Genomic DNA, 230,686 nt, shown 5'->3' with positions numbered 1-230,686 from the left:
TTATAAAGCAGAGAGATCATCCTGTTGAAGCGATGATCTCATGGAGATAAAAACTAGTGAGCTGCGCTCAGCTTTTTTTAAATACTTCCTGCCTGTTATCTACTATGTGGATTTTATATTTATCCACAACCTTGTGTCTTTCATTCGGTCCTGCCAGGTCTTCCAGAATGTTAATAGCCTGCCGTTTTGCATGACGGAAAAGATTTATAGATGGTTGATACTGTTTTCCCGTAGAGGCTTTTACGGCATTATGAAACTCATCGTAGGCAATTCTTATACGGGAATTATTTCTATCAAGCCTGTCGTGCTCATCGGGATCACCGCCTATTTCCACTTCCAGTTTCATTTCACTCATTTTAAGAGAGCACTCATCGAGTATTTTCTGCGCATCGACCCTGTACTGTTTGGAGAGGGTGAGGAGCGTTTTATCGATATCTTCTCTGTTCTTTTCCAGCATCTTCCGGGCGCCGACAATATCACCCTTGATGACCAGAAGACGAGCGCTCCAGTAGTCCTTGCGCAGATTATAGGTATCGGTGTATCCGAAATTTTTTGCTATTACTTCAATGAATTCGATTTTTTCCAGGTTACTACGCTGCAGAGTGTGGACAACGGGCTGGGCATGAAATTTATCGATATATGATGGATCATTGTCAGAGTCAGCCGAAAGAACTGGCATACCCAGACTTACGGTTATACATACTGCGAAGAAGGCATTCCAGCGATACATTTTATTCTCCTGATACAGTGCATTAAATTTACTTAAAGCGATAACGCTCTACTTTTATATCGGAATTAATCGTTTTTTACTTAGCATTTATACCATGTTGAAAAGATTAATGAATTGACTCCTCATCGTGAAAATGTTGAATTAATTAGAAAATTGATGCATCATTCACTTGACGTAATAAACGTGACATAATAGAATTGCCTCTTTCAGGGAACTTAAATAGTCGGTTACTCAATAATAAGTTAATGTACAGAAGCTTGTCAGTATAGAATGAAATTCAGGATCGGCAGCAAACGAACCAGGAAAATGGTTGGATTTGAGGGGTTGCTTCCTGATATAATCAGTGAGCTGAATATAGAGGATTCATTCATTGTTGAGTCATTAAAAGTTCAATGGGAATCAATTGTTGGAAATATCCTAGCCACCCACAGCATGCCGGACCGGATTTTCAAAAAAATACTTTTCATAGCAGTTGATCATTCCGTATATGCCAATGAATTGATCATGATGAAAGATGCTATAATGAATAAAATTCGTGAAACCACCGCGGGTGATATTATTTATACCATCAAGGTTGAAATAAAACGCCTGAAGTGGGATAATAAAAGCCGGTAAGAGATATCTGCATGTTTATTCATCTTGGTAATAAGAAGCTCGTATCAGATACAAAGACCATCGGTATATTTAATGTTGATACCCTGAAGCAGTCTGACCTCAATGAATGGATACTCCATGAGATTGATGAGAAGGACAAGTCAGTGGCTATCGATGAGGATAACAATGTTCTCAGCACCAGAGTGAGCCCCTTTACGGTAATCAAGAGAACGGCTATAACAAAAGATTTTGTATGGAGAAAGAAGAATGAGTAAGACTTACGGCGCGGATAATATACAGGTACTGGAGGGATTGGAAGCGGTCCGAAAAAGACCGGCCATGTACATCGGGTCCACTGATGGATACGGGCTTCATCACCTGGTATATGAAATAGTTGATAACTCTATTGATGAAGCTCTTGGCGGCTATTGTGATAATATAGTGGTGACCATACATCCCGATAATTCGGTGGAGGTTATCGACAATGGCAGGGGGATTCCCGTTGATCCCCATCCACAGTACAAGGTATCGGCCCTGGAAATCGTGCTGACTAAACTGCATGCAGGCGGAAAATTTAACAATGATTCATATAAAGTCTCGGGCGGACTTCATGGTGTGGGCGTATCTGTTGTAAATGCCCTGTCAAAGGACATGACCGTGGAGGTCTTCAGGGATGATAAAGTATACCGCCAGAATTATAAAAAGGGAGTTCCCACGGCAGCGGTCAAGGTTGTGGGGGACTCGAAAAAAAAGGGCACCAGGGTGCAATTCTGGCCTGATGATTCAATTTTTGAAGACACCAATTTTAATTTTGATACACTGTCACGCCGTCTGAGGGAACTGGCTTTTCTTAACGCCGGTGTCAGAATTACGCTCCGTGACGATCGTGATGATAAACAGAAAACATCCAAGGGCAAGGAGCATGTATTCCAGTTCAAGGGAGGCATTGTCTCCTTTGTTGAGCATCTTAATGAATCCAAAACAGTGCTTTCCAAAAAACCAATATACTTCAGGGATGTGCGCGATAATGTAGATGTGGAGCTTGCAATCCAGTATATTGACACCTATACTGAGACGGTTTTTACCTATGCCAATAATATCAATACCCGTGAGGGGGGCACGCATTTAGTCGGATTCAAATCGGCTTTGACCAGGGTGCTCAATGATGCACTGAAAAAGGGAAAGTTCGATAAAAATATAGCACAGCTTTCAGGAGACGACGTACGCGAGGGACTGGTTGCCATCATCAGCGTTAAGATACCTAATCCTCAGTTTGAAGGCCAGACAAAGATGAAGCTGGGGAATGGAGAAGTAAAGGGTATTGTCGAGTCCATAGTCAATGAGAACCTCGGACTGTACTTCGAGGAAAATCCCCAGGAAGCAAAGAAAATTATTGATAAATGTATCCAGAGCGCCAGGGCGCGTCTTGCGGCAAAAAAAGCAAGGGACCTGACGAGACGGAAAAGTGCCCTGGAGAATGATACGCTTCCGGGAAAACTGGCTGACTGCTCCGAGAGAGACCCGTCGAAATGCGAACTCTTCATTGTTGAGGGAGATTCCGCCGGCGGTTCAGCAAAACAGGGCAGGGACAGAAATTTTCAGGCCATACTCCCGTTGAAAGGTAAAATTCTCAATGTTGAAAAGTCCCGTCTGGATAAGATCCTTTCCAATGAAGAGATAAAAACCATCATTACTGCCATCGGAACAGGCATCGGCGATGAGGAGTTCAGCATCGATAAGGCCCGATATCATAAAATTATTATCATGACCGATGCTGACGTGGATGGAGCACATATACGGACCCTCTTATTGACTTTCTTTTACCGCTATATGAAGGAAATCATAGACAACGGCTATCTGTACATAGCACAGCCGCCTCTGTATAATCTCAAGGTGGGAAGGGAGTCATTTTACGCCTATTCCGATGAAGAACGCGATTCGGTCACCAAGAAGCATCCCAATGAAAAGATCACCATACAGCGGTATAAAGGTCTCGGCGAAATGAATCCCGAGCAGTTATGGGACACCACCATGGACCCGAATCAGCGCACCATGCTTCTTATCAATGTGGATGATGAAGTGGAAGCGGAAAATGTTTTCTCGGTTCTTATGGGCGATGTGGTGGAACCGAGAAGAAAGTTTATAGAAGAAAATGCGAAGAATGTTCAGAATCTTGACCTGTAATATTACAGGCCGTATTGGATATTGACTTTCAACAAACTATCGATATTATAAGGGAACCTCTATAAATTAGATTTTAGAAGTTCCCTTGTGGGCACAAGCATAGGAAAAATAAGGTTTTTTCATTTTTTAATTAGTGAAAAACCTAATTTTTAGAGGTGCCCATAATTATTACCAGCCGGAGAAAACAGTCGTGACTAAAAAAAATACACCCGATAAGAATAGCCCGAAAATTCGTGAAGGCGAACTCTTCGGAAAAGTAATTGATGTTGAAATAGAAGACCAGATGCGCGGGGCATATCTGGATTATGCCATGAGCGTCATAATTGGAAGGGCCCTTCCAGATATCAGGGATGGATTAAAACCTGTTCACCGGAGAATTCTCCATGCCATGAACGAACGTGCATGGAGGAGCGACAGGCCCTATGTAAAATCGGCGAAGATAGTCGGTGAAGTAATCGGTAACTTCCATCCCCATGGCGATTCAGCCGTATATGAAACCATGGTAAGGATGGCCCAGGAATTTTCCATGCGCATCCCCATTATTGACGGCCAGGGAAACTTTGGTTCCATTGACGGAGACCCGGCCGCTGCCTACCGGTATACCGAGGCGCGCCTTAATAAAATGTCGGAAGAGCTTCTGAAAGATATCGACAAGGAAACGGTGGACTATTCGCCGAACTTTGATGATACACGAAAGGAACCGAAAGTTCTGCCGGCAGCGTTTCCCAACCTGCTGGTGAACGGTTCCGAAGGGATCGCCGTTGGTATGGCCACAAAAATCCCGCCGCATAACCTGGGAGAGGTAATCGACGGGACCATTGCACTCATTGATGATCCGGAACTCAAATCGAAGCAGCTCATGAAGTATATCAAGGGACCCGACTTCCCCACGGGCGCAGCAATAATGGGAACCGAAGGAATAGTACAGGCCTATGCGACCGGAAGGGGAAGTATTAAAATCAGGGGCAATGTGGAGATCGAGGAGTCCAAGAAGGGCAGGGAATGTATCATTATCGACTCCATACCCTACCAGGTCAACAAGGCGACGCTCATCACCAGGATCGCCGAACTGGTGAATACGAAGGTAATCGACGGTATCAATGAGATCCGCGATGAATCGGATCGGCGGGGAATGCGTATTTTTATCGGCCTCAAGAAAGACGCCAATACGAGTGTTATTGTCAATCAGCTGTACAAGCATACTACGCTCCAGAGTTCATTCGGCATCATAATGCTGGCCATTGTCGATGGCGTACCAAAGGTACTTGATCTGAAGTCCATGCTGAGCTATTACATTATGCACCGCAAGAATGTGGTTACGCGCAGGACGCAATATGAATTGAGGAAAGCCGAAGAACGGGCTCACATATTGGAAGGACTCAAGATAGCCCTTGATAATATAGATGAAGTAATAGCAATTATACGGGGCTCGAAGGATGCAGATGAGGCCGGTAAAAAGCTGATCAAACGTTTCAAATTTTCTGAAATTCAGGCAAAGGCCATACTGGAAATGAGGCTCCAGCGACTGACCAGCCTGGAGGTGCGGAAGATCGTTGAGGAATTAAAGGCCCTTCTCAAGCTGATTGAAGAGCTCAAGGCCATTCTCAAAAGCGAAAAGAAAATTCTTGGAATTATCAAGACGGAGCTTGAAGAGCTGAAAAACAAATATGCCGATAAACGGCGGACAGAGATTATCGTGGGCGGAGAAACATCAACTGATTTCGACGTGGAAGATCTTATTGCCGACGAGGACATGGTTATTTCAATTACCAATGATGGTTTCATACGAAGACTTTCCATTGATACATTCAAGAAGCAACGTCGCGGCGGCAAAGGAGTCATAGGCATTTCGTCGAAGCGGGAAGACTTCATAAAAATGATGACAATATCTTCAACACATGATGTTATTCTGTTGTTTTCCAATAAAGGCAAAATATTTGCCCTCAAAACATACGAAATTCCCGTTGCATCAAAGTCCAGCAGGGGAAAATCGCTAAAAGGAATAATAAACCTTGCAGCCGAAGAAAACATTACAGCCATATCATCGGTTCCCAGTTTTGAAGAGGATGCCTATCTCTGCATGGTAACACAGAAGGGTATCATGAAAAAAACGGGAATTAGTGAGTTTGCCAATGCAAGGAAAGGCGGGATTATAGCCATAAATCTTAAAAAAGACGATGAACTGGTGAATGTAAAAATTGTAGCCAAGGGCGATGATGTGGTAATTGCCTCGCGAGACGGACTTCTGTTGCGCACAAATGTTCTCAAGATGAGATCCATGGGAAGATCCGCGGCTGGCATCATCGGTATGCGCCTTGATGGCTCGGATAAAATAATCGGTATTGATGTGGTAAAGAAAAATTCCACCCTCTTTGTCCTTACCGAGAAGGGATATGGAAAATGTGTAAACTATAATAACTTTGTAGCCAAGGGCCGCGGCGGCAAGGGAATGATATTTGTAAAAGTGGGAGACAAACATGGTTTTGCAGCTGGCATAAAGACCGTATTTCCCGAAGATGAAATTATAATAATCGCTAAAACGGGGATGACCATCCGTCTTTTAGCAAAGGATATTTCCACGCAGGGAAGATCGGCTACGGGTGTGAGACTTCTGAATATAGAAGGCAGTGATGAGATATCAGATTTCGCTGTCATAAGCGAAGAAAAATAATTGTATAAGGAAGGATAAAAATGGAAAAACTACTGTTAGCATTGGCTTTTATTTCAGTTGCCTGTTGTTATTATTTTTTCTTTTTTAATATCAATCTGTTGTACGGGGCCATTGCTTTTATTGCCGGAATGTTTTTAAACGTAGCCTATGCAGTCCGTTCATCTGTCAATACCCTGGACGGGTATGACATTAAAGAAGATAAAAAGTAGTTATTCCGGATATATTATTTATTTTAATAGTCGGTAGGCGTCCTGCACATTGCTTAAGCCTGAGGGAGATTCCCGACCTTTAAGTTCACACAGATTCGAACAAAGATTCAGGGGAAAAAACTCATTATTTCCCCTGGATGAGTAACAATACTTCCTGCACCGCCATCCCTGAGTTCCTGCTCCGTGCGGAATCCCCAGAGAACTCCCACCGGCAGCATTCCTGCATTTGTGCCGGTACGCATATCAATATTGGAATCCCCGATGAAAAGGCAGCATGCAGGTTCAATTTCGCATTGTTTCGCCAGCATGAGAGCCCCTGCAGGGTCAGGTTTTCTCGGAGTATCGTTTCTGGAACCCATGACCGCGGAAAAAAAATTATCGGGAAAGAGCTCAGAAACCATATATCGGGTGAATTCATCGGACTTGTTCGATAGGACAGCCATTTTTATTCCCTTCATGGATAATGTCTCGAGCATGGTTACTATTCCCGGATAGGGCCTGGTTTTAAAAAGACATCTTTTCCGGTATTCAACCCCGTAAGCCCGATGCATCTCTGATACAAATTTGTCACTTCTATAATCTTCCGGCAATGATCGTATGATGAGATTTTGAAGCCCATCGCCGATAAAATAGCGATATTGATCCTCTTCATGCACCGGCAGATTGTTTATCGCCAGTATGTGGTTCATGGTATCGGCAATATCACCCAATGAATTGATGAGAGTTCCGTCCAGATCAAAGATAACAGCACATGGTTTCATAATTTGTCCTGATGAGGGATAGATTTAAAAATACCAGTTTAATATAAAATACAATATTGTAATAAAATGATAGAAAAGAACAAAATAGTATCAAAAAATAGAAAGAGTAATAAGACCGTATTATATATAACAAAATAAAACAAGATTTCTGGCTTATATTTCAACCGGAATTACCGTACGACAGAATCAATTTCTCTTTTATCCCCATTAAAAACAATAATTATTTCCTCTTTCATTTTTTATCCCGCCAATTTTCGATATTACTTCTCTACTAAAGTATTTTGGCACGCTTCTTGCCTTATATATCAGTATAATCGTGAAATTTTAAAAAAGGAGGATTATATGAAAATGACACGACGTATACTGTTTGCAGCTGGTATGCTGATGGTTTTATCTCTGTCTCTGTTTGCACAGAGTGCTGAACCGGCTGCAGCTGCGGAAGAGGCAATCAAGCCCATCAATGTCGTTTGGACTCTGGTTGCGGCATTTCTGGTTTTTTTCATGCAGGCCGGATTTGCCATGGTTGAGGTGGGATTTACCCGGGCCAAGAATGCCGGTAATATCATCATGAAAAATCTCATGGATTTCGCCGTTGGATCGATTGCTTTTTTCGTTATCGGTTTTGGACTCATGTACGGTGAATCCATTGCCGGCTTTATTGGTAGCAGCAAATTCATGCTTTCATCAGCCTCACCTGAAACATCCAGCGGATTGTGGGAATATGCTTACTGGCTGTTCCAGGCCGTATTTGCTGCAACGGCAGCAACGATTGTTTCGGGCAGCATGGCGGAACGGACAAAGTTTGTCGCCTATCTGCTTTACAGTCTCATTATCAGTGCCGTGATTTATCCCATTTCCGGTCACTGGATATGGGGCGGTGGATGGCTGGCTAAAATGGGATTTATCGACTTTGCCGGCTCAACGGTTGTTCACTCCGTAGGTGGATGGGCCGCTCTCATGGGAGCCATACTCCTCGGTGCCCGTATAGGAAAATACTCGCCTTCAGGAGCACCTAAGGCCATTCCAGGGCATAACATTCCCCTGGCATCTCTTGGTGTTTTTATTCTATGGTTCGGCTGGTTCGGTTTCAACCCGGGAAGCACTGTGGCGGGTGACAACCTGTCTATCGGCTTCATAGCCGTTAATACTAATCTGGCAGCGGCAGCAGGCGCCATTGTAGCCATGATGACTATCTGGATTAAGAACGGCAAGCCCGATGTCAGTATGAGCCTGAATGGCGCACTGGCAGGCCTGGTGGCAATCACAGCCGGTTGTGCGGCAGTTTCTCCCACGAGTTCTATTATCATAGGCGCAATTGCCGGTTTTGTCGTTGTTGTTGTCGTTGAGTTCATAGATTTCAAACTGAAGATTGACGACCCTGTCGGTGCTATTTCAGTTCACGGTGTTTCAGGCGCGCTGGGAACCCTTCTGGTGGGTGTCTTTGCCGAGGCAAAATTCGCCGGAGCGGGGATTAATGGTCTTCTCTATGGCGGCGGTTTCAAGCTGCTGGGCATCCAGGCTGTGGGCGTATTTTCTGTCATGGCATGGGTTGTGGTGACCATGGGGATCATATTCTTTATTATTAAGAAAACCATAGGTCTCAGGGTTTCCAGGGAAGAAGAACTGCGTGGGCTTGATATCGACGAACACGGTATGGAAGCTTATCCGTCATTCCAGATATTCAGTACTCAGTAAGGAGGCAGCACTATGAAACTTATAATAGCATATATTCAACCCGATAAGCTGACCGACGTCAAGGATGCCCTGGCTAAAGCTGACGTAAGAAAAATGTCCGTTACCAACTCACTGGGATGCGGACAGCAGGGAGGGTATACAGAAACATATCGCGGTGTAGATATCGATGTCAATCTTCTTAAGAAAGTGCGAATTGAAATCGCCGTGAATGAGGATTTTGTCAAAAAAACCGTCGATGCCATCATTGAAGGTGCCAGGACCGGCAATATCGGCGATGGTAAAATATTTGTCGTGGACCTTCCCCAGTGCATACGGATACGCACCGGAGAAGAGGGTTCAGCGGCTATAGGATAATTACTAACTGTTATGCGAGGACAACTGCGTAGACTATTTATGCGCCGTTGTCCTCAGCAGTATGCTACAAATAATAAAAAGGAGTAAAAGGATGAAAAAATCAATAAACAGTTTAATACTCATAATGTGTGCAGCAGTTCTTATCGCAGCATCAGAAGTTCGGGCCCAGGATGCTGCAGAGGATAGTGCTGGTCTCGGGATCAGCGCAGGTGTTGAATACATGAGTGATTATCTCTGGAGAGGGGGATACTGGTACGGAGGCGACGGCGCTTTTTTCCCGTCTCTTTCTTATAATGTTCTCGATACGGGTCTATCCCTGGGTGTCAGTGCAGAACTGTCCGATGCATGGATGTTTGACGGTAGGGATTTCTATAATGGCACAAATGTCAGGGACTTACACGCCACGGATTTCGGTGCCGATTATTCTTACACATTCGGCGATGCTGTAACAGTGGGAGCAGGGCTCTGGTATTATCTCCTGTGGAACAATGATTATTCATTTCTTTCAGGATATGTGTCAGCCACTATTGATATGCTGCCCCTGAGTCCTACGGTGACATATACCCATGATTACTATACCGAATCAGGCGATGCCAGTGATTTTTATATTCAACTGGGAGTGAGCCACGGTTTTGAACTGATGAAGGATGCTTCACTGGACTTGGGCGCTGTGGCCGGGTATTATTATGCTGACAGCACCAATCAGAAAGGTATTAGCGACATCGATTTTTCCACAGCTTTAACCGTGACAAAAGGCATTATATCATATAGTGCGGGATTCCACTATGTAATAGTTCCCTCCAAGGATTTCTACTACGGGACAGACGGTGCCAAGGACATCAACCGATTTTATGCCACCTTTGGTGTTTCCTGCGGTATTTAAATCACATCGATTAACGTTTATATGGAGCGGGGGTTATGATCCCCGCTCCATCCATTCATTTTCCTTATATCCCTGGCAGAAGAATTCCATGCAGCCATTGGGTCGTCCGGCATATATTGTACACTTACCGTCACTTCCCAGATTTGGACAGGCATTAAATGTTCTGCCATCAACCATGGTAAGTACTTTTACTGCACCGGTCATGGGCTGCCTGCCGCAGCACTGATACAATTTTTCTTCTATGACACAAGTATCACAAAGTGACATGTAAACACCAATTATTATCCAAATTTGAGAGCATATGTCTGCATATAGTATTCTGAATCAATTCCGTCAAGTTTCATTCCGGGGAGATGAAGGCAGGATATATACTTTATGCAGAAAATTTATGAAAAGATACAATGAATCGTATCTGGCGAAAATTCGTTACAAATATGTTACATTCGCATTACATATATGTTAAATAGTCCTTTATTAACGGCAGAGAATAAATTAATCCTTTATGATGAATTGCAGATTCCTTATATTGATAAGTAAGTTGTTTTTGAAGATTTTCCCGATAGAAAACCATTATCTCTTTTTAATGAGAGGATGTACATGGCCGTTTCCGTAAACGCACAAAATGATGATGAGAAGAAAGGAATTGAATATGAGATACGCGAGGTCCAATTCCTTTATGAGATTGGCAGGATTTTTTCCTCAACCACGGACCTGCAGAAGATGCTTGAAAACGTCATGGAATTTTTGGCCCATCATCTTGATATAGTTCGCGGATCTATAAATATTTATGATGAAGAGACAGAGGATATCCGTATTGATATATCCTATGGCTATTCATCGGATGAAATCGCGCGGGGCAGGTATAAGCCGGGAGAAGGAATAATCGGTACGGTTTTTAAAACCGGAAAACCCCTGGTAGTCCCTTCCATCGATGATGAGCCGCTCTTTCTGAATAAAACCGGGGCACGCAAAAGGGGTATGGAGCACAGTTGTGTGTTTGTCTGTGTCCCCATTGCCATCAATGAATCTGTTATAGGAACCATATCAATTGATAAATCACGGGAGCATACAGAGTCCCTCTCCGATGAGCTCCATGTTCTTACCACAATTGCAATTATGATATCCCATGCCGTTAATGACCGTCGCTATACGTTGAACCGGGAAGCGGAACTTAAAGAAGAAAACAGGGTTTTAAAGAAAACGTTGTCAGAAAGAAGAACGCTGGAAAACATGGTGGGCTCTTCACACCTGATGCAGGATCTTTTTGAAAAAATATTGATGGTAGCGCCGACTAATTCTACGGTGCTTATAACCGGAGAGAGCGGAACGGGCAAGGAACTTATTGCCGATGCCCTCTATGCCAATAGTACAAAAAAGAACGGTCCTTATATCAAGGTCAATGTAGCGGCTCTTCCCGACAGTCTCATTGAAAGTGAATTATTTGGTCATGAGAAAGGCGCCTTTACCGGTGCCGTTTCCCAGAAGAAGGGACGCTTTGAACTCGCCAATGGCGGCACCATATTTCTCGATGAACTGGGGGATCTGAACCTGCAATCCCAGGTAAAACTCCTCAGGGTACTGCAGGAGCGAACCATTGAGAGACTTGGCGGTACACACAGTATTTCCCTGGATGTACGGATCATCGCCGCGACGCACCACAATCTCGAGGAAAAAGTGGAGCGTGGTGAATTCAGGCAGGATCTTTTTTATCGGTTGAATGTCTTCCCCATATATTCGCCGCCCCTGCGGGAACGTAAGGCCGATATAATGATGCTGGCCGATTATTTTTTAATGAAATTCAGCACTGAATATAACAAAAACATTAATAGGATCAGCACTGAGGCCATTGATATGCTGGTTAGTTATCACTGGCCGGGAAATGTACGGGAGCTTGAAAACTGTATCCAGCGGGCAGCCATTATCAGCAGCGAAGATGTTATCCGAAGCTGCCATCTCCCTCCGTCATTGCAGATGGCAAGGCCTACCGATAACGGTAATGAAACACTCGAGGATAAGGTTGACCAGTATGTTAAGGAATTAATTATAGACAACCTGAAAATGACCCATGGCAACATTACTAAAGCGGCAGAAAGGCTCGGTACGACAAAAAGAATTTTAAATTATAAGATTAAAAAACTGAATATTGATTTCATGCATTTTAGAAATCACCATTGAGATATTCGGGTTCAAAAAAATAGAAAAGACAGGTCTAAAAAACCTGTCTTTTCTATTTTACATAACATGGCAGAATTTACTGGGATAGTTCATCAACACTTGTCTGGTATGATGAATTTCCCGGTGCACGCTTTAATGCTTCGCGGTACCACCTCAGTGCTTCGCTGTTGTTATTGAGTTTATAGCGGTACACCCAGCCTAACTCGCCGGCAGGCCAGTCATAATCGAGGTGAGAGTTGGAACACTCTGTAAGATATTTAATGGCCGTATCATACTCTCCGATCTGCACATAACAATAGCCGATATTGGCCAGGCTGTATTTATATTTCGGGTCATATTTCAATGAAATTTTATAATTCTTGATGGAAGTTTTATAATCCTCCTTGAGAAGATATATGTAAGCCACTTCTCCCCATCCAAAGGCATAATCCGGTTTAACCTTAACGGAACGCTGAAAGTATTTCAGTGCTTCATCGTATTGTTTAAGACGGCGATATCCGATTCCCACGTTGACAAGGCCCAGGGGATAATTGGGATGCTTCTCAACAACCGTCTTATACATGTCCAGGGCTTCCTGGTACTTGCCCTCGTTGTCATAAACGACACCGATATTCATATAGGCTGTTTTGTAGTCGGGGTCCACATCAATGGCTTTCCTGAAGGCCGCCTTTGCCGCCTCATACTTTTTCTGGTCGGTATATATGATTCCCAGATTGTTATGGGCGTCGGCGATGAAGTTGTTTTTGCCGATGGCCTGCTTCAGGTACATTTCTTCCTTGGCGTCATCGTAGCCGTAGATACGGCTCATGAGAAAATACGCCTCCCCATTGTTGGGATTTATCTCCAGCACCTTTTTAGTGATTTCTTCGCATTTGGTCCATTTATCAGGAACCTTGCTATCATCGACGTTCTGATAGTACTTGGCCATGGAAAGGTGCGCTTCATCAAGGTTAGGGCTTATTTTGATGGCGGTTTTACTGTAATCAAAGGATTTTTCCAGCAGGGAGGGGTTGGTAATATTGGCGTAATTTTTCTGCTTCCAGTAAAGGTTGGCGTAGGCCTTTCCCAGACCGGCATAGGCAGTACTGTATTTTTTATCTATGGCCACGGCCTTTTTAAACATTTCAATGGCACTTTCATAATTGCTCTGATAATAGAATTTCTGCCCCTTGGCAAAGAATTCGTAGGCGGAAAGGTTCTGAGTATATCGCTCCGTCATCCTGTCTTTTGTCTCATTGCTGATGGCAATGTTCTGTTCTTCCACGATATTCAGGGCTATCTGGTCCTGCAGGGCGAAGATATCATCCATGGTGCCCGTGGCCTGGACCTGCTTGATAATTTTATGGCTTTCCACTTCCACAAGTTTTGCGAAGATACGCACATTCTTGCCGTATACCTGGAAATTTCCCACGACCAGAATATCGGCGTTCAGGGCCTTTCCCGCCTGTTTTGCCGTCTTTTCATCAATGAATCCCGATTGGCCGAGATTTATTTCGTTTAACACCTTATCGACGTTTGTCCTGTCAATGACGATGTAATTCTGCACATTTCTCAGCTTAAAAGAAACAGAGTCGGCAATACCCACTTCCAGCCAGTTGAGCTGACTGTTTTTGCTGAGATTGTTGAAGGCTGTTACGCCTATGACTGTTTCCGCAAACAATGCCGGGGATAACAACATGATTACAAGGGCAACAAAAAATTTTCTGATCATAATCTCATTCCTCTGTATATATCATATTAAATTGTGGATATTAAACCGATCAAATACCGGTTCTCACTACGATGTATCGCACCTGTGCTATGAGTATCTATACTAATTATTATTCCCCTGAGCTGAAAAAAGTCAAGAAAAATGCATGGTAATTGGTATTGACAGGGAATCATTAATTTGGGATGAAATATGCTGTTAAGAATGCAGCAGGAGTAGTATGAAAAAGAGAGGTACCAGACTTACCGGTGAATTACTGGCAGTTGTGATAATAATGACGCTCTTTGCGGTCGGTCTGTGGTCATTACTCCGTGATGAAGAAAAAACGGTACAATGGTGTTACGTAATAACCTGTGAGGATTTATGCCGGGAGGCCCTTGTACCGGTGACCGCGGTTTATACGAATGTCCAGGGTCCCACTATTCTTTCTGTTGATTTTCATGGTGTTAAAACCGATGGCACATATTGCGGTTTTATAAGCAGTGCAGACAGCACGCAGCGTGTTTCCGGATCAGGAACTTCTTCCTTCAACATTTTCACAGGGACCAGAAAGGATCTTTCCCGTATTATCATTGTTGTCAGTCTTTCCCGTAACGGCCTTTGGAATAATCATACTCACTCGGCCGTGACAAAATCCATACCCCTGAAAGACTGTGGTTATGAAAAGGGGACTGCGGCATCGGTTCACTATGGACTTTTTGATAATGAACCAGCGCAGGAAAAAAATATGAAAATGAATGAAAAGGCTAATTCAATTTTAAAGATCATAAATACTGTATTGATTTTCTTTATTACAGGACTGGCCTGTATAAAAACAGTATACCCTGCTTCGTTAACGGGCCAGGAGCGGCAATTCAATAAGAATTACTGGCGATTCATAGCCGCTTTCATGATACTTGTGGGTTTGCTCACTATTCCTCCTCTGCGATTGATGCTGACCGACGCGGTTCGGGAAGTCAGCCGTGCCAACGACTGGTATTCCGGTCGAAGGTACTTGCAACGTATTATCACGGTTATAATAGTCTCGGCGACAATGGGCGTTGTGGGATTAATTATAAACAGGATAAGGGAAAAACATTATTCCTATCTTATCATTTTTTCAGGAACAACCGGCCTGTTTCTTGTCACCATGCTTCGTTTATTATCCTATCATAATATCGATGCTTTTTTTAACTATCCTGTCATGGGACTGCGGCTCTGGCTGATTATAGACTGTGTGGCCTTTTTTCTCATTATCGCAGGAATAATAATGCAGGGAACGGGGAAAATACATGCACATAATGAATGATAATTATTTTCGATGATCGATCACTCTAAAGGTAAATGGAAGTTCAACATGCTCGTAGCCACAAAGGTTATAAAACAATGATTGTTCTTCCGCATCCTCAAAGGAAATCATTTCCATTGACTCATGGTATAAACCGGCAAGAGCTTCACTGCACCCCGACAGGGCGCCTTTTCTGACAAGTAGAAAGTGTTCCCCGCTAATATTGCCTTCGCCTGCCGGCATTTTCATTACTTTATTGATGTTCTTGATATTCCCGGTTCCCAGGGACAAAACAGGTTCTATCAGCCCATAAGTGGAAAAGGCCCGCTCATACAGATCCGGTCTTTCTAATATCTGGTAGATTCGCCAGGGTTGGCCTTCTTTCCATGCATTGAAGACGTTGTTTCGGCCATGAAATGTATCCTCTTCGAGATTTTTCCATATTTGCAGAACACGCCCTTCATCTAAAATACTATCTGAATATATGATTACATTATAGAGGTTGTGGGGAGGCAGACCTGTCAGAAGCAGGGATAGTCCCCGGTAGAGATGTTCAGGTTTGGTGATGTAAATATGAAAAGAAAAAACACTGGTTTCAATTTCAGACACATATAGATCGCTATTCCAGTGAGAGGATATATCACCGTTAAACCGCACACCCTTGATGAGTAATCCATCATTATGAGATGTAAAGTCCGGTATGCCTGTAATAGTTGGGCTGAACCCGGTTTTGGATTCGGCATATGATGAGATGGCAGTGATATCATCATAGGACATTCCCCATCCGTCCAGATAAAAATAGGGGGGGCGCATCTGAAAGTGAACAGACTCCTCAATGGCCTGTTCCCTTATCACTGTTCCCGGCAGAATCATGAGAGGATAGAGCTCGATGTTCTCTTCAAATCCTCTGTCAATTAATGTATCGATGGTCCTGACAAAGCTGTCAGGGGTTTCTCCCGGCAGTCCCGGGATAATGCCTATTTTCAGATCGATGCCGGCGTCCTTCATGGCTCTCATGCCTTCCAGTTCCCTGCTGGTATCACTGCCGCGACGTACACGCTTCAGGACATCGCTGTTCAGGGTCTGCAGGCCCACCTCCATGCTTCTGAAACCGGCACTGTACAGGAGGTTTGCCGTTTGTCTGTCGATACTACCGGCTCTCATCTCAGAATGCAGGGAAATACCATGGTTTATCATCTTCATGGTTTCCAGTCTCCGGTGGAAGTCTTTTGAGCGGTCGAAGGTGGGGGAGAGGATGTATATTTCCGATAGATTCCGTGAGCATTGCAGGGCTTCCGTGAGGAGTTCAAAGGGAAGTTCACGGACTCCGGGACAGTTCCTTGAATAATAGCAGTATGAGCACCGGTATGGACACCCCCTGGTCAATTCAAGAAAAATCGATCGGTCCGTCATGGTGTTGAGCATATTTGCCGTAAAGGGTTCCACGATATCGTCAATGGCCACCAGACTGTCAGGGGGCTGAGATATCAGTCTGTTCCCGTTGATTGTTTCAGAGAATCCATCCAGGGTGTCATTCTGAAGAAAATGATTGAAAAACCATTCGCCTTCGCCTGACAGGAATATATCCACCTGATCATGATGTGTTTGAAAGCAGAAGGAACCCCGGGAGATTTCAGAACCGCCGAAGATGATAATGGTTTCGGGAAGGTCGATTTTAATCATGTGCGCAATATGCAGGTTGCGCTCCAGGTTCCAGAGGTATGAACTGAAGCAGACTATATCTGGCTTAAGATGAGACACATATCGGGCAATGACCTGGTCCGATGCGAAATTACTGAGCAAAAAAGGGAGAGTAGATGTAATGTGTTTTGAAGATTTTTTTCGTATATATCCAGCCAGTGCTGCACCGGCATATTCCACGTTCCCCAGGATATAGCTATGGCCATGATCATTCAGGGGTGGCTGGATGAACAGTATATGGTCTTTTTGTGATAGGTACGATTTCATAACTGGTTGAATTGATGAGACGTTAAAAAAGAGCATAAGCCTGATATGAAAAAATTCATAACAGTATGCATGGTTAATTATTTAATTTAATTCCGTCAACGAGGAAAAACAATTGCATTAAAAGTGAATATGATCTAAAAAGAATACATGATATCAGACTTTGAGTTGTACTTTGCAGGGATGATTTCGATAACAATCAGCATCAGGATCATAACATGCTCAGCAATTACTTGAATACATCATGGAATATTCTGGCCATTGACGATAGTAAGCTGAATCGGGCCATTATAAAAAAGACTCTCGCTCAGATCAATATGAATGTTGATGAGGCCGGAGACGGCATGGAAGGTCTCCAGGCTTTGAAAGAAAAGAAATACGACCTGATTCTAGTCGATATCGTTATGCCAAAACTGGACGGCTTCGGTTTTCTATCGAAGTTTCGTGACGTAACCGGGACTGATTTTATACCCGTCATCCTCATGACCGGTTCTGATGATCTCAATTCAAAAATCAAAGGCCTCCGGATTGGGGCCGATGATTTTCTCCTCAAACCGCTTAATGAGAAGGAACTGGTTGCCCGGGTATTATCACTCCTGAGACTTAAGAGCGCCCACGATGAATTGCTGGAAAAAAACCGGCTGATCCAGAAGGAACTTCTGGCCGCACAGCAGATTCAGAAATTTATTATTCCAAAGGATTTCTCCTATATCGAATATCCTCGCATCAGCGGCAAATACCTCCCCATCGAAGATATTGGCGGTGATTATTTTGACTGCTATAAACTATCAGACACGCAGAGTGGATTCCTCATCGCCGATGTTACGGGCCATGGCATACCGGCAGCATTGGTAATGACCATGTCAAAGATGATTTTCAGTATCTATGCACCGCGTTTTACCAGCACCAGCGAATACATATCATTGATTAATCAGGAGATGATGGGGCTGCTTCTGTCCGATCAGTATATAACTTCTTTTTATGTCATATATGATGATGAAACGGGAAAAATTACCTTTACCAATGCCGGTCATACAAGAACTCTATATTATCGTGCATCTTCCGATAAGATGCTGGCGCTCGATACATTTGGTCTTTTCATAGGCATTTCAGACCTGGTCAAATATGAAGAAAAAAGCCTTTCCGTTTCGCCGGGAGACCGGCTCTTTCTCTATACCGATGGAATAACGGAAATTAAAAACAGCGAAAAAGAAGAGTATGGTGTAAATCGTCTATCCAAATCAATACGCGTCAATAACGAACTGCATGGAGATGAATTTTGCCAGGCTATTCTGGATGATGTGGAATCTTTTACCGCCCTGGATAATCGCGACGACGATGTTGCTTTTCTCTCAGTCGAATTCTAACCGTTCAACCACAGACATTACAAAGCCGATAGTACCAGAGCATCCATGTGATATACATCACATGGATTTATTTGAGCACTGACTGTAAACCGTATCTCACTTCTTAAAGAGGGAACGGTACACAAGGTAGTGTTCGGTCTCCTCGTAGGGGACTTTTCGCAGGGGTACATGGTCGAAGCTGTATATAGAAGCGTTTTCACAGGAAAGCAGAATCGGTGAATGGGTGGCTATGATGAACTGGGCATGACCATCAATAGACATGCGCTGCAGCAGATGAAGTAATTTAAGCTGAGTTGTGGGAGAAAGTGCATTTTCCGGTTCATCAAGCAGATACAGGCCCTTTATGATATACCGGTTTTCAAAATAAGACATGTGGCTCTGGCCGTGGGATTGAGTCATGAACGGTTTGCTGCCGTAATAATTCAGAACTCCAGGGTCTTCATGGGCCCATTCATCAATAAGACTTGAAAAATCATAAAAATATTCAGCCGAGAAAAAAGAACCAGGTACGGCCTGGTCTGACCAATGAACATCGATGCAGCTGTATAACTCCTCCTCTAGAGGATTGAATCTGAATCGAGTACGTTCAGGTCCCTTCCAGATATGGATTCCGCAGCGATGTGCGAGAGCCCTGATCAGAGTGGATTTTCCTGAACCGTTTTCTCCAGCGAAAAAGGTAATAGGCGTTTCCAGAGATATCTCCGGGGTTTTCTGAAAGACATCCAGGCTGAAGGGATATTGATCTTTTACGGGAAAACTATTTGCATTAATCCGGATGCTGGTGAGATGCATGCATAATGTCCTTGTAAGCAAATTGTTAAAAATGAAAAACTACGTATATGACAGGGGATGATAATTGCAATAATAATTCATGTTTTTATAGTTGCTAAAATTCAAGAGTGAAGTAGATATACAGAAAAAGAAGCAATACCTTGAGGAAGGAGAAGCACGATAAACATGAGATTTTATGAGGAGAGATTTGCTCGGGAATATGATCGTCGTCTCAGTCTCGAGCAGTATCCCGGAGACCTTCTCCATGAGGTGTTGCACGAGCTGCGTGGTATTGCATCATTGATTGACTGCGGTGCCGGATCGGGTTTTTTTACCATTCCTCTTGCTGAGAGAGGGATGGAGGTGCAGTCAATAGAACCTTCCCCGGCCATGACTGCCATCCTGCGGGAAAAAATCGAACAGCATAAAATAGAACTGCCGGTAAGAATTTATGAAAATACCTGGGAACAATGGAAGGGAGAAAAGACACAGGCTGTCATATGTATCCACGCCATATACGGCATGGATGATTATGAAGGGGCAGTAGAAAAGATGCTTTGTTCGGCCGATAAAAGAATAATTGTAATCGGAGATAACAATCGTCCGTCGGTCACCATGACCGAGCAATTAAGAAAACTCATTCCCAGCGGTAAAACATCCTCACGCCGGAATATCAATGTCGGTGATATACTGAAACGACTGAACAGAGAATTCCAGGTCCGCAATTTTGAGCAGACAAGAATCTCGCATTTTAAGGACATAAAAAACGAAGCGGAGTATTATTGCTATGTCTTAAATCTGGATGAATCATACTGCGATAGAGTCATTGATATTTTGCGTGAAAAATCGTCAGTTAATACGAAGGGGTATTTCATACCGCTTCACTATTATGATCAAATTTATATATTTTAAAAAAGAATTGACTTTATATTTTCACTGGTATTGGAATTAACAAATTGGATCAGGAAAAGGATAGGGAAGTACACAAGTCAAAATAACCGAACCAGGCTGCAGGAGGAACAATGAAAATTGAAGATGTGATAAACAGGAAGGAGCTTGCAGAACGTCTGGATGGTGATATGGAACTCTACAGGGAATTGGCAGAACTCTTCATCGAAGATTCTCAAAAATTGATGAATAATATAATGGGAGCCATAAAGGAAAAAGACGCAGATAAATTGAGAAAATATGCGCATACCATAAAAGGATCGGTTTCAAATTTTTCAGCCCAGGCCGCCTATGATGCGGCCTTCGAACTGGAGAATATGGGACGGAACAGCGAGATGGATAAAGCCGAACAGGCCTTCGAAGCATTGAAAGACAAAATACAGCAGGCGAGGGAAGCAATGCAACTGCTGATGAAGGAAAAAGAATTATAGATCTGAAAAATATCAGAGAGTATACGGAACGGGCCCTGCGGCCCGTTTTTTTATGCCTGCGAATTACAAGAAATAAATATTATGTCTCAATAGAAAGTCATGTATTAATATGGGATATTGCAAATTTAATAGTTCATACTTATATTAAGTAGTGGTAGTTATTAATAATTTAAATTAATAATTGCCCTATCAATATACATACAATGGTATTGATTAATTTTTTAAGGTTAATCATTTCGTATATTGTTATGGCAGTCATGATAATGAGTAAAAGACTAACTGACATACTGCAAATTCCTGATTGGAACGTGATAAATAATGAAAAGACATTATGATTTGATAATCATCGGTGCAGGCCATGCCGGTGTTGAGGCATCCCTGGCTTCGGCACGCATGGGCATGCATACGCTGCTCCTGACTGGAAATCTCGATACCATAGCACAGATGAGCTGTAATCCCGCAATAGGTGGACTGGCCAAGGGGCACCTGGTGAAGGAAATCGACGCGCTGGGCGGAGAAATGGGCAGGACCATTGACGCTACGGGGATCCATTTTAAAATGCTGAACCGGAGCAAGGGCCCGGCAGTATGGGCTCCCAGGGCCCAGGCAGATAAGAAGGAATATCAACTGAGAATGAAACAGGTTCTGGAGGAACAGGAAAACCTGGAAATCATACAGGATATTGCCGAGCATATTATAATTGAGAATGGCACGGTCAGAGGCATCATCACAAAAAGGGAACAGGAACACCTGGCAAAGGCCGTGATTATCTGTACCGGCACATTTTTAAAGGGTCTCATTCACATAGGGAAATACCAGGAAAAATGTGGAAGGCTCGGTGATTTTTCATCGGAGGTTTTACCTGAATCACTCCGTGAAGCAGGGTTCCCGGTTCTCAGGATGAAAACAGGAACACCTCCCAGGGTAAACGGCGACTCAATAAATTTCGATTTATGTGAGGCTCAATATCCCGATGAGACCCCCATACCGTTTTCATATGCTACGAAGAAGATAGATCGACGTCAAATACCCTGCTGGATTACCTATACATCACAGGAGACTCACGATATGATCCGGGGGAACATTCATATGTCTCCCCTGTATGGCGGTGTTATCAAGGGAGTGGGCGCGCGGTATTGCCCGTCCATAGAGGACAAGGTCGTGAGATTTTCCGATAAACCCAGGCACCAGCTGTTTCTTGAACCGGAAGGTTACAATACAAAGGAATACTATATCAATGGATTTTCCAGCTCCCTTCCCGAGGATGTACAGCTGGAAATGATAAGGACCGTGCCGGGTCTTGAGAATGTCAAAGTCATGCGACCCGCCTATGCAGTAGAGTATGATTATGTCCCACCGACGGAACTGTATTCTACTCTGGAAACAAAGAGAGTTGCGGGACTATACCATGCAGGACAGATAAATGGCACATCGGGATATGAAGAGGCTGCGGCACAGGGTTTGATGGCTGCAATAAATGCCGTGAGAAAGATTCGGGGACTTGAACCCTTTATTATTAAACGATCAGAAGGCTATATCGGAGTTCTCATCGACGACCTGGTTACCAAAGGCACTACTGAACCATACAGGATGTTCACATCGAGGGCAGAACACCGTCTGCTTCTGCGTCAGGATAATGCTGATCGACGATTGATGCAATATGGCTATGATAACGGACTTATAACCCGCGAAGCCTGCGAAAGTATGATGGCAAAATATAATGACATTGAAAAGAACTTGGAAAGGCTGAAAACACTGACCGTTACAATTGATGATAGGGCAAAAAGTATTTTGTCGGGAGTAACCGACAATGAAGGTCTCCGGGGAAAAATGAATGCGGGAAAACTACTCAGGAGACCAGGGATAACCATGAAACAGGTTCTGAACATATTGAACGAAAGCATGAGCGAGGAAATGGCCGCTGTCATTGAGATGGAAATAAAATACGAGGGATACATCATAAGGGACCAGGATAGAATTAGAAAGATGGCAAAGATGGAGGACATGGAGATCCCCGAGGACATGGATTACAGCATTATAGACGGATTAAAAAAAGAAGCGGTGGAAAAACTTGCCAGAATAAAACCTCGAACTATGGGACAGGCCATGAGAATATCAGGAGTTGATCCTTCGCATATCTCGATACTGCTTGTGCATATAGAGGCAATGAAAAGATCGGGCAGGGGAGGTTCCACGTGGAACACGAAAGCATGATGCAGGAAATCATACTGGCGTGGGAACAGTCCAGGGGCATACGGCTTTCTCCTGGTCAGGCAAAGTCCATGATTGATTATGCCGATGAACTTTTTCTCAGGAGCAAACAGTTTAACCTGACCGGGTTCAAGACGAGAAAAGAAATACTGGAAAACCTGGTTTTCGGGAGTATTGATCCGCTTCTGGGGATGAATGTTCCACGTGGAACATTATTTGCTGATATAGGAACGGGTTCCGGGATTCCCGGAATACCGCTGGGTATTTATTATGAAGGACTCCGCGGGATACTTATGGATTCCAACGAGAAAAAAATGGGATTTGTCGGGTCGGTAATTGAAATGCTTCAACTGGAAAATTTATCGGTTATGCCGGGGAGGATAGAGGATCGGGCTCACGAAGGTTCACTGCGGGAGCGGTTTAATCTTGTTCTTTCCCGGGCCCTGGGGAATACGTATCTTGTTGTTGAACTGGCGGCACCGCTTCTGGCGATGGGTGGATACTTGTATGTATACGCCAATGAAACGCAGAGAGATATTCCCGCTTTAGTTGTTCGGCATGCAGGGGAACTGGGTCTGGAAATAGCGGGGGAAGAGGGAAGGATCTCGCTGGGGATTGATACGGCGGGATTTTTATTTATAAAAAAAGGTGATACCGATGCTAAATATCCACGCCGGTTTGCCGTGATTAAGCGGGAGGCACAGAAGTGCATGTGAGGCGAAAAGCAAAATCGTCTTTTCTGGCTATGGCAGTGCCGGTGTTTATTTTCTTCTATGCGGTGTTTGTCAATACTGGAAAAGCGGATTTGTCAGAGTCGGTGCTGGTGCCGGGTATAAGTGCCGGTTCAGTAGTTCTTAACAGTACGGTTGATTCCGTTCTGAAAGCCTTTAGCGGTGAAGCGTATCGGAAAGTGCTCCTCCGGGGACCGCAGGGATTGTTTCGGCAGGTGTTCTCTCTGGACATGCAGTTTGATATACCATTCAATGAGATATATTCTTTTCAGGAGAGATCGCTGGCCGTTTTTTGCATGGACCGCTATATCAGGGCTGTTGTTGTTACCAATGCAAAAAGTGTAACTTCCGACGGCATACATCTCAATAAGGGAATCTCGCTCCTGATTTTTACTTACGGAAACAGTGGACTGGTTGTGAAAAAACGGGATAAACATGTGCTGTACTGTTATCCCGAAAGAGGCATTGCCTTTTTCGACGATGGAGGTAATGATTCAATTGATATGACAGCTGTTTTTAAACTGCAGGCACGGGAAAGGACCCGCGATGATTCGAAGTGAATTTATCGGTAACCGGCCTGTAAAACCTTGCTATTCGTTTTCGATTAAACCAGACTCATGCTGCTCCGGGCTGCTGATGGTATAGGCGTCACGGTCTTTGATGCCATATTCATGATAGATTATATCCTCGATGCATCTTCTGTGTTTTCTTTCCGCTTCACCGGTACTCTGCATAACCATTTCCGCCAGTTGTTTCAACCTTTTCTGATTCGGTGAACTGATTTTTTTCAGGGGCAGCCTTTCCAGGTTACCCCGCAATACCTTGAGGGTGAAATAATTCTTTTCATAGTAGTACTGCATGAGATCAGAGTTCAGGATGGAGAGAATTGATTCTATGTTAAGTTGTTCGCGGTAGCTCTTGTCGGGAATGAAACCGTTGACATTGTTCAGTGAATAATACCCGGATCTGTCCAGGGCAAAGGTGAGCCGCTTGCCGATAAACTTGTACACGATTTTATCCTTTGCCTGATATAAATGCTGCGGCGCTACCTGCTGTAGAATTCCGGGATTGTACCGGAAATAGTGATGGCTGAATTGTATCTTGAATGGGGACACGTCCTTCCCAAGAATTATGGGATCGGGGTGTTCTTCAGATTTAAAGTCATATATGTGCTGTGTGTTGTTGCCGGTTACAATGCCAAGGAAAAATTTCGAATGATTTTTTAGGAAAAGGCAGTCCTGATTGTCAATGGATGTTATGAGGTTTACACATTTTCTTGTGTAGTTGATATTGAAGATATTTTCCGGTGTTCTCTGGTACGATGCCTGGGGAATAAGAATTGATGTATGTGATGCCAGATCTGCTCCATGAATGATGTTGACCACGTTGCCGGATCTTTTCTCTTCGCTGGGTTCCAGTTGGGTAATCATAGATATAGAGGGGGCAAAGACTCCCCTGAACCGCTCCCCCCAGATTGTGAGTTCTTTAATCGCTGTGTTTGTCAGTATCATTTCCCGTGAGGATTGATGAGCCCTGATGTTGAGATAGGCCTCGGGAATGAGAAAGGCAACCAGCCCATGGTCATGGACGGTTTCAAGGGCCCGCTCAAGAAAGAGGGTGAAGGTGTTAATGCCGGAGGCAGAGGAGATGAAATTCTTTCTGAAATATATTTTTTCTTCGGAGGAGACCCGGCTTCCCCAGGGAGGGTTGCCCAGGACAAGATCATATTTTTCAGGCCAGCTGACCGTCCCTGGTGGATCACTATGAGGATTCTCTCTGAAAAGAAAGTTATGGCAGGCAATGTTTACCTCTTTTTCTTCGATGCCCGATATTCGTGAAAGGTTGTAGCGTGCGATAAGAATAACGGTCTGGTCTATGTCGAAGCCGTGCAAATGAAAACGGATGATTCTTTCCGATGCCTCACGTTCCGCGACACCATCCAGGATATATCGGTCCAGGAGCATCCAATACAGGGAAAGGAGAAATTGTCCGGACCCGCATGCCGGATCGAGTATGCGGACATCACGCCATGATTCCGTTCTTTCCAGAGACGAACCTGCCAGGTGAGTCACGATATCTCCTGGAGTGAAGAACTGTCCCTTGTTCTTTCTGGAATCACGGCTCTGCAGGATCTGGTAAATGTATCCTACAATATCCCCATCGTTTTTTATGTCCCATTTCCTGACCAGGTGTTTCAGCTCCCTGACGGGTGTATCAATCTCTGGAGAGATGAGCTGGGGAAAGTTATCTCGGCAGTTTTCTGAGATAAGAAAGGAAATCAGGCTTTCATTAAAGTCATTATCAACAGGGAGATTTAATGAGACATAATTATTTAGCAGCTGTATCCGGTAATCAATGTATTTAACATGTTTGGTGAGATACTGCTGGCCTGTGGTTCTGCTTTTCAAATTCTTTGATCCTGTTCTGCGAAATTATATAAAAACCGGGCCTGATGGGTAAGCCAAAATAAATTGATATTTGTATCTACCCTTAGATATTCCGGCGTGCTCTCTGCACCTGTTTCTTATTACGATTATCGAAGATTCGGGAAAATTTATTGAGCAAAGATAATTCATTGATTTTCTGTAGGCCCTGTGAAAATACTGGCGGCAATGGACGATTTCATAAAGGTGGGAGGAACAACAGGATGAAATTAAAACTATGGATGTGCATCATATTGTTGACAGCTGGTTCCGTTGTTACGACGGCATGTTTGAAAAATGAGAAACCTGTGATTATCGTGAAGGGTTCCACTTCGATGGATCCCATGACCCGAAAACTTGTGGCAGCTTACCAATTGCGGAAAAATATATCATTCGATATTGATCCCGCAGGTTCCCATTCAGGCCTGGAGGGATTAATAAAAGGCTCTTGTGACATTGCCGAATCCTCGTCAGTTGCCTCTCGTGAATATGTGGATATGGCAGGGAAGGCCGGCCTTACATTAAAATCATTTCTCGTCGCCCATGATTATATTGTCCCCATTGTACATCCAAAGAATTCTGCTGATAAAATTACAATGAAGCAATTACGGGAAATATATACGGGAAAAATGGAGACTTGGGAACAAATCAATGGTGCTAAGGAAAAAATTATCACAGTGAGCAGGGACGGCTCATCAGGAACATGGGAAATATGGAATGCCACGCTGGGAATCGGTGATACGATAATAAAAGATGCATTAGTACAAAAATCAAACAGCGGGGTTTTGGCCTTTGTCGCAGAAAATACAAATGCATTGGGTTATGTAGGTTCTGCCTTTCTCAATAACGAGGTTAAGGCGCTTAGAGTAGATGGGAAAGGGCATGCCGATAAAAAAATGAAAAATATTTCTTACCCTATTTACAGGGATTTGTATTTATATGTAATCGAAGAACGATTTACCGAAGAATCCCGATCTTATATAATATTTGTATTGAGTAAAGAGGGACAAAAGTTGATCAGAGAATCGGGATTTGTCCCTGCCGCCGGTAATATATAGATTTTTGGTATGTGAGGCTGTTATGATAACTGTTGCGATAGTCACTGTAAGCGATCGATCTTCGAGGGGAGAAAGGGAAGACCTTTCGGGGCCCGAAATCCGGAGCTGGGCAACAGCTCATGGATACGAGGTCTGTGATGAAATAATTGTTCCCGACGATCTTCTGGAGATACAGCAGTGCCTGATCAGATTGGCGGATAAGGGTGCTAACCTTATTCTCACCACGGGAGGTACGGGCTTTGCACCCCGTGATAACACACCCGAGGCTACCAGGGCGGTGATAGAAAAGGAAGCTCCCGGCTTTGCCGAGGCTATGCGGGCACGGTCACTGGCCATAACACCCCATGCCATGCTTTCACGGGCTGTCTCGGGAATACGCGGTAAAAGCCTTATCATTAATCTTCCGGGAAGTCCTAAGGCGGTGAGGGAGAATCTGGGGTTCATAGAAAAGGCTATTCCCCACGCCGTGGACCTTTTGAAGAGCCAGGTAACGGATTGCGGTACGGTGTAATGCCGGCTTATGAAAGGGGGAGGGTGATGTCCTTTTCTCTGTCGTGATAGAGAAGGCGGAGCCGTCCATTATCGATATATGCTGCCATACCGTCAAGATAATCAGGAAGCCCCGCTTCTTCGTGTTTAATGTCAAAAAAGAATTCCCGCAGAATCATAATATTCCAGTCATGGCTGATATTGATGAAGGAACCCTTATCTTCCCTGAGCTGTTTAACGAGGACATTTATCGTTAGAAATGCCGCCTCCTTGACGGGCATCATGAGACCCTCCATCAGTTCACCGTTGAACCATTTTCGTACAAAGGGATCGCTGCCGTGTTTGCGGGTTTCTTCGACAAGTTCCATCCAGTCACCCAGCACATAGGGTCCGCCCATTTCCATGAGAAATCCACCGAATTGCACGGTTCCTCCTGCTTCAAGGATGCCGTCCTGAATTCCCAGGGCCGTTTCCTGACAGCGTGGTACGGGGCTGTGATGTATGGTGGCTGGTCCCAGCTTAGATAGTTCTTTGCCAAGCAGGCGGGAGTCATTGTGTCCCTTTTCCGTGAGGCGTATGTCCAGGGCATTGACCATATTATCAATGGAAAATCTTTCGGCATGACGTATGATAATAGAGGCAGGTTTCTGCTCCGGGATTTTATGTATGGGTATGTAATTCATGATGTGGTCCTATTCTCCGGTAAAGAAATCTTGATCCCATCGTCCTTTTTTTAAAATCCTGCCGCCGGGAGAATAAAGAGTTCCATTTCCATGACGTTTGCCTTCCTTCCAGTAACCCCGGTATTTTGATTTATCAGGATATATCAGGGTGCCCAGACCGCTTCTTTCGTCCTTTTCCCAGTTGCCGCTGTAGTATGATCCATTCCCCGCAACGAGTTCCCCATTGCCGTGGCGATGACCGTTTTTCCATGAGCCTTTGTAAACATCGCCATTGTGATAGTAACAGGTACCTGTTCCGTTCATCTGATCATCTTCCCATGCACCGACATATTTATCTCCATTGGGAAATGTCATGGTGCCATGGCCGGAACGGATATGATCAACCCATTTACCGGAATAATAACTTCCGCCGGAGAAATAGTACGTTCCCTGGCCGTGCATTTTATCTTCTTTCCAGTCACCGACATATTTATTGTCGGACCATTGTGATTTGATATTGAAGGTCAGGGTTCCCTTTCCTTCCCGGGTGTCGTTTACCCAGTTGCCTGTATATATTTCTCCTGAAGGGTAAGTGCATGTACCAAAGCCATTACGCATATCATTTTTCCATTTCCCTTCATAGGTTGATAAGTCTGCATAATAGCATTTCCCCCTGCCACTGCGCTTATCGTCGCGCCATTGTCCCTCGTAAATATCACCGTTGGAATAGGTATAGGTTCCTGTGCCGTGTCTTCTGTTGCCCTTGTATTCTCCAACATATTTGCCAAAGGTAGCGCTGCATGCGGAAAAAAGAAGCAATAAAAGTAAGGCAGCTGAAATTCGTTTCATCATCTTCTCCGTGGTCAATCCTGCTCTCAAGAATGAATGACAGGATTATCAAAACATTATCATCTGGATTAGCATCGATACAGAAAAAAATATTGATGTCAATCAACTTACACAATAAATTATTTGTATATTGACATAGTATTATACTTAATACCCTACATATAAGTGAGTCCAGGCATATTTCTGCGAGGCATGGGTAAAATGGATAATGAATGGAGAAGAGAAGTATGGCTAAAGATTTGAAACCCTGTGATAAGGCCTTTATAATTGATATGGATGGTGTCATAAATAAAGGAAAGACGCTCATAGAGGGAGCAGAGGAATTCGTCCGAAAGCTGAAAAGAAATAAGAGTAAGTTTCTTTTTCTGACCAACAATTCCTATCATACACCGGAAGAATTACGGGACCGCCTTAATGAACTGGGCATTGATGTGGATGTGGAAAACTTTTACACTTCGGCCATGGCAACGGCCAGTTTTCTGAAATATCAGAAACCGGGAGGCTGCTCGGCCTTCGTCATTGGAGGAAAGGGCCTGCTCGTGGAACTGGAAAAAATAGGAGCGGTTATTACGAAAAGCAAACCCGATTATGTAATAGTCGGAGAAACCGAGGAATATGATTATCGCAGTATAATTGAAGCGACTCACCTCATCAATGAAGGGGCGCGGTTTATCGCCACTAATCCCGATCTTACGGGTCCTTCACATCGCGGACCGGTCCCGGCCTGCGGCGCTCTTGTGGCCCCTATTGCGAAGGTTACGGGCATAGCACCGTATTTCCTGGGCAAGCCGAATCCGGCCATGATGTACTGGGCCCGCAGGAAGCTTGATGTTCATACGGCATGCAGTTTTATGATAGGAGACCGCATGGACACTGATATTGTGGGCGGCCTTGAAGCGGGCATGACCTGCTGCCTGGTGCTGTCGGGAGTGACATCGAGAAAGATGGTGAATCGGTTTCCCTATCAGCCCGATTACATTTTTAATAATGTGGGAGAGATAGACCCTGTCACCATACTCTCAAGGCGTGAACGGCTGAAAAGTGATACAAAATAATATATAAAAAATATATCATAAAAATACTAAAATTTGCCTCAACGGGAATATATTTAAGTATATTAAAAACAGTCACTGAAATGGACAATATGTCCCGGGAGGTGATTGTCATGAGTGACAACGGAAAAGAGGAATTCAAACCTTTTCAAAAGATTTCACAAAGGGAGCTGGATGAACTAATAAAACTGTATGCCGCTGAAATATCCGAAATATGGAATACCTTCAGGGCATATGTACAAAGTACCAATGATCTGCTTGAAAAGGGCCGGATAGACAGAGATCAATATGAATCGAATCTCCGCAGTTCCATTCACGCCACGAAAACCATCCTGAGCAAACTTCTTATAGAACAATATTTTAATACCGGCGAGGAAAATCTTTTCGACAGGGCCATGATGCTCAATGAAAATATTGAGCTTGAAGATTATACGGTCATTGATTTTGATAAAGTAAGGAAATGCCTGGAGCATGTTCCTTCCGATGAGGCTGTTATCATCTTCTATCGGGGTATTTTTCTCAATCTATGTAATCTGGGTGACAGTTTAAAAAAAAGCATGCGATCGCATTTAAAAGTCATTATCCGCGATGGTGAAGAGGTTCGAAAAGTAAATAAGAGACTGCTGAGGGGAAGAATGATTCTTCAGATCGATGAGGTTTCTATCGGGAAAAAATATTATGAAGGCCTCTGCGGAAGGACTCACTTCGTAAGATAAGTCCCTATCCGCTGTAAACCGGTCAATGCACCGTATCGTTCCTTTCGGGATAGTAGTGCCGGCGTGCCCATTCCAACTGTCTTTTTTCTTCAGGAGAAAGGGAACTCATTCCACTGCGGGCAATTTTTTCCAGAAGATCATCGATAATTTTCTTTGCCTTGATACGTGTATCTATTTCTTTTCGCTTCTTGGTCAGACGGATTTTTTTCATCAATCTGCCCAGCAGATTCTCCTTTTTTGATGTCGGTGATACGGGCCTGACGATTTTTCCGCGCCTTTTATACATGATAAAGAGATATCCCGAAATAAGGCCTCCCAGGTGTCCTATATGGCTTATATTGCCTCCCTGGCCCCCAATGGAAGAGAGGGTGCCGAAGAACTCCATGAGTCCGAAAATGAGGACAAGGTATTTCATTTTGATGGGAAAGAGAAAATAGAGAAGAACCTCGCGATTGGGCCAGATCATTCCATAGGCAAGTAATATGGCATACAGGGCTCCCGAGGCGCCGATGGTGGTGGGATTTGCCATATATTTATTGAAAATAATATAGTTCATTATGGATATAAATAATCCGGCACCAATCCCGCCATAGAGATAATACCGGAGGAACAATTTGCTTCCCCAGAGGTTTTCCAGCTCACCGGCAAACATCCACAGGGCAAGCAGGTTGAATATGATATGCAGCCAGCCACCGTGAAGAAACATATAAGTAAAGAGCTGCCATATCCTGAATTCATGAATGAGACCAATATGATTCAATCCGAAAAGAGACTCCATGGCTCCCGGCGAAAAAAGATTCACAAATTGTTGCAGCAGAAAGATAGCCCCATTGATGATCATGAGTTTTTTGACCATGGGAGTGATGGGACCGCCGAAACGGAAGCTTACATTTTGTCCGTGCATATCTAAATACCTATCATTTCCTCTGTGGATATCCGTAAGCGGATGTTGTTGAATTCATGGTTATTATCCATAAAAACAGTAAAAAGTTGGGGATCAAAACGTGATGATTCTTCTTTCATGATCATGATGGCCTTTTCATGGGAATAGGCATCTTTATAGGGACGTCGTGACGTCAGGGCGTCATAGACGTCGGTGATGGCTACTATGCGTGCTGAAAGGGGGATTGCTTCTCCGATAAGGCCTTCCGGATATCCTCTGCCATCCCAACGCTCATGATGATACCGGGTGATATTCATGGCCATGTTGAGGAAGGAATCGGAGCCAAGTTCAAGGGTTGCCGAACGAAGAGCCTCATATCCAATGGTGGTGTGGCTTTTCATTATCTCAAATTCGGCGTTATTTAAAAAACTTTCCTTGAGCAGGATGATATCGGGAATACCTACCTTTCCGATGTCGTGAAGAATAGAGGAATCATACAGGTCCTGAAGGTAACGGCTGGTTATTTCTTTGTTATTGCCAATATACTTATGAAGCTGGGCAAGGAATACACTGTAGCTTCTAATGCGATCCAGATGATCGCCGGTTTCCATATCCCTGGCTTCAGCCAGTTTGCTCAAGGCAAAAATTGTGGTTTTCTGTGTTTTAATGATCTGCCGGGATCTCAGTTCAACGAGGTGTTCCAGGTTTTTTGTATGCTGTTCAATTTCAAAAAGAAGTTCACCGCGCTGGATACTGAGGGCGATCTGACCGCTTATGGATTCGAGAAAAGTAATATGTTCCCTGGTAAAAGCGGCTTTTTTATCGGAAGCAAAGAGGAGAAATCCCCGGGTGATGTTATTTACTATCAGGGGCAGGGCAAGATAGGATGCCATTCCTTCATCGATAAGTAATTGCGTTGTAGTAGAAAGGGGATTTTCATGAAAATACTCGGCCAGGTCCGTTATATTCAGGGCTATTTTCTTTTCCGAAGCAATCTCAAGGGATGTATCGGTAATGTTAAAGGTATCTCCTTTGTTAAGAAGGATTTTTCTGTCCGATTCCACCAGCTTCAAGGTGATATTGTTTTCAAAATCCAGGATAGTCAGGGCAAGACGGTTAAAGGGGATTATTCGTTTCAGGATTATATACAGCGTGTAGAAAACATCCTCGGTGCTTTTCCCGCTGTTCAGCATAGAGATTATTTCATTGATCTGTGTCAACTGTTCTACATATTTTTTATTCTTGTCATTGAGGCGTTTCCTTTCAATGGCACGCTGAATAGAGTGATCCAGGATGGTAAAATCGGTGATGGGTTTGGTTAAAAAATCATAGGCGCCATTTTTGAGGGCTATGATGATATCCTCATTGGTGCCATAGCCCGTGAGAACGATTTTTGGAATATCAGGGAAGCGCTCGGACATTAATTTTAGTAATTCCCGGCCGCCCATTTTCGGCATGCGAAGGTCCGTGAGGACCAGGTCAAAAGGGCTGTGCTGCAATTTTTCCAGGGCAAGGCTTCCATCTTCAGCCGTATCGATTATGTAATTTTTATCACTCAGATATTTAATGAGGATTTTTCTTATGAGCGGTTCATCGTCGACGATAAGCAGTCTCGCCGGCTCTTCCTGTATGGCAGTTATTTTATTCATAGCTATGGTTTAATTTGGAATGTCGTACCATACTGTTTCATGGCATGTTTTTTTGAATTATTGCCTTGTTTATGGGAACCTCAAAGAAGCAGGTTTTCCCCCAAGGTGATTAAGGAATACGAAACTATAGTACTTAATTAAATATCCGAAAAATGACGAATCGTCAACAATTTTATTGGAGGTATTTTTTTGTCAAGCAGGTTTGTCAAAGGGTCTCGCGGGTGATTTTTGAGCCGCGGAATATAAAATGCGTTTTGCCAACGCGGATTTCATCCCAGTCATAGAGGATTTTGGGCCTGAGCAGCTTGTTGCCGTTAAGATAGGTACCGCCATCCGATATCATATCAAAAAGATAATAGGCATCCCTTATGCATTTAATTTTAGCATGATGCGGCGAGGCCGCCGGATCATTGAATGCAATGGCATTGTCTTTGTCGCTGCCCAGGGTAGTCTCATCCCAATAAAGGGGAAATTTTTTTCCTGTATCGGGTCCTACCTTTTGCATAAGCCAGGCATCGGAGTAGGTGAATGAAGGATCATGGGATGTTATAGCCTCGTCCTCCCGAAGGCGTTCATCCTCTTCCAGGCGAACAAGGTTTTCCTGGTTTTCGGAACCAGCTCTTTTAAAGAAACCGGTTGATGCAGCAGATCCATCTTTCAGCCGTTTAGTCCCATGGGTAAAAAACCAGGTCAGTGTAATAATTATTACAACCAGAAGAATAACTATCATCAGGAGCAGGATGGTATTCTGGTCCCTGAATATATTAAGAAAGAGTATATCGTGCTGTACCATGAATGACTGTATGTCGCGGTCCCGGATGTTCCCATAATTCAGCCGTACTTCCAGCTGATGCCGGGCGCCGTCGGCGCGGGATATAGTCTGGTACTGGATGACATATCTGTTTTTGATCATGGATAAAATGGATTGATACATCCTGACCACATCATCATGCTTTTTGCTGTAAATGAGCCGGCCTCCCGAAAGTTTGGCGATGCGGCCCAGGGTCTGGATGGACGGTGATGATTCCAGGCTTATAAAATAGACGGGTATTACGCTGTCCCTGGCAAAGGTGATTACATCATTATCCGTAACGCTGCTGCCTTCATCCTTACCATCAGTAAATACAATTACGGCTTTGCGTTTTGTGTTAACGTCTCCAAGAATCTGGAGGGAGTCATATATGGCGTTGTAGAGCAGGGTTTTGGTTCCATGCCTTTCGATGCTATTAATGTTATCGATGATGTTTAAACGGTTTTCTGAGAAATTGTTCATAAGAATAACATCATCGTTGAAACGATATACGGCTATTTTATCTTTGGGTGCCGTGCTGTTGACAATATCCTGTGCTGATTTACAGATGCTTTTAAGAAATTCCTGGCTGATGCTTTTGCTGGAATCTATGGAAAAGACCAGGTATAACAGGTCTTCTGAATCGGAGAGATCTTTTACCTTTACATAGTTGACGCGATAGCCGTCTTCATAGACCAGGATGTTGCTTTCGTCAAGCCCGGGGATGAAAGATTTATTCACATTATGGATAGAAATGGTAACGGCGATGCGGGGAAATTCAGCTTGGGCATCGATGCTGTCGATTTTAATAAAGGGACCGGCAAATGCAGAAACGGTAACGATGCAGAATGAAATAAAAATTACCGCAGCTGATGAGAGGATCATGGTATATGTATTTCTTTTTCTCATGTTTTCCCTGATATTGTTCAGTCCGGGTTGTAGTATCCGGTTAAAATATCGGACCATTTATGTCAAAAATAGAGGAATTAACTATTTTTATTTATAGCAGTTTTCCTTCTGTACGGTAATATTTACTGTCTGTATTTATTCGGAAAATTAAATACTTGAAAATCATTCAATAATGTTAGATTAGTTGCTGCTATTATTAAGGAATTATAACTATGCTTTTTCCCGATACTACATATTCGCTCATTCTTTTCGGCGCCGGTTTGAGCTTTTTATTGGCTATTGTGCAATTGCTGCAGTCTCGCAGGACCGTGAAGAATATATTGCTCTTCTGCATATTCTGCAGCCTGACGGTCATTCAGCTTCAGCAGTACGCCGTTATCGGGGCAGTGACGGATTACCGAAGTGCGGGTCAGATGGCGCTTCTCCTTGCCAAATTTATTCTTGGTCCGTCGATCTATCTCTTTTATCAGTTAACATTCAGGAAAGATTATCACTTTTCCGTACAGAGTGCAATACATTTTGTTCCCTTTGTTTTTGCCCTGGTCTTTGTCCTTTTGCATACTTTCCGGGAATCGGTTCTGGCGACGCCGTTTCATGGAGTATATGTCTTCATCATGGATCATTCAATGGTTTCATCGGCCCATTCACTGGGAATGGCTGTTATATTGGGTTACATCGTAGCAATTCTTTCACAAATGGAGATACTGACAGTCATCCGGAATCATAAAAGGAGCCCCATTGCCCTGCTGGCAATCACCGTGACAGTCACACTCCTTGTAATTACAGTTCTGCTTATCATATCGATGATTTATAATGCTGCCCTGTTTTCCCTCATGGCCCTGGTGCTGACAAGTTTCTTTGTCATCGCATGGTTTATCATGGGGCAGGTCCATCCTGAACTCTTCTTTCCCCTGGACATGAAAAGCAGGAAAAAGCCGGGTAAGGTTCATGATCTGAAGGGGATCGATGAGGAGGATGTGAAAGCGAGGCTTCTGTCCCTCATGGAACTGGAAAAGTTATATTGCGATGAGGACCTGTCACTGAAGAGGCTTTCAGGATTGCTGGATATGCAGCCCCATCATCTTTCCATATTTTTAAATAATAAGCTCAATGTCAATTTTAATGTTTTTATTAATCAGTACCGGATAGGCGAGGCTCTTTCCATGATGCAGTCCGAACAGGACCGGTCACTTCTTTCAATAGCCTTTGCCGTGGGATTCAATTCAAAATCATCCTTCTATGAAGCATTCAAGAAACAGACCGGCATGTCTCCCGCCCGGTACCGGAAAAACCTCCAGGGTCTTACCGTGGAAAAAATCATTAAATAAATTCCGGAATTTTAATTCCGGTCGATTTAGCCGGACAAATCATGTATGTTCTCCTCATTATCCTGCGATTACTGCTTCTATCAAACCTGCATCGGAATAACTATTTTATCAGGTAATAATAGGTCATACACCTTTTGTAATGAGTGGAAGGAGTATTGTATCGTTGGGAACAGGAAAAACCGGGGAGTAACAAAATGAATCAAAACACGTATGTATTGGGTATCGATACGGGCTCCATTGCCGTAGCCATGGTGGTCATGACAGAAGAGAAGAAAATTATTAAATCATTCTATGCTTTTCATGAAGGGCACATTAAAGAAACGATTTTAAAAGGCCTCGAAGAATTCGGCCTGCCTGGAATAACCGGTGTGGCCATTACGTCTTCGACGCCGGATATCTTAAGCGCCGGCGCCCGGTATGACAACAGGGTGGCAGTTATAACAGCGGCAAGACATCTCCATGAAAGGGTAGGGTCCATGCTTATTATCGGCGGTGAAAAATTTGGTCTCCTGCTTTTTGATGATGAGGGAAATTATCTCAACTATAAATCCAATTCTTCATGCGCGGCAGGGACGGGCAGTTTTCTTGATCAGCAGGCCCGCAGGCTCAATCTTTCCGATATCGGTGCCTTCAGTGCTATTGCCGCTGATAACAGGGGAACCATCCCACGAATTGCTTCACGGTGTTCCGTGTTCGCCAAGACGGACCTGATTCATGCCCAGCAGGAGGGCTACAGCCTGGAGGAAATCTGTGATGGACTCTGTTACGGCCTGGCAAAGAACGTGGTGGAAACACTGTTCAGTAATGAGAAACCATGCTCTCCCCTGATCATGACAGGCGGGGTTTCCCTGAACAGCGCCGTGGTGAAGCATCTGTCGGAACTCACGGGGATGGAGATCACTGTTGATTCTATGTCCCATCTTTACGGCGCCATTGGTACAGCCCTGGAGTTTATAGATGAGTCAGAAAAAATAGATAAGAATAAGAAAAGGAATACAAATGCATGCCATTTTTCAACAGCTGAAAGTTTATTCAGGGAGGAAAAATCTGTAAGGGCCTATCACTATGAACCCCTGGCTCTGTCCCTGTCGACATATCCTGAATTTACCGGCCTTTACAGTTTCACCTATGTTTCATCGCTCTTTTCCATGGCCACTCCCGTTGAGGTGGATATATACGAAGAGATAAGGGAACGGCACATGCCTGTTTACCTTGGTATAGATATAGGTTCCACCAGTACCAAGGCCGTGGTGATGGAATGTTCCGGAAAAGTAGTGGCCGGATTGTATACCAGAACAGCGGGGCGACCCATCGAGGCGGTGCAAACCATATTTGAGGCCATAGATCATATACATGATGAGTACGGTGTTTCCTTCGAATTCCTGGGTGTGGGGACGACGGGTTCCGGAAGAAAATTTGTAGGAAGCATTATTGGAGCCGATGAGGTGATCGATGAGATTACGGCCCATGCCAGGGCTGCCTATTCCCTTGATCCCGGAGTCGACACAATAATAGAAATCGGCGGCCAGGACGCAAAGTTTACAACTATGAAAAACGGCATGGTGACCTTTTCAATCATGAACAATGTGTGCGCGGCAGGCACGGGCAGCTTTATCGAGGAGCAGGCCCGTAAACTTGGGTGTCCCCTGGAGGAATATTCGGGAAGGGCGGAAAAGGCCAGGGCGCCCCTGGCCAGCGACCGCTGCACCGTATTCATGGAAAGGGATATCAATTATTATCTCAGCGAGGGATTCGGCATCGGCGAGGTGCTGGCCTCGGTCCTTCATTCCGTGCGGGAGAATTATCTTACCAAGGTGGCAATCGAAAAGAATATCGGTGATAAAATATTCTTCCAGGGGGCCACGGCAAAGAACAGGGCCCTGGTAGCGGCATTCGAGCAGCGCCTGGGAAAGCCCATAATGGTATCGCGTTATTGTCATCTTACCGGGGCCCTGGGAGTGGCTCTCTGTGTACAGGACAAGGGAATATCGGGAACGGATTTCCGGGGGATATCACTGTACCGGCAAAAAGTACCGGTACGGAGCGAGGTATGTGAACTCTGCGGCAATCATTGTAAAATCAAGATTGCCGAAGTGGGGGACGATACGGTGGCTTTCGGCTTTTTGTGCGGAAGGGATTACGAGACAAAAAAATTTGTAAATCGGAACACTTCGGGTTTTGATCTCATCAGGGACCGGAAAAAAGTTCTAAAAACAGAGTCACCTGTGGAACATATGTTTGATATCACTGTAGGAATCCCGGCGGCGCTGTATCTTTTTGAGGATGTGCAGCTCTGGAAGGATTTCTTTCATCGTTTGGGAGTGAAGACAGTGACAAGCGAGGGATTTCGTAACGGTGTGCAGGAAGGGAAAAAAATTACCGGCGCGGAATTCTGTGCACCCATGTCGGAGCTGCACGGGCATGTTTCCTGGCTCAGTACGAAGGCCGATTATATATTTTTGCCCGTATATATGGAGAAAAAGAAGGACAGGGAATTACGGCGAAACTATTGCTATTATACGCAGTATGTACCTTCTATTATCTCATGCACGGCTGAGTTCAGGAACAAAGACATAATTCTTTCTCCGGTTGTGCGTTCCCTGGGGAACAGTATGATGATGAAGGTACAGCTGTTTAAGATGCTGCGAAGGATAACGCAGGGAAGGATTTCATATCCCCAGGTATCCTCAGCCTATGAAGCGGCTCTTAAAAAACATTCCCGGACAGAGAAGATGCTGCGGCAGATATTTCAGCAAAACATGAGGGGCGATGATGTTGATGTCGTTCTTCTGGGAAGGCCGTATACTGTCCTCTCCCCGGCCATGAACAAGGGAATCCCGGAGATTTTCGGGAAGCTGGGAGTCAGGGCCTTTTTCCAGGATATGCTGCCCGAATCGACCGTATCCCGAAAACCCATAGGTCCCATTCTCAAGGCTTTTCACTGGCACTATGCATCGCAGATACTGGAGTCGGCGGAGAAAATCGCCAATAGCAGCGGTCTCTATCCCGTTCTTGTTACATCATTCAAATGCACACCCGATGCGTATACCGTGGAATATTTTAAAAAGATAATGGATGCCCACGAGAAACCATACCTTATCCTGCAGCTTGATGAACACGATTCCAGCGTGGGATATGAGACGAGAATAGAGGCAGGTATCCGTTCTTTCAGAAATCACTTTGAAAGCCACGCACAACGAAAATCTGCCCGGTATGAACAGATAAACCCCGTAGTATGCAATGACGTACGAATACTGAAGGGTAAAACACTCCTGCTGCCGCGATGGGACAACCTCCTGGGAGAGCTTATGGCGGCGGTGCTTCAGCATGAGGGTGTTGATGCCAGGGTTGTCGATGAGAGCAATGAGTCAATTCAGCGGAGCCTCAGTCACAACACGGGACAGTGTATCCCTCTTAATATTATGGTGCAGAATTTTGCCGAATATATCCGAAAGAATAATCTGGACCCGGCCCGAACCGTGGTCTGGAATATCAATTCCCGCATATCGTGCAATCTGGGCATGTTTCCTTATTACACAAAGAGCCTATTCGAAGACATGGGGAACGGCATGGAAAACGTGGAAGTATACACGGGCAGGATTACCTTTACCGATGTGTCCATCAAGGCCGGCATCAACATGTATCTCGCCTTTATGTTCAGCGGCATGATCAGGAAAATGGGATGCCGGGTGAGGCCCTACGAGGTGGTGCCGGGATCAACGGACAGGGTTATTGAACAGTCCATGGAAATCATCAGGGAGGCCTTCAGGCAGGATCATAACCGGGAGCAGGCGATAGAAGAAGTAGTGACGCTCTTTGAAGGCGTGGAACTGGTGAGGACTGAACGGCCTAAGGTGGCCATATTCGGTGATCTCTACGTACGGGACAATGATATTATGAATCAGAACCTGGTAAAGACTATTGAGGCCAATGGCGGTGAGGTAATTCCGACGCCATACAGCGAAATGCTCAAGATCATTGCCGATCCCTATATCAGGAAATGGTTTCGGGAAGGCAATTATGTCGAGGCCATGACGTCACGAGTTCTGAAAGAGGCCATTGCGGTTTTTGAACGACGATATCAGAATTCCTTCAATCGGATATTGCAGGAAGAGGAAGAGCATACTGCTGCACTCACCGGGGAAGCGCTGGAGAGATTCAATCTCCACATAGAACAGAGCGGTGAGTCCATGGAAAATGCCCTGAAGATTCTTTCACTGGTTTCCCGGCATGATGATATAGCTCTCTTTGTACAGATGAATCCGTCCTTCTGCTGTCCTTCACTGGTTACACAGGCCATGGCACAGCATATCGAGGAGATAACGGGCATTCCCGTCGTTACCATTGAATATGACGGCACGGGCAGCTTTAAAAATGAAGCTATTATCCCCTATCTGAAATACCCCAGGAAAAGGCCGACGCAGGAAGACCTGGAGCGGGAACGATGCTATGCCTGACGGGAAAAGGGAGGAAGATTGTTCAGTTTCAGGTATTTGATGTACCTTCTGATTATGATGGCGGAACAGATGATGTCAAAGGCATACCACAGGGCCATGAAGTGCAGATACACATTTTTTGTAATGCCCTGCCCGATGATTGACCATGACGGATCAGCCTGGAATTTATTCAGTCCGTACAGGAGAGCGGCCGTTGTCAGTCCGAAGAGAAGGGCAACGGCCATGGACAGGGAATATATTCGGCGGTAGGTTTTCATGGTGACTGTTATGAGAAAAGCAATGAGTAGTACTGCTGCAAAATTCACAATTAACCTCCATGCAACGTCTCCAGGTCATACTGCGATGCAGTTGTAGTGAATGTCAACTGGAAATATGACCGTGGCGCTGCTACCCTGGGGGATAAATATCTTGACGGTGTTATGAAACACGTATATGAAGCATTCATTTAATGCACTCATATTAATGTAAAGGATGGATGTTATCATGGCCAAAAAATCAGTCATTGTGCTGTTTATCTTGTTTCTGTCATCTTTTGCCTACTCAGGTGAAGACCTTCGTGATGCTGTTGATCGACTTCTCACTGTTTCAGGCTCTAAAACCCAGGTGTCTCAGTATCCCTCGCTTTTCAAGGCACAGCTTGAGGCTCAGAAAAATTATATGGAATACAGGGTTTACAGCCTGATAGAACAGTCCATGATGAGGGCCTTTGGCAATAATGCATTCCATGCCGATATGACCGATTACCTGGAAAAGAATGCCTCGGTATCGGGACTGAGACCGGTGTTGGACTGGTATAACTCTCCCCTGGCAAAGAAAATGGTGGACCTGGAAGTGAAAATGACCACACCGGAGGAGTACCGGAAAATGAGCATCTATGCCATGAAACTGCAATCGGAACCCCCCTCCGATGAGAGAATGGTGCTGGTACAGAAACTGGACGCGGTTCTGGAGGCATCGCAGCTCAGCAAACAGGTATTGTCGGTTTTCTTTAAAAGTTTTCTCCAGGGCTTTAATGCAGTGCAGATAGAGGGTCAGAAGAAGTCGGTCGAGGAGCTGGAAGCACAGCTGAAACAGATCAATGACAGGCTCGATGCACAGGTGAAGGGACAGATTATGGTAACCTTCCTCTACATGTATAACACGGCTTCGGACGATGAGCTTCGTGAATATATATCCTTTTATGAATCGCAGCATGGGCATTATTTCGCGAAGCTCATGAGTGATGCCACGATTTATGCCTTTGAGAAGTATGCGCAGCGCTATGGAACAGCGCTGGCGGAGATACTAAAAAAAGAGTTAAAATGATAAATAGAGTAATTGCTTTGTATACAAAGAACCCGGAATTCAATCCGGGTTCTTTAATGTCGTTATAACAAGCTGACCGGGACCGGTATGAAAGTCAGGATGAAGATCAGCATGCAGAACCATCCCAGGGCCTTTTCTCCTGTGGAGAGTGCAGGGCCGTTTTCTACGGGTGGATGGGCCACCATGAGGAAAAGAAGCGTTGCGGCTATCCAGAAAAGCCAGCCCGGGAAAAAGAAGGAAAGAACGATGAGCATGGCAAGGGCAAACCATCCGAAATAGCGCTGTTTGGGACCGATGAGCGCGTAAAGGATATGCCCGCCATCGAGCTGGCCCAGTGGCATGAGATTGAGCCCAGTGATGAGAAAACCGATCCATCCTGCCCATGCATAGGGAGAAAGAAAAATATCATGGCCGGCGGGAATAGTGCCGTGGAAAAAGCGAACGATAAAGCCATAGAGAAGAGAATCTCCGAAGATTATCACGGGAATCTCACCACCTGTAGGGGGAAGGGGCTTGATTTCCGAGAGATATATTCCCGCAATTGATGCGGCCAGGCTGACGATAAATCCCGGCAGGGGGCCCATGGCTCCCACATAAAAAAGGGCTCGCCGGTGCGGAATGGGTGATCGGGTTTTTATCACGGCGCCCATGGTTCCCACGGGAGGGAAGGGCAGGGGAATAAAGTAGGGGAGGGTGGCCCGGATACCGAAGGCCCGGGCTGCAAAATAATGGCCGAATTCATGGCACAGGAGAATGGCCATGAGTGTGATGGAATAGGAAAATCCGCTCATAAAGAAGGACAGAAAATCATTTCCCTTATAGGCGCCCGCGTAGGTCGTACTGATTACGGTCAGGAGGAAAAGGACAATGTTCGGCCATACCGGTGAAGGCCGGGAATCGGGTAAAGTGATTTCATCGGGGTTTTCCACGTAGACCGGGCGGCGGATGCCGGTGTTTAACCGGTTGAAATAATTTTTCAGAAATACTTTGGCTTTCTGAATGAAGCGCTGCATCATCAGATCAGCACCTCCTGTTTTTTTGTGATGGGGATAGGCGTAAGTCCCATCTCTTTTACGAGACGCTGAAGTTCACGGGGCGATACAAAGGCGCTTCCACCGGGCCATGCGACAAATATCCAGTTATCCGGCGTTTCCCCGAGGCGGGACCGGCCCTCGTACCATCCCCTGACCAGGTCTTCACGGGTTATTCGACCCGCCGCTGACGCTACACGCACGGGTTGGACAGGATGATATCCCGCAGGTCCGACAGGGCCGCTGAGCTGAAAAAACCGGAATGTTGTGCCGTTTGCAGCTATGACCAGGGTAAAAACGGGAGGGATGCTGATTCCGTTAAGCCGGATATGGCCGAAGCGGGCAACACCACCTTCCTCCGTATAGGTATCGCGTACCGAATAGGAGACGGTGGGCCCGCATGAAAGGCCCCACAGGATTATGAGTGACAGAAGGGTTATGGTGAAAATATTTCGTTTCATGAATAAAGAGTATCTCCCATTGAATAGTTGTTTCAGTTTTTTGTTTAGCAGGAATATTCTAAAGGAAAAAAAGTCTCAGCCTGATACCGGCTTCGGTGCTATAGCCGACCAAGTGTGAACGGATACGGCCTTCCCTGTCGAGGATGTATATGGAGGGAAAGGCATTGACGTGGTAGTCTCTTCCCGTATCTTCCGTGCCCAGAAGAATGGGAACAGTCAGATCATGGTCGCGACTGAACTTTCTGATCTCATCGGCACTGTCATATGACAGGGCCACGGCCACTACGTTTATTTTACGGGGATCCGTGGCCTTTCGTATCGATGCAATATTTTTCGATGAGAATCGACATACGGTGCACCAGGGGGCAAAGAAGTAGAGGACGGTTTTTTTGCCTTTCAGGCTTTCCAGTGTAAGGGATTCGCCCTCCAGAGTGGTCAATGTGAAAGGGGGAGCCGGGGAATCCGTTGAGAGCATGTTTCTCGATTGCCAGTGCATGATGCCCGCAGCAACTATCATGAAGACAACCAATTCAATGATATAAGAAAGGATCTTTTTTTTACTGATATTCTTCATGTCTGTATAAGCCCGCCTTACTTTTCAATATTTCGATTTGATAAACATTGTATAGGTACCGATTTTTTTTTCGATATACTGTCCCGTATACTCATTTTCCCATTGGGATGTATCGCTATTAATAGCGCGGTATAGAGAAATGAGGGTTTCTGAGTTCCTGATCAATTCCCTGTTCCGTATCCGTGAAGATTCGGTCCGTGAGAGAAAAAGTTTTTTATAGAGCAGGGAAACAAAATGGCTGCCGTCGGGGGAGAATCGCACGTCCTCGCCCTCCAGTCCTGTCATAAAGAGCGACCGGTCCATAGGGGTATAGAGCGTAATAATCTGGTTGAGGAGCAGAGAAACAGGACCACCGTGTCGGGGAGCGTGGAGGTTGGTATTCAGGGAACCGGAGATGATCCTTTCTTTTTTCCCCTTTAAAATATTATACAGGGTGATGGAGTATTCGCCGGTATAACCGGAGCGGTACAGGAGTTCATGGTTGCTTATCCAGAAAAGCTCCGTAGCCGAGGTCATATCATCGATTTTACTTTTATTTTTACCGGTGAGTAAATAGGCTGAATACTGGCCGCCGCTGCCGCTTATGATGAGGCTGTTTTTTTTGTTGGAAGCCTGGTGCAGCATAATCGGATTGTTTCCATCGAACAGCGATGTGTATTCTTTTTTTTGCAGGATGATTTTAGAACTTTCCGAATCAGGGAAGTATTCTATTATGCCGCGGTCTGATTCAACAAGAATGCCGCCCGTGGGAGAAAGGGTGAAATCCAGGAAAGGGAAAGGAGCCTTTTCACTTTTCATATTTCGGCTGACGATATTGAGGACTATCCTGCTGTTTACAGGGACTGGATGTTTTCCAATTGTGAGCATTTTAAGGTACAGATATCGTCCGTCAAGGCTCAGGACAGACGCCGTGACTGTACCGGAAATTCGGGCGATTTCCCTGTGGCCCTGGCGATCGAGATGATAAGAACTGATTATATTCGTTTCGGGGAGTTCACGTATATAGATGATCTCATGACCGTTTATCCAGTCGGCAAAAATGACATCACGTACTATGAAGCGTGATGCAGCAACTGCATAGGCATCGAGTTTCGATGCCATGAGCTTCGAGTGATACGGGGAGTTCTTTTTAATGTAAATGGCGTCAAGATCAATGTCCCGGCTCAGGGCATGATGCGGGAAGAAAAAACATACCAATCCTATGATGAGCGTGTATTTATTCACGGGATAAACAATAGGAAGAAAAGGTTAAGGTTTTTATCTGCCACTATTGAGCTTCCTTCGTATCTTCATTCTCTTTAATCATATCTTTCTCTGTATCCCCTTCTTTTGCCTTGTCATCATCAATAGTGTTTTCCGGGGTCAGGTCTTTCGCGGGTTCTTTACCCGTATCTTCTTTTAATTCCATTTTCTTTTCCGGGACGGCAAGTGGAGGAATGACGAATTTCTGTCCCGGGAAGATGAGGTCCGGGTCCTTGATCTGGTCTTTGTTAGCTACATAAATTCTGGGCCACTGGCGGGCGTCCTTGTAAACCTTCTGTGCTATACGCCACAGGCAATCCTTGTCTTTTTTATAGTATTGAACAACATATATCTGTGTTTCTCCCGGTTGGGCGATAACGGCAGTATCGGTACCCTGATCGGGCTGACGGACTATGCCGTATTCCTTCTCCAGAGAAACACTCACCGTGTTAAGAAGTGCTTCAGCTTCGATGGATTTCTGAAGGGAATCATTATTTGCGCCTTGATCCAGCAGTTCCCTGCTTTGTGTAATAAGATTGCCGGAACCGGTTATTTCATCGGTAAATTTTTTGTTTTTGTCCCTGGCTGCTAAATCATCCCTGAGCCTGCTTACCGCTTCAAGCTTCTCAGTAGCAATGCCGCGATCGGTGTTTTCCCTGGCTGTTTTCAGCATGGCCTCGGCATCGCTGATTTTCTGACGGGAATCATCGAGGTTTTTCTGCTCCAGACTGGTTTCTGCTTCGTTAAGCAGCGCGGTGACACCGTCAATTTCCTTTAAGGCAAAGTCGCTGCCCCGTTCGTTTTTGAGCGCGTCGGTTTCGTCGCGCAGTTCCCCTATCCTGGCCTTAATATCGCCCGCAGCCATGGAATTTTTCAGTGTGTCAAGTTTGGATGAAGCCTCGGAAATATGTGCCGTAGCCCGCTTAAGATCTTTTTCATTGAGATCATTTTCAGCGACGGATATGAAGGATTCTATATCAGTTACGGCATCCTGGGCATCCTTGTTCAGGTCTTTTGTTTTGATTTCCACCAGAGAGGTTTTGATGGTATCCAGCTCACTGCGAAGAGCGTCTATCTGGGATTCCGACGCAGTCATGGCGGCATTTGCGGCAGACAGGGCTTCCTTTGATTTAAGATAGGAATCCCAGTGCATGTTTTGCGTCATGAGATTTTCAGACTCGGTGATAAGAGCGGCGGTGCGGCTGAAGTCTTCGGGCGCATATTTTTCGGCATAGAGTTTTTCGGCCTGATCATACGCCTGTTTTGCCAGGGCCAGGGTGTCCCGGGCCAGGAGAGGCAGGGATTTTTCAATTGCGGCATCGGCATCAGTCTTGGAGTCGACAGCCAGAGATTTTGCCTTGTCGATGTCTCCTTTTTTAAGCTGCGAATGGCTTTCGTAGAGCTTATCCTCGGCACTTTTAAGCTCTTCCGGAGCATAGGTATCGGCTTTCACTTCATAGCCCCTCGTGATGGCGGAGCGGGCACTGACCATCGCTTTGATGGGAACATCGAGCTGGCACCCGGCAAAAAATGCCGGCAGTAGTATGCTTATAAGGGGAAGCAGTATTTTTTTCATCGGGTTATTCCTCATCCTGGCTCAAATTCAATGTATGTTAATCAGGTATCCGAAACTATATTTATTTTCGACAATTTGTCAATGATTTTCCCAAATTCCGGTTTTTCTCACTGACAGGTACCGGTGTGATTCTGTAACCCCGTAGCCGTCGGCCGTGTCTTATAGTTTATGGACCGGAGGAGCATGTTATGGGGCGCAGCGGATTTTTAAATATTCTGTTTATACTGGCGATAAGTATTTTGCTCACTTCACCCGTGATGCCTCAATCACCGCAGTCATCACTCATCCTCCCTTCAGGTGTCGATTACGCAGTATACAACCGGGCCGGATCGGTTTTTATACTGGACCGGCAGAAGTTACTCGGTGAACGGGTTTCCCGGCGTATTGAAAAACTTTCAGCGGGCCTGAGAATTGTAACGCCATCGGACGATCCCGCAGGATTTGCCGTTTCAGAAAATATGGAAAAAATACTGGGTGAGGTGCGGCAGAGGATCGTCAATGATGAGGATATGAGGAATTACGTGAATTATGCCGAAAGCGCCATGGGACACGATCAGCAGGTTCTGGTCAGAATGCGCGAGCTGCTGCTTCGGGCTTCCAACGGCATTCTCAACAGTGATGACCGGGAACTGATCCAAAGCGAGGTTGATCAGCTCCGGCAGGAGATCGATATGCAGGCGCAGTATGCCTCCTTCAATGGAAAACGGGTTATCCCTGATCTGACCGTAACGGGACTGGGTCTTGATAAGGTAAGCGCCGTGACCGGCACTGAAGCCTCCCTGGGGATGATTGATGCGGCCCTGTCCCGGATTTCGCGTGCACGGGCGATTCTGGGCAGCAGGGACAATATTCTCCGGCTCCGCATCAAGGGCAAAAGTGTCTATTATGTAAACCTGGCGTCATCAATGAGCCGGATATCGGATCTCGACATGGCAGAGGAAATAAGCAGGCTCGCTGAATCCGGCGCTCTTCTGAAAACATCCTACGGCATTCTTATCCTGAAAAATAAATAAATCTGCAGAATTTACAGCACACCGGGGCTGAACTTTATTACAAATTCCGATTGACGTGCCGTATCTTCATCTTTAATTAAGCAGTTAATCAATCTTCCCTTGTTTGCTTTCGGGGAGCAGTAACCGGTGCGGGGTATCTGTATGAAAAAGACTGATTCTCACAGCCTGAAGATTGTTATGGTGACCGATGTATTTGACGGGGCCTGGGGAGGCGGTATGGTTTCCACGGAGCGTTTCGTCCGGGTGCTACGGGAGCAGGGATACGATGTCACAGTATTATCCACCGGTGCTCCTGCAGCGGGTAAAGCAGTGGTGCCGGGCTATTATTTTCCCATTCCGGCCGTTAAAAGAATAATGAAGAAGAATGGATTTATTTTCGCCATCCCGAAAAGAGACATTTTAAAAAAAATATTTGAAGAGGCTGATATCATACACGTGCAGTTTCCTTTTCTGCTGGGGTATGGCACCGTGCGCCTGGCACGGAAACTGGGTAAACCGGTCATATCCTCCTTCCATGTGCAGCCCGAGAATATTCTATATAATATCGGTATCCGAAATGATGCATTGACCGGGATGCTCTACAGGTTTTTCAACAGGATACTATACAACCGCTCGGCAGCTGTTATATGTCCAAGCCGCTTCGCTCGTAGTGAACTTCAAAAACATGGTCTGCAAGTGCCCGGCTTTGTCGTTTCCAACGGCATTCTCCCGCGCTTCAGGCCTGTGGATGCGGTACGAAAGAAAGACTATGATAAGTATTTTATTATCTATACCGTGGGGCGTCTTGCCAGGGACAAGCGTCATGACATCATAATCGATGCCATAAAACAATCGCGGTACGGTGGCCGGATAAAGCTCATAATTGCCGGGAGGGGTCCGTTGGAAGATGAGATAAAGACCCGAGCCGCAGATTTGCCGGTCCCGGCCGATATCGGTTATGTGGATGATGATGAACTTCTTGAAAATTACAATATGGCCGATCTCTATGTCCATGCCTCGGAGGTGGAGCTGGAGTCGATGACGGTTCTGGAAGCCATGGCATGCGGCCTCCCGGCGCTCATCTCCGATTCACGGACCAGTGCGGCGAAACAGTTTGCCCTTGATGAGCGCTTTCTTTTCCGCAGTGACGATCCCCGTGACCTGGCTGCAAAAATCGATAATCTCGTGGAGAACCGGTACGAGTTGGAAAAAGCGGGACGCCAATATCGGGAAAAGGCGGGGCAGTACAGCATTGAGCGGTCCTGTCATCGCCTGATTTCCATTTACAGCATGGTCCTCGAGGGCAGGCAGGAGGAATTGCTTCGCGTTGATGTTGAAGTCGATGCCATGATCCTGCACTGAGGCCGCTGGTCAGTCGCCGCAGAATACCACCTTGTTCCGTCCCGTTTCTTTGGCCTTGTAGAGGGCCTCATCGGCGCGTTTTTTGAGGTCTTCAATACTGCTGCAATGATCGGGAAAGGCAGCCAGTCCCAGGCTCGTGGAGAGGTGCAGATCGGGCCCGGGAAGCTCCTTCAGGAAATCCAGTTTTGCGACGTCGGCACGGATATTTTCCGCCAGCTGCCGGGCCGATGCGATGTCCGTGTCGGGAAGCACAATGGTGAATTCATCGCCGCCGTAACGTGCTATTATATCCGTGCTTCTCAGGCATTTTTTGAATATCGATGCTACTTCCACGATGTACCGGTCGCCGGTTTCGTGGCTGTAGGACTCGTTAACCTCGCGGAACAGATCAAGGTCGGCCATGATGATGGACAGGGTGCTCCCGTTTCTCTGCGCCTTTCCGAATTGTTCTGTCAGGGAGCTGTCGAGATAACGCCGGTTGTATAAACCGGAAAGTTCATCGGTGATGGCCCGGCGGCTGGCATTATCACCCCACTTCACCATCTCGGAGATAAAACGGCCCGTGCTGCTCAGGCGTCCCGAGGTGATATCGAGCATTCCCCGCATTATCTTAATGGCCACCAGGGGCCATTTATCCATGAGGGAGAAAAAGTCGTTCTTGTCCAGGGCCAGGATCACGCTGTCTTCGCGGGCGGTTATGGTGGCGGAGCGGAGGGCATTTTCGAAGATGGCCATCTCGCCGAAAAAATCACCAGGAGAAAACTCGGATATAATTTTTTCCTCTTCATCATCGACACGTATGGAAGCTGTGGCACCCCCCGATTCGATGATGAAGAGTTCATTGCCTTCATCACCCTCGCTGCAGATGATGCTGTCCTGTTTATACGTATGGGGTTTCAGGAAGCCCGATATGATTTTCAGTTCCGAGATATACAGCGGAGAGAAGACTGTGACGGTCTGGAGAAAAGGGATGAGATTATCTATGAGGGTCTCGGCCGTTCTGATTCCGCTGCCGCCGCTGTCGCGCTGTTCAAACATTTTGGCGTATGCCAACTGGATAACGGTTTCTATGGTCTCGCCCTGGGCCGGGTATTCGGCCAGTCCCATGCTATAGGTGAGCTTCAGGGTCCTGTCGGCTATAAGATCCCCGATATCCAGGTCACTCAGCTTACGGAATAATTCCTGCGCCGACTCAATGGCTTCATCGGCGCTCCTGCCGAAGTATGCCACGATGAATTCATTGCCCCTGAACCGGATGGGGATTTCATTGTCACCCAGGGCGGAAATAACCGTGGAAGAAATGGCTTTCAGGGCCCGGTCTCCGGCCTCGTGTCCGAAGGTATCGTTGACACTTTTAAAATCATCGGGTTTTACCACGAGCAGCCCGGTTTTATCGAACTGCTTTAAAAGACCGGGGACCTCATCGTCAAGATAGGTCTGGTTGTAAAAATTGGTCAGCTTGTCCTTGTACATCTGCTCCTTGAGATCGTTGATCCAGGAGCTTTTTTCCGTGATGACCTTGTTGGTTCGGCGTATCCTGCCGGCGTTGAGTGTGATGAGGGTATGATACATTTTTACGAATATATCGGGATGCTTGTTATACAGTACTTCCAGTTCCTGGCCTTCGCCGGGGAAGATCAGCAGGGAGCTGTCGCAATGCGCTATGGCCGTGGCTGTCCGGGGATCGTTCTCAAAGAGATCGAATTCACCGAAGATTTCGCCTTCAATGAAGAAGGCCAGTGTGTTATCGCGGTCAAGATAGGCGTCCTGGACGATGCGGATTTCACCTTTGTCCACGATATAGCACGACGTGCTTCTGTCGCCGTTTTTAAAAAGGATCGAGCCCTCCGTGTAATCGGACTGCTGCGTATATTCGGTTATTATAAGCAGTTCCTGCTCATTCAGGTTCCCGAAAAGAGGAATTCTTTTCAGCAATTCGGTTTTTCTGTCCATGGGGGTCCGCCTGTATGCGATTTGATATGATGTTGGATACTATTGCTACAGGAAGGATATATGATCAAGAAATAAATTATTGCCTGTCGGAATATGGCGGTTCGGCAGGGGATTTCTCCCGGTGATGATTTTAATTGACAGCAGGGGTCGGGCGTGTAATAGTATCATAGATATACACATTAAAATCCAACACGAGGTATACGGCATGGCGGAAGTCAGAAGCGTGGTGAGGCTCGATCAGAAATTAATTGAAAACGGCATTATAGATCCAACGCTGGAAAAGGACTATAAAAAAGTTCATGATATGATGAACAGGCATGTGCGGAAATCGGGAAAGATTCTCACCGAGGAGACCTTTATAAAAGGAGAGCAGGCCCTGCGCAACTGGCTCATGCTCCTGTATAAAAAGGGGGCAACGCAGGAGAAGCTGACCAGTTACCTTCGCTGCGGCCTGGCGCACCTCTCCTTTGATTACATCGAATCAACCTATGAGCAGATCGATATCGACGGGCTCGTTACACGGGCCCTGCAGTCCTTCAAAAACAGAAATTATCATAACTCATTCTTCAAGGTTTCCCCTGCCGAGATGGAGAAGCTCGAGGCCAAAAAACGGGAGGCAAAAAAGAAAGCCGCAAAGAAAACCGTAACAGCGAAGAAAAAAGTGGTAAAGAAAAAAGCGGTTAAAAAGAAAGCAGTCAAAAAGAAGACGGCGACAAAAAAGACCGCGGTTAAGAAGGCCGTAAAAAAGAAAACCGCAGCAAAAAAAGCGGTAAAGAAGAAGGTGGTCAAGAAAAAAGCCGTTGCGAAGAAAAGCGTGAAAAAGAAGGCAGCAGCCAAAAAGACGGTAAAAAAGAAAACCGCAGCGAAAAAAACACCGGTTAAGAAAGCAACGGCAAAACCAAAGAAGGCTGCCGTGAAAAAAGCTAAAAAGAAAGTTTTGAAAAAGCAGAAGGAAGGCCTGTTCTCGAAGTTTTTCGGGAAGAATGACTGAGAAATTATTTTTAAAAATGAAAAAGAGAACCGGGCTGAGAGAAATTTCAGGCCGGTTTTTTTGTGGACAGAAGTAGATTGGGGCCTTTTGGCTATGCAGCCGCTGTAAGAATACTACCCGGTATCTGTTGCTGTTTTTATTCACCTATAACTTCTGTTCCTTCGTATACTCTGTGTGTACATCTGTTCAGAGCATGGAGACAAACCCGCTTATCAACCGGGCCTTGAGCGGTGGAGCGCCTATAAATTCCTGTGGATACGCCACTGGCAGGGGTTCCAGGAAATATATGACGAACGCTTCAGGGACCGGTATGGTCCGCTTACAAAAGAAAAGAAGGAGGAAGCACATAAGCTCATCAAATGCGGCAGGTTCCGGAATGGCTTTGTCCGCCATGCCTGTAGCGGATGCGGCACGGTTCTCGTGGTGCCATTCACCTGCAAGTCTCGTCTTTGTGTCTCATGCTACAGAAAGAAACTTTTCGGCTGGTCCCTCAATCTTTCCTGCATACTCAACACGAATCTGAATCACTTTCATGTGACCTTCACGGTGCCGGGCGCCTTGAGTCAGGTATTGTTTGAAAAGGGTTATAATACGGCGGATATGATAAAAGAGGCTTCACAATGCTATCGCGACATCCTCATGACGGCAGCCGGGCTTAAGGGAAAGGAACATAAACCAGGCGTTATAGCCACGGTCCATTCCTGTGGAAACGGATTGAACTATAACCCGCATGTTCATCTCATCGGTACCTCAGAACTCGTCAATACTGAAACGGGTGAAATACTCGAGAATATTTTTATCCCCTACAAAAAGGCACGCTTTATATGGATGCAGCATTTTTTACGCCATCTTGTCAGGACCCGGATAATTACGAAGGATGAACATGACTTTTATATTGCACAGTATGTTAATGGCTTCCATGTCTATTTCAAACCGGTCAGGGGGAACAATAACGAAATCCTTTTCAGAGCAACGGAATATATTGCCACAGGGTATATGAACAACAGCCAGATCGTTAAAGTTGATAACGAGCGAAAAACCGTGACCTTTCGGTATAAGAGCTGGGTGAATCGGCAGAGCGGAGAGAAATCATACGCGGTAAAAACCATGGACATTTACGAGTTCATGGCCCTCATGCTTTTTTTTCTGCCGGACCGGAATGAGAAAACTATTCGATATTATGGCATATACGCCAGCGGTATAAGAGAAAAGCTGGATTACATAGAAAAGAAAACATGGCGTGACGCGGTTCAGCATTGTTTTGAGAAAGACCCGGAACTCTGCCCTCAATGCGGAACTGTTATGCTGGCCGATGTAGCGTATTCTTTACAGGCACCGAATTCTATTGACTCGCTGATTAAAACCCATGTAATACAAAAAGGCTATTTTATACCGATAAAGAAACCTCCCTGATAAGGATTTCGCTTTTCATGAAAAACAGTTTGTTATGCGAATTTGCAGATGTAATAATATTCATCAGTGGGGTTAGTGCGCAAAAGTCCGGCAAATTTTCTTTTTTGGCGCGCGAAAAATTTAAAAAAGCCTTGCCTTCCCGGAATATTTTGTCAATACATTAACGTAGCGTTGTTCAGGAACGTCCTTCCGATAAGACCTGTTGTGTCCCTTGGACCGGTTTCGGGCGGTGGAGATTCCACTATGTATCTAAATACAGTAAAAGCCTTGCATAGCCGGCACTTTTTGTCAATATTTGAACACACTGGGGCACTGATGCAGGGTTTTTGAAAATGCATTTTGCCCTGTGAGCCGGCTGATGATGATGCTGTTTTAATAGCAATGGGCGTATATGTCCTGAATACTTTCTTGACGATGGGAGGCTGTTCAATGTAAAATGAAAACAATATAAATACTAATGGATGGCTATGTAGTACATAATGATTTTTAATGATAACAATATACCTGTTTTAAACCGTCTCAGGCGCAGCATCGAAAAAATAGTTAAAATTCCCGATATTGAATGGGACTATGCGGTAAAAAATTTTAGTACCGTAACATTTAAAAAAGATTCATTTCTTCTTCATGCAGGAGAAAGACCAAATCGATTGTTTTCCCTTATAAAGGGTCTTGTTCGATTTTATTATATTACCGGATCAGGCAAAGAATATAATAAATATTTTGTAATGGATAATAGATTTTTCAGTTCCTTCAGTGCTCTTTTTCTCAATTTGCCATGCGGCTTTTATATACAGGCTTTTGAAGAGACAGAAACAATTACAATTTCCAAAAGTTCAATGGAAGAACTTTATAATAGACACTCCTGTTGGGAGAGATATGGACGCTTAATAGCCATATCGTTTATTCGTCATATGGAGGAACGAGAGAAAGAATTTCTTCTTGATCCCCTGGAAATACGTTATGCGAAATTTCTTGATGAATATCCTGACTTGATAAACAGGATTCCTCAATATCATATCGCTTCATATCTTGGTGTTACTGATGTTGCTTTGTCCCGCCTGAGACATACTAAAAATTTAAAGTAATGTTTTAATCTTCCCCAATAAAAAAATTAACCTCTTAACATGGGTTAATGAACTTGTGAATCAGGCTCCTTATATTGATTTCAGTTGATGTGATACTTTAAATGTACAAGGGGCATATCATGAGTGATTATGATGTTATTGTTATCGGTGCCGGTTGTGGAGGTCTGAGTTCCGGAGCTCTTCTTGCTCACCAGGGACGCAGAGTTCTTCTTCTTGAACAAAGTAGCAGAATTGGAGGCTGTTGTTCTACCTTTGAGCAGCAGGGGTATAAAATTGACCTTGGTGCCTCTATTATCGAATTTCCTCAAGTCATTGACTGGTGTTTTAAAAGAATGGGTACGTCTTTTGAAAAGGAAGTCGATCTTATTCCTGTTGATCCGACCTTTTCTGCCATACTTCACGATGGAACCAGTGTCACCTATCCAATTTCTCTGGAAGAAACAAAAAGAGAGATAGAAAAATTTGCACCGGAAGATGTTAAAGGCTGGGAAAAATATTCAAAAAAAATTGAAGGATTTCTCGATGCAGCTCTGGATGGTTTTTTTGTCACTCCTGCAAATAACTTGACCGATGTAATTAAGCTGTTTGCTAAAACTCCCGCTTTATTGAAATACAATAGTCTTTTCTTCAGCAGTTACGAAGGGGTCATGAGGAAGTATTTTAAGAACGAGAAGCTCCTTGAATCATTTTCTTTTCACAGTTTTTATGCCGGTCTTCCTCCCGCGCTTTTACCGGGACATTATGCCATGATTCCTTATGCAGAGCATAAAGGCATATATTATAGTAAAGGCGGCATGATCGGAATTCCAAAGGGTTTCCAATCATGTGGAGAAAAAGCAGGAATGATAGTTCAGGTGAATGCCCCTGTTGAGAAAATTTTGATTGAAAACAAAAGAGTGAAAGGGGTGCTGCTGGAAGACGGTACAGAAATTACCGCAAATATTGTTGTGTCTAATATTAATTCTAAGAAAATGTATTTTGACTTAATTGGCGAAGAATATCTTCCCTGGCTTGCTAAAGTCGGATTAAAAAGTTATGTGTATTCGATGGCAACACCAATGCTGTATCTTTGTCTTGATTATGCGCCTCCTCTAAAAGATCATCATACATTGATGACTTTACCCATGGGTAAAACAAATGATTATTGGAATAATCATTACCTGAAAGGAAGTTTCCCCCAGGAACAGTTTGGTATTTTAAGCTGGACAACCAAATCAGATCCTTCTCTGGCGCCGAAAGGACATCATATCATTGCAGTTACACTGGCTCCGGGAGTTTATAATCTGAAGGGGACCACATGGGATGCAGAAAAGCCTCACTTAAAAGAAAGAATTATAAAGTTTCTTGCTGATAGGTATCTTCCCGGTCTTGAGGAACATATTGTTTTAGCAGAACTCTCTACACCCGTTGATTTTGAAAAAAGACTGAGGTCTCCCGAAGGGGCTATATATGCTTTGAGACAGGACCTTCCTCACTCCATGATGTTTCGCCCATCTGCACGGTCGAGACACATTAAAGGGCTGTATCTTACAGGGGCTTCAACCCATCCTGGAGGAGGCGTGCCGACGGTAACGGCATCCGGAATGATTGCTGCTGATTTAATAGAAAAATATGAACAATAAGGAGAAGGTAAAATGAAAGCGTTAATAATTATTGCAGTCATTGTCAGTGCGCTGCTTTTATTGTATATCATTCAGCCGAAAAGCAGAAGGCAGTTTATTTTAAATTTTTTAAAACAAATTATATATCTTATTCCAAGATATTTTGCCTGATTGAGTATATGAATCTATGCAGAAGGAGTCTTCTGCATAGACGGTTTGAAATATATTTAAACCGTCAAAGATTTTACATATTTTTTTATAAACTTACATTTCAAAAAAGCCTTGCCTGTCCGTAATATTCTGTCAATAATTTGACATATTGGTCATCAGGAACGGGTTCCGATAAGACTGAGGGTTATATCACATTTATTTTCAATGTGATATAAGCCGGTTTGATCAGCATTATCGCGACATCCTGTAGCTGCTAGCAGGCGGACCTCCTACCCTCTCAGCGAAACCGATGAGGCAGCGATTATGGGGATTGAATTCATTTTTATTTGAAAGAGTACAGAGCAAATAATCCCTGATTTCTTGAGAGCCTATTTCGATCGGAGACCTGTTGAAGTATTCGGAATACTGCCTGATGATCGGCAAATATCTTTTCTGTGTGTTTTCCGGCAGGTTCCGCAATTCGTAGTTTTCCCTTACTTTTTTACTCATTTTGTCCATGACAGTGCCTCCAAAGTTGTTTTTCTGGAGGATACTTTATTATGCATACATTCTGGAAGAAAAATGTTGTTGCGGGAAAAATCAGGATGGGTATGATGAATAGAAAGCTACGGCAAAGCGTTTTTGTTCAAGAGACATTCAATCTCATGGACTTGTTTCCCGTGGCGGTAATTACCATATATCATATTCAATAGAAATTTCTGAACAATACTTTTTTATCAGGGCAATCCGAAATGTTATTACGATTATATAAACCTTCTCCGCCCCTAGCACCCTTTATCGAATCATATATTGTTTTTGAAGATGACGGCAGTCTGAAAGATCTGCCCATGAATATCGTCCCCAACGGATTACCTGAAATCGCTGTACATTATGGTGATCACTGCGAAAGCCACATTAATTATCCCGGTGAGGTTAAGGGGGGATATTTATATGGTCCCCATAACAGACCTGGTTTCTTCAGGCCGCGGGGCAGGATAAAATGCCTGTGTGTCCTTTTTAAACCTTATGGCGTCTTTAAGATTTTCGGGCATCCCCAGGTTGAATTCAGGAATCTTGCGGTGAACCTTGAAGATATTTGCGGCATAGACGGGACTGACGTTATAGAAAAGGTAGCACTTGCGAAGACGCCGGAGGAGAAAGCACTGGCGATGGATTCCTTTCTGTCGTGTCAATATATCAAGGCGGTAGAACGGTCAACCGATATCGACAGAGAGCTGGTGTATATAATACTGACCAAAGGTGCGGTAAAAATCAGGGATATTTGCAAACGGATGGATGTTAATATCAAAACTCTGGAGCGGCGGTTTAAATACACACTGGGACTTACACCGAAGGAGTTTGCGACGATTATTCGTATCAATCACGCATATCGGCTTTTGAAAACAAACGATTCCAATGATATCCAGGATGTCGTGTTTGAGTGCGGATATTATGATCAGTCCCACTTTATCAACGACTTCAAAAATCTTACCCGCTTCACACCTGATGTACTCATGAAGACTTCTGATGCTCATGTAATTTATCTGAACAGAATATATACATATTGAATATTAATCCTGATTAAGAGGAATTGAACATGTTTTGCCAGGAATATATTCCGTCTCAACAGTTATCTTCCTATATCAAATCCTTTATCCTCATCGAGGATGAAGAAGGTGCCTTCCGGAACCAGCCCATGAACATCTATCCCAGCGGACACCTGGAAATGATCATATCTTTTGGAGACAGGGTAATTTTCTCAACGGACAACTATCAGCTGAAAAGCGCTTCCGGTTACCTGGGCGGCCAGATCCTTGAGCCCGTGTATTACCGGTGCCTGGGCAATCTGCGTATTCTTTCGGTGATCTTCAGGCCCTATGGGATCTACCGCTTTCTCGATATTCCACAGGTTGAATTCAACGGGCGCAGGATAGATCTCGACCTGGTCATGGGCCGCCCCGGAAAGGATTTCATTGCGCGGTTGTGCGATGAACCGTCCCGGGAGAAGAAGATTTCTCTGGCAGACAGTTTTTTCTGCAACTTGCTTTCAGGTAAAGCGATGAAAGCTCTCCATATAGCCCGGGCTTCATTTTTTCTCAACAACTTCAGGAACGATGTCAATATCAGCAGCATCTGTACCACACTCAACGTAAGCATCAAGACTCTGGAAAGGGACTTCAGACGCATTGTGGGGATTACTCCCAAAGAACTGTCACGGGTCCTCCGATTCAACGAGGCTTTCAACAGGATCAATTCCGGCAAATGTCATGACCTCCAGGACCTCATATTTGAGTGCGGCTATTATGACCAAGCCCACTTTATAAACGAGTTCAGACTCTTCACCTCGCTGACACCTACCGCTTTTATCAATAAACAGAAGGAGACCGTAGAACGTTCTTTCCGTGAAGTAGTGAAGATTTAACCCAGTCCATTAGAATACTTTATCCTTCCAGCTGAAAGTCTTTTCATGTGAGATTCTAAAATGTCGATTTTTTCCAATACCGGCAGAATTATTTTTATTATATTCCATTTTGAATAATATCCATATGAACGGCTTTATCCGGTGGAATCTATGGAGAACAGCAAATATTTTAACAGGGTAGTTATATGAAAAATTTGATGTTATCGGTTACTGCGGTTTTTGTATTGTTTTTTGTGAGCGATCTCTTTGCCGCTCCCCGAGCCAAAGCAAAAAAGGAAGGCAAAACAATATATCTCGGGATCTATGGAAGCGTCGGTGTTTCTGGCGCTACCATGGGTTCGGACCCACAGGAAGATTACGAGGGAGTGAAGCTATCTTACTCAACCCCTGTTGCGCGGATTGCTTATGTAAGCCTGGAAGATCCCGGTCTAATGGCGTGGTTCGATATCGGCATGCTGTGGATGGGCTACAAGACCAGGGGGAAGGCCACGGGAACTATTTATACACAGGAACTGGAATATGTAAACATGAACTTTATGGTTGGCATTAAGAAGAGTTTTTTTTATGCCGGCGCAGGCTTGTATGTGGCCCCGGCAACAAACGCCTGGTGGTGGTCGGAATCTGATTCCGTCAACATGGCAGGGCAATGGAAAATGGACCTGGGTCTCAATCTTGAGACGGGTTTACGCTATGTGGTGAGAGATTTTATCTGGTTTATCGGAGCGAATTTCAAAAAAGGCATCGTTGATGTGCATGACGGGTATGTCCCCTCGGTTAAAAATTACGACATTCTTTTTGTTGCGGGTGTTATTTACGGGTTATTTTAACATAATATTTACATTCAATTATTCAGGGGGATCCAAATGAAAAAATTATTAATAGTCTGCGTAATAAGTGGTCTGATGTTGACCGGTTTAAAGGCCTTTGCCCGTGAAGGGCTTTTTGCCGGCATCGGGTTCGGATATAATGATATCACGAGCCAGACGACCTCTGATTATAAGGACGACGTCTCTGATGTAATTCAAACATGTACTAATGATAAATTTACTGATATGGTCCCCCTGACTGTTTCGGGGCATCTGCAGTACAATGTCCTTCGCTATCTTTTTGTCAGGACGGGCTTTAATTATACCTTCGCCACTGAAGGGAAATTTACCTTTACTCTCGGTGGCAGTGATTATGAAAATATGTATAATTTTTCTTCATGGGAAATACCTTTGACAGTTGGGATAAGCATCGATGTTGCCGACAGCAGGGGGAGTATATACCTGGGCCTGGGGATGAGTTATGGATCTGCCACTTTTAACTATACTTATGGATTAGATTCCCATAATTATCATTTCAAGAACAGCGGTTTTGGCCCCCATTTCCTGGCCGGCGCCAATTATTTTGTTACTGAATCACTGGGGCTTTTCTGTGAATTCCAGATGACCTCAAATCATGATCTTATAATAAATGGTATCGGTGCGGGGTATAAAAAAGGTTATAATATAAACGCGGGGGGAATGTTTTACCGCTTTGGCGTGGTGTATAAGGTTCTTTAATGTGCCGGTGGATTATTTTCTGTATTTTCCGGAATTGCAGTTTATGTTAAATAATGATTTAGCAATCGGTAATGATGGATTGAATATATATGCTTCTTTCACGGCAGAGGGTATGCGGCAGCGGATGTTACCAAATCCTTTTCTTTGGATTCGGCTTGGTGATATAACCAAAGACCTCGAAATCATATTTGAATTCACTGGCGTACTTTTTATTATTCCAGCCGGCATAATTCCCCATTGATGCCAGGTATAGTATGTTTCTTTTCGGGTCGATCATGACTTTTATGGGAAGCCTCCGGTCAAAAATATAATTATTTTTTGTTAAGCCGCTGTAATATCGAAAATATCCGTAATATTTACCCGTTATTTTATCCCTGGCTATTACCGCTCCTATTTCCGTGACATTAATACTGAAACGGTACATTTGCAGAACATAACTCTGGCTTCGCTCGTCCTCATAATATACCCATCCTTTTTCTTTCTCTTTGATATTGTAATTGTCAATATGCCGGAACACGGCGTATCCCCAACTTGAAATTTTTTCATTTTTAAGGATGTTGCCCAGCCTTGACAGATTTACATACTGTGGTTGGACGATTTTATTTTTCGTGTAATTTCTCGGGCCGGAACAGGATGTGAAGAAAAACATAGTAATGATAAACAGAGGTATCGGACATTTATTCATGATTTTCATTATCTGATTCTCGTACTCCTAAAAGATTGCACTAAGGTGAATAAAAATTAGTTTTCCCAATCTACTCCCCTTGACTGAGATTCAGCTATGTAATTTCCTGTAGGCCTAACACAACCAGGATCCAGCAACATTTTAACACTGTACTCCTATTGCTCTCTAAAACAGTATTTACGGATATTTATTTTTACACAGGTTAAAAATCCCTGATTGCTCTTACACGGGGAGTGCTGTCCTTTGTATAGCCGTCCTGATTACCTCTGCCAGCGCTGTTGAAGTCCTGGGTCCAGGCATAGTCTTCATCCCATTCAGACGAACTCCAATAGCCGCTATTCCAGAAATTGCCGACAATTGCCCTTTGCAGATATAACTCATTCAGTTCATCTCTGGATGGCAAAAACCAGTCAGTTTTACCACCCCCGGTGTAATCTCTGCATATTTTTGCCGCACTTGCGGCACCGCTATTTTGAGCAATTATGGCGTCGGTATTGGAAGAACCTGTTCCTATTTCGGTGGGTAAAGGACTGGTGCCATTCACAAGGGTATTAATTATAGTGCTCCACATGGAACTTATACTTTGGTCTGATGACGCCGCCTCCAGTCCATGTAATCCACCGTCTGTAATATAGAATACTATACCTGCACCGCTCGGACCAATGTCACCAATGGCATAGGTTTTGCCGTTCGAATTACCAGCGTCATCGGAAAAACATGATGGAAGAAATGATACCGGCGAAATGATCATACAAAACACAATGGGATAAGAGATACTTTTCAATATTTTACTCATATCGCCCTCCGATAAAAATTGATACGGGAAAAGTCAGCATCGAAATGGAGCTTGCAGATAATGCCGGCTGTTTCTGAATTGTGCGGTATACTACTCTAACAATCCCTGCAGGCTGTTCCCCTGTTTAATATATATTTATAGGGAAAAATATCGATATCAGAATAATTTGTATTGGAAAAAATCGACATTCCCTTATAACTTAGCTGTTCTGATGGAAACAGGGGAAATATAGTATATGGGAAAACTTACAGCGCTCTTTGAGAAGAGTAACTAGTGCTTTGCGATTTCGTGGTATGACCGTTTCACGGACTCGTTTTGTTTGTTGATAACGGCGGTAAGTGTCATCGAGATAAAATGTTTAAGCTCGTTGATAAAATGGGCCTGATCGTAATAACCTCACACGTAAGTAATATCACAGGTGTCAATACCGGAACTCGTTCACATCATTCTGTATATATGATTCAGACGGATGAATACCGAAAATTCCTTGGGAGTAAGTTCCATCGCCGATTTAAAATACCGCGCCAGTGTCCTTATGTTGAGGTCAAGATTGCTGCTGAGATTATGGATTCTCGTTCTGCCATTTGACTGTAGTATCGGCCTCATGGCATGGTCTATGCACACAAGATACTTTACTGCTTTTTAGACCTGCTCAAAATTTTTTAAAAAGCCTTACCTGTTCGGAATATTCTGCTAATAATTTGATATATTGGTCATCAGGAACGAGTTCCGATAACCCGCGTTGTGTCCCCTGGACCGGTTTCAGGCGGTGGAATTTCCTATGTTTCCAAGATTAAAGAATTTTGTAGAGAAAACTCCTGATGCCACCCTAACTTTTATAGTATACTGATCTTAGCTTAGAGCTTTCAGTAGCGCTTTGACTTCCGGGTTCAGAGAAGATAACCGAAGCGATTTAAAAAAGCTCTGCATGCCGGATGCTTTTGGTAAATATTGTTGATAGTTCCTCTCTTATTCATCAGTCACTCCATCACAGTCATTATCGATGGAATCATAAAGCGTCACTTCATCGAATTCATAGTCTTCTATCTGAAAATAATTGTTTTGCCAGCCCGATGATCCAGAACAGACTTTTAGACAGCCATTACAGACTCCTACCTGATTGTCCGCAAGAGGTGCGGTTTCAAAGTCTGAATCATCTCCATCAGTCGCTCCATCACAATCATTATCTTTACCGTCACATACTTCTACAGCATCGGGGTTGATGTTCATGTCACTATCATCACAATCCCCGCCCCTGGTTGCCGTATAATCTCCAGTCGGGCTGCAGGCAGTTTGGGTGTTGCCGGAAACCCCGTAGGTATCAATATCCATGTCAAGGAAATACGTGGTACCAGCATTAATATTCGTATCACCATCATCGCAGTCAGAACCGAGAGCACAGTTGACGCCATAGCCATCGCCGTCCATATCAATACACTGGTCATTTGAATTATCCGTATCCGTGCAGGTTGTTACAGTAGCCAGTACTGCCAGTGCTGAAAAAATAATCGCCAATAGCATGGTTTTTTTCATAAAGAATCTCCTGGTATTTTACTTTTTAAGACTACCGAACTGGAATGCAGCACTGATCGTACCGGCCATCGGGACAATCCATGGAGCCGAATGTCCCATACCCGTCAGGGCAGGTTGCATCCCAGTCAATGCAGGTTCCGCCAATAGCAGCACATGAACTGTCGGGAAGACAGCATTTCGCATCTCTTCCACCGGGGCATCCGAGGGAGGACCAGTCAAATGTCCCTTCCGCACAATCTTCAGTTAGAAGGGTACAGGTGCCTCCAAGCTCTTTACATTTACAGCTGGTACAAAAATTATCTACACACGCCTGGGTTGCGCTGCAGTCACCATCATCGACACAGGGAATTGGCTTAGTATCAATATCTTCACAGCTGGTTAGAAAAAAGACACTTCCCAGGGTAAACAGGCTCATGAAACAGATTGCAACACTTAGCTTTCTCATAGTTCTCCTTCTTCGAATCACTTATTTATAAATATCTCTCTGGCCAGGCACTGATGGAAAATCGGCATTCTAATACTCCGAAAATACTCTGCCGGCATGAAATACCGGTATAGCCATAAGGCAAACCGATCTAAACCATATTTTGAATATAAGTGTAATAGATTTTTACTGTGGGGGCATCGTGGTAAACCCGTAATACTTCCAAAAAATATCCAAAAGTATGCAAAAGAGGAGAAGAAATAATGTTTAATGTATTATTTAGAAAGAGGATTTTTAAAAGGCCGGGACAGTAATTAATAAGTTCGCTGCGTCTTTTGAGGCCTAGTTTACTGTAAATACTGGTAATATGGGTTTCCACGATTCGCATGCTTATATGTAATATTTCAGAAATCTGCCTGTTGGTGTTGCCTGGAAAAAATTTAAAAACCTTGCCTGTCCGGAATATTCTGCTAATAATTTGACGTATCGGTCATCAGGAACGGGTTCGGATAACCCGCGAGAAGGAGGGAAGAAAAGTCTCCTTGCGGAGGCCTTTCTTATTCAAGTGTCTGTGATATCCCTTCGAGGACCTTCTCCTGAATGTTACATTCTTCGTCAGGGTTTTCTTCCGTATACTTCTTCGTATAAAACATTATTGCCAGTGACACAAGGCTCATAGCAACAAAACCGCCAATAAGAGGCATCAGGGTGTCATTGAACAGCTGCCCGATGATGGTCCCGAGAATAAACTGTACAAGGGTGGATATGAATCCTACGATTGCTGCGCCAGTACCCGCTATCTTTCCCAGGGGGTCCATTGCCAGAGCATTGAGATTCCCGAACTGAATGCCTATGCAGAAAAATGTGGGGATAAAGTATACCATGAGAAGCCAGAGTGGCGGTCTGCCACCGGTTACTATTGACGCAACAAACATGAGGATTGAAAGCAAAGACATGACCTGCATTGCCCTCAGGGCCATTGATCGCATACCGAAACGCATGACCATCCGTGCGTTGCTGAGAGAGGCGCCTCCTATTGAAAGGGCGGTAATGGCAAAAAAGACAGGGAACAGTTTTCCCAGGCCGTAGATATCCTGATATATCTGTCGTGATGTATTAAGGTAACCGAGGAAGACCCCGCCGAGTATTCCGGCTATCATGGTATAACCGACAGCTGATTTGCATGAGAAATAGAACTTTAATGCCTGACCTATCCACCGTCCGGTAATTTCTCCACGATACTCTTCACGAAGAGTTTCCTTCTGCCGGCCTCCAAGCCATAAAATGTTAATGGCCGCAAGAGAAAGGAGGGCGATGAAAATACTTCTCCAGCCGGATATGGCAAGGATACCCTGCCCCATAGTGGGAGCAACAGCGGGAACAAGAATAAAGACGGTCATAACAAAAGACATTATCCGTGCCATTACCTTTCCGGAATACTGATCCCTTACCAGTGAAAGAGTCACGGTTCTTGGGGCGGCTGCCCCAAGTCCCTGCAGAACCCTGCCCGCCAGCATCATGGAAAAGGTCTGCGCAAAGAAAGAGAGCAGACAGCCGCTGATAAAGATTATATATCCCGCGTAGAGTGGGGGTTTTCTCCCGACACTGTCAGATATGGGACCGTAAAATATCTGACCGAAAGCAAGACCGAGAAAAAAGAATGATATTACCAACTGGCTTGCGTTGCTCCCTGAAACCCCCAGGGAAATACTGATATGGTCCAGTGCGGGAAGCATGGAATCGGTGCTCAGAGCCACAAGGGACATTGTCATGGCCATAAGGGCAATAAATTCACCCAGGCTGTTTGTGTTTTTATTATTGTGTGGTTTCATTTTATTCTGCCAATAGAATATTTATATTTGAATAGGGTTTAGGTTGCCTTTTTTTGTCAATTGAAAAGGAAGGGAGCCGGAAGAATAGAAAGTTGAATTGAGGTATTGAGGAAAACATCTTCACCTGGTTGCAGTCTACTACTGGATCGGTGGTGCCAGGGGTTGAGAAAAATAGATCCAGAGCAACAGTTGAAACAGACCTTGGCCTTTCAATAGTCAAACATGCTGTTGAACTTTAAGGCTGGAATATTAATGTAAACTAATTTCTCCGGTATACATAGCCGTTCCGATGGAAACTATGAAAGCAGCTTTCACCCCCATTCTGCACGTATGCTAAAACTATTCAGCCGGTCGCAGTATGTTTCCGCCCCTGAAATGATTGACAGGGCACGATCATTCGGGTATCCTTTCTTCATCAATCCACTCCGCAGGACGATGCCATGATACAGAAAAGCACACTTAATTTTTTAAAGAACCTGGGCAAAAACAATAACAGGGAATGGTTTACTGCTCATAAAGAGGAGTATAATAAGAGCAGGGCCGATATGGAGGAATTCCTCATGTACCTTATATCCCTGGTGGCAGGGTTCGATAAATCCATAGAGCACCTCATGCCGGGTGACTGCATGTTCAGAATTTATCGAGACACCCGTTTTGCCAGAGACAAAACCCCGTACAAAACGAATTTCGGTGCCGTGCTTTCTCCCCAGGGGAACAAGATGAAGCCAGCAGGATATTATATACACATTGAACCGGGCAGCTGCATGGCCGGGGGCGGTATCTATCACCCGGAACCGGCAGAGCTCTACAAAGTCCGGCAAAAGATCGAAAGGGAATTCCCCGCCTTCAGCGCCATCATAACAAAAAAATCATTCACGAAGTATTTCGACGGGATACACGGCGATTCACTGGTGAATGTACCACGGGGTTTCGCAAAGGACAGCCCGGCTGCTGAGTTCCTCAAGTTCAAGGATCTATATTCCATGGCACTCTTCACCGACCGGGAGGTCCTCGCACCTGACTTCGCCAAAGAGGTGGCAAAACGCTTCAAAGCGGTAAAGGAACTCAATGATTTTTTCCGCGACGCGATGTAAAACAGCTCGCTCATCAAAATGATGGTCGGCGAACAGTTTCCTTGTTATTAATGACAAGCGCCACAGCCGCCCTCGGAGAAATGGCCAGAAAATTTTTAAAAAGCTTTTCCTGCCCGGAATATTCTGCTAATAATTTGACATATCGGTTATCAGGAACGGTTTTCGATAACCCGCGTTGTATCCCATGAACCGGTTTCCGGTGACGGAATTTGCTATGTTTCCACTAAGGTATATTGTTTTTTAAATAGGGATATCCATTATTTATAGTCCCGGTTAGATCAATTGCCCAGATATTAGTAAAGTCCCAGCCGGAATAAATGCCCTGGTCAGTCATATCATTGTCTTCGCCAATTAGCTCTGTCGGGTATCCTGTTACGCCGGCGGGATCAGGGTCAACACTGCCTACGCCATCACTCAAACCTGAAGTAGTACTATCCCAAAAGCATGAATAATAATCAGCTGTTCCATAAGAAAGCCCAATAAAAGCGCCATAATTTGAACTGCCTGTTGAGACACTGCCTGTACTATAACAGTATTGAATTGAACTATTCCAGTTAACTGCTGAAAGACCTCCAATATTAAGGCCTGTAGTAGAAACAGAACATCTGCTGTATGAATTAATAATAGTACCAGAATTCCATAAAACTAATCCACCTGCATAATTTGCTGTTGTTGCAACTGTACCTTCTGAAAAACACCGGGATATAACTCCATAATTATGAGCAGCTAATCCTGAAACCTCAACTCTCCCTGAAAAATTACCAGATGCACTACATAAAGTAGTTGTCCCATAAGTAGTGCCGATCAATCCAGCTATACGCAAGTCACCTGCAATATTGCAGTTTCTGACATGGACATTTATTACACTACCAGATGCATTTATGTAACCCCAGAGAGCCTGATTTACCCCTGAAGTACGATTAATATATAAATTGTTTATACAGTACCCGTTGCCATCGAATGAACCAGCAAATTGCGCACTTTCACTTCCTATCGGAACAAATCCCTCTCCCGAGTTCCACGCCGAGGTGACAGATGCATCAATATCATTGATTTGCGCATAATATTTTGTTAAATTATTATTGATATCCTGAAGTTCATTCAATGTGCTTATCAGATATGGATATGTTTCAGTTCCATCAGGTGTACCGACCAGAAAAGTAACTTTCTTCGGATCATCTTCATTTTGCCAGTTGCCTGCCTTATCCTTGACTATAATCTGTACGGTATGTATACCATCTTCTGATACTGTTATATCGGTATTAATATCATTCGAAGTAGACCATACTGTATCATTGTCCACTTTATATTTATATTCAGAAAAATCTGTTTCATCAATATCAAGAATTGCAGATGAGTCTGTTGTATAGCCATTAGTCAGATTGTCCCAAAATGTAATATCATCTTTTTGAGGTGCCGATCTATCTGACTCCAAGCTAAATTGTAAAGAAGCATTATTTGACTTTAATTCTGTTAAAGCATCTGATGCTATTGAACTATTTACATCAATAGTAATTTCCCCATCAGCCGAAGGGGTAACATCCATTGTAAATTCTATGTTATCTGATGTGTTTAATATTCCCCTGGTGCAATTAGAAACAATAATATCATCTGCAGTAAATCCGATAACCTCTTCACTGAATGTTATTATCAGGGGAATTACTCCGGCATTTGACGGGCTTGTTTCTGACGATGTGATTGTTAAAGTTAAATCACTGCCGTCATATTCTATTGAAAATTCAGAAGCGGCTGTATTATCGTTGCTGGCATTGTCCTGAGCTATGGCTTCCGCTACATTTACTGTTACTGAAGCAGGGTCTGTATCCGGATAGAGATTTGCAGTATAAGTGGCCCCATTGACAGAAATAAAATCATTGATAGCTGCGTTGGTTACTGAAATATCATCGACACTAAAACCTGTTACAGTTTCACTGAAGGTAAAGGTTACTGGTATTGGAAAATTTGCAGTTGTTGCTCCTGCTGCTGAAGATATCACAAGAGATGGAGGCATTGCATCCGGAGGATCACTATTATCGATAGAACAGGAAGTGATTATAATTGATAAAAAAAATAAATACATAATTGCTTTCATGATTGAATACCTCTATTTAGCGTCAGAAAGACACCATAAAATAAAATTTTGGCTGGAGTTTAACTGTAATATAAATACATGTTACAGAACAAGACTTATTGCTAATTAATACAAACACACATCCTTAAAGCAACATCAATGCAATGAACAGTTCAGTTTGAGTAATAAACAGTTCGGAATCGGTAATAAACCCGATCCGGCGGCAGCAAAAACTTCCCCCCTACACCTCTGACGTTAAACAGATAAGTTATTTTTTCAAAAAACTAAAACATTCAGGAACGGGTTCAGATGAGACGTTTTGTGTCCCATCAACCGGTTTCTAGCGGCGGAAATTCCCGAATTTCAAATATAACGGTTACTGCTGCTGTTTGTGAAACAGGGGGGGATATTCAACCCCTTCTTGCAGGAAAACTTCTTGCCTTTATGAAGCGTTATCTGATAGTTAAACACCATAGTGTTGCGGATCCGGGACAGAGGACCCATTATTATGGGTTTCGGTCTTTTGTACCCCAGGGTCCCGGTATATATAACAACAGCAGGATAGTGGTGTACCGGTTATGTTCAGAAGCTCGTCATTTCTCCTTCTTTCCCTGATTATTGCCCTGTCGGGCTGTGCGGCCACCGGTGATGTAAACCGGAAAACGGACGCAATGATTGGTATGCTGAAAAAGTATCACTACCGGGACATTCCCCTGGGTGAGGACCGGGTAAAGGAAATCAAGACCGGGTTCCTGAAAGGCCTGGACCCCGATAAGTACTACTTTACCGAAAATGACCTGAAGGCTCTCATGGAGACGGGTCTGGACCTCTCCCTTCCGGGAAAGGGTGATTCGGCCCCCTTTGTGAAAAAGACATGCGATCTTTACAAGGCCCGCCTGAATGATGCGTTGAGCATAATCGAAAAAATAATGAAGAAGGGTTTTAATTACGGGATTGATGAAGAAATATCCTTCACCGGAAAGAGTTACTGCAGGGACAGGAATGAACTTGAAGATCGGTGGAGAAAATTCCTGAAATACCGGATGCTGGACCGTTTCTACCATGAGTATCGTGACAATAATCTCACCGTGGGCTACGAGAAAAGGTTCCATGAAATGGAAGAAAGCATCAGGGGTTCCGTGTATGAGCAGGAAAAGAATATCATCATCAACATTCTCAGGCACCCCGACGGATTTGAAAATGCCGTCACATCCCAGTATCTGAATGCCGTGGCGTCGGTATATGACACTCACAGTTCCTATCTTTCCTCCGTGGAAATGGACAGGTTACGCCAGAACCTTTCCGCCACAAGGATGTCCTTCGGCATCAATCTTAAGAGAAGCATAACCGGTGAGTTGAGGATAAACAGCCTGGTGCCGGGAGGACCGGCGTGGAGATCGGGAAGGCTTAACAGGGACGACATTGTGGTGGCGATAACAAAGATTCCCGGCAAGGATGAACCGGTGCAGGTCAGGGACAGAAGTCTTTCGGATATTTATAAAATATTTGGTGATGCTTCCGTAATGAAAATCATGCTCACCGTGGAAAAGCAGGGAGGCTCCCTTGTACAGGTACCCCTGGCGAAGGAAAAACTGGTCAACGAGGACAACATTGTTACCAGCTATGTTCTCAAGGGAGAAAAAAAGGTCGGGTACATCTATCTTCCATCCTTTTATACTGAATGGGACACGCAGGGAGCACCGGCCTGCGCCAGTGATGTGGCCAGGGAAATACTGAAACTGAAACGGGACGGTATTGAAGGGATGATTCTTGATCTCAGGGGCAACAGCGGGGGTTCGCTGTATGAAGCCATTCAGCTTGCCGGTCTCTTCATTGATGAAGGGCCCATATGCATCGCATCTTCAAGGAAGGATAAACCCTTTGTCATAAAGGACCATGTCAGGGGGACCGTGTACACCGGGCCGCTGGTTGTCATGGTCAACAGATACAGCGCCTCAGCGTCGGAGTTCTTTGCAGCAGCAATGAAGGATTACAACAGGGCCGTGATCATCGGCAGCCCAACATACGGCAAGGCTACTTCACAGATGATACTGCCGCTTGCCGATGGGGATGATAAGGATAGGGTTCCGGGATATGTCCCTGGATTGGATTATATGAGGATCACCACGAACCTGTATTACGACCTGCACCTGTCATCCCACCATAACAGGGGTGTGGCACCGCATATCACTCTTCCCGATATCCATGGCGCCGTGCCGGACCGGGACCGGAAGGATGTACTCTCCGTATCGCCGCTGAAGTACGACCGGGAACCGGTCATCGACAGGAAGGGGAGTCTTCCACTGAGTTTCCTGGTTCAACGAAGCCGGGCCCGGACAGGGGCAGGCACCCGTTTGAAAGAATTGGCCGTACTCAGCGAGCGCATGAGGCGTTACGTTTACGACCACGACAATATCCCGCTCACGCCTGAAGCCTTCCGGAAGCATATGAATATGCGAATGGAAATAATCCGGGCTGCCGATACCCGTGTATATAAAAAATCTCTTCTTTATGCAGTTGATAATAATTCCAGCGACGCTCCCCTGTGCAGCATGGACCCGTACAGGAAGGAAATGAGTGACGAGCTACGCATAGACATAGGAAGGGACGTTTATATTGAAGAAGCGTATTCGGTAATGAAAGACTATATACCGCTTTTCAGGGGAAGGTAAAAACCATGAGAAAACTAATGAACTATTTTTGTATTATGAGCGTGATCCTTGCATTTTCCACAATCCACGCGGGAAGCGAACCCGCATCTGACCAGGAGGCCGGGAAAAGCCCGTCAGTGGTCTATCTTGAGTCATATACCGGTGAAATCGGTGAAATCCAGGATGCAATATGGAATTTCATAAAGCTGGGAGCCCATAGCAATGACGCAAAGGCCATTGAGGGGGAACGCAGGGCTGTTATCATGCGAATTAAGAAGCTGGTGGAGTTCATTAAGGAGATAAAGCCCTATAACAATGATACAATACTGAAAAAGGCCTTTTCCGATTATGTCAATTCACTGTTGTATATCATGGAGGAGGACTATGGCAAACTGGTCAACATGGAAGAGATTGCCGAACAGTCCTATGACCTGATGGAGGCCTATCTAGCAGCAAAGGAGAAGGCTAATGAAAAGTTTTCAGCTATTGCCAACGAAATGGAACTCAAGCAGAAAGAGTATGCCGCGCTGTATAACATAGACCTTATCTTCGATGAATCAGAGACGGTGAAGAACCTGAGGGAGGCCGGGAGGGTGACAAACTACCATGACTCGGTCTACCTTATCTTTTTTAAATCACACAAACAGGAACTCTATCTTCTCGATGCCGTTTCGCACAACGACATAAGCAAGATTGAACAGAATAGACTCACCCTGCAGAAATACAGCCAGGAAGGATTGAAAGCGCTTAAAAATATCAAGCCATTTAAAAACGACAACTCCCTGAAAATAATATGTCAGAAGCTTCTCTCCTTTTATTCTGCGGAGTCCATGGAAAAGATGCCGGTTATGCTGGACTTTCTCATGAAACAGGAAGCCTTTGAAAAACTTAAAAAAGCCTATGAATTGAAGAAAGAAGACGAGAGGACCAGGGAGGATGTTGATCTCTATAACGCTAAAGTAAATGAAGTGAATGAAGCAGTCAAAAAATATAACAGTACGGTGAAAGCCCTCAATGAGAAAAGGTCGGATCTGATTAATGAATGGAACGGAGTCGAAGCTGTCTTCTTTGACCGGCATGTGCCCCGGTGATGAAGAATTTAAAAAATACATAAATAAATATAATTATTGAATTTTTGTAATCATACCACAGTATCGCTGCGGGATTCCCTTCGGTGAGGACAGTCCTGTTTGCCGCAGTACGGGCATGGGGTCCTGTGGGATATCCGTCCCGCGCCCAGTATGATACCGGATACCGATTTTATGGGAGTCATCATGCCGTACTCATTGATTTTCACGCCGATTGATTCGGCGTCGATGAGCGAAAAAAGGGCCTTTTGGCCTTGGCCTGTTTCCCAGTCGCAGTATCCCGGGCTGAAGCGAAGCGAGGCCTCAAGTCCCTCCGTGGCGAAACGGCGCTTTACCTCTTCCTCTATCAGGCCAACATAGTGCTCAATAAGAACCGACCCTGCTGCGTCAAGAAACAGGGACTCAAGCATTGAACCCTCCATGATCTTTTTCATTTCTCTGTCGAAGCCATGTCCCAGTGTTGCCACGAATACGCTTATCCCCGCCGGGCTTTCATAGTGCTGCGTGAGGTGATATAGTTTTGCGCTTTTGAGCACCGCGGAGGAAACTTTCAGAACACCATTCCCGCTACTCACAAAGGGGTGCTGACTTATAATTGATCGGGGGGCGGGCAGTGACAATACGCGTCGGGCCATTTCTTCCGCTTTTCGGTGCATCGCGTCATTTGCCTGTTCAGGAGTTTTAAATCCTCCCTGCACAAGGATTGCCGGTACCAGTTTGTCGGGATGCGGTGCTGTAAATTGTGCCGTGTATGTATATGTTTTCATTGTTTCAAGTGAGTGTTGCCAGTATCCGTTTCAGTTCATCCGGCGCGGTCACGGCGCTATCCGCGTAACCATGGGCGCCCAGGGTTTTGGCAATATTGTGATCAAGCGACGCTCCGCCCACAATGATTCTGATCCCCGGTTGCGTCTCTCCAAGCCATGTGATAATGTCTTTCATGGGGGCCAGAGATGTAGACATCATCGAGGACAGGGCAACAACCGCCTTTTTTTTCCCGGTGATACAACTGCGGACCTTTTCCCTGGTTACGTTTTTGCCCATGTCAGTAACTGTATATCCTGAAGAACTCAGTACTGCCGCCACAATATTCTTACCGAGGTCATGGACGTCACCCTCCACCACGCCGATAAATACGGGAATCCCCCTGTTTCCGCGTACACTTTTTTTAACAAGGGATGCCCCTGCTTTAAAAGCGTCAATACACAGGAGAAATTCAGGGATGGATATGACTCCATTACGAAAATTGAGCCGTGCTTTCTCAATACCGCCGGATAGCGCAGCAATAACATTTTTTTCGCCCGCGGAAGATATGTCTTTTTTGTTCAGAATATCACGTATTTCCGCTTCGTTGCCGTCCAGGACCGCTTTTTCAAGAATTGTTATGTACTCACTTTTTTTCATGGTATGGAACCATCATTCCTGTCAAATTTTATATGTTTCAGCCGAAACGTCTGGCCGCTTCCATCATGGCGAAAGCATTGGTGAGGGGAATATTGGGCGGGTATTCGCATCCCGGCGCCAGTATATATCCGCCGCCCCTGGCCATAACATCTATCTGACGCCTGCATTCATCCATCACCTCTGATGGAGTTCCGTGAATAAGGAGTTGCGTGGGAATATATCCGATGATGGTAACATCCCTGCCGTATTTCTCCTTTAATTCAACTATATTCGCGCAATCATCGGGGAGATGGGCTATACTCAGTACATCCGGCTCCATCCATTTCAGCTGCACATCGGCATAGGGTCCGTGGCCGCAGTTGTGTACTCCCACCATGCATCCCTTCGCCTTTATGGCGTTGCTGATATCGCGGGCAAAGGGGCCCTCAATGTCTTCCCACACCTTTTTTGGCAGACCGCTCTGGCTGGCATACAGTGTATCAATGGCGATCGCCGGAATCCCCGCATCACACTGCGCTTCGGCGTATTCAATGAGCACACCGGTTATCGTCTCGCAGGCCCTGCGCACTTCCTCCGGATACAGCATACAGTCTTTGAAAAAATTCTCGGCGCCGCGAAGCATGCTCAGTATTCCCGCAGGACCGAATATAAATCCCCCCACAAGGCCCCGCAGTCCCACGCGCCTTACCATGATTTCGCAGAGTTTGAGAAATTCCTGCATTCGCCGTGCTTCCGAAAGTTTGATGGGCTTCAGTTTTCCGTATCCGTCTTTGTTTTTTATTACGGGTCGTGAATAATCGGGCCGCGCGGTGCTCATGTCGGGATATTCCATGGCCTGGCCGAAATCCGCGGCCTCAACTGACAGGTCAAGCATAAGGACTATGAGATCACCTCCCACAAATTCCCATCCGGAATAGAAAACATCAGCGGCCTTTTCACCGTCAAGAGACAGGTCAGGGAAGGATATGCCGTTAATCTGCCGTGCGGCTGAACACAGAAGCGGTGTAACCGGTACGTGATCGGGTTCACGATGAAAAAGCGCGGAAAATGTCCGCTCCACAGAGGTGAGATTGGAGATCTTACCTCTCATGTGTATGGCCGAGGCAACGGCCTTTAGCAGCGGTTTTGGTATTTCATTGGGGGGCGGAATAATTCCCTGTCGCAGGGCATTAAAAATTTTTCCTGTGTTCATATTCTGTTTACCGTTATACGAGATTTATTGAGTAAATTCCCTTTTTACCATTTCAATATCAAGGGGGAGCGGTTTGCCGCTGTCCCGATACAGGGAAAGGACGTCACGGTCGCAGCGTTCAACGCAGAGACCGCAGCCGAGACAGAGGTCGGTATCATACTCAAGCCCGTTATTCTTAATCGAAAGAGCATCCACGTGGCAGAACTCCAGGCATTTGCCGCACTGATTACATTTTTTCCGATCAATGGAAATTGAATATCCCGATGAAGCGCTCTGTGACAATCTTTTATGAAATTTTCGCGTCACCCTTGTGGCCCTGAGACTGATACAGTGTTCCGGACTGCAGCTGCAGATGACCCCTGTTGAGCCTCCCGTGGCAACCTTAAAGAACGCCTGAGTGATATTTCCTGTCTTTCGGTGAGCTTCAATTATTGCCCGGGCTTCAGCCTGGGTTATTTTCCTCGCGTTGTATTTTTCACAATGTTCAAGCCAGAACGTGGATAACTCCTTTCCAATGGCTATACAGCAGTTCACTTCTTCGAATGGCGGGAGCACCTTCCGGCATGGACAGTCCATTACTGCTATTGCTTCAGGATCGCGAAATAGTATTTTATAGGCATACTTATAGGGAATTATTCTTTTGTTCAGGGACGATACGGCGGCGATGTCCTGATTCAGTTCAAAAATTTTCGCTGTATCCTCCGGAACCAGTACCTTGGCGTGAAACCGCTGATACATGGCGTCAATAATGGGATTTAATGGTTTGAGCCAGGAGACTTTTCCCATGAGGTTGATACAGAAAAGAGCGGTCCGGATATAGGGCTGATAAAAAACGAAGTAGATGTAATGGTGAAAGAACCTGTCGATTCGCCATCCATGTTTTCTCAGTATTATTTTTGTCGAGTTTTTCAAACAGGTTATCCCCGGTAATGAGTTTTCACCTGATTGAAGGATCATAAAATTGTCAATGATTTAATATATAAATATATGTATTCAATATATGAATTGATAATGGCATGATTTGTGGTTTAAAATCATTGCCGCTGTAATAATTACCGTCTTTGATATATAGGAATCTCCGCCAACTGTTACCGGTCCATGAGACTGAACATTTTTTATCTTAACTTGTTTCAGGCGACGGAAATTTCGGAATATCCAGACCGTAATAGACCTTCGAATTCTGATAACCTGTATCCAAACGGAAATCATGATCCAGCTCCATAATTAATCATAACGACAAAAAAATAATTAAAATGCGACTTATCATTGACTATCTGCCAATGATAGTACTGAATTGCCGTATCAGTTAGTGATTACTCCCAGTTTCAGGAAATTTCTTTATGAAAATACAATTCTCTTCAAATAGATTCCTTTTTTCCCACATAACCTTTATTCCTTACAATACCTCTAAATCAGAAAAATATCCCGAATTCTTTTTTGGGCGCAATCATAGGCTAAGCGGTTTTAAGTGAATATTCTATCTTTCCTAGCAGTCATTGCTCTGTCAATTACCCTGATAGAAGGCATCTATATTCTTTTTTTAAATGCCAGGTCAGAAACCAACCGGCTTTTTTTTCTAATATGTATCGCTATCTCCATCTGGCTTATTGGGGGAGCTTTCGGATATTCCGCACAGACAAAAGAGGCGGCTTTTTTTTGGTTAAAGGTTTCCTCTCCGGGTTTTATTTTCATGCACACCTTTGTACTGCATTTCACCATCCGGTACACAGGACTAATTAAAAAGATTCCGATCTATCCGTTTTATATTCCGTCCTTCTGTTTTCTTTTTATCAGCCTTTCCGATAACCTGGTCTTTGTAGATATTTACCGGTCAGAAAAATTCTGGGAAATGGTTCCCGATTATCAGTCTGTTGCATTTTATCTGCTCATTGCTAACTATCTCAGCTATTACCTTCTTTCTATCGCTCTTCTTTATGTCAGCATAAAAAAAACAGAATTTATAAGAATCAGGAAGCAGAGCCGGCTTATTCTCATTGCCATCATTATAACTATAACAAGCTATAACATTGAGCCCTTCCTGGGCCCTCTATTTTTTAACTATCATACCTATGGTCAGGCCCCGCTATACAGTATTGTATGGATATCCATAATCTGGTACGCAATAGTTAAATACCGTTTTCTTGGCGCACATAAAAAAACACTCACCATGGAAGTTTTCAATTCTTTACATGAAATGGTGATAATCACCGATAAAAACAAAACAATCATTAATATCAACAGGACACTGCGGGATAGGCTTGGCCGCCCTGAAGGAATCTTTTCCTTGCAGGAAATTTTCCTTGAGCATGAGTTATTGCAGAGGTTGATCGATTCAATCGGGAATAAGCCGGTTTTAGACATTAATCTCAACCTGGTGATATCTCAATGCAGCATCGTTCCGGTAAAAGCATCCCTTTCTATTTTCCAGGACCGGTTTCAGGATGATCTTGGATTTATCATTACAGCACAGGAAATAACGGATAATTATCACCTGCTTAGAAAAAACATGGTTACTAAAAGAGAAAACCAGCTGATACAGCTTATCCTTGCCGGTAACTCCAACAGGCAGATCGCGGAAACCATGGGTATTTCACTCCGCACTGTTGAAACTCACATAACACATATATTCGATAAACTGGGCCTAAAGAACCGCATTGAGCTTATTAATTACTGCAATGAATCTCCTTCAGCCCCCGCAGATTTTTAATCATAGTATTGCGGATATTTTAAATAGATTTTATATCCGTTTTTGACAATTTATTTTTTGCGATATACGGGTTTACCACGATGACAGATCATGTATTAAATGATACTGTACTTATATTAGTATTCAATGTTGATAAAGATAGAGCGGAATTCCCATGTATCAATGAACTTGAGTTAAGGGGAGGAACCACATGTTAAGAATAATAACACCTTTTATAGTGATACTGATAATGTTCTCATCCTTTTTACTCTGCATGGATGATACACCAGAAAAACTGGCAGAAGGAACACCCTGCACAGCTGATGACGCTCCCCTGCCCAACACGGGAATAACTGAACCGGCAGGAGTTGGAGGATGCCCTGACGGAATGACGGCATTGCCACAGGATCCAGCAGTATGCATGGACCGCTGGGAGGCACACCTGGAAGAGGTGACAGGCTCGGGAAATGCCCCCTGGTCGCCATACAAGAATCCGGAAGACAGAACAATGATCGCGAAGAGCGCGTCTGGGGCGGTACCACAGGCATACATAAACCAGGTACAGGCAGACGAGGCCTGCGCCCAGGCTGGGAAACGACTCTGCACGAACGCGGAGTGGATTATGGCATGCAAAGGAACATCAAATTCCACATATCCCTACGGAAACGATTTTGTGGCTGACGCATGCAACATAACGCGCACTGTCCACCCGGCAGTAGAATACTTTGAAACCGAAGATGTCTGGATTTACAGCGAACTGGACCATCCATGCCTGAACCAGCTTGATAGTACGGTGGATAAAAGCGGAGAAAACACGGGCTGCGCAGCAGAAGGGAATATCTACGACATGCATGGCAATCTGAACGAATGGACATCTGATCTAGATGGAACACTCAGGGGAGGATATTACTATGACGGAGTCATCAATGGTGTGGGGTGTAACTACGCTATAACCGCGCACAACCTCTACTACAGAGATTTCAGCACAGGATTCAGATGCTGCGCCGACAACGGCCCATAAACCGGTTTACGGCGAAGGAAATTCCTGTATATCAATTCTTTGAGAACTGGAAAAACTCTCTCAAGTGTAGGATTTGTTGAGGGATTGAATAATAAAAGCAGTGTGATTCAGAGAAGAGCCATTTAAAAATTTATGTAAGTATATTGTAAGGCTCGAGTCAAATATATAATCTTAATAATCAATGGGCTAATGAAATAAAGACAATATGCAGCAGCGCAGAAAAGCAAAGGGCCATCCCTGCTTTTTTATGCAGGTTTATATTGACTTTAACAATATGAAGTCCAGATAGAAGCTGAAATATAACAAGAATCAGGTTTGTTATTCCTGTTATGCCAATCATTAAACCATACATATAATCACCTCGTTGATAATTTAATGTTTAATTCTAAATATTATTATTAAAAATATAGCAAAAGTCAAGACTATTTATTATAGTCTGATTTTTGCTATATTATCAACAGTATTCTTGAAAAAAGGCCGCTTACGGATTATAGGTGTTCGCCCAGATGTGGTCTCGGGTTCCATCACTCTGTTGCCACACGGCCACGGCTTTACCAGTGGCAGTGACGGCAACCTGGGGATCCCTCGCGTTTTCCGTATTATCTATACTGTCGATCATTTCAGGCGAAGGAATTTCTTATATATCCAAACAGGAACCCCGCGCTTTTGCGCGGGATTCCTGTTTGGTATCTTATTTTTCAGGAGCGATTCGCATTACACTGTCATATTGCTTTTCCACGTTCTCCTTCCGGAAAGGCATGGGTCTCCCCTCCCCGGTAAGGAATGCCGGAATCATGTCGCCGTAATGGGGGCTCGAGGGATTTCCCGACTGGCCCGGTACGGTGATGAGCGACATGGGTTCGTCCAGGCCGAAATCAACGATCATGCGCATGGCCGGGATGTTCCAAGTATCGAAATTCTCACCCCAGGTAAAGGTTGATACGTTGACCGAATGGACATCGCCGCCGGCCGGGAACGGGCCGCGGTTCAGGTATCCGTGGAAAAAGCTGGTCTGCTTGGTGAACTCATGCTTCCAGTGATAGGTGTGTATTTTTCCCCACTGCCATTTTTCCCGGTTTTTACTGATACGGTCTTCCAGGAGAAGGATTGCGCTGTCCAGGGCCTCGGCCAGGATATCCTCACGCGTCTCCACTTTCCCGGTTTCCGTGTTGTCCCAGAAAGGTGATTCAGGCCGGTACAGGAGATGATCCTCGGGAGCCGAGTAGGACATCATGGTGACATCGAGAAAGGCCTGCCACTGGAGGCTTTCTTCACCGCCCAGTTCGTCAAGGAAAATGCCCCGGGTGACGCAGTGCATGAAGGCGCCCATGACCGCGGCATTGGCGCTGTTTGCCGACATGACCGCGTTGAAGTTTTTTGGAGAGAGCAGTGCCAGGGCTTCCAGGGCCCGGGCTTTTTTCTTTTTATTCTTCCAGCCTTTGATAATCTCTTTCAGCCTGCCGTTCACGGGGTCGGAGTAGAGCAGCCGCTGTACTTTTTCAGCCATGGAGGAAAATTGCTCTCCCTGGAGCTTCAGCATGTCTTTCATGGCGGCCTTATCCATTTTTTTCAGAACACTGGCAATCCGTTCAGCCCGGTCAGGGTGATACCATGAACCTGTAAGCTGGTAAGGAAAATTTTTCGGCACGGTACGGTTATTGGCCGTGGTAATGAATCCCTCGGCGGGATTCATGCTGAAGGGACGTTTGTCAGGAGCAAGAAATCCAGTCCAGTCATACTCGCCGGTCCATCCCGGAGACGGCAATATCCCCTTCCCCTTTTTCCGTAATGGGAATGAACCCGTGACCTGCCAGGCAATGGAGTCCCGGTCGCCGTACACGATATTGAGATAGATAGCCTGCACATTCCGCACGGCCTGCTGGGCTTCCCTGATATCAGCGGCCTTCCCGATATCATAGAAGGCCTTCAAGGTCCGGTTTCCCTGCTCCATGGCCCACGAGAGGGATATGCCGTACTCCGAGGTCATGGGGAGGGGCTGCACGGGCATCTCCGGCGGAAAGGGAACACCGGCCAGTCCCGTATTCAGGAGCGGGCCATGGTTCGTTTCCAGCAGCACTACTTCCACGGGTTTCCCGCCCTGCATATTGAAAGTTTCTTTCCGTTGAATCGCGGGAAGCCATTTGCCTTTAGAGAGGTATTCCACGGTGCCGCCTTCAGTTCTCATTTTTTCGATGAAAAGGTCCTGGCTGTCGGCCATGACCATGGTGGCCCCCCAGGCAACGCGGCCGTTATATCCCAGGGTAATGAAGGGGACACCGGGGATGGTAACTCCCGCAGCTTCGTAGGTGGGACATTTGAGGTGCATGAGCATCCAGGCGTTGGGGATCATGAGCATGAGGTGCGTGTCATTCTCCACGATGGATTTCCCGCTGGCGGTCTTTCGGCCCGACAGGGCCCAGTTGTTCGATGCAGGGACGCTCATGGGTAATTTCTGTTTCATTTCCCTGCGGAGTTCCATAAAGGCGGTCTTAATCTGAACGATGCTGTCGGCCGGCACGTCTTTTAATTTGGCGGCTTCTTCGAATGGTATTTTTTCATCGGGGTAGACGGGGAAGAGCCAGGCCGCTTTCTCGTAGCCGAGTTTTGCCGCCAGTATGAGAAAATCCAGTTCCTCGATGAAGTTACCGGAAACGTCCATGTTGAGCATGCCGAAGACATAGAGGGTATCCTCGGGCTTCCATTTCTCCGGTTTATAATCCGTGAGGATGAATTCGGCTGGAAGGTTGTTGTGACTTTCCAGCCAGGCATTGACGCCCCGGGAATAATTTTCCAGAATGCGCAGGGAGGCGGGGTCCATTTTTTTCATGGCGTCGGAGACGAATTTCTTCGCGTTGAGGCTCCGGATGAAGATATCCAGCTTCAGGGTGTCCTCGCCGGCGATTTCGGCCAGCCTCCCCTGCATGAGCATGGACATCATGACCATCTGCCACAGGCGATCTTCGGCGGCGATGTATCCCGAGGCGAAAAAGAGATCGTCCTCATTTTTTGCCTCTATGTAGGGGACACCGTAAAAGTCGCGCCGGATGATGATTTCATCGTTGATGCCCGACAGGGTAATGGATTCAGGAAGGGGTTCCACGGATTTGTCGAATTTCTTCTGCATAACGATGCAGCCCGGGAGCATGAGGATCAGGCCACAAGCCAGTGTGGCCATGATGACGAAGCGCCGTCGTTGATATGATTTTGTTCGATTCATGTCAGTCCTCCAGTATTTTTCTGACAGCGTTTATTTCAGCTTTACCACGAGGGCGATGCCGAAACAGACGCTCCAGAGATTGATAAAGGCATTGAGCACCAGGTCCATAGTTGAGATGAGATACATACCGTTCTGTATGTTGAAGCTGAAGTCCAGTACGCCCAGGAAGGCAAGGGCGCCGCCGCCGGCCACCAGGAGTGTCGTTCCCAGGGGGATTCCTTTGAGATTCAGTATGCCTCCCGCGAGCATGACTATAGCCAGGATGATATCGGGAAGCGGGAAGGAATGCTCATAGGCGAAGTAGCACTGCGGCGGATTTTCCGGCGCCAGGCCCACGGTAAAGAAGCCTATCCAGAAAAGGATGAGGCCGGCGGCGGTGATAATGCTGAGCACGGGGATTGCTTTGCCTGTTTGTTCTTCAGTCATGGCTTATTCTCCTTTAATGTTAAATTTTTTCTGATACGCGAGTTTTTTCTTTTCGCCGGATTTCTCCAGCATCCGCCAGATGGGCGGGATAAGGGCGGGAACGCAGGTGAGGATTTTGGGAAGCGTCGCCGAGAAGGCCGGCACGTATGATTCGATCTTTTTACGTGTGATGGCCCGGTATACTGCGCGGGCCACGGCAGCCGGTTTTGCCGGTTTGCCAAGGAATGTGAGGGGCGAGCCGCCATGGACCGCCTCGTAACGCAGCATGGGCGTATCAATGGAATCGGGGAAAACGGCGCCCGCAAAGATATTATGTTTCTTCAGTTCAATATTCAGGGTGAGATTGAATCCCCTGAGGGCGAACTTCGTGGCGCTGTATACGGCACTGTGGGTTTCGGGCACAATGCCCGCCAGGGAGGATATGGTGATGATATATCCTCCTCCCCTCTTTTTAAGGGGATCGATGACGGCGCGGGTGAAGTTCATGGCCCCCACCTGGTTTATCATGATCTGCCGGTCCATGTTTTCCCCGGTGCAGTCCTCGAAGAGCCCGGGATGTATGATGCCGGCGTTGTTCACGAGGATATCAATGCGGCCGAAACGCTTCTCCGTTTCCTCTATGGCACGCGCTATGTCACTGCGCTGTGTGATATCACAGCGAATTGTCAGATGTTCCCGGCTTAGCAGGTCAGCCGTCTGTGCCAGCCCCTTTTCATTGATGTCGCAGAGAGCGCAGCGTATCCCTTTCGCATCAAAGAGGCGGGCGATTTCCGTGCCGATGCCTCCGGCTGCGCCGGTGATGATGGCCACTGATCCTTCAAGGTTTTTTGACATCAACCCCTCCTCTTCTGGACCTTCTTGATGTCCATGTCCATGACAAAATCAACGACTCCCGGAAGAAGGCGTTTCATAATATAGGTGAATTTTCCATCCAGGTTGGGAATGATCATGAAGGTTTTCCCGCCGATCTCCTTCAGCAGGACCCGGGCTACGTCATCGGGGGACATGATTTTTGCGGCAGCGGATATGGCCTTTGTTTCATCGGGTTTGGTCGTGTTTTCCACGGCAAATCCCGGCGTGTCCGTGTCGGGGGGGCACAGGACCTGGACGGAAATATTGCTGTTTTTCAGCTCGCTTTTCAGCGCCTCGGAAAATCCCACAATGGCGAACTTAGAGGCGCTGTAATCGGTATATCCGAAAACGCCGATAAAGCCCGACATGGACGACGTGTTGACTATGATACCGCCCCTTTCCTTCATGAAGGGGGTCAGGACAGAACAGGTGTTCCAAATACCGTACATGTTGATGCGCATGGTCTCGTCGAACTGGCTAAAGGAGATGTCTTCAAAGTTTCGGGGATAGGCCCGTCCTGCGCAGTTGATGAGAATATCGGGCGTGCCGAAATCCCGGACAGCACGGGTCATGGTTTTCTGTACGGCCTTGAAATCCGAAACATCGAGCTGCAGGCAGTCCACGCGCTGCGAGGGGTTCTTTCTGCTTTTCCCGATCTGTTCGGCCGCCTCGTCGAGCCGTTTTTTGTTTCTGGCAAAAATCATTACATGGCCCCCCTCCCCTGCCAGGAGTTTTGCTGTTGACAGGCCGATGCCGCTGGAACCGCCGGGAATGAATACTGTTTTTCCGATGAAATCCTTCATGATATTCTCCTGTGATGAATGTTATTTTTGTTTCAGCGTCCCCAGGTCCAGGGTCCTGAGCCATTCCATGGTTTTGGCAAATCCGTCTTTATAAGAAATTTTTGGTTTCCAGCCCAGTTCCCGTTCCGCCTTGGCAATGCTGAAACGAAAGCGTGAGCCCAGGTTTTTTACCGTATAGGTGGTGAGCAGGGGCCGGGTTTTTATCATGAGAACCTTCCACAGGCCCTCCATGACCCACGAGGCGGCATAGGCCAGGCCATAGGGGATGTGCGTGGTGATGGGCGGAACTCCCAGGGTGCGGGCGATGCCGGCGCAGAAGTCCTGGAGCGTTGTGGATTCGCCGTCGTGCACCAGGTAGCCGTTGCCCACGGCCCTTTTATCCTCGGCTATGAGCATGAGGAGATCGATGAGATTGTCGATATAGGTGGGCCATACCAGCACGTCGCGCCGCCAGAAGATCAGGTCCTTTTTGATAATGGCATCGGCCAGGAGCGGTACAAAGGTCTGGTCCCCTTCACCGTAGACCCAGCAGGGATACACCATGGTAACGGGGAGCCCCTTTTCGCGGTGATACCGCCAGGAGATATCCTCGGCTTTTATCTTATAATCGGGATAGGGTTCTTTCCAGGGGCGCAGCGGGAAGGTCTCATCCATGATGTTTTCTTCGTCGATGCCGAAGACATCGTTGGTGCTTATATCGACAAAACGCGATACGCCGGCTTCACTGGCAGCACGGCACATGTTTTCCGTACCGCCCACGGTAACCTCTTCGAAAAGACGTTTCGGCGCCCAGTCCGTGACCACGGCCGCGCAGTGGAATACAATGTCCATGCCCTCCACGGCTTTCCTTACTGCGTTGAAATCGCAGATGTCGCCCTCAAAGACTTCCACGTCCCGTTCCTTCAGAGATGCAGCGGCCGGATCGCCGGGAAGCACCAGGGCCCGCACCCTGTTCTTTTTTGAAAGATTCGCCCTGACCAGGTGTCCGCCGATAAAGCCCGTGGCCCCGGTGATGAGTACCTTTTTCATGGATTGTCCCTCCGCAGAATTTATTTTTCTTTCAGCCGCAGGATGTCCTTCAGGTTCTGCAGCATGAACTCGATTTTCTTTTTATCCGATACATCGTTTTTTTCATTCATGAAAACCAGGAGACGACGGCGGTGATGCTCTGAAACCATGGAATAGCTGTATAGGATGATGAGGTTGTCGATGAAATAGACCGCTGACGCAATGTCGACCGTTGTGGGGATTTCTCCTCGTGACCGGGCATTCTCCAGGAGTTCCGTGAGAAAATCACGACCCACCCTTTCCAGTTCGTCGGATTTTTCCTGGGCAAAACGGTTCATGGCGCAGGTGCCGAGATCAAGATAAATGGAAATGACGAAGCCTTTCTGTTGCGCCATTGTCCTGATGCCGGTGAAGATTTTGTTCAGTGTTTCGGGTACGGAACCCGTCGCAGGGAACTGCCGGTACAGGCCTCTCACCATATCGATCCCGAAGTCCAGGATGGTGAGAAAAAGGGCTTCCTTGTTGCTAAAGTATTTATACAGGGCGCCGTTCGATATGCCGGCGTTTTTGCAGATTTCCGATATGCCGGCCTGGTGATACCCGTCACGGGCGAATATTTCCGCGGCTGCGTTCAGGATGAAGAGGCGCTTGTCCTCGGCTAGTTTGAGAAAGGTTTCTTTCATTTTATTACCATGGAGAGTGAACGATCACTCTCTTTTATAGAAGAGGGGAGGAAAAGTCAAGCGGAAAAAACTGATTAAGATCAAAGGCGCAGGAGAACAGGAGAAAGAGATGGTCAATCACATGCGTATAGCTCTGCTGCTCGAGCTGGCACTGTATCTTCTATGATGATATAATTTCAACCTTTTTCCGGGTGAAGACTTTTGATGCGTCTCCTTTGTATCCGGTAGATCGAGATACTGTGTCGCCCTGGCTTCAATCCTGCCCAGTTCAGGGGCGTCGGGCCTGTACGTTTCGATGAATACCTGCCGGATTCTTTCTTCGGGAGTAAGAGACAGTATTTCCCTGGGATCATGGCCCCAGTTCAGAAGAATGTCCCGGGCCTTCCATGCAGAAATTTTCAGCGATTTGTACACTATGGAGCGACCGTTCTTTCCAGTAATTTTCGGGCCACAGGAAAATGATACTTCAGTGACATGGGTTTCCAGGGACCGTTTCGCCCGTTCAATCTTGGTCTTTTCGTGGTGTTCGCCGTGGGAAGGTATAAAAATAAACCTCATGTCGTCGGGAGTTATTCCGCCCACAAAGAGGGGAACGCCGTAGTCGATGCCGTTCAGGTTGGAACCTAACAGCTGTGTGCCCGCAACGGACATTACATCGTTGTAGCTTATTCTCCTGTCGAAGAGATCGACCATGATATTTGCGATTCTTCGATAACGTGTGTAAAACCTGCTGGCGCGGCCCATTCCCTTCCTCTCAAGTTTCATTTCACCGTACGAATCTTTCATAACATCACAGATCCATCGGTATTGTGTCAGGGGATCGGCGTTTTTTATGCGGTTATAATATTGTGTCCGCACGATTCCCAGACCGTGGTATCCTTTTTGTATGTCGACACGCCCTTCAGGGTTCATATGTCCCTGGGCGATATAATTTGTGGCCCAGGTCATCCCCATTTCCAGGCCGAGAAGGGCGATTTCAATGGATGAATTGGAGATTTCCAGGCCCGTGTCCCGGATTATTTTTTTCCTGAGCCTGAGTATGTTGCTTTCCGAAACATCTATCTGGGCCCCCACGGGGAGAAGATGGGAATCATTCATAGTATCTAACTCGAGCCATCCTTTTTGATCCGGCACCGCTGCAGCGGGAGTCCGATGGAACCGGTACGGATCAGTGAATGTTCTTTTGCTTTGACACAGGAAAGAAGCCTCTCCCAGAACGATGTGGTTGTGAATTAGATGTATATACAGAGCCAGGGGCACACCGTCAATGAGATGGTTATATGATACTCCCATGACCCGATATGAACGGTTTTTTCTATCATAGTCTATTTCGATCAATACGGGCCTGGAAAAGTCCCAGGGAAGAGTAAAATCGATCTGATAGCCCGAAACTAAAGTGTCTTCGCGAGAAAGGGTCTTTTCTTTTACCTGCACGTCGGCTTCGATGAGCATATCGCCGTAATAGGCCAGGGCCAGACGTACCGCTTCCATGGCTGTATCGCGCAGGGCCTGGGGATTTTTAAAATCGGGAGATGCCCCTCGTACTTCAAGACCGAAACCGAAGTGCTTGGCGTATTTTAGTCGTAAAAATTCCCATCCCGTGGTTATGGTATTAAGGCCAAGCCTTGTTTTAAGGTAATCCCTGGGTAGAGAAACGAATCCTCCCAGGTGGATGGCGCCGACTATGGTATTCATATATATCACCTCTGTCTTTTGGAAGTCAGCATTAATATACGACCGATGCGGTCATACGGCTTTTCAATTGGACAGGTTCTGCTTTTTTGATATGGTCATTTCTGCATGTACTGAAATGACATATTGAAGAAGGAAAGGGGATCAGGATACAATCAATGTGCTTTCTTGTATTCCGAGGGTGTAGTGCCGATGATTTTTTTGAAGGCCCTGTTGAAGGTGGACATGCTTTCAAAACCGGCTTCCAGAGCGATATCAAGAATCAGCATATCGCCCTTCTCGATTTTTTCTATTGTCTGTTTAATGCGGAGTTCGTTGATATAATCGTTTATTTTTTGCCCGGTATATGTCATGAAAAGCCTGCTCATGTAGTTCGGGTTCAAATCAACGGCGGCAGCCAGGCCCTCACGGGAGATGTCGCAGGTGTAATTTTCTTCGATAAAGGCGATCACCCTTTTCAGTTTTTCCTCCGATGATTCGGTTATTGCCGGCCGGTCATCATCGGGGCCGGCACCCGGCTTCGACGAGATTTTTAATTTATCGTATAATAAGGCCATTTCTATTTTTCTATTCAGGTAATCCTTAACAAAAAGCATTAAAAAAATCGTTATTATCACGGGCGAGGTAAATACGGCGAAAAATCCGTAGGTCTCCGCGCCGGTGATGTACGACGTGCCTTCACGGATAATGGTTACGGCTGCCATGAACAGCATGGCGGCGATCATCCTGACCTTGATCCTGTCGTCCTGCAATGAGCTCAATTTATAGGTCATGAACACCAGATAGGATATGCCCGTTATGATGACGATCAGCAAAAGGGTAATGGTAAAGACCGCTCTCAGCGGATTGAAAAAGACGACGGAATTGATGATAATCAATGTCGTCATGATAGAAAAAAAGATAATCGCCATCCTGTTATACCGTGCAAGATTGAACCGGTACTGGGACTGGATTATGAAAATCAGGACAATGATGAAGATAGGGATAATGATTTTCAGGACGCTAATCTGAATGGAGAGCTGCATTTCCAGGGGTGTTGAAAACAGGGGAGACTGATAGGGGAAAAAAATAATCAATATCAGGATGAGATAAAAGAACAGGCCGATGGAGCAGTATATCAGTTTTCGTTCAACGCGGTTGTAGTAGAAAAGGAGAAAAAGCAGCACGGCGAAGCCCAGATACAGCGTAAGAATCCCGAAGGGAGCGAGAAAATATTTGAAATTATCCATGGCCAGTTGATCTTCAAAGGCCGATCGGCCCATAATATGAACCGTGTTGCTCAGGCCTCCGTACTGATCACTGAAAATGCCGACCCGTATCAGCACCTCGTTTATGCCCTGCCTGATTATACCCGGGTTGACCGTATAGTTTCGGGGATGATGCAGTTCAAAGAAATCCTTTGATGATTTATAGCCTACAAGGACGGAATTGATGAACACCGCGTCGGAATGATATATCCTTCCCAGGGATATGCCGTAGAAGTCGCCGGGATTTTTGTCTATGATAAAGCGGCCCCTGAGCCATATATATTTTATGCTGGAAGGTTCTGTATCATTCAGTCTGAAGGTTCCAGGGATAGTGACGTTTTGCCAGACCGTTTCGGGCTGCAGGGATTCTTTTGATGCAATATTTTCGAATGAAACGGCCCATGAATCAACAGTGATGATTTCTTTCCCAATATTCTCGTCAGGGCCGGGGACGGGACTGTCCGGTCGTGACCTGCCGGCGGCTGAAAGGGACAGAACGATAAGTATTACGGGCAACAGGAATTTTATGGGGTTGTTTGAAGTGATCATAGGTTGAATATCCGGGAATAATCGGAATAAATTAACTAAGGAGTATCAAAGCCAAAATGTCAATAGAATTCCGGAGATTGTAATTCAATTACAGCTGTAATCGCCTGATCAGACCGTGACTCTGGTGTTATTATTTTGTTTTTATCAGCAGTAACCGCTCAACAGCACTTTCAAGGGTTTCTCTCTTCTTGGCAAAATGAAAGCGTATGAGATGCTTCACGGGTTCCCGGAAAAAACTGGACCCTGGTACGGCAGCCACACCGATTTCCCTGGCCATCCATTCGCAGAATTCGATATCACTTGCGGCATTGAACTCCGATATGTCCACCATGACATAGTAAGCTCCCTGGGGCGTGGTGTAGGCGAGTCCGGCCGCATCGAGTCCCTGGAGGAAAATGGTGCGCATCTCCGTGTACTTGTTCCGCAATTCAGTATAATACGAATCGGGGAATTCCAGGCCCGTGATGGCGGCCTCCTGCAATGGCGCGGCAGCTCCCACGGTGAGGAAGTCATGGACCTTCCTCGCGCCGTCTATGATTGAGGCCGGTGCTATGATATATCCCAGTCTCCATCCCGTGATGGAGTAGGTTTTTGAAAGGGAGCTGCACGATATGGTTCTCTCGAACATGCCGGGCAGGCTCGCGATATAGACATGTTCATGGGGTTCATAGACGATATGCTCATAAACCTCATCGGTGATGACGAAGGAGTCGTGTTGGATGGCGAGCCGGGAAATGAATTCCAGCTCATCGCGGGTGAAAACCTTGCCCGAGGGATTTGCCGGGTTGCACAGGATGAGGGCCTTGGGATTCTGACGGAAGGCCTTCTCAAGTTCATCGCGGTTAAAGTTGAATTCAGGGGGATAGAGGTTCACATAAATGGGTTCCGCTCCCGAAAGGATGGTGTCGGCCGTGTAATTTTCATAAAAGGGAGAGAAGACGATGACCTTGTCGCCGGGGTTGCATACCGTCATCATGGCGGCCATCATGGCCTCGGTGCTGCCGCAGGTCACGACGATCTGGCTTTCCGGATCGATTTCCATGCCCATGAAGCGGCTCTGCTTTTTTGCCAGGGCCCGGCGGAAACCGGGGGCGCCCCAGGTAACGGCATACTGGTGTGGTCCCCGGGGAGCGATATCGGCCAGGGCCCGGGTGATCTCTTCCGGGGGCTCGAAATCGGGAAAGCCCTGGGAGAGGTTGATGGCTCCGTGGGCGTTGGCTACGCGGGTCATCCGGCGGATGACCGATTCGGTGAAATGTTTTATTCTGTCGCTGGTGGCTGGCATGGTATGGCCTTGTTTTTATTATAATGATAGTGACTGTTTAACCAGTGCATACTGCTATGACAGGCTCCAGCGGTCAACTGAAAATGTGGGGATTTGCCTCCAATGTATCCCTTTGCAGCATTCTTCCTTATCTTGCTTAAACATGCAATAGTTTTAAAATATTTCATTATAGTTGCCGGCAGGTCCCGGAACTACAGTGTAAATCTTTTTGGAAAAGTCAGATCTCAACCCAGGCTTCAATATTTCTACTTGACAAATGAGGCTATATTTGATCCTATATTTAGACTATTAAATCGAACATACATAAGGAATAACCGTGAAAATTAAAAGCGATATCCGTCCAATATCATACATTAAATCAAATACGTCTAATGTGTTAAATCAGGTTAACGAAACTCATCGACCCATTTTTATCACTCAGAATGGAGAGCCCAGAGCTGTATTATTAGATACCGAAAGTTATGAATCAATGAACAATGCTATCGGGATATTGAAATTAATTGCTTTAGGTGAAAAAGATATTCGACAGGGTAAAATCAAGGAACAACCGGATTTCTTTTCCTCAGTAGAAAGTAAATATTTTCAAAATAAAAAGTAATGGGCTCTAGAAAATTTACGGTCTATTGGACACATTCCGCTCAAAATGATCTTATTGATATTATTGAATATCTATCCCTCGATAGTAATGATACGGCCAAACAAAAATATACTCTTATTAAAAATAATGCCATCAAACTGGGGAAATATCCGGAACGCGGGCGCATTGTCCCTGAATTAATTCTATATAGTATTGAAAATTATCGTGAATTGATAATTTCCCCCTGGCGGATGATTTATAAAATTGAAGGTCCAACTGTTTATATCATTGCATTGTTCGATGGAAGAAGGAATTTCGAGGATATATTATTAAGAAGGATTATCAAAGAATAATGGGGGGGCAGTCTGACCCCTTTCGCATAATTGCCTTGTTAAACGACGATTCGCAGAAATCTTGATAGTAAGCTCTGCTGTTGCTGGTTTAGGCATCGTTGCTATGATTGGCTTCTCCCAGCCCTCGGAGCTTGGGTACAAGTATTACTACAGCGGCCTGATACTTGTCTTGATCTGGATCTACCCATTACTGCGCCTGCGTTTCTGGAACAGCTTCATCGCGGGCATGATCATCACGCTGGGTTATGAGGTCGTTGTGATCTTTGTTCAGCACCTGACAGATCAGCTGAATGAGAACCTGTTTGTATTCATCAACAACAACTTCTTCCTGCTTTCGGGGAACATCGTTGGTCTGTTTGCTTCCTACCACATGGAAAAACTACACCGCACAGACTTTCTACAGAAACAAACGATCTTATCCTTATCCCATAAAGACTCTCTCACTGGTCTCTACAATCGTCATAAGATTGACTTATCGTTCACCGAAGAGGTCGAATGAAACCGTCGTTCGGGACTTCCCTTGTCTATTATCATGATTGACATAGATCATTTTAAGTCGGTTAATGATGTGCATGGTCATCAGGAACGGGTTCCGATAACCCGCGTTGTGTCCCATGAACCGGTTTTAGGTGACGGAATTTTCTATGTATCCGGAAAAAAATGTTGTTTATAGATTAGTATATTATAGAATTTATGCAAAAAGAGATGAGGATTTGAACCATGGGAAGTCAGACCAATGAGGCTTATAGAAAATTACTGAAAGTCGAAGTATACACATTATTGATTATTGTTCCTTTTGCTGGTTATTTTGTTGCTTTTGGAGGGCAGTTTAAAGCAGACCAGATCCTTCTACTTGTTTTGTGTGTTTCTTCCGCCGCAACCATAGTTTTAATTATTCACCATATTTTTCGTTATAATAAAGTTCGAAAAATATTTTTATTGATCAACTCTGAAGATCTAAAGAATCGGGAAACAGCTAAGAGGGCGTTAATTCATTTACCATGGTTTGATGTTTGCTGGGGGGCCATTCGGTGGATAGGGGCCGTACTGATAGGATTTGTGTTGATAAATAATTTTCTAGACCTGAATTCAATACAAACGGCTACTCTGATTTGTCTGCCGATTTTTTCAATCCCCTATAGCATGGCGATATTTTTCTTCACTGATGAAAATGTTATTGCGGAGTACCTGAACAGTCCTGAGCTGAAAAGCATCCCTGTAAACAGGGCAAAGGTAAGGGTTTTCAGTGAAAACAAGCGTAAACTTTTTATGATTATCAGTATTACGCTTTTGCCGTCCATAATGCTCGGGTTCTTTTTTGTCCTGGCTAACAGTTATGATGTTAAGTTTTCAAATCTGGGATTTCATTTTAGTTTTATATTATTATTTACCCTAATGGCCATTGTCGCAACCCTCTATGAATCTGCAAAAGGATCGACCAATACGATAGACGGTATAGTATCATCTATTGAAAGTATGGAATCAGGAGACCTTAGTCAGGAAGAGGTTCCTTTTTTTGCCAGCAGTGAACTCGGTTTTATGAGTCAGAGCATCAATAGTCTGAGTAATCGTTTACGGGATATTATTGTACATGTAAAAGAATCGGCTGAAACAGTACTTTTAAGCAGTAATGATATCAGTTCAAGCTCTCAGGGGCTGGCGAGTGCGACCAGTGAGCAGGCGTCAAATGTTGAAGAGATAACCAGTTCTCTTGAAGAAATAAGTTCGATGATCTCTCAAAATTCAGAAAATTCAAAAACAACCAATACTATTGCCGGAACAACGGCAAAACAGTCAACAGAAGGAAAAGATATAATTGAAACATCGGTAAAAGCCATGCAGACAATTGCTGAAAAGATTAAATTGATTGAAGAAATAGCTTCACAGACAAACCTTCTTGCACTGAATGCTTCAATTGAAGCTGCACGCGCCGGTGTCCATGGCAAGGGCTTTGCTGTTGTCGCTGGTGAAGTAAGAAAACTTGCCGAAAAGAGTCAGGCCGCTTCAAAGGAAATTCGTGACCTGGTTATTTCAAGCAGTAACGTTTCTAACAGGGCAGGAGAAATATTCGGAACTATACTCCCTGATATTCTCAAAACCGCTGAACTTGTTCAGGGGATAACTGATGCTTCGGACGAACAGAACCAGGGTGTAGAACAAATCAACAGCGGTATGAATCAACTCAATGATATTACCCAGCAAAACGCTGCGTCTTCTGAGGAGCTTTCTTCTACCGCGGAAACTTTGAATAAACATGCTGAGGATCTTCAGGAGTTAATAAACTATTTTAAAGTGTAGCAGGTTAATCTTCCAGAGCTTCGACGCGGTTTCTTCCACGGTCTTTTGCCAGATAGAGTGAGGCATCGGCCTTTTCTTTGAATCAAAAAAAACTTTTTCACTGAGAGTAAGAAGCGTCGCCTCTTCGGCAGCGTAAAAGGTGTAAAATTTAAAAAAGCTTTGCCTGCCAGAAACTTTCTGTTAAGCATTAAACATTGTGGGCACCTGAAGCATTTTCAAATAACTGATATACAGTTCCAGGGATCGTATTCAGGCTGTGGAAATTCCCCGGACCTTTTAAGGAGAAAAAAAAAATGACAAAAACAAATCATGGGCTGGACAGCCTCAGTAAGTGGGTCTTTTCTTCAAGCGGGGCCGGGCGGGATGCTGCCTACAACCTGGTTTCATTGTTTTTATTGGTTTATATCCAATTTACCGTTACTCTGTCTGTTGCGCAGTTTAGCGCCATCACAATCATTATAATATTTTGCAGAATCTGGGATGCTGTAAATGATCCGATGATGGGAACGATCATTGAAAACACGCGCAGCAAGTACGGAAAATTCAAGCCGTGGATAATATCGGGTGCCGTCCTGAATGCTTTGGTGATGGTTTCTTTATTCTGGTTCCGCCCCGAAGGATGGTCTTTTGTCATCTTTTTTGGTTTTGCCTATTTATTATGGGGTATGACGTGGACCATGAATGACATTGCATGGTGGTCCATGATCCCCTCGCTTAGTTCTGAGGCAAAAACACGCGATCAATTAATGACCTTAGTCTCATTATTTGTCAATGTAGGCGCATTTGCAGTGGGCGGCCTGATACCAGTACTCACAACCGGTAATGCAGTTGAAGCTTATCGGATGATCGCCCTGGTTTGCGCCCTGGTATTTTTTGCAAGTCAAGGCGCTGTTTTGTTGTTCGTTAAAGAAAACCGGGATTATGAAAAAAAGGAAAAACTTCGATTTACAGACATGTTTAAAATCGTATCGAAGAACAGCCAGCTCTTATGGTCTGTGGCTTCTGTCTTTTTACTATATTTATTAGGCGCGATCATAAATTCCCTTGGGATGAATTTTTTCTATTTTGAATTTGGTTATCAAGGCGCAAGTATGTCTATTTTCATTATTTTTTATGCTTTGGGATCTTTAGTCGGAACCGGTATCTATCCTGTACTGACCGGGAAATTTAACCGCGCTCAGTTGCTCCGATATTCGGTGTACATAATGACTATGGGCTATTTGATCATGTTCTCCACCGGATATGTGCCGTTCATCCCGCAGTCCATCTGGAGTTTTTGTGCCGGCGGCTTCATTATTTTTACCGCCCAGGCGGTGATGTATTTAATAATTTTAGTCCAACTGACGAATACGATTGAATATGATCAATATTTAACCGGTAAAAGAAATGAAGCGATTCTATTTTCTTTACGCCCGTTAACGGCAAAAGCTTCCGGCGCAATTCAACAGGGGATTGTTTCCTTGATCCTTATCGTCAGCGGAATTTACAGCCTGTCAAATAAAATATCCACCCTGGAACAACAAAATGTCGGCGCGGGCGCGGATATTTCCGAGGCTGCAAACGCCATTATCAGTCAGGCTTCACCCGATATGCTGCTGATGCTTCGTTGCGGGATTACTCTTGTTCCAATGATACTCTCCTGGGTAACGTACTTTATTATTAAAAGAAAATATTTCATTGATGAAGAAGTATATGATGTCATTTTGGAGGAATTAAAATTACGCAGGGAAGATCCCGAACATTTTGATACAACGGCGCTTGCCCGGTTAATATAGAATCTTAAAAAAGCTTTGCCTTTTGGGAATATTTTTTCAATACATTAACTCAGCGGTCGCCGGGATCAGCTTTGGATGCATCGACATCGGTTGGTGAGCCTGTCGAACCACAGCACAAGTAAGACATCTTGTGTCCCATGGACCGGTTTCTGATGCCGGAAATTCATATGTATCAAATGTTTATTAATAGAATTCTCGGGCAGGCATCGATAGAACGGAAAGAACTATTTATGATTATTTGAAAATAAATGTTTAACCTCAGCTTTTTACTGTTTATTCAGAACGACACACAACAAAGCTTACCCGCGGGGCTCGGAGTCCCTCGCTTGGCCTAGCGGCACATTGCGAAAAAGCTGTGTAACATCGGGTAAGCTCGGCGTTAATTGGGCGAAAGACTTAAATTTTCAATTTATATTTCTATATTCAAAATATTTATTTGTTTTAATATTCTTTAATAAGCACTATCTTATATAAGAATCATATAATAAATATAATTTGGGAATAATCCAATGCAAAATTTTAAATGGACTGATAATTATGATACAAAAATTACGATTATAGATATTCAACATAAACAATTATTCAAAAAAATAGACATATTAACTATCGCAATATATGAAGGTAAAAGTAAGAAATTCTTAAAAGAGTTGTTATTATTTCTTGAAGAATACATTGAAAAGCACTTTACTTTTGAAGAAAATATTATGAAATTAAACAACTACCCAGACTATGATAAACATATTTTACAACATGAACAATTTAGGAGTTTATTTAATGACTTTGCTGATGATTTTAAACTAAAAGGTGGGGATTCCTATTTAGCTATCCGTCTTGAAAAAGAAATAAGAAAATGGTGGGAATATCATATATTAAATATTGACATGATGTATGTTCCTTATATCATCAAGTAACAAGAATCACCCATGTAATATTTAGCCGAATCAAAATCCTTCGCCCAACGCCTCATTTACACGATTGAATGGTATTATGATGAATCTGTCAGAAGCCAAGATCTTGATTGCTTATTGAATTTAAATCCAGACATGCATCATTTTGTATGATGCGATACGAAATACAATCTAAATTAGTCTTAATACCTATGGTTATTTGGGGACTAACAGAGAATATATGCTGCATCGCTTAACTCCTCTGTCTTCGAAATATAGTCATCTTTACTTTTCATCGGAATAAGTATATCAGGTTATTTAAAAATATACGCAACCCAGTCTACACGGGACTGATAACAGCGAATATCGGTATCACTATTTTCTATTTTAATTTTATAACGTTAGCAAATTTTAAAAAAGCTTTGTCTGTCCGGAATTTTCTGTTAATAATCTGACCTGTCGGTTGCCAGGGACAGGTTCAGATAAGAGATATTCAGTTTCATGAACCGGTTTCTGACGGCGGAGATTCCTATATATCCAAAGAGCTAAGTAGACCAGTTTGCTATAGAGCCGGTTCTTCCAAGGTCAAAGCGATATGCTCTTGCTTCACCTTGCCATCATTGAGCTTCACTGAGCGTATAGGTAATTGATACGCCAACAATATAAAGACTTGCCGTCCATACGCAGTTGGTATATGGCAAGACTACTATAGTAATGGTACTGTCTGTATTATCCACAACCGCCATTCCTTGATCGATAGCTGTGCCTGTAACAGTTAAAACCTGTCTTGCTGGAGTGCTGCCATTTGATTTGACAGGAACGTGTAATTCACTAAAAGAGCCAGTAGCAAAATTATGCACTCTTCCGGATACACTAAGATCATTGGCAGGATCGCTATCATATATATAATAGGTAATTGACGTAATGGTTGCCCCATTAGGAAGATTCGCCTGGGCTATCACAAAATTAGTAGAATTAGCAGCGGTAATTCTCGTTCCCCCGTTGCTCCCAATTGCATACCCGTCCGTACTGTTCCTGGGCCTGAACTGGACACCCGATATTGCAACACGGTGTTCCCTGGGTGTGGAATAAACCACTTTCGGAACAGTGAGGTCCCCTGTCATAGTATCCCCCGATCGGTCCACCTTCTCGTTGACGGCATTCTCCAGTTCTTCAAAATTTTCATTTACCTCTGATGCCCTGGCCGGCGTATCCGGTACAAAATAATAAGGAAGTGTTACATCTGCCGCATTGAGTCCGACTGTTAAGGAAAAAACAACTATCATTGCCATGATATGTACTGAAAACTGTTTCATTATATAATCTCCTTTCTATTTATTGTCCTTCCTGTAATCCCTACTCCCATTTAGACTGGTCCCAGTTACACTGGTCCCAGACAAAGTTATCATCGTCTCCCAAATTAGCAGGGCTTTTATCTCCCGAGCACCCGATTATACAAAACAAAATAATGATAAAAAGCATATGAAACAGAGCCTTGCCGGATCCTGCTTTTGCCATTTCTCCTCCCTGTACAGATATCGTACTTAATTGTTGATATAGAAAATATATACCAGAAATCTGTTTTACACAGGGTAATAATACCTAAAAAAAGTAATTCTGCCATCGTGGAAAACCCGTATAGGCGGGAAAATATTCTTTACGGGCGGGTTTTTACTCTTTTTCTAGCGCGGGAATATATAAAAAAGAGGGCCATGACCCCGGAATGTCAAAAAAGGCCCGAGCCATGGTGACCTTTCAGGCATGATTCTCATCGGCAGGAGTGAAAAACAGATCCGAGCAGTAATTGATGAGCTGGGCCCTGTTTTTCAGGCCCAGCTTGTGGAAAATATGAGTGATATGGGTTTCCACGGTCCTCACGGTAACATTCAGGGTATCGGCAATCTCCCGGTTGCCGTTCCCGGCGATAATGAGCTGTACCAGATATCTCACATTCACTGCGTTGTCCGTGCTCGAACCGGAGATACATATTATGCAGGATTTGAATGACATGCCTTCGGGAAGCACCTACGATTTCGGTACGGTGAAGATAGGATCGACAAGCTATGAGGTTATCTTTAGGGTGAAAAACCTGGGAACGGCCGATCTGATAATCAGTGAAATAACGGTCGACGCAAAGGACATATCCGTACTTCCCGTGTCAGCGGAAGAACCTCCCCTGGTGGTCCAGCCAGGTGGTTCCACGGAACTCAGTGCTGTTTTCGAGCCCACGGGTGTAGGCATTCGTCTTGCCACGGTTACCATTGTAAATAATGACAGCGACGAAGGTGCCTATATCATCAAGCTCAAGGGCAGGGGCGTTAAATAAAGGGAAAACCCTTTGCCTTCTGGTCGCCGTGATCAGCTGCGGATAAGACATGTCGTGTCTCCTCAACCGGTTCTGGGTGGCCGAGATCCCCATGCAGCCGAAATATTTTATTCTTAACCATAAGATATCATCAAACATGCTGTGCGTGCTGTTGTATGATTTCATGGATATGCAGCTTATCGGTCTTGCCCCGTACCTGTTGAAGTCCGAGGTCCCTGACATGATATTTCCCCGGGTTTTTCAATGACGCCAGTGTTTTCTGTGATATCAGGATAGTGGTATTGAACCGTTTGTTGAGGCCTTCAAGTCGCGAGGCAGTATTAACTGCATCAGCGATGACCGTTGTTTCAAGTCTGTCCTTTTCACCAATGGTGCCGAGCATGCATTCACCGGTATGAATTCCGATACCGATTCTGATGGTCTCACGATTCGATATGGTCCTGTCTGCATTGAATTTATCGAGCTGATGCATCATCTCCTCAGCCGCGTCTATGGCATCATCGGGGTTTCCCGGGAACAGGGCCATAATGGCATCGCCGATGTATTTATCGACGAATCCCCTGTTTTTGCGAATTATGGGCCCGATGCTTACAAAGTACGAATTTAAAAAATCTATCGTCTCCTGGGGGGTATTTTTTTCAGAGAAGGTCGTGAAAGAGCGGATGTCTGAAAAGAGAATAGTTATGGTTCTCTGAATCTGATCGCCGAGCTGTATGTCTATGATGCTCTGCCGGCCCAGGAATTGAATAAATTCCTTGGGAACGAAGCGTGCAAAGGACTCGGCCATCCTGGTCTGGGTGTCGAGGTTTCGCTGTATTGCTTCCTCCCTTTCCTGTCTGCTGATGTTGACCTGCTGGGCGAGTGCGAGAGAGAGCATCACAGCTTCATAGACCGATCCGATGCCGATACCGTTCAGAGTAAACCCATTCGCGGGTATGATCTGAAATATGACCCCGAGATACATCGCGGAAAAAATGATGAGTCCCGACCAGCCCAGTATGAAAAAACTCGCGGTTTTATTCCCCGCCTTTATGGCTGCGGCACAGTTCAGTATTACATATGTGTAAACCACCGTTGAAACGATGCTGCTTGTGATGAAATAGGCATATCGCTGTGGATGGATAAACAGCGAACCTGCGCTCCAGACCCCCAGGGCAACCATCAGCCAGATGCCGGCCCGATGTATCAATGGATGATTTCGTCGGTTTTCGAAATACGAGTCAGTGAAGAGACATGCTGCGATGAAGGTTATCCCCGAGTAGAGAGGGAGATATCCGGCTCCGAAGAACATAACGCCAAACCCTTCGCCGAAAAACTGGTGCCCTAAAATGGAAATAAGATAAAGAACATAGAAGGCATAGGTCTTGCTCTTCATGCCGATGAATAGCAGCGTATTGTATAAAATCATGACGACAATAATTGAAAAATAGGCCCCATACAAAAAGAGGTAGCGCGAAATTTTTTTAAGATAATTTGTCGGAGTTCTCAGTACCGGTTCAAAATTGATATACGACTGACTGGCGGCTTTCAAGTAATACGTGGTGGTGCCCCGGGGAGGAACGAAAGGAATGTCAGGTCTGTTCCAGAGCTTAAAGGAATCAGGGTGGAAGCGGCCTGCTTGTTTCAGAAGTTTCCATGATGTCCCCGTTGCAAGATATAGCTCGACTATCTCGGTCTGTGTATCGTTTGTGTCAAGATAATACTCGGAATCGATTCCGGCAGTGTTGTTGACGGTAAATCGCATCCAGTACGTGTAGCCTGTGAGGCCATACTGAATAACCTTTCTGATGTTTTTTTCCCAGTGGACGCGCGATAATGTTTCAGGGCCCAGATTTCCGTCGGGGTCAACATTAATGTCAATGTGGTCCCATAACTCGTATGATTCCTGATCATGCTGTAATGTTATTGGTGTCGCGGCATATAAGATCTGACATGGAAATACATGCAGGACTATCATCAATAAAAATACCGTGATTATTCTAAAACGAATTAACATATTGGAAAGCTCTCCTTTTTGATAGATAGGAAATTTCTGTGTATCCATAAAAATCATTACAGAAAAAACAATCACCAATGCCGGATGGAAACAGATAATGGAGAAATCATCATTTCTTTCTCAGCAATATCACTGTCAAATCATCTCCTACATTGTTTCCGGTGAATTCAAGAAAATTCCTGACCAGGAAATACAGGCGGTTTTCGCACGATTCTTTCGGGTCAAGACCTGTAAAGACGTCCATAACGCGTTGCATTCCGTACTGTTCCTGATCGGTATTTCTTCCCTCGACGAGACCGTCGGTGAAGAGAAGCAGTTCGTCACCGGGCGTTATGCTGAACCGGAATTGCGGATAGGGAAAGTTCATCATGTCAACCCCGAGATAAAGCCCCTTGCTTTCCACATCCGGCGGCAGCACAGGAGTCACGCAATTTCCGACAGAATATTTGAGCATGTCGATATGTCCCGCGTTTGCGTATTCAACCTGGCCGCCGTCAAAACGCAAAAAAATACCGCTGATATAATTGTCCACCTGGCCGATCTCTTCGATGATTTCCTGGTTGGCGATGGAAAGCACCTCGTTGATATGTTTTTCGGGATATCGGGAGAAATTGCGATACAGGATAGATTTCGTGATCATGGTGATGAGTCCCGAGGCGATACCATGCCCCGATACGTCGAACATGGCGAGACCGTCAAGCCGGCGATCGTTCACATAAAAATCATAAAAATCACCGGACACCCCGGACATGGGTCTGAAGTGATAGGCAATCTCCCATCCGTCGACCTGCGGCGGCCCACCGGGAAGAAACTTGCGCTGCACGTTCACCGCCATGTCCATGTCTCGATGCATAATATGCTGCGCGTCAAGAAGACTTCGGTTTGTTTCGTTGAGATAATCGTTCATCGCCTCGATCTCTTCCATAGCCGTCTGCAGCTCGGATGTGCGGACTTCCACTTTCTGTTCGAGAGTACGATTTAGTTCGGAGTTTTTTTCAATTTCATCATTAGCCCGGGCAAGGGCGCTCGTATAGATTGAAAAAAACTGATACGAGAGCATACATGCAATGATTATCCCGCCGATCGAATCACCCATATATTCAGCGATTTGATCAGAAGTCATGCCAAGTCTGGTTCGCATAAAGGGAATGAAAGCAAGAAGCAAGATTATGTTGAACACGTAATAAAAAATAATCACCTGTTTATGTTTCGACGCCACCAGAGCGGTAACCGAGAGAATACCGATAAGTATGGCTATCGTGTCAAGCCGGGCAACGAGCTCCCCTTTTTCAAAATACATCGTGACCCAGATATCAATGATGGTAAATACAATAAGCGAATGTGCAGCAAACGTATAATAGCCGAGCGAAAGAAGCCATATCATGACTAAAATCAGAAATAACCCGCCGATCAACGGAATAGTGACCCACACATCAAAAATCATGTTCTGAAGATTTTGCGATACGACTAAAACTACCGCGAGAAACACGACAATGTACATAACCAGAAGCACCCTGGCCTTCTGCCGCAGCACATAGTCGTTTTCGTCATATCTGGAAAGCATCATGTTAAAAAAACGTCCAACCATGAGTCCTCCGTGGAGCACCATGATACCATGATTCAGAGGCAAATGCAAGCGACAAAAAGGGCTGCGCCTCACAGAATCGGAGACCGGCTTGGGCTGAGCATCAAAGCTGGGTACGGAGGACCTTCAGCGGGTAATGAAAGGCCTCACGGTGAACTACAACGCAAATTTTCTTAATTTTGGTGATTTTGGTGTGCGAAAAATTCTAAAAAGCCTTGCCTTCCCGGTATATTTTTTCAATACATCAACCTGGCGGTGATCAAAAACAGGTTCAGATGCTTCGACAGGCTCAGCACAAGTGCTTCGATATCGGTCGGTGCACTTCGGCAAAGCTCAGTGACCGGTCGAACCACAGCACAAGACTTACATCGTGTGTCCTATGGACCGGTTTCTGACACAGGAAATTCCTATGAATCTAAAAATCATTAAAAAGTGAGTATGATATGTTTATTGGTCATTATGGCGTGGGCCTGGCCCTGAAAAAGGCGGATAATAAACTTTCGCTGGGATTGTTGTTCCTCTCAGTGACCCTGATCGATATTATTCATTATGCTCTGGGCATAACCGGTGTTGAGAAAGTGGAAATTGTGCCCGGCTTCACCAGGTGGGTCCCTATTAAAGGCGAATCGCCCTATACGCACAGCCTGGCGGGCATGGCCTTTATATCCCTGATGGTCTTTGCAGCGGTGATGTTTCTGGGACGGATGAGAGGACAGGAAAAGGACGCCTGTCTCAGGGCGTCCCTGGTGCTCTCCCTGGGTGTGTTCTCGCACTTTCTGTGTGATGTTATTGTTCATGCTCCCGATATTTATGTCTCAGGTCTTAACAGCACCAAAATGGGTTTTGGACTATGGAATTACCCGGTTGTTTCAAACTCCCTGGAGATCGGCATGTTCGTCGTGGGCCTTCTGATCTATTTCAGGTCAGTCACAGTAACGTCTGCCCGTTTCAGGCGCACTATGCTGGTATTCGCCCTGTGCCTGACGGCCTTCCACCTGAGTCTGGGCCTGGCGTCGTCACCGGACAATATTGTCGTTGTGTATTCATTAATGATGGCCGTTTCACTGCTGGTAATTGGTATCGCCTGGCGTCTTGAGAAGGGCCTTCGCTGAAGTCGAGACCGGAATTTTCCTCAATATTATCAAAGGATACCTGCTTAATAAAAATTATTTGACTCAGCATAATGAAAACTGTATAGTGGTGCAGTTAGTTTAATTATATATTCGAGAGAGATGAAATTCCATGGAAAAGGCTATGAAGTACATTGCTATCCTGTCCGTTGTCTTATCGGTAAGTTTTTGTGATGATTCTAGCAAATCGGATTCCGGAGAAGATATCCTTGGTTTGGCATATATCTACAGTGCCGCCACAGATACCGTAGATATATGTGTCAAAGACAGCATCATGTATGTGGCCAGCCTCAACGGCCTGCAAATAATCGATGCCACTGACTTGTCAAATACTGGAGTTATCGGTTCTGTACCAATTTCAAGCGGTATCCCCGTTGATGTCGAAGTCAATGATACGGCAGCATATGTGTGCACCGGCAATAATCAACTCGTCGTTGTTGATATCTCTAATAAAAGCAATCCTGAAATAGAAACAACAGTCAACCTTACAGGTACAAACTCTCAGGATGTTGAAATCGACGGCAATCTGCTTCTTGTAGTGACTGGAGGATATCTCGAAATTTACGATATATCCAGCCCTCTCAATCCAAGTCCAGTTGATACTATTAGCATAGACCATACAACGCGTGGTCTCGGTCTTGATATTAAAAACAAGATGGCATATGTTTGTAAATTCAAGGGAACCCTGACCGGTATCGATATCGATTGTATTGATTATTCTGATACTGATGATATTTCAATCATATCACATATTAACCTGGGCGAGTATACCTTGGCGGATGATATTGAATTTTATGACGCAGAAAACAGCCTGGCAATAGTATCGGAGAATAGCTCGATACAGATCATCAATGGTCAGGAACCGGCTTTTCCCATGCTTCTTGATTACTGGGAACCGAATGGTACGGGGGGTAGTGATGCACATGTGTGCAATGATGAATATATAATATTTGCACAATCGTATAACGGGATTCGTATTGGAACATTCGGTCCTAACGGAGCTGTGAATGAGGTGGGAAGGATTTCCAGCAGTGTTAACCAATTTGCAAACAGCATAGAAAATGTCGATATCGGTGAACCGGTTGATGTTGAATGCGAGAATAATCGTGCGTACATAGCCTCAACGCGGAAAATTATTATCCTGGAATTTGTTGAATAATTTATTCAGGAAAAATAGTAAGTTATATTATGACTTCTTATGCGTCCTGATATATATTTTAATAATAAATCAGAATCATATTATCATTAGCAATATGGATTATTGCCATTTCATGCCGCTGGAGAGCTCACTTGAGCCGTATCACCGGCCTCTCCCTGAAGAGGTATTTCCCTGTTAAAAGATCAAAGACCGTGGCGCAGAGCCATTTATCCTCGTTAATCATGAAGGAGAGGTCAACCCGGGCATGGACGTCGCCGGGCTGGTGGGGAGGGTCAAGGACTCCCAGGGTCGGGTCCGATTCATTGAGGGGAACAATCAGTGATGATTCCGTTTCTTGATCGAGTGAATGAAGGGAACCTTTTTCATCCCACATGAATTCCTGGCCCACGACGTGTTTTTTCCCGATTTCGCAGATGACCAGTTTGAATAGACGCTCTGGTACTCCCAGGGCGCAGGTCGGCGTCAGCTGCCGCTTCCACAGATCTGGCGGCGTGGGGAACCCCGTGCCTGCGGGAATAATTATATTGTACTGCTTGTCATGGCTCTTCCGGTCATAGGTGATAAAGGCATAGTCATGGGTTATGTGATCGTCCTTGTAGACCTTTTCTGCCGCAAAAGCCGCGGCGCCGAAGGCCACGGCATTGAAGGGCTGCCAGGCGCGGACACGGTCCCGGCCGAAACGGTCCTCGATCATTTTATACACGCCGGGCAGAAGGGTTGATCCTCCCACGAGCAGAACATCGCTGATATCCTTTTCGTTTACGCCCATGCTTCCGGCCCGTTCCAGTACCGCGATTACGGCCCGGTCAATAATATCGTAAAGTCCCTTTTCCCTGAGAAGGTCATGAAATTCTTCTCCGGTGATATCAATGGGCTTTCTGGAATGTTCCCGCCTGCCCGGGAATGGTACGTTCTTTCCTTCTACTATGGCGGAAGGCAGAAGATAAAAGGTTTCCCTCTCGTTCAGGAAAAGGGATTCCTTGATGCGGCATGACTCGGCCAGGAGCATGCGGTACCACCAGTGCGACGACGGATCTGCCGCAATGGCAGCCGCGTCATACCCGTAATGGGAGCAGACTTTTTGAAGAATCCATTCATCAACGGTGTTTCCACCCAGGGGGACGCCGGTCTTGGCAATGACCGTGCAGTGCCCCGCGTTTCCGCTCCCCTCTTTCATCCGTATCAGCGCCAGGTCCAGGGTCCCGCCGCCGAAGTCAATGACCAGGATATTCTTTCCTTCACTCATGCTGAGACCATAGCCCAGGGCGGCGGCTACGGGTTCGTCAATGGTCCTGAAATATTTTATGCCCGCTTCGCGGGTGATTTTCTGAAGCCGGGCCCGGTAAAATTCATAGAAGTCCACGGGGATGGAGCAGGTGAGACCGGAAACGGATATTTTTCTGGATTTTTCTATGGAATTGAAAAGGGACCTGAAAAAAATGCGCGTCGCGTCATCGGCAGTGAAGTTCCATTTTCCAAGTTTGCCGATAAAGCGGTACCCGCTAACCGCCAGGGCGGGTTTGAACCCGGTAATGTACCGGTCGCTGCAAAGCCCGCCGTCCTGTTCATCGGCACGGCGGCCGATGAGCCCGCCCGTATATTTCTGCCTGTTCCGATAGAGGTATTTCAGAGGAAAGCCATAACACTCCTCCGGGGGGAGGAGGTAAACTGAGGATGGGATCGTGGAGGAATCGTCGATGGCTGTATTTATTCCCCGGTTCCGGCAGATGTCTTCCAGGCGGATGATCTCGGGCCTGCCCAGGTCATCATTCCAGCGGGCCACAACTGTATTGGTTGTTCCCAGATCAATGGCAAATCGCGAATCCTTCATTCTTCTGATTCCTTTTCTTCCGTCAGGCTCAGAGATCCTTCGCCGGCCTCATCGGCCAGGCTGAGCCCCCCTTCGGTTCCGGCCAGCTCCGCTACGGAGAGCCAGCCTCGTTCAACGCCGAAGCGGCCCTGTATTTTGCTCATGGCCCGCGAGGCCTCTTCGCGAATACCGGGGTGAAGGCTGTTTTTGTATAAGGTATAAAGCCGCTCCATTATATCGAGGTTCCCGCAGGTCCCCAGGGCGCCAATGACAGGAGCAAGGATAGTATGGTCCTTTTCCTCCAGCATTCCCGCGAGGAAGGGAATGAGTTCTTCGCTGGCCATCCCTTCACAGGCATGGAGGATTGCAATTTTAATTTCCCTGTTCCCGGTGCGGGTAAAGAGGTCCAGGAGAAAGTTTTTGCCGGCGAGGTGGCGGTGTTCACCGAGAAGACGGATTATTTTCAGCAACAGGAGCTTTTCGGGATTCCCGTTTTTTGCCAGCTCCAGGAGATGGCTCATTCCCTTTTCACCCAGGAGTGAGGCCGCGGCTACCTGCACATTAAGGGAGGGGTCGGCCAGGGCGTCTTCATAGACCTGCATCAATTCAGGGGATGAAGGAAAATTAGATGCCAGGAGTTCCAGGTTGTTCAGGCGGACCCCCGGTTCGGGATCGGAAAAGATGTTGTCCATGAGCATTTGCCGGGTATCACTTTCCCGGACCAGGGAAGCGCTGACCGCCACGGCGGCCTTGACGAGATCGATAATGGCCTGTTTGCTGTTATCGTTGAAGCGGAGATTGGTCCTGATCCAGGAATTGGATATCTCGAAGGAGGCCGATATTTCATAAAGCCTCTGGATACGTTTTCTGGTATTATGGTTCAGCAGGGCCGCCAGGCCGCAGGAGTTCTGGGTCTTGATGAGCATTTTATCATCGAAGAACCCGTCGCCGATGACGACATCATCTTTGCCGAAATCTTTTTTAATTCTGCTCAGCATGTTTTCCTTAGTTATATTGGAGAGGCCCCTGACCGGAAGGGTATGATTGATGAAAACCTCGGTCCCTAATTGCTCGTTCTGTCCCACAAAAGTCTTCAGGGAAAAGGTGACACCGTCCAGGGTCCCGGTGCCGTAGGTCCCTGTTGCGTTCATTCTGCATCCCAGGGATTTTCCGGCCTCGATCAGGTATTGCGGTCCCGCATAATTTATTCCGGGAAAATGATTATTTTTACTTTTGGAATTCTCACGAATAGCGAGGGCGATAAAAATGATGAGAAATATAATAATGATTCCAAACAGTTCCATATCGGGCTTTCCTTGATCCGGCAAGTATGCCGCTAAGTATATGAGAGGGCAATCGAAAAAACACTTTTAAGGGATTTTTCATGATGCACGACTGGCTCCCTTCTTTCGCAGGGAACAGGGGAAAACCTTTCTCTCTGCATTGCAGTTCAGAATGAGTTGGACTTTCCGTGCACTGTTTTCAATGTATCAGCCCGAATTCAGCACTGAAAGCCTGCCCGTCTTTTCAAAATCATCCTCTATCGCGCGGAAAAGCTCCGGGGTCATGCGGTGATAGGTGGTGTCTCCGCGCCGTCGGAAATAAATTTCCATGCCGGGATTTTCCGCCAGATTGAAGTTCTGCTTTTTAAAGGGCCTGACAATTATTTTCTGTGTGGTGGTGACAGGAAAGGCCTCGATGATACGGATATAGTCGGGCATCCACTTGGGGTCCATGCCGCCGTTTTGCTGCTGGTGCATGAAATGCTCATAGGCAGCCCTGGGATCGAAGTTCCTCCCCTCTTTCATCTGCACGACAATCATGACCTTCTCGTCGGACACCTCGCAGGGAGCGCCGAAGGCTATGGCCTCGCTGACGCCGGGAAGTATCTGCGCGTAATGTAATACATTTTCAGCCGAGAAATTCTCCCCGTCTTTCCGGATCCAGTCGTCGGTGCGTCCATTGAAATACAGGTAGCGCCTGCCATTGACGATGCGCACATGCCCCAGGTCGCCGGAATGGAAATATCCTTCACGGAATTTTTGCTCCGTGGCTTTTGTGTTGCCGTGGTAGCCGTCGAAGAAAACATTGTCCTTTCCCATTTTCTTGCATATCTCTCCCACGGCATCATCGTAGTTGAGGAGACTTCCATCGGGGCCTGCAATCCCCGGAGGGCACGGCTTCCCCTGTTCGTCGAGGATGACTACCGAACCGGGTATTCTGCCCAGGGACTCTATGGGGTCGCCGGGCTTATTGGCTGTTGTGATGGGAGCCTCGGTGGAGCCGTACAGCTCGTAAATGTGGTGCATGTTGAGATAACGCTTGAGTTTTTTACGGTCCACGACGGATGCACCGTTCCCGTGGGCCTTTTTAAAATTGTTGTGCGGATGATTAGCCAGGGTCTTTCCCACGGCCTCGCCGCTTCCGTATTTTTTCTCCAGGGCTGTGATAATGTAATGGAGCGGCTGACCCACATAGTTCAAATAGGTTACACCGTATTTCAGCATATCTTCCTCGAAGGCGCTGGCGCTGAACTTCCGCTTGAGCACAAAACTGCCGCCCACGAGCAAAAGGGGCATGATTCCCACATAATGAGCATTGGAGTGAAAGAGCGGCATGGAGATATAGCCGCGGTCATTTTTATTAAGCCTGATCCGCATCTGCGTCCACAGGCCGGCGCCGTAGAGCTTGATGTGCGTGCAGGGTACTCCCTTGGGCAGGCCCGTCATGCCCGAGGTGTAAATGACGATCATGGGGCTCGTGTTCGCAATGGGCAGAAAATACTGATCGGCATCAACAGACTGCGCCTTGTCCACGGCGTCGTCCAGGTTTTGGACGGCAGGGTCCACGGGACCAGGTGATTTTTCCGACAGATACACGTCCGATGCTCCCAGGGCTGTAATGGCCGGCATGGCCTTCATCACCTCTCCCAGATGAACCGGATCGGTGATGAGGATCGCGGCGCCTGACTGGTTCATAACACCGGAGAGGGTCTCGCCGCGGAATCCCGTGTTAACGGCAAAGACAATGCAGTTTGCCAGGGCCGCACCGAAGTGGGAGAAAATGAATGCCGGGTTGTTTTCCTGGTAGATGGCTATGGCCATGCGATCCTTTTTGCCCAGAGTCCCCGCTTCCACGCGTTTTTTTCTTTCGGCAAGAAAGAGCCGGGCGAAGCGCTGCGCCTGTTCCCTGGTTTCCCCGTAGGTATATGCTTTGTCTTCGAATATAAAAAAGGTACGGTTCCTGCGCCACCATAAGCCCGTCATGAGCAGGAAATGAAAGCGTATATTCAAAAAACCCACCCCATAGCGTACAAGGTTTTTCTGGTTGATGAATGACATGGCAAACCCCCATGTAATGGACATTTTTACAGACTTTTTCATGGCCCTTTAAGCCTGTCAATAGAATAACCCGCAGGCCGTATAAGCCAATCAGGGTATCAGGATTGTTCCAGATCATATCGGACACTGGAGTCCCGGGAGTACATTCCCGACGCCCAAAGGTTAATTTTTCTATCAGGATATGCATTTCCGTACTGTCGGCAAATAAATGACACAAAAATGTATTTTATTCTTGAATATCCAGGGCGCCTGGGGAAACATCTCTCCGAAAGAGAGACATAATACAAGAATAACTGAAGGAGAAGAGCATCCCATGCCAAAACGCCATGATATTAACAAGATAATGATAATCGGGTCCGGTCCCATAATCATCGGTCAGGCCTGTGAATTTGACTATTCGGGAACCCAGGCCTGCAAGGCCCTGAAAAGCCTGGGTTACACAATCGTCCTGGTGAATTCAAATCCAGCCACCATCATGACCGATCCCGGTACGGCCGACATCACCTATATTGAGCCCCTGAACTTTGATACCATGGTGAAAATAATCAAAAAGGAAAAGCCCGACGCGCTGCTGCCCAACTTGGGAGGTCAGACGGGACTGAATCTTTCGGCTGAACTGCACAACAAGGGAATTCTGGAAAAATACGGTGTGAAGATCATCGGCGTGCAGGCCGATGCCATTGAGCGCGGCGAGGATCGTATCGAGTTCAAGAAAACCATGGAGATGCTGGGTATAGAGATGCCCCGGAGCAAACCGGCTCACAGTCTTGAAGAGGCCGAGAAGATTGCCGAGGAGATGGGGTTTCCCCTGGTCATCAGGCCCGCCTATACCATGGGCGGCACGGGCGGTGGTCTCATCTATAATGCTGAGGAGTTCCGGGAAGTGGCCGCACGCGGTCTTTCCGCCAGTCCGGTAACCCAGATTCTCCTGGAAGAATCGGTGCTGGGATGGGAGGAACTGGAACTGGAAGTAGTCAGGGATGCCAAAAACCAGATGATCACGGTGTGCTTTATTGAAAATGTCGATGCCATGGGAGTACATACCGGCGATTCTTTCTGCGTGGCCCCCATGCTTACCATAGAAAAAGAACTGCAGGAGCGGCTTCAGAAGTATTCTTATGCCATCGTAGAAGCGATTCAGGTCATCGGCGGGACCAATGTGCAGTTTGCCCATGATCCGAAAACGGGACGGGTTGTGGTTATCGAGATAAATCCCCGGACATCACGCTCATCGGCCCTGGCCTCCAAGGCTACGGGCTTTCCCATCGCCCTTATCTCGTCACTCCTTGCCTGCGGCCTTACCATGGACGAAATCCCCTACTGGCGCGACGGGACTCTTGAGAAATATACGCCCTCGGGCGAGTATGTTGTAGTGAAATTTCCACGATGGGGATTTGAGAAATACAAGGGAGTGAAGGACGAGCTGGGCACTCAGATGCGGGCCGTGGGAGAAGCCATGAGTATAGGGAAAACCTACAAGGAGGCCTTTCTCAAAGCCATAAGGTCCATGGAGAATGGAAGGTACGGTCTTGGTTTTGCGAAAAAATTCAATGAAATGAGCGTCGGGGAACTGCTTCGTCTGCTCAGCGTGCCCTCCAGTGAGCGGCAGTTTATCATGTACGAGGCCCTGCGCAAAGGCGTTGATGTGGCGACTCTTCATGAAAGAACGTATATCAAGGAGTGGTTTATACAGCAGATGAAGGAGCTGGTGGACCTGGAGGAGGAAATAGTCAAATACCGGAACGGATCGATTCCCGATGCGCTTTTAACACGGGCAAAGAAGGATGGGTTCGCCGATAAATACCTGGCTCTCATCACTGGAACCACCGAGGATGCCGTGAGGAAGCAGAGAACGGCCCTGGATGTTGTGGAACAATGGGAAGCAGTACCGGTGAGCGGTGTGGAGAATGCAGCTTATTATTTTTCCACATACAACGCTCCCGACAGTGTGCCCGTGTCAAATAACCGGAAGATCATGGTCCTGGGCGGCGGTCCCAACCGGATCGGTCAGGGAATCGAGTTCGACTACTGCTGTGTGCATGCCGCATTCACCCTCCGCGATGAGGGATATGAATCCATCATGATAAACTGCAACCCCGAAACGGTGTCCACCGATTATGACACCTCGGATAAGCTTTACTTCGAGCCCCTCACTGTTGAAGATGTTCTGAGCATCTACAAAAAGGAGAAACCGGAAGGAGTCATCGTGCAGTTCGGCGGGCAGACTCCCCTTAATATCGCCGACGAACTCATGAAAAACGGGGTAAAGATCATGGGAACATCGCCGGAATCCATCGATCTCGCCGAGGACCGGGAGCGGTTCAATTCTATGATGGAAAAGCTTGGCATACCGCAGCCCGAGTCGGGCATGGCCAGCACCGTTGAGAAGGCTATTGAAATAGCCACGAAAATCGGCTATCCGGTTATCGTCCGCCCATCCTATGTCCTGGGCGGAAGGGCCATGGAAATTGTGCATAACCAGGACATGCTGAAAAATTACATGGCGGCGGCCGTTGATGTTTCTCCTGAACGGCCCATCCTTATCGATAAATTTCTTGATAACGCCATCGAGGCCGAGGCAGATGCCATCTGTGACGGCACTGATGCCTTTGTGCCGGCCGTTATGGAGCATATTGAACTGGCCGGTGTCCATTCCGGTGATTCGGCGTGCGTACTTCCTTCGGTCACGATACCGGAAAAGCATATCAGGACCATTGAGGAATACACGAAAAGAATCGCTATCGAGCTGCACGTCGTTGGGCTCATGAATATCCAGTATGCCATTGCCGACGACAAGGTTTATATCCTCGAGGCCAATCCCCGTGCATCACGCACGGTTCCTCTGGTTTCAAAAGTGTGCAATATTTCCATGGCCCGCATTGCCACGCAGATCATGCTGGGCAGGACTCTGAAGGAAATCAAGATAGAGAAAAAACACATTAATCATTTCGGTGTTAAGGAATCGGTATTCCCCTTTAATATGTTCCCGGAAGTTGATCCCGTTCTTGGGCCGGAAATGAGGTCCACGGGGGAGGTCCTGGGTCTTGCCGATTCCTTCGGCCTGGCCTATGCCAAGTCCCAGGAGGCGGCACAGCAGATCATTCCCTTGGAAGGTACAGTGCTTTTGACAGTGAATAAGAATGACCGCCCCGAGGCCCTGAAGGTTGCGCGGGAGCTGAAACGTCTTGGCATTAAAATCATGACCACGGAAGGAGTTCAGCGATTTCTGGCTGACAACGGCATCGATACTGAACCGGTGTTGAAGGTTTACCAGGGCCGTCCCAATATCATCGACAAAATTAAAAACGGTGAGATTCATCTCATTATGAATACACCGGCAGGCGTACAGAGTGAACATGATGATTCCTATATCCGGAAAGCGGCGATAAAGTTCAAGATTCCTTATATCACCACAATGGCCGCGGCCATGGCAGCCACCAAGGGCATAGAGGCCAAGAGAAAGGGGATATGGGACGTCAAATCGCTTCAGGATTATCATAGCGGCAAATAAGTCTTGGGGAAAAGGGGGCTCTCTTTGAAAGATAGAAGCAGGGTGAAAAAGCAATTTATTAAAAATCTGGATTCATTTACCCTGGCGGCTCATCGTGGGGCCTCACAGGAGCATCCGGCAAATACCATGGAGGCCTTCGGAAGAGCTCTGGAAATTGATGAAAAGGCTCTTCTTGAAATGGACGTATGGGAAACGGCAGACGGGCATGCCGTGGTTATGCATGATGGTACCGTGGAACAGGCCACCAACGGTACGGGCAGTGTTTCGTCTTTTTCACTGGAAGAAATACAGAGGCTTGATGCCGGATATGCCGTTTCCTTCGACGGGGGAATATCCCATCCTTTCAGGGGAAAGGGATACCGTATACCTTCACTGGAAGAGATTCTGTCGGCCTTTCCCCATGTGCTGAAATCCATTGATGTCAAATATCATGACCGTAATTTTACCCGGAATGTGCTGGAGACGATAAAAAATTACGGCGAGTCAGAATATGTGATCATGGGTTCTTTTAATGGGAGCATTCTGAGATTTATCAGAAGAATGTATCCCCTGGTGGCAACCAGTGCTTCGAAGAAGGAGATTGTCGTGTTTCTCATTGCGGTGAAGCTGCGGATTTCCCGGCTGTGTACTCTCCGGTGCGACGTCTTTTCTATCCCGGAGTTTTCCAGCGGCAAGTACCCCGAGTATGAAGGAAAGGGATGCCGACAGGGAATCCGTGTTATCACGCCGGCCTTTATCCGCGCCGCTCACCGAAGGGGCATCCCCATATTCGCCTGGACTATCGATCGGGAAGAGAACATGCGGCGGCTCCTGGGCTGGGGCATTGACGGGATCATCACGAACCGGCCCGACGCGTTGAAGAAAATTGTCGATGAAACACGGGAAAGTTAATAGACTTCCTTCCCCATATAGTTACCAGGAGGAGAATATCGGCAGACAAGAAAATCAAATCCGCCGCCCCTGGATCGTGCGCACCCCACTTCAGTTGTTGTCCGCCAGATAATCTGAGTATAATGCCCCACATCCGCCCAGTTTCCTGAACGGCTTACATTGGGGAACCTGCTTTTTTTGAAATTTCTTTTTTCTCTTCCCCAGCTGTCCACCATCTGCGTCAAAGAGTAGTATCCCGAGGTCCCCATCCACAGGTTCTCTCCTTCTCCCGAGTCGGAGCTATGATACATTCTTCTTTCTCCGGCAAGACGGTCTGCCCAGGTTTTTGCGTTTTTTGCCAGCGTGTTCGACCAGGTAAGGGGAGGAATGCCGAGCTCAGACCGGTATTTATTGTGAGCGTTTATTATTTCAGCAATCGCGGGATCCTGACCGGTTCCTGCTGAATTATTGTCTTCACTGAAGACATGCATAACCAGGACGGATGCGATAAAAATGATTGAAAATAATAATTTTTTCATTTGATATGCCCCCTGCTCATGTTTCTGTATTTATAAATATATAAAGATTGGTGGAACATTATTTCAGTGTATCTATGTATTCGTCGTAATTCACCTCGCCCAGGGCTTCCGTTTCCAGTATTTCCAGGCCGATTAAAATTATTTTTTTCTCATTGGTCGTTATGTGACGGACCATGGCATAGATGGATGCCTTCTTGTTTCCCGGCAGGATCATATCGAGACTTACCGCCCGGTTTTCCTTGAAATAGCGAATGAATTTTCTTTCCTTGAAGGCTATGGCAAATCCTTTCTTTGATATATTGGTGACAATGAAGCGTTCATCGGCGGGTTTGAATATCTTCTGCTGCGTGAAGAGAGCATCGGCCTGGATGGAAAATTGTTTCAGGCTTCGGAACATCGCTTCATTCATGGGATTTTTGCTGTTAACCTGTATGTAACCGTAGGGCATTTTCATCTGGTAGAGCAGCGGTACCGCAATTTCGGAAATGTATTTGTGATTCTTGATATAGTAGTCCGTGGCGTAGATATTGTTTATATAGAAGTTGTACGTGGCCTCATCCTTGGACAACTCCTTCCTATCCAGGTCAGGAATAAATATCGGGGTGATGCTTGTGTTGAAAAATTTCATGCGGGAGTCCATAGTACCGTCGCTGGAAAAACAGACCCGTATATATTCAAAGGATTTATCCAGGGCCTCGCTTATTCTTTCCCGTATCTGTTCAATTTTTTTCTGTTCCTGCGAGAGATAGTTATCAATGAGAAAGTCCGAGATGATATTGGTGACAAATACCAGTTTTTTCCCTCCCTCGTCGGATGGCATAGATATTCGCTCTTCCTTCCTCTCAGAGTAAATTATCTGGAATTTTTCCGGTACGAAAATGAAGAGCTGGTCTTCCTCCTGACCAATATTTTTCATATAGGCATATACGAGTTCGGTTCCCTTTTTGGTTATGATCATACAGTCCTGCGGGAGGTTTTTGACGTTAAAGACCTTAAAGGCCGCCTTTCCTTCATTAAATCCCAGAAACTGTGATGATACATGACCATTGGAGAGACGCACCTCGGGCTTGGAATCACGAAAATAATTGTTGAGAATTTCTCCAAAGAGAGCGGTATCTGTTATTGTTTTTATTTCATGGGCCATTGCGTTACCATTACACTATCACGATGATGGGGAGAAGGATCAATTGATTAGGGGTATTATACGCTAGCAGGGATGCTTAAGCAAGAGTAAAAATGGCATTTATTCTCTATTTTTGTGTTTTTTCCCGATACTCTTTGTCAGTAATCAAAGGTCAGCTTCATGAGAAGGCCGGGATTATGCTCTACAAAACGTATGACGTCATCATGGTTCATGGCATAGAGAGAAACGGAACTGTTATGGTAAAAAGTATATTTGGACGGCGCTTCCCTGTGGACCTTCTGCATGGAACCGATGGCATTTCCCCTGCCCAGGACCGCAATTTCCTTTTCCTGCCGGGAAACGGTGACGGTTCCGTTCCTGATGATGTAGATGGCGTTGATCAATTCCCCTTCTTTCTGGATGACCCCTGAACCTTCCCGCTCCTCGGGAACGAAGATTGACTCGAGCCATGTTTTCTGAGATGCCGTACACTGCTGGAAAAAAGTATTGTTGGACAGGAGGTTCCATGTCTCACTGGTGCGGATTTTGATCAGGCGAAGAAGTGTTTTTTCAAATTCAGTGCCGGCGATGAAATTCAGGAATTTATCCCGTTCGATGGTAAAGAGCACCACGTCGGTTTCGGCAAATACATCGGCGGCCCTGGTCTGCTCGGTGAGAACGGCCACTTCGCCGAAATAATCATAGGTGCCGTAAATCTTCCGCTGGTCAAGACCGCCGCTGTCTACGGACACGTTTCCCGAGAGGATGATATAAAATTTATCCCCACGGGCCCCTTTTTCAAGTATACGGGCTCCCTTCCGGTACCGTTCCTCTTCCACGATCTCGAGAAATTCCATGGATTTGTCGATGGTGATCTCCCGCATGAAGTCCAGGTTTTTGAGTATACCCAGTATCTGGTACGCCTTTTCGAAACGGGGCGGCCGCGCCTTGAAGTAGAGCGTATGTTCCATGCCGAACCTGGCCAGGGTTAGACGGGATTTTTTTGGAAAATCCTTTTTGGCGATGTGATATATGACAATTTTTTTCTGGATATCGCGTTTCATGGATTCAAAAACCCTGATAGGCGTATGCAGGGGAGGAATTCCCGATTCGTGATAGATGACATCGGAGTCCCAGGGGAAATCACGCAGCTCCAGGTATCGTTCCTCGGTTATGATGTTCTCCTCCAGGAGCTTTTCATGTACGTCGGGATCGTTGTTGTGATCCGATGAATAAACGAATGATTTGTCCTGAAACTCCATGCGGAACCCGATAGTGGGTATGGAGTGGAGCGTGTAAAACATGGTGAATTTGCCGCCATGGATGAATACAGGTTTGCCGATTTTTATCGGGTTGAAATTGAAGAGCTTCAGCAGGTAGCTTATGGGCACGTCGCTCAGGGCTGAATATTTGCGGAGAAAGCTCATCATGACCGTTTCTGTCGTGTAAATAGTCACCTTCGCCTCTTCTAGAATTTTCTGGAAGGTGCCTGCGTCATGGTCGGCGTGGCAATGGGTCAGGATGATGCTTTCGATCAGTTTGGGATTGACATTGGAATCCTCGAGCCACTCCGTGGAGTTGACGGGAGGGTCCACCATGATGCCCTTGTGGTTCAGCCAGATGATGAACCCCGATGTGTTTTCTTCAGGGTCGAACCCGTGACTCGGACCGAGACAGGTCACACCGAAGAGCGGAGGCTTGTAGGGTTCTGGCAGACGTTCGCCGATCTGGTATGTCGGCTTGTATTGGACCTTTCCCGGTATTTCTGCAATTTTAGCACCCTTCTGTGATACATGATAGTTGTCGTTTTCATCGATCTCAATGGTTATTCCCTTAAAGGTAAACCGGTTGTTCTTGAAAATTCCCACCTCGAAGAGATTGGAAAACCTGTTTTTATTTCTGAAGAATTCCATTTCACTTTTGATGTCAGGTATTGTCTGATCGCAGGTTTCCACATCGTAATCTATGCAGAGATCAAATTCATGGGGACCGAATATGGATTCCTGGAGTACTCTCTTGATGGGATTGAGCTGTTCTTCACGACAGAGGATATAGGTCTTTTTGTTTTTGATAAAGTAATTGTAATACAGGGGAAACTCGATTTCGGCAACGCTGATACCCTTGACCCAGTTGAACATCTCCCGCGTGAGAACAAAGATTTGCGGAACTCCCCTGGGCATGCGCATGGTATCCTTGATTGTTTCCGGCGGTGAACCGAACTGTATATACCCGATGTCGGTATCGACAAGGTAGCCGCCCCTGGGCAGTGCTATGACCGGATCTTCGTTTTTCTGCTTCGGATTGACTTCTTTCATTATGCTCAGCGAATGCTCCTTTTTATAAAGAGACTGGGACAGGTTACGGTTTTTGTCAATAGAAATAACTCGGCAGGCAAAGGACCTGCTGTTTCCATGCGATGAAAATTATTTTTAGGATTGACATAAAGTAATAGAAATAAAGAAAATACTAAAAATCTAAAAAAAGGACCTTTCCATGACTCCGGAAATAAAAGCCGTTTTATTTTTTATTATTTTTATAATGGGACACACCTTTCTCTACAGATTATTCATGAAAATAATTCTTCCCCGTTTCGGCGTGAAGACCTGAATGTCCGGCAGTTGTTCCCTGGACGGGGACAAAAGGGAAAACACGATACGGCAAATTGCCATTGACCGGCTGGCTGAATATCATGCTCCCGAAGAATAAGGCCTTCTCCTTCAACCCAGCGTATAGGAATAGCGTTCCAGTTCCTTCTTTGCCTTCATGAGCAGGGCCATGGCGTATTCGGCATGGGACCACATGAGCGGCGTTGCAAAGGAGATGAATTTTTTAGGCCCTCCAGCAGTGATCTGTTCTTCAATATGTGCATAGGCGTTTTTCATATGGTTCAGCTCTTCCACGATATGGTCATAGGGAAGTCCGGGGACCAGGATTTTATCCTCGAATTCCTTTTCATAGTCGTGGCCGGGTATCCATTCCAGCCGCTTGAACTCGAAAAAGCGTTCCGGCGTGGTGAGATGCTCGCAGAGGTGCCCCTCGCGTGACTGGTATGAGTCAATGCGGTTCATGATGCCGTCACCCTTTTCCAGATCCCCGGTATGATAATAGTACTGGGCCAGCATGGCCGTGTACTGTATCCAGGGGCCGTTGCCGGCATGGATATGCGTGTCCGGGTCCTCGATAAAGGGAAGGTAGCGCTGCAGCATGCCCAGGTCCGGGTCCCAGAGGTTGTCGGAGAGAAATTCCACGGAGCGCCGGAATATGTCATTGTCTCGGAACCAGTCATCCTCCATGCCGGTGTTGAAAAAAAAGGGACTCAGGAGCGTGATATCGGGACGCAGGTCCGCGATGCCTTCAGGCCTGAGCCGGCGTACATACCGGTCCCCGATGGAGAACACCTTGTCCAGCGTGGCCTCAAAGCCCGCTTTCAGGGACATATCCTCGGGAAAGCGGTCGCCGATATGGTAGACCAGGCACACCTTTTCAATGAGCCGCAGCATGAGGAGATAGGCGAAATTGACCCATATAGAGTATCCTTCCTCGATGGCCGATTCATGGATGGAGGTAGTGGAAAAGAAGAGATGGATCTCGTTGCGGTAATAATTGTTTCGGGCAAAGGCCGCGCCCCGGCTGATCGAGTCAATGTACCGGTCCAGGTCGGGAATGCTTTTTCCCTGGCGATGGGCCGCCAGCAGATACCGGCATAAAATGGTGACCCCGTGGGCCACATTGTCCTCCTGGCGGTATATGCCCTTATCCTCCCCCTTTATGCCGTAGCGCTGCCCCCAGTATCCGTCGGCACGCTGACAATTCAGGATAAAACGGGCGATTTCCGAAAGAAGCCGGAAGGCGGTATTCCCCGCCTTGATGGGCGTCAGTGTCAGCTGGTAGAGAAAACGCGACGCGCAGGCGCTGTCCCGGGGATATACGTAGGGATAGCGTGATCCGGGCAGCGTGGCAAGGAGGGCGCTTCCCTTTTCGGTTTCAATGGCGCACTGGGAAAGAATATCAAGATGACGGTTGATCATGCGGTTCAGGATGATAAGACGCTGGTTTATAAAGGGCATGTGGGGATTGCTCATGGCCTCTTCGCTGGTCCGTCTTCTTTCATCCACGACAGAACTGAGCTGCCGGCTGACCGATGAATCGCGGCTGATGAGGTTAAGAAAGTCATCACGGGATATTTTCACCAGGTCGGCATCGCTGCTCACGACGACCGTGCCGTTGCGAAGCTCGCTGGTAAGCAAAGCCATTTCTCCGAAGAACTCCCCCTCGCCGAGGATGGAAATCAGCGTATCATTTTTCTTCCTGCTGCGGAAAATCTCTACCTCGCCTGTCCTGATCAGGTAAAAGGCGTCGCCGAAATCCTTTTCCCTGAAGACGGTTTCACCCTTTCGGCACGATTCAAGGCTGGCAAGAGCAAGCACCTCTTCAAAAAGATTGTCATTGAGATGGCTGAAAACAGGCACGCTGCGCAGGTCCTTGCGGAGTTTGCGGCTGATATAGTTTTGATCCAGAAGGGAGCGTATATTTTCATTGCCTTCCATGAGCATTTTAATGTCGTCGGGGGCCAGGGCCAGTGTGAGGAGCCGGTCCCGGGCAATGATGGAATTTTCCCTGGGCTCCCGGGAAAAGAGTATCTCTTCCCCGAAAAAATCATTGGGTCCCAGGCTGTAGAGCTCATAGCGCGGATTTTCCTCCGTGGGGATGAAGGCCGCGGCCGTACCGGAAAGGATGATATGAAAATATTCGTTGAACATCCCGTGTCGGCACACCACATCACCACCGGAGAATATCCTGATAAGGGTTTTACGGGAAATCCGCTGCAGCATGTCCGGAACCACATCGGAGAAAAAGGGGATTTTGCCGAAGAGCATTTCCGGGGCCAGATGTGACAGGGCGGGGATTTTAACGAGTTCGCCGGTCAGACTTTCTATTGAGTATCCGTTCATTTCCCTGCCTCCTATTAATCGCCTGGTGTCAATCTGGTAGTATGCTGTTATCATATATGATCCGGAATAGATTTTCAATTGTTTATTTCCTTCATGAGGTCCGGGGCTATTGCAGCTAGTATATGGTCGTAACTAATAAGCGGATAAAAGGTAAGTTACGGTTTTATAGATTCGATGAAATTACCAATTCTGACCAGCCGTGCCGATAAATCAGGCAGTGAAGGATTTTTAATGAGTCTTCCTCATTAATTACATTTGACACGAGGCATATTTTTTAGTAAATAATAGAGTAACTATTCTTTACGGAATGAAAGGACGCCTATGAATGAAGAGCTTGCGATCTCAAAAAGGACAAAATACGGATACGATATTATTGATATTGTCGGTGAGATAACTTTTGAAGACTCTAAAAAAGTGGAGAACTATATCCAGAGCCATGTAACCGGTGAAACCAGGCATGTTATAATGAACCTGGCCAGTGTGCCTTTCATCAATAGCTCGGCACTTTCTTTGCTGGTAAAAATAATGCAGGAATTGTCGGCCACGGGCATTGACCTGCTGCTCATGAATCCCAATGAAACAATACGGGGTCTTTTGGAAATAACCGGCGTGAAGCGGTATTTTAAGTTTATCAACAATGAAAATGAATTGATTGAAAAACTGAAGAGTAAAGAGCTTAATGATATGCTTGAACTTAAGGATTAATTCTGATTAATTTAATTTATATTATTGACAAATAGCTCACTTTTTTTAGATTAATCCCTTACTATTTTCAGGCTTTTGTTTATTTTTAACCGCATGAGAATGCATCTTACAAACAACTGAGAGATTATTACCAACTTTATATACAAATAACGAGGTGACTTGCATGAAAAGGACATTTCAACCAAGCAGACTGAAAAGAAATAGAACACATGGTTTCATGGCTCGGATGAGTTCTGCTGAAGGACGCAAAGTATTGAAAAGAAGAAGAAGGAAAGGGAGACATAAATTAACCGTTTCTGATGAGAAGAGATTACCCAAATAAACCGGTTTAAACTCAAGGATATAGTATTTTATCCAGTGAAAAGGAGATACTCTTTAAAAGGCAGGGATTTATTCAGAGAAATATTTACAAAAGGGAAGAGATTCAAAGGTAAAGGGATTCACTTATTATTATTACCCTGCCCGGGAGTTACACAAAGCGCGAAGAACACGGAAGAAGAAAAATCTGTTTTTAATACTGTAAATGAAATAAAGATCGGCATTACTATTCAGAAAAGATTTGGTAAAGCACACGTCAGGAATAAGGCAAAAAGGATAATCAGAGCACTATGCAGTGAAATGCTGGAAGATATGTTAAGAGGATTTCATATTATTATCCGACCCAATGATGAGTTTAAAAATATGAAATACGAAGAACAGAAAAACGAACTGAGAAGACTTCTGCATAAAGCCGGGATTTTATAATGATTAAATATATCCACGCAATTACCAGTATAGTGGGCACATTAGCGATTACGGTATTGATTCTTTTTATAAAGGGATATAAGATCTTTATCTCATCACTTTTGCCAGCCTCGTGCAGATATTACCCCACCTGTTCTTCTTATGCCATTGAAGCATTGAGAAAACATGGTTTTTTAAAGGGTTTTTATTTATCATCCAAACGCATTATCAGTTGTAATCCCTACAGTGATGGTGGGTACGACCCTGTTCCGGAAACGTTTCACTTTTTAAACAGATAACTATTCTTCTCATTGCCCTCGTGTATCCTTTTCATTGTGTGACGTTCAGTCACAACAGATCTTTCAATTATTCACAGGGGATGAGATTATGGAAAAGAGAACCTTACTGGCAGTTGTCCTGTCAGCGGCAATATGGATAGCATGGTTTATAATATTTAAACCGGAACCCCAGGTTGTAGATAATAAAGCTGTCCAGAAAACACAGCAGGAAAAAACCACACAGAAGACTTCTGACCAGGGGTCTGCAATTAACACACCGCTTGCTTCGAATAAACCTGTATCAATTACGGCTCCGGAAACCAGGGGCAGCGAAACTACGACCCTTGTCGAAACCGAACAATATAAAGCCGTCTTCAGCAACAGAGGGGCGGTCATTAAAAGTATGCTTCTCAAGGAAAAGGATGTTCAGGTCGTTGTTCCGCAAAACACCTTCGCCGCCCGGGGCATGCTGGATTTTGCCCTGCATTTCAATGATAATGAATTCATGAACGGCAATGTTCTCGATTCTTCTTACTGGAACATGACGGAGAAGGCAAACAACACCATCCGTTTTGCCACCCGAATCATACTGAACGGGGTTCCCCTGGAAATTCAGAAAACATTTATTTTCACGGAGAAGGGAGACAGTTTCCGTCTTGAATACACTCTCATCAATAAAGGCAGGAGTGATCTGACCCTGCCTAATAACAGCATCATCGTTTCACCTACGGACCTTCTGGGGCCATCCCTTGATTTTACAAACAGTTATAACACCATGAAGGGTATTTGTTCTCTTAATGAAAAATATAAGAACGAAACCAAAGGGAGCGGGTTCTTTTCCAAGGCCGGTATCATCAAAAAGGAAGAGGGGAATGTGAACTGGATAGGCGTGGCCAGCCGGTATCTCCTGGTTATAATGATTCCGGAAAAATTCAGCGGTTCCAGCATGATGATGGATAATCGCGCCGAAACGGGCTTCAGAACGGGTATGCTTGTTCCAGTGGACACCATGCGTCCCGGCGGTTCCGTGACAAAAAGCTACACCGTCTTTCTGGGCGAGCAGAATAAGGATCGTCTGGCAGCAGTCGATAAAAAAATCGAAAAGGCGGCCGATATCAGCATGCTGATTGAGCCTATACGGTATTTCGTTATCTGGTCTCTCAAAAATATTAACAAGCTTTTTGGAAACATGGGGTGGTCCCTGGTAATTTTCTCCATTCTCACCAAGGTCGTCTTTATGCCGCTGACGAAGAAGTCCACTGATTCCATGAAAAAAATGCAGGCCCTGACGCCGAAAATAAATGAAATCAAGGCGAAGTACAAGGATAAACCCGATGTGATGCAGAAGGAAATGATGAATATGTATCGCGAGAACAAGGTGAATCCCATGGGGGGATGTCTGCCTATTCTCCTTCAGATGCCCTTTTTCTTCGCCCTCTACAGCGCCCTGATCAATTCCATGGATCTCTGGCATGCGCCCTTTATATTCTGGATCAAAGACTTGTCAATGCCCGATACTGTAGCCACTATCGCTGGATTCAATGTGAATATTCTGCCCGTTCTTATGACGATTTCTACTTTTCTCCAGCAGAAGCTCACCACCGTGGATACGGGGCAGAGCCAGCAGCAGAAGATGATGATGACCATCATGCCGCTGGTTTTCATTTTTATTTTCTGGTCCATGCCTTCAGGGCTGGTCCTGTACTGGACGCTGCAGAACTTTTTCCAGGTGGCAAACCAGCTTATCGTGAATAGATTTTCAAAGGAAACGGCATAATCTTTTGCCCGAATAATAACCTGAAACAGGAAAAACAGACACTTATATATAATGGAGGCAATATATGAAAGTCCTCGAAATGGAAGGAAAGACAGTAGATGACGCGACAAAAAGAGCTCTTGAAGAACTGGGAATACAGGATGCCTCAAGGGTAAACATTGAAGTACTTGAACAGGGGAAAAGCGGAATTTTCGGATTTGGTGTATCAAAGCAGGCCAAGGTGCGGGTTTTCTACAATGAGAGCTCGGCCGATGTGGGGGATACCACCAGGGAGATTCTTCTCGCGATATTAAATAAAATGGGCATTGATGCCCGTGTAAAAGACCTGAAAGAAGGTGAATCCAAAGTCTACATAGAACTGGAGAGCGAAAAGAATTCAGGCCTGATAATAGGCAGAAAGGGGAAAACCCTGGAAGCGCTACAGTTCATGGTCAATCTCATGGTGAACCACCAGACGCAGAGTGAGAAAAAAATCATACTGGATATTGAAGAATACCGGGAGAAGAGGGAGCGGGCACTGCGGAAAATGTCCCGCGACATCGCACACAAAGTAATTAAATCGGGAAAACCCTGGACCCTGGAACCCATGAATCCCTTCGAGCGCCGTCTGATTCATCTTGCCCTGCAGAATGACAGCAGGGTGACGACCAAGAGCGAAGGGCAGGGCATTTACCGTAAAATCAAGATAATGCCGGCAAATCATCAGTAAAAATGTACGACGATACAATCTGCGCACCAGCCACTTCTCCGGTCAATGCACCAATCGCCATAATTCGTATGAGCGGCCCCGGTTCTCTCGGGGCCGTACAATCCCTCTTCAGCAACGCTTCCTCTATTGAAAATCGTCATGCCCGGTACGGGTCAATAATTGACCAGGGCAAGGCTGTCGATGATGTTATTCTGGTTTTTTATGAAGGACCCGGCAGCTATACCGGCGAGGACATGGTGGAAATCTTCTGCCACGGCAACCAGATAATCGTGCATCGCATACTCGATCTTCTTTTTCGCCGGGGGATACGCATGGCAGAGCCGGGGGAATTCAGCAGGAGGGCCTTCCTGAACGGGAAGATGGATCTCACCGAAGCGGAGGCCATCAACCAGGTGATACTGGCCAGGAGTGCATGGGAAGTCGAGGCCGCCCTGATGCAGATGCACGGCTCACTCCGCGAGGCCATTGCCGGAATTCGTGATAAGTGCATCACCCTGAAGGCCGATGTCGAGGCCGGCATAGATTTTATCGGCGAGGATATTGAATTTGTCAGCAGCGAGGAATCCCTCCGTATTGCAGGGACTATCCTCGGTGACCTGGAGGATGTTCTCCTGCGCTGCCGCCTGGGGGAGAAAGTGTCCCGGGGATTCGACGTGACAATTGCGGGGAAACCCAATGTGGGTAAATCAAGTATCCTGAACATGCTCTTAAACCAGGAGAGGGCCATTGTTTCTGATATTCCCGGTACAACACGGGATCTTATAAAGGAAACCGTCCAGATAGAGGGACTGGCCGTGAATCTCATTGATACGGCCGGCATCAACAGGAGCGGTGACACCATTGAAAAAATCGGTATCGAGCTGAGCCATAAAAACATTGCCACGGCATCTATCGTGGTGATGGTACTGGACGGGACTACGGGGATTACCGATGTAGACCGGGATATACTCAGGGAGGTCAGCACGAAGAGAACTCTCTACCTCATCAATAAAATTGACCTGGCCTCGGAAGAAACGGTGCGTCCCATGGAAACGGAACTGATGCAGACCGTGATCCGCTTTTCAGCGAAGACCGGTGAGGGTCTGAGAACCCTGGAAAAGGCTATAGCCGGAATACTCCACCATGAGTTTGTCGATGTGAGCAACACCTTTATTGCCGATGTCAGGGTTATGACTCTTCTTGAAAAGGCCATAGTAAATGTACAGCAGGCCCTTCTTCTGGTGGAGTCCAAAGAGCCGCCGGAAATCATTGCCTTCGAACTGCAATCACTCCTGGAAAACCTGGGAGATATCACCGGTGAGATCACACCTGACGATATTCTGGGATCCATTTTCAGCCGGTTCTGTATTGGGAAATGATTCGGTCTTTTAATACCGGAGCGTAGCCCCATAACTGAGAAAATGAGTATTATAGGTGCTCACAGATGTTGTGCTTACTTGAAACTTGCCACCCAGCCCAGATACATTAGTGCTGCTGTACCGGTACCAGGTAAAGGAATAGAATAAATTCAGTGAGACGTAATCCGGGAGATTCAGAGCTAATCCCGCATCAGGGCCTGCATGGAAGTATTGATTGGAATCGTATCCCATGTTTAATCCGCCGGAAAAATTAAGCATATCCACTATGAGATGGGAAAAACCGAAGCGAAGCGATTTTTTTGAAAAAGTTTCATTCAGGGCATCGGAAGATATCCAGAGCAGGGACAATCCAGCGTCCAGAGAAGTCCGGTCAGTGTAGGTATAGACCAGCTCTCCATAAACATCGAAGGTGTCGTATGTAATATCCATGTTCTCGGCCAATGAATCGGAATAAAACGAGAAAGAAGTCCGGTTGAAGGAAAATTCTCCGCCGGCATAAACTTTATCGAAGTACCAGCCCAGTGTAAAAAGGGAAGCGATCCTTCTATATTGTGATTCACCGAAAAAGTATCCCACCTCAACCCCTGCTTCAAGCTTCTTGTAATATCTCTGATTGATGCCAAAATCAAAGCGGTTGATATGCAGGTAATCATATTCTGTTGTGGAGGCTATTATCTGTGAATCGACCAGGGGGGAAACCTGGTAATTCAAATAATGCAGATAGGAAATCTTGAGAGACACGGCATCCAGGTCATATTGAAAAGATGCAAAGGGCTGCAGGTTGTTATATGCTTCGGTTCCTCCGGCAGAGAAGGCCCCTTTTATGCCGGCAGTGGCTGTCCAGGATTTATCGTCGGCGGCTGAAACCGGGGATGCGGAATATAGGTACAAACCGATGAGTAAAATAAGAGAAATCTTAGTATTTATTCTCATGAATCATCATTCTCCTTAATAATGACAGAAAGAGCATATGGATATACAAAATACCATTAGTATGATAATACAATCAAGCATTGATTATGTGACAATCTTTTTATAATCAATTATATAAAATATCCGGATCATCGAAACGGGAAAAAAATTATGAAAAGCATCAAAAATTTGTCATTCCTTTCCCCGATGATTGTATCACAAAGTACGAATGAAGCACGAAGAATCCCGAAATGATTTGTTTGCCTGAACGCCGGCTCAAGAAACAAACCAGAAAGGATTGACGGCATCATTGATGCATGTGAAAGAAAAAGGAGAAAAGAAAATGAAAAAGATCAATATGTTTCTTTTAATGATGGCGATGATATTGCCTGCAGGCCTTTACGCACAGGATGTGGAATCAACGGATGCGGTGAAACCTGCAAAAAAAGCCGAGGTACGTGAGCAGAAGAAAGAGAAGAAACAGGCTAGAGTCCAGAATCGAAAAGAAATCAGGGAAGAAAAAAAGGCGGCAGTAGAAGAGGAGAATCAGGAGCGTGTTGAAAACAGGCTTGAGAACAGGAATGAAACAAAGGAAGCCCTGAAAGAACAGCATAAAGAAAAAGCACAGAACAGGGTTGACAAGAAAGATGAGGCCAAGGATAAGGCTGAGCAAAAAAAGAAAACAGTTCAGGAAAGAAAAGAGAAACGAGAAACGAATCGTGAAATGAGACAGGAGCGAAGGGGAACCCGTTCCGGCAAGTAACGTTTTTTCGGGGCATCCTTCCGGTATATTGCGGGGTGATGCCCCGGCTATATTTTTTCCACGAAATAATTTTTTATCAGGTCGAAGTCCTCGCAGCTGTACGCCACGACGTATTCGGGGAATTTATAATCATTATTCACAATTTCACGGTAATCCAGGTCACGCCCTGACAAATATTTAATCTGTCCTCCCGCCCTGAGAATAACAGGTATGGCGCCGGCCCAGTCCCATAAGTAGGACTGCCCGATAAAAGCCAGGGAGCGGTTGCGCCGGTTGTCGGCGAGGAGGCAGGCATGAAGCGCCGATGATCCCAGGTTTCTGATTTTTCCCGGTGCCGTCAGGGTAAATTTTCTCGGAAATTCCGATGCAATAAAGATATTAGTCTCATTGTCCACGCCGATATTCTTGTCCACTTCCAGGACATGTCCGTTCAGGTATGCATGGTCATCATCGTTGTGGAAAAGCATGCCGCAGCCCGGGGAGAAAACAAATCCATAGAGGGGGGAATAACCCCTGAACACTCCGATGGAAATACACCATATGGGAAGGTGCATGCTGTACATGGCGGTGCCGTCAATGGGATCAATTATAAAGGAGAGCGCATCATCTCTCATCTGGCGTTTGCTGATGTCAAAATTTTCTTCGTGCACGAAGACCGCCCCGGGAAATCTGCCGCTGATCTCCTTGATCAGAAGGTCCTGTACCTGCAGGTCAGCCTGGGTGACAATTGAGGTATCATCCTTTCGACGTACTGTCATGCCATGCACCTGGATGTCACGGGCCAATGCGCCGGCCTTTGTGATGAGATCGATGAAAAATTTGAAATCGTTTTTATTAAAGGGTTTGTTTTCTGTCATATGCTCCGCCGTAGTCTCATAAAAGGATAAAACAGGTGTTGTTATATGCAATCATAATTTTACAGCGTAACAATTAAATGACGGTTAAGACAAAAAACTTGACAGTACGAGGAAAAAAAGGATATATTTTTTGGATGGCATGCTTTCAGATAGTCGGGCTCAGCAGCGTACCGGTTAACGGTTGAAACATATGGATGAGACAAAAACGATAAAGGAGATTCTCCGGCTTGGTTCCGAACTAAACACAGTTCAGGATGTTGATATTCTTTTGGAGCGCATTCTCCTGAAAGCACGGCGTTTCGTCAATGCCGATGCCGGTACCATTTATGTCAAGGAAGGCAACGAGCTTGTTTTTTCTCATGCCCAGAACGATACCCAGCAGAACAAGCTGCCTCCGGGGAAAAAGCTGATATACTCTTCTTTTCGTGTTCCCATAAATGAAAGGTCCATTTCGGGCTATGTGGCCTCGCGGGGGGAACTGCTCAATATCCCCGATGTATACGGCATTGAAAGTGAGACATCATATCATTTCGACCAGTCATATGACAAGCGCTCAAATTACACAACGAAGTCAATGCTCACGGTGCCTTTAAAGAATCAGACCGGGGATGTCCTCGGAGTTCTTCAGATAATCAATACCCTGAACAGAGACGGCGCCATTGACGTATTTTCCTCTGATGACGAACTCTACGTGACTCACTTTGCCAGCTCGGCCAGCATGGTCCTTCAGCGCGCCCAGATGACGCGCGCCCTTCTGCTTCGCATGATACAGATGGCCGAGCTCCGTGATCCCAAGGAGACAGGAGCACACGTAAACAGGGTGGCATCCTATGCCATGGAGATATACGAGAAGTGGGCCCATTACAAAGGGATATCCCCCGAGGAGATCGAACGGAACCGTGATGTCCTGAGGATGGCGGCCATGCTTCACGATGTAGGGAAGGTAGCCATTTCCGACCTGATCCTTAAAAAGCCCGAACGTTTTACCCAGGAGGAATTTGAGATCATGAAGGCCCACACCTTCCTGGGAGCCCGCCTTTTCAGTGACAAGCAGAGCCATTTTGATGAGGTTGCCGCGCAGGTGGCCCTGACCCACCATGAGAACTGGGATGGGACCGGGTATCCCGGATATGTGGATGCCAATACGGGGAAGCCGCTGGAAAAGGATTCCCGGGGAAAGGCGCTCCCGCGCAAGGGTGAGGATATTTCCATCTACGGCCGAATAGTATCGCTTGCCGATGTCTATGATGCCCTTTCTTCAAAACGCGTATACAAGGACGCCTGGCAGGAGGGAGCAGTGCTTGACGAAATCAGGAAAATGAAGGGTTCAAAATTTGACCCCGACCTGGTGGATATTTTCTTTGAAATACTCGATGTGCTGCGCTCCATACAGTCGCGCTATCCCGATCACGACTGATTCTCGTGCTCCTCGAAGACGAGTCCTTTCAACGGTTCCGATACAATGATACCCGTTTCAGTCAGGGCCAGGTCATAGGAAGACCCGCAGTCGGGACAGATGAAAATGATGGAAAATCCCTGTTCTGCTTTTTTAAATGATATGTGAAACCCCCTGGAATAACCGCAGGTGGCGCATACGCGAAACTCGTCCATAATAAATCCTCCCTTTTTTGTTGAAATATCTCAATGAGGCTCTGACCCTGTCTCCTGTACATACCTGCCCGTGATTATACCTCCTTAGCGGTACCTGTCAACCATGACATATTTTTCCGGATCCCGGCGCGCCGGCCTTTCCAGGAGTTTCAGATCCTCGGCCGGGTACCCCACGGCGACGAGCAGGGGGATGATGATGTGTTCGGGTATGCCGAACTCCATTTTGACCTTTTCGCTCTCGAAGCCGTCCATGGGATGGGTCTCCAGTCCCAGGCCCCGGGCCGCGATCATGAGGTTCATGGCGTAGAAGGCGGCGTTTTTGACGGCAAAGATAGTGCGCTTTTCGCTGCCGGGGTCGCCGTACATTTTGAAGGGGGCTTTCCTGGTTTTTTCCAGATCTTCCCGTTTCATGTACCCCTGCCTGATTCGGTTTTCCAGCACCTCATTGATATTTTCCTCCACAGCGATGGTGTTGGCCAGGATGATGAGAGTGACCGAGGCTTCCTCCACCTTTGCCTGGTCATAGGCGCACTGGCGGAGAATTTTTTTTCTTTCGGGGCTGCGCACCGCGATGACCTCCCAGGGCTGCAGGTTGAAGGAGGAAGGAGCCAGGCCGGCCAGGCGAAACAGCTCATTCAGTGTTTCGTCGGGTATGGTTCTCCCGGGATCAAAAAAATTGATGGATCGCCTTTCAGTTATGGCCTGGGAAACATTCATGAGCTTACTCCGTATAAATAGTGTTCAATGAGTGAGTCGATACTTCGTACCTATTAATGTGCATAGTATCGGGAAAAGTAAGAAAGGCAAGGAAGATATTGTTACATATATAATATTTTAATTGACGCGGGGTTATGTCGCTCTATAGAATTCCAGATCAAGAGAGGAGATCCGCCATGATAAAGTCAGTCGCTATCAACTTCCGGCCCGATGATGAAGCCTCTATGCCTCTCATCAGGGACCTGGTGGATATACTGACACAGCGCAGCGTTCAGGTCCTCCTGCCCGGGTATTCCATACTGGATAATCATGGACTGGGTAAATTCACAGCTCATGAGAAAAATTTTACAGAAAAATCGGACCTGGTTGTGGCTGTGGGCGGTGACGGTACTTTTCTTCGAACGGCAAGAATGTGTGTGGAATCGGGGCAGCCCATCATGGGGATAAACCGGGGTACGCTGGGATTTCTCACGGAATTCAGCCCCCATGAATACCGGGAGTATTTTATCGATATTCTGGAGGGACGGTTCAGCCTGGGGACTCGTGCAGTCCTGAAGGCGGTACACCTGAGAAACGGAAAGGAACAGGACAGCTCCTATTTTATCAATGATGCCGTACTTTCCAAGGGGGCCTTTTCGCGGGCCATTACGGTGCGTCTTGAACTGGATGGAGAGTTCCTCAACTGTTATAGCGGTGACGGACTCATCATTGCCACGGCAACGGGATCTACGGCCTATTCATTGTCGGCGGGAGGGCCCATTATCTCACCAATGGTTAACGATGTGTATCTTTTAAACCCGGTATGCCCTCATTCTCTGGCCACGCGGTCCATGGTTATTCCATCGGAGTCTCAGCTCAAGGCCAGGATAGTCACGGAGCTGAAAAATTTATTATTGACAATTGACGGGCAGGAGGCTATCCACATTGAAGGCAATGATGAGGTTCTCTTCATGACAACCAACAGGAAAATAAATCTCATCACCCATCCGAAAAAAAACTTTTACGCTATTCTGAGAGAAAAACTGAACTGGGGGCAATAACCCCCGATACAGAGGAACGGACATCGCCATGATGACAGAACTCCGCATAAAAAATTTTATCATTATAGAAGACCTCTCTATCAATTTTCAGAAGGGTCTCAATGTACTCACCGGTGAAACCGGCGCCGGGAAGTCCATCCTCATCGACGCCATCTCGGGCGTGCTGGGTGAAAAAATGACCACGGACATGATCCGCACCGGCTTTGAAAAGGCCACACTGGAAGGCAGCTTTGATATATCGGCAATGCCCCAGGTAAAGGAACAACTCGATGATATGGGCATAGAATATGATGATGACACTCTCATGCTCCGGAGGGAGCTCTATGCCAGCGGGAAGGGGCGGTGCTTTATGAATGCCGTACAGGTTCCGCTCACCAAGGTGAAGGATGTATCGGAGTATCTCCTGGATATCCACGGACAGAACGAGCATCAGAATATTGTGAAAATTTCGAAACACCGGGAACTGCTGGACAGCTTCGGCGGGCATCAGGTGCAGGTTGAGGAAATACGAAAACTGCACGACTATCTTAACGGCATCAGGGACAAGCTGAAATCCTTTGAAATAGATGAAAGGGAAAAACTGCGCAGGATAGAATATAATTCTTTCGCCATCAGGGAAATTGATGCGGCGGGGCTCAGCACAACCGAAGAAGTTGAACTGAAAAACGAGGCAACGCTGCTGGCAAATGCCGAGAAACTCTTCAGGGCGGTAAACCGGACAGCAGAGCACCTGAACGGTGAAAACGGCGTATTCCAGCAGTTGAAGAGAGCGGAGCAGAGTCTCTCAACGGTTTCGGAATATGACACGGAGATTTCCAACATACTGGAAATAGTCAAGGAGTCCCTTTTTTCCCTGGAGGATGTCTCCTGTTTTCTCAGGGACTATCAGGGTAAAATCGATTTTTCTCCGGAACGCATAAACCAGGTGGAGGAGCGCCTTGCTCTCATGGCCACACTCAAGAAAAAATACGGTGATACCGTTGAAGACATACTGGAATATGCCGAAAAGGCCCGACGCGAACTTCATGCCATAACTTCCAGCGACGAGGAAATAGAGCGGCTTCACGATGAAGAAAAGCGGACCGTGAAGACAGCCAAGGAAAAGGCCCTGGCCCTTTCCGATGCGCGTAAAGGGGCGGCCAGGATGCTTGAGGACCTGGTGATGAAGGAGCTGAAGGACCTGGGTATGGGCGGCACTATCTTCCGTGTATCCATCAAGCGTGAGGTTAGCCCCGAGGGCGATATAGAGACAGAAGGAAAGACCTATGTGCTTTATCCCCACGGACTGGACCGCGTGGAGTTTCTTATATCGGCCAATGAGGGAGAAGACCTGAAGCAGCTCCGTAAGGTGGCTTCGGGTGGTGAAATGTCCCGCATTATGCTGGCCCTTAAAAACGTGATCCTGTCGTCGGATATCGTGGAGACCCTCATTTTCGATGAGGTCGATGCCGGCATCGGGGGAAAGATCGCCGATATCGTGGGCAAAAAACTGAAACTGCTGGCGCGTAACCGGCAGGTCCTGCTGATCACGCATCTCCCGCAGATCGCTTCCATGTCGGATAATCACTATTACATTCAGAAGGGGAAGACCGGGGACCGGGTTACCACCATTGTCAGGAACCTCAACCGGAAGGACAAGGTGAAGGAAATTGCCAGGATGCTGTCCGGTGAGAATATTACCGATATCACCCTGCAGCATGCCGAGGAGATGGTTGCCCATGCTGAAGCCCAGTAGAGCGCCAGGTGCAAGGGTGGCCGAGTCCATCAATGTTACACAGGTGCTTACGCTCATTATTCAGGAAATCACCCGTTTTTCAGAGACCTTTTCTCATATCGATGTGGAAAAGACCCTGGTTTGCATCGCCTCCAATAGAAAAGGAAGCAGGGGGGGGATATATGGCAAGCTGGTTCCCACCCGTTTCGAAAACGGGTCACCGGTGATTAAACACCGCGGGAAAATTTACACCATTCCCGATATCACACACCGCGGCATCGTACAGAAGTACCTGGTCTATTTCTATATGCCCCGTTTTTTTGATCTGCCGCCCGCTGAGAAACTGCGGGTTATCTTTCATGAGCTGTATCATATAAATCCCGAGTTTAACGGCGATATCAGGAGGATGGCAGCGGTGAAGGCGGCCCATGGTCATTCCCGCGAACATTTCGATTCCCACTTCATAAAGGACATGCATGCCTTCCATGAATATATCACCCTAACGCCCTACATGAAATTTCTTGAGCTGAGCTCCCGTGATCTGTCCCGCCATTTCAGCAAGGTGACGGGGATGAGAATGAAGACTCCGAAGCCCGTTTTACTTCAGGCATCAAGATAAAGAGTCATTGTCTTCAGGAAGACGGCATGCATTATTCTCCAGGTTTATCCGTTTGACCGCTATGCCGTCCTCGAATCCCGATTCAGGAGCGATGCAGCACTTGTCAAATACCCGGATCATAGTTTTATTCTGCGGCAGTATAAAGGCCTTGAGCTGACGTATATGCCGCTCCTGGGCGATGCGTATCAGATAATTAAGGAGGAAGGTTCCGATGCCCTGCCCCTGGAACTGCTCGTCAACGATAAAGGCCGTCTCATAACTGTCATCATGGGAATCATAGGCATAGCGGGCTTCGGCTATTATGCGTTCCGTGCGTCCTTTCTCGACGATGGCAACAATGGAAATTATTTTATCATAATCGGTGTTGACATATTTCTGCATTTCCCTGTGGAGCATGACGGATTTTTTAACAAAATACCGGAAATATTTCGCTTCGTCGGAGAACTGGTAAAAAAGCCGGCGCATCATGTCTTCATCTGATGCCTTTATGGCGCGGAATTTTACCTCCAGGCCGTCTTTGAACAGCTTCCTCGTTTCCAATTCGAAGGGATAATTCCCGGCAAACTGGCTGAGATAGATCTGGTCAGGGTAGGCATACCCCTTTTCCTTGGCCTGCCGGAGCAGCTCCTCCCGGTGATCGGGATGGGCTATGTCGATCATGGCCAGGAGGCGCTCCCTGATACTTTTGCCGAAGAGGTTCGCCACGCCGAATTCCGTGACGACGTAGCGGGTGACTCCCAGCGTGGAACGGACGCGGCTGGCATCCTTCTCGTCGTGGCTGATGACGATGTTGCTGTTCCCATCCTGGTCCGTGGACCGGAGAGCCACGATCGCTTTGCCCTTTTTTGAAAAGGTGGCACCGACGGCGAAGTTGAGTTTGCTTTCATAACCGGAAAGAAGATTGTCGCCGGAATGAAAGATGACGGCTTCGCCGGTGACATCAATTTTTTTAACATTCATGATACTTGTGAGGCGGTGGACCCGCCGTATGACAAAGGGATTGGCCAGTATGGCGATGGGGTGGAATTCAAAGACTGGATTTCGGTCTACGAAGCGGTATAATTCTTCACTGCCGTAGCAGTAACTCGTGGAGATTTGTCCGCCCGTGAAGCGGTTGCGGTCCAGGGAGATTGCGCCCGATTTCGCCAGGTCTATGGCCCAGTCTGAGATCACATGGGTGAGGATTCCCAGATTTTTTTTCGTCTGCAGATACTTCGCCACGGCATCGAAGATGCGGCCGGCATGGAGGGCGACCGTAGATTCGTCGGGGATCAGGTTGGATATATGCCAGCCTATCTTGTCGATAACGGCATTAAAGGGCTTGTTCTTTCTCTCCAGCAGCGGTTCGTCGCTTTCCACCAGGTAATCGACCTGGTCTACGTGAAGGGTTGTTTCTCCATAGGTGACGGGTACATGGGGATTTATTTCCGCTATAATTATGCCGGCATTCTTCATGACGATTGCTGCAACGTCCACGGCTATGCCGAGGCGCATGAAGCCCCGCTCGTCGGGGGGTGTGGTCTGTATGACGGCAATATCAACTCCCAGAGCCCCTGTTTGAAGTATGGCCGGTATTTCAATCAGGTTAGCCGGTATAAAATCGATATTCCCTTCATTAACCTGCTTGCTGATGCTTTCTCCTACGTTAAAGGTCTTGAGCCTGAAACGGTTTGTGGCGATATCGAGCTTTTCCATGAGGGAGTCGAAAATGGTGATGAGCTGGATGATTTCCAGGTCCTGGAGATTCAGTTTTTCCGATGTGAGCAGGGCATTTACCGTGGAAACCGGCGTGGCCGGTCCGCTGGAGAGAAAAATCCTGTTGCCCGGTTTTATCATATCAATGACGCGTTCCATGGGGATTACTTTGGATAGATAATTTTCCTGACGATCAGTCATAGGTGTTCCTGCCTTTGATTTTCTTATGTTCGTTAAAAATTCAGATATGATGTATATACACATCTATACTATATGTTTGTATCGAGGCGGTGTCAATAGCTTTTAATCCCGGGCTATGTCCCGTTTTATTAATTCAATGGCAGGATATGACACCTGCTGTTATTCCCATGATAATCCTTGACTTTCATCGGGAAGGGAGTATACTTTTCATTACGACAATCCAAATCTCCGGTATGGTATAAACATTGTATTCCGATGAAGATATCCAATTAACCTATAGTCAGGTTTATGATCTGCTTGTGACACGGCATATTATAAAGAACCACTCCACCAACAGCGGTGATATCCGTTTTGCGGCTTTAGAGGATACGGACCTCTCTGCATATAGCACTGTACTTGATCTTGGCTGCGGCTATGGTTTTTTTGTGGAATCATTGAATAACAGGCTTCATGGGGAGGCTCGTATAACCGGCCTTGACCTGGTGGAGAACAACCGGGATGCTTTTGTCCACTCGGTACATGCTTCAGGCTACAGGGGAGATTTTATCACGGGGAGGGCCGATATCATCACCGACATGGAAGATGAGGCCTATGATCTGATCATCGCCTGCTATTCTCTCTATTTTTTCCCCCATCTTATAAAGGATATTGCGCGTATACTGAAGCCCGACGGACTGTTCATTGCCGTAACGCACAGTGAGCACACCCTGCGCGAGGCCATAGAATTTGTTCCCCGTTGTATGAAAAAACTGGGCATGATGTTCCCCGATAATCTGCTCCTTAACAGGCTCTTCATGGAGTTTTCTCTTGAAAACGGCCTGGACCGCCTGATGCCCCATTTCACCAGGGTTGATAAAATTGATTTTGAGAACGCCCTGGAATTCAATCGCGATCAGGTAGAGGACTGCATCTACTATATTGAAAAGAAAAAGCACCTTATTTACAAGGAAGTAATGACCGCGTATCCTGACCAGGTCATAGATCTTTCCTCGTGCCTGTCGCAGTCGCTCTATTCCTATGTAAAGAAAAATGGGAAGATAGTCCTGAATAAAAACGACGCTATCTTCCGGTGTTATAAAAACAATAAAGAGACGTTCCCGATATGAAAAAGAAAAAGCAATTTTGTGATTACTGCGGAAACCCTGTTATCCGGAAAGATGCCGACGGCAAGGTCAGGAACGTCTGCGGGACCTGCGGAACGATATTCTATGAGAATCCCCTGCCCGTGGCCAGCTCCATAGTCATCAATGAAGAAAGGGAGCTTCTTCTGGTAAAACGAAAGAAGGACCCCTACAAGGACATGTGGTGTCTGCCCATGGGGTTCGCCGAATCAGATGAAGAGGTACATGAGGCAGCCCTCAGGGAACTGGAAGAGGAAACGGGTATAACCGGAGAAGTTATAAGGCTCATCGATGTTGATACCGTCGATAACGATTTTTATGGCAGCCTGGTCATCGTGGCTTACGAGGTACATGCTACCGGCGGGCTTCTTTCTCCCGGCGATGACGCCCTCGATGCCCGGTACTTCCCCATCAACGCCATTCCGGAATTGGCCTGGACATCCAATACAAAGGCCGTAAAGAAATATCTGGACCTCTACCATGATCTTTGGAAGATGGCCGATGCTGTAAAGGATCTGCTCGATGATAAAACCGTACTGCCGGCAGCCAACAGCGATTCCCGGAAGCAGCAGGAATTCCTGTCCCAGGTGCTCATCCAGATTATCGGCAAGCGCATGAATGAGATTTCACGGCACTGGATGAACGAGGTGAAGGCGCTTCTTCCTGACCTGGCCCCTTTTTCCGGTCTGCTCCTGGATCTCAACAGGAGCGTGGTGAGGACCATACAGTTCTGGCTGGGGAGAGAATCGGATACACTGGGCCTTGAGGAGTTTGCCGAATACGGACTTTCCATGTTCAGGGAGGGGGTTCCCCTGCCATCCCTGCTGACGGCACTGGCCCTGAGCAGAAAATCGATCTGGCTGCATGTGGTCCGGGAGCGGATTCTCCACGCGCCCCTGGACATTTACACAACGCTGGAAATAAACAACAGAATTATATTTTTCTATGACAAAATCAATTATTACCTGGTGAGCGGTTATCTCCTGGGGAAGAAGGCCGGGAAAAATGATCAGAATTGAAGATGTATCTTTGCATACCGCGGAAGGGAAATTCATTCTCAGGGATATATCATGGCATATACAACGCGGTGAAAACTGGGTTCTGTTTGGAAGGAACGGGGCCGGGAAAACCAGGCTCCTGGAAATAATCACGGGCTACCAGTTTCCCAGCAGGGGCGTGGTATATCGGTTTGGTGATTCGTCTGCGGGAAATGATATCCGTGAATTGAGAAAACGCATCGGGTACGTGGGCACGCCGCTTCGGGAGAAGTTCAGTCCCCATGAAAAAATTATTGATGTCGTTCTGAGCGGGATATTTGCTTCGGTGGGACTGTATGAAGAGGCTGAGTACAGTGACCGCGGCTATGCCAGGGACCTTCTCGGCCTTGTGGGAATGGATCTCCGGGTGAATGAACCCTTTGGTGTGCTTTCCGATGGTGAGAAACAGAAGATCATTATGCTCAGGGCCATCATCAATGAACCGGAACTGCTCATCCTTGATGAGCCCTCGAAGGGGCTCGATATCGGTGCCCGCGAGGATCTGCTGGAGGCCATTAAGAAAATTGATGCCCTGGGTAATTCTTCAATATTGTATGTGACGCATCATATTGAAGAGATACTTCCTCTTTTTACCCGGACATATATATTGAAAAACGGGGAGCAATTTTTTTGCGGAAATACGGGAGAAGGAATTACCGGTGAATCTCTTACCATGCTCTTTGAACGTCCCATTGCCGTGGAGCGTATTCATGACCGGTATTATCCTCTTCTTAATCCTTAATCCCCGGAAGGGAGTCTGATCTCTTCGTGAATGAAAAAATTTTCGAAACGCGTAATAATGTTTGATTTTAACCACCGAACCCCTTTAGTATGAAATAGATATATCCTTCGATTTTCCCGGAAAATGACAGGTATAGTAAAATCAGGTAATCGTGAGAATATTTACAAAAATAAGAAAGGCCCTCCGACAGGCGAAACCGGTGTCACCGGTTCCCGGCCATGAACTTAGTGATGTAAATAAACGGCTGGACCTGTATCACATCATGGAAAACAATCTCACGGATGTGATCTGGATTGTTGAGATTGCCACGCTTAAATATATCCTCGTCTCACAGTCCATTGAAAAAATATTCGGTTATACGCCCGAAGAAGCATATACGATGCTGGTCACGGACCTGGTGGCTCACGATGAACTTCAGCGGCTACTGGATATCCTGAAAACGGAGCTTGAGGCTGAAAAACACGGCACTGCCGATCCGGAACGGGTCTATGTCATTGAGACTGTGCTTATACATAAAACAGGAACACGGATTCCCGTTGATGTGAGGGTGAAATTCATCCGTGATGCCATGGGGAAACCCTATGCCCTTCAGGGGATCAGCCGGGATATCAGCAGCCTGAAACAGGCCCAGAGGGCCCTCCAGGAAAGTGAAAGCCTGTACAAGCTCATAACTGAAAATGTTACCGATATCATATGGATCTTTGACCTGGCTGAAATGAAAACCGTTTATATCAGCCCTTCCGTGGAAACAATCAGGGGGATGTCGGTTGAAGAGGCCAAGGCCCTTTCCCTGGAGGCAAAATTTCCGCCGGAATCGATGCACAGGCTGCTGAAGAAAATACAGGACGAATTTGAAAAGGATATAAAAGGCGAGAGGGAAGCGGACCGGACTGTCTGCATGGAACTGCAGGCATATAAAAAGAACGGGACGACCATCTGGCTTGAAATGACGATAAAATTTCTCCGTGACCACCAGGGAAATCCCGTGGCACTACAGGGGATATCGCGGGATATAACAGACCGAAAGCGGATGGAACGTGTCCTGCAGTATCGGCTGGAGCTTGATAATCTCATAACAGCCATATCAACGCATTTCATCAATATATCCTCGGCAGGTTTTGACGATGCCATTGAACAGGCCCTGCATATAATCGGCGATTTCGTGAATGCCGACCGGAGTTATGTGCTGCTCTTCGACCGCGATGGCCAAAAAATCGAGAAGATTTATGAATGGTGCCGTGTCGGGGAACTCTGCCAGAAGGGCATGCTGGAAAATGCCCGTATCGAGAATATACCCTGGCTGACAGCCAAATTGCATGAATTCAGCAGCATCAATATATTTTCCAATAATGAAATTTTCCGCACCGATGAAGGAGAAAAAGCCGGAACCAGGCCGGGCCATGATACGGATTTTATCTGCACTCCCATGATCTATGCCGGTTCCCTGAAGGGAGTTCTGGGTTTTGACAGGATCAGCCGGCCCGAATCATGGTCCGATGATTTTCTGTTGTTTATCAGGATCATCAGTGATATACTGGTCAATGCTTTCGAACATATACAGTCGGAAAAGAGGCTCCTCCGGGCAAAGGAGGAGGCGGAGAAGGCAAATATGGCCAAGAGTCAGCTGTTGACTAACATGAGTCATGAACTGCGGACGCCCCTGAATTCCATACTCGGTTTCAGCCAGCTCCTTCAGATGGAGAGTGTCGGTCATCTTAATCAGGAGCAGAAGGAGTTTCTTGCCTATATAAACAACAGCGGTGAACACCTGCTTGAAATGGTCAACGATCTGCTTGATCTTTCTAAGATTGAGGCCGGCCGGCTGGAGCTCAGGAAAAGGTATTTTGACTTGAGAAAGCTCCTGTCCGAATTTCCCCGTAAGATCGGTGTTCTGCTTGAACAGAAGGAACTTAAGATGGAATTATCCATTGGCGAGGGGATAGATATAATCTATGCCGATCCTGTCAGGATCAAACAGATACTCTATAACCTCATATCAAACGCTATAAAGTTCACAGACAGCGGCAAGAATATCGGCATTTCGGCAAGACGGAAAAATGAAGATATTGAGATTGTTGTCTGGGATCAGGGGATCGGCATAGCTGAAGAAAACCAGGAAAGGATTTTTCAGTACTTTGAGCAGTTACATATGGGACTCCATGAGGGAACAGGCCTGGGGCTGGCCATATCAAAGGAGCTCATCGAACTGCATGGCGGTCGGGTCAAGGTGGACAGTGCTCCTGACAAGGGAAGTTCATTTACTATCAGACTGCCCGTTGCCGTCAGTCCGGGTAATGTGAGCGATCAGCCTCAAGATGAAATGTATGCCGGGGATGATACCTACTGCATCAGAGAATTATCGGGAGAAATGCAGAAGTGTCTCGCCCTGGTGGTTGAGGATAACCGGGTTAATATGAAACTGATAAAGGCGATACTGGAGAACAGGGGCATACAGGTCATCAGCGCCGGTAACGGCGAGGAAGGGGTTGAAAAAACCAGGAATGAAAAACCGGACCTGATACTCATGGATATCCACCTGCCCGGGATTGACGGTATCGAGACTATGAAAAGAATCAGGGAGATGGACGGCGGTGTTCCCATCATCGCACTGACAGCCGATGCCATGAAGGGCTCCATGGATTATTACCTCGAAAAAGGATTCAACGACTATATTTCAAAACCGATACAGGTTGATGAAATAATCGGTAAGATACGGAAGTTGATGGAGGGCGGACAAAACAACAATTCAATTACTAATTGAGATCAACCTTGTATTGTAGAAAAATTAGAAATTAAAATCAGTGATTTAAGGGAAAAGAAATATTCGTCATAGAGCAGGATGAAAAAAAGAGGAGGAAGAAGATGAAGAAGACAGGACTAGTATTATTGTTCCCCTTACTGGGAATGCTTATGTGTACCAATACCCCTTCACTCAAAACGGTTCCTGATGTGGACCTACCCCGTTTCATGGGGCCCTGGTATGTCATCGCGAATATTCCTACGTTTCTTGAAAAGGATGCCTATAATGCCATAGAATCATACAGGCTCGATACGGACGGAACCATTGCAACAACATTCACCTTTCATAAAGGAGCTTATGACGGTCCCCTGAAAACATACAATCCCCGCGGTTTTGTGCGTGATGATAAGTCCAATGCGGTCTGGGATATGCAGTTTATCTGGCCTTTCAAGTCGGAGTATCTTATCGTCCATCTGAATGATGATTACAGTCAGACGGTAATCGGACGGTCAAAACTTGATTATGTATGGATCATGGCGCGGACTCCGACAATATCCAGCGATGATTTACAGGCTATCATTAAAAAAATTTCCGACATGGGGTATGATACGGCCAAAATAAAAATGGTCCCGCAGAAGTGGGAGCATAAGGACAAGTGACTGGATTTATAACGATGAAGGAGCTGACATGAAAATTAATATCTTTGCCCTATGCATCATTCTTATCGCGGCGTATCCCCTGCACGCCGAGGATATTTTCGAGGGGGATGTGTACCTCCAGGGCACCAACAAGGGACTCCTGATTTTTAAACAGAGAAACGACAGGGAAAGGGATGGCGAAAAAACTATTCTGCGGCATATTTACACGACTCCTTCAGGAGAGCTGTCCGCACTGGAAGAAGTTGTCTATGTAAAAGGCAAACTGGCAGCTTATACGGTGGAAATGCCCGACAGCCCGTGCGGATGCACTCTTGTGCGTCGCCAGGATACAATTGTTTTCAGCTTTACGAGGGGAGATGGCGGCAGCAGAGAATCGGCATTCACTGAAAATATAGTGATGGGCCCCACGCTCACGGATTTTATAGTGAAAAACTGGGACGCCCTGACAGCGGGAAAACCGGTATACTTCAATCTACCGGCCATGAGCCTCCAGAGGGTTGCCATGTTTCAACTGATAGCCGATCCGCAGTCACCATACGCACGGGATGGGGTTATCGTGTTAAAAATGAAGATCGCCAATTATTTTCTGCGATTGCTTGTGGACCCCGTTGATCTTGTTCTGGATGTGAAGACGAAAAGAATGCTGGAGATTCACGGGAAGAGTCTTTTAACACGAAGAGTGAATGGAAAGCTGGAAAACCCTGTTGTTGATATATACTATCGGTATCCCTGATCCATAAAGACAGGTTTGCTCTGTGGACATGAGGGAAGAAATATAACGAATAAAAATGGAGGAAAGCCATGTCATTACATAGTCAAAAAAAATATCTCCTCGTTGTTAATATTGTTGGCGGGATCGCTGTCCTCTTCAGCTATATACAGGGATTACAGGCTCATCCTGAAGCGGGTCCGCTGTTATGGGGGGAAGTGCCGGCAGCTATTATGCCCTTGTATACCATATCAATGTTTTCCGCTGCGACGGGGTATTTGCTTTTTACCTGGTTTATCTTATTTCGTCTGAATGCTGATGAAGTTAAAATAGCAGGCCGTTTTTCTTACGTCCTGTTTAATGCGCTGTATATACTCATCCTGGCCCCGTCGGCCCTGTGGATGCCCCTCACTTTTATAATGCTGGAGCAGCCTTCGCTTGTTACATGGGTAGCCATCCGTGTTGTGCTTGCCGCTGTGGGAATCGGTTCCGCGGGCATGCTTGCGGCATTGTTTTCAGTGCGGCCCCGTGCCCCCTTATGGGCATATATACCGGCCGTTATTGGATCCATTGCGTTTTGTGTGCAGACAGCCCTCCTGGATGCCCTGGTGTGGCCGGCGTTTTTCCCTCTTACATTTTAAGTGCAGAGTTATTACCGGCTATAACCGATTCTTGAACATCGGCCGGCACGTCTGCGCGATGTATCAACCGCAGGCTTAAAAATATGAAATTAGGAATATCCCTGTAAAGCCTCACTAATAGGGCTTGACTTAATCTATGACTATCTGTAGATTTACCTAATAATATTTTTGACTGTTCAATTACGATAAATCCAGACGGTAACCAAGTTTAAATCATATGGTTTTAGCTGAAAGCCTGAAAAAAATAAATATACTCGTCAAAGCCAGATCAAAGAACAAGTGGGAATTGATCGATGAGATGGTTGATCTGGCAGTGAAGAACAGGGAAATATCCTCCGCCGACAGCGAAGAGATAAAGATGGCTCTTGTGGAGCGTGAAAAATCCATGAGCACCGGCATCGGCAACGGTGTGGCCATTCCCCATTGCACGACCGCAAGAGTATCGGATATAATAATTATTCTGGCTATCAGCCAGAAGGGGATTGATTTTGACTCTATTGACAACAATCCGGTCAGAATAGTGATTCTCCTCCTGGTACCTAAAAACAAGCTTTCCCAGCACATCAAGTCTCTTGCCAACATAGCAAAGGTGATGGGCGATGAAGAACTGCGTGAGAAGATCGCCTCGCTCAAGACGGCCGAATCGATTCTTAAAACAATTAAAAATTTCAAGATTAACAAATAATAAATCTCAGAGGAACACCCATTTACCATGGATGATATTTCCCGTATCGTCAGCACGACAAAATTGACCGAGGATGACCTGGATCAGGACAGATCCCTGCGCCCGTCCATACTGGAAGAATTCATCGGGCAGAAAAAAATCACTGAAAATCTCAAGGTCTTCGTGGAATCGGCCAAGATGAGGAAGGAACCTCTGGACCATGTACTTCTCGCCGGTCCTCCGGGTCTGGGGAAAACGACGCTTGCCTTCATCATCGCGCATGAACTGGGAGTCAATCTCAGGGCCACATCGGCGCCCATCATTGACAAGGCCGGGGATCTCGCGTCGATCCTCACGAACCTCGAGGAGAACGACGTTCTTTTCATAGATGAGATTCACCGGCTTTCACCTGCCATTGAGGAGATTCTCTATCCGGCCATGGAAGACAGGACCATTGATATTGTCGTGGGGCAGGGCGTGGGAGCCAAGAGCATCAAGATTAACCTGGCCCCTTTTACCCTGGTGGGTGCAACCACCAGAACCGGGCTTCTCACCTCGGCGCTGCGTGACCGTTTCGGCATCCCCCTGCGTCTTGATTATTACTCTCCCGAGGAGTTACGGATTATAGCCCGGCGTTCGGCCCGCATACTGGGGTGCACCATCGAGGACGATGCCGCGCTGGAAATAGCGCGAAGGGCAAGAAGGACTCCCCGTATCGTGAACAGACTCCTGAAACGCGTCGTGGATTTTTCCGTGGTGCAGAGCTGCGAATCCGTAGGTATCGATATAACCCGTTATGCCCTGGAGCGTCTCGATATTGATGAACTGGGTCTGGACGATATGGACAGAAAGATACTGTCTGTCATTATAGAAAAATACAGCGGCGGGCCCGTGGGCCTGAAGACCATCGCCATTTCCGTGGGCGAGGAGACTGATACCCTGGAAGACTATTATGAACCGTTCCTGGTGCAGATAGGCCTGCTCAAGCGTACGCCCCGGGGACGGGTCGCCACATCCATGGCATACAAACATCTGGGGATACCCGTCTCGTCCATGAACCGGGACAATATTCAGGAATCGCTCTTCGGCGATGAATAGAACACGGTTTTCTTCGCGACATTGTCCCGCATCGTAGAGTCGTGAATCATGATTTCTTTACATAGACGGTGCTGGTGGGATAGGCGAACTCCACTTTTCTTCCGTCCAGTTCTTCCTTTAGTTTCAGGTTTATTTCCTGCTGTATGTCACAATAGACATTGTACTCGCTGCTATTTACATAGTAGACAACTTCGAAGTTAAGGCTGAAGTCACCGTATTCAAGGAAGTGGGTTCTGTCAAAATCAGTCATTTCAATTGTTTCAATTATTCCTTTCACAATTGCCGGTATCTCCTTCAGCTGTTCAACCGTTGTTTCATAAGTGACGCCGAACCTGAACTTGACGCGGCGGCGCTCCATCCTTTTATAATTCTGAAGGCGTGATCCGGTGAGATCCGTGTTGGAAAAGATGAGCTGCTCACCGTTGAGGCTCCGCAGCCGGGTTGTTTTAATGCCGATGTACTCAACCGTCCCCATGTGATTTTCCACGATGATGAAGTCGCCGATTTCGAAGGGGTGGTCCAGCAGAATTGAAAAATAACTGAAGATATCTCCCAGGAGGGCCTGGGCCGCGAAGGCCACGGCAACGCCGCCGATACCCATTCCTGCTATGATGGCCGAAATCTTTATTCCAAGATTGTCAAGAAAGATGAGGATAGCCGTGGACCACAATACGACTTTAAAGATGGCAGTCATGGCCATGGCGATACTCTTTCTCGAGGAATCATCTTCATTGCGTTCCCAGTAATGTTCGAACCAGAAGATGACCACGGACATGATAAAACGTACGGAAAAGAAGATGAACAGTGCCAGAACCGCCACGTTAAGGACCCTGTTGATATTTTCGTTGATATTCAGGCGTATGATGCTTATATAGAAGGCAGCGAAATAAAGGAGAGGCATTATTTTCCCCCGCATATTTTTCGCGATGATGTCATCATAAGGTGTGTTGGTTTTTTTTGCCCAGCTGGCCAGCCTTTTAAAAAGAATGAACTTTATGGCGATCACAATGACAAGACCGGCGATAAAGATACACAGGGAACACAGATATTCCCACAATGTGTTTCCCAGAATTATTTTTGATGTCAGTAGATCCATGTATTGTTGCATCTCAGGTTTGCTCCTTCCCGATTATTTAATAATTTAAGTATCATGCAGGATTACAGCATGCATTGAAGGGAACATCATGTCCATAGTATTGAGGTACAATGCGGCTATATCAAGAAATTTTTTCAAAACATGGTGGATATGGGTTATATTTTTTATTGACGAATACTTAATTGTTAAGTATTATATAAAATACTTAACAATTAAGTATTATTTTCTGTTTGTGGTTTAGACTGTGGGAAGATTTTCAGACAGGGTTGTGATTTGAATAAGGAGGTTTGTATGATACAAAAAATTTATCCCGGAAACCGGGGGCGAGTCAGCAATGACGAAAATATAAAGGACCAGCTTGCCCTGGATAACTGCAGTACGGCTCCTCATCCCGAGATGATTCGGACTGCACACGATGACGATGCCTGTCACGATGACTGGGGACTCGACGTGTAAATAGTCACATAACGGCAATAAAATATATGAAAGGCGGTTTCTTCTTAAGAGGGAACCGCCTTTTTTCTGTCGGGTCTAGGGACAAAGCATTCGTTTCTTTTTACCTGTCTCGAATTATTCTTGAAATAATATGCAGGATCATTCACAAATCGTCAGATAAGCATGCCCCGGTACTCCAAGGAGAGAGATGCTGATGAGAAATAGTGACATGTTCAAAGTACCTTTTTTTGTCCGCGGTGATTTCGACGGCTTCATCGGTCTTTTTATCGACAACCTTGTTAACCTGCTTATCATCACGGGATTGTGCCTTTCCATCGGCATGGATGAGCGGCTCATTTTCGGGCGGATACTTCCGGCCACGGCACTGTCAGTACTGGCGGGAAATATATTTTATGCCTGGCAGTCCCGAAGGCTGGCCCGGAGGGAACAGCGTTTGGATGTGACGGCGCTTCCTTACGGTATTAACACCGTTTCACTTCTGGCCTTTTTTTCTCTCATTATCATGCCGGTATACGTCCAGACAAAGGATGCGGAACTGGCCTGGCAGGTGGGTGTTATGAGCTGCCTGATTAGCGGCATATTCGAAGGCCTGGGAGCCTTCTTCGGCGATTTTCTCCGGAGGATATCGCCCCGGGCCGCGCTCCTGGCCACACTGGCGGGCATAGCCATTGCTTTTATAGCCCTGGATCATACAATAAAGATATGGGACAAACCCGTGATAGCCTTTATCCCCCTGGCTCTCATTCTCGTGGAATATTTTTCCCATGTCCGGCTCCCGTTCAGAATACCGGCCGGTTTTTACGCACTGTTTCTGGGCTCACTCATTGCCTGGACCACCGGGGCCATGGACGGCGCGGCACTGACAAAATCAATAGACCAGATTTCTCTGCATGTACCTGATTTCGCTCTTTTCAGTATTTTTACCGCGGATAACATGGCACGCATGGTTCCCTACCTTTCCATATCCGTCCCAATGGGCCTCATGAGTTTTTTCGGGACCCTGCAGAATATAGAGTCGGCCTCGGCCGCCGGTGATACCTATCGGGCCATGCCTGCCCTGGCAATGAACGGCGCCGGAACCGTGGTTGGGGCCCTGTTCGGCTCTCCCTTTCCCACGACGGTGTACATCGGCCATCCCGGCTGGAAGGGACTGGGCGCCCGGTCCGGATACAGTGTCCTGAATGGAGCGGTTATAACGCTCATATGTTTTACGGGCCTCATGAGTGTTGTCGTGTCGCTGATTCCCCTGGAAGCCGGCTATCCCATCCTGCTCTGGATCGGCGTGGTCATCACGGCCCAGGCCTTCCAGACGACACCGGGAGAGCATGCCCCTGCCGTGGCCCTGGGGCTCATGCCGGCCATCGCCGCCTGGGGACTCTCGCTTCTGCGGCAGTTCGTCAATGCCGGTGGAGGAAAACCCGTGGAGGAGACGAACCGTATTATTGCCGCAACACTTCCCCACCTGAAGGGCATACTGGTTTTTGCCGAGGGGCCCCTCTTTTCCGCCATGTTTCTCACGGGTGTGGCTGTGTATATTATCGAGAAGAATTTTCTCCGGGCTTTCTACTGGACTCTGCCTCTCATTGCTTTTTCCTGGCTGGGGCTTATTCATTCTCCCGCCGTGGGATGGGGAATGGCGGGGATGGTTCCCCTGGGATACGGGCTTTTTGCCGGGGTGCTGCTGCTGGTGTGGGTATATGAGAGAAAAGGCAGGGGGGCGGATGAAAAATGAAGGGGCGGGAATGACTATTCAGTATTTCTGAAGAAAAAGTCCTTGTATATCAACAGAGAATAATTCATACATTTCCAAAGATATTCTAAACCGGTATTACCGGAAAACCATGCACATCGGGGGATTTCCATGAAAAAATTTTTTACAATTATGATTATTTCAACAATATTAAGTGGATGCTCCATGTTCAGGGAATTCGAGATCGCCGGTGATTTCAACAAACAGCACTATAAGAAAATAGGTATCCTGGTGGTGCGAATGGGGAATCAGGTCTATTCCGGTGTTTCACATATCACTCTCCAGACAAATTATGCGAACCGGACATGTAAGTCCCAGTCCACCATGGGTATTTCCGAGGATTTTGTCGATGTGTATATCGATGATGACACAAGAATTAAAGAATCCATACCCGATTATCCCCGGTATAAGCCGGCAAGCCTGAGTAATCTTGGAGCCGTGCGGAAGGAAGAGAATAATTATTACAGGAATATAACCCCGCAGCTGACAAAGGGACTCGTTCACTTCATGAGCAAAAAAGGATATGAAGCCGTCGATGTGCGGGCTCTGGCAAAAAAGTGGGATCGGTCCCTGTCGGAGATGACAGTACAGGAAATACTGGACCGGGTGAAAGGAAATGTGGATTCCCTGCTGGTGTTTCACTATATGGATATCGGCGATACGTACCTGTACATTGTCACATCGGAATCAAGGGTAACAGGCTTCAGCTCAATTTCATATACCACGGCGATGTTTGATGCAAAAACGGGACAGCGCCAGTTATTTTTCAAACCCCTGTTCCCCTATGTAATACCGACCGTACTGGCAAATGATCCGTTGATACAGAATGACCCGGCGCAAAGGGATAAAGTGAGCATCGAGGAAGGCGTCGGCTCTTCGGGAGTATCCACGTATCCTACGAAAACTATACGTGTCACCCTGTCCGACGAGGAAATGATCCAGCATGTAATACGGTATATATGCTATGGGATAAAATTCCGGGCAAAGGACGCGCAGTATGATACGGAGTGGAAGGGACTGGATATGATGATCCCCTGATGCCGGGATCTGGAGAGACAATGAAAGGGAGAAATGATTTTATTTCATAATCTTTTCCTGTTTCACCTCATAAAACATTCCACGATATTTCCCCGGTGCTTCGCCGCCGTTGATCATGACCGCCATGGTCTTCCCCGCCGGCAGTTTAATCTTTGTGATGTATGCCAGGAAATCCCCGTCGGTGCCGTAGCTGTTTCCGAATCCCGCCAGCACAAAGACCGGGCCTCCTTTTTCTTTTTTCAGATCGGCAACAATCTGTTTTAAAACCATGGTTTTACCGGGACCGTGCGTAATGGGCGGGATTGCCTCGCGCGTGATTTTTTCCTGATCGCTTTTCATGAGAATGCCGCGGATATTGCCGGACGGAATGTCAAGGGCACTCGCTGATCCCTGGACAAAAACCTGGGCACTGGCGCTGATGACGTAGATCCCGATGTCTTCCTGCTGAAGGGATTTCATGACCGTCATGGATGACTGAAAGAAATATTTCTGCAAAGTTGAATTGAAGTAGTCTTCTGAAAAGGCGATTATTTTATTTTCCTCATTGCCCGCCAGTGCCCGTGGATAGAGAAGCAGATAGGCTGTATGGTCTGCTTTTTCAAGATGGAGAGCCGTCTTTTTAAAAATTGAATACTTCGCAGGGGGATATTCCCTTGAGAAGCCGGCTTCAATGGATTTTTGCGCCAGCCCCTTGAATACCTGGTTGCCATTGATAGTAAGGCCTTCAGTACAATCTCCTTTCTGGATTGTTCCGTCGAAGTCCCAGAAGGTGATGAAGAGCGGTTTTATTTTCCCAGCAGCGGGGAGAATGGTCCGTATGTCGTTCCTGGTGGCAATTATATGACGGGTTATAGCATCGGCGTGGTTTTCTTTTTTATCTTTGCATCCGGGAAGAGACGGGAAAAGCGCTATCGTCAGGAACAGGGCACAAACCCGTTTTGATGGAGTGTTAGAGTGCGGCATGTTATCCTCCCTGGTTTTATTGTTAGAGATAAAGTGGGATATCAGAAAAAATTATTTCCAAAAGTGAGATCTTCACCAAGTTTTGAACGAAGCCATTGATACCTGTAACAGTTTCCTGTCTGCCGGGAAACTGTTACATCATGTCTCAAACGAATATCGAGGAGTCAATCCGGCTTCACACGGTATGCCACAACCCGGTTGTCGAAAAAGGTCGGGATGAGGAGCATGTTTTTCCCCGGGATATATTCCACATCGGCAGCGTTGATTTTCTGCGCGGTAGTATCGAGCAGTACTTTTCCCGGCTTGTCGGGATACACGAGTTCTGTTTTTCCGTTCCAGTCGCTGATGATATAAGAGCCCCCGCCCGTGTCGCGGAGCCCGTCCACCATGCCGTGTCCCGGGAGGCTGACCTCGGTGGAAATATTTTTATCCTTCAACCCGACGCTGAGGATTGCTCCTTCCACGCCCACGAGGAGCCGGTCGCCTTTCATGCACAGGCCATTGGGGCTCTTCACCGCGGGAGATTCAAGCCACGGGGAAACCGTGCCGTTTTTCAGCATATGTATTTTATTGGTGTACATGTCGGTGATGTAAACAGTACCTTTGGCGTCAATGGCTATGTCATTGAGAAACTTCGCTCCTTTCACGTCATGGGTCCTTACAATCTTTGCATCCTTGATGCTGATAAGGGCAATACGGCTGATATCGGTGACATAGAGGGTGTCGCCATGGATGCCCATTCCCTTGGGGGCGTTGAGTCCCCGGACCCATTCCTGCTTGATGATCTTTCCATCGAGGTCGAGCTTCGCGATAAAACCCAGGCCGTTTTTCTCCGTGGGCTTGCCGTAGATGTTTGATACATAGAGAATGTTTTCTCCGGGACTATAGAGTACTGACTCGGGAACATTGAGCTTTTTCTCCGATTCCCAGAGTTTTGTGACGCTGACGGAATCACGGCATCCCGTATAAGCGACGACGAAAATAAGAAGGATAATACACTTTTTCATAACGGTCCTCCAGGGAAAGGTTAAGATGCAGATTTTATGGAATAAATGTAACAGTACATCGGGCAGGATGCAATTATTTATTTATGGGAATGTAAAGGAATTTTGTTCTTTTAGAAATACCGATCACCAGCTTTGGAACAAAATTATTCTTGCAACCATAGTATTGATTTTATATAGTATCGACGAATGCAATTTTGAGGAAGACTGCTGCAAAATGTTTGAAAAAATAGTAAAATACATACTGAGCGTTTTTGTGATATCCCTGACTCTAACGGGCTGTCAGGGATTTTATGACGCGGCCCTGAATGGGCCGGGAGTCATCTATGCTGTTGATGATGATGACTTAGGCTATAAAGAACTCCTTATTTCCGGCGGGAAAGCGCCATACCGGTACAGTACAGAAATTACTGCCGCCATAACGGATATGGTCGTATCCGGGGACAGCCGGGTAATTATGAATAACGATACTTTTACTGTGAGCCTTACCCCTCATGATTACGGCTTGTCCGGAACCTGGACGAATATATCCGGTTGTTACCCTGCCAATACAATTTATACAAAGGGCAACAGACACGGGGTATATGCCCTTGATGATTCGGGACTTATGTATGAATTTGATGAAGGGAGTGTCGATACCATCGCAAACATCTTTGCCTCATCAACTACTTTGTCATTGGCAACAATATCAAATCCAATTATGTTTACTTCTTCCGATGACGGTGAGATTTATATTTTTGTTTCGGACGGTTTGACTGACAGTTACATATATCGCTGGGATTATGGGACTCTCACATTATTAAATAGTTCAACAACTCTTGGTGTTAACTCTCCCATTTTTGGCGATAAAGTTGGTGCTTATGTGTACATCGGCACCAGTAATACTTTGTATCGTTTTCCATCAAGTGGTACAGATACACCGGTTCTCTTTAATTATGGGCTTGGCGTTACAACTGATTATGCCATTATCGATAAAAGCACCGCATATTGTGTGGATAATGAGCTTACCTGGGTTGTTTATAAGATAAACATGGCTATCGATGCCCATGAGGCTAAGTATGATTTTGGCGATGCAAACGGAGAAATTCGAATTGAGCCGTTCAGAGGGAATCTGGCTATGGGAATCAAGGATAGAGCCCCTGATGACGGTCTCTATATTTATGACATATCTGATAATAAAATGAAACAAATCCACTCAAGCCCCATCCTGGCCCTGCAGGTACGATAATTAATCCTTGACATTCCCGCTCCCCGTGATATAAAAACCGATTTGCTTGAATTTCATACATCACGGGGAGGCTCTGCCATGGAACTGAAGGATATCATCGAGAAACCGGAAGACCGGCTTTTTGTCATTGCACCGGAATGCTTCATTATCTTCACCGGCGATTCCCTCGACGATGAGCGTCCCCTGATACGTATCGGCAACAGCCGCGACCTGCCTCTTGAGGCCCTGCCCCTCATTGAAAATATTGTTGTTCCCGATATTCCCACGGGGAGCCCCTTCGCCGAATTAAACAATACTGATCACGCCAGTCCCGGGAAAAACCGTTATATCGGCAGTACGCGTCCCGTGCGCGACGGCCTTGCCCTTCTTAAGGCGCAGGGAGCTGAAACAGAGGCCATGTCGGTGATGGAGATAGAACAGGCCGGTGAGAATACCGAGGAACGGGCCATTTCAAAAAAAGGGTCCTATACGGGCATTTTTTACCGGGGCGGCAACTTCCGGGTTAAACTTGGCGAAATGATTCTTTTCGATCTTGCAGCGATGCGGGAAAAGCATTGCAGCGATATGGCTATGTGCTCACTTCTTTCCCGGGAGAGTGCGGAAGACCGTTACAGGGGCAAGGGTTTCATTACGCTCACGGGGAGCCCCTGTATTTACGGCAACGGATATTTCACGCTTCACGGCATATATCCTTCGGTTTTCAAAGATTTTCATTCCCTGCGCATGGACCCTTCCCTGGTGCAGGGTGTGGTGATGCCCGGCGGACCCGCTCCTTCCATTATCCCCCTTCTGAAATGGAAGCACGAGGAGAAACGGCGGCTGAGAATATTCAGTCATGATACTGATGCGGCAGCGCTCCTGGGGCGCCTGTACCCGGATTGTGTTCTTACCGTCAGTCCCCTTTCTGGCATGGAATACAGTACGGGAGAGGGAATTGTAATCAAACAGATAAAAGGCAGTACCAGCCTCCTGGCGCAGTACCGCAATGTGCCTCCTGCCAGGGCCGATGTGAATATCGCCTTTATTGCAGACTATGAAGGGATTGAGAGCGCGCTTAATTCCAGGGCCCATATTCTCGTTATGAACGGGACAATCTATGACGGAGCCGCTCCCCTCCTTAAGGATGTGGAATGTCCCATCGTGGTGACTGGGGACGGCTTAAAACAGGGGAAGGTCAGGCCCGTCGTGACATTGCCGACCCGCATGCAGTATGAGGTACAGATCTACGACGATATGGATACCGTGCTGAAGGACCTTATACAGCAAATTGCAGGGGCGGGACTGGGGCACCTTCTGGAAGAATGGCCGCCCAGGAATAAACGAAAGTTCATGAAGATGCTCCCCCGGCAGGAAGGAGCATCCCTTGGAGAGATTCTCGCCCTGCAAAATCTGAAGACCATGTTCCGCATCGAAGAGGAGTTGCATGGCGATTCCGCTGTAAGAAAAATTATCGATGCCATGGAGAAAAATGTACCGGAAGGGCCCATGATGGAGATGTTCCCCGGCCGACGGTACGTCAATCTGGCCATATACGGCGATCGTGTCTATTTCATTCATGGAGCCGATAACCGGGAAGCAGTACCGGAGTATCCATTCCCTGATGAAATTAATACGGCGTCATGCGGTAGAATAGCCGGTTCAGTTTTTCACGAGCAGTGCCTGACAATTCTTCAGGACCGCGAGCGTCTTCAGAAGCTCCTGTCTCTTTACTATAGAAAGAGCCCGGTCTTGAAAAAGAACCTGAAACAACTTGCCGGGGCTATGCCGGGAGAAAGGGGCATAGCCCCCGAAGGCGCCGCGGCCGGTGACCGGCGGAGTATAAGCATGCAGCTCAGGAAAATACGGCTGCGGAAAATAAGGAAAGTCCTTTTCATCATCGCCGTTCCTTTTATTCTTGCCGGACTTTTCCTTGCAGGGATGAGTCTCTTGCAGGATTACCGTGCACGCGAAGAGCGGATGGCCGTGGAGAGGAAAGTTGAGGCTGAAAAGAACCGCGTTGAGACCATTAAAAAAACATACAATGTCCATGTTTCTGATTATGATATTTTTCTCTACGCAAACCAGGTAGCCCTGAAGAACGGGTATGCGCCCATTGAATTGAAGACCCTGAAAAAGAAAAATCCCAACTGGATTTTCCCCGGAAATGTATTTATTCTCATGGACGGTGAGCGCATAACGGTTGTGGAAGGAAATACTCTCTGGGGTATTTCGGAGAAAAAGCTCATGCAGCGGCATATCGACTTCTATTCACTCATTGAAGAGATGAAAGACATGAGCGCCGATGATCCCGCAGCGTTGGAAAAACTGAAAAAGGCAAGGAGCCTGGCCTTTTCAAAGAGTCATTTCGAGATCCTGGAGCAGATGAAGAAGGGGATGAATCATGAGGGAACTTCTAAAAATTAAATCTGGATGTTCCCTTGTGGGCACAAACAGTGGAAAAACCTGATGTTTAGAGGTGCCCAGAAGTAGAGTCCATGGATTATGCCGGGAAATTGCAGAGTGACATGGCCTGGTTCCAGACACCGTTAATGAACTCTCTGTCAAGAGCCATGGGCCTCAGCTCCGCCGGTTTGAACCGATCAAAATAAACGCCCGATGTCCCTTCAAAACGGGTATTCACGGCAAGGTTTACCGGGGCTTCAGCTCCTTCGGCAGGGCTCAGACAGAAATGCTTGGCCAGTTTCATTACAAGGCCGGGTAGCCCTCTCATTTCACCCAGGCCTGTTCTGACCACGCCGGGATGTATGGCATTGATGACAACACCGGTTCCCTTCCATTTTTCCGCAAAGCGCATGGTGGTAACCAGGTTGAGAAATTTGGTCGAGGCATAGGTCCTTAAAATGCTGAAATTATCACCGGTGGCCGTTGCCTTGAAATTCTTCATGCCAAGAGGATAAAGTCCCGCAGAAATCTGGATAATACGACACTTGTTTTTTAAGAAGATGTCTTCCAGGAGGTGGTTCAGCATGAACGGTGCCAGGTGATTGGTGACAAAGGACTGCTCAAGTCCATCGGGGTTGAGAACCTTTCGTACAGGCCAGATTCCGGCATTGTGAATGAAATGGGAAAACAGGGGACTTTGTTCTCTGATTAGACTTTCCGTGACCCGTATGGACTCCATGGAGCCAAGGTCTCCCCGAATATAATCGATGCCGGTGAGTCCCATGGATTTCATTTCCCTGAGAAACAATTCGGCTTTTTCAATGTCGCGGCATATGACAGTGACCCGGTATCCCTTCCAGAGCAGGTTTTCCGCCATGGCCGCTCCGATTCCCCGGTTCCCGCCGGTGATCAGGACTCTCTGTGTTTGTCGAGCCATGCTATGACATCCCTGAAAACCTCATCGCGGTTTATTTCGTTGAGCATTTCATGCCGGCCTTCCGGATAGAATTTGTAGCTCACATCCATGATTCCGGCCTTCAGAAATGACCCGTATACCTGAAGTACTCCCTTGGTGTTTGCTCCCACGGGATCAAGGGCGCCGGAAAAAAGATATATGGGAAGATTCTTGGGTATGCGGTTGATATTTTCCGCTTTGTTGATATAGGTAAGAGCCGGCAGCAGGTCGCAGAAAAAACCCGCTGTAAAAACCTCACCGCACCATGGATCATCGACGTATTTATCAACCTCGGCATTGTCGCGGGATAACCAGTCAAAGGCGGTCCTGTTAGGCTTGAAGGCGCTATTGAACTTGCCGAATGAGAGCTTATCGAGAAAAGGGCTCCTGGTTTTTCGGCCCACTTTTTTTGCTTCGCGTTTTGCCACCAGGTAACCGATTTTTCCCAGCAGTCCCGGATCGCCGGCAGTTCCTGACAGGATGAGACCCTTCAGTTCATTGCCGTGCTGCATGACATAATTGCGTGATACGAATGATCCCATGCTGTGGCCAAAGAGAAAAACCGGAAGCCCCGGATGCTCCTTTTTAATATGACGGGTGATAGTGAACTGGTCCTCGACGACTTTTTCCCATCCCTGCTCATCGGCGAAATATCCGACCTTGTCCAGGGACCCGGCTGTTTTGCCGTGACCGCGGTGATCATTGGCATAGACGGCATAGCCTGCCTTAACCAGTTCCACGGCGAAGCGCTCGTAGCGTGCTGCGTGTTCCGCCATGCCATGGGAAATCTGGATAGCGCCCTTTATCTCTTTTTTAGTATCGGGAAGCCATTGATATATGTAAATAGGTGTACCATCCGCTGCAGTCAGGGGAAAAGTTTTGCTTTTCATAGACGCGCTGCTCCTGTGAATATGTTTACCCGATGATAGATAATATTTCAGGATACTATTGTCAATACGGGTCTTTACAAATATTAAGAACTGTTTTTGCGGTTCTGTCAAGAAAATATTCCGATCTTAATTAAGGATCAAGACAGTATCTTCCTTTGGGACACGGGAATATCAATAAAAAACTTGTCAACTCCCCGGGGATGAGTCATGGTGATGGACAACATTATTACAAGGAGATCGACATGACTGAACATACAATCGGAGGGATTCATTTTATAACCGGAAACTGGCCTCTCGATGCGGGAAGAAACACGGTTATTTTTATCCATGGTTCGGGGAACTCACGTCTTTTATGGAAAGGGCAGGTGGAAGGTCTCGCAGAAGAGATCAATACCGTGGCGCTTGATCTTCCCGGTCATGGGAAAAGTGCGGGCCTGGGCATGAATACCATAACCGGGTACGCTTCGGCCGTGGAGAAGTTGATAGATGAGGCTGATATCCCCGGCCCTGTTCCCTGCGGGCTTAGCATGGGAGGTGCTGTTGTGCTGCGTATGCTTCTTGATTCACCCTCCAGGTACAGGGCGGGAATTCTTGTTAATACCGGGGCGCGTCTCAGGGTCCTGCCCGCCATTTTTGATGCTGTCAGGAACAATTATGAGGGATACACGGCTTCCCTGGCCTCAGTTGCCGCGTCACCGAAAACCGATACGGCCCTGCTTAAGGACATCATTGATGATGCAAAAACATGCAGTCCCGAGGTCGTACTGGGGGACTTCACCGCCTGTGATAACTTTGATGTTATGGACCGCCTGCATGAGATCAAGGTGCCGGTTCTGGTCCTCACCGCTGAAGATGACCGGCTTTCACCGGTGAAATACGGCCGGTATCTGGCAGAGCATATAGAGAATGCCGTTTATGTTGAAATTCCGGCAGCCGGGCACATGTCTCCCGTGGAAAAAACTGAAGAAGTGAACAGGGAATTGAAGCGGTTTCTGAATGAGTCAGGGCTTCAAATCATCGGTCAATAAGCCTCCGGAAAAGAACCATAAGTTCTTGACATCCGGCAATTTGTTGAATATCTTTTCCTTCTATGGATATGTTTAATAAATTCATTGAAATTTTTGACGCACTTGAAAAGGAAGGAGTTGAATATATCCTGATTGGCGGCTTTGCCGTGGTATTATACGGACTCCCGAGAGTTACACAGGACATCGATATATTTCTCAAACCTTCCTATGATAATATTGAAAAGCTTAAAAAGGTTTTAAGTTCGCTTTTTGATGATGACAGCATTGAAGAAATATCTGCAGATATGCTTGAAAATTATCCTGTTGTACGATATGGTTCTCCCGATGGATTTAATATAGATATAATAATCCGTATCGGAGATATGTTCAAGTATAGTGATATCAGGTTTAATATAAAGAATATTGAGGGACACACTGTAAAGATTGCGACTGTTGAATCTTTATATAGAATGAAGAAAGATACAGTGAGACCCGTGGACAAATCCGATGCTGCTTTCCTTATGGGACTATTAAAAGAGGAAGAGAAAAATAATGCCGGTTTATAAATTCAAATCCTTTGAAGAGGCCGAGAGAGCTCTCTGGAACTTTAGTCCTGACAGCGACTATTACCGGAGAGTAGCCGGTTTGTTTCAGATAACCTTCAGACTTAATCCCCCTGACTGTAAAAGAGGGGTGCATCCCTACAGAAATATCGAAGAAGCCGCCAGGAACAGAGAAAAATCTTTATAAGGACATCTCTAAAAAATTGAGTTTTGGATGCTCCTTTGTACGCACAAACATTGGGGAAATAGGGTATTTTTAATCTATTGTTAATGAAAAACCATATTTTTAGAGGTGCCTATAAGATAACTGAAACTTTTAACTCCTTCCTGAGAAATGGTATCATGCGAAATTTTCTTTCTTTACCGGGTCAGTCTTTATGAATATGCCGGTGGTGCAGGTCGGGCCAGTGTGGATGGGAGTGCGTCGTGACATCATGCCGGTGGCTGTGTTCATGATACGATACATCCTCTTCGTGGCTGTGTCCGTGATGGAGATCGTCGTGGCGATGTATATGGGTATGTTCTGTTTCATGATGCTCATGGCGGTGCTCATGGTGCTCCAGGATGAGCAGGGAAATAGCAGTGATGAAGAGGATAATGGATACGGTCTGCACGGGTGAAATCGATTCGGAGAGGAATACGACGGAAAAAGTGACGCCGAAGAACGGGGCACTGGAGAAGATAACCTGGCTCCTTGTCGCTCCCAGTTTCTGTGCCGACATGATGTAGAGGACAATGCTCAAGCCATAGGAAAGCCCTCCCAGAAGAAGCGAATAGAGAATCATTTCTCCCGCGGGAGCCGGACCGGGGAGAAAATGGCCGATGGCGGTATTCACTGCGCCTGCGAATAAACCCTTGATGAAGGTACTCTGCACTGCCGATATTCCGTCGATAAGGGCCGTGAAATGATTGTCGAATCCCCAGCACAGGCATGCCAGGCCTGTGAGTGCGGCGGGAATGATCCCCGAGGGACCTTCATGAATGGTCAGTATGATGCTGGATGCCAGCGCAGTAAGCACACCGGCCCAGCCAATCTTTCCCAGGTGGTCCCTGAAAAAAAATGTTCCGAGAACGGCCGTGGCCACCAGTTCCATGTTCAGCCATAGCGAAACAGATGAGGCCGCCGCGTTCTGTAGACCAAAGAGGAGAAGGATCGGACCGGCGATGCCGCCTAGCACAACTGCCCCCGTGAGTTTTTTAAGATTTCCCCTGTCCATGCCGGGGAGACGTCTGAATTCACCTCTGGCGATCAGGATGGGAAAGAGCCCTGCGGAAGCCCCCAGATACAGGAGCCCGGCCAGTGAAAAGGGATTGAGTGTATGGAGGAGCTGTTTGCTTGCCGGGGCAGCCATGCCGAAGAGGGCGGCCGCCAGAAGGGCCAGTATGACGGGGAAAATGGAAATGAAGGTGCTGCCGGAACCTATCATGCTATTTTTCCATTGCTTTCATTTTTAATTCACGTGGCATTTTTTCAATGGCGTACCTCAGGGCCGTTCTGGGCATGATATTCTTTTTTTTCATCACGTAATCAAAAATTTCCATCCGGTGCGCATGGCTTGCCGCCTTGAGCATCCAGCCATATCCTTTCTGAACCAGATCATCGGGGTCTGTCAGCAGAATATCAGCGATTTCCAGAATTTCTTTTAAATAAAGGCCTCTTTTCGCAGGAAGAATAAGGGATACGGCCGAGGCGCGGCGCGTCCAGCGGTTCGACGACCAGGACCAGGTCTTCAGGTTTTCCAGGAATTGAGGATACATCTCCACAAAGGCTCCCATGGTATGATTGCAAAACGTGTCGCATGATGCCCAATTGCTGATATGCGTATCAACCCATTTTTGAAACACGGTAAAATCTTCCGGTTCATAATCCTTCCGGAGATAATACGACCATTCGGAGGCAATGAATGATTCTTCCATGTATCCCGACTGCCATAATTTTTCGCAGAGATCAAAAATATTTGCCTTGCCAGTATCTTTGATTGCTTTGAAATATTTTTTCGCGATTATTTTTACAACGGCCGTTTTGACGCCGTACGGTTTTATCTGTTCCTTGAAGAATTTTCGGCCCGATGCTTTTACGGCTTCATCGCTGTTCTGTTTCAGCTCACGACGGATTTCAGTCAGTATGGTGCTCATATTTTTTGTCCCTGTGTATTCCCGTATCGATAATCCACGATAGTGAGAACGATCAATGATTTCAAGCCTATTTCACGGGGGTGGGGATGCTTGTAATTGATAAAATTTATATTTTCCTGTCGGTGAAAATTATAAATGCCTTGCCTTCCCGGACCCTGTAGTTACTGTTTCAACAATACATTTACCTGAAGCATCTTTACGTAAGACGCCTTTTGTCTCATGGAGCAGATCCGGGTGAAGGAAAAATCTATCATACTATGTAAGGAGATCAATCATGCGGAAAAGTTTATTAATCGTTGTTGCTACACTGGCATTGTGTACTTTCTTTATTGCCTGTTCTAATGAAAAAAATCCAATCGACTCAAAGACTGAAAATAACCAGGTCCGGAATACCGGTATCACTCCTGCCAATAAGCTGACGGTGGTTGCCCCGGCTGGATGGACTCCCAATACGACAAATCCCAATGTGATGATGAAAGGAACGGGAACCTATACAATAAAACCCGAATACATGCCGGGCAATGCCAATACTCCCGATGCCTTTGTAGAATTTGCAAAGTCAGCTCTTCAGAAGTCTTTTAAGAATTGTAAGTTCGGTCCCACTTCCAGTCTTACCATAAGCGGGCATGAGGCTCGGCGGTTTGAATATTCAGGTGATGTCTTCGGCATGAAAATGTCTTATATCATGCTTTATGTCTTTAGTGATGGTCGTGCTCATTCGTTAACCTGCGGTGCAATGACCGCTGAATTTGGCAAGCTGAAACAGGATTACGAAAAAATTATCGCCTCGGCTAAACTGGAATAAATTATGGATCAGAAAGGCGGAAAACCCCGGGCTCGGCGCCACCTGCCGGGCCGGGGAATTATTTTCATTCACCAGGATAAAAGCAATAGAATTTATTATGCCTGATTATTCGAATCTCGGAATATTTTTTGCGGCCTCACTGGTTATACTGCTGACGCCCGGACCTGCCGTTATATATATCGTCACCTGCAGTCTGGATAAAGGCAGACGCGCCGGTTTTATATCGGCTCTCGGCATAGCTGTTGGAGGTCTGACGCATGTTATTCTGGCTTCGCTGGGCCTTTCTGTGTTAATCGCTTCATCGCCCATTGCTTTTGCCATTATTAAATACATCGGCGCCGGATATTTACTGTTATTGGGAATCAGGAAAATATTTTTTTATAAGGATGCCGGAGCATCGGGTCCATCGCAAAATCTGAAAACAAACCGAGGCATGTTTTTTCAGGGCATCATCGTAAACGTATTTAATCCGAAAACGGCATTATTCTTTCTGGCTTTTCTGCCGCAGTTTGTAGATACGTCCCGCGGATCACTTTCTTTACAATTCGCGCTCCTGGGGTTTCTTTTTATATCACTGGCTTTATGCACTGACAGTTCATATGTAATGTTAGCCGGTTCAGGATACAGCCGCATTTTCTCGAATGCCAGGGTTTCAAAGATACAGCCGTATATTATCGGAGGCATTTATATAATTTTAGGTATTCTTACTGCGGTAAGCGGAATAAAAACACAGGGAATACCGTAACACCCGGGATGTATTGCTTGATTATTCACCGTGGTTTTTTTGTTGCAATTAGTTTTAACCGGCACCATTATTGGACTTTACTAACAAAATAAGGGAGAGTTATTTATATGACTTTTTCACCCATTGTATGGCTCGCCATCGGCATAATAATCATGGCATGCGAAATATTTATGCCGGGATTCATAATATTCTGGTTCGGAGCAGGAGGGGTGCTCACCGCCCTTTTTATTTTTATCGGAATAATTCCCGCAAACAGCGCGGAATGGCAGTGGATATTTTTCTTTTTATCTTCCCTGGTGCTTTTAGGAGTCTGGCAGGTATTTCTGAGAAAGAAATTTCAGAGCGACGTGGTCGATATTTCCCGCGATGCGACACTGATGAATCTCCGGGGGAAGGTAACGGTGAAAATAGCTCCGGGAATACCCGGAGAGGTTGAACTGTATACGGTGTATCACGGAATAAAAAAATGGCAGGCCGAATCGGGAGAAATTATTGAGCCCGGAGAAGAGATAACGGTTACCGACGCCAATGGTATCAAACTTATTGTAAAAACATCTTTAAAATAATGGAGGATAGTATGCTGTATTTTTCAATCGCAATCGGCTTTTTTGTTCTTTTTCTGATAATGAAAGGGGTTCGTATCGTTCCCCAGGCGGAAAACTGGATAGTGGAGAGGTTCGGTAAATATGCCTCTACGCTCAACCCGGGACTTAATCTTATCAACCCTATTTTCTCGCGTGTTGCCACAAAAATCGACATACGGGAGAGTGTCCTTGATCTTCCCAAGCAGGGAACGATAACCAGCGACAATGCCTCCCTGGAAGTGGACGGTATAGTTTATTTTAAAATAATGGATACTTACAAGGCCTATTACGGCATACAGAACCTGCACTACGCGATACAGAACCTGGCTCAGACAAACATCCGCTCAATCCTGGGGAGAATGACACTGGATGAATCCCTTTCCTCGCGGGAAAAAATCAATGCCGATCTTCTCATTACCCTGGATGAAGCGACGGACGCATGGGGAACAAAAATCACGCGGGTAGAGATAAAGGATATACAGCCACCCGATGATATCGTTAATGCCATGACGCTCCAGATGAAGGCCGAGCGGGAGAAAAGGGCTCGTATCCTGGAAGCTGAAGCAAAGAAGGAAGCGGCCGAGCGTGAAGCGGAAGGCGTCAAGCGGGCGCAGATACTCGCTGCCGAGGCGCGGAAAGAATCGGCCGAGAGAGATGCCGAGGCACGGGAGAGGCTGGCATTGGCCGAGGCCAATGCCATTAAACTCGTTGCAGAGTCCTTAAAGTCCAGCAACGGTGACCCTCTGACGTATCTCCTGGGACAGGAGTATGTGAAAGGTCTCGTAAAACTGGGAGATTCAGCTAACAGTAAATTTATTCTGCTGCCGCCCGATCTTCTTGAGTCGGTGAAGAGTATTTTTAAAAAATAACCGATTTTAAAGTCTGTACAGTCCAGCATTGAACAGCGTCATACTCTGAGTTCTCCATGAGTATCACGCTGTTCCGTGTTTCATCAAAATAATCATATCGCCTTTGACTATAATGATAAGCATATATCCCCCAGCCCATTTGTCAGATTTTTTAACCAGATAGAATCTAAAATAATCTTTTAATTAGCATTAATTGTTTATTGACGGCAGGAAGTTTAATGCAGAAAGCTTGTATAGACTGACAGGATGGACCACCCATTTATTATTGGTAGTCTCACAAAGTGAATCAAATCATCGCATCTGCTGCTATTCTCACTTTCAATATGCTATAGAAAGTGATTATTAAACTAATCTAATTATAACAACAACCAGAATTATAATAACCAGAAGACCTATCAACCCATACCACATATAATAAACCTCTTTTAAATTATTTTAGATAAAATGAATATATCGCTATATTGAAGCATTGTCAACTTCTAAAGATAACGGTTTCCTTTTTTAATAAATAGTTGCTGATAATTAAAAATATAAAAGCATAAGCAAGATTAACGAAAACAGAAATCATTATAAATAATCCGTTATAATGGTTGTAAATCGCTGCCCGTATTAAAAATGAAAAATTTAAAACAGGTATCAGAAGATATAACCTGTTAATCATAAAGGGATCGCTGGCTATAAGCCCGCTTGATAAAGCAGAACTTATGACGATCACCGGGAGGGTCAGAATGGTTCCTTCTTTTGCGGATTTTGCGTATAGCCCTATAACCATTCCTACTGTAGAAAAAAGAATTACAGCCAGTGATGTCATTATCAGCATTAAAACAATGTTTGTTAGACCGCAAAATTTTAATAATGATATTCCCCCGGTAATCTGAGGATAGACATGAGAACATGTAATTAACCCACACAGTAAAGATATAATCGATGTGAAGCCAATTATAAACGCTGCAAATATTTTTCCAAGGATGATTGTTGTGTGAGATACATTGCAGGTTAAAAGGGTTTCAATCGTTGAACGTTCCTTTTCTCCTGAACTCATATCAGTAACAGCTGACATTGTTGATGATGCTGCGAACACCATAAGAAAAATCGGCACTATTAATGAAAGGGTAATAAGAGTTTTATTTTCCGCTTCATTTCGGATGGTTATAGATGTTATTTGCATATCCTGTATCGGCGATCCTGATCTGTCAAAATATGATTTGAGGAAAGTATGTATCTTTATGTACGAGAGTAATGACCCCCTCCTGGCTGAATCATAATAAATAGTCAGAGACTTGTATCTGTCGCCTGATTTTACGCTATTTATCTGCAGATCAGCTTTGCCATTAATGATTGCATGTGCGCTCGAGTCAGGATCTAAAAATTGAATATCCTTGAATGATTGATTAATGATGCTTTTTATCTGGTTCTCGCTGCTCTGGATAATTATTCTGACAGGTCCTTTTAATTCTTCATCCGATGTACTTTGTGATGTAAAAAAAAGAAGAAGGGGAACAATAAGAGCAGGCATAAGAATTGAGGCGACTAGTGTGCGTTTGTCGCGTATCTGATCAAGAAGTTCCTTTTTAATAATTATTATGAGTTTCATATTACTATTTAATGTATAAAGTCAGATCTTTCCCCTGTTCAGACTGAAAAGACTCAGTCGTTCTATCACAGTTAATTTTACCTTTATGTATAATAATAATCCTGTCGGCACAGCTGAAAATTTCATCAATGCTGTGACTTGCGAATAACACTGTTTTCCCGCTGTTTTTAAGTCTTGTAATGATTTTTTTGACAGAATCGCTTGCAATGATATCAAGACCGGTTGACGGTTCATCAAGGATGATGAAATCCGGATCGGTGATCAGTGTACGAACAATTGCAGTCCTCTGTTTCATCCCTCTGGAAAATGTTGAAACCCTATCGTCTAAAAAATCCGAAATGGAGAGTTCATCAGTAAGTATTTCCAGCATCCTATTATATTCAGCCTTATTTACTCCGTTTAACTGCGCATAATATAAAATATTTTCTCTTGCACTCAAACGGTCATAAAGGGATCCATCGCCGGAAAACAAAGTACCGGTTTTACTTTTAATGTATGCAGGGTCTTCTGTAAATTTTTTATTGTTGAGCGAGATAAATCCTTTGTCAGGCTTTAAAATGAGCGATAAAATCCTGATCAGTGTTGTTTTCCCCGCACCATTTTCCCCGACCAATGCGACTGCTTCCCCTCTATTAATAGAAAAAGAAACCTCAGATAGAACCATCCCCTTTTTACGAGGAAAGCTTTTACATATTTCAGATACGTTAAGCATATAGAAATAAAACTTCTAATGTTTATTTAATCAATACTATTTTTCCCAATAATAATGTCCCGGATGAAAATGTTTAATTTATTAAACTAACTCGATCAGGCTATTGTATAGAGTAGGTACTCCAAGGATACTATGGGCTATGAATTACCAAATAATCAGTAAATTTAAATTTTTTATTGACAATAATAAGGTCAAGTTATATTATTAGTTTATAAGAACTAACTAATTATGAGCAATAAACAAAATAAATACACGCTCGTTGAATTGATCGAGATGATTACCGCTATCATCGGGGACATTGAGGTGCAGTTCATCAAGTCTCTTGGTGACGCCGGGCTCACTGCCAGGCAGCTTGCATATCTGGAGGTGATAAACAGGCTCGGACACCCCAACTTCAGTGAACTGGCGCGGGAACTGTCCCTGAGCAAGCCTTCCGTGACTGCGATCATAGAAAAATTTACGGCCCAGAACTACGTTGAGCGTGTTACATCCGATGAAGACCGCAGGACCGCTCATATACACCTGACAAAAAAAGGGTATGAACTTGTTGCAATGCATGAAAGGACACATCTGAATATTGCGGAAATATTTTCCAGCAATCTCGGCAGGAAGGATCTCGACACCCTTGTGGAGATATTGAATACGGTCGTTTCAAAAAGTGCGAAGAGTATCAGTTCAATGTAGGAGATGTTAACCGGGGACTATAAGTATTATAATAAAAGTTAGTTTATAATAACTAAATAATAGCTGGTGGGGGATTATCATGGGGAAACTAAGGAAAACGCTTTTGATGGAAGAACATGTGTGCCCATCGTGGCTTTATTTTTCGCTCAATACGTATCTCAGGAAGAGAGTGCATGACCCGGAAAAACTTTTCAGGGGATATGTCGAAGAGGGGCAGACGGCGCTTGATATCGGGTGCGGGCCCGGATTTTTTACTTTTGGTCTGGCAGGGCTTGTGGGCGATAAAGGAAGAGTGATCGCCGTGGATATCCAGAAGAAAGCGATTGACGCTCTTATAAAAAAGATCAGAGGCACCAATCTGGAAAAGATTGTTTTTCCCGTTCACAATGATTCTTCGGGTATATCTGTGAAAGAAACGGCTGATTTTGCTCTTACGTTCTGGATGCTTCATGAAGTGCCTGATAAGAAGACATTTTTGAATCAGATCAAGGCCGTCATGAAACCGGATTCATTATATTTCCTGGTTGAACCGAAAATCCATGTACCGGAGAAATCATTTCTCGAAGAAGTCGAAATTGCCAGATCATGCGGAATGGTTCTCATCGATTCGCCAAACGTCAGGCTGAGCAGGGCGGCGCTTTTCAGGATTTAAGGTGCAGAGGTGTTGTGTCTCCCAAAGTGTCTTCCTGATATTTTCAAATTTGAAAATATCAGGAAGAGGAAAATACCTTTCACTATAAAAAAGGCTTGCCTGTCCGTATCTATCTGCCAATAAAATACCTCCACGGTTAATTTGAAAAAGGATCCTGATGATGGGATAACCTTTTTTAAATCAGCCATATTTGCAGGAGGAACCATTCATGAAGCTGTATGAATTTACGAAATCCTATGAGTTTTTTGAGGAAGCACAAAAATATGTTCCCGGCGGCATCTACGGGCCCCGGACACCGCGGTTTCTCACCTTCGGGTCATACCCGGCCTTCCTGAAGCGCGGCGAAGGGTGCCGTGTATGGGACGTGGACGGCAATGAATATATTGATTACATGTGCTCCTTCGGCACCAATCTCCTGGGTCTCAAAAATCCCCGGGTGGAGGAGGCGGTCGTGGAGCAGATGAAAAATGCCGACTGCTTCACTCTTCCCAGCGACCTCTGGGTTCCCCTGGCAAAAAAGATGACCGAAACCGTCCATAACGGCGACTGGTGCGTGTTCGGGAAGAACGGCTCCGATGTCACCTCGTATGCTCTTACCGCGGCCCGGGTATTTACGGGAAAATGGGATGTTATCATGGCAAGAGGTTCATATCACGGTTCGCACTTCTGGTGCCAGCCACATGGAGCCGGCATTCCCGACGAGTGGAAGACCCACATCCATTATTTTAACTATAATGACCCGGCGGACCTGCAGCGAGTGGTCGAAGCGAACAGGGGCAAGATCGCCTGTATCATGCTGACGCCCCACCGCCATGACGCCTTCATCGATCAGGCCCTGCCGACGAAAGAGTTTGTTGAATCAGTCAATTCCCTGGCGAAGAGTGAGGGTTTCTGCATCATCATTGATGATGTCCGGTGCGGTTTCAGGCTGCACCTGGCTGGCAGCGCAAAATGGTACGGTTATAATGCCGATCTCCAGTGCTTTGGCAAGGCCATGGCGAACGGCTATCCCATAGCAGTGGCAATGGGGAAGCGCGAGCTTATGGAGGCGGCAGGGAAGGTCTTTTTCACCGGCACACACTACTTTTCCGGCGTTCCCTTTGCCGCGGCCCTGGCAGCCATTGAGGAGAACCGTGCAAGCGGAGCCATTGAAAAGATCGACGCCATGGGGAAAAAACTCATGCAGGGGCTTGCCGAAGCCGCAGCATCGGAGAAGATAACCGTGACGCTTTCCGGTCCGCCGGCCATGCCATATATGAACTTCGACAATGATGCCCCCCATGAAAAAAACCGGTATTTCTGCGGCGAAGCGGCACGCCGGGGGATTTTCTTTCACCCGCACCACAACTGGTTCGTGTGCGCCGCCATTACCGATGATGATATAAAGAAGACTCTTAATGTGGCAGCGGAATGCTTCAAGCTGACTAAAGAAAAATTCGGAGGATGACATGCGCTGGAATCATGTCGGTATCAAAACCGCTGATCTTGAAAGATCTATTCAATTTTACTGCGATATAATGGGATTCCGAAAACTGGAAGAGGTCGAAGTCCTGGGAAGACTCTATCACTTCGTGGGCAATGACACGGTCACTATCGAAATAGAAGAATGCAAGCCCGCCGATACGCAGGCGGACATGCGGGAACATTCGGGTCTGTATCATTTATGTTTTACCGTGGATGATCTGGAAAAAACGGCAGCCGATTTACAATCAAAGGATGTATCGTTCATGCTGCCGCCGTCTCAATTCAGACCTGACCGCAAAATCGCCTTCATCAGGGATCCCGACGGGGTCATCATCCAGCTGATTCAATATTTGTGATACCGGTACGATAATTGTAAATTCTAGAAAAGGAGCAGCGCAACATGAAGCCAGTATCATTTGTTACGGGAGGCACCGGTTTTATCGGGCAGTACCTGGTGAAGCGACTCATTGCAGAGGGACACGAGGTGCGCATCCTGGCGAGAACACCTGAAAAGGCCCATGCACTTTTCAACGGAAGTGCGAAGATTATCGAGGGGGATATTCTCGATGCCGGCGCGCTCGAGCGCGGAACGTCCGGGGCACACTATATATTCCATCTTGCCGCGCGCGTGGGTGATTACGGCCCTGTGAAGGAGTTTTCCCGGATCAATGTAACGGGAACGGAAAGGCTGCTCGATGCCGCGGAACAGGCCGGAAACGTCCGTCTCATTTATGTGAGTACCAATGCCGTTGTCGGCGTGAAAAGAAAAAACATTACTACCGAAGAGACTCCCTATGCCGATACGGGCGGCCCCTACGGCATAACGAAAGGACGGGCCGAGCGCGCCATCCTGGGCCGTCACGGGAACAACGGATTCCAGGCCGTAGTTGTGCGGCCGCCGCTGGTCTACGGGCCGGGCTCTCCGAACTGGATACTGAGGCCCCTGGGCCTGATGAAAAACGGAAAAATGATACTTGTAAACGGAGGAAACGGGCGCTGCTGGCACCTCTACGTGGAAAATCTCATTGATGCCCTCATGCTCGCGGCAAAAAGCGACAAGGCTCCCGGTGAAATATTCATCGTTTCCGACGGGGAAGACACAAGCTGGAAACGCTATTTTTCTCTTCTTGCGGAGTCAGCGGGCCTTCCTCCGGCACAAAAAAATCTTTCTACCAGGCTTGCCAATGTTCTTGCCTGGTCCATGTACCTTCTGAATAAATTAACGGGCATGAAGCCGAAGCTTACGCCCCTTGGCGTGGGTATTCTCACATCGGAGAAGGGCGTTTCTATTGACAAGGCCCGAAGGGTGCTGGGATACAGTCCGGGCGTGAACCTCGAGGAGGGTATGCGCAGGGTTGGGAACTGGCTTCGGGATGAGGGGCTGGTCTAATGCCAGATAAAATTATCGCAACGGGTCAATAATGGAAATACGTCTGCCATACGGAAAGGAATATCTTTTCATAACTCTTGATGGGGAGGCAGATATTATCACCGGTAAAGACCTGCCTGCCCTTGATTCTGCATATGAAAAAATTTTACAGGCTCTTCGCAGACCCCTGAATTGTCGGCCCCTGCGGGAACAGGTATCCCCGGCCGACCGCATCGTCATTGTCCATACCGACATCACCCGGGCCACGCCGAATTATATCTTGATCCCGGCGATTATTGATGAACTGCTCGATTCAGGCGCAGAGGAGAAAAATATCACCCTTCTCAATGGCACGGGATCGCACCGGGGTCAGAGCCGGGATGAACTTGCCGTGATGCTGGGAGAAGAGGTGGTTCAGTGTTACCGGGTGATACAGCATGACGCCTTTGATCCCCCGGGGCTTGTTTTCACGGGACGGACGGAATCGGGGAATGATATTTACCTGAACAGGGAATATGTCGAGGCCGATATACGGATTGTCACGGGATTCATCGAACCCCATTTCTTCGCCGGTTTCAGCGGCGGTCCCAAGGCTCTCCTTCCGGGAATCGCCGGTATTGAAAGCATCATGGCGAACCACAACGCAATTCATATCAGCAGCCCCTGCGCCACCTGGGGAATCACCACGGGGAATCCCCTGTGGGAAGAGATCGCCCGCGCGGCCTCCTTTGCCATGCCGCATTTCTGTCTCAACGTGAGCCTCAACGCGGACAAGGGTATTACCGGTATCTTCGCCGGTGAGCTTTTTTCAGCCCATGCCGAAGGGTGCGCCTTTGTGGCAAACCAGGCTATGGTGCCGGTACTTCAGCCCTATGATATTGTTGTCACGACAAACAGCGGTTATCCCCTTGATCAGAACCTGTACCAGGCTGTCAAGGGACTGAGCGCTGCAGCGGGAATAACGAAGAAGGGAGGGGCGATAGTGATGGCGGCCGCCTGCGCTGAAGGCATGCCCGACCACGGGAATTTCAGAAATATTCTCGAAGCCCATGATGACCCGCAGAGCCTGCTCCGTTCACTGGGGCCCAATACGGTTCCGGACCAGTGGCAGGCGCAGATACTGGCGAAAATTCTGCTTCACTGCAGCGTCTATCTCTACAGCGGTGGACTGGACGACGATGATCTGAAAACCGCCATGATCCAACGATGCGGCAATATAGCCGATACCGTGGAAAAACTTCGTGCGGCATACGGCGGCAATGCGCGGATAGCGGTTATGCCCGAGGGCCCACTGACCATACCCTATGTTATGCCAGCATAGCTTCAGAAAAGAAGATATCCCTGGATCAGCAGAAACTGTCCCAGCAGATAGGTTGACATGGTGTACACTCGCTCATTGGGTATTTCTTTTACAAACCTGTTGTAGGCGTTCAGCGTATCGCTGATCATGAAAATATACGCCCCCACCATGGCAATGGCTGAGCCCGTTAGAGAAACACTGCCCAGGGAAACCACGGTGCTGATTCCCATGAGGATTATAATTATGACATAGGCGGCAATTGCTTTGAGCATGGGCCCGGCATGGGGCCTGATACTATTGAAAGCGAATATACCCGTGACCAGGTACAGAAGGGCGATGAGCCATCCATAAAAGGGGATTATATCAAGAGAACTGAAACAAGCGACGAAAACGGCTATATATAAGATATGTCCCAGGAGAAAAGCCACGAGGCCGGGCTTGAAGAAGCGCCGTGTTTTCTGCGGATCGGGAATCATGAGAAATATATCCCCGAGCCATCCCCCCGCAATTGCTGCTATCATGATAATACTGGGTTCCTGTGCCGAAAAAGCATAGTACAGGGCAAGTGAAGGCATGAGAAAAGGTTTGGTGATATAGCGTGCCGGCATTAATTTAAAACCTTCCCCCGCAACATGAGCAATGGAGAAAGCAAAAAAGATAACGAGAAAAACAGTTGATGTCATGCAGTACCTCCAGGAGTAACGGTATTTGTCTATTATCGATGAAAAATCCTATTCTTTCCGGCGTTCCGCAACACAGCGATACCGGGGATCCATGGCATCGGCTCTTGTCCGGCCCTTTTTCCCTTCACCGGCATAGTTGAAAAAGAGACGTCCTTCCACGAGAAAAATTGTCCCTTCAAGTCTGGTACTCATACGGGTGAAAGATGTGGGGTTTCCGTCAAAGTACATCTGCATCGCGCGGTAATCGATGTTGTTTTTATCGATGCTGTACCGGCCCTGGATCTCCACGAAGCGGTCGGCGTTGTTAATAAGATACAGTGAAAAAGTATCGTCATTTCTCAATACCAGTTTTTCATAACGCATATCCTGCTCAACCAGGTAGGGCGCCGTGGTCACTACCTTCCAGGTCCCGGCATACCAGGGAGAATCTTTATCTCCGCCCGCAACCGTTTCGCTGCTGCACTTGTGAGAGAACATGGTGAGGACGGAACCGGACCGGGTATCAACGACTTTTACAAAAATATCGTATCCCTGTTCTGTTTTGTACACGCGTCCCATGACCAGAGCGTCTATGGCGAGCAGAGTGCCTATTTTTCTGACCTCGTCTTTATTTATAAGGCCCGTGAGGGTTAACTCTTTTTCCTTGATAACCGTATCAAGCCTTTCACGTTCAACCAGAGTTATATTTCCCGCTTTGGAAATTGCCGCCGAGATCTGGTCCGATACATAAACTCCCTGGGACCTGCCGGGGAAGCCAACGGTCTCGAAGGGAAGGACGGTGACTGCGCCGCTTTGAAGTTTCGGCCCGAGGGATGAAACTTCCAGGGCTATTTTCTGAAATACTGATTTTTCGTTTTGCGCCGAAACGGGAATAACCGCTGAAAGAATGAGGCAGATGCCGATAAACTTTTTCATACAAGGACCACCGTAGATATGATATTGAAAAATGAACATGTTTTTCAGGAATGGCTGTATTGTGAAGAAATATCCTGAGTGTGCAAGTCTTTTTCCGTCCATGCCTGCGGCTGTTTAATCAATTGACAAAAGAAAATTCCTGCAGTATCCTGCTCAAAGAACAGGAGATTTTATGAAATATTTTATCACCCTTCTTATTGTTGCCGGTATTGCCGGTTCATTATTGTCACAGGGATTCGAGAAAAATGGAAATTTTCCCATCGAGTGTGTTTCCGCCGAAGAATTAAAACTTTACACTATGATCATGGAATATCGGAAAAAACTGAATCTGCCCGCTATTCCCCTTTCCGCTTCACTGACCCGTGTGGCGCATGAGCATTGTATTGATCTGCATGTCAACAAGCCCGACCTGGGAGAAGGCTGCAATGCCCATAGCTGGTCCGAGGAGGGTGAATGGACAGCCTGCTGTTACACACCCGATCATAAAAAAGCCGAATGCATGTGGAATAAGCCGAAAGAGCTTGCGGGTTATACGGGCTTTGGATTTGAAATCGCCTGCGGAAGTTCCGAGCCGCAGTATGAGGGCTATGTCATGACTGCCGACTATGCCCTGGGCAGCTGGCAGAAAAGCAAGGGCCATAACGCGGTGATAACAAATCAGACTCCCTGGAAAGACTATACCTGGAATGCCATTGGGATAGGCATTTATAAAGGATTTGCCGTGGCCTGGTTCGGCACGCAGAAGGATAGGGTGCCTGAGCCGGAGGTGTGCCGGTCTTTACCGGGTGATTAAAAATCCATTCCTATACATCAAAACAACGGAAATTACTGGGATATATCCTTCCCTATGGTATAGGCCTTCCCAAGAAGCTCCCCTATGCCATAATAGGAGAATCCGGAATGGTCGTAGAAAAAGGGCCTGATCTTTTTTATGTCAGGCTTTCCTCCCTCGTCCAGCATATCTTCATCGACCTTAACGTCCATTATTTCACCGACAAACTGCGTGTGAAGGCCCAATTCGAATATATGAAGCAGCCTGCATTCCAGAATAAGGGGAAATTCCTGTACATAGGGCGCGTCGACGATTTCGCTTTTAACCGGGGTCAGACCCGTAACGGCGAATTTATCTTCATTCCTGCCGGATTTTATTCCGAAATAATCGGCGTATTTTGCCTGGCTTTCCGAGGGTATGCTTATCGTGAAGGCCTTTCGTTTCGTAATGTTGCCGTGTGTGTAGGTGGCCTTCCTGAGGGATATTGCCACACTGGGCGGATTGGATGAAGCAATGCCTCCCCAGGCCACGGTCATGGCATTGGCCTTTCCCTGGCTGTCATATGATCCCACTATCAGAACCGGATTCGGATACAGTATTGTCCCGGCGCCTATGGATTTTTTCATCGCTGCCCTCCTTCGATTGATTAACGCGCGTTCTTCTCAAGAAATCTTTTTTTATACATCACGTGCCCTGTGAGAGAATTTCTTTCCTGATTCCTTCAATCAGGTACTCGAGCCCGTTAAGCTGAATCTCGTAAAGTGTAGAGAGCAGCATACCCAGTTTGCCTTCGGGAAAACCCTTGCTGTGAAACCAGACCACGTAATTTTCCGGGAGATCACAGAGTACCATATCCTTGTATTTGCCGAAAGGCATCGGCATTGTAACCAGCTCTCTGAGGATTTCAGAATTCATTTAGTAACCTTTAAAATTTATCAGTGGGCCGTTAAACTGGTAAGTATAATGCATATTGTTACATGAATGTCAAGGGATAATGCGGTTTCCGTGACAATGTTGTCCATGAAATACTTCGTCACGGGATTGATATAGCTGCTATTAAAATTATTGTAATTAAATGAAGAGGAAGTTTTTTATACTGCCGACGGCAACCGGGAAAACTGGAAAAAATAAGGATCCCGATTTACCAGAGGGACGGGTGTATACCGGGAGTGTTGGGAATCGGGCGGGATATTACGGCATACAAAAAGGCCGAAGAAGAAATCAGGGAGGCAAAGGAACGCCTGCAGTCCTTCATGAACTCAGCTACTGATTCCATGTCGATTTGTGATTCAGAATCCCGGTTTCTGGACATCAATACAAAGGGATTATCTTTCCTGGGCCCCGATATCAAAAAGGAAGATGTTATAGGCAGGTATATATTGGACGTAATTCCTCAATTAGAAAACAGTAGTATTTTCAGTAATTATGAAAGAGTATTGAAAACAGGGGAACCCTCATTTTCTCAGGACATGACCGAAATTAATAGAATTTGCCGGTGTATCTTCAATTGAGCCGGTAGATGCAGCTCAACTTAAAAATTAAACTGAGCCCACCTGCTTCGCGATGGCCTATAAGTCTTGCGTATAAAAGCATATACATCAAAATATAGTGCGTCATCTATCTATCTTTGTTTAAAACCTCAATGCTCTAATAAAATAACGTTGACATTTTATTAGAGCGCACTAGTAAGTACAAAAATTTTTATATTAATTAGGTTTTATGGTTAAAAAAGGATTTTCTTTCATTTTGATTTTTGTCTTTTTAGCAAGTTGTTCCAGCACTACCGTGATTAAAACTTCAGATCCAGAAGCGCAAATTAATATTGATGGGTCACCAAGAGGCAAAGGAACTGTTACTTACACCGATAAGAAAATTATCGGATCTACAACCATGGTTAGAATTAAAAAAGAAGGATGCTCTGAGCAATACTCGTATCTTAAAGATATAGAAATCTGATTACAGTGCAATAATAAACGCCTGTCATCAACCCAGCCATGCCACGGCTTCGATTTCAACCAGGGCACCCAGGGGAAGCCCCGCTGCCTGGTAGGCTGCCCGGGCCGGGTGGTCCGTCGTGAAGAAGCGGGCGTAGACCTCGTTCACTGCCGCGAAGTCCTTTATGTCGGCCAGGAGAACCGTGGTTTTTACTACATGGCCAAAACCGAGTCCCGCAGCCCCGAGTATGGCCCCCATATTTTTCAGGGCCTGTTCAGCCTGTTCTGCGGCATTATTCCCTTGCAATTTTCCCGTTGCAGGATCAAGACCCAGCTGACCTGAAATGAAGACCAGGTCTCCCGTTGTTACGGCCTGTGAATAGGGACCGATTGCTTTGGGGGCTTTGTCCGTTGATATGATATTTTTCATTGACTCTCCTCCACTGAGCGTGCTGCGATTTATGTTGTTGGATATTTTTAAAACATTGAACGAAGAAGTGCGCCAGCCTCTTCAAGTGAAGCGACGATGCGGCCGCCGCTGCGGTGAATGAAGTATTCCACCTGCAGGTTTATCACGGAACCTTCATTGTCTCCGGCCAGGCGGAAGTCGCTGCGATAGCCGATAATTATTTTCCCCCGGGCCGCGGCATAGCCGATTTCAGCCGCTGTTCCACTGTCCACGTCGCTCCCGTCCAGGACCGCGAAGACTCCCTGCGATGTGTCGATGGCCGTCTCGTTATTTTTGCCAATTATCCGGTTTACCTGCAGCCACGCCTCTTCCCTTTCTCTGCCCGGCGGCTTGGCCTGGGCCTGTGCAATGATTGTGCTGTCCGTGAGCGTCCAGGGGTCAAGCACGTCGAGGCCGCATTCTTTCACCAGGGGAATAATCCTCTCATAAAGAAAAAATCTGCCCGATTCGGAAAATCCCAGGGGTGAAGCGATATAGAGTTTCTTTTTTATCATGCGTAATTCGTTCCTGCTCCTTACCGGGATCCAAGGATCTGCACATGGACCTTGCGGTTCCGGGGTCCGTCGAACTCACAGAAATAGATGCCCTGCCAGGTCCCCAACTGCAGCTTCCCGTTTTCGATGATGATCGTCTCGGAACAGCCGATAAGCGATGATTTTAAGTGTGCCGGAGAGTTCCCCTCGCCGTGATCGAAACGCACGCTCTCAAATTTAAGGTGGGCCAACCCTTTAAGAATATCGCTCTGCACGTCGGGGTCGGCGTTTTCATTGATGGTGACGGCTGCCGTGGTGTGGGGAGTGTACACCAGGCACAGGCCGCTCTGTGCGCCGGAGCTGGCAACAATGGATTTCACCTCGCCGGTGATGTCGATAAGTTCGCTGCCGGCACAGGTCTGCACTGAAAAAGTTTCCATGGGAGCCTCCTGATTGTTTTCATTGTGCATCGGTGCCGCTTTCTGTAAAGAAAAAAAAGAGGTTATGCTTCCGTAAAGGCCTTCATGACCTGGTCAATGCCGTTGGCCAGGGCGTTGAGATGGTATCCTCCTTCCAGGAAGGCGATGACTTTACCCTGGCAGGATTGACGGGATGCATCAAGTAGCATGGTAGTGAATTCCCCGTAAGCCTCTGTGGAAAGATTTATAGAGGACAGGGGATCGGCCCTGTGGGCATCGAATCCGGCCGAGATGAGGATGATATCAGGCATAAATTTATCCAGGGCGGGTATGATCTGTGATGTGAATATGGCAATATACTCGGTGTCGCCGTCGCCGCGGTTCATGGGAAAATTCATGGTGAAGCCCTCGCCGGGGCCGTCGCCTTTTTCTAGAATGGAACCGGTGCCGGGAAAATGGGGATACTGGTGAAGGCTGATATAGAGAACGGTGTTGTCACGGTAAAAGGTATGCTGTGTGCCGTTGCCGTGATGGACATCCCAGTCGATTATGGCAATTCTGCTTAAGGCATGTTGTTTTTGAAGATAACGGGCCGCGATGGCGATATTGTTGAAGATGCAGAATCCCTCGGCGCTGTCCGATTCAGCGTGGTGTCCCGGAGGTCGTATGGCGCAGAAACCGTGCTGGGCAGCACCGGACATGACGGTGTCGCACATGTTGAGGCATCCTCCTGCGGCCATGAGGGCCACCTCATAGGATCGGGGGCAGACCTCTGTGTCCATTGAGTCAAGATACCGGGCACCGCCTTCAATTTCTCTCCGGACACGGTCGATGTAGGCCGGGGTGTGAATTGCCTGGATGTGCTGCAGATCAGGCATGGAGGGTTTTACTTTCACCAGGGATTTATAGTATGGGGCTGAACGAATTTTATCGTCAATTGCGATAAGTCTTTCGGGGCACTCGGGGTGTGATAATCCCGTGTCATGGGCAAGAAAAATTTTATCATAAAGGTAGGCTGTTTTCCCCATATTGGTCCCGTGCCGTATTTGCGCAAAGAACAGCGATACAGCCAAGTCTTATCAGGACTGTTTTCCGCTGTCAAGGAATGTTTAATTTTAATATACGTGTAAAAAATATTTTATACTTGCTTTTTTTAAAAGCGTTACCATATTTTTAATCAATATTGTGTATGTAATAATTGTTTTTGAACAGAAATTTTATTCACCCCCATTTTTATAGCAGAAAGGACATGTGAGTAACAAGAGCATCTTTCCTTTCTTGAGTGTTATCCGAAAATTCTTAAAAAATGTCCATATCGTAATGGAATAAAATGTATGATGCCGGGAAAAGCAGACAGCTTTCATCGTTGTCGACTATAGAAGAGTATATGCTGAAAAGAATATTTAACATATTATCGGAAAAGATATCCTTTGGCTTTGCTGTTTCCCTGTTCTCAACAACGGGATCATGGATAGCGGCATTTTACGGCTTTTATCTTTTTTATGCCATTTCGCCGGTGACGATAGACAGGGATTTCTATTTCTATGTAACGGTCCTCTTTATCGGCACGACCCTTGCCATCCTGACGCACCTGTTTCACTATGGCATGTTCCACCGGATAGGACTGTCGGGATTGACCGGATCTGTACGGATCATCAACGCCTATTTTACCGCGGACCGGGTTTTTTATGAAAGCGATGAGATCAGTGATGATACCTTTTCCAGGCTTCATGCGGCTCTTATTGAATTTCCCCGCAATAACCTGGTATCGGCCACGATTTATACGATCATGGTCATTGTTCAGCTGAGCATTGGTGTACTTCTCACAGGGCGTGGTACGGAGGTCCTCCCTCCCATCGCCTTCGGCGGCCTGTTTTCTGCGCTTATCATCGGTTATTTTACGTATAATATTACGGAATATCTCATCGGCCCCTACAAAGAGCGTATTGAGAGTATTCTCTATCAGAAATCCCGTAACCTGAACACCAGGTATTATCTGAGTTACCGGAATAAATCATATCTGATCCTCCTGCTTATTCTTCTCAGCATGGTAATTCTCACGGTGCTCATTCGTTACAGCCATCGGCCCATTAGCCAGATAACCATATTTATCACGCTCAGTATAATTGCCATAGGTTTCCTTGTTTATCTGTCCATAAACACGGTTACCGTTTCTCTCTCCCAGATCATCCGTGCCACTAAAAACCTGGCTGCCGGCGGTAAGGGCCTATACTTTCCCAATTTCTCAGACCGTGAACTGGTGACTTTTTCCGAGCATTATAACAAGGCGGCCATAGAGATCAATGAAATACGGGAAGACCTGGAACGCAAGGTTCGTGAACGGACCGAAGAATTGAAGAATGCCTATGACCGGCTCAACGAGGCTTACAGCCAGACGCAGGCGGATCTGCTCCTGGCCAAGAAAATACAGAAACGAATCCTTCCCGAAAAGTTTCAGAAACTCTCGGGGATCAGCTGCGTTATTCATTATTTTCCCGTCAACGAGGTGGGGGGAGATATCTATGATATCGTGGAGCTGTATCCCGGCTATCACCGTGTTTTTCTCGCCGACGCCGCCGGTCACGGGATCCAGGCCGCCCTGGTGACCATGATAATAAAAAGTGAATATGAAAAGGTCAAGTTTTTCGATGATACGGCCATGATGCTGGAATCACTCAACAATTCCTTTATTGACCTGTATGAATCCCTGAACGTATTTTTTTCCTGTATTATTGTAGACATTGATATAAACAGCCGGCATATTGTCTATTCCTCGGCGGGTCATCCCGATCAGATACTGATCCGGAAAAACGGGATTGAAATGATATCCCATACGGGGAAACTGGTGGGGATACTGAAAAATACCAGGTACACCACCACTTCCGTTCCTGCGGGTCCGGGAGAGAAGATCATGCTGTTCACGGACGGGCTTTTCGAGGCCTTTAACGACGATGACGAGGAATTCGGTGAGGAAAGGCTGCGTAAAATAATCAGAAGTGAAATAAATAATTCGACAACCGATTTATTCGATTCCATACTGGCCAACCTTGCCCAGCATGTGGGGAAGGTGAATAAAGTATCGGTATATGATGACATTACGCTCATCGGAATTGATATAGATTAAATTTTACCAGAGGTGCACCCGGATATTTCCTTTCCCTGTTGCTGAAAAACAGATCCATGTGATAAACATATACGATGAAACGCATTAATGCCCAACTGGAAAAGCAATTGATCAGGGATCACATCCGCAGGGCCGTGCTCACGGCACGCTATGCCGCTATTTATGCCATGGCATTTTTTATTATTTTTGCCGGCTTTGATTTCTGGACAGTCCCCCATACCCCGGGCCGGGCTCTCGTTGTACGGTTTGCCGTGGTGATACCCTCTCTTGCCGTTCTTCTGGTTTTGACTTTTTATAATATTTTTAAAATCTACTTCCAACTCTTCGTATCATTAATGATGCTTGTTTCAGGAGGCGGATTGCTGGTGATGTTTTTCTTCACGGAGCCCGGGACAATAGGATTTTATTTCCATGTGATGATACTGACAATTCTTATAATGACTGTTTATCTCTTTCCGCGGTACCGGCTTCGTTTCGCCCTGGTGACGGCGGGGATTATCAGTGCCGTTTTTCTGGGCTTACTCGTCAGGGGATATACCATGACAGGGAATGGTTCCCTGACGCATTCCTTCATTATCAGCGGTGTCATTATTATTACGGCCAATATTGCCGGAGCACTTCTCTCAAACGCCGAGAACAAGTTTTTTCGTATCGATTTTCTTTTCCAGAGAAAACTGGTTACCGCTTATGACACTCTTCAGATAACCTATGAGCGGGTTCAGGATGACTTGCTTATTGCCAAAAAGATTCAGAAAAATATTCTGCCTTCGGTATCAAAACAGATTGAAGGACTATCCCTGCGCGTCTATTTTCAGCCTCTCCAGGGCATCAGCGGGGATTTCTATGATATAACGGAACTTGAACCGGGGCATGCCCGTATTTTTATTGCCGATGCAACGGGTCATGGCATCCAGGCAGCTCTTATCACCATGATTATAAAAAGCGAATACGAAATGCTGAAAAGACAGAAAATATCCGCTGCGGATCTGCTGAAACAACTGAACGTTAATTTTATAAACGCATACCGGTCCCTGGAAACCTATTTTTCCTGTTTTATAGTCGATATTGATCTGAAGGGAAGTATGATTCATTATGCGTCGGCAGGCCATCCGGGACAGATGCTCCTGGCCGGCGGCAGGACCCAGGTCCTCAGGGGCGGCGGTATGATAGTCGGCGATATGGCCGATGCTGATTATACGCTCTATGATCATCCTTTTCAGAAGGGCGACAAGATGCTCATATACACCGACGGTCTCTATGAAAGGGTTGATGAGGATGCGGAAGAGTCACTTAGGGTGCTGTTGGAAAAGAGCATTGAAATGAACCGCGAGGAACATCTGGAAAAAATTTTCGCAGCCCTCCTCACCTCCCTGGATATGTTCGATAAGAAAAACGGCAGTGATTCCCGCCATGATGATATCACCATCATCGGTATTGAGCACCAGGCCTGACGACCTTACCCATGATGACGGGAAAATTGTATGATTAAACTTCTGCACACCTCGGACTGGCATTTGGGGCGTGTTCTTCATGAAAAACCGCTCCTGGAGGACCAGGCCCATGTGCTGGGCCAGATCACTGAAATCCTGCATGGCGATCCCCACGATCTTCTTATCATGGCCGGTGATATTTACGACCGAAGCCTTCCTCCAGCCGATGCCGTGGCGCTTCTCAGCAGGTTCCTTACGGAGCTGCGCAGAAAGAGCGAGGTGCCGGTGGTCATGATCCCGGGGAACCATGACAGCGCCCTGAGACTCTCCTACTGTGCCGAGATGCTCTCGCTCTCCGGCATCCACATCAGGAGCGAGGCGGCTTGCGCCCATGAGCCGATACGTCTTTCAAAAGGAAATGACACGGTCAATATCTATGCCATCCCTTTTCTTGAGCCCGGTATTTTCGACGCGCATCGTGAAGGCGAAGAGGCGGTGAAGGGAAGCCATGAAGAGGCGCTGGAGCATCTTGTGGAGATCATCCGGAGCGGGATGGATCATAACGCCGTGAATATCTGCGTGGGGCACTTGTACACACGCCGTGGCCTTACCTCTGATTCGGAACGTGTCATGGTGGGGGGCGCCGGTGAAGTGGACCCGGCCCTCTTCGATGATTTCGCCTACACGGCGCTGGGTCACCTGCACCGGCCCCAGGAGGTGTCCGGAAAGGTCCATTATTCCGGTTCGCCAATAAAGTATTCTTTCTCCGAGTGCGGTGACACAAAGGGCGTGCTTTCCGTAACAATAGCGGGAGAAATTCAGGATATTGCCACGATCCCGCTCACACCCCTCCGGGACATGGTGCGTCTCCGGGGCTCATTCCAGTCCCTGCTCAACGACGAAAAATTCGTGGAATACCGGGGACATTACGTCGAGGCGGAGGTTACCGACGGCGGTATCATCACAAACCCCCTGGTCTCTCTGAGGGAGCGCTTTCCCCACATTCTTTCCGTGAGGCAGGCGGCGCCGCAAATGAAGTCCGGGGAGAGAAGCACGGTGCCGTCAGTATCAGAGATGGGTACCCTGGAAGACGATTACCGCGCATTTCATGCCTACATTCATGGAGAAGAAGCCTCGGCGGAGAAGATGGAACTCTTTGAAAAAATACGCCGCGAGAGGAACACCCCGTGAAACCGAGGACACTTGTCATGGAGGGCTTCGGCCCCTTTCCCCTGCGCCAGGTCGTGGACTTCGAGCGCTACAGCGATTTTCTCCTCATCACCGGGCCCACGGGATCAGGAAAGACCACTATATTTGACGCCATCATGTTCGCCCTCTACGGAAGGGTGACAGGAACGCGGGACCAGAAGACACTGGTGTCCAGCTTTGCCGGCCTGGACGTGGAGCCCTTCGTGGAACTGGTCTTCAGTATCAGGAATGACTATTACAAGATCCGGCGCAGTCCCGGCTATGAGAGGGGCAGCAAACGGTCTTCTGCGAAAAAGGTCTGGCAGGAACCTTCGGTGAACCTTTACAATAAAAAAGGGGATACCTGGGAGCCCGTGACGGGGACCCCGAGCGACATCAATGCGGCCATCGTGGAAAAGATTCACCTTGCCGAGGAGGAATTCTCCCGCATAGTGCTTTTGCCCCAGGGGGAGTTCCAGAAGTTTCTCGTGGCTGAGACAAAGGAAAAGATGGAACTTCTCAAGAAGATATTTCCCGTTCAGGAACATGAAGAAATCTCGGTATATGCCCGGGAGATGAGAAATATCAGGAAGGGTGAGCTTAAAGAAAAAACCGGGGAACAACAGAGGTTGCGCAGCGCCTTCGATCCCGATACATACCCGGGCATGCGCGAAAAGCTGGTGGAGGAGCGCCGGCTCCGTCACGGGGAACTGCTGGGCAAGCGGAAGGAACTGGAGGAGATATCGGTGCGCCTTACCGTGGCTACGGAAACAGAAAAGGACTTCATCCAGGTGGAAAAGCTGCAGAGAGAAAAGGCGGGACTCGATGCCCGCCGTCAAGACATGGACGGGAAGCAGGAAAGGCTGGACCTGTGCCGCAGGGCCCTGTCCATGCAGCCCCTGGTCATGGATTACCGGAGAAGAATGAAGGAACTTCAGGATGAGGAGAAACAGGCCGGGAACATGAAGGGCGACAGGGAACGCCTGGCCCGGAAGCATGAAAGGGCGAAGGAGGAGGCGGGGAAAATTCCTGCCCTTGAAAAGGAACTCCAGGTTCTCCGCTCAGAAACTGAAAAGCTCAAACTCCTCCTTCCCAAAGAGTCACTTCTGAAGGAAAGAAAAGAAGAACTGGGCACCCTGAAGCAAAAGATAAAAAGACTCAGTGACGGGATCGGTTCCCGGGAAAAGGATTCTGCCGTGCGTGCCGCCAGGCTCAGGGAGATAAAGATCTTCCTCTCGGAGCAGGAGGATATCCAGGACTGGCTCAATGAACAGATCGAGATCATTGCCGGCCTTCGTGAAGACATCAAGAAGCGGGAAAGGGAACAGGTGCTTCTGGAAGAGGCAGAAACAAACCGCGGGGAGATGGAAAACTGCGAGAAGGAAATGGCCGGCCTGGAAAAGACGCTGGAAATAAATGTTAAGACACAGGAGCAATTGCAGCAGCGGAAGGAGTCCTCGATGGCAGTCAGCCTTGCCATGAAACTGGAGACGGGCCGGCCCTGCCCGGTTTGCGGTTCCACCGACCATCCTATACCTGCCACTACTTACGGTGAGGCCTTCACCGAAGAGGAGCTTCTCTCGGCGGCCCTTAACAATGTCCGTGCCTGCCGCGACGATATTTCGCGGATGAAGGAACGCAGGGCGCACCTCGAGGCGACGGGTAAAAGGATTGAACGGGATCTGGCCGACTCGGCCACGGGCGATGGATTAACACTTGAGGAGCGCAGGGAAACACTCGCCGGTCTCGAGGAAGATAAACGTTCAGGCGAGGAACTGCGGGACCTGGTAAAGAAGTACAGGAAGGAAGCGGCGGAGATCGAGGAGAAGGCCAGGGAACTGGCCGAAGAGGAGGATAAGGAACGACGGGATTTTACAGACCTGGAACGCGACAGGGCCGTGTGCGAGAGTGCCATAGCTGAACTGGAAAAGGAAATGGCCGGTCGAACCGGGATCGCTGATGAGATTGAGAGACTGGAACGGGAGGCCCTGGCGAAAAGTAAGTCCATTGACACTATACACACCGCACTGAACGACGCGGCAAAAAAACTGGAGGGCCTGAAAAGCTCCCTGGCCACGCTGGAGGAGGGACTGGCGAAGCGCCGCGGCCAGGTAAGAGATATCGCCGGCGACATAGAAAGTAAAATGAAGGGCCTGCCCTTTTCCGGTATTGAGGAGATGGAGGGATATTTCATCACCGAGGACGAGGCGGCACGGCGCGAAAAGGAGATCGTCGGGTACCGGGACGAGGTAAAGGCCCTCCTGGTCAGGATGGAAGAGGCCGAGGCAAAGATTGAAGGAAAGGAACGGCCCGAGATCAGGGCCCTGTTGCAGAGAAAAAATGAGTCCGCGACGATATGTGACAGGCTGGAAAATGAACGTAATACTCTCGATGCCGGTCTTCGGGACCTGGACAGCCGGAAAGAGCGCTACGAGGCCCTTTCCCATGAGATAGACGAACTCGTGAAGGAATCGAAACTCCTCATGGAACTCTCCGATGACCTCACCGGGCAGAACCCGCGGAACATCAGCTTTCAGAATTTTATCCTGGGAGCCTACCTGCGCGATGTCACGGCCCGGGCCACAGAACGCTTCAGCCGCATGACCGATGGCCGCTATTCACTGCATGTCAACGAGGAGATCATCCACGGGAACCGCCAGGCCGGACTGGAACTCGATGTTTTCGACGCCTACACTGGTACACACCGGAGCGTCCGGAGCCTCTCGGGCGGTGAGAAATTCCTGGCATCCATATCTCTCTCCCTGGGGCTGGCCGATGTGATACAGAACCATTCGGGCCACATTGAGCTGGATGCCATCTTTATCGATGAGGGATTCGGCTCCCTGGACGACGCATCGCTTGACCGGGCCCTCACCATACTGGACGATCTCCGGGAAAACCGCATGGTGGGGATTATATCCCATGTGAACGAGCTAAAGACGCGCATACCGTCGCAGATAAATGTCATCAAGGGAATGTACGGCTCGCACATCGAGCAGCGTTGATAGGGGAGCGGCGGAACGGGACCGCAGATTTCAGGCGTGGAAATATCCTGCGCAAATATTTCAGATTGATATTTCCAGGACAACGGGCGCATGGTCCGAACCCATAACTTCCGGCAGGATATAGGATTTCTGCAGATTCGGCCGCAACGCAGGTGACACGCAGAAGTAATCGATACGCCACCCGATATTCTTCTCCCGTGCCCCTCCCATGTAGCTCCACCAGGTATAGTGGCTGCCTTCCTTTTCGAATTCACGGAATGTATCGATGAAACCGGCATTGATGATATTGTCGAAGCCCTGCCGCTCCTCGTCGGTGAAACCGGCGTTGCGACGGTTGTCCTTCGGCCGGGCCAGGTCGATTTCCTTATGCGCCACGTTCAGGTCGCCACAGAAGATAACGGGTTTTTTCTTCTCAAGTTTTTTCAGATAGTTCAGAAAGTCGACATCCCATTCATTGTGCCGGTAATTGAGCCGCTCCAGGCCCCGCTGGGAATTGGGCGTGTACACATTGACGAGAAAAAAGGTTTCGAATTCCAGGGCCAGGACGCGGCCTTCATGGTCGTGTTTTTCCACGCCCATGTCATTTATGTGTTTCAGCGGTTTGTGCTTGGAAAAAACAGCAGTGCCGGAATAGCCCCGCTTTACCGCCCAGTTCCAGTAATTATAGGGATAGGCAGGGAGGTTCAGGTCAACCTGCTCCGGCATGGCCTTGGTCTCCTGCACGCAGATGATGTCGGCATTTTCCCGTTCGACGAATTCCAGAAAGTCTTTTTTTAAAATGGCACGCATGCCGTTGACATTCCACGATACTATTTTCATGCCTTCTCCTGTATACACTTTTGTGCGATAGGGCTCTGACTACTCTCCGGTTATTTAACGGAAACAGGCGGGGTGCGTCAAGAAATATTGGTATTTTAACGGGGAGGTGAATCCACGGTGTTTTTTAATTATTGATACTGCATAATTTAAAATGAGCAATATCGGTATTTCTGGAAAAATGGGCGGGTAGAAAAATGAAAAACGGTTTATAAGGTACTTTCCCGGTTTGATCAAACTTCCGATTCGATTGTCTTTACAAACATTTCGCCGATAAAACGCCCCAGGGACTTCATGTAATTGATCACTTCCTCGCTGCTTTTGCCGGGGTTGTTTCTGAATGTCAGAAGGATTCCACTCAGGGCGCAAAAGAGACCGTGGGAATAAAACCTGACAGAACCATCGGGCTTTGCCATTCGGATCACAGCGTCAAATTTAGCGAAAATAAGATGTTCTATTTCGATTATTTTATCAAGCAGTTCCGGCTTGAGATTTCCGTCCAGCATGAAGTTGACCAGCATTTTAAAATAGTAGTCGTTACCTGTTAAATAGTCAATGAAGTAATTGATAAAGTGATCAATGCCCGACTTGTCATGTTCTCTGTTTACAAGAAAGGAATCGAGAACTTCGATGACCCTCGTGGTGCTCTCAAGGAAAGCCTCAACAAACAATGTCTGCTGATCGGGAAAATACCGGTAAATGAGAGCCGTTGATATCGATGCCTCGTTGGCTATGTCGCACATGCGTACCTTGCTCAGAGGTTTTGAGGCGAACACCTTGACCGCAGCGGTAAGAATTATCTTCCTCCGGTTTTCCCGTTCCTGTTCTTTTAAATTTGAAAAAGATTTTTGTTGCTTCATCGCGCTCCGCCATCTGTTATATCAAATGAATAACCCAGTATAGATGTGTCAAGTAATATCTTGATACGGTGTTTTCGCGAAATGCACCTAATACAGGAACATAAACATCATCGCCTGTTATGTGTTAATAATCATGGAAGCGGCTCCAAGGCGAAACGGTCTAAAGTGTCCGCCGGGCGATACATCAATCGGCATACAAGGCGTCGATCTCCGCTGCGTATTTCTCCATTACTTTTTTTCTTTTCAACTTGAACGATTGAGTGAGCATACCGTTGTCAACACTAAATACGTCCTGTAGAATCAAAAATCTTCTGGGCATTTCGTAGGACCCGACTTTGCCGGCAATCTGTTGTGTTATTTCCTTTTTGATTAATGATGTAATTTCATCCTGGCGTATCATTTTTTCATGATCCGCACTCAGATTGTTTTCACCGGCATATTTCTCGAGAATGTTGAAATCGGGTACGATAATACAGACGGGGTAGGGTTTGTTGAGTCCGCATATCATTGCCTGTTCTACATATTTATTCATCATTATTTCCGCCTCAATGGAGGCCGGGAAAATATATTTACCATTTTCCAGTTTAAAGGATTCCTTTATCCGTCCGGTGATATACATGAATCCTTCCTCATCAATAAAGGCCCGGTCGCCGGTGCGCAGGCCGCCGTCTTCAGTCAATACATCCTTTGTCGCTTCCGGCTTATTATGGTATCCTTTCATGACATTGGGGCCGTAAATGATGAGCTCGCCTTCCTTCCCTTCCTCGTTTTCGTTTGATCTGTCAATAACGAGGGTCACCATGTCAAAGGCCTTTCCGCAGCTGCCGAATTTATTATAATCGGGCGTGTTGGTCGCTACACCCGGTGACGCCTCGGTCATACCAAAGGCTTCGTAAAGGGGGACTCCGACAATGCTGAAGAATTCCGCGATCTGCGGATTGATAGCAGCGCTGCCGGTTAGGGCGACTTTCAGGCGTCCTCCGAATTTATCACGGATTTTTGTAAACACAAGCTTATCCGCGATGGTAAAGGCAATAGTTGCGAGAATACTTGTCTTCCCTGATTGAGCAAGCTCTCTTCTTTTCAAACCGTTTTTTACGCCCATGTTAAACAACAGGAGTGGTAATCCGCCGTCTTCACTCATCTTGGCTTTAATCGCATCATATACACGGTAAAAAATTCTCGGGACTGATATAAGGAGCGTCGGTCGGATGAGAGCCAGGTCATTGACGATAGTGGCCGGGCTTTCGGCAAGCCCGTATGAGGCACCGAGGCGCATAATGGTATGGAGTTCACAGACCTGGCCGTATGAATGTGCCCAGGGGAGGAATGAAAGCGTTCGGTCTTTTTCATTTAAAACATGGAAGCTTTTCAGTATTGCGTGAATATTGCTGCTGATATTTCCGTGCGAAAGGAGCACTCCCTTTGGATCCCCCGTTGTTCCCGAGGTATAGATTAATCCCGCAATGTCATCTGGATGGGGGATGATCGATTTCATGGGATATTTCTTCCCCGTTCTTTCGAGCTCAGCTATTGATCCCTCTACATCTCCATCTATAAGTATAATATGTACGAGGTCTGAAGCGCCGTGCAGCAGATGTTGGATTTTGTCGTATATTTCCTGCTTGGAAACAAACAGCACTTTTATGTTGCTGTCTCTGATAATATATTCCCACGTTGAAACGAGTTCAGCTTCATACATGGGCACAAACCGGGCGCGAAGACCGTATGTTGCATAACAGGCGATGGCCCATTCGACCCTGTTGTTCGATATAATGCCGACAGCATCGCCGTTCCCGATACCCAGATATCCCAGACCACCCCTGAGATTATCGATTCTTTCCCCTATTTCCTTATAGGTGTACCACTTATAAGTATTATCTTTACTTTTTACCCCGAACCATTCATTAGAACTGTATCGGGCTATGCTTTCCTCGAGCATTTCAACCAGGTTATCCGGTTTATCAAGCTTGTACATAAATTTCCCCCCTAAGTTATTATATTTGGATACCTATAAAAATATTCTTGACAATTATTAAATAGTTGTGAATGACGTTTACATTGTTGAATAACATTAACAATATTAATTAATGATTAACATTATATATATCATTAACATAAGTAAATAACAATTTATTGATTTAAAGAATAATTTATTTAAAATCAAACATTAAGGGTATTTTCAACATACTTCAGAGCCTTAGTGCAAAGAATGATCATTAGAGGCTTCAATATTTTTGGATATTAATTGGATGGTTAGCCAATTGCTGGCTGATCACCAGTATGATAACAGGAGGAGTGATAATGGGCAAAAAGGTTGCGATCTGCGCTATCGCGCAGGTAAAACATGACCCCGACTATGTATCGATGCGTTTTCAGAATATGCTGATCGAATGCTTTGAATCAATTATAAAGCAAACCGGGGTCACCTTCGACATGGAGAAAGGAATCAGAAACATAGTCACCTGCTCCGATGACGTGTTTGACGCGAGAACAATATCCGACAACGGCGTCACGGACGTTGTCGGAGCTCATTTCCGCGGCGAGGAAAAGATAGCGCAGGAAAGCATTAACGGCCTTGGCTATGCGATGGCGAGCATTCTGAGCGGTCATGACGACATGATTCTCTATATGGGCCATTGCAAGGAATCACAGGCAGAGAGCCGACTGATGTGTACCAATCTTGCATTCGATCCGTTTTATTGCCGCCCGCTTGGAATGGATTTCCTGAACGTTGACGCCATACAGGCGCGGGCATATATGGAAAAGTCCGGGGTCACCGATGAACAGCTGGCAAAAATCGTGGCGCGGTCGCGGAAAAACGCTCAAAAAGATCCCTACGCACGCGTAAACAGGCTGGTTGATGCAAAAGAGGTCATGAAATCTCCAATGCTTGCAGACCCCATACGGGAAATGCATTATTATCCCGTCACCGACTGGGCCTATGGCATGCTCCTCTGCTGCGAAGAGCGGGTAAAGGAGTTTACGGAAAAGCCGGTATGGATAACGGGATACGGGAGTTGCATGGATGCCTATTTTCTCGGTGATAAAGATATTGCATCTAACAGGGCCCTTGTGAGTGCGACTGATCGGGCTTGCCGGATGGCCGACATCAGTGATATCCGTAAGAATATTAACCTGTTTGAGCTTAGCGACCATGCGGCATATCAGCTTCCCATGTGGGCTGAAGGTGTCGGTCTTGTCGATGAAGGCAAGGGTGGGGCATGGCTTGAAGAAGGCGGACCGGATAGGTTTAATGTGAATTGTGCCGGTGGGCATCTGAATGGCAATCCTCTTCTTCTCGGGGGAGCGGCGCGTGCCATAGAGTGTTTTCTGCAATTGAGGGGCGAAGCGGGAGAGCGCCAGGTTAAAGGGGCGAAACGGGCCCTTGCGCAGGCAGCCTACGGCGGTGCCGGGCAGCACCAGGCTGTTGTCATCATGGAAAGTTAGGAGATTGAATCATGGCGCATAGAAAAAAACACAATAATGTTGGAATAATAGGTATCGGGCAGACTAAACACTCCAGCCATCGCGAGGATGTGAACCAGCCCGAAATGATTCACGAAGCGGTCCGTGCCGCCCTCAAGGACGCCAATCTGAATATCGGCGATATCGATTGCGTGGTGCACGGCAACATGGAGCTCTTCGAGATGGTCCACCAGCCGGACCTGTGGCACACTCTTGGGACCGGGGCTGAGGGTAAGAATTGCATCAGAATAACAACCGGCGGTACTGTCGGCATCACCCTGGCCTGCGCCTCGGATAACCTCGTCGCATCAGGAATGTATGATATTGTTATGGCCATCGGCTTCGAGAAGCAGCAGGAGGGGCATACTACCGGCGGAATCACCAATATGGCTGACCCGCTTTGGTTCAGGAATCTGCAGACAGGCGCTCTGACCGGTTCTAAGGCATATGAGCTTATAACGGAGTTCGGAGAGGAACGGGCGAAACGCGCCTCTCTCATGTACCGAGTAATCATGGATAAACACGCCGGACTTAATCCGAACGCTCACCGGTCCTTCGGCCTTGAGTTCGAGCAGATCGATGACCTGATAAAATCATCGCCCAAGCTCGTTGGCGACCTGAAACTCATCGAAATGTGCTCCCAGTCCGACGGGGCGTGCTGCGTAATATTCGCGTGCGAGAAAAAGGCGAAGGAACTTTCCAAAAAGCCGGTATGGATACGCGACCACATCACCGTACACCGAGAGGAAATATTCAATGTTTTCGGCTATGATGATGAGTATCCGGTAACACAGACCCAACGCTTCGCCGCGGAAAACCTGTACAAAAGGAATGGCATAACCAATCCAATTGATTATTTTGATGTGTTTGAAATGTACGATCCGGCTTCATGGTGGGCGGTCGACTGGCTGCGTGATTTCTTGCAGCTCAATGACGATGAACACATAAAGCTTGTCGAAAACAAGGATATCATGATCGGCGGTAAAATACCCGTCAATCCGTCAGGCGGCGTAACTGCTTCAAATCCGATCGGCGCGACAGCGTTGCTGCGTGTCGCTGAGGCCGCGCTACAGGTTCGTGGTGACGCCGGCGCGCACCAGATACCAAAGCCGGTGAATCATGCCCTGGCATCGGGATTTGGCGGTACATTGTGGACGGTTCTTATGATGCTTGAAAAGGAACTTAACTGGTAGGAGGGAAACTATGACGGAGTACTGGGGAATAAAGGTAGAAGATATATTCAAGTCCATGAAGGAACGATTCAGGCCCGAGGGCGCCGCGGGTCTGAACGGATCAATCGGGTATGATATTGCGGGAGAGGGCAAGTGGAAGGTGAGCGTATATAACGGCGCACTTGCCGCGGTGGAAAAAATTGACAGTCTTTCGGGTTGCGCAGCGGTCATGATCGCCGATGGTGAAACCTTTGTCGGCGTTAATGCCGGCAAGGTTGACGCGACGAATGCCTTCATGGGCGGCAAAATAAAAGTCGATGGCGACATGGCGGTGTTCGGCAAGACAGGAAAGATGTTCCGCAAATTCATTCCTATAAAAAAGGAAATGTCGGTTCGCGATTATCTCATCGACATGTTCAGCACTGTGGAAAGCAGGTTCAAGGTCGAGGCAGCGGAAGGCCTTGATGTGGTCTATGGATTTGACCTTGGCGGCGATGATGGCGGGAAATGGTCGGTCTTTATAAAAAACAAGACCTGCAAGGTTGTTGATGGTATCGAGGGAAAAACGACAGTTACGATCGAGATGATTGATGCTAAGGACTATGTGGACATGATCCTCGGGAAAAATGACGCGCAAAGCCTGCTCGCCGCGGGACGCGGTGCCGCAATCGGCGATCTCAACCTGGCCATGAAGTGGGGCGATTATTTCGAGAAATATGTTGATCCGGCAGCGGGCGGGGAACCGGAACAGGAACTCATTGTACTCAAGAAGACGATTTCCGTCAACCAGCGCTTCGCCAGCGGAGCAATCATGGGGAAATTTCTGAACGGACTGAAGGATAAAAAGATACTGGCCAATCAGTGCCCGAAATGCGGCAGAATGCAGCTGCCGCCGCGGGAAATGTGTGCTGAATGCCGGGTGCGCGTGAATGATTTCGTGGAAGTGGGGCCAAAGGGTCAGGTTCGATACATGGAATATGTTTACTACGCGAGCCCGGATCCCCTCACCGGAGAGACCCGCGAGACTCCCTATGGAATGGGTTTTATTCTGCTGGATGGGTGCAAGGGCAATGACATCTTCATGCACCTTATCAGGAGGGACCAGATAGATAGAATACAGGGTGGCCGCAACAAAAAGTCCGGTACGAGGGTGCGCCCCGTCTGGAATGAGAAGCGTGTCGGCAGTATTTACGATATTAATTATTTTGAGATAGACGAGTAAGGAGAGAAACGATGAGTCAGCAGAAGGATAACAAGGATTGCCTTATTTTTGAAGGAAAACTCGCGCTCCCCTATTCATATTTCGCCGGACGTGTGGGCAGTAAATTCATCACCACTCTCCGTGACAAGAAAAAAATTATGGGTGTAAAGTGCCCCACCTGTAACACGGTTTTCATACCGCCCCGGCAGGTGTGCAATAAGGATTTTACCGACATACGGGACAACTGGATCGAGCTCGGAAACACGGGAACGGTAGTTGGTTTCACCGTGGTGCGGTATGACGACAAGCACCTGCCGCGCAAGGCGCCTTTTGTAATGGCGCTCATTAAGCTGGACGGCGCCGACACTCCCTTCATGCATATTCTCGAAGAATGCAGCATTGAAGACGTGAAGATCGGGATGAACGTGGAGGCGGTATTCGCCGCACAGGCGACAAACACGATCCTCGATATCGATCACTTCAAACCGGCAGAGAAAAAACCGAAAGTTTCTGAACGTCCGGCGCAGCCTCCCAGAAAACAGTGGACTGCTAAGGATGAAAAGGAAACTCAAGAGAAACGTAAATGGGGGAAACCGGATATATCGAAACCGGTTATTATTACCGCTGCGCTGACCGGCGCTGCAACCATGAAGAATCAGAACCCGAACGTGCCTTACACGCCGGCGGAGTTTGCCGACGAGGCATACAAGTGCTGGAAGGCAGGGGCCGCGATGGTGCATGTACACGCCCGGATGGACAATGGGACGCCTACCCATGACCATGACAGGATCAGGGCAACGCATGATGCGATCAAGGACCGGTGTCCGGAGCTTATCGTGAACCTGAGTTCCGCCGTTGGTATGGGGAAGACAGCCGAGCAGCGGATCAGCCAGATCGTGGCGATCAAGCCTGAGATGGCTTCCCTGAACACCAATACGATGAATTTCAGCATAGTCGATCGAAAGACCGGCAAGATCTTCATCGATTTCGTATTCGAGAACACCTTCACCATGCTGCAGGATTTCGGCAGGGCCATGGAGGAAAACGGCGTTAAGCCTGAAATCGAAGTCTACGACATGGGCGGCTTTGACAACACCATGCTGATCGCAAAGCAGGGTTTTTTCACGGACCCAATGAATTTTAACTTCGTCTGGGGCGTCGCCGGCGGGCAGTCCTTCAGGGCTGAATCCTTTGTTGCACTCATGAATGCGTTGCCGTTGAGGGCGAACTTCACTACTTGCGGTGTCGGCACCGATGAGTTCCCGGCCATTATGCAGTCTTGCCTGCTGGGTGGACACATGAGGGTCGGTCTGGAGGATAATATCCGCATGCCTAACGGAGAACTTGCAAAAGGAAGCTATGAGCTTGTTGAAGTGGCCGCAAGTATAGCCGACAACCTGGGGCGACTCATCGCAACGCCGGCTGAGGCCCGTCTTATTATGGGACTGGGGAAAAAGTAACAACTGTACAGCTATTATAGAAGGAGGCGCCGATGGAGTTCGGATTTACTGAAGAACAATTGATGTTCAGGGACAGCGTGTATCGCTATGCGAAAAAGGAGATAGCGCCGCTCGTCGAAGAGGCGGATCTCAAGTCCGAGTTTTCGATGGAGGTGTGGCGGAAACTGGGCGCCATGGGCCTCCTGGGCCTGCCGTTCCCGGAGGAACTGGGCGGCTCGGGCGCTGATGTCGTCACCTGCTGTCTGTCGGGCGAGGCCCTGGGTCATGCCGGTGTGGATCAGGGGCACCTCTTGGCCCTTGGTGCACACACATATCTATGCGCGGACACCATTTACAAAAACGGCACTGACGCTCAGAAGAAGAAATATATACCGAAGCTTGCCAGCGGGGAATGGATCGGCTGCATGGGACTCACGGAGCCTGGCTCCGGATCGGACGCTGCGTCAATGTCGGCTACGGCTGTTAAAAACGGTGACAAATGGATCATCAACGGGTCGAAGACCTTCATCACCAATGCGCCGGTCTGCGATGTTTGCGTGGTCTACGCCACAATCGACAGGAAGCTGAAGCACAAAGGCATAACCGCCTTTATCGTCGAAAAAGACTTCAAGGGATTCTCCACGGGTGAGCCCTTCCATAAGATGGGTGTACGCGCCTCAACGACTTCGGAGGTGTTTCTCGACAATTGTGAGGTCCCCGAGGAGAATATCCTCGGTGAAATTGGCAGGGGGATGGAATATGTCCACGAAACGCTCTCCTGGGACCGGAGTTCATTGCTGGCTCCCTTCATCGGTGCATTACAATTTTTCATCGAAGAATGCACCAGATATTCCCAGGAGCGGGTCCAGTTTGACAAGCCGATTAACCAGTTCCAGGCGATCCAGCACAAGCTGGCGGACCTGAAAATTATTAAAGAGGCGGCCCGGATGGTCGTGTACCGCGTTGCCCATGACAAGGATACCGGCAAACCCCTCAACCACTTGCACACATCCATTGCGAAAGCAATTACAGGTGACTGGGGCATCAAGGCGGCGAATGAAGCCGTACAAATTTTCGGCGGGTACGGATTCATCCATGAGTACCCTGTCGAGCGGTTCCTCCGGGATGCCAAGATCGCTCAGATCGGCGGCGGCACCTCCGAGGTACAGCGGTTTATCATTTCCCGTATCCTGAGCTTCTTCTAAAAGAAACCAGAGACATGGATTAATTTCAAACGCACAGGAGTATGATGCAATGAACTATGATATGGCACCGGAACAAGTATCGATAAAAGAAAACTTCGCAAAGTTCTGCGCCAGGGAGATCGAACCCCGCGCCCCGATACTGGATCAGGCTTCCCATGCGGAAGTGGACAGGCTGATAAAAGAAAACATAAAAATTCTGGCTGACCTGGGATACCTGGGTATGGGCCATGAAGAAGCCTACGGTGGAACGAACCTTGATCTGATCAGTCAGGCTATTGCGGGCGAGGAAGTGGCCAAGGCGTGCGCCTCTACCTTTCTGTCCGCCGGCGCTTCCTCGGGTCTCTTTGGTGTGCCGGTCAGGCTTTTCGGGACCGAGGCCCAGAAAAAGAAATACCTCCCCGGTATCATCAAGGGAGAGATCGTCGGCTGCTTCGGCCTCACTGAACCTGAAGCCGGCTCAGACGCCGCTTCCATTAAAACCAGCGCAGTAAAGAAGGGTGACACGTGGGTGCTCAACGGGGTAAAAACATTCATCACCAACGCGACTATCGCTGATGTCGCCCTTGTGTTTGCCTACTCCGACCGCGAGAAAGGTCCCGGTGCGGGAGTGACATGCTTTCTCGTCGACAAGGGAATAAAAGGTTTTTCCGTGGGCAAGCCCTTTGACAAGATGGGATTTCGCGGCTCCCCAACGGCGGAGCTGATATTTGAAGACTGTGAGGTGCCGGAAAGCTCGGTCCTCGGCGAGGCGGGGAAAGGCTTCATACAGGCGATGCAGACCCTGGAATACGGACGGATCGGGATGGCCACGGTATGCCTTGGTATTGCCGCTAAGTGCCTTGAAACGGCGAACAAGTATTCTAAGGAGCGCAAGGCTTTCGGTAAGCCGATCAACCGGTTTCAGGAAATATCCTTCAAGATTGCCGACATGATGATTATGTCCGATACGGCTCGCCTTCTCATCTGGCAGGCTGCATGGGCGAAGGAGACGAATAACTCCGAAGCTGCGGTGTTGGCATCGGTAGCCAAGGTGTGGGCCTCAGAAGCGGCAACACAGGCATCCAGTCTGGCTGTGCAGGTCCACGGCGGGTACGGCTATATAAAGGAATTTCCGGTGGAGCGTCTCTACCGCGATGCGAAACTGGGTGAGATCGGCGAAGGCACCTCGGAGATCCAGCGGGTGCTCATTGCCAAAGATTTGATACGGAAGTATGCGTCTTAATATCCGCAAGAGCGCGGCAAGTTGCACTCCAACAATAATACAAGGAGATCTTAATGGAATATGAACTGGGTAAATCCTACGATGAAATTCAAATAGGTGATAAAGCGTCTTTTTCAAAGACAATAACAGAAACGGATATCGCTCTTTTCGCCGCAATAACCGGAGATTTCAATCCGATGCACATGAACGAAGAGTTTGCGAAGAAGACCCCCTTTAAAACAAGGATCGCCCATGGAGGAATACCTCACAGCCTGATCGCCCCTGTCTGGGGGACCAAGCTGCCGGGCCTTGGTACCGTTGCCCTTGAGGTAAAGACCCGATTCAAGGCCCCCACCTATCCCGGTGATACGATAACAGCGACTACCGAGGTTATCGAAAAACTTGAAGAGAGGAAATGGATAAAAATGAAGCTGACATGGACAAACCAGAAAGGGGAAGTTGTGGGACTGGGCGAAGGCCTGGTTATGCCGCCGCCAAAACTTGGTTAGTTGAACATTAAGTCATTGAATCCAGGATTGCAGAGAAACCGGCATTAAAGATCTGAAAAAGGGAGAGGCGTAAGGAGGAATGAAGACGCAGTTTTAAGAAGATGCGTTCAACTGATTAATATAAACAGTGCTACAGAGAACAATACTATAACCAATAAGGAGAACGACATGGGAAAACAGGCTTCTTTAAAGATGAATCTTCTGCGAAGAATGAACATTGGCGACCTGGCGAAAAGGACAGCGTCGAAATATCCTGGAAGAACAGCGTTTGTTTTCAAGGAGCACAGGATATCATTCAAAGAGTTGAATGAGCAATGCTGCAGCTTCGCGCATTATTTTGAGGAGGCCGGCATCTGCAAGGGAGACCGTGTCGCTTTCATGACCCACAACTGCCTTCACTATATCTATGCGTGGCTGGGACTTGCCAAGATCGGTGGGATCATCAATCCGCTCAACTTTATGCTGAAAGGACATGAAGTTGAAACAATCGTTAATGATTCCGAGCCGAAGATGTTTTTTATTGAAGACGCCCTTATCCCACAGGTTGGGGATTCTGTTAAAAAAATGAAATCAGTAGAAACGTTCGGATACATTCCCATATGGGGAAATGTGAAACCTGATGGATGGGTCAATATCAACGACTATATGAAACCGAACCGCTGCTCAGAAGAGCCGGAAGTCGAAATAGACGACGATGAACCGGCATCTTTGATTTACACCAGCGGCACAGAATCGCTTCCGAAGGGCGTTATGAACACACATAAAAACTTTTTTATGACCATAATGAGCGGTATGGCCGACCTGGACGTAAACAGTGAGGATACCCTTATACTCTCAATTCCGCTCTTTCATGTCGCGGCGAAATTCCTTTTCCTCGAAGCCCTGAGCATCGGCGCGACAGTGGTCCTTGAATATTCACCTAACCCGGTGGAGATACTGGAGCTCACACAGAAAGAAAAAATAACCTACTGGGTATACCCTCCCGCTCTGTACCAGTTCATCGCGGCCATGCCGAATTATGCGAGCTTTGATATTACATCATTGAAAAAATGCATATCCTTCGGCGCTATGATGCCGCCTGTTCTTCATGAAAAATGGAAAAGCATAGCCCCCGGGATCGAATGGAGAAATTACTACGGCATGACCGAGTCATCTCCCCTCGGATCGACATTGATGCCGAAGGATTTTGAGAGGAAGATAAATACCATCGGAATTCCCCATTCGGGAATTGAGATCAAAATAGCCGACGATCAGGACCAGGAGCTTCCGGCCGGTGAAACGGGCGAGATCCTCATGCGGGGACCCTCTATAATGAAGGGGTACTTCAGGAATGAAGAGAAAACTGCGGAGACACTGCGCAACGGCTGGCTTCATACCGGAGATATCGGCAGGTTCGATGACGAGGGTTTTCTCTACTTCATAGATCGGAAAAAAGACATCATCAAGACCGGTGGGGAAAACGTTTCATCCCAGGAGGTCGAAGGTATACTCTATAAGCATGATAAGGTCGCCCAGGTGGCGGTCATCGGCCTTTCCGACGCATATTGGGGTGAAGTAGTGTCCGCAGTCATTGTGCCGAAGCCTGGGACATCCGTAACCAGCGACGAAATTATTTCATTTTCCAAAGCCAATCTGGCAGCATACAAGGTTCCCAAAAAAGTAATCGTTATTGAAAAGATGCCGATGAGTCCTACCGGGAAGATTCTCAAGCGACTGCTTAAAGAGGAATTCGGCAAAGAAGAGATGGCCAGCAGCGTCAACTAGAATAATCCGGGGAATGTTCCATTCGCAATCATGACGGAAGGGCCTCCCGAAAATGACTATATCGTATAAGTTAGCATATCAATTCATATAGTTATTGAAAAAATTCAATCGATATGGTGACGTGGACGGGTGATTTCTAAAATGAAATATCAACTTCCGGCATTTAGTTCATTTACATTACAGCAGTCCGGTTGTGTAAGGGTTACTTCAGGCCCCCTGTCCTCGACGTGACGAGGGTCCGGAAATCACCGGCAGTGTTTCTGGTAAAAGGAGAATTTATATGGCACTCTTCCGCACACTTTCCTCATTTATCACCAGCCGTTATGAGAATGAGAGCTACATCACTCAACGAAAATCCCTGGCTCTTTATTATTATCTTCTCAGCACCATAGTGACACTGCTGGTGATGATTACCGTATATCTTGTGGTCCAGCCGGTGTCATTCCAGAGATCGGTTGCTGCCATCAGTACGCTTATCATCATTGAGCTGTTAGGCTTTATAATACTGAGAAAAGGGTTTTATAACGTGACCGCTAATTATCTCACCACAGCGGTCGCCATTCTTCTTACGGTGGCGCAGTACGCCAAGCTTTTCAGGGACCCGCACACAGCCTATACAACATACTTTTACCTCATGCTCGTAATAGTGGTGCAGGCGGCCCTTTTCTGCAAAAAGAAATGGCTTTTCGGTATAACCGCATTTTTTATAATCGGCGACCTGGTGTTTTTTACACTGGTTAAAGAAAAACTCGATGTGTTCAGCCTTCAGGCCGCAACAGTAGGGGTTGTTGTTTCAATTTTTACTTTTACTTTCGTCATGATCCTTTCATACCTGATTATATCAATCACTGAAGACGCAATAAAGCGGTCTGACAATGAATCGCAGCGGAATAAGGAAAATTTTGAAAAAATCCAATCGCTCCTTGAGTCCGTGAAAGAATCTTCAGGTGTTCTCGCCATGTCCTCAGGCGAGATGAAAACCACCACCATCACCTTCTCTGATAATTTTCAGAGCCAGGCCGCATCCGCGGAAGAAATCACCGCGGCTCTGGAGGAAATATCTTCCACAACTGATCACAATGCCGCCGGCGCTGCAGTGCAATATGAAACGATTTCAGCCTTTCTTGGAGAATTGAGCAGGCTTTCCGAAACAATCTCCATGATGGGAGGCAAAATAAAAGAAAGTATCGGTGTAGCCGGTGAAATATCAGCCTATGCGAAGTCAGGAGAATCATCACTCAATTCAATGCAGCAGAGCATGAGCAAAATACATGACGGATCAACCCGGATGACCGGTATCATCGAGATAATCAATTCCATTTCCGACAAGATAAATCTGCTCTCACTCAATGCCGCTATTGAGGCGGCGCGTGCCGGGGATGCGGGCCGGGGCTTTGCCGTTGTGGCCGATGAGATTTCGAAGCTTGCAGATCAGACGGATGTAAGCCTGAAAGAAATTGACACACTCATCAAGGTAAATATCGGAGAGATATCGAAGGGATCTGACACCATGGGCAACATGGTGGGAGATATCAGCAGGATTATAAATGGCGTCACGGCCATGAACAATAAAATAAACGAGATAGCGGACTATATGTCGCAGCAGGACAATATCAATCAGGGAGTCAACGGGCAGGCCGGCCTGGTCAAGGACCGTTCAAGTGAGATTAAGAGCGCTTCGCAGGAGCAGAAACTGGCCTCAGATGAAATAGTAAAATCCATCTCATCGGTTAATGAAATCACTCAGCAGAATTCCGAGGTATTAAACAGCCTCAAAAAACTGGCCGAGGATGTTTCGCAGATGGCTGATATGCTGGAAGAAAAGGTTTCAGTGTTCGCCTCATGACGAATTCAGAAATTAATTACATTATGATTTATTCAATACAGGGTAGTCAGTATAACCTTTTGGACCAGGAGTATAGAATGTATCCTGATCCCATTTCGATGTCTCAGCCCTGGCTTCAAATCTCTCAGCAAGATCGGGATTTGAGATAAAAAGTTTCCCAAAAGCAACCATATCGGCAAGTCCCTCGTCAAGAACTCTATTGCCGGTTTCTCTGTCAAAGGCGTTGTTGATTATGAGAGTTCCCTTGTATAAAGGTCTGTAATGCTGAGCTATATGTGGTTCTGCTCCGGAAACTTCTGTTACATCAGTAAAGGGCTCAGAAAGATGAAGATATGCCAGACCATAATCATTAAGTTTTTTTACGATAAAGTCAAAAGTCGGAATACTCTCCTCATCAACAGTCATTCCGAATATCCCATGTAAAGAGGGATTTAATCTCACTCCGATACGGTTCTCCGGTATAAATTTTTTAATCTCATCAATTACTTCAAATAAAATTTTTGCCCTCTTTTCAATAGAACCACCATATTCATCAGTGCGAATATTGGAAGTTCTGCTGAAAAACTGGTGGAGAAGATACCCATTAGAAGAATGAATCTCAACACCATCAAAACCTGCAGATATAGCATTTTTTGCTGCATGTCCATAATCAAGGATAGTGTCGTTAATTTCATCAACAGTCATAGCTTTGGGTGTAACCGTATCTTTGAAACCCTCCGGTGTGTAAGACTTTGAATGGGGATTTAATGCTGAAGCAGATAAGGGAAGCTCTCCATTATGAAAATCAGGATGAGACATTCTGCCCACATGCCATAGCTGAATGAATATTTTTCCTCTCTTCTCATGCACTGCTGATGTTACCTTTTTCCATCCCTCTACCTGATCATCTGAGTGTATTCCCGGTGTATTTATATAACCTACCGCCCGTTTAGATATTTGAGAGCCCTCTGTGATAATCAGGCCTGCAGAGGATCTCTGAGCATAATAAGCTGCAATTAATTCTGTAGCAACCTTTCCGGAATTATCTGCTCTACTCCGTGTCATTGGAGCCATAACTATACGATTTTTAAGTTCAAGATCTCCTATAGTATATTTTCTCAGGAGTGCTTGTTTTTCTTTCATCTTTTTGTCCTTTTTTTGAATGCAAGTTTATAATTCACGATCTGATAATTGTTTCAAATTGACAATATAATACTAATCCTTTTCCCATAAATGAAAAGCATTTTTTCTGAGGAGGGCATTCATAAAAATCATATTTGAGGAAAATAAAAAAAGCCCCGTTTGCCTGGAACAGGTTCGGATGCTTCGGCAGGCTTAGCACAAGTAAGAGACATGGTGTCCCCTGGATCGATTTTAAGAAATTTCTTTCTGGTAATGGTGCGGGCTTATCCGTGCGGGTGTTTCTTTTTCCGGATACCTTCCGCGAATGTCGGCATAGAACCCGCGGATGATCGACATATCGGCTTCTATGTTCCCGGTTGGATAAAAGAGAGGCCCGAAGCCCCCTCTTTTCTTTGCGAAATCAAGAAAGCCGAGGAGAATCGGAACATCCGCCTTAAGGGCAATGAAATAAAAACCGCTTTTCCAGTAGCTGACCGTTGACCTGCTCCCCTCGGGAGGGACCGTAATGGCAAGGTTGCTGTTTTTGGAAAAGTTTTCAGCTGCCTGGGCTACCATGTTGTTGTTTTTACTCCGGTCAACGGGTATACCGCCGAGCCATTTCATTACAGGACCAAAGGGGAACTTGAAAAGTGAGGCTTTTCCAATCCAGTACGTGTTGATTCCCGATGAGAGAACGAGAAGAAGGCCGTAGAAAAAATCCCAGTTCGAGGTATGGGGAGCTACAATAACAACACATTTCTGGTTTTTAGGGAACCTGCCTTCAAGTTTCCATCCGGTGATTTTTAAAAGAACAATTGAGATATATTTAAAAATACTGCGAATAACCGGTGTTTTAAAAATGGTAAAATGCATAGGATTTTTCCTGTCTCTTTGTTTGTAATTGAACACTGCTAAAGAGAAAGGAAATGTCTTTCAGGTTGCAAAAAAAGCGCAGAAGATATTTTTATATGCCTCTTTTTGGATTCAGAAGGAATATTAATTGACAACACTATGGTGTATTTTAGAGTAAAAAAAATCAGTGGAGGATTTTAATGAAAAAAATATTTATAATTATTTTTATCGCCATGGTGTCACTTTACGGGATGACTCTTGACGGGGTGAGTAAAGAAAAGGGCGATTCATGTATTTCCGATGGTGAATGTGGTTTCGGTCTTAGATGCAATGACGGTGTATGCGTGAAGAAAAGCGAATTCGATTTCGGGAGTTCCGGTAAAACGGGAAATCCCTGTAATATCGATGCAGACTGTATCGGTTCGGGAAAATGTGTAAAAAATAATTTCGGTAAGGGGTATTGCAGCGGGAATTAGAAATAATTTTCAAAAAAGATATCTGCTTTGAGAACCGGAGAAAATGATGGCATAAGGGAACTTCATTTTTTAAAATGACAATAATGTTAAATAAAGCCGCTGGTGATTCAACACCTGCGGCTTTATTTTTCCATCACAGTTTTATAAAACCCCGCCTGCGCTGCGTTCCTTCTTCAAGGCCCGAAGCAGTTTGAGTTTCTTGAATATCCCGGCCCCATCCTTCACTGCGTTCACTATGGCCTTCTCTGCCGGTGTCATGTGTGCCTCCAGGTCGATGCCAAGCCCCAATGGGTAGGTGTACTCCCTGCTTATCGACCCGAATTTTTTCTCGAGTTCGGCCCAGGTATTGTTCCGGCATTCTTCGGGGATCCCGTACGACATCTGCACAAGGCCGAGCTTCTTCGCCTCCCTGAGCAGCATCGGCTGGTATGCCGAATCAGCCAGTTCTATCATCGCCCTGGCGCGCTCACTGATACTCGCGAACCTCACGCATCGCCACCCGTACTCGGTCACCACGTAATCCATCTTGTTCCGCGGAACGCCGATCACGTTGCTCAGCACCGGGAGGATGTTGCTCTTCAGCGGCTTTCCCTTTTCGTTCCGGTAGGCGCTCCGCAGGCAGAGGATTGACTTGCCCCCGGAGCTTTTCATAGCCGATTCCTGAAACTCAAACTGTCCACCCATGCCGGTGTACTGCATAAAGCGTCCGTTTTTGATCACACCCTCGGAGGCGCACTGACTGAAGAGGTCAATCTGAAGGGTGCTGTTCACCGCGTGGAACGCCGGAAGCTTCGAGATTACATCCACGCTGTTGGTGTTGTGTACGGAGGTCATGTATATGTCAGGATTCCCGTCCACATAACGGAATAGTTCCTCGCTCCCCACCACAAAGGAACCGGTCACCAGTGCGCCCTTTTCGTCGCGACGGTTGATGACACCGTTTCTAATAAGGTACATGAAGGCCGGAGATATCATCTCTGAAAATCCATTAATGCCGGACCTGCCGCGCTTTTTCAACCAGAAGCCGATGGCGTCCGCCATCTGGCCGATGCCGATTTGGAGCGTTGCACCGTCAGGAATGAGCTCGGTGATGTGCGATCCGATGGCGTGCTCCACCGCAGACAGGGGTTGGTGCGGCATGCTGTACAGGGGCTCGTCGCTGTCTATGACATAATCGATCAGCTCCTCGGGGATATCCCCATCCCCGTGGCAGCAGGGCATGTCTTTTGTGTCAATGAGCATCACAATGCCACCGGCCTCCTTTACGTCACGGATTGTTCTGGTCATGATGTCTGTGTTTGTGCCGCAGTTATACTTGCCATGTCTAAAAGATGCCTTCATGGCAACAACATTCGCGCCGCGCTTTACCAGTGCATCATTGACATCACGAAAATTGATTGGAGTGTAATCGAGCTGTGCCGTCGGCACCGAAGTTGAAAACCCGGGAAAGAAATAAAAGCTGTTGAACTTAAGATAATCGGGCATGAGCGCTCCCGTCTCCGCCGCCTCCAGGCACTCATCTACGAAACTGAAGGTCGTATATCGGCTGTATACCCTCTTGAATATCGGGTTAAGGAGCTTTGCCTTCATCCCGCCGGGCAGCGCCGGGACCTGAAGTGTCAGAGCTGTCAGCACCGACATGTCGATCTCTCCATCCTTTGCGTACCGTGCGAAGCAGTTGAGATATGTGTTGCCTGCCCCTATGCCCAACGGTGATACGATGAATATTTTTCTTCCAAGGCGCCGGACGACCAGATCAACGGCCTCCTGCGCGGATGCGCATTTCATCATTGTATTGTCCTCCATACACTGTACGTATGCGGAATCCGCATGGAATCGTTTCTTGTACGATCCTGGGTACATAATACAGTTTTCACCGTATGGCGCAATGATCGGGGGCGCAGGAAGAATGACGGATTGCGAAAATCAGCCCTGCGGGGGGTCCTGGACGGCGGTATTTAACGAGCTCCTGAATGTCTTTGGCGTAGCCCTGGTCCATTTTTTAAACGTCCGGTGGAATACACTTGGCTCCGAGAAACCGAGGATGTAGGCGATATCGGTGATGGCCATGGAGCTGTCGCTCAGGAAGTTTATCGCCATATCCAGGCGTACAGAGTCCAGTATGGACCGGTAGGATGTTCCCTCCTCCTTGAGTTTCAGCTGCAGGTTCCGTACGCTCAGCTCGAGCAGGATGGCGATCTCCTCGATCCTGGGGATGGTGCCGGGTATATTCCCGGCGATGATTTTCCCGACCTTTGCAGAATATGTGTCCTGGCGGAACAGGCTGCTCAGCATATCCCTGGCGTGTTTTTCGAAAATGCAGAGTAGCTCCCTGTTGGGCTCACGTGTCTTTATCCGGAGATCGCTGCACGGCAGCACTATGACATTACTTTCGCCGCCGAAGGAAACGGGACACCCAAAGACTCTTTCGTATTCTGTGATACTCCCCATCGGCTTATGGATGAAACAGACCTCCTGGAGCGACAGGTCCCTGCCGGTCAGCCGTTTTGCGTAATGGACCATCGATGCGAACTTCGATTCCAGGTACTGTGCCCTGAAAAAGGGTGAGCCATAGCGGACCAGAGCGGTGACATAGCAGGTATTGCCTTCACATCGGTAGTCCGTTTTGGATATATCGTCCTGGACCACCTCGAAGAAGCAGTATTTTTTCAGCACCTCCTCTATGGTACCGCAGTTCATCATCACGTAATTGAGTATATTGGAAGGGCCCTTGTCAATCTCCTCGCCGAAATGGATGCCGAACTGCCGGTCCCCGGTGAGTTCACAGGCGAGGACGAAAATTCTCTCCAGGACATCGAGGGGCACCCTGCTGTCGGGATGATCAAGGACAGACGACTCGAGCCCTGTGCGGGCAAAGAATTCCCCCCGCGATACGCCGCGTTTTTCCAGGAACTCGAACAGCAGTGCGAGCTTCGATGCCGAGAGTGAAAACGCTCCCTTTATCTCCATACCTCCACCGGTCCCTTTCTGCGGATAGCTGACACTAAGTGGCGTCAGCGCGGCGGTGTATTCCCTCGGGGGGATACACCGGCCCATTCGAAAAACCCGACCGCGTACATCCGTCCGAAATGATGGAAATTCCGTCGCCTAAAAGTGGTTGTAGTGACACTAATTCTCTTTTCCGAATCGGTTCACGACGACCAATATGTTTATTATTGATAGAAAGTTTCTGCAAGGCAAGGCTTTTTTAAATTTTGATATGTGGAATAGTAATGGTCAATTTTCCGGCTGAGTTTTAGATTCTTCGAATCGGCCATTGTCATCTGTTTTTAAAATTCTTTTGGTGTTTCCTGCCCATGGGAAGCCATACTTGACAAAACCCGGGCATCCGTCTATACTATTAGTGAATCAGTGGAGTTCCCTCTCATTCCACAGCGGAGGATATTGATTTTAACATGATCGATTATAGACACATAAAAACAGTTGTATACGCCGCACTGTTAATTGCCCTTATCGCGGGATTGTCACTCCTGTCTGTCTACATTCGGGGCGCCAGGCCTGAAAAAATTCCCCTTCCGGGAGATCTGGTAATCAGCGGTGAAATGACGGTGGAGCAATTCGGCCGCGCCAATGATCTTCCCGATCCCGCGTTGAAAGAAATTTTCAATCTCGAGTCCCGGCAGGATCTGGAAAAAAAAATTTCCGATTTCGGTACAACCGAAGCTGTATCTCTGCTGGTGGGCAAAAAGCTGGCACTCGCGGCGGAGGGGAAAAGCAAGAATTGGTACAAAATCGCAATCAAGTTTGTACTATGGTTCATATTCCTTGCATTTGTCTTTTTCTTTTTAAGAAAACGCAGGGTTTCTTCCGGTCTCAGAAAAGGGTTGCTCTTTCTGTCCCTGCTCGTATTCGGTGTGATTTTAGGTTCGGATCCCGGCCCCATGGGTACTGTTAAAGATGCGATTCATCTGTACGGTTCGTCAAAAGCAATTTTTCCTCCCCGTATGATTGCACTGACTGTCTTTCTTCTCATGGTGTTGCTTGCAAATAAATTTATCTGCGCATGGGGGTGCCAGGCAGGGACCCTGCAGGATCTGATTTTCCGGATCAATGAAAATGAAACTCATAAATCTATTGCATGGAAACAAGTCAAGCTGCCCTTTGTGCTGACAAACAGTATCAGGATCATTTTTTTTATGGCGTTTACGGCCGTATCCTTTTTATGGGGGACCGATATCATCGATCCAATCGATATTTTTAAGGTATATAACCCGGCCCATCTGGGAATATTCGGGACCGTCTTTATCGGCATGCTGCTGTCGGCGAGTCTTTTCGTCTACAGGCCCTGGTGCCACCTGCTGTGCCCTTTCGGCCTGGCGGGCTGGATTGTTGAGAAAGCAAGCCTGGTTAAAATCAGCGTTGATTACACCACATGCATCGCCTGTAAAAAGTGTTCCGCGGCGTGTCCTTCCACGGTGATGAGCGCTATTCTTCTCAATGATAAAAAAACGATCCCTGATTGTTTCGCCTGTTATACCTGCAGGGATGTGTGTCCCACGGGATCGATAGAATTTTCCGTAAGAAAGAGAAGCGTGCCGCCGCCCGATCATTTCGGGGAGTCCCGGTAATCGGTGTCTCTGCGTCTCATAAAATAATGCAAGGATATGGATATGACACCTGAAGAAATTATTGCACTGGGAAGAAAATTCATGGAGTCCAGGATATTTCTCACGGCCGCCGAACTGGATGTATTCACCATTCTGGCAAAACGATCAATGTCGGCACGGGAAGCGGCGGATGCTCTGAAAGTTACGGAGCGGGGTATAACGATTCTGCTTGACGCTCTGGCAAGCATGGGCCTGCTCGAAAAGAATACCGACATGTACCATTGCCCGGCCGGGGTGGCCTCATCACTGTCCACGGAATCACCAGGCACGATCATACCCATGATCAGGCACAATGTGGGGGGATGGAAAAGATGGTCCAACCTGACGGAAATCGTCAGGCATGGCATGGATGATAATAAAACAATGGGATTTCTTGACAACGAGAGCGAACTGGAGGCCTTTATCGGAGCCATGCATGTCGTAGCATATAACCTGGCTCCCGGTATCGTATCGGCGATCCGGCCGGGACAGGCTAAAAAGCTTCTCGATATCGGCGGCGCTTCGGGTTCTTATACCCAGGCATTCCTGGAAGCATTTCCCGGCATGACCGCGACCCTGTTTGATCTGCCGCCCGTGATAAAGATTGCAGAACGCCGTCTTTCCGGTACGGGTCTTCTCCAGCGAATCACCCTGGTTCCCGGAAATTTCTACCTGGATGAACTGCCACAGGGATATGACCTGGTGCTGCTCTCGGCCATCATCCACCAGAACAGCACGGAGCAGAATATCGCCCTGTACCGGAAGATATACCGCGCCCTGGTGCCGGGAGGAAGGATCATTATCCGTGACCATGTGATGACCCCGGATCATACGCAGCCTGCCCGGGGAGCCCTGTTTGCCGTGAATATGCTGGTGGGAACCCAGGGAGGCGGCACCTACTCCTTTGAGGAAATAAGGGAATCCCTTGAAGTGGCCGGTTTTATCAACGTCAGGCTGATTCAGCCCGATGAGCGTATGAACGGGCTGGTCGAGGGATTCAGGCCGTAATACGGGGAATGAGGAGCACTTTTAAAAATCAAAAAAGGTCTTGCCTTCCCGGAACCTTCTGTTAATACTTTAACCAACCGGTCACCAGGAACAGGGTCAGACAGGAAATGTTCAATCTCAAAAACCGTGTTTATAATGTGCATATCTTGTTATATTACAGAGAGGCGTTAATGAAAAAAATATGTTTCTTTATTCCTTTTTTCCTGCTTATGGCTGGATGCGCTGCAAGCTCCTTTGTTAAAGCCGACCCTGATGTTGACAGGTCTGATGTCAGGATTAATGCACCATTGATAATCATTATTGATAAACAGATCAGGGATTCTTTCATGGTTCCGGGAGCTGCAAAGAATCTCTCCATCAGTAATTATCGAAAATCTTTACAGCACGCTCTTAAAGTAACTTTTGAACCCAATTTTCAGGGTATTGAATTCAGGGATGAAATACCCGGAACAGGTATTTACCTCCAGGTCAGAAGCGCCAGACCGATACAGGAACAATTCCCGAGCTCCATCAGCCTGAATGTCCAGTACCGTATCGCCCTGGGTTCCGATGGCGAGGAGAGGGTAAAAATCGAGAAGCTTTCCAAAGGCAACTTTCAGGCCGCAACGGTGTTTCAGATGCAGCAGCTTTTAAAAAAGTCAATGGAGTCTATGTGTGAAGACATGTATCTCGAAATATTTACTAAAAAAGAAAATCTCGCTGTTTTTACGCTTAAAGGAAAGCAATATGAAATGGCGACAAAGCATGGTAAACAGAGAATCGCGGTTATGAATTTCAGGATCAATTCAGGCATTACCAAAGAAGAGGCCCAGTACATTACCGATACGATACGGACCGGCCTGATAAAAACAGATATGTTTGATGTTATAACAAACGATAAGATTGATGAAATGCTGAAGATGGAAGGGATGAGACAGGCCCTGGGTACGGAGTGCGAATCCAAAGACTGCCAGATAAATCTTGGCCGGGCTCTTGAATGCAAGTACGTTGTTGTCGGAAGCATTCAGCATGTGTTTAAAGAGTATTCAATCTCCGTTAAAATATTGAATGTGTCGGACCAGAGATACCTGCATGCCGAGGAGATCACTGTCGGTGAAAAGAACAAGCTTCCGGACGCGGCACGAAAAGTGGTGGAACTTATAGTAGGGAAAAGGATATAGAGGATATCGTATTGACCCGGCGCTGACCGGCCCAGCGTTTAAACAATAAAATCTGCATTAATCTGAAGCTAAACCGGGGATATCATGCTTGTTGAAATCCCCGGTGGGGGATGATTATGTATTATTTTTAACGGCAAATTAGTGAAATACGGATTCGACTGATGTGAATTATTTAATAAGGAAATTTCACGGAAGATATTGTACTCCCAAAACCTTTATCCTTTTCTAAGTTTTTAACTTCTTCATCAGCGGTAAGTTCAATATAACCACCCTTATAGTCTTTTCCGCTAAAGACTTTGACCTGCGCCCCGCCCATATAGTTTGGCCCTCTGAAAACCTTTAAAGAGTTTGTTTTATCGTTGAAGCAATATTCTTCAAGATCGGGCGTGTCAACCGCTATGACGATTTTTCTTCCGCCAAAGTCTTCTTTTTCATAGAGTTCCATCACCAGCTGTATCTTTTTATAATCCGATGCCATGGATTTAATGACAAACGATATGACGATTAATAATGAAACTGATAATGATATCACAAAAATTTTTTTCATCAGGATAGCTCCTTGCATAAATAATATTCCGGACAATTGTATTGTTACAATGCCTGCATTGTCCCTGTTGTCTGCGATTGATTATGCAAAATAATTAATTGGAATAATAACCACTGTTAGTCTGCACCTGTTCATTTTATTTTGTCAAGAAATTATTCTATCATGAATTCTCTCCTCCACGGACAAATGACCGGGGTTATCATTCCAAAATCATTCCATGAGGAATGATATCATAGGGAAGATCGATTCCCTGGCATCGTCGGATGCGGTAAAACTGTTACGGTGTGGGAAGTTTAATAAGCCTCGCCTATCCGGAACTTTCTGTAAATAATTTAGCATATCGGTCGCCAGTATTGAGTTGGATAAGATGCAATGCGTCTTTATGATCAGTGTCTAGCGAATAAAATTCTTGATTTTCTATACAAAGAATCTTTATTTTAATAAAAACCCGGACGGACGAATTTTAATTGACATTATAGTAATGTCAATTATATTATCCATAATGAGCTATGAAAGATTTTAAGGATAGCTCTTTAATACTGTTTATTATAAATCATGATAATTTTAGTAAAAAACTTAATTGCTGGTTTCCACCGGCAGGTATGGTCTGATAGATGATGAATAATCTTAAGAAACATATTGTGTTTGCTATTATAATGCTACTATCTGTCGGATGTATAGACGATGCAAATAATTCCGGCAATACTCCCGCGGACGACACCACAATCGAGGACAATTCCAGTGATGACACCATCGTTGGAAAAAGACCAGAACTAAAGGAACTTGTTATAGAAGGGTCTACTTACAATTCAATAACACTGGCGAGGCCAGAGTTTGTCGATGAAGGAGATCCAGATCCCATAATTTTCGCATACATTGGAGAAGAGGGAGAGATCGATATTGCCGGTGCGACTGTTTCCAACTATACAGAAGGCACTATAGATGTATCTGATTCAGGCTACACTTTCACTGGGATTGACAATGGAAAAAATTATAGAATAATTGTTACAGCTGAAAACTCATACGGCTACTCCGTAAGGCAGATATTATGTCCTATTGCCGATCAGAATGCGCTTGATGAAGCTTACGAGTATTATCTCAATATAAATCATGCCGATTTTTTAACCGGTGGAGATATTTCTATCAATAAAGTGACTAATTCTTTGTCTTTTCCCACCTCGGGAATTAATGGTACAACGCTCATCTGGGAATCATTGGATGAAAGTGTAATAACTGATGACGGCATTATCACCCGATATCTGAACAATGCCCCGGCAACCATGACTCTCCGGATTAAAAAGGGAAGTCTCTATTCACAGCCTATTACTTATTCTTTTACCGTGTACCGGATTCTTTTTTATGAAAGTTTCGATGATGATTACTCAGACTGGTATTATAGTACATCCATTTATGACGATTACTCATTTACTATTTCTGATCAGGAATTCATTTCAAACAGATCAGTGCGTATGACTTCCAATGATGATGCATCTTATGAACTTACTTATACATTCCCAAATAAAGTGAATCCTGAGTATATTGGTTTCTACATGAGGGTAACAGAATTAACCACGGAAATGAATTATCTGTGGTTTTTAGATTCAACATATTCCAACACGCAATATCAAAATGTCAGTGGCATATCGCTTTATTACAGCACCACTTTTCAACAAAATGTGATTAATCTCTGGGGGCAGGGTGTTGTCGGCAATTATTCTCCAAATGTCTGGTACCATTTTGAATTTAAGAGGATTAACTGGATTGATTATAATTTTGAATTGTATATCAACGGTTCTTATTATGGTGTTTATCAATTCGATAACTTCAGAACATCAATGAATAAAATATATATGAAAGTTGGCGAATATACATCGGTTTACTTTGATGAAATTTTAATCTGGTAAAAATCTTAATTATATCGAATAAATATTAAAAAGGGCGGCGCGTTAAGGCGCCTTTTTTAATGAGCGTCCGAAAGGATTCGAACCCCCGGACAATGGGTTTGTAATCCGGCGCTATACTCGGCCGACTGTTTCAAAATCAATACCGTTCCCCTTGCATATGCCAAAAATAAGCCAGCTCCTCCAGGTGTTTCAGTACTGTGATGATAAAAAACAATATGTGGTTGTTCATAGACTGAAAGACCGTCACGATGCTGAGAGTGGTCAGAATTAAATTTCTCATAATTCCTTGACAAAATAACTACCATAGTAGTTAATGACTACTATGGTAGTTAACAATACATTAAACAAGCTTATCGAAATCGGATTCTCCGAGTACGAGGCGCGGGCATACATGGCTCTCATCGGGAACAATCCGGTCACGGCCTATGAAATCGCCCGTCTTTCCGGTATTCCCACGTCGAAGATTTACGAGGTGCTGGCGCGTCTCGAGGATAAGGGCGTCGTGTCTTTTTCCTCTGTGGATTCGAAGAAAATGTATGTTCCCCTGCCTCCCCAGGAGTTCATCGAGAGTCACCGCAGCAGGCTGGAGTCGACCCTGGATACCCTGAAAAGGGAACTGTCGGCGGAATATATTGAGAAAGACGTATCCTACATCTGGAACCTCCACGACTATGATCATCTCATGGAAAAAGCTGAGCGGATGATCCTGAAAGCCGAAACGAACATACTCCTTTCGGGGTGGAAGGAGGATATTCTTCCGCTCGGGGACTGCATAAAAGATAAAACCAAAAGGGGTATCCCCGTTGCCATTGTCAATTTCGGCGAGACGGCCATAGGGTCCGGACAGGTTTTCCGGCACCCCATTGAGGATACGATCTATGATGAGAAGGGCGGCCGGGGTTTTACCCTCGTTGCGGACTCCCGCGAGGCCATGACTGCCACGGTGTATCGCGACCGGCGCGTCGAGGGAGCCTGGAGCATGAACAGCGGTTTTGTCACACTTGCCGAGGATTATGTGAAACATGACATATATATCATGAAGATTGTGGAGCGTTTCGATAAAGAGCTGATCAAACGTTTCGGCGCGGGTTATGTTAAGCTGCGTGATGTCTTTCATGACGAGGAGGCAACATGACGGTGTATATTGACGGCAGGTTTTACGAAAAAGAAGAGGCCAAAATATCGGTCTATGACCACGGCGTGCTCTACGGCGACGGTGTTTTCGAGGGCATACGGATATATAACAGCAGGATATTCAGGCTCCAGGATCACCTGGTACGGCTGTATGACAGCGCCCATGCCATTATGCTCACCGTCCCCCTGTCCATGGAGGATATGGAACAGGCCGTACTGGAAACCGTTGCGCTGAACCGTAAAAAGAACGGGTATATCAGGCTCCTGATTACCCGGGGCGTGGGAGACCTGGGTATAAATCCCCTTTCATGCCGGAGGGCATCGGTTATCATCATCGTTGATGATATACAGCTCTATCCCCGGGAGAACTATGAACAGGGAATAAAGATTATCACGGCATCGTCGCGGCGCATCTCTTCCGACAGCCTGGACCCGCGGATAAAATCGCTCAATTATCTCAACAATATCCTGGCCAAGATCGAAGCGCAGCAGGCGGGCTGCCTCGAGGCGGTCATGCTGAACCGCCAGGGGTTCATCGCCGAGTGTACCGGGGACAATATATTTATCATCAAACAGAGCGTGGTAAAAACGCCTTCGGCCTTTTTCGGCTCTCTGGGAGGCATTACCCGCGACACGGTGCTGGGCCTTGCCGGGCAGAGAGGTCTCGCCTGCATGGAGACGGGGCTTACCCAGTATGACCTGTATACGGCCGATGAATGCTTTCTCACGGGAACAGGGGCCGAGATCATACCCGTTGTGAGCGTGGACGGCCGCATGATCGGAACGGGAAATCCGGGAGAGTTGACAAAAGTCCTCATGCGTGACTTTACCGAGAAGGCAAGCTCTGAATTCATCTGAAAATACTCTACGGGATTGTATCCTAAAGCAAAAATATCACCGTCTCTAAATTGAGGTTGCAATTTTGCCTTGCCGACGGCACCTTTGTTTCTCACCGGCGGTATGCAGTCACGACAATCATATCGCGGGAAAAGGTATGAGGCCGCGGAAAACAGAATGAAAGAAATATTCAGTTCCCAGGGGTATCTCAGCGGGATCATCCCCCGGTATGAGCACCGTCCCGAGCAGCTCCAGATGGCCGAGTTCATCCTGGAACGGTTCGTGGAAAAGGAAAACGGCATTGTCGAGGCCGGCACCGGCACGGGAAAAACCCTGGCCTATATCATCCCCTCGCTCATCTATGCAAAGGAAAACGGCCTGAAAGTTACGGTCACCACGGAGACGAAGGCGCTGCAGAAGCAGCTCATGGACAAGGATATTCCCCTGGCTGAAGAGATTTTTAAAAAACATCTGGGCATTGATATTTCCTACGCCCTCTGTCTCGGGAGCTCCAATTATCCCTGCCGCCGTCGCTTTGAATTTGCCCTGAAAAAGGGGACCCTGGGCAAGGATGATATCAGGAAGTTGGGGAATATCATGCGCCTCTTCGGCGAGGATGCCATCTTTACCCGTTTCGATGTCCGCGTTTCGGGAAAACTGTGGAGCGAGATATGTCGCGAGTCCGACGCCTGCGCCTCGTATCACTGCAACTTTGCCCCGTCGTGCCCCTACCAGAAGGCCCGGAAGGAATGGCAGTCGGCCGATCTTTTGGTGATGAACCATTATCTCTTTTTCACACATATCGCCTCGGGAAAGACGTTGCTGCCGAAAACGGACATCGTTGTTTTTGACGAGGCCCATTCCGTGGAGGATATTGCCTCGTCGCAGTTGGGATTCAACCTGAGCCAGACATTGCTTTCGGAGATACTGGATCGTTTTCACCATGGAAAAAAAAGGCACAGCCTGCTGTCGCGCATTCAGGAGATGGAGCTGCGTGAGAAGAGCATCGGTCTCCTTGTTTCCATAGCCCGGGAGGCGGGATATTTTTTCGAAAAGGTGCGTACTCTCTTTCCCCGGGACTCCCTCCAGTTCCGCTGCCTGAAGCCCCTGAATTTCGGCGTGGAGCTCGTCGGGCAGATGAAGGAGTTCATGCTTCTCATGAGTGAGGCCGAGGAGGAGTTCGGTGATGAATACGCCCGCATGGAATTCGATATAGCCAGGGGCCGCTTTTTCCTCTTTGTCGAGGCCCTGGTGGATTTCATTTATCACAACAACAATCCCTACGTGTACTGGATAGAAAGAAATGAATCGTCCCTCATGGGCGATGTGGCCCTGCGGGGGCAGCCGATCCAGATCGCCGATATCATGCGCCGCGAGGTCGTGAACGCCTACAGTTCATCGGTTTTTGTCTCGGCAACGCTGGCGGTCAACGGCGAGTTCGGCTATATATCGGGGAGGCTCGGCCTGGAGCGCTGCACGGGGGTGGTCTTAAGCTCACCCTTTGATTACCAGAAGCAGGCCCTGCTCTACGTGAAAAAAGACATATCGGAACCGGGCACGCCCCTCTTCAGCAGGCAGGCCGCCCAGGCCGTGGCTGAAATCATACAGATCGTTAAAGGCAATTGCCTGGTTCTTTTTACCTCATATAAGATGCTTGAAGAGGTGAGGGGATTCCTGGCGGACCTGGTGGAGAACCGTATCTATTCCCAGGGCGACCTTTCGTCGTCGGAGGCCGTGGAAATGTACATGAGTGATGAAGATTCTATACTCATGGGAACCCATTCCTACTGGCAGGGGATCGACCTTCCCGGCGATCTGGTACGCTGCGTTATCATGATGCGGCTTCCCTTCTCAGTACCGGACGCGCCACCTGTTCAGGCCCGCGTCGAACTCCTGAAAACGCAGGGGCTCAATCCCTTTGTCGTATACCAGATCCCGGAAGCGGTGATTAAATTCAAGCAGGGATTTGGCCGGCTCATACGAAGCAGGCAGGACCGGGGTATTGTGGCGGTCCTGGACTCGCGGATTGTATCAAAACCCTACGGCCGGCAGTTTATTGGAGCCCTGCCAAAATGCGCCGTGGTATTCACCTCGGACCAGGTAGCGGCCGGGTATGCCGGTCTGTTTGAATAACACGGGAAAACCTCTCACATCGGTATAGTGTGTCCATAAAAAATAGCCTGTATTGTCCCGCAGGCGGATCATTTTATCTTGACGCTGCCTGAAAAGAGTGGTAAGCTATGAATGGTAGTTAAGCTTGAATGATGAGGGACGGGCCATGAAAACAATCAGCACGAAAAGAATTATTTCCTTAAGAAACAGCATCATTTTGATCTGCACATCGATTCTTATCTTCTCCGGTGTCCTGTTTGCCCAGTATAAAAGGGGTTCCTATAACAAGACTCTTCTCTTTAATGTTGAGTTCGACAAGGATGTCCTTCCCCGTGGAGGGGCCTATACAATTTTCCGATCCGTTGATAAGGAGACCCATATCGTTGTATACGATATGACCATATTTATCTTCTATATCGATTTAGATAATACTACCGAGGATGATATTGATATTGTCTATTCCTATGATCCCAATGATAAAAACTCCCTGAAAAGAATAGAAAATCCCTTCAAGGCCGGAGAGTTTCAGAAATACAAGGAGAGCCTGATGAGGAGCGGTATGACTAATACTTCCGGATCATACGGCTATCCCGGCATCAATGAGTTTCTGGCCCATGCTGAAAAGTATAAATACGCGGCAGTACGGAGAGACAGCGGATTCGCGGTTCAGTTCAAGGACCCCGATACAAACCAGATGAAATCCATGATGGGAGTTGATTCCACTAAGAACAATTTTGTAATTCAGAATAATTATGATTATTCACCCGGCAAGTGGGCCGAGTCGGAAATTATTTATCCCGTATATGCAAAAAATTCCATGGACCCCACGGTAAAGAAGGTGGTTGCTGATGCGACGAACCGGCTCGGTGAACTATTAAAGGGCCGCAAATAATAGGAATTTTATTTGCCTGTCCTGATAATGGGAGGCCTGAAAAGCCGGATCAGGGCAGGTAAGATAACAATGTCGCCGAAAAGGGCTGTTGCCATGGAAAAGGCCGTGAGAAGACCGAAGGTCTGTGTGGGCCGGACTGCACCGAGAACGAGAATAAAAAAACCGAAAGCAAGAACCGCCGATGTTATCACTATGGGTTTTCCCGTGTCACGGTATGACTTGATCAGCGCTTCCCGTACGTCCATCCCCGCCTCGCAGTTGCGTTTCAGCCACACGATATAATGAATGGTGTCGTCCACGGCGATCCCTATTACGACACTGGCGATCATAATGGTGACGATATCAAGGGGGATATTCATGATCCCCATAAGCCCCAGTGTCAGCATGATGGGGAAGAGGTTGGGAATCATGCTGATAATGGCGAGCCGTAAATTTCCGCAGACAAAATACATCATGATGAAAATGATGATGAAGGCCGAGAGAAAGCTTTTTATCTGGCTTCGCTGAAGGTTGTTCCCCATGGATAGATATAGCGAACTTATCCCCGTAATCTTGTATGAATACTCCGCTCCAAGTTTTTCTTTCATATAACTTATTATCATGGCGTTATACTTTTTTGCCAGGGCATTTGATCCCCACCGAGACTGGAAGGATATCCGTGCCTCCATCATGTCGGGAGCTACGGCATGATCGAGGATTTCAGGTTCCGCCAGCTCCCAGTAATCCAGCACATCGGTGCGTGTATGGGGAATGCGGTAATATTTTTCATCACCGTCGTTGAAGGCCCGGTTGATTTCCTTGAAATAATCGGCAATGGAAAAAGTGGATGAGAAGTGGGGGAGTTTTTTCATGAGGTCATTCTGAATATCGCTCAGGAGCTGCAGACTCTCAGGATGGGAAAAGTCATGATCAGGGGTCCGGGCTTGAATGAGCATGACAAAGGGGATGGTGCCCCCCAGGTTTTTATCGATATATTTGATGTCCTGGCTGAGCTCGTCATGCTCGGGCAGATAGTTGACAAAACTCGTTTCGATGCGCAGCCGGGACATACCGTAAACGGAAACTGCCATTATAATGACAAGGAAAATAAAAACAGCCCGGTGATGTGATGTGATAAAGGACCCCAGGCGGACAAGTGCTGTTGTAAAGGGTGAATCGATACCGCGGGATTCAGAAAGTACTCTTTCTTCCTCCCCGGGTGTTACCGGCTCATTCCCGAGGAATTTTTCCAGCATAATGAGAGCTGCGGGGATCATGGTGATGGTAAGCAGGTACGCTATAATGACACCGATGGAGGTGAATATTCCCACGATTTTCGGCGGTCTTATGGTGGCTGTCACGAATGAAAAAAATCCGATGGCCGTTGTCAGGCTGGTGAAAAGGCAGGGAAGCCAGACATCCTTTACGGCAGTCCTGACAGCATCGAGGTGTTTATGCCCGTTCAGCATGTATATCTCACGATAATGGGACAGGATGTGTATGGCGTCAGCCACGGATATGGCCAGGAGAACAGGTGGTATTACTACCGTTGTCATGTTCATGGTCTCACCCGAGAGGGTCAGAAGGCCTAATCCCCAGACGATGGTGAGAATAAGGGTCGCCAATACCAGAACAGAAAGCCCCGTTTTTTTCAGCGAGAGTCTCAGAATGAAAAAAATAAAGAGAAGCATGATCGGTGTGAAGCGCAGGTTGTCTTTTCTCGTCAGATCGTTCATCCGGGCTTCCAGGATCGGCTGGCCGGCGAAGCGGAGCCGAATGCCGCTGCCCGCCGCCTTTACGGCCTGGGCCTTCAGATCATTCAGTATGTGCAATTTCTCATTATTTTCCAGCACGGGTGTCAGCTCGATCACAATGGCTGCTGTTTTCCCGTCGGCGGAGATGAGATTGTTTATGAGAAGGGGGTTGCTGAAAATCTTCTTTTTAATAAACGGCAGTGTCGCGCTGCTGAGGCTGTCCATATCGATGATACGGCTGAAGGTTATGGTGTCGCCGGTACTGACTGCTTCCGTGGCTTCGGTGAGACTGAATATGCGCTGAACGCCCTGACGGCCCTCCAGCGACGAGGATATCCGGTGAATGATGGATATATTTTTTTCCGTCAGAATGTCCCCGTCACTGAAGGCCATGACCAGCAGCTCCTCGTTCCCGTAGGTCTTCTGGAATTGTTTATATGTCCGGAGCTCGGTATCGCCTTCATCGAAATAAATATTGATATTGTTGAAATATTTCTGCCGGGAATAGAAATAGCCCAGGGGAATGGAAACTATAAGGATGCCGATCAACACAACGCGATAGTGCTTCAATATAAGCTCGATGATATTGTTCATGAAACGATCTGTTTTATTTGTCATGTATTGCAGCCATTCCTTCCCGAATATTTATCGGGTCGTGGTTAAATGCCGGCACCAAGGCGAGGCAATATTCTGGACAAAATATAAAAATTGTCAACGTATAATTAATATGAAATAATTTTATCTAATGTGACATAAAATATGTATTGACATATTTTATCAATTGTATAGTGTATAATGTTTATCAGTCTATACTTGAATATGTGTCCAGTAAATATATTTCAGGTATATGTTGTAATGCGACATAAGGTGATTTCAAAAAACGACTAAACCGGAGACTGCCTCATGATTCTGAATATAATAACTTTTGCGGTGTGTCTTGGCATGATGATCCTTTTCCGAAGGATCGACAAATCAAACATGAAAATGACAAAACTGCGCCGTTATTCCAGTAAGATGTTTGATGATTTCAGAAAGCTGGCCGAAACGGAAAAAAGGAAATTCAAGGATGCCACCATTGAGATGGATATCCTCATTAAAAAATCCAACGCCCTCACGGTGAATCTGAGCGGTTCACTCAAGGAAGTGGAAAACCGCCTCAGCGGATTAGACATTGAAAAAACGAATCTGAAAAAGGTCGAGGAGGATATCAAGGTCATATCCCATGCGGCACGCGACGTCAACAAACAGATTGAGTTTATAGGTCTTGCCCGTGAAGAGTTTTCCGATCTCACCGACAAAATTACGAACCTGCGGGAAAATGTGGCAGGCATTCGAAGTGAAAGCAACGCGATCATCAACGGCTTCAACGGCAAGCTGAGAGAGCGGTCACGGGAGCTCATGGAGGAATTTTCAAGTGTTGTTAATGAGCACACGGCCTCGTTTAATGAGAGGGAATCGCAGATTATGACGCTGAAGGCCACGCTCTCGGATCTGGAAAATACCGTGTTTTCCGATATTAAGATCAAGTCCGATGAAATGAAGGAAAATATGAGCAGGGCCGTGAAGGAATTTGATGACCTCAAGGGAGGAATGTTTTCCAGGCTCGACAGTGAGGTGGAACGAATCCACGGCAAGCTTAAGAATGTGGAAGATAATGTGGATGAATCCAAGGCGAGCCTCATTGATACCTTTGAAAGCGAGGTAAACCGCATACGTACCGAAATGGATAATCTCAACATTCATGCCATCGCCAAAAAAGATGAAATTGTACAGGCCACGAGAAAAGAGGCCGAGGATATCCGGAAGAAGATCGAAGACTTCCAGGAGAAGGTACTCGATCATGAAAACAGGCTTATCAATACGGCAGAGAATAAAATCAGCTCTCTTGATTCGGAATACCAGGCCATTGACATGAAATTCGGCAATCTGTCGGAGAAAATTAAAAAGGACTTCTCCACCATGGAAGACCGGCTGGCCGAGATCAAGAGCGAGATACTGCAGTACGAGGAGCACAATAAGATATTTACCAGAACGGATTCAATGATTGAAAAAGTTGATAACTCCATCCAGCATCTCAACACGATGCTGGACAAGGCCCACCAGGATGCCGTGAGCATAGAACGGTTTACCGAAGACGCGGAGGAATTCAAGGAATTGCGCAAGGCCATCAATAACGAGATCCACAGCTACCAGGCGAGAAAGAGCAAGCTGGCCGACGTGGAGGCCAGTATTCAGAACCTCCTGGAAACAAGCGACCTGGCGCTGACACGGGCAGATTTGATGAAGGACAATATGTCGAAAATCGATTTTGTCAATGCGCGCATAGATGCCCTTTCGGAGAGTTATTCCGACCTGGAAACCCGGATCGAAGAGCTGCGTGAGTACGAGGATCTCATTACCAAGAACCTTGAATCGGCAAACAAGTCGGAGATTCTCGTTAAGTCCGTTGATACCAAGCTGAAGACATATCAGAAAGTCATAGAACGTTCCGACAAGAAAATCGAGAACATGACTAAACATCTCCAGGATGTGGAAGAGAAGACGCTCATTCTCAACACGCGTAGAAATGATATCCAGGAGCTGAAAGATAAATTCGACGAGATTGACGGACTCAGCGAGGTTATGTCGAAAAGGGTCGACCAGATTTATGCCATGTTCAAGAAAGTTGAAACACTGCGCGAGGAGATTGATGAGACCGATGTCAAGCTCCAGAACATGTTTGTCAGGACCGATGAAAAGATGCGGGAGTTCGTGGAGTTCATCCAGGCCGTTGATACGGGCAGCCCCATAGTCAAACAGGTCAATAAGGAAATGGCGCCGGGTAAAAACATGAATGAACATCTTATCAGGACCGTACGGGAGCTCTCGGGCAAAGGATGGAGCGCCGATGCAATCGCCAAGAAGATGCTCATCGATGAAAATTCCGTGAGGCTGATAATTAACACCACGTCATTGTGACGAGCCTGAAGGGCACTGGCAGGAAAAGGGGCCGTCTCAGAACAAAGTTCTGGACGGCTTTTTTGTGTATTGAACTGGTTTCCGGCGGCGGAGTTTCTTATAATTCTAAGCATAAAAAAATCCATGCCTTGGCATGGATTTTTTACTGACTGATACTAATTATTCCACTTTTCTGCACACTTCATATGTTCTTATTTTGAATTGTGAAACTTCACCATCATCTACATTAAAACCAGAACTCGACTGAGCTAATACTATAACATTGCCTCCCTTCTGCCGGGCAACCTTTTTAGCCTCTTCAATACAATGTGTTTCAACTCCGCAGCGGACCTCAATAATACCAATCTGATGAACTTTATACTCCGGAGTTGCTCTCATTATTACATCAACCTGTGCATTTTCAGCCAGAGCAGGGTATTCATTGCCAGTCGAGGTATAACTGGACCAAGCCGTTGCACAGCCGATCAATAAAAGAGAAGCTGAAAGAAATGATGCTGCAAGTATTAGATTTTTTTTCATAATTATCCTCCAAATTGAAAGACACTTTAAAGACGTCAAATGCCCTGTCAAGTGTTATCTCTATACTGTATTGCTATTAAGGAATTTTCTTTACCTGAAACCAGTTTATACAATAAAGTACATCTTGTCCGAATCGGTGCCTGATGACCGATGCATTAAAAAATTGACAAAGAGCTCCGGTTAGGTAAGGCTTTTTGGTCTCATCAACCGGCTCCGGGCTGCGGCGGTCACAAGGCCATGGCTCAGGGCCGGAGGCAAAGAGCCTTCAAAGGTTGCGCAGACAGTTGAAGAAGGGGTAAAGGCTCTCAAGGGGATGGTGAAGCAGGGGAACAGGTTTCTTTTTCCCAGCTAAGTGTGATATCTCTCTCTGTAATGCTGAGAGGGATAGTAAGGACATAAAGCCGGATCAATTAGTTCTAACAGGTTAAATCAACTACTATATCGTATTTTCCGTCAACTTTAACGCATCGTAACAATTGCCCATCGCTGGTTGAAATCTCTATGATCTGATCTATGGCGACTCGTTCACGTTTACGATTGTCTTTGTCCATATATGTTTCCAGTGTGTGAGATTAATAGTACAATGATTTGCCATGAATATTATTACAGAAAAAAGCATCTCGATTGTTCTTGTTTCTCTTGGTGCGATTCTTTTCTATAGGGTATCTGCTGATCATTGGCATCATACTGCTTGATGCACGTTTTATCAGTTTGATCATTGCCAAATTTTAATAAAGCTTTACCTTTTTTGAATATTTTGTCAATACATTAGCTCAGCGGTCGCCGGGATCAGCTTTGGATGCTTCGACAGGCTCAGCACAAGTAAGATATTTTGTGTCCCATGAACTGGTTTCCGGCGGCGGAGTTTCCTGTATTTCTATTTTAAAATCATTTTCATATCTTCAGGTACATTGCTTTCGGCATAAAAAATCTATATAGGATTCTGATCTTTCCAGCAGATGCCCAGGTAGGGCCGCGATACATTACAATGGGAAAAACCATGGTTCAGAAAACTATAATTTATACCTGTTTTATTACCACCCCCCCCCATCACCGGCAGATGAGGTGGTGCTCCAGCCGCTGCAATGATCGTTCCCCGACAGTATTCCAGGAGAAGCAGCCCCCTCATGATCAGAACCAGTCCAGAAAAAGAGAATGCCATCATCAGTAAAAAGGCCCGCATCATAGAGAGAACTGCTCAGGTTCTGATTATTGGCATCAAGAAGCTGCTGCCAGTTTTCAGCTATCTCTGTGCCATTCATGCTCTTTACTGGCAGAACTGTCGGTACATTGTAAAGGGTCGGCATGTCACGAATCTCATCTGCATCGGAATAGCTGAGAAAAGCGTGAACAAGGTCACATTTTTTCTGTGAATAGTTAGCCTGGTATTCCGCCAGGCAGGCGGCGTCTGTTGTTGCGCGACTGCCAATATTGCCTAAAGTCGTGGGCATTGGGAAAAGATAAATGGCAGGTTCATCCGGTTCATCAGAAGAATTTTCACACCCCGTATTCACGCCAACTACGACAATCAGCGTCCCTAAACACAGTAGCAGATATACCAGTGACTGTAGCCTTTTCATAATTGCTTCACCCTTAATTTTAGAATATATCGAATATATATAATAAAACCGGGAGAATATGACATCGCCCAAAACTACTAGAAAGGCAGTTATTGTCAAAATTAGACTAGTTCATACTGCTTCATTAGATTCATGAGAGCCAGTTTCGTATTTACTCCGCACTTGTTATAAATATTGGTAATATGGGCATTGATCGTATTTGAAGTTATATTCAGTGTATCGGCAATTTCCCGATTTACCTTCCCCTCAAATAATTCTTTAATATTTTTTCGCACAAGCCCGGGATTAACAAAAAGCTCATTAAGAGGAAGGTTTTTCAGTGATCTCTGGAGTTTTTATTTTTAAATCTTCACACGCTAAAAGATCAATTGAATTTGATGCTGTTTATGATGGTATCGATCTCTTTTTTATCTTTTTCATCATCGAATACCATTTCCCCATCCTCATTCCGGAAAAGTCTTGACCGGGTTTCTATCTTTAGCCCTGGTCTGCTGTTTCCTCCAATTGCATAGTACTGATAATAACCTTTCCACTCATCCTTCATCAGCACACTTTTTCCAATAATGGTGCCATCCGAAAGATTTTTTTGAGAAATTACCTCGTACTTCGGCGCGTTCACTCTTAATTCAAGATCAATGTTTTCCATGGTTCCGAATATGGTTTGTATATACACACCGTGAATTTTACCGGGATCCGTATAAAATTCCGAGAAAACAGGAACTTGTGAATAATCAAATTCAAACTCTTCCGCTGTCGTTCCTAAAAAATAGTAGACCTCTCCCCCTTGCCTTCTTGTCCATATTTTCCAGTCGGCAGGAACATCCAGAGTAAGCTTGATGTCGTCTAAAGTTATAGTCTTATAGGATTCATCCATCGAGCGTAAAGTGTTCAGAGAAGTACAACCGGGAAAAATTGAAAATAATGAAAGTACTGTAAAAAACAACTGTAAGAATTTAAAAAACCGCATTAAGAAACTCCTGTTTTTAAGATGTTGTTATGCTATATAGTATTTTTAGAATGTCATATCGTAGGGAAAAAGTCAATGGACTTTTTAAAAAGGGTAAAACCGCAAACTAACTTTCCTCTCTACAAGTCGAATTGACCCGGCAGGGAAACCGCCGGGTCTCTTAGCGGTGTTGGCAGCCGACAGACCGAAACCCGGCAAATAATCCAGGTGTCTTTTTACATGTCGCTTCTTCTTGCTTTTTTCCGAGAATCGGGGAATAATAAAACAAGATTTTTGAGCGGGAAAGGAATAATCATGGATTCAGAAAACTACCAATGACCCACCTGTGACAGGGGTGGAGCGGATGCGTTATTGCCAGAGACCGTCAGATTCTAGTGATCGGATATGTCGGATTTCCCCAGGGGCTTCCTCACTGTGACGAAGTGGGGCACCAAAAATTTAGCGTATTTTATCAATACATTAATTCAGCGGTTGCCGGGATGCCAGCTTCGGATAAGATATCTTGTGTTCCATGGACTAATTTCCGGCGGCGGAATTTCCTAAATTTCAAAAAAAATCTCTGATTTAAACATCAGTTAAAGAGATCATAAGAACTTGCAACTTGCAACCTCTATGCCCGCTAAAAGACCCAGCAAACCGAGGGATTCGCCCTGGTGTGGAGTCCCTCGGTTTAGTAAATTTTATACAATATCGCGGGAAACGGCGCATCTATTCTGTAATTTCTATCTTGAAAAAAACATTATTATTTCCGCTTACCATCCAAAATTCATTTGTCTCCACCTGAAAAACACCTGTAAGTAAGGCTGCCGGAGGTGAGGGGATTGTAAAGTCCTTAACAACACTTTTCTCAGCAATAGAGACCTTTCGCAAAGTAGAGCCATATACCATCCAGAGATACCCGGGCTTGCTGTCCACACACATACCGTAGGTAACTCCAGACAAGGTATTGCCATCTGTTAGAGTCCAGGAATCAATAACAGCACCACTTACAGGATTTATCTGCCACACCTTTGTTTCCGGGGTAGAGTTAGTATTTACCACCCATATACAATTGTTATGAGTATCATATGCCATGGCAGTAGGAAAGTTAGCCTCATCAGTTATTGTAATATCAGACTGAAGGGCGCCTGATGTGTCGTACTTGTAAAGATGAGGGTGGGCACCAAAATATGACGTTGACCAGATATAAGTGCCATCCCAGGATAAGTCATGAGCAATATTCATAGAAAAAGAACTCGACTCGGTACCTGTTGCTGGATCAATAGTATACAGTTTAGCAGCATTTACTTCTATAATCCATAAAGCGCCATCAACATAGATAACACCATCTGGCCGTGGACTGGAAGAATAAACTGAGTCATATGTTGGGCCCACTACAATCTGATAGTTTCCATCACTTGTTATAGTCCCCTCAGCACCATCTGCGATAGAAGTGTCAATCTTTGCATTCACAGGATTTGATAAAACAAGAAGAACGGTTTCGTTTTCTTCGTATATTTCATCATCAATCACAACAACATTCACTTCCTGTGGATCAGTAGAGGAAAATGTCAGGGTACCGGAATCCGCGGTATAATCTTCTCCTGCAGTTGCAGTACCGTTACTGGTAGTCCAGTCTACGGTTACAGTATCTCCCTGTTCTATTTTGTCGATAGAAACTGAAAAAGTCAAGTTTGCCGAAATATCTTCTTCAACAGTTCCGGGGGTAATCAATATTACCGGAAGGGAAGTTTTTTCATCTTCATCAGAAGAATTTTCACACCCCGTATTCACGCCAACTACGACAATCAGCGCCCCTAAACACAGTAGCAGATATACCAGTGACTGTAGCCTTTTCATAATTGCTTCCCCCTTAATTTTAGAATATATCGAATGTATATAATAAAACCGGGAGAATATGACATCGCCCAAAACTACTAGAAAGGCAATTATTGTCAAAATTAGACTAGTTCATACTGCTTCATTAGATCCATGAGAGCCAGTTTCGTATTTACTCCGCACTTGTTATAAATATTGGTAATATGGGCCTTGATCGTATTTGAAGTTATATTCAGTGTATCGGCAATTTCCCGATTTACCTTCCCCCGAAGCAGTAATTCAACGATTTGGACCTCCCGGAGAGTCAGCCTGTAGATATTTCTTACTTGCTGTATTCCCTTAACTTCCTTACCAATAAAGAGAATCCCGAGGATATCATTGAATTCATCCCTGATGCGAGAGAATCTTCCCTCCAGGGGTAATTCTATACCTTCATGCTGCAATGAAAGCCTGAGGTTGAAATCCTTTATCTTCCCCTTAAATAATTCTTTAAAATTTTCTCTCACAAGCCCAGGATCGGTAAAAAGCTCATTAAGTGAAAGGTTTTCCAGTGAGTTCTTTCCCGGGAGATTGCTGCTGTTGCTGTTGCATTTTATTACCCTTCCTTCTGGATCGAAAAGTATTACCAGTTCATCAATATGAGAAAATACCTCCCGGGCAATCATTTCGGGCGAAAGGACGAGAAACTTATACCGGACAAGGGCATAGAAAAGCGAAGAAATCCAGATAAGTATCAGGACCGGCGTGAGTGTCGGTATATGCTGTAAACCCATAAAAAAATCAGTAGGAACAGTGATCAGGATAGTGACAAAACCTCCGGTAAAAATAATTTTAACCTGTTTTTTTATACGGAAGGAATTGCTCTTCTTATAAAAAAAATAAAGAAGTGCCAGGCTGGTAAAATTGTAGGCACCGGCCAAAACATGCAGACCAATATACCAGAACCCATCAGGGAAATCATGGGCGATCGTATTATTAAGAAAATTCTCATGCAGAAAAAGTGCTGGCACAATCCATAACATAACAGCAAAAAGTTTTCTATGTTGAATTCTCTCTATCACCCCGGTGAAATCAAGAAAAAACCTGAGGATAAAAACTTCGTAAGTCAGGGCGCCGGCATAGGCAGCCTTCTGCCAGAAGATAACCGTCGAGGTACTGGATGATGAAGCAATAACAATATAACAGAAACTCCAGAGGGCAAAGGAGACGCAGAAGTAAAAAAAGTTTCGTTTCTGCGGATCACCTGGATCAAGCAAAAAAACATATAATCCGAAATAGCAATAACTAATGAAGGCGATCGATGACAATACGGTAATAAGTATATTTATTTCCATCACCGTCTCCCGTTAAGCTCATTCGTTATACCCGTATCCCTCATAGAGGCTCGGAGCCTCGTCGCGGTCAAGATGCTCAACTTCATCATAATGGGGAAAACCGGCGCACATTTTTTGACGAAAGATGTGGATTGAGCAGCATCCGAGACCCTCATCATCAACCGTGTAATGCTTACACCGGTAATGACAGGGAAGATCTTCTTTGGTGTTTTCAGCCAGTACTCATAGGCCGTCTGAAGCATATACGGCTGTTCAGCAAGGCGCACATCCTGGCAACAGGTTCCGTAGCGTATACAGTCTCCCATGGGACTCCCTCCCGAATTCAATAATGAAGTGCAACAGATAGGAATATAAAAGATGACATCATAAGGCCCCAGTAATATGAGATTAATCACCACAACAAATCTCTAAAGAAACCCTATGAAACCATACACCCATTTAACATCGCATGACAGAATAGTCATCAAAAAAATGTTGAAGCAGAATAATAGCTAACTATAAGACATCTTGTGTCCCGTCAACCGGTTCCGGGCGGCGGCGGGAGCGGTCGCAAGGACATGGCTCAGGCCGGAGGCAAAGACCCTTCAAAGGTTGCGCAGGCAGTTGAAGGAGGGGATGGTGAAGCAGGGAACAGGTTTCTTCCCCTCATCTGTAGTGTGATATCCCTCTCTGTAACGCCGAGAGGGATAGTAGGGAGATAAAGCCGGATCAATTAGTTCTAACAGGTTAAATCAACTACTACATCATATTTTCCGTCAACTTTAACGCATCGTAACACAAAGCCTTCGCATTCAATACTCGTTGATGTAGTTCCTGAGGGTAATG

200 protein-coding genes and 2 pseudogenes (1 of these 202 running past the window's edge) are annotated in these 230,686 nt (G+C 46.5%); 116 read left to right on the top strand and 86 right to left on the bottom strand.

Translation table 11 applies throughout. From position 1 onward, the window contains the following. A protein-coding gene (locus CVV44_08940) for a hypothetical protein (GenBank protein PKL38984.1) crosses the window boundary here: on the top strand, positions 1 to 6 show its end. 1,119 nt of this gene lie to the left of the window's left edge; 6 of the gene's 1,125 nt are visible here — the last part of the coding sequence; the start codon falls outside the window, past its left edge; its stop codon occupies positions 4 to 6. 61 nt (positions 7 to 67) lie between these two features. Here CVV44_08940 and CVV44_08935 read toward each other — a convergent pair whose 3' ends face one another. Further along, on the bottom strand, positions 68 to 730 hold the full coding sequence (locus CVV44_08935) for a hypothetical protein (GenBank protein PKL38983.1): 663 nt from the start codon (positions 728 to 730) through the stop codon (positions 68 to 70). A gap of 270 nt (positions 731 to 1,000) precedes the next feature. Here CVV44_08935 and CVV44_08930 point away from each other — a divergent pair, with 270 nt between their 5' ends. The 5 genes from CVV44_08930 to CVV44_08910 all read left to right on the top strand — a co-directional run bounded on the left by CVV44_08930 (position 1,001) and on the right by CVV44_08910 (position 6,388). After that, positions 1,001 to 1,345: a hypothetical protein gene (locus CVV44_08930; GenBank protein ID PKL38982.1), complete on the top strand. Its 345-nt coding sequence runs from the start codon at positions 1,001 to 1,003 to the stop codon at positions 1,343 to 1,345. 11 nt (positions 1,346 to 1,356) lie between these two features. Next, a complete protein-coding gene (locus CVV44_08925; GenBank protein ID PKL38981.1) occupies positions 1,357 to 1,599 on the top strand; it encodes a hypothetical protein in 243 nt (80 codons plus the stop codon). Further along, positions 1,592 to 3,508 (top strand): DNA topoisomerase (ATP-hydrolyzing) subunit B, encoded by a 1,917-nt coding sequence (gyrB, locus tag CVV44_08920; GenBank protein PKL38980.1) that lies wholly within the window; start codon positions 1,592 to 1,594, stop codon positions 3,506 to 3,508. The genes CVV44_08925 and gyrB overlap by 8 nt, the downstream gene beginning before the upstream one ends. A 283-nt stretch (positions 3,509 to 3,791) precedes the next feature. Beyond that, positions 3,792 to 6,179 (top strand): DNA gyrase subunit A, encoded by a 2,388-nt coding sequence (locus CVV44_08915; protein PKL39251.1) that lies wholly within the window; start codon positions 3,792 to 3,794, stop codon positions 6,177 to 6,179. A gap of 20 nt (positions 6,180 to 6,199) precedes the next feature. After that, positions 6,200 to 6,388 carry a hypothetical protein gene (locus CVV44_08910; GenBank protein PKL38979.1) on the top strand — a complete coding sequence of 63 codons (189 nt, stop codon included), beginning with the start codon at positions 6,200 to 6,202 and terminating at the stop codon, positions 6,386 to 6,388. 107 nt (positions 6,389 to 6,495) lie between these two features. On the opposite strand, the gene CVV44_08905 is transcribed toward CVV44_08910, so the two are convergent. After that, on the bottom strand, positions 6,496 to 7,149 hold the full coding sequence (locus CVV44_08905) for an HAD family hydrolase (GenBank protein PKL38978.1): 654 nt from the start codon (positions 7,147 to 7,149) through the stop codon (positions 6,496 to 6,498). 342 nt (positions 7,150 to 7,491) lie between these two features. Between CVV44_08905 and CVV44_08900 the strand changes: the two genes are divergently transcribed. The 4 genes from CVV44_08900 (at position 7,492) to CVV44_08885 (ending at position 12,256) form a co-directional block, all read left to right on the top strand. Then, on the top strand, positions 7,492 to 8,844 hold the full coding sequence (locus CVV44_08900) for an ammonium transporter (protein PKL38977.1): 1,353 nt from the start codon (positions 7,492 to 7,494) through the stop codon (positions 8,842 to 8,844). Positions 8,845 to 8,856: 12 nt separating this feature from the next. Beyond that, positions 8,857 to 9,198 carry a transcriptional regulator gene (locus CVV44_08895; protein PKL38976.1) on the top strand — a complete coding sequence of 114 codons (342 nt, stop codon included), beginning with the start codon at positions 8,857 to 8,859 and terminating at the stop codon, positions 9,196 to 9,198. Positions 9,199 to 9,289: 91 nt separating this feature from the next. Next, positions 9,290 to 10,081, top strand: a complete 792-nt coding sequence (locus CVV44_08890) for a hypothetical protein (protein ID PKL38975.1) — start codon at positions 9,290 to 9,292, stop codon at positions 10,079 to 10,081. Positions 10,082 to 10,678: 597 nt separating this feature from the next. Next, positions 10,679 to 12,256, top strand: coding sequence for a sigma-54-dependent Fis family transcriptional regulator (locus tag CVV44_08885; protein PKL38974.1), 1,578 nt, complete (start codon positions 10,679 to 10,681; stop codon positions 12,254 to 12,256). A gap of 76 nt (positions 12,257 to 12,332) precedes the next feature. On the opposite strand, the gene CVV44_08880 is transcribed toward CVV44_08885, so the two are convergent. After that, complete coding sequence (locus CVV44_08880) at positions 12,333 to 13,967, bottom strand: hypothetical protein (GenBank protein ID PKL38973.1); 1,635 nt, start codon at positions 13,965 to 13,967, stop codon at positions 12,333 to 12,335. A gap of 217 nt (positions 13,968 to 14,184) precedes the next feature. On the opposite strand from CVV44_08880, the gene CVV44_08875 reads away from it, so the two are divergent. Then, positions 14,185 to 15,252, top strand: coding sequence for a hypothetical protein (locus CVV44_08875; protein ID PKL38972.1), 1,068 nt, complete (start codon positions 14,185 to 14,187; stop codon positions 15,250 to 15,252). A 3-nt stretch (positions 15,253 to 15,255) separates the two neighbouring features. Here the strand turns inward: CVV44_08875 and CVV44_08870 are convergent, their stop codons facing one another. Then, positions 15,256 to 17,235 (bottom strand): hypothetical protein, encoded by a 1,980-nt coding sequence (locus CVV44_08870; GenBank protein ID PKL38971.1) that lies wholly within the window; start codon positions 17,233 to 17,235, stop codon positions 15,256 to 15,258. Between the two features lie 179 nt (positions 17,236 to 17,414). Between CVV44_08870 and CVV44_08865 the strand changes: the two genes are divergently transcribed. Continuing rightward, positions 17,415 to 18,563, top strand: coding sequence for a hypothetical protein (locus tag CVV44_08865; protein PKL38970.1), 1,149 nt, complete (start codon positions 17,415 to 17,417; stop codon positions 18,561 to 18,563). Positions 18,564 to 18,659: 96 nt separating this feature from the next. Here the strand turns inward: CVV44_08865 and CVV44_08860 are convergent, their stop codons facing one another. Further along, positions 18,660 to 19,355 (bottom strand): AAA family ATPase, encoded by a 696-nt coding sequence (locus CVV44_08860; GenBank protein PKL38969.1) that lies wholly within the window; start codon positions 19,353 to 19,355, stop codon positions 18,660 to 18,662. 165 nt (positions 19,356 to 19,520) lie between these two features. Between CVV44_08860 and CVV44_08855 the strand changes: the two genes are divergently transcribed. From CVV44_08855 to CVV44_08835, 5 genes are all read left to right on the top strand, one after another. After that, on the top strand, positions 19,521 to 20,246 hold the full coding sequence (locus CVV44_08855) for a hypothetical protein (GenBank protein ID PKL38968.1): 726 nt from the start codon (positions 19,521 to 19,523) through the stop codon (positions 20,244 to 20,246). Positions 20,247 to 20,356: 110 nt separating this feature from the next. Further along, positions 20,357 to 20,713: a hypothetical protein gene (locus CVV44_08850; protein PKL38967.1), complete on the top strand. Its 357-nt coding sequence runs from the start codon at positions 20,357 to 20,359 to the stop codon at positions 20,711 to 20,713. A 318-nt stretch (positions 20,714 to 21,031) separates the two neighbouring features. Continuing rightward, the gene (locus CVV44_08845; GenBank protein ID PKL38966.1) at positions 21,032 to 22,927 is read left to right on the top strand and encodes a tRNA uridine-5-carboxymethylaminomethyl(34) synthesis enzyme MnmG; all 1,896 of its coding nucleotides are present in this window, start codon (positions 21,032 to 21,034) and stop codon (positions 22,925 to 22,927) included. Continuing rightward, the gene (locus tag CVV44_08840; GenBank protein PKL38965.1) at positions 22,924 to 23,640 is read left to right on the top strand and encodes a hypothetical protein; all 717 of its coding nucleotides are present in this window, start codon (positions 22,924 to 22,926) and stop codon (positions 23,638 to 23,640) included. Before CVV44_08845 ends, CVV44_08840 begins: the two co-directional genes overlap by 4 nt. Then, positions 23,631 to 24,215 carry a hypothetical protein gene (locus tag CVV44_08835; protein PKL38964.1) on the top strand — a complete coding sequence of 195 codons (585 nt, stop codon included), beginning with the start codon at positions 23,631 to 23,633 and terminating at the stop codon, positions 24,213 to 24,215. Before CVV44_08840 ends, CVV44_08835 begins: the two co-directional genes overlap by 10 nt. A 30-nt stretch (positions 24,216 to 24,245) precedes the next feature. Here CVV44_08835 and CVV44_08830 read toward each other — a convergent pair whose 3' ends face one another. Next, positions 24,246 to 26,063 carry a hypothetical protein gene (locus tag CVV44_08830; GenBank protein ID PKL38963.1) on the bottom strand — a complete coding sequence of 606 codons (1,818 nt, stop codon included), beginning with the start codon at positions 26,061 to 26,063 and terminating at the stop codon, positions 24,246 to 24,248. A 239-nt stretch (positions 26,064 to 26,302) separates the two neighbouring features. Between CVV44_08830 and CVV44_08825 the strand changes: the two genes are divergently transcribed. Continuing rightward, positions 26,303 to 27,136, top strand: coding sequence for a hypothetical protein (locus CVV44_08825; GenBank protein PKL38962.1), 834 nt, complete (start codon positions 26,303 to 26,305; stop codon positions 27,134 to 27,136). Between the two features lie 22 nt (positions 27,137 to 27,158). Beyond that, positions 27,159 to 27,647: a molybdopterin adenylyltransferase gene (locus CVV44_08820; protein PKL38961.1), complete on the top strand. Its 489-nt coding sequence runs from the start codon at positions 27,159 to 27,161 to the stop codon at positions 27,645 to 27,647. A 7-nt stretch (positions 27,648 to 27,654) separates the two neighbouring features. On the opposite strand, the gene CVV44_08815 is transcribed toward CVV44_08820, so the two are convergent. After that, positions 27,655 to 28,308, bottom strand: coding sequence for a hypothetical protein (locus CVV44_08815; protein PKL38960.1), 654 nt, complete (start codon positions 28,306 to 28,308; stop codon positions 27,655 to 27,657). A gap of 9 nt (positions 28,309 to 28,317) precedes the next feature. Next, a complete protein-coding gene (locus tag CVV44_08810) occupies positions 28,318 to 29,139 on the bottom strand; it encodes a hypothetical protein (GenBank protein ID PKL38959.1) in 822 nt (273 codons plus the stop codon). Between the two features lie 224 nt (positions 29,140 to 29,363). On the opposite strand from CVV44_08810, the gene CVV44_08805 reads away from it, so the two are divergent. Then, a complete protein-coding gene (locus tag CVV44_08805) occupies positions 29,364 to 30,191 on the top strand; it encodes a TIGR01457 family HAD-type hydrolase (GenBank protein PKL38958.1) in 828 nt (275 codons plus the stop codon). Between the two features lie 80 nt (positions 30,192 to 30,271). Further along, entirely contained in the window at positions 30,272 to 30,904 is a 633-nt protein-coding gene (locus CVV44_08800; protein ID PKL38957.1) for a hypothetical protein, read from the top strand. Between the two features lie 22 nt (positions 30,905 to 30,926). Here the strand turns inward: CVV44_08800 and CVV44_08795 are convergent, their stop codons facing one another. The 3 genes from CVV44_08795 to CVV44_08785 all read right to left on the bottom strand — a co-directional run bounded on the left by CVV44_08795 (position 30,927) and on the right by CVV44_08785 (position 35,192). Further along, entirely contained in the window at positions 30,927 to 31,808 is an 882-nt protein-coding gene (locus tag CVV44_08795) for a DUF1751 domain-containing protein (protein PKL38956.1), read from the bottom strand. A gap of 2 nt (positions 31,809 to 31,810) precedes the next feature. Continuing rightward, positions 31,811 to 33,436 (bottom strand): hypothetical protein, encoded by a 1,626-nt coding sequence (locus CVV44_08790; GenBank protein PKL38955.1) that lies wholly within the window; start codon positions 33,434 to 33,436, stop codon positions 31,811 to 31,813. A 205-nt stretch (positions 33,437 to 33,641) separates the two neighbouring features. Continuing rightward, on the bottom strand, positions 33,642 to 35,192 hold the full coding sequence (locus CVV44_08785; GenBank protein PKL38954.1) for a hypothetical protein: 1,551 nt from the start codon (positions 35,190 to 35,192) through the stop codon (positions 33,642 to 33,644). Between the two features lie 155 nt (positions 35,193 to 35,347). On the opposite strand from CVV44_08785, the gene CVV44_08780 reads away from it, so the two are divergent. Then, complete coding sequence (locus CVV44_08780) at positions 35,348 to 36,463, top strand: hypothetical protein (protein PKL38953.1); 1,116 nt, start codon at positions 35,348 to 35,350, stop codon at positions 36,461 to 36,463. 194 nt (positions 36,464 to 36,657) lie between these two features. Then, positions 36,658 to 40,920 carry a CoA activase gene (locus tag CVV44_08775; GenBank protein ID PKL38952.1) on the top strand — a complete coding sequence of 1,421 codons (4,263 nt, stop codon included), beginning with the start codon at positions 36,658 to 36,660 and terminating at the stop codon, positions 40,918 to 40,920. Here CVV44_08775 and CVV44_08770 read toward each other — a convergent pair. After that, complete coding sequence (locus CVV44_08770) at positions 40,911 to 41,225, bottom strand: hypothetical protein (GenBank protein PKL38951.1); 315 nt, start codon at positions 41,223 to 41,225, stop codon at positions 40,911 to 40,913. The two genes, CVV44_08775 and CVV44_08770, sit on opposite strands and share 10 nt — an antisense overlap. Positions 41,226 to 41,391: 166 nt before the next feature. Between CVV44_08770 and CVV44_08765 the strand changes: the two genes are divergently transcribed. Then, a complete protein-coding gene (locus CVV44_08765) occupies positions 41,392 to 42,225 on the top strand; it encodes a hypothetical protein (protein ID PKL38950.1) in 834 nt (277 codons plus the stop codon). Between the two features lie 62 nt (positions 42,226 to 42,287). On the opposite strand, the gene CVV44_08760 is transcribed toward CVV44_08765, so the two are convergent. From CVV44_08760 to CVV44_08740, 5 genes are read right to left on the bottom strand one after another with little or no spacing between them, the layout of a single operon-like run. Next, on the bottom strand, positions 42,288 to 43,241 hold the full coding sequence (locus CVV44_08760) for a site-2 protease family protein (protein PKL38949.1): 954 nt from the start codon (positions 43,239 to 43,241) through the stop codon (positions 42,288 to 42,290). Next, positions 43,241 to 43,717, bottom strand: a complete 477-nt coding sequence (locus CVV44_08755) for a hypothetical protein (protein ID PKL38948.1) — start codon at positions 43,715 to 43,717, stop codon at positions 43,241 to 43,243. Before CVV44_08755 ends, CVV44_08760 begins: the two co-directional genes overlap by 1 nt. A gap of 58 nt (positions 43,718 to 43,775) precedes the next feature. After that, positions 43,776 to 44,291: a TlpA family protein disulfide reductase gene (locus CVV44_08750; protein PKL38947.1), complete on the bottom strand. Its 516-nt coding sequence runs from the start codon at positions 44,289 to 44,291 to the stop codon at positions 43,776 to 43,778. Between the two features lie 24 nt (positions 44,292 to 44,315). Further along, positions 44,316 to 45,515: a hypothetical protein gene (locus CVV44_08745; GenBank protein PKL38946.1), complete on the bottom strand. Its 1,200-nt coding sequence runs from the start codon at positions 45,513 to 45,515 to the stop codon at positions 44,316 to 44,318. Positions 45,516 to 45,558: 43 nt separating this feature from the next. Then, positions 45,559 to 47,124 carry a hypothetical protein gene (locus CVV44_08740; GenBank protein ID PKL38945.1) on the bottom strand — a complete coding sequence of 522 codons (1,566 nt, stop codon included), beginning with the start codon at positions 47,122 to 47,124 and terminating at the stop codon, positions 45,559 to 45,561. Between the two features lie 173 nt (positions 47,125 to 47,297). On the opposite strand from CVV44_08740, the gene CVV44_08735 reads away from it, so the two are divergent. Next, the gene (locus CVV44_08735) at positions 47,298 to 48,122 is read left to right on the top strand and encodes a hypothetical protein (protein ID PKL38944.1); all 825 of its coding nucleotides are present in this window, start codon (positions 47,298 to 47,300) and stop codon (positions 48,120 to 48,122) included. Positions 48,123 to 48,263: 141 nt separating this feature from the next. Further along, the gene (locus CVV44_08730) at positions 48,264 to 49,463 is read left to right on the top strand and encodes a hypothetical protein (protein PKL38943.1); all 1,200 of its coding nucleotides are present in this window, start codon (positions 48,264 to 48,266) and stop codon (positions 49,461 to 49,463) included. 9 nt (positions 49,464 to 49,472) lie between these two features. Here the strand turns inward: CVV44_08730 and CVV44_08725 are convergent, their stop codons facing one another. Further along, positions 49,473 to 51,416 (bottom strand): hypothetical protein, encoded by a 1,944-nt coding sequence (locus CVV44_08725; protein PKL38942.1) that lies wholly within the window; start codon positions 51,414 to 51,416, stop codon positions 49,473 to 49,475. A gap of 205 nt (positions 51,417 to 51,621) precedes the next feature. Between CVV44_08725 and CVV44_08720 the strand changes: the two are divergent. The 4 genes and pseudogenes from CVV44_08720 (at position 51,622) to CVV44_08705 (ending at position 56,527) form a co-directional block, all read left to right on the top strand. Then, a pseudogene (locus tag CVV44_08720) lies at positions 51,622 to 52,284 on the top strand (hypothetical protein). Between the two features lie 297 nt (positions 52,285 to 52,581). Further along, positions 52,582 to 53,820: an IS91 family transposase gene (locus CVV44_08715; protein ID PKL38941.1), complete on the top strand. Its 1,239-nt coding sequence runs from the start codon at positions 52,582 to 52,584 to the stop codon at positions 53,818 to 53,820. Positions 53,821 to 54,299: 479 nt separating this feature from the next. Next, on the top strand, positions 54,300 to 54,905 hold the full coding sequence (locus tag CVV44_08710) for a Crp/Fnr family transcriptional regulator (protein PKL38940.1): 606 nt from the start codon (positions 54,300 to 54,302) through the stop codon (positions 54,903 to 54,905). Between the two features lie 101 nt (positions 54,906 to 55,006). Beyond that, positions 55,007 to 56,527, top strand: a complete 1,521-nt coding sequence (locus CVV44_08705) for a hypothetical protein (GenBank protein PKL38939.1) — start codon at positions 55,007 to 55,009, stop codon at positions 56,525 to 56,527. A gap of 381 nt (positions 56,528 to 56,908) precedes the next feature. On the opposite strand, the gene CVV44_08700 is transcribed toward CVV44_08705, so the two are convergent. Then, positions 56,909 to 57,175 (bottom strand): hypothetical protein, encoded by a 267-nt coding sequence (locus tag CVV44_08700; GenBank protein ID PKL38938.1) that lies wholly within the window; start codon positions 57,173 to 57,175, stop codon positions 56,909 to 56,911. Between the two features lie 233 nt (positions 57,176 to 57,408). On the opposite strand from CVV44_08700, the gene CVV44_08695 reads away from it, so the two are divergent. The 4 genes from CVV44_08695 (at position 57,409) to CVV44_08680 (ending at position 60,622) form a co-directional block, all read left to right on the top strand. Beyond that, positions 57,409 to 58,224, top strand: coding sequence for a hypothetical protein (locus CVV44_08695; protein ID PKL38937.1), 816 nt, complete (start codon positions 57,409 to 57,411; stop codon positions 58,222 to 58,224). 29 nt (positions 58,225 to 58,253) lie between these two features. Then, positions 58,254 to 59,078 carry a hypothetical protein gene (locus CVV44_08690; protein PKL38936.1) on the top strand — a complete coding sequence of 275 codons (825 nt, stop codon included), beginning with the start codon at positions 58,254 to 58,256 and terminating at the stop codon, positions 59,076 to 59,078. Between the two features lie 185 nt (positions 59,079 to 59,263). After that, positions 59,264 to 59,905 carry a hypothetical protein gene (locus tag CVV44_08685; GenBank protein ID PKL38935.1) on the top strand — a complete coding sequence of 214 codons (642 nt, stop codon included), beginning with the start codon at positions 59,264 to 59,266 and terminating at the stop codon, positions 59,903 to 59,905. A gap of 36 nt (positions 59,906 to 59,941) precedes the next feature. Continuing rightward, positions 59,942 to 60,622, top strand: a complete 681-nt coding sequence (locus CVV44_08680) for a hypothetical protein (protein ID PKL38934.1) — start codon at positions 59,942 to 59,944, stop codon at positions 60,620 to 60,622. Positions 60,623 to 60,749: 127 nt separating this feature from the next. Here the strand turns inward: CVV44_08680 and CVV44_08675 are convergent, their stop codons facing one another. The 5 genes from CVV44_08675 to CVV44_08655 form a co-directional block, all read right to left on the bottom strand. Further along, the gene (locus tag CVV44_08675; protein PKL38933.1) at positions 60,750 to 61,316 is read right to left on the bottom strand and encodes a hypothetical protein; all 567 of its coding nucleotides are present in this window, start codon (positions 61,314 to 61,316) and stop codon (positions 60,750 to 60,752) included. A gap of 193 nt (positions 61,317 to 61,509) precedes the next feature. Beyond that, the gene (locus CVV44_08670; protein PKL39250.1) at positions 61,510 to 62,058 is read right to left on the bottom strand and encodes a DUF1566 domain-containing protein; all 549 of its coding nucleotides are present in this window, start codon (positions 62,056 to 62,058) and stop codon (positions 61,510 to 61,512) included. Positions 62,059 to 63,072: 1,014 nt separating this feature from the next. Then, positions 63,073 to 63,636, bottom strand: a complete 564-nt coding sequence (locus CVV44_08665) for a hypothetical protein (protein PKL38932.1) — start codon at positions 63,634 to 63,636, stop codon at positions 63,073 to 63,075. Between the two features lie 575 nt (positions 63,637 to 64,211). Further along, positions 64,212 to 64,448 carry a hypothetical protein gene (locus CVV44_08660; protein ID PKL38931.1) on the bottom strand — a complete coding sequence of 79 codons (237 nt, stop codon included), beginning with the start codon at positions 64,446 to 64,448 and terminating at the stop codon, positions 64,212 to 64,214. 169 nt (positions 64,449 to 64,617) lie between these two features. Next, the gene (locus CVV44_08655; protein PKL38930.1) at positions 64,618 to 65,892 is read right to left on the bottom strand and encodes a Bcr/CflA family drug resistance efflux transporter; all 1,275 of its coding nucleotides are present in this window, start codon (positions 65,890 to 65,892) and stop codon (positions 64,618 to 64,620) included. 440 nt (positions 65,893 to 66,332) lie between these two features. On the opposite strand from CVV44_08655, the gene CVV44_08650 reads away from it, so the two are divergent. Next, a complete protein-coding gene (locus CVV44_08650; protein PKL38929.1) occupies positions 66,333 to 66,986 on the top strand; it encodes a TIGR02453 family protein in 654 nt (217 codons plus the stop codon). 223 nt (positions 66,987 to 67,209) lie between these two features. Here CVV44_08650 and CVV44_08645 read toward each other — a convergent pair whose 3' ends face one another. Beyond that, positions 67,210 to 69,078, bottom strand: coding sequence for a hypothetical protein (locus CVV44_08645; protein ID PKL38928.1), 1,869 nt, complete (start codon positions 69,076 to 69,078; stop codon positions 67,210 to 67,212). A gap of 557 nt (positions 69,079 to 69,635) precedes the next feature. On the opposite strand from CVV44_08645, the gene CVV44_08640 reads away from it, so the two are divergent. Both CVV44_08640 and CVV44_08635 read left to right on the top strand, forming a co-directional pair. After that, complete coding sequence (locus CVV44_08640; GenBank protein ID PKL38927.1) at positions 69,636 to 71,729, top strand: hypothetical protein; 2,094 nt, start codon at positions 69,636 to 69,638, stop codon at positions 71,727 to 71,729. A gap of 17 nt (positions 71,730 to 71,746) precedes the next feature. Next, positions 71,747 to 72,799, top strand: coding sequence for a hypothetical protein (locus tag CVV44_08635; GenBank protein ID PKL38926.1), 1,053 nt, complete (start codon positions 71,747 to 71,749; stop codon positions 72,797 to 72,799). Between the two features lie 50 nt (positions 72,800 to 72,849). On the opposite strand, the gene CVV44_08630 is transcribed toward CVV44_08635, so the two are convergent. From CVV44_08630 to CVV44_08615, 4 genes are read right to left on the bottom strand one after another with little or no spacing between them, the layout of a single operon-like run. Next, positions 72,850 to 73,563, bottom strand: a complete 714-nt coding sequence (locus tag CVV44_08630; GenBank protein ID PKL38925.1) for a hypothetical protein — start codon at positions 73,561 to 73,563, stop codon at positions 72,850 to 72,852. A 4-nt stretch (positions 73,564 to 73,567) separates the two neighbouring features. After that, positions 73,568 to 74,200 (bottom strand): hypothetical protein, encoded by a 633-nt coding sequence (locus tag CVV44_08625; GenBank protein PKL38924.1) that lies wholly within the window; start codon positions 74,198 to 74,200, stop codon positions 73,568 to 73,570. A 37-nt stretch (positions 74,201 to 74,237) separates the two neighbouring features. Beyond that, positions 74,238 to 75,392, bottom strand: coding sequence for a uroporphyrinogen decarboxylase (locus CVV44_08620; protein ID PKL38923.1), 1,155 nt, complete (start codon positions 75,390 to 75,392; stop codon positions 74,238 to 74,240). 24 nt (positions 75,393 to 75,416) lie between these two features. Beyond that, positions 75,417 to 76,304, bottom strand: coding sequence for a hypothetical protein (locus tag CVV44_08615; protein PKL38922.1), 888 nt, complete (start codon positions 76,302 to 76,304; stop codon positions 75,417 to 75,419). Positions 76,305 to 76,860: 556 nt separating this feature from the next. On the opposite strand from CVV44_08615, the gene CVV44_08610 reads away from it, so the two are divergent. Then, positions 76,861 to 78,099, top strand: a complete 1,239-nt coding sequence (locus CVV44_08610; GenBank protein PKL38921.1) for a hypothetical protein — start codon at positions 76,861 to 76,863, stop codon at positions 78,097 to 78,099. A 190-nt stretch (positions 78,100 to 78,289) separates the two neighbouring features. Then, positions 78,290 to 79,099, top strand: a complete 810-nt coding sequence (locus tag CVV44_08605) for a hypothetical protein (protein ID PKL38920.1) — start codon at positions 78,290 to 78,292, stop codon at positions 79,097 to 79,099. A 691-nt stretch (positions 79,100 to 79,790) separates the two neighbouring features. Here CVV44_08605 and CVV44_08600 read toward each other — a convergent pair. From CVV44_08600 to CVV44_08560, 9 genes are all read right to left on the bottom strand, one after another. Continuing rightward, the gene (locus CVV44_08600) at positions 79,791 to 82,316 is read right to left on the bottom strand and encodes a penicillin acylase family protein (GenBank protein PKL38919.1); all 2,526 of its coding nucleotides are present in this window, start codon (positions 82,314 to 82,316) and stop codon (positions 79,791 to 79,793) included. Between the two features lie 30 nt (positions 82,317 to 82,346). Beyond that, complete coding sequence (locus CVV44_08595; protein PKL38918.1) at positions 82,347 to 82,742, bottom strand: hypothetical protein; 396 nt, start codon at positions 82,740 to 82,742, stop codon at positions 82,347 to 82,349. Positions 82,743 to 82,745: 3 nt separating this feature from the next. Then, positions 82,746 to 83,576, bottom strand: a complete 831-nt coding sequence (locus tag CVV44_08590; GenBank protein PKL38917.1) for a short-chain dehydrogenase — start codon at positions 83,574 to 83,576, stop codon at positions 82,746 to 82,748. Then, entirely contained in the window at positions 83,576 to 84,397 is an 822-nt protein-coding gene (locus CVV44_08585) for a short-chain dehydrogenase (protein ID PKL38916.1), read from the bottom strand. Before CVV44_08585 ends, CVV44_08590 begins: the two co-directional genes overlap by 1 nt. A gap of 21 nt (positions 84,398 to 84,418) precedes the next feature. Further along, the gene (locus CVV44_08580) at positions 84,419 to 85,426 is read right to left on the bottom strand and encodes an epimerase (GenBank protein PKL38915.1); all 1,008 of its coding nucleotides are present in this window, start codon (positions 85,424 to 85,426) and stop codon (positions 84,419 to 84,421) included. A gap of 20 nt (positions 85,427 to 85,446) precedes the next feature. Continuing rightward, the gene (locus CVV44_08575; protein ID PKL38914.1) at positions 85,447 to 86,088 is read right to left on the bottom strand and encodes a hypothetical protein; all 642 of its coding nucleotides are present in this window, start codon (positions 86,086 to 86,088) and stop codon (positions 85,447 to 85,449) included. Positions 86,089 to 86,205: 117 nt separating this feature from the next. Beyond that, positions 86,206 to 87,783 carry a hypothetical protein gene (locus CVV44_08570; GenBank protein PKL38913.1) on the bottom strand — a complete coding sequence of 526 codons (1,578 nt, stop codon included), beginning with the start codon at positions 87,781 to 87,783 and terminating at the stop codon, positions 86,206 to 86,208. A 152-nt stretch (positions 87,784 to 87,935) separates the two neighbouring features. After that, complete coding sequence (locus tag CVV44_08565; GenBank protein ID PKL38912.1) at positions 87,936 to 89,576, bottom strand: hypothetical protein; 1,641 nt, start codon at positions 89,574 to 89,576, stop codon at positions 87,936 to 87,938. Between the two features lie 130 nt (positions 89,577 to 89,706). Next, positions 89,707 to 90,861: an aminotransferase gene (locus CVV44_08560; GenBank protein PKL38911.1), complete on the bottom strand. Its 1,155-nt coding sequence runs from the start codon at positions 90,859 to 90,861 to the stop codon at positions 89,707 to 89,709. A gap of 316 nt (positions 90,862 to 91,177) precedes the next feature. Here CVV44_08560 and CVV44_08555 point away from each other — a divergent pair, with 316 nt between their 5' ends. From CVV44_08555 to CVV44_08525, 7 genes are all read left to right on the top strand, one after another. Continuing rightward, entirely contained in the window at positions 91,178 to 91,459 is a 282-nt protein-coding gene (locus CVV44_08555; GenBank protein PKL38910.1) for a type II toxin-antitoxin system Phd/YefM family antitoxin, read from the top strand. Beyond that, positions 91,459 to 91,791, top strand: a complete 333-nt coding sequence (locus tag CVV44_08550) for a plasmid stabilization protein (GenBank protein PKL38909.1) — start codon at positions 91,459 to 91,461, stop codon at positions 91,789 to 91,791. Before CVV44_08555 ends, CVV44_08550 begins: the two co-directional genes overlap by 1 nt. 103 nt (positions 91,792 to 91,894) lie before the next feature. Next, positions 91,895 to 92,290: a hypothetical protein gene (locus CVV44_08545; GenBank protein PKL38908.1), complete on the top strand. Its 396-nt coding sequence runs from the start codon at positions 91,895 to 91,897 to the stop codon at positions 92,288 to 92,290. Positions 92,291 to 92,323: 33 nt separating this feature from the next. Beyond that, positions 92,324 to 92,464: a hypothetical protein gene (locus CVV44_08540; GenBank protein ID PKL38907.1), complete on the top strand. Its 141-nt coding sequence runs from the start codon at positions 92,324 to 92,326 to the stop codon at positions 92,462 to 92,464. 47 nt (positions 92,465 to 92,511) lie between these two features. After that, positions 92,512 to 94,089, top strand: a complete 1,578-nt coding sequence (locus CVV44_08535) for a hypothetical protein (protein ID PKL38906.1) — start codon at positions 92,512 to 92,514, stop codon at positions 94,087 to 94,089. Positions 94,090 to 94,382: 293 nt separating this feature from the next. Next, positions 94,383 to 95,864: a hypothetical protein gene (locus tag CVV44_08530; GenBank protein PKL38905.1), complete on the top strand. Its 1,482-nt coding sequence runs from the start codon at positions 94,383 to 94,385 to the stop codon at positions 95,862 to 95,864. 509 nt (positions 95,865 to 96,373) lie between these two features. Further along, entirely contained in the window at positions 96,374 to 96,775 is a 402-nt protein-coding gene (locus CVV44_08525) for a hypothetical protein (protein PKL38904.1), read from the top strand. 593 nt (positions 96,776 to 97,368) lie between these two features. Here CVV44_08525 and CVV44_08520 read toward each other — a convergent pair. Beyond that, positions 97,369 to 98,067 carry a hypothetical protein gene (locus CVV44_08520; protein ID PKL38903.1) on the bottom strand — a complete coding sequence of 233 codons (699 nt, stop codon included), beginning with the start codon at positions 98,065 to 98,067 and terminating at the stop codon, positions 97,369 to 97,371. A gap of 439 nt (positions 98,068 to 98,506) precedes the next feature. Then, positions 98,507 to 98,761, bottom strand: a complete 255-nt coding sequence (locus tag CVV44_08515) for a hypothetical protein (GenBank protein PKL38902.1) — start codon at positions 98,759 to 98,761, stop codon at positions 98,507 to 98,509. Between CVV44_08515 and CVV44_08510 the strand changes: the two genes are divergently transcribed. After that, positions 98,679 to 99,077: a hypothetical protein gene (locus CVV44_08510; protein PKL38901.1), complete on the top strand. Its 399-nt coding sequence runs from the start codon at positions 98,679 to 98,681 to the stop codon at positions 99,075 to 99,077. The genes CVV44_08515 and CVV44_08510 overlap by 83 nt on opposite strands. Before the next feature lie 130 nt (positions 99,078 to 99,207). Here CVV44_08510 and CVV44_08505 read toward each other — a convergent pair whose 3' ends face one another. Both CVV44_08505 and CVV44_08500 read right to left on the bottom strand, forming a co-directional pair. Continuing rightward, positions 99,208 to 101,130: a hypothetical protein gene (locus tag CVV44_08505; protein ID PKL38900.1), complete on the bottom strand. Its 1,923-nt coding sequence runs from the start codon at positions 101,128 to 101,130 to the stop codon at positions 99,208 to 99,210. Positions 101,131 to 101,182: 52 nt separating this feature from the next. After that, positions 101,183 to 102,682: a hypothetical protein gene (locus tag CVV44_08500; protein PKL38899.1), complete on the bottom strand. Its 1,500-nt coding sequence runs from the start codon at positions 102,680 to 102,682 to the stop codon at positions 101,183 to 101,185. 419 nt (positions 102,683 to 103,101) lie between these two features. Between CVV44_08500 and CVV44_08495 the strand changes: the two genes are divergently transcribed. Then, positions 103,102 to 103,770, top strand: a complete 669-nt coding sequence (locus CVV44_08495; protein ID PKL38898.1) for a hypothetical protein — start codon at positions 103,102 to 103,104, stop codon at positions 103,768 to 103,770. Positions 103,771 to 103,900: 130 nt separating this feature from the next. Then, positions 103,901 to 104,947, top strand: a complete 1,047-nt coding sequence (locus CVV44_08490) for a hypothetical protein (GenBank protein PKL38897.1) — start codon at positions 103,901 to 103,903, stop codon at positions 104,945 to 104,947. A gap of 127 nt (positions 104,948 to 105,074) precedes the next feature. Here CVV44_08490 and CVV44_08485 read toward each other — a convergent pair whose 3' ends face one another. The 3 genes from CVV44_08485 to CVV44_08475 form a co-directional block, all read right to left on the bottom strand. Beyond that, positions 105,075 to 106,778 (bottom strand): hypothetical protein, encoded by a 1,704-nt coding sequence (locus CVV44_08485; protein ID PKL38896.1) that lies wholly within the window; start codon positions 106,776 to 106,778, stop codon positions 105,075 to 105,077. Next, positions 106,775 to 108,061, bottom strand: coding sequence for a hypothetical protein (locus tag CVV44_08480; GenBank protein PKL38895.1), 1,287 nt, complete (start codon positions 108,059 to 108,061; stop codon positions 106,775 to 106,777). Before CVV44_08480 ends, CVV44_08485 begins: the two co-directional genes overlap by 4 nt. 186 nt (positions 108,062 to 108,247) lie before the next feature. Continuing rightward, on the bottom strand, positions 108,248 to 110,140 hold the full coding sequence (locus CVV44_08475; protein PKL38894.1) for a hypothetical protein: 1,893 nt from the start codon (positions 110,138 to 110,140) through the stop codon (positions 108,248 to 108,250). A 271-nt stretch (positions 110,141 to 110,411) separates the two neighbouring features. Between CVV44_08475 and CVV44_08470 the strand changes: the two genes are divergently transcribed. Then, complete coding sequence (locus tag CVV44_08470) at positions 110,412 to 113,609, top strand: carbamoyl phosphate synthase large subunit (protein ID PKL39249.1); 3,198 nt, start codon at positions 110,412 to 110,414, stop codon at positions 113,607 to 113,609. Positions 113,610 to 113,633: 24 nt separating this feature from the next. After that, positions 113,634 to 114,500, top strand: a complete 867-nt coding sequence (locus CVV44_08465) for a hypothetical protein (protein PKL38893.1) — start codon at positions 113,634 to 113,636, stop codon at positions 114,498 to 114,500. On the opposite strand, the gene CVV44_08460 is transcribed toward CVV44_08465, so the two are convergent. From CVV44_08460 to CVV44_08445, 4 genes are all read right to left on the bottom strand, one after another. Then, positions 114,497 to 115,018 carry a hypothetical protein gene (locus CVV44_08460; GenBank protein ID PKL38892.1) on the bottom strand — a complete coding sequence of 174 codons (522 nt, stop codon included), beginning with the start codon at positions 115,016 to 115,018 and terminating at the stop codon, positions 114,497 to 114,499. The genes CVV44_08465 and CVV44_08460 overlap by 4 nt on opposite strands. A gap of 58 nt (positions 115,019 to 115,076) precedes the next feature. After that, entirely contained in the window at positions 115,077 to 116,162 is a 1,086-nt protein-coding gene (locus tag CVV44_08455; GenBank protein ID PKL38891.1) for a hypothetical protein, read from the bottom strand. A gap of 137 nt (positions 116,163 to 116,299) precedes the next feature. Next, positions 116,300 to 118,456 (bottom strand): cAMP/cGMP-dependent 3',5'-cyclic-AMP/GMP phosphodiesterase, encoded by a 2,157-nt coding sequence (locus CVV44_08450; protein ID PKL38890.1) that lies wholly within the window; start codon positions 118,454 to 118,456, stop codon positions 116,300 to 116,302. Positions 118,457 to 118,858: 402 nt separating this feature from the next. Continuing rightward, a complete protein-coding gene (locus CVV44_08445; protein PKL38889.1) occupies positions 118,859 to 121,171 on the bottom strand; it encodes a hypothetical protein in 2,313 nt (770 codons plus the stop codon). 243 nt (positions 121,172 to 121,414) lie between these two features. On the opposite strand from CVV44_08445, the gene CVV44_08440 reads away from it, so the two are divergent. From CVV44_08440 to trmE, 7 genes are all read left to right on the top strand, one after another. Then, complete coding sequence (locus tag CVV44_08440) at positions 121,415 to 121,798, top strand: hypothetical protein (GenBank protein ID PKL38888.1); 384 nt, start codon at positions 121,415 to 121,417, stop codon at positions 121,796 to 121,798. A gap of 163 nt (positions 121,799 to 121,961) precedes the next feature. Next, the gene (gene rpmH, locus CVV44_08435) at positions 121,962 to 122,120 is read left to right on the top strand and encodes a 50S ribosomal protein L34 (GenBank protein PKL38887.1); all 159 of its coding nucleotides are present in this window, start codon (positions 121,962 to 121,964) and stop codon (positions 122,118 to 122,120) included. Next, positions 122,108 to 122,542: a ribonuclease P protein component gene (rnpA, locus tag CVV44_08430; GenBank protein PKL38886.1), complete on the top strand. Its 435-nt coding sequence runs from the start codon at positions 122,108 to 122,110 to the stop codon at positions 122,540 to 122,542. The genes rpmH and rnpA overlap by 13 nt, the downstream gene beginning before the upstream one ends. Then, entirely contained in the window at positions 122,542 to 122,820 is a 279-nt protein-coding gene (locus CVV44_08425) for a membrane protein insertion efficiency factor YidD (GenBank protein PKL38885.1), read from the top strand. The genes rnpA and CVV44_08425 overlap by 1 nt, the downstream gene beginning before the upstream one ends. An 88-nt stretch (positions 122,821 to 122,908) precedes the next feature. Continuing rightward, entirely contained in the window at positions 122,909 to 124,576 is a 1,668-nt protein-coding gene (locus CVV44_08420; GenBank protein ID PKL38884.1) for a hypothetical protein, read from the top strand. Between the two features lie 64 nt (positions 124,577 to 124,640). Continuing rightward, positions 124,641 to 125,285 (top strand): RNA-binding protein, encoded by a 645-nt coding sequence (locus CVV44_08415; GenBank protein ID PKL38883.1) that lies wholly within the window; start codon positions 124,641 to 124,643, stop codon positions 125,283 to 125,285. 2 nt (positions 125,286 to 125,287) lie between these two features. Beyond that, positions 125,288 to 126,643, top strand: coding sequence for a tRNA uridine-5-carboxymethylaminomethyl(34) synthesis GTPase MnmE (trmE, locus tag CVV44_08410; protein PKL38882.1), 1,356 nt, complete (start codon positions 125,288 to 125,290; stop codon positions 126,641 to 126,643). Positions 126,644 to 126,652: 9 nt separating this feature from the next. On the opposite strand, the gene CVV44_08405 is transcribed toward trmE, so the two are convergent. Further along, positions 126,653 to 127,576 (bottom strand): hypothetical protein, encoded by a 924-nt coding sequence (locus CVV44_08405; GenBank protein ID PKL38881.1) that lies wholly within the window; start codon positions 127,574 to 127,576, stop codon positions 126,653 to 126,655. 292 nt (positions 127,577 to 127,868) lie between these two features. Between CVV44_08405 and CVV44_08400 the strand changes: the two genes are divergently transcribed. Beyond that, a complete protein-coding gene (locus CVV44_08400) occupies positions 127,869 to 128,318 on the top strand; it encodes a hypothetical protein (GenBank protein PKL38880.1) in 450 nt (149 codons plus the stop codon). 47 nt (positions 128,319 to 128,365) lie between these two features. Here CVV44_08400 and CVV44_08395 read toward each other — a convergent pair whose 3' ends face one another. Further along, a complete protein-coding gene (locus tag CVV44_08395; protein PKL38879.1) occupies positions 128,366 to 129,175 on the bottom strand; it encodes a hypothetical protein in 810 nt (269 codons plus the stop codon). Positions 129,176 to 129,365: 190 nt separating this feature from the next. On the opposite strand from CVV44_08395, the gene CVV44_08390 reads away from it, so the two are divergent. After that, a complete protein-coding gene (locus CVV44_08390) occupies positions 129,366 to 130,592 on the top strand; it encodes a phosphohydrolase (protein PKL38878.1) in 1,227 nt (408 codons plus the stop codon). Here CVV44_08390 and CVV44_08385 read toward each other — a convergent pair. Then, the gene (locus CVV44_08385) at positions 130,583 to 130,786 is read right to left on the bottom strand and encodes a hypothetical protein (protein ID PKL38877.1); all 204 of its coding nucleotides are present in this window, start codon (positions 130,784 to 130,786) and stop codon (positions 130,583 to 130,585) included. The genes CVV44_08390 and CVV44_08385 overlap by 10 nt on opposite strands. A gap of 84 nt (positions 130,787 to 130,870) precedes the next feature. Then, positions 130,871 to 131,503 carry a nitroreductase family protein gene (locus CVV44_08380; GenBank protein PKL38876.1) on the bottom strand — a complete coding sequence of 211 codons (633 nt, stop codon included), beginning with the start codon at positions 131,501 to 131,503 and terminating at the stop codon, positions 130,871 to 130,873. A 134-nt stretch (positions 131,504 to 131,637) separates the two neighbouring features. Here CVV44_08380 and CVV44_08375 point away from each other — a divergent pair, with 134 nt between their 5' ends. Genes CVV44_08375 through CVV44_08365 form a run of 3 tightly spaced genes read left to right on the top strand, consistent with a single transcriptional unit; the run spans position 131,638 to position 134,876 of the window. After that, complete coding sequence (locus CVV44_08375; GenBank protein ID PKL38875.1) at positions 131,638 to 132,543, top strand: NAD(+) kinase; 906 nt, start codon at positions 131,638 to 131,640, stop codon at positions 132,541 to 132,543. 28 nt (positions 132,544 to 132,571) lie between these two features. Then, positions 132,572 to 134,278 (top strand): DNA repair protein RecN, encoded by a 1,707-nt coding sequence (recN, locus tag CVV44_08370; protein ID PKL38874.1) that lies wholly within the window; start codon positions 132,572 to 132,574, stop codon positions 134,276 to 134,278. A 16-nt stretch (positions 134,279 to 134,294) separates the two neighbouring features. Continuing rightward, the gene (locus CVV44_08365) at positions 134,295 to 134,876 is read left to right on the top strand and encodes a hypothetical protein (GenBank protein PKL38873.1); all 582 of its coding nucleotides are present in this window, start codon (positions 134,295 to 134,297) and stop codon (positions 134,874 to 134,876) included. Here the strand turns inward: CVV44_08365 and CVV44_08360 are convergent. Continuing rightward, positions 134,868 to 136,835 carry a GNAT family N-acetyltransferase gene (locus CVV44_08360; protein ID PKL38872.1) on the bottom strand — a complete coding sequence of 656 codons (1,968 nt, stop codon included), beginning with the start codon at positions 136,833 to 136,835 and terminating at the stop codon, positions 134,868 to 134,870. The genes CVV44_08365 and CVV44_08360 overlap by 9 nt on opposite strands. A 182-nt stretch (positions 136,836 to 137,017) precedes the next feature. Here CVV44_08360 and CVV44_08355 point away from each other — a divergent pair, with 182 nt between their 5' ends. The 9 genes from CVV44_08355 to CVV44_08315 all read left to right on the top strand — a co-directional run bounded on the left by CVV44_08355 (position 137,018) and on the right by CVV44_08315 (position 146,183). After that, positions 137,018 to 137,878 (top strand): hypothetical protein, encoded by an 861-nt coding sequence (locus tag CVV44_08355; protein PKL38871.1) that lies wholly within the window; start codon positions 137,018 to 137,020, stop codon positions 137,876 to 137,878. Further along, positions 137,875 to 138,912 (top strand): hypothetical protein, encoded by a 1,038-nt coding sequence (locus tag CVV44_08350; protein ID PKL38870.1) that lies wholly within the window; start codon positions 137,875 to 137,877, stop codon positions 138,910 to 138,912. The genes CVV44_08355 and CVV44_08350 overlap by 4 nt, the downstream gene beginning before the upstream one ends. After that, positions 138,899 to 139,672 carry a molybdenum ABC transporter ATP-binding protein gene (locus CVV44_08345; GenBank protein PKL38869.1) on the top strand — a complete coding sequence of 258 codons (774 nt, stop codon included), beginning with the start codon at positions 138,899 to 138,901 and terminating at the stop codon, positions 139,670 to 139,672. The genes CVV44_08350 and CVV44_08345 overlap by 14 nt, the downstream gene beginning before the upstream one ends. Positions 139,673 to 139,823: 151 nt before the next feature. Continuing rightward, complete coding sequence (locus tag CVV44_08340; protein ID PKL38868.1) at positions 139,824 to 142,433, top strand: hypothetical protein; 2,610 nt, start codon at positions 139,824 to 139,826, stop codon at positions 142,431 to 142,433. Between the two features lie 101 nt (positions 142,434 to 142,534). After that, the gene (locus CVV44_08335) at positions 142,535 to 143,071 is read left to right on the top strand and encodes a hypothetical protein (GenBank protein PKL38867.1); all 537 of its coding nucleotides are present in this window, start codon (positions 142,535 to 142,537) and stop codon (positions 143,069 to 143,071) included. Between the two features lie 28 nt (positions 143,072 to 143,099). Further along, positions 143,100 to 143,804, top strand: a complete 705-nt coding sequence (locus CVV44_08330; GenBank protein ID PKL38866.1) for a hypothetical protein — start codon at positions 143,100 to 143,102, stop codon at positions 143,802 to 143,804. A 68-nt stretch (positions 143,805 to 143,872) separates the two neighbouring features. Further along, positions 143,873 to 144,421 (top strand): hypothetical protein, encoded by a 549-nt coding sequence (locus CVV44_08325; GenBank protein PKL38865.1) that lies wholly within the window; start codon positions 143,873 to 143,875, stop codon positions 144,419 to 144,421. Between the two features lie 217 nt (positions 144,422 to 144,638). Continuing rightward, positions 144,639 to 145,106 (top strand): PTS sugar transporter subunit IIA, encoded by a 468-nt coding sequence (locus CVV44_08320; GenBank protein PKL38864.1) that lies wholly within the window; start codon positions 144,639 to 144,641, stop codon positions 145,104 to 145,106. Positions 145,107 to 145,133: 27 nt separating this feature from the next. Beyond that, positions 145,134 to 146,183, top strand: coding sequence for a Holliday junction branch migration DNA helicase RuvB (locus CVV44_08315; protein ID PKL38863.1), 1,050 nt, complete (start codon positions 145,134 to 145,136; stop codon positions 146,181 to 146,183). 46 nt (positions 146,184 to 146,229) lie between these two features. Here the strand turns inward: CVV44_08315 and CVV44_08310 are convergent, their stop codons facing one another. Continuing rightward, on the bottom strand, positions 146,230 to 147,291 hold the full coding sequence (locus tag CVV44_08310) for a mechanosensitive ion channel protein MscS (GenBank protein PKL38862.1): 1,062 nt from the start codon (positions 147,289 to 147,291) through the stop codon (positions 146,230 to 146,232). Between the two features lie 631 nt (positions 147,292 to 147,922). Here CVV44_08310 and CVV44_08305 point away from each other — a divergent pair. Both CVV44_08305 and CVV44_08300 read left to right on the top strand, forming a co-directional pair. Further along, entirely contained in the window at positions 147,923 to 149,467 is a 1,545-nt protein-coding gene (locus CVV44_08305; protein ID PKL38861.1) for a permease, read from the top strand. A 183-nt stretch (positions 149,468 to 149,650) separates the two neighbouring features. Further along, positions 149,651 to 150,523 (top strand): hypothetical protein, encoded by an 873-nt coding sequence (locus CVV44_08300; GenBank protein ID PKL38860.1) that lies wholly within the window; start codon positions 149,651 to 149,653, stop codon positions 150,521 to 150,523. A 39-nt stretch (positions 150,524 to 150,562) separates the two neighbouring features. Here the strand turns inward: CVV44_08300 and CVV44_08295 are convergent, their stop codons facing one another. Together CVV44_08295 and CVV44_08290 are read right to left on the bottom strand one after the other, a co-directional pair. Then, entirely contained in the window at positions 150,563 to 151,486 is a 924-nt protein-coding gene (locus CVV44_08295; protein ID PKL38859.1) for a hypothetical protein, read from the bottom strand. Between the two features lie 164 nt (positions 151,487 to 151,650). Next, positions 151,651 to 152,493 carry an ATP/GTP-binding protein gene (locus CVV44_08290; GenBank protein ID PKL38858.1) on the bottom strand — a complete coding sequence of 281 codons (843 nt, stop codon included), beginning with the start codon at positions 152,491 to 152,493 and terminating at the stop codon, positions 151,651 to 151,653. A 214-nt stretch (positions 152,494 to 152,707) separates the two neighbouring features. Here CVV44_08290 and CVV44_08285 point away from each other — a divergent pair, with 214 nt between their 5' ends. Together CVV44_08285 and CVV44_08280 are read left to right on the top strand one after the other, a co-directional pair. Further along, on the top strand, positions 152,708 to 153,718 hold the full coding sequence (locus tag CVV44_08285) for a hypothetical protein (GenBank protein ID PKL38857.1): 1,011 nt from the start codon (positions 152,708 to 152,710) through the stop codon (positions 153,716 to 153,718). Between the two features lie 78 nt (positions 153,719 to 153,796). Further along, positions 153,797 to 156,121: a hypothetical protein gene (locus tag CVV44_08280; GenBank protein ID PKL38856.1), complete on the top strand. Its 2,325-nt coding sequence runs from the start codon at positions 153,797 to 153,799 to the stop codon at positions 156,119 to 156,121. Between the two features lie 76 nt (positions 156,122 to 156,197). On the opposite strand, the gene CVV44_08275 is transcribed toward CVV44_08280, so the two are convergent. Both CVV44_08275 and CVV44_08270 read right to left on the bottom strand, forming a co-directional pair. Next, positions 156,198 to 157,037 carry a retinol dehydrogenase gene (locus CVV44_08275; GenBank protein PKL38855.1) on the bottom strand — a complete coding sequence of 280 codons (840 nt, stop codon included), beginning with the start codon at positions 157,035 to 157,037 and terminating at the stop codon, positions 156,198 to 156,200. Then, complete coding sequence (locus tag CVV44_08270; GenBank protein PKL38854.1) at positions 157,010 to 157,945, bottom strand: alpha/beta hydrolase; 936 nt, start codon at positions 157,943 to 157,945, stop codon at positions 157,010 to 157,012. The genes CVV44_08275 and CVV44_08270 overlap by 28 nt, the downstream gene beginning before the upstream one ends. Before the next feature lie 155 nt (positions 157,946 to 158,100). On the opposite strand from CVV44_08270, the gene CVV44_08265 reads away from it, so the two are divergent. The 3 genes from CVV44_08265 to CVV44_08255 all read left to right on the top strand — a co-directional run bounded on the left by CVV44_08265 (position 158,101) and on the right by CVV44_08255 (position 159,702). Further along, positions 158,101 to 158,973, top strand: coding sequence for a hypothetical protein (locus CVV44_08265; GenBank protein PKL38853.1), 873 nt, complete (start codon positions 158,101 to 158,103; stop codon positions 158,971 to 158,973). Between the two features lie 62 nt (positions 158,974 to 159,035). Beyond that, on the top strand, positions 159,036 to 159,518 hold the full coding sequence (locus tag CVV44_08260) for a hypothetical protein (GenBank protein PKL38852.1): 483 nt from the start codon (positions 159,036 to 159,038) through the stop codon (positions 159,516 to 159,518). Next, positions 159,505 to 159,702 (top strand): hypothetical protein, encoded by a 198-nt coding sequence (locus CVV44_08255; GenBank protein PKL38851.1) that lies wholly within the window; start codon positions 159,505 to 159,507, stop codon positions 159,700 to 159,702. Before CVV44_08260 ends, CVV44_08255 begins: the two co-directional genes overlap by 14 nt. Before the next feature lie 181 nt (positions 159,703 to 159,883). Here CVV44_08255 and CVV44_08250 read toward each other — a convergent pair whose 3' ends face one another. Both CVV44_08250 and CVV44_08245 read right to left on the bottom strand, forming a co-directional pair. Further along, a complete protein-coding gene (locus CVV44_08250; GenBank protein ID PKL38850.1) occupies positions 159,884 to 160,942 on the bottom strand; it encodes an EamA family transporter in 1,059 nt (352 codons plus the stop codon). Between the two features lies 1 nt (position 160,943). After that, complete coding sequence (locus CVV44_08245; protein PKL38849.1) at positions 160,944 to 161,651, bottom strand: DNA alkylation repair protein; 708 nt, start codon at positions 161,649 to 161,651, stop codon at positions 160,944 to 160,946. Positions 161,652 to 161,925: 274 nt separating this feature from the next. Between CVV44_08245 and CVV44_08240 the strand changes: the two genes are divergently transcribed. The 4 genes from CVV44_08240 to CVV44_08225 all read left to right on the top strand — a co-directional run bounded on the left by CVV44_08240 (position 161,926) and on the right by CVV44_08225 (position 164,654). Further along, the gene (locus CVV44_08240) at positions 161,926 to 162,456 is read left to right on the top strand and encodes a hypothetical protein (GenBank protein PKL38848.1); all 531 of its coding nucleotides are present in this window, start codon (positions 161,926 to 161,928) and stop codon (positions 162,454 to 162,456) included. Between the two features lie 97 nt (positions 162,457 to 162,553). Next, positions 162,554 to 163,201, top strand: coding sequence for a RhtB family transporter (locus tag CVV44_08235; protein ID PKL38847.1), 648 nt, complete (start codon positions 162,554 to 162,556; stop codon positions 163,199 to 163,201). A gap of 107 nt (positions 163,202 to 163,308) precedes the next feature. Further along, positions 163,309 to 163,767, top strand: coding sequence for a hypothetical protein (locus tag CVV44_08230; protein PKL38846.1), 459 nt, complete (start codon positions 163,309 to 163,311; stop codon positions 163,765 to 163,767). Next, positions 163,767 to 164,654: a paraslipin gene (locus tag CVV44_08225; protein ID PKL38845.1), complete on the top strand. Its 888-nt coding sequence runs from the start codon at positions 163,767 to 163,769 to the stop codon at positions 164,652 to 164,654. The genes CVV44_08230 and CVV44_08225 overlap by 1 nt, the downstream gene beginning before the upstream one ends. 472 nt (positions 164,655 to 165,126) lie before the next feature. On the opposite strand, the gene CVV44_08220 is transcribed toward CVV44_08225, so the two are convergent. Together CVV44_08220 and CVV44_08215 are read right to left on the bottom strand one after the other, a co-directional pair. Beyond that, the gene (locus CVV44_08220; GenBank protein PKL38844.1) at positions 165,127 to 166,248 is read right to left on the bottom strand and encodes a hypothetical protein; all 1,122 of its coding nucleotides are present in this window, start codon (positions 166,246 to 166,248) and stop codon (positions 165,127 to 165,129) included. A gap of 4 nt (positions 166,249 to 166,252) precedes the next feature. Then, on the bottom strand, positions 166,253 to 166,960 hold the full coding sequence (locus tag CVV44_08215; GenBank protein PKL38843.1) for an ABC transporter: 708 nt from the start codon (positions 166,958 to 166,960) through the stop codon (positions 166,253 to 166,255). Between the two features lie 228 nt (positions 166,961 to 167,188). Between CVV44_08215 and CVV44_08210 the strand changes: the two genes are divergently transcribed. From CVV44_08210 to CVV44_08185, 6 genes are all read left to right on the top strand, one after another. After that, positions 167,189 to 167,644, top strand: a complete 456-nt coding sequence (locus CVV44_08210) for a hypothetical protein (GenBank protein PKL38842.1) — start codon at positions 167,189 to 167,191, stop codon at positions 167,642 to 167,644. Positions 167,645 to 167,723: 79 nt separating this feature from the next. Continuing rightward, a complete protein-coding gene (locus CVV44_08205) occupies positions 167,724 to 168,296 on the top strand; it encodes an SAM-dependent methyltransferase (GenBank protein PKL38841.1) in 573 nt (190 codons plus the stop codon). Positions 168,297 to 168,504: 208 nt separating this feature from the next. Continuing rightward, the gene (locus tag CVV44_08200; GenBank protein PKL38840.1) at positions 168,505 to 169,743 is read left to right on the top strand and encodes a glutamate-1-semialdehyde 2,1-aminomutase; all 1,239 of its coding nucleotides are present in this window, start codon (positions 168,505 to 168,507) and stop codon (positions 169,741 to 169,743) included. A 1-nt stretch (position 169,744) separates the two neighbouring features. Beyond that, positions 169,745 to 170,116 (top strand): hypothetical protein, encoded by a 372-nt coding sequence (locus CVV44_08195; GenBank protein ID PKL38839.1) that lies wholly within the window; start codon positions 169,745 to 169,747, stop codon positions 170,114 to 170,116. 44 nt (positions 170,117 to 170,160) lie between these two features. After that, positions 170,161 to 171,150, top strand: a complete 990-nt coding sequence (locus CVV44_08190) for a hypothetical protein (GenBank protein ID PKL38838.1) — start codon at positions 170,161 to 170,163, stop codon at positions 171,148 to 171,150. Between the two features lie 31 nt (positions 171,151 to 171,181). After that, entirely contained in the window at positions 171,182 to 172,450 is a 1,269-nt protein-coding gene (locus CVV44_08185) for a hypothetical protein (GenBank protein ID PKL38837.1), read from the top strand. A 2-nt stretch (positions 172,451 to 172,452) separates the two neighbouring features. Here the strand turns inward: CVV44_08185 and CVV44_08180 are convergent, their stop codons facing one another. Both CVV44_08180 and CVV44_08175 read right to left on the bottom strand, forming a co-directional pair. Then, positions 172,453 to 173,112 carry a hypothetical protein gene (locus CVV44_08180; protein ID PKL38836.1) on the bottom strand — a complete coding sequence of 220 codons (660 nt, stop codon included), beginning with the start codon at positions 173,110 to 173,112 and terminating at the stop codon, positions 172,453 to 172,455. A gap of 48 nt (positions 173,113 to 173,160) precedes the next feature. Next, a complete protein-coding gene (locus CVV44_08175; GenBank protein PKL38835.1) occupies positions 173,161 to 174,129 on the bottom strand; it encodes a hypothetical protein in 969 nt (322 codons plus the stop codon). Between the two features lie 70 nt (positions 174,130 to 174,199). Here CVV44_08175 and CVV44_08170 point away from each other — a divergent pair, with 70 nt between their 5' ends. Then, positions 174,200 to 174,820, top strand: a complete 621-nt coding sequence (locus CVV44_08170) for a CAP domain-containing protein (protein ID PKL38834.1) — start codon at positions 174,200 to 174,202, stop codon at positions 174,818 to 174,820. 32 nt (positions 174,821 to 174,852) lie between these two features. Here the strand turns inward: CVV44_08170 and CVV44_08165 are convergent, their stop codons facing one another. Next, positions 174,853 to 175,425, bottom strand: a complete 573-nt coding sequence (locus tag CVV44_08165; protein PKL38833.1) for a flavoredoxin — start codon at positions 175,423 to 175,425, stop codon at positions 174,853 to 174,855. Between the two features lie 58 nt (positions 175,426 to 175,483). Further along, entirely contained in the window at positions 175,484 to 175,714 is a 231-nt protein-coding gene (locus tag CVV44_08160; GenBank protein ID PKL38832.1) for a hypothetical protein, read from the bottom strand. A gap of 257 nt (positions 175,715 to 175,971) precedes the next feature. Between CVV44_08160 and CVV44_08155 the strand changes: the two genes are divergently transcribed. Next, on the top strand, positions 175,972 to 176,310 hold the full coding sequence (locus CVV44_08155; protein ID PKL38831.1) for a hypothetical protein: 339 nt from the start codon (positions 175,972 to 175,974) through the stop codon (positions 176,308 to 176,310). A gap of 472 nt (positions 176,311 to 176,782) precedes the next feature. On the opposite strand, the gene CVV44_08150 is transcribed toward CVV44_08155, so the two are convergent. The 4 genes from CVV44_08150 to CVV44_08135 form a co-directional block, all read right to left on the bottom strand. Then, a complete protein-coding gene (locus CVV44_08150) occupies positions 176,783 to 177,163 on the bottom strand; it encodes a reactive intermediate/imine deaminase (GenBank protein ID PKL38830.1) in 381 nt (126 codons plus the stop codon). A 47-nt stretch (positions 177,164 to 177,210) separates the two neighbouring features. Further along, positions 177,211 to 177,696, bottom strand: a complete 486-nt coding sequence (locus CVV44_08145) for a 2-deoxyribonucleoside glycosidase (protein PKL38829.1) — start codon at positions 177,694 to 177,696, stop codon at positions 177,211 to 177,213. 20 nt (positions 177,697 to 177,716) lie between these two features. Further along, complete coding sequence (locus CVV44_08140; protein PKL38828.1) at positions 177,717 to 178,115, bottom strand: hypothetical protein; 399 nt, start codon at positions 178,113 to 178,115, stop codon at positions 177,717 to 177,719. Between the two features lie 62 nt (positions 178,116 to 178,177). Then, positions 178,178 to 179,122, bottom strand: coding sequence for a histone deacetylase (locus CVV44_08135; protein PKL38827.1), 945 nt, complete (start codon positions 179,120 to 179,122; stop codon positions 178,178 to 178,180). 302 nt (positions 179,123 to 179,424) lie between these two features. On the opposite strand from CVV44_08135, the gene CVV44_08130 reads away from it, so the two are divergent. From CVV44_08130 to CVV44_08115, 4 genes are all read left to right on the top strand, one after another. Continuing rightward, complete coding sequence (locus CVV44_08130; protein PKL38826.1) at positions 179,425 to 181,218, top strand: hypothetical protein; 1,794 nt, start codon at positions 179,425 to 179,427, stop codon at positions 181,216 to 181,218. A 74-nt stretch (positions 181,219 to 181,292) separates the two neighbouring features. Then, complete coding sequence (locus CVV44_08125) at positions 181,293 to 182,669, top strand: hypothetical protein (protein ID PKL38825.1); 1,377 nt, start codon at positions 181,293 to 181,295, stop codon at positions 182,667 to 182,669. A gap of 30 nt (positions 182,670 to 182,699) precedes the next feature. Further along, the gene (locus CVV44_08120) at positions 182,700 to 183,839 is read left to right on the top strand and encodes a hypothetical protein (GenBank protein ID PKL38824.1); all 1,140 of its coding nucleotides are present in this window, start codon (positions 182,700 to 182,702) and stop codon (positions 183,837 to 183,839) included. Continuing rightward, positions 183,836 to 186,841, top strand: a complete 3,006-nt coding sequence (locus tag CVV44_08115; protein ID PKL38823.1) for a hypothetical protein — start codon at positions 183,836 to 183,838, stop codon at positions 186,839 to 186,841. Before CVV44_08120 ends, CVV44_08115 begins: the two co-directional genes overlap by 4 nt. A 60-nt stretch (positions 186,842 to 186,901) precedes the next feature. Here CVV44_08115 and xth read toward each other — a convergent pair whose 3' ends face one another. The 3 genes from xth to CVV44_08100 all read right to left on the bottom strand — a co-directional run bounded on the left by xth (position 186,902) and on the right by CVV44_08100 (position 190,495). Beyond that, complete coding sequence (gene xth / locus CVV44_08110; GenBank protein PKL38822.1) at positions 186,902 to 187,660, bottom strand: exodeoxyribonuclease III; 759 nt, start codon at positions 187,658 to 187,660, stop codon at positions 186,902 to 186,904. Between the two features lie 230 nt (positions 187,661 to 187,890). After that, on the bottom strand, positions 187,891 to 188,517 hold the full coding sequence (locus CVV44_08105) for a hypothetical protein (protein PKL38821.1): 627 nt from the start codon (positions 188,515 to 188,517) through the stop codon (positions 187,891 to 187,893). Positions 188,518 to 188,701: 184 nt separating this feature from the next. Further along, positions 188,702 to 190,495, bottom strand: coding sequence for a long-chain fatty acid--CoA ligase (locus CVV44_08100; protein PKL38820.1), 1,794 nt, complete (start codon positions 190,493 to 190,495; stop codon positions 188,702 to 188,704). 326 nt (positions 190,496 to 190,821) lie between these two features. On the opposite strand from CVV44_08100, the gene CVV44_08095 reads away from it, so the two are divergent. The 9 genes from CVV44_08095 (at position 190,822) to CVV44_08055 (ending at position 202,322) form a co-directional block, all read left to right on the top strand. After that, the gene (locus tag CVV44_08095; protein ID PKL38819.1) at positions 190,822 to 191,967 is read left to right on the top strand and encodes a hypothetical protein; all 1,146 of its coding nucleotides are present in this window, start codon (positions 190,822 to 190,824) and stop codon (positions 191,965 to 191,967) included. An 11-nt stretch (positions 191,968 to 191,978) separates the two neighbouring features. Beyond that, entirely contained in the window at positions 191,979 to 193,178 is a 1,200-nt protein-coding gene (locus tag CVV44_08090) for a propanoyl-CoA acyltransferase (GenBank protein ID PKL38818.1), read from the top strand. A 10-nt stretch (positions 193,179 to 193,188) separates the two neighbouring features. Continuing rightward, positions 193,189 to 194,379, top strand: a complete 1,191-nt coding sequence (locus CVV44_08085; GenBank protein PKL38817.1) for a hypothetical protein — start codon at positions 193,189 to 193,191, stop codon at positions 194,377 to 194,379. A gap of 11 nt (positions 194,380 to 194,390) precedes the next feature. Further along, on the top strand, positions 194,391 to 195,818 hold the full coding sequence (locus CVV44_08080) for a hypothetical protein (GenBank protein PKL38816.1): 1,428 nt from the start codon (positions 194,391 to 194,393) through the stop codon (positions 195,816 to 195,818). 32 nt (positions 195,819 to 195,850) lie between these two features. Continuing rightward, positions 195,851 to 197,002, top strand: a complete 1,152-nt coding sequence (locus CVV44_08075; GenBank protein PKL38815.1) for an acyl-CoA dehydrogenase — start codon at positions 195,851 to 195,853, stop codon at positions 197,000 to 197,002. A 49-nt stretch (positions 197,003 to 197,051) separates the two neighbouring features. Beyond that, a complete protein-coding gene (locus CVV44_08070) occupies positions 197,052 to 198,224 on the top strand; it encodes an acyl-CoA dehydrogenase (GenBank protein ID PKL38814.1) in 1,173 nt (390 codons plus the stop codon). 53 nt (positions 198,225 to 198,277) lie between these two features. Further along, positions 198,278 to 198,712 (top strand): hypothetical protein, encoded by a 435-nt coding sequence (locus CVV44_08065; protein PKL38813.1) that lies wholly within the window; start codon positions 198,278 to 198,280, stop codon positions 198,710 to 198,712. 168 nt (positions 198,713 to 198,880) lie between these two features. Beyond that, the gene (locus CVV44_08060; GenBank protein PKL38812.1) at positions 198,881 to 200,476 is read left to right on the top strand and encodes a hypothetical protein; all 1,596 of its coding nucleotides are present in this window, start codon (positions 198,881 to 198,883) and stop codon (positions 200,474 to 200,476) included. A 280-nt stretch (positions 200,477 to 200,756) separates the two neighbouring features. Beyond that, positions 200,757 to 202,322: a hypothetical protein gene (locus CVV44_08055; GenBank protein ID PKL38811.1), complete on the top strand. Its 1,566-nt coding sequence runs from the start codon at positions 200,757 to 200,759 to the stop codon at positions 202,320 to 202,322. Positions 202,323 to 202,343: 21 nt separating this feature from the next. Here CVV44_08055 and CVV44_08050 read toward each other — a convergent pair whose 3' ends face one another. Both CVV44_08050 and CVV44_08045 read right to left on the bottom strand, forming a co-directional pair. Continuing rightward, positions 202,344 to 203,444, bottom strand: a complete 1,101-nt coding sequence (locus tag CVV44_08050) for an alkene reductase (GenBank protein PKL38810.1) — start codon at positions 203,442 to 203,444, stop codon at positions 202,344 to 202,346. Between the two features lie 231 nt (positions 203,445 to 203,675). Next, positions 203,676 to 204,296, bottom strand: coding sequence for a glycerol acyltransferase (locus tag CVV44_08045; GenBank protein PKL38809.1), 621 nt, complete (start codon positions 204,294 to 204,296; stop codon positions 203,676 to 203,678). A 272-nt stretch (positions 204,297 to 204,568) separates the two neighbouring features. Between CVV44_08045 and CVV44_08040 the strand changes: the two genes are divergently transcribed. After that, positions 204,569 to 204,751: a hypothetical protein gene (locus CVV44_08040; protein ID PKL39248.1), complete on the top strand. Its 183-nt coding sequence runs from the start codon at positions 204,569 to 204,571 to the stop codon at positions 204,749 to 204,751. 141 nt (positions 204,752 to 204,892) lie between these two features. On the opposite strand, the gene CVV44_08035 is transcribed toward CVV44_08040, so the two are convergent. Together CVV44_08035 and CVV44_08030 are read right to left on the bottom strand one after the other, a co-directional pair. After that, a complete protein-coding gene (locus CVV44_08035; GenBank protein PKL38808.1) occupies positions 204,893 to 206,614 on the bottom strand; it encodes a hypothetical protein in 1,722 nt (573 codons plus the stop codon). A gap of 63 nt (positions 206,615 to 206,677) precedes the next feature. Then, entirely contained in the window at positions 206,678 to 207,808 is a 1,131-nt protein-coding gene (locus tag CVV44_08030) for a hypothetical protein (GenBank protein ID PKL38807.1), read from the bottom strand. A 359-nt stretch (positions 207,809 to 208,167) separates the two neighbouring features. On the opposite strand from CVV44_08030, the gene CVV44_08025 reads away from it, so the two are divergent. From CVV44_08025 to CVV44_08015, 3 genes are all read left to right on the top strand, one after another. After that, the gene (locus tag CVV44_08025) at positions 208,168 to 209,340 is read left to right on the top strand and encodes a 4Fe-4S ferredoxin (protein PKL38806.1); all 1,173 of its coding nucleotides are present in this window, start codon (positions 208,168 to 208,170) and stop codon (positions 209,338 to 209,340) included. 36 nt (positions 209,341 to 209,376) lie between these two features. Beyond that, the gene (locus CVV44_08020; protein ID PKL38805.1) at positions 209,377 to 210,366 is read left to right on the top strand and encodes a hypothetical protein; all 990 of its coding nucleotides are present in this window, start codon (positions 209,377 to 209,379) and stop codon (positions 210,364 to 210,366) included. Between the two features lie 107 nt (positions 210,367 to 210,473). Then, the gene (locus tag CVV44_08015; GenBank protein PKL38804.1) at positions 210,474 to 211,526 is read left to right on the top strand and encodes a hypothetical protein; all 1,053 of its coding nucleotides are present in this window, start codon (positions 210,474 to 210,476) and stop codon (positions 211,524 to 211,526) included. A gap of 172 nt (positions 211,527 to 211,698) precedes the next feature. Here CVV44_08015 and CVV44_08010 read toward each other — a convergent pair whose 3' ends face one another. Further along, entirely contained in the window at positions 211,699 to 212,091 is a 393-nt protein-coding gene (locus tag CVV44_08010; GenBank protein PKL38803.1) for a hypothetical protein, read from the bottom strand. A 596-nt stretch (positions 212,092 to 212,687) separates the two neighbouring features. On the opposite strand from CVV44_08010, the gene CVV44_08005 reads away from it, so the two are divergent. The 5 genes from CVV44_08005 (at position 212,688) to CVV44_07985 (ending at position 218,952) form a co-directional block, all read left to right on the top strand. Beyond that, positions 212,688 to 213,977 (top strand): hypothetical protein, encoded by a 1,290-nt coding sequence (locus CVV44_08005; GenBank protein PKL38802.1) that lies wholly within the window; start codon positions 212,688 to 212,690, stop codon positions 213,975 to 213,977. A 313-nt stretch (positions 213,978 to 214,290) separates the two neighbouring features. Beyond that, positions 214,291 to 215,112: a hypothetical protein gene (locus CVV44_08000; protein PKL38801.1), complete on the top strand. Its 822-nt coding sequence runs from the start codon at positions 214,291 to 214,293 to the stop codon at positions 215,110 to 215,112. Next, positions 215,109 to 215,969: a branched-chain-amino-acid transaminase gene (gene ilvE, locus CVV44_07995; protein PKL38800.1), complete on the top strand. Its 861-nt coding sequence runs from the start codon at positions 215,109 to 215,111 to the stop codon at positions 215,967 to 215,969. The genes CVV44_08000 and ilvE overlap by 4 nt, the downstream gene beginning before the upstream one ends. A 102-nt stretch (positions 215,970 to 216,071) precedes the next feature. Further along, the gene (locus CVV44_07990) at positions 216,072 to 218,081 is read left to right on the top strand and encodes a hypothetical protein (protein PKL38799.1); all 2,010 of its coding nucleotides are present in this window, start codon (positions 216,072 to 216,074) and stop codon (positions 218,079 to 218,081) included. Between the two features lie 145 nt (positions 218,082 to 218,226). After that, the gene (locus CVV44_07985) at positions 218,227 to 218,952 is read left to right on the top strand and encodes a hypothetical protein (GenBank protein PKL38798.1); all 726 of its coding nucleotides are present in this window, start codon (positions 218,227 to 218,229) and stop codon (positions 218,950 to 218,952) included. 8 nt (positions 218,953 to 218,960) lie between these two features. Here CVV44_07985 and CVV44_07980 read toward each other — a convergent pair whose 3' ends face one another. Continuing rightward, positions 218,961 to 221,303: a hypothetical protein gene (locus CVV44_07980; protein PKL38797.1), complete on the bottom strand. Its 2,343-nt coding sequence runs from the start codon at positions 221,301 to 221,303 to the stop codon at positions 218,961 to 218,963. A 285-nt stretch (positions 221,304 to 221,588) separates the two neighbouring features. On the opposite strand from CVV44_07980, the gene CVV44_07975 reads away from it, so the two are divergent. After that, positions 221,589 to 223,643, top strand: a complete 2,055-nt coding sequence (locus CVV44_07975) for a hypothetical protein (GenBank protein ID PKL38796.1) — start codon at positions 221,589 to 221,591, stop codon at positions 223,641 to 223,643. 159 nt (positions 223,644 to 223,802) lie between these two features. Here CVV44_07975 and CVV44_07970 read toward each other — a convergent pair whose 3' ends face one another. Then, positions 223,803 to 224,162, bottom strand: a complete 360-nt coding sequence (locus CVV44_07970) for a hypothetical protein (GenBank protein PKL38795.1) — start codon at positions 224,160 to 224,162, stop codon at positions 223,803 to 223,805. A 1,127-nt stretch (positions 224,163 to 225,289) separates the two neighbouring features. Between CVV44_07970 and CVV44_07965 the strand changes: the two genes are divergently transcribed. Further along, positions 225,290 to 225,535: a hypothetical protein gene (locus CVV44_07965; GenBank protein ID PKL38794.1), complete on the top strand. Its 246-nt coding sequence runs from the start codon at positions 225,290 to 225,292 to the stop codon at positions 225,533 to 225,535. A gap of 308 nt (positions 225,536 to 225,843) precedes the next feature. On the opposite strand, the gene CVV44_07960 is transcribed toward CVV44_07965, so the two are convergent. Together CVV44_07960 and CVV44_07955 are read right to left on the bottom strand one after the other, a co-directional pair. Then, on the bottom strand, positions 225,844 to 226,062 hold the full coding sequence (locus tag CVV44_07960) for a hypothetical protein (GenBank protein ID PKL38793.1): 219 nt from the start codon (positions 226,060 to 226,062) through the stop codon (positions 225,844 to 225,846). A gap of 44 nt (positions 226,063 to 226,106) precedes the next feature. After that, positions 226,107 to 226,616, bottom strand: coding sequence for a hypothetical protein (locus CVV44_07955; protein PKL38792.1), 510 nt, complete (start codon positions 226,614 to 226,616; stop codon positions 226,107 to 226,109). Positions 226,617 to 227,030: 414 nt separating this feature from the next. Between CVV44_07955 and CVV44_07950 the strand changes: the two are divergent. Then, positions 227,031 to 227,143: pseudogene (locus CVV44_07950) on the top strand (cell division protein DedD). Between the two features lie 274 nt (positions 227,144 to 227,417). On the opposite strand, the gene CVV44_07945 reads toward CVV44_07950, so the two are convergent. The 3 genes from CVV44_07945 to CVV44_07935 form a co-directional block, all read right to left on the bottom strand. Next, positions 227,418 to 228,548, bottom strand: a complete 1,131-nt coding sequence (locus CVV44_07945) for a hypothetical protein (GenBank protein ID PKL38791.1) — start codon at positions 228,546 to 228,548, stop codon at positions 227,418 to 227,420. A 101-nt stretch (positions 228,549 to 228,649) separates the two neighbouring features. Next, positions 228,650 to 229,861 (bottom strand): hypothetical protein, encoded by a 1,212-nt coding sequence (locus CVV44_07940; GenBank protein ID PKL38790.1) that lies wholly within the window; start codon positions 229,859 to 229,861, stop codon positions 228,650 to 228,652. Then, entirely contained in the window at positions 229,861 to 230,166 is a 306-nt protein-coding gene (locus tag CVV44_07935; protein PKL38789.1) for a hypothetical protein, read from the bottom strand. Before CVV44_07935 ends, CVV44_07940 begins: the two co-directional genes overlap by 1 nt. Between the last annotated feature and the right edge of the window lie 520 nt (positions 230,167 to 230,686).

It is taken from the genome of Spirochaetae bacterium HGW-Spirochaetae-1 (genome assembly GCA_002839375.1).
Classification (GTDB): domain Bacteria; phylum Spirochaetota; class UBA4802; order UBA4802; family UBA5550; genus PGXY01.
The sequence above is the reverse complement of the archived record's forward strand: the minus strand, read 5'-3'. Positions and strand labels throughout refer to the sequence as shown.

What these genes read in the sequence shown, in the direction of transcription:
- CVV44_08935 (PKL38983.1), bottom strand. Translation starts at nt 730, where the DNA reads ATGTATCGCTGGAATGCCTTCTTCGCAGTATGTATAACCGTAAGTCTG.
- CVV44_08930 (PKL38982.1), top strand. Translation starts at nt 1,001, where the DNA reads ATGAAATTCAGGATCGGCAGCAAACGAACCAGGAAAATGGTTGGATTT.
- CVV44_08925 (PKL38981.1), top strand. Translation starts at nt 1,357, where the DNA reads ATGTTTATTCATCTTGGTAATAAGAAGCTCGTATCAGATACAAAGACC.
- gyrB (PKL38980.1), top strand. Translation starts at nt 1,592, where the DNA reads ATGAGTAAGACTTACGGCGCGGATAATATACAGGTACTGGAGGGATTG.
- CVV44_08915 (PKL39251.1), top strand. Translation starts at nt 3,792, where the DNA reads ATGCGCGGGGCATATCTGGATTATGCCATGAGCGTCATAATTGGAAGG.
- CVV44_08910 (PKL38979.1), top strand. Translation starts at nt 6,200, where the DNA reads ATGGAAAAACTACTGTTAGCATTGGCTTTTATTTCAGTTGCCTGTTGT.
- CVV44_08905 (PKL38978.1), bottom strand. Translation starts at nt 7,149, where the DNA reads ATGAAACCATGTGCTGTTATCTTTGATCTGGACGGAACTCTCATCAAT.
- CVV44_08900 (PKL38977.1), top strand. Translation starts at nt 7,492, where the DNA reads ATGAAAATGACACGACGTATACTGTTTGCAGCTGGTATGCTGATGGTT.
- CVV44_08895 (PKL38976.1), top strand. Translation starts at nt 8,857, where the DNA reads ATGAAACTTATAATAGCATATATTCAACCCGATAAGCTGACCGACGTC.
- CVV44_08890 (PKL38975.1), top strand. Translation starts at nt 9,290, where the DNA reads ATGAAAAAATCAATAAACAGTTTAATACTCATAATGTGTGCAGCAGTT.
- CVV44_08885 (PKL38974.1), top strand. Translation starts at nt 10,679, where the DNA reads ATGGCCGTTTCCGTAAACGCACAAAATGATGATGAGAAGAAAGGAATT.
- CVV44_08880 (PKL38973.1), bottom strand. Translation starts at nt 13,967, where the DNA reads ATGATCAGAAAATTTTTTGTTGCCCTTGTAATCATGTTGTTATCCCCG.
- CVV44_08875 (PKL38972.1), top strand. Translation starts at nt 14,185, where the DNA reads ATGAAAAAGAGAGGTACCAGACTTACCGGTGAATTACTGGCAGTTGTG.
- CVV44_08870 (PKL38971.1), bottom strand. Translation starts at nt 17,235, where the DNA reads ATGCTCTTTTTTAACGTCTCATCAATTCAACCAGTTATGAAATCGTAC.
- CVV44_08865 (PKL38970.1), top strand. Translation starts at nt 17,415, where the DNA reads ATGCTCAGCAATTACTTGAATACATCATGGAATATTCTGGCCATTGAC.
- CVV44_08860 (PKL38969.1), bottom strand. Translation starts at nt 19,355, where the DNA reads ATGCATCTCACCAGCATCCGGATTAATGCAAATAGTTTTCCCGTAAAA.
- CVV44_08855 (PKL38968.1), top strand. Translation starts at nt 19,521, where the DNA reads ATGAGATTTTATGAGGAGAGATTTGCTCGGGAATATGATCGTCGTCTC.
- CVV44_08850 (PKL38967.1), top strand. Translation starts at nt 20,357, where the DNA reads ATGAAAATTGAAGATGTGATAAACAGGAAGGAGCTTGCAGAACGTCTG.
- CVV44_08845 (PKL38966.1), top strand. Translation starts at nt 21,032, where the DNA reads ATGAAAAGACATTATGATTTGATAATCATCGGTGCAGGCCATGCCGGT.
- CVV44_08840 (PKL38965.1), top strand. Translation starts at nt 22,924, where the DNA reads ATGATGCAGGAAATCATACTGGCGTGGGAACAGTCCAGGGGCATACGG.
- CVV44_08825 (PKL38962.1), top strand. Translation starts at nt 26,303, where the DNA reads ATGAAATTAAAACTATGGATGTGCATCATATTGTTGACAGCTGGTTCC.
- CVV44_08820 (PKL38961.1), top strand. Translation starts at nt 27,159, where the DNA reads ATGATAACTGTTGCGATAGTCACTGTAAGCGATCGATCTTCGAGGGGA.
- CVV44_08815 (PKL38960.1), bottom strand. Translation starts at nt 28,308, where the DNA reads ATGAATTACATACCCATACATAAAATCCCGGAGCAGAAACCTGCCTCT.
- CVV44_08810 (PKL38959.1), bottom strand. Translation starts at nt 29,139, where the DNA reads ATGATGAAACGAATTTCAGCTGCCTTACTTTTATTGCTTCTTTTTTCC.
- CVV44_08805 (PKL38958.1), top strand. Translation starts at nt 29,364, where the DNA reads ATGGCTAAAGATTTGAAACCCTGTGATAAGGCCTTTATAATTGATATG.
- CVV44_08800 (PKL38957.1), top strand. Translation starts at nt 30,272, where the DNA reads ATGGACAATATGTCCCGGGAGGTGATTGTCATGAGTGACAACGGAAAA.
- CVV44_08795 (PKL38956.1), bottom strand. Translation starts at nt 31,808, where the DNA reads ATGCACGGACAAAATGTAAGCTTCCGTTTCGGCGGTCCCATCACTCCC.
- CVV44_08790 (PKL38955.1), bottom strand. Translation starts at nt 33,436, where the DNA reads ATGAATAAAATAACTGCCATACAGGAAGAGCCGGCGAGACTGCTTATC.
- CVV44_08785 (PKL38954.1), bottom strand. Translation starts at nt 35,192, where the DNA reads ATGGTCCGATATTTTAACCGGATACTACAACCCGGACTGAACAATATC.
- CVV44_08780 (PKL38953.1), top strand. Translation starts at nt 35,348, where the DNA reads ATGCTTTTTCCCGATACTACATATTCGCTCATTCTTTTCGGCGCCGGT.
- CVV44_08775 (PKL38952.1), top strand. Translation starts at nt 36,658, where the DNA reads ATGAATCAAAACACGTATGTATTGGGTATCGATACGGGCTCCATTGCC.
- CVV44_08765 (PKL38950.1), top strand. Translation starts at nt 41,392, where the DNA reads ATGGATGTTATCATGGCCAAAAAATCAGTCATTGTGCTGTTTATCTTG.
- CVV44_08760 (PKL38949.1), bottom strand. Translation starts at nt 43,241, where the DNA reads ATGATGCAGCGCTTCATTCAGAAAGCCAAAGTATTTCTGAAAAATTAT.
- CVV44_08755 (PKL38948.1), bottom strand. Translation starts at nt 43,717, where the DNA reads ATGAAACGAAATATTTTCACCATAACCCTTCTGTCACTCATAATCCTG.
- CVV44_08750 (PKL38947.1), bottom strand. Translation starts at nt 44,291, where the DNA reads ATGAAGAATATCAGTAAAAAAAAGATCCTTTCTTATATCATTGAATTG.
- CVV44_08740 (PKL38945.1), bottom strand. Translation starts at nt 47,124, where the DNA reads ATGAGGAATAACCCGATGAAAAAAATACTGCTTCCCCTTATAAGCATA.
- CVV44_08735 (PKL38944.1), top strand. Translation starts at nt 47,298, where the DNA reads ATGGGGCGCAGCGGATTTTTAAATATTCTGTTTATACTGGCGATAAGT.
- CVV44_08730 (PKL38943.1), top strand. Translation starts at nt 48,264, where the DNA reads ATGAAAAAGACTGATTCTCACAGCCTGAAGATTGTTATGGTGACCGAT.
- CVV44_08725 (PKL38942.1), bottom strand. Translation starts at nt 51,416, where the DNA reads ATGGACAGAAAAACCGAATTGCTGAAAAGAATTCCTCTTTTCGGGAAC.
- CVV44_08710 (PKL38940.1), top strand. Translation starts at nt 54,300, where the DNA reads ATGATTTTTAATGATAACAATATACCTGTTTTAAACCGTCTCAGGCGC.
- CVV44_08705 (PKL38939.1), top strand. Translation starts at nt 55,007, where the DNA reads ATGTACAAGGGGCATATCATGAGTGATTATGATGTTATTGTTATCGGT.
- CVV44_08700 (PKL38938.1), bottom strand. Translation starts at nt 57,175, where the DNA reads ATGGACAAAATGAGTAAAAAAGTAAGGGAAAACTACGAATTGCGGAAC.
- CVV44_08695 (PKL38937.1), top strand. Translation starts at nt 57,409, where the DNA reads ATGTTATTACGATTATATAAACCTTCTCCGCCCCTAGCACCCTTTATC.
- CVV44_08690 (PKL38936.1), top strand. Translation starts at nt 58,254, where the DNA reads ATGTTTTGCCAGGAATATATTCCGTCTCAACAGTTATCTTCCTATATC.
- CVV44_08685 (PKL38935.1), top strand. Translation starts at nt 59,264, where the DNA reads ATGAAAAATTTGATGTTATCGGTTACTGCGGTTTTTGTATTGTTTTTT.
- CVV44_08680 (PKL38934.1), top strand. Translation starts at nt 59,942, where the DNA reads ATGAAAAAATTATTAATAGTCTGCGTAATAAGTGGTCTGATGTTGACC.
- CVV44_08675 (PKL38933.1), bottom strand. Translation starts at nt 61,316, where the DNA reads ATGAAAATCATGAATAAATGTCCGATACCTCTGTTTATCATTACTATG.
- CVV44_08670 (PKL39250.1), bottom strand. Translation starts at nt 62,058, where the DNA reads ATGATCATTTCGCCGGTATCATTTCTTCCATCATGTTTTTCCGATGAC.
- CVV44_08665 (PKL38932.1), bottom strand. Translation starts at nt 63,636, where the DNA reads ATGAAAAAAACCATGCTATTGGCGATTATTTTTTCAGCACTGGCAGTA.
- CVV44_08660 (PKL38931.1), bottom strand. Translation starts at nt 64,448, where the DNA reads ATGCGAATCGTGGAAACCCATATTACCAGTATTTACAGTAAACTAGGC.
- CVV44_08655 (PKL38930.1), bottom strand. Translation starts at nt 65,892, where the DNA reads ATGAAACCACACAATAATAAAAACACAAACAGCCTGGGTGAATTTATT.
- CVV44_08650 (PKL38929.1), top strand. Translation starts at nt 66,333, where the DNA reads ATGATACAGAAAAGCACACTTAATTTTTTAAAGAACCTGGGCAAAAAC.
- CVV44_08645 (PKL38928.1), bottom strand. Translation starts at nt 69,078, where the DNA reads ATGAAAGCAATTATGTATTTATTTTTTTTATCAATTATAATCACTTCC.
- CVV44_08640 (PKL38927.1), top strand. Translation starts at nt 69,636, where the DNA reads ATGTTCAGAAGCTCGTCATTTCTCCTTCTTTCCCTGATTATTGCCCTG.
- CVV44_08635 (PKL38926.1), top strand. Translation starts at nt 71,747, where the DNA reads ATGAACTATTTTTGTATTATGAGCGTGATCCTTGCATTTTCCACAATC.
- CVV44_08630 (PKL38925.1), bottom strand. Translation starts at nt 73,563, where the DNA reads ATGAAAACATATACATACACGGCACAATTTACAGCACCGCATCCCGAC.
- CVV44_08625 (PKL38924.1), bottom strand. Translation starts at nt 74,200, where the DNA reads ATGAAAAAAAGTGAGTACATAACAATTCTTGAAAAAGCGGTCCTGGAC.
- CVV44_08620 (PKL38923.1), bottom strand. Translation starts at nt 75,392, where the DNA reads ATGAACACAGGAAAAATTTTTAATGCCCTGCGACAGGGAATTATTCCG.
- CVV44_08605 (PKL38920.1), top strand. Translation starts at nt 78,290, where the DNA reads ATGTTAAGAATAATAACACCTTTTATAGTGATACTGATAATGTTCTCA.
- CVV44_08600 (PKL38919.1), bottom strand. Translation starts at nt 82,316, where the DNA reads ATGAATCGAACAAAATCATATCAACGACGGCGCTTCGTCATCATGGCC.
- CVV44_08595 (PKL38918.1), bottom strand. Translation starts at nt 82,742, where the DNA reads ATGACTGAAGAACAAACAGGCAAAGCAATCCCCGTGCTCAGCATTATC.
- CVV44_08590 (PKL38917.1), bottom strand. Translation starts at nt 83,576, where the DNA reads ATGTCAAAAAACCTTGAAGGATCAGTGGCCATCATCACCGGCGCAGCC.
- CVV44_08585 (PKL38916.1), bottom strand. Translation starts at nt 84,397, where the DNA reads ATGAAGGATTTCATCGGAAAAACAGTATTCATTCCCGGCGGTTCCAGC.
- CVV44_08580 (PKL38915.1), bottom strand. Translation starts at nt 85,426, where the DNA reads ATGAAAAAGGTACTCATCACCGGGGCCACGGGCTTTATCGGCGGACAC.
- CVV44_08575 (PKL38914.1), bottom strand. Translation starts at nt 86,088, where the DNA reads ATGAAAGAAACCTTTCTCAAACTAGCCGAGGACAAGCGCCTCTTCATC.
- CVV44_08570 (PKL38913.1), bottom strand. Translation starts at nt 87,783, where the DNA reads ATGAATACCATAGTCGGCGCCATCCACCTGGGAGGATTCGTTTCTCTA.
- CVV44_08565 (PKL38912.1), bottom strand. Translation starts at nt 89,576, where the DNA reads ATGATCACTTCAAACAACCCCATAAAATTCCTGTTGCCCGTAATACTT.
- CVV44_08560 (PKL38911.1), bottom strand. Translation starts at nt 90,861, where the DNA reads ATGCCAGCCACCAGCGACAGAATAAAACATTTCACCGAATCGGTCATC.
- CVV44_08550 (PKL38909.1), top strand. Translation starts at nt 91,459, where the DNA reads ATGGGCTCTAGAAAATTTACGGTCTATTGGACACATTCCGCTCAAAAT.
- CVV44_08545 (PKL38908.1), top strand. Translation starts at nt 91,895, where the DNA reads ATGATTGGCTTCTCCCAGCCCTCGGAGCTTGGGTACAAGTATTACTAC.
- CVV44_08540 (PKL38907.1), top strand. Translation starts at nt 92,324, where the DNA reads ATGATTGACATAGATCATTTTAAGTCGGTTAATGATGTGCATGGTCAT.
- CVV44_08535 (PKL38906.1), top strand. Translation starts at nt 92,512, where the DNA reads ATGGGAAGTCAGACCAATGAGGCTTATAGAAAATTACTGAAAGTCGAA.
- CVV44_08530 (PKL38905.1), top strand. Translation starts at nt 94,383, where the DNA reads ATGACAAAAACAAATCATGGGCTGGACAGCCTCAGTAAGTGGGTCTTT.
- CVV44_08525 (PKL38904.1), top strand. Translation starts at nt 96,374, where the DNA reads ATGCAAAATTTTAAATGGACTGATAATTATGATACAAAAATTACGATT.
- CVV44_08520 (PKL38903.1), bottom strand. Translation starts at nt 98,067, where the DNA reads ATGAAACAGTTTTCAGTACATATCATGGCAATGATAGTTGTTTTTTCC.
- CVV44_08510 (PKL38901.1), top strand. Translation starts at nt 98,679, where the DNA reads ATGAGCTGTACCAGATATCTCACATTCACTGCGTTGTCCGTGCTCGAA.
- CVV44_08515 (PKL38902.1), bottom strand. Translation starts at nt 98,761, where the DNA reads ATGTCATTCAAATCCTGCATAATATGTATCTCCGGTTCGAGCACGGAC.
- CVV44_08505 (PKL38900.1), bottom strand. Translation starts at nt 101,130, where the DNA reads ATGATTTTTATGGATACACAGAAATTTCCTATCTATCAAAAAGGAGAG.
- CVV44_08500 (PKL38899.1), bottom strand. Translation starts at nt 102,682, where the DNA reads ATGGTGCTCCACGGAGGACTCATGGTTGGACGTTTTTTTAACATGATG.
- CVV44_08495 (PKL38898.1), top strand. Translation starts at nt 103,102, where the DNA reads ATGTTTATTGGTCATTATGGCGTGGGCCTGGCCCTGAAAAAGGCGGAT.
- CVV44_08490 (PKL38897.1), top strand. Translation starts at nt 103,901, where the DNA reads ATGGAAAAGGCTATGAAGTACATTGCTATCCTGTCCGTTGTCTTATCG.
- CVV44_08485 (PKL38896.1), bottom strand. Translation starts at nt 106,778, where the DNA reads ATGAAGGATTCGCGATTTGCCATTGATCTGGGAACAACCAATACAGTT.
- CVV44_08480 (PKL38895.1), bottom strand. Translation starts at nt 108,061, where the DNA reads ATGGAACTGTTTGGAATCATTATTATATTTCTCATCATTTTTATCGCC.
- CVV44_08475 (PKL38894.1), bottom strand. Translation starts at nt 110,140, where the DNA reads ATGAAAAAGTCTGTAAAAATGTCCATTACATGGGGGTTTGCCATGTCA.
- CVV44_08470 (PKL39249.1), top strand. Translation starts at nt 110,412, where the DNA reads ATGCCAAAACGCCATGATATTAACAAGATAATGATAATCGGGTCCGGT.
- CVV44_08460 (PKL38892.1), bottom strand. Translation starts at nt 115,018, where the DNA reads ATGAAAAAATTATTATTTTCAATCATTTTTATCGCATCCGTCCTGGTT.
- CVV44_08455 (PKL38891.1), bottom strand. Translation starts at nt 116,162, where the DNA reads ATGGCCCATGAAATAAAAACAATAACAGATACCGCTCTCTTTGGAGAA.
- CVV44_08450 (PKL38890.1), bottom strand. Translation starts at nt 118,456, where the DNA reads ATGAAAGAAGTCAATCCGAAGCAGAAAAACGAAGATCCGGTCATAGCA.
- CVV44_08440 (PKL38888.1), top strand. Translation starts at nt 121,415, where the DNA reads ATGAATGAAGAGCTTGCGATCTCAAAAAGGACAAAATACGGATACGAT.
- rpmH (PKL38887.1), top strand. Translation starts at nt 121,962, where the DNA reads ATGAAAAGGACATTTCAACCAAGCAGACTGAAAAGAAATAGAACACAT.
- CVV44_08425 (PKL38885.1), top strand. Translation starts at nt 122,542, where the DNA reads ATGATTAAATATATCCACGCAATTACCAGTATAGTGGGCACATTAGCG.
- CVV44_08420 (PKL38884.1), top strand. Translation starts at nt 122,909, where the DNA reads ATGGAAAAGAGAACCTTACTGGCAGTTGTCCTGTCAGCGGCAATATGG.
- CVV44_08415 (PKL38883.1), top strand. Translation starts at nt 124,641, where the DNA reads ATGAAAGTCCTCGAAATGGAAGGAAAGACAGTAGATGACGCGACAAAA.
- trmE (PKL38882.1), top strand. Translation starts at nt 125,288, where the DNA reads ATGTACGACGATACAATCTGCGCACCAGCCACTTCTCCGGTCAATGCA.
- CVV44_08405 (PKL38881.1), bottom strand. Translation starts at nt 127,576, where the DNA reads ATGAGAATAAATACTAAGATTTCTCTTATTTTACTCATCGGTTTGTAC.
- CVV44_08400 (PKL38880.1), top strand. Translation starts at nt 127,869, where the DNA reads ATGCATGTGAAAGAAAAAGGAGAAAAGAAAATGAAAAAGATCAATATG.
- CVV44_08395 (PKL38879.1), bottom strand. Translation starts at nt 129,175, where the DNA reads ATGACAGAAAACAAACCCTTTAATAAAAACGATTTCAAATTTTTCATC.
- CVV44_08390 (PKL38878.1), top strand. Translation starts at nt 129,366, where the DNA reads ATGGATGAGACAAAAACGATAAAGGAGATTCTCCGGCTTGGTTCCGAA.
- CVV44_08385 (PKL38877.1), bottom strand. Translation starts at nt 130,786, where the DNA reads ATGGACGAGTTTCGCGTATGCGCCACCTGCGGTTATTCCAGGGGGTTT.
- CVV44_08380 (PKL38876.1), bottom strand. Translation starts at nt 131,503, where the DNA reads ATGAATGTTTCCCAGGCCATAACTGAAAGGCGATCCATCAATTTTTTT.
- CVV44_08375 (PKL38875.1), top strand. Translation starts at nt 131,638, where the DNA reads ATGTCGCTCTATAGAATTCCAGATCAAGAGAGGAGATCCGCCATGATA.
- recN (PKL38874.1), top strand. Translation starts at nt 132,572, where the DNA reads ATGATGACAGAACTCCGCATAAAAAATTTTATCATTATAGAAGACCTC.
- CVV44_08360 (PKL38872.1), bottom strand. Translation starts at nt 136,835, where the DNA reads ATGTGTATATACATCATATCTGAATTTTTAACGAACATAAGAAAATCA.
- CVV44_08350 (PKL38870.1), top strand. Translation starts at nt 137,875, where the DNA reads ATGAAAAAGAAAAAGCAATTTTGTGATTACTGCGGAAACCCTGTTATC.
- CVV44_08345 (PKL38869.1), top strand. Translation starts at nt 138,899, where the DNA reads ATGATCAGAATTGAAGATGTATCTTTGCATACCGCGGAAGGGAAATTC.
- CVV44_08335 (PKL38867.1), top strand. Translation starts at nt 142,535, where the DNA reads ATGAAGAAGACAGGACTAGTATTATTGTTCCCCTTACTGGGAATGCTT.
- CVV44_08330 (PKL38866.1), top strand. Translation starts at nt 143,100, where the DNA reads ATGAAAATTAATATCTTTGCCCTATGCATCATTCTTATCGCGGCGTAT.
- CVV44_08325 (PKL38865.1), top strand. Translation starts at nt 143,873, where the DNA reads ATGTCATTACATAGTCAAAAAAAATATCTCCTCGTTGTTAATATTGTT.
- CVV44_08320 (PKL38864.1), top strand. Translation starts at nt 144,639, where the DNA reads ATGGTTTTAGCTGAAAGCCTGAAAAAAATAAATATACTCGTCAAAGCC.
- CVV44_08315 (PKL38863.1), top strand. Translation starts at nt 145,134, where the DNA reads ATGGATGATATTTCCCGTATCGTCAGCACGACAAAATTGACCGAGGAT.
- CVV44_08310 (PKL38862.1), bottom strand. Translation starts at nt 147,291, where the DNA reads ATGCAACAATACATGGATCTACTGACATCAAAAATAATTCTGGGAAAC.
- CVV44_08305 (PKL38861.1), top strand. Translation starts at nt 147,923, where the DNA reads ATGCTGATGAGAAATAGTGACATGTTCAAAGTACCTTTTTTTGTCCGC.
- CVV44_08300 (PKL38860.1), top strand. Translation starts at nt 149,651, where the DNA reads ATGTTCAGGGAATTCGAGATCGCCGGTGATTTCAACAAACAGCACTAT.
- CVV44_08295 (PKL38859.1), bottom strand. Translation starts at nt 151,486, where the DNA reads ATGCCGCACTCTAACACTCCATCAAAACGGGTTTGTGCCCTGTTCCTG.
- CVV44_08290 (PKL38858.1), bottom strand. Translation starts at nt 152,493, where the DNA reads ATGAAAAAGTGTATTATCCTTCTTATTTTCGTCGTCGCTTATACGGGA.
- CVV44_08285 (PKL38857.1), top strand. Translation starts at nt 152,708, where the DNA reads ATGTTTGAAAAAATAGTAAAATACATACTGAGCGTTTTTGTGATATCC.
- CVV44_08280 (PKL38856.1), top strand. Translation starts at nt 153,797, where the DNA reads ATGGAACTGAAGGATATCATCGAGAAACCGGAAGACCGGCTTTTTGTC.
- CVV44_08275 (PKL38855.1), bottom strand. Translation starts at nt 157,037, where the DNA reads ATGGCTCGACAAACACAGAGAGTCCTGATCACCGGCGGGAACCGGGGA.
- CVV44_08270 (PKL38854.1), bottom strand. Translation starts at nt 157,945, where the DNA reads ATGAAAAGCAAAACTTTTCCCCTGACTGCAGCGGATGGTACACCTATT.
- CVV44_08260 (PKL38852.1), top strand. Translation starts at nt 159,036, where the DNA reads ATGGATATGTTTAATAAATTCATTGAAATTTTTGACGCACTTGAAAAG.
- CVV44_08255 (PKL38851.1), top strand. Translation starts at nt 159,505, where the DNA reads ATGCCGGTTTATAAATTCAAATCCTTTGAAGAGGCCGAGAGAGCTCTC.
- CVV44_08250 (PKL38850.1), bottom strand. Translation starts at nt 160,942, where the DNA reads ATGATAGGTTCCGGCAGCACCTTCATTTCCATTTTCCCCGTCATACTG.
- CVV44_08245 (PKL38849.1), bottom strand. Translation starts at nt 161,651, where the DNA reads ATGAGCACCATACTGACTGAAATCCGTCGTGAGCTGAAACAGAACAGC.
- CVV44_08240 (PKL38848.1), top strand. Translation starts at nt 161,926, where the DNA reads ATGCGGAAAAGTTTATTAATCGTTGTTGCTACACTGGCATTGTGTACT.
- CVV44_08235 (PKL38847.1), top strand. Translation starts at nt 162,554, where the DNA reads ATGCCTGATTATTCGAATCTCGGAATATTTTTTGCGGCCTCACTGGTT.
- CVV44_08230 (PKL38846.1), top strand. Translation starts at nt 163,309, where the DNA reads ATGACTTTTTCACCCATTGTATGGCTCGCCATCGGCATAATAATCATG.
- CVV44_08225 (PKL38845.1), top strand. Translation starts at nt 163,767, where the DNA reads ATGGAGGATAGTATGCTGTATTTTTCAATCGCAATCGGCTTTTTTGTT.
- CVV44_08220 (PKL38844.1), bottom strand. Translation starts at nt 166,248, where the DNA reads ATGAAACTCATAATAATTATTAAAAAGGAACTTCTTGATCAGATACGC.
- CVV44_08215 (PKL38843.1), bottom strand. Translation starts at nt 166,960, where the DNA reads ATGCTTAACGTATCTGAAATATGTAAAAGCTTTCCTCGTAAAAAGGGG.
- CVV44_08210 (PKL38842.1), top strand. Translation starts at nt 167,189, where the DNA reads ATGAGCAATAAACAAAATAAATACACGCTCGTTGAATTGATCGAGATG.
- CVV44_08205 (PKL38841.1), top strand. Translation starts at nt 167,724, where the DNA reads ATGGGGAAACTAAGGAAAACGCTTTTGATGGAAGAACATGTGTGCCCA.
- CVV44_08200 (PKL38840.1), top strand. Translation starts at nt 168,505, where the DNA reads ATGAAGCTGTATGAATTTACGAAATCCTATGAGTTTTTTGAGGAAGCA.
- CVV44_08195 (PKL38839.1), top strand. Translation starts at nt 169,745, where the DNA reads ATGCGCTGGAATCATGTCGGTATCAAAACCGCTGATCTTGAAAGATCT.
- CVV44_08190 (PKL38838.1), top strand. Translation starts at nt 170,161, where the DNA reads ATGAAGCCAGTATCATTTGTTACGGGAGGCACCGGTTTTATCGGGCAG.
- CVV44_08185 (PKL38837.1), top strand. Translation starts at nt 171,182, where the DNA reads ATGGAAATACGTCTGCCATACGGAAAGGAATATCTTTTCATAACTCTT.
- CVV44_08180 (PKL38836.1), bottom strand. Translation starts at nt 173,112, where the DNA reads ATGACATCAACTGTTTTTCTCGTTATCTTTTTTGCTTTCTCCATTGCT.
- CVV44_08175 (PKL38835.1), bottom strand. Translation starts at nt 174,129, where the DNA reads ATGGACGGAAAAAGACTTGCACACTCAGGATATTTCTTCACAATACAG.
- CVV44_08170 (PKL38834.1), top strand. Translation starts at nt 174,200, where the DNA reads ATGAAATATTTTATCACCCTTCTTATTGTTGCCGGTATTGCCGGTTCA.
- CVV44_08165 (PKL38833.1), bottom strand. Translation starts at nt 175,425, where the DNA reads ATGAAAAAATCCATAGGCGCCGGGACAATACTGTATCCGAATCCGGTT.
- CVV44_08160 (PKL38832.1), bottom strand. Translation starts at nt 175,714, where the DNA reads ATGAATTCTGAAATCCTCAGAGAGCTGGTTACAATGCCGATGCCTTTC.
- CVV44_08150 (PKL38830.1), bottom strand. Translation starts at nt 177,163, where the DNA reads ATGAAAAATATCATATCAACGGACAAAGCCCCCAAAGCAATCGGTCCC.
- CVV44_08145 (PKL38829.1), bottom strand. Translation starts at nt 177,696, where the DNA reads ATGATAAAAAAGAAACTCTATATCGCTTCACCCCTGGGATTTTCCGAA.
- CVV44_08140 (PKL38828.1), bottom strand. Translation starts at nt 178,115, where the DNA reads ATGGAAACTTTTTCAGTGCAGACCTGTGCCGGCAGCGAACTTATCGAC.
- CVV44_08135 (PKL38827.1), bottom strand. Translation starts at nt 179,122, where the DNA reads ATGGGGAAAACAGCCTACCTTTATGATAAAATTTTTCTTGCCCATGAC.
- CVV44_08130 (PKL38826.1), top strand. Translation starts at nt 179,425, where the DNA reads ATGTATGATGCCGGGAAAAGCAGACAGCTTTCATCGTTGTCGACTATA.
- CVV44_08125 (PKL38825.1), top strand. Translation starts at nt 181,293, where the DNA reads ATGAAACGCATTAATGCCCAACTGGAAAAGCAATTGATCAGGGATCAC.
- CVV44_08120 (PKL38824.1), top strand. Translation starts at nt 182,700, where the DNA reads ATGATTAAACTTCTGCACACCTCGGACTGGCATTTGGGGCGTGTTCTT.
- xth (PKL38822.1), bottom strand. Translation starts at nt 187,660, where the DNA reads ATGAAAATAGTATCGTGGAATGTCAACGGCATGCGTGCCATTTTAAAA.
- CVV44_08105 (PKL38821.1), bottom strand. Translation starts at nt 188,517, where the DNA reads ATGAAGCAACAAAAATCTTTTTCAAATTTAAAAGAACAGGAACGGGAA.
- CVV44_08100 (PKL38820.1), bottom strand. Translation starts at nt 190,495, where the DNA reads ATGTACAAGCTTGATAAACCGGATAACCTGGTTGAAATGCTCGAGGAA.
- CVV44_08095 (PKL38819.1), top strand. Translation starts at nt 190,822, where the DNA reads ATGGGCAAAAAGGTTGCGATCTGCGCTATCGCGCAGGTAAAACATGAC.
- CVV44_08090 (PKL38818.1), top strand. Translation starts at nt 191,979, where the DNA reads ATGGCGCATAGAAAAAAACACAATAATGTTGGAATAATAGGTATCGGG.
- CVV44_08085 (PKL38817.1), top strand. Translation starts at nt 193,189, where the DNA reads ATGACGGAGTACTGGGGAATAAAGGTAGAAGATATATTCAAGTCCATG.
- CVV44_08080 (PKL38816.1), top strand. Translation starts at nt 194,391, where the DNA reads ATGAGTCAGCAGAAGGATAACAAGGATTGCCTTATTTTTGAAGGAAAA.
- CVV44_08075 (PKL38815.1), top strand. Translation starts at nt 195,851, where the DNA reads ATGGAGTTCGGATTTACTGAAGAACAATTGATGTTCAGGGACAGCGTG.
- CVV44_08070 (PKL38814.1), top strand. Translation starts at nt 197,052, where the DNA reads ATGAACTATGATATGGCACCGGAACAAGTATCGATAAAAGAAAACTTC.
- CVV44_08065 (PKL38813.1), top strand. Translation starts at nt 198,278, where the DNA reads ATGGAATATGAACTGGGTAAATCCTACGATGAAATTCAAATAGGTGAT.
- CVV44_08060 (PKL38812.1), top strand. Translation starts at nt 198,881, where the DNA reads ATGGGAAAACAGGCTTCTTTAAAGATGAATCTTCTGCGAAGAATGAAC.
- CVV44_08055 (PKL38811.1), top strand. Translation starts at nt 200,757, where the DNA reads ATGGCACTCTTCCGCACACTTTCCTCATTTATCACCAGCCGTTATGAG.
- CVV44_08050 (PKL38810.1), bottom strand. Translation starts at nt 203,444, where the DNA reads ATGAAAGAAAAACAAGCACTCCTGAGAAAATATACTATAGGAGATCTT.
- CVV44_08045 (PKL38809.1), bottom strand. Translation starts at nt 204,296, where the DNA reads ATGCATTTTACCATTTTTAAAACACCGGTTATTCGCAGTATTTTTAAA.
- CVV44_08035 (PKL38808.1), bottom strand. Translation starts at nt 206,614, where the DNA reads ATGTACCCAGGATCGTACAAGAAACGATTCCATGCGGATTCCGCATAC.
- CVV44_08030 (PKL38807.1), bottom strand. Translation starts at nt 207,808, where the DNA reads ATGGGCCGGTGTATCCCCCCGAGGGAATACACCGCCGCGCTGACGCCA.
- CVV44_08025 (PKL38806.1), top strand. Translation starts at nt 208,168, where the DNA reads ATGATCGATTATAGACACATAAAAACAGTTGTATACGCCGCACTGTTA.
- CVV44_08020 (PKL38805.1), top strand. Translation starts at nt 209,377, where the DNA reads ATGGATATGACACCTGAAGAAATTATTGCACTGGGAAGAAAATTCATG.
- CVV44_08015 (PKL38804.1), top strand. Translation starts at nt 210,474, where the DNA reads ATGTTCAATCTCAAAAACCGTGTTTATAATGTGCATATCTTGTTATAT.
- CVV44_08010 (PKL38803.1), bottom strand. Translation starts at nt 212,091, where the DNA reads ATGCAAGGAGCTATCCTGATGAAAAAAATTTTTGTGATATCATTATCA.
- CVV44_08005 (PKL38802.1), top strand. Translation starts at nt 212,688, where the DNA reads ATGATGAATAATCTTAAGAAACATATTGTGTTTGCTATTATAATGCTA.
- CVV44_08000 (PKL38801.1), top strand. Translation starts at nt 214,291, where the DNA reads ATGACTACTATGGTAGTTAACAATACATTAAACAAGCTTATCGAAATC.
- ilvE (PKL38800.1), top strand. Translation starts at nt 215,109, where the DNA reads ATGACGGTGTATATTGACGGCAGGTTTTACGAAAAAGAAGAGGCCAAA.
- CVV44_07990 (PKL38799.1), top strand. Translation starts at nt 216,072, where the DNA reads ATGCAGTCACGACAATCATATCGCGGGAAAAGGTATGAGGCCGCGGAA.
- CVV44_07985 (PKL38798.1), top strand. Translation starts at nt 218,227, where the DNA reads ATGAAAACAATCAGCACGAAAAGAATTATTTCCTTAAGAAACAGCATC.
- CVV44_07980 (PKL38797.1), bottom strand. Translation starts at nt 221,303, where the DNA reads ATGACAAATAAAACAGATCGTTTCATGAACAATATCATCGAGCTTATA.
- CVV44_07975 (PKL38796.1), top strand. Translation starts at nt 221,589, where the DNA reads ATGATTCTGAATATAATAACTTTTGCGGTGTGTCTTGGCATGATGATC.
- CVV44_07970 (PKL38795.1), bottom strand. Translation starts at nt 224,162, where the DNA reads ATGAAAAAAAATCTAATACTTGCAGCATCATTTCTTTCAGCTTCTCTT.
- CVV44_07965 (PKL38794.1), top strand. Translation starts at nt 225,290, where the DNA reads ATGATCAGAACCAGTCCAGAAAAAGAGAATGCCATCATCAGTAAAAAG.
- CVV44_07955 (PKL38792.1), bottom strand. Translation starts at nt 226,616, where the DNA reads ATGGATGAATCCTATAAGACTATAACTTTAGACGACATCAAGCTTACT.
- CVV44_07945 (PKL38791.1), bottom strand. Translation starts at nt 228,548, where the DNA reads ATGAAAAGGCTACAGTCACTGGTATATCTGCTACTGTGTTTAGGGGCG.
- CVV44_07940 (PKL38790.1), bottom strand. Translation starts at nt 229,861, where the DNA reads ATGGAAATAAATATACTTATTACCGTATTGTCATCGATCGCCTTCATT.
- CVV44_07935 (PKL38789.1), bottom strand. Translation starts at nt 230,166, where the DNA reads ATGGGAGACTGTATACGCTACGGAACCTGTTGCCAGGATGTGCGCCTT.